General features: G+C 68.9%; 230 protein-coding genes, 9 tRNA genes and 8 pseudogenes (1 of these 247 cut by a window edge). 111 read left to right on the forward strand and 136 right to left on the reverse strand.

The window, feature by feature from the left end:
- Window positions 1–839, forward strand: an 839-nt coding sequence (locus tag PGN14_RS12215; protein ID WP_335299796.1) for a TonB-dependent receptor domain-containing protein, incomplete at its 5' end; no start/stop codon positions are given.
- 79 nt (window positions 840–918) lie between these two features.
- Here the strand turns inward: PGN14_RS12215 and PGN14_RS12220 are convergent.
- Window positions 919–1,119, reverse strand: coding sequence for a DUF2093 domain-containing protein (locus tag PGN14_RS12220; protein WP_335299797.1), 201 nt, complete (start codon window positions 1,117–1,119; stop codon window positions 919–921).
- Between the two features lie 13 nt (window positions 1,120–1,132).
- Entirely contained in the window at window positions 1,133–2,569 is a 1,437-nt protein-coding gene (gene xseA / locus PGN14_RS12225) for an exodeoxyribonuclease VII large subunit (protein ID WP_335299799.1), read from the reverse strand.
- Between xseA and purD the strand changes: the two are divergent.
- The 3 genes and pseudogenes from purD to PGN14_RS12240 all read left to right on the forward strand — a co-directional run bounded on the left by purD (window position 2,568) and on the right by PGN14_RS12240 (window position 4,949).
- Window positions 2,568–3,828 (forward strand): annotated as a pseudogene (purD, locus tag PGN14_RS12230) (phosphoribosylamine--glycine ligase). The gene xseA and the pseudogene purD overlap by 2 nt on opposite strands.
- A 30-nt stretch (window positions 3,829–3,858) precedes the next feature.
- Window positions 3,859–4,497 (forward strand): hypothetical protein, encoded by a 639-nt coding sequence (locus tag PGN14_RS12235; protein WP_335299800.1) that lies wholly within the window; start codon window positions 3,859–3,861, stop codon window positions 4,495–4,497.
- Window positions 4,494–4,949 (forward strand): GreA/GreB family elongation factor, encoded by a 456-nt coding sequence (locus PGN14_RS12240; protein ID WP_335299801.1) that lies wholly within the window; start codon window positions 4,494–4,496, stop codon window positions 4,947–4,949. The genes PGN14_RS12235 and PGN14_RS12240 overlap by 4 nt, the downstream gene beginning before the upstream one ends.
- 138 nt (window positions 4,950–5,087) lie before the next feature.
- On the opposite strand, the gene glmS is transcribed toward PGN14_RS12240, so the two are convergent.
- Window positions 5,088–6,911 carry a glutamine--fructose-6-phosphate transaminase (isomerizing) gene (glmS, locus tag PGN14_RS12245; RefSeq protein ID WP_335299802.1) on the reverse strand — a complete coding sequence of 608 codons (1,824 nt, stop codon included), beginning with the start codon at window positions 6,909–6,911 and terminating at the stop codon, window positions 5,088–5,090.
- Entirely contained in the window at window positions 6,912–8,270 is a 1,359-nt protein-coding gene (gene glmU / locus PGN14_RS12250) for a bifunctional UDP-N-acetylglucosamine diphosphorylase/glucosamine-1-phosphate N-acetyltransferase GlmU (protein WP_335299803.1), read from the reverse strand. It lies immediately after the preceding gene.
- Window positions 8,271–8,330: 60 nt separating this feature from the next.
- Between glmU and PGN14_RS12255 the strand changes: the two genes are divergently transcribed.
- Complete coding sequence (locus PGN14_RS12255; protein ID WP_335299804.1) at window positions 8,331–8,999, forward strand: HAD-IA family hydrolase; 669 nt, start codon at window positions 8,331–8,333, stop codon at window positions 8,997–8,999.
- Window positions 8,999–9,343, forward strand: coding sequence for a hypothetical protein (locus PGN14_RS12260; RefSeq protein ID WP_335299805.1), 345 nt, complete (start codon window positions 8,999–9,001; stop codon window positions 9,341–9,343). Before PGN14_RS12255 ends, PGN14_RS12260 begins: the two co-directional genes overlap by 1 nt.
- Here PGN14_RS12260 and PGN14_RS12265 read toward each other — a convergent pair.
- Genes PGN14_RS12265 through PGN14_RS12280 form a run of 4 tightly spaced genes read right to left on the reverse strand, consistent with a single transcriptional unit; the run spans window position 9,306 to window position 11,870 of the window.
- The gene (locus PGN14_RS12265; RefSeq protein WP_335299806.1) at window positions 9,306–10,343 is read right to left on the reverse strand and encodes a nucleotidyltransferase domain-containing protein; all 1,038 of its coding nucleotides are present in this window, start codon (window positions 10,341–10,343) and stop codon (window positions 9,306–9,308) included. The two genes, PGN14_RS12260 and PGN14_RS12265, sit on opposite strands and share 38 nt — an antisense overlap.
- Window positions 10,328–11,182 carry an HprK-related kinase A gene (locus PGN14_RS12270; protein ID WP_335299807.1) on the reverse strand — a complete coding sequence of 285 codons (855 nt, stop codon included), beginning with the start codon at window positions 11,180–11,182 and terminating at the stop codon, window positions 10,328–10,330. The genes PGN14_RS12265 and PGN14_RS12270 overlap by 16 nt, the downstream gene beginning before the upstream one ends.
- The gene (locus tag PGN14_RS12275) at window positions 11,179–11,451 is read right to left on the reverse strand and encodes an HPr-rel-A system PqqD family peptide chaperone (RefSeq protein WP_335299808.1); all 273 of its coding nucleotides are present in this window, start codon (window positions 11,449–11,451) and stop codon (window positions 11,179–11,181) included. Before PGN14_RS12275 ends, PGN14_RS12270 begins: the two co-directional genes overlap by 4 nt.
- A 5-nt stretch (window positions 11,452–11,456) precedes the next feature.
- Complete coding sequence (locus PGN14_RS12280) at window positions 11,457–11,870, reverse strand: hypothetical protein (protein WP_335299810.1); 414 nt, start codon at window positions 11,868–11,870, stop codon at window positions 11,457–11,459.
- A 71-nt stretch (window positions 11,871–11,941) separates the two neighbouring features.
- Between PGN14_RS12280 and PGN14_RS12285 the strand changes: the two genes are divergently transcribed.
- From PGN14_RS12285 to PGN14_RS12330, 10 genes are all read left to right on the forward strand, one after another.
- Window positions 11,942–12,550, forward strand: a complete 609-nt coding sequence (locus tag PGN14_RS12285) for a PAS domain-containing protein (protein WP_335299811.1) — start codon at window positions 11,942–11,944, stop codon at window positions 12,548–12,550.
- Window positions 12,474–13,142: a sensor histidine kinase gene (locus PGN14_RS12290; protein WP_335299812.1), complete on the forward strand. Its 669-nt coding sequence runs from the start codon at window positions 12,474–12,476 to the stop codon at window positions 13,140–13,142. The genes PGN14_RS12285 and PGN14_RS12290 overlap by 77 nt, the downstream gene beginning before the upstream one ends.
- A 137-nt stretch (window positions 13,143–13,279) precedes the next feature.
- Window positions 13,280–14,344: a substrate-binding domain-containing protein gene (locus tag PGN14_RS12295; protein ID WP_335299813.1), complete on the forward strand. Its 1,065-nt coding sequence runs from the start codon at window positions 13,280–13,282 to the stop codon at window positions 14,342–14,344.
- Window positions 14,344–15,720, forward strand: a complete 1,377-nt coding sequence (pstC, locus tag PGN14_RS12300; protein WP_335299814.1) for a phosphate ABC transporter permease subunit PstC — start codon at window positions 14,344–14,346, stop codon at window positions 15,718–15,720. The genes PGN14_RS12295 and pstC overlap by 1 nt, the downstream gene beginning before the upstream one ends.
- Window positions 15,713–16,975: a phosphate ABC transporter permease PstA gene (gene pstA / locus PGN14_RS12305; protein ID WP_335299815.1), complete on the forward strand. Its 1,263-nt coding sequence runs from the start codon at window positions 15,713–15,715 to the stop codon at window positions 16,973–16,975. The genes pstC and pstA overlap by 8 nt, the downstream gene beginning before the upstream one ends.
- Window positions 16,976–16,995: 20 nt before the next feature.
- Window positions 16,996–17,742 (forward strand): phosphate ABC transporter ATP-binding protein PstB, encoded by a 747-nt coding sequence (pstB, locus tag PGN14_RS12310; RefSeq protein ID WP_335299816.1) that lies wholly within the window; start codon window positions 16,996–16,998, stop codon window positions 17,740–17,742.
- A 23-nt stretch (window positions 17,743–17,765) separates the two neighbouring features.
- Entirely contained in the window at window positions 17,766–18,452 is a 687-nt protein-coding gene (gene phoU / locus PGN14_RS12315) for a phosphate signaling complex protein PhoU (protein WP_335299817.1), read from the forward strand.
- Entirely contained in the window at window positions 18,452–19,144 is a 693-nt protein-coding gene (phoB, locus tag PGN14_RS12320; RefSeq protein WP_335299818.1) for a phosphate regulon transcriptional regulator PhoB, read from the forward strand. The genes phoU and phoB overlap by 1 nt, the downstream gene beginning before the upstream one ends.
- A gap of 228 nt (window positions 19,145–19,372) precedes the next feature.
- Window positions 19,373–19,858 (forward strand): hypothetical protein, encoded by a 486-nt coding sequence (locus tag PGN14_RS12325; RefSeq protein ID WP_335299819.1) that lies wholly within the window; start codon window positions 19,373–19,375, stop codon window positions 19,856–19,858.
- An 86-nt stretch (window positions 19,859–19,944) separates the two neighbouring features.
- Window positions 19,945–20,844, forward strand: coding sequence for an SDR family NAD(P)-dependent oxidoreductase (locus tag PGN14_RS12330; protein ID WP_335299820.1), 900 nt, complete (start codon window positions 19,945–19,947; stop codon window positions 20,842–20,844).
- Window positions 20,845–20,966: 122 nt separating this feature from the next.
- On the opposite strand, the gene PGN14_RS12335 is transcribed toward PGN14_RS12330, so the two are convergent.
- Window positions 20,967–21,368 (reverse strand): OsmC family protein, encoded by a 402-nt coding sequence (locus PGN14_RS12335; protein WP_335299821.1) that lies wholly within the window; start codon window positions 21,366–21,368, stop codon window positions 20,967–20,969.
- A 129-nt stretch (window positions 21,369–21,497) separates the two neighbouring features.
- On the opposite strand from PGN14_RS12335, the gene PGN14_RS12340 reads away from it, so the two are divergent.
- Entirely contained in the window at window positions 21,498–22,403 is a 906-nt protein-coding gene (locus tag PGN14_RS12340; RefSeq protein WP_335299822.1) for a LysR family transcriptional regulator, read from the forward strand.
- Window positions 22,404–22,488: 85 nt separating this feature from the next.
- On the opposite strand, the gene PGN14_RS12345 is transcribed toward PGN14_RS12340, so the two are convergent.
- A complete protein-coding gene (locus tag PGN14_RS12345) occupies window positions 22,489–22,836 on the reverse strand; it encodes a DUF2794 domain-containing protein (protein WP_335299823.1) in 348 nt (115 codons plus the stop codon).
- A 10-nt stretch (window positions 22,837–22,846) separates the two neighbouring features.
- Entirely contained in the window at window positions 22,847–23,527 is a 681-nt protein-coding gene (gene epsC / locus PGN14_RS12350; RefSeq protein WP_335299824.1) for a serine O-acetyltransferase EpsC, read from the reverse strand.
- A 174-nt stretch (window positions 23,528–23,701) separates the two neighbouring features.
- Here epsC and PGN14_RS12355 point away from each other — a divergent pair, with 174 nt between their 5' ends.
- Window positions 23,702–24,472: a sulfite exporter TauE/SafE family protein gene (locus PGN14_RS12355; protein ID WP_335299825.1), complete on the forward strand. Its 771-nt coding sequence runs from the start codon at window positions 23,702–23,704 to the stop codon at window positions 24,470–24,472.
- Window positions 24,473–24,611: 139 nt separating this feature from the next.
- Here the strand turns inward: PGN14_RS12355 and PGN14_RS12360 are convergent, their stop codons facing one another.
- Window positions 24,612–25,133, reverse strand: a complete 522-nt coding sequence (locus tag PGN14_RS12360) for a carboxymuconolactone decarboxylase family protein (protein WP_335299826.1) — start codon at window positions 25,131–25,133, stop codon at window positions 24,612–24,614.
- Window positions 25,134–25,262: 129 nt separating this feature from the next.
- Complete coding sequence (locus PGN14_RS12365) at window positions 25,263–25,808, reverse strand: peroxiredoxin (RefSeq protein WP_335299827.1); 546 nt, start codon at window positions 25,806–25,808, stop codon at window positions 25,263–25,265.
- Between the two features lie 145 nt (window positions 25,809–25,953).
- Here PGN14_RS12365 and PGN14_RS12370 point away from each other — a divergent pair, with 145 nt between their 5' ends.
- Entirely contained in the window at window positions 25,954–26,856 is a 903-nt protein-coding gene (locus PGN14_RS12370; protein WP_335299828.1) for a hydrogen peroxide-inducible genes activator, read from the forward strand.
- Window positions 26,857–26,963: 107 nt separating this feature from the next.
- On the forward strand, window positions 26,964–28,286 hold the full coding sequence (locus PGN14_RS12375; RefSeq protein ID WP_335299829.1) for a dicarboxylate/amino acid:cation symporter: 1,323 nt from the start codon (window positions 26,964–26,966) through the stop codon (window positions 28,284–28,286).
- A gap of 288 nt (window positions 28,287–28,574) precedes the next feature.
- Here PGN14_RS12375 and PGN14_RS12380 read toward each other — a convergent pair whose 3' ends face one another.
- Window positions 28,575–30,083, reverse strand: coding sequence for a YifB family Mg chelatase-like AAA ATPase (locus PGN14_RS12380; RefSeq protein ID WP_335299830.1), 1,509 nt, complete (start codon window positions 30,081–30,083; stop codon window positions 28,575–28,577).
- 93 nt (window positions 30,084–30,176) lie between these two features.
- On the opposite strand from PGN14_RS12380, the gene PGN14_RS12385 reads away from it, so the two are divergent.
- The 7 genes from PGN14_RS12385 to PGN14_RS12415 all read left to right on the forward strand — a co-directional run bounded on the left by PGN14_RS12385 (window position 30,177) and on the right by PGN14_RS12415 (window position 34,636).
- A complete protein-coding gene (locus tag PGN14_RS12385) occupies window positions 30,177–30,452 on the forward strand; it encodes a hypothetical protein (RefSeq protein WP_335299831.1) in 276 nt (91 codons plus the stop codon).
- An 87-nt stretch (window positions 30,453–30,539) separates the two neighbouring features.
- Window positions 30,540–30,674, forward strand: a complete 135-nt coding sequence (gene rpmH, locus PGN14_RS12390) for a 50S ribosomal protein L34 (protein ID WP_028056723.1) — start codon at window positions 30,540–30,542, stop codon at window positions 30,672–30,674.
- A 26-nt stretch (window positions 30,675–30,700) separates the two neighbouring features.
- A complete protein-coding gene (gene rnpA, locus PGN14_RS12395) occupies window positions 30,701–31,054 on the forward strand; it encodes a ribonuclease P protein component (protein WP_335299832.1) in 354 nt (117 codons plus the stop codon).
- Window positions 31,051–31,263, forward strand: coding sequence for a membrane protein insertion efficiency factor YidD (yidD, locus tag PGN14_RS12400; protein WP_335299833.1), 213 nt, complete (start codon window positions 31,051–31,053; stop codon window positions 31,261–31,263). Before rnpA ends, yidD begins: the two co-directional genes overlap by 4 nt.
- A 19-nt stretch (window positions 31,264–31,282) precedes the next feature.
- The gene (yidC, locus tag PGN14_RS12405; RefSeq protein WP_335299834.1) at window positions 31,283–32,986 is read left to right on the forward strand and encodes a membrane protein insertase YidC; all 1,704 of its coding nucleotides are present in this window, start codon (window positions 31,283–31,285) and stop codon (window positions 32,984–32,986) included.
- A complete protein-coding gene (gene yihA / locus PGN14_RS12410) occupies window positions 32,983–33,627 on the forward strand; it encodes a ribosome biogenesis GTP-binding protein YihA/YsxC (RefSeq protein ID WP_335299835.1) in 645 nt (214 codons plus the stop codon). Before yidC ends, yihA begins: the two co-directional genes overlap by 4 nt.
- Before the next feature lie 94 nt (window positions 33,628–33,721).
- Entirely contained in the window at window positions 33,722–34,636 is a 915-nt protein-coding gene (locus PGN14_RS12415) for a hypothetical protein (RefSeq protein ID WP_335299836.1), read from the forward strand.
- 3 nt (window positions 34,637–34,639) lie between these two features.
- Here the strand turns inward: PGN14_RS12415 and PGN14_RS12420 are convergent, their stop codons facing one another.
- The gene (locus PGN14_RS12420; protein ID WP_335299837.1) at window positions 34,640–34,789 is read right to left on the reverse strand and encodes a hypothetical protein; all 150 of its coding nucleotides are present in this window, start codon (window positions 34,787–34,789) and stop codon (window positions 34,640–34,642) included.
- Between the two features lie 125 nt (window positions 34,790–34,914).
- Between PGN14_RS12420 and PGN14_RS12425 the strand changes: the two genes are divergently transcribed.
- Window positions 34,915–35,580 (forward strand): glutathione S-transferase, encoded by a 666-nt coding sequence (locus tag PGN14_RS12425; RefSeq protein ID WP_335299838.1) that lies wholly within the window; start codon window positions 34,915–34,917, stop codon window positions 35,578–35,580.
- Window positions 35,581–35,607: 27 nt separating this feature from the next.
- Here the strand turns inward: PGN14_RS12425 and PGN14_RS12430 are convergent, their stop codons facing one another.
- Window positions 35,608–36,054: a cupin domain-containing protein gene (locus PGN14_RS12430; protein ID WP_335299839.1), complete on the reverse strand. Its 447-nt coding sequence runs from the start codon at window positions 36,052–36,054 to the stop codon at window positions 35,608–35,610.
- Between PGN14_RS12430 and dapE the strand changes: the two genes are divergently transcribed.
- Entirely contained in the window at window positions 36,053–37,174 is a 1,122-nt protein-coding gene (gene dapE, locus PGN14_RS12435; protein WP_335299840.1) for a succinyl-diaminopimelate desuccinylase, read from the forward strand. The two genes, PGN14_RS12430 and dapE, sit on opposite strands and share 2 nt — an antisense overlap.
- Here dapE and PGN14_RS12440 read toward each other — a convergent pair.
- From PGN14_RS12440 to PGN14_RS12455, 4 genes are all read right to left on the reverse strand, one after another.
- A complete protein-coding gene (locus PGN14_RS12440; RefSeq protein ID WP_335299841.1) occupies window positions 37,149–38,825 on the reverse strand; it encodes a putative bifunctional diguanylate cyclase/phosphodiesterase in 1,677 nt (558 codons plus the stop codon). The genes dapE and PGN14_RS12440 overlap by 26 nt on opposite strands.
- 63 nt (window positions 38,826–38,888) lie before the next feature.
- Entirely contained in the window at window positions 38,889–39,440 is a 552-nt protein-coding gene (locus PGN14_RS12445) for a Smr/MutS family protein (protein WP_335299842.1), read from the reverse strand.
- Entirely contained in the window at window positions 39,415–40,737 is a 1,323-nt protein-coding gene (mltA, locus tag PGN14_RS12450) for a murein transglycosylase A (protein WP_335299843.1), read from the reverse strand. Before mltA ends, PGN14_RS12445 begins: the two co-directional genes overlap by 26 nt.
- A 142-nt stretch (window positions 40,738–40,879) precedes the next feature.
- The gene (locus PGN14_RS12455) at window positions 40,880–41,524 is read right to left on the reverse strand and encodes a Tim44/TimA family putative adaptor protein (RefSeq protein WP_335299844.1); all 645 of its coding nucleotides are present in this window, start codon (window positions 41,522–41,524) and stop codon (window positions 40,880–40,882) included.
- 192 nt (window positions 41,525–41,716) lie between these two features.
- Here PGN14_RS12455 and secB point away from each other — a divergent pair, with 192 nt between their 5' ends.
- The 4 genes from secB (at window position 41,717) to PGN14_RS12475 (ending at window position 45,285) form a co-directional block, all read left to right on the forward strand.
- The gene (gene secB / locus PGN14_RS12460; protein WP_335299845.1) at window positions 41,717–42,223 is read left to right on the forward strand and encodes a protein-export chaperone SecB; all 507 of its coding nucleotides are present in this window, start codon (window positions 41,717–41,719) and stop codon (window positions 42,221–42,223) included.
- 28 nt (window positions 42,224–42,251) lie between these two features.
- Entirely contained in the window at window positions 42,252–43,820 is a 1,569-nt protein-coding gene (gene murJ, locus PGN14_RS12465; protein WP_335299846.1) for a murein biosynthesis integral membrane protein MurJ, read from the forward strand.
- Between the two features lie 8 nt (window positions 43,821–43,828).
- Window positions 43,829–44,836, forward strand: coding sequence for a tryptophan--tRNA ligase (gene trpS, locus PGN14_RS12470; protein ID WP_335299847.1), 1,008 nt, complete (start codon window positions 43,829–43,831; stop codon window positions 44,834–44,836).
- A 176-nt stretch (window positions 44,837–45,012) separates the two neighbouring features.
- Window positions 45,013–45,285 (forward strand): PspC domain-containing protein, encoded by a 273-nt coding sequence (locus PGN14_RS12475; protein ID WP_335299848.1) that lies wholly within the window; start codon window positions 45,013–45,015, stop codon window positions 45,283–45,285.
- Window positions 45,286–45,384: 99 nt separating this feature from the next.
- Here PGN14_RS12475 and dnaA read toward each other — a convergent pair whose 3' ends face one another.
- The 3 genes from dnaA to mutM all read right to left on the reverse strand — a co-directional run bounded on the left by dnaA (window position 45,385) and on the right by mutM (window position 48,410).
- Window positions 45,385–46,743, reverse strand: a complete 1,359-nt coding sequence (gene dnaA, locus PGN14_RS12480; protein ID WP_335299849.1) for a chromosomal replication initiator protein DnaA — start codon at window positions 46,741–46,743, stop codon at window positions 45,385–45,387.
- 490 nt (window positions 46,744–47,233) lie between these two features.
- Window positions 47,234–47,497: a 30S ribosomal protein S20 gene (gene rpsT, locus PGN14_RS12485; protein ID WP_335299850.1), complete on the reverse strand. Its 264-nt coding sequence runs from the start codon at window positions 47,495–47,497 to the stop codon at window positions 47,234–47,236.
- 97 nt (window positions 47,498–47,594) lie between these two features.
- On the reverse strand, window positions 47,595–48,410 hold the full coding sequence (gene mutM, locus PGN14_RS12490; protein ID WP_335299851.1) for a bifunctional DNA-formamidopyrimidine glycosylase/DNA-(apurinic or apyrimidinic site) lyase: 816 nt from the start codon (window positions 48,408–48,410) through the stop codon (window positions 47,595–47,597).
- Between the two features lie 46 nt (window positions 48,411–48,456).
- On the opposite strand from mutM, the gene PGN14_RS12495 reads away from it, so the two are divergent.
- From PGN14_RS12495 to PGN14_RS12530, 8 genes are all read left to right on the forward strand, one after another.
- The gene (locus PGN14_RS12495) at window positions 48,457–49,188 is read left to right on the forward strand and encodes a class I SAM-dependent methyltransferase (RefSeq protein WP_335299852.1); all 732 of its coding nucleotides are present in this window, start codon (window positions 48,457–48,459) and stop codon (window positions 49,186–49,188) included.
- Complete coding sequence (gene ubiB / locus PGN14_RS12500) at window positions 49,185–50,723, forward strand: 2-polyprenylphenol 6-hydroxylase (RefSeq protein WP_335299853.1); 1,539 nt, start codon at window positions 49,185–49,187, stop codon at window positions 50,721–50,723. Before PGN14_RS12495 ends, ubiB begins: the two co-directional genes overlap by 4 nt.
- Window positions 50,724–50,727: 4 nt before the next feature.
- Window positions 50,728–51,846 (forward strand): hypothetical protein, encoded by a 1,119-nt coding sequence (locus tag PGN14_RS12505; protein ID WP_335299854.1) that lies wholly within the window; start codon window positions 50,728–50,730, stop codon window positions 51,844–51,846.
- Window positions 51,843–53,039: a bifunctional phosphopantothenoylcysteine decarboxylase/phosphopantothenate--cysteine ligase CoaBC gene (coaBC, locus tag PGN14_RS12510; protein WP_335299855.1), complete on the forward strand. Its 1,197-nt coding sequence runs from the start codon at window positions 51,843–51,845 to the stop codon at window positions 53,037–53,039. The genes PGN14_RS12505 and coaBC overlap by 4 nt, the downstream gene beginning before the upstream one ends.
- Before the next feature lie 59 nt (window positions 53,040–53,098).
- Entirely contained in the window at window positions 53,099–53,482 is a 384-nt protein-coding gene (locus PGN14_RS12515; protein ID WP_335299856.1) for a VOC family protein, read from the forward strand.
- 274 nt (window positions 53,483–53,756) lie between these two features.
- A complete protein-coding gene (gene dut / locus PGN14_RS12520; protein WP_335299857.1) occupies window positions 53,757–54,203 on the forward strand; it encodes a dUTP diphosphatase in 447 nt (148 codons plus the stop codon).
- Window positions 54,200–54,652 carry a hypothetical protein gene (locus PGN14_RS12525; protein ID WP_335299858.1) on the forward strand — a complete coding sequence of 151 codons (453 nt, stop codon included), beginning with the start codon at window positions 54,200–54,202 and terminating at the stop codon, window positions 54,650–54,652. The genes dut and PGN14_RS12525 overlap by 4 nt, the downstream gene beginning before the upstream one ends.
- The gene (locus PGN14_RS12530; RefSeq protein ID WP_335299859.1) at window positions 54,649–55,404 is read left to right on the forward strand and encodes a HesA/MoeB/ThiF family protein; all 756 of its coding nucleotides are present in this window, start codon (window positions 54,649–54,651) and stop codon (window positions 55,402–55,404) included. The genes PGN14_RS12525 and PGN14_RS12530 overlap by 4 nt, the downstream gene beginning before the upstream one ends.
- A 153-nt stretch (window positions 55,405–55,557) precedes the next feature.
- Here PGN14_RS12530 and galU read toward each other — a convergent pair whose 3' ends face one another.
- On the reverse strand, window positions 55,558–56,427 hold the full coding sequence (gene galU / locus PGN14_RS12535; RefSeq protein WP_335299860.1) for a UTP--glucose-1-phosphate uridylyltransferase GalU: 870 nt from the start codon (window positions 56,425–56,427) through the stop codon (window positions 55,558–55,560).
- A gap of 147 nt (window positions 56,428–56,574) precedes the next feature.
- Here galU and PGN14_RS12540 point away from each other — a divergent pair, with 147 nt between their 5' ends.
- Window positions 56,575–57,345, forward strand: a complete 771-nt coding sequence (locus PGN14_RS12540) for a metallophosphoesterase family protein (protein WP_335299861.1) — start codon at window positions 56,575–56,577, stop codon at window positions 57,343–57,345.
- A gap of 128 nt (window positions 57,346–57,473) precedes the next feature.
- Window positions 57,474–57,716 (forward strand): hypothetical protein, encoded by a 243-nt coding sequence (locus tag PGN14_RS12545; RefSeq protein WP_335299862.1) that lies wholly within the window; start codon window positions 57,474–57,476, stop codon window positions 57,714–57,716.
- A gap of 369 nt (window positions 57,717–58,085) precedes the next feature.
- On the opposite strand, the gene PGN14_RS12550 is transcribed toward PGN14_RS12545, so the two are convergent.
- From PGN14_RS12550 to PGN14_RS12560, 3 genes are all read right to left on the reverse strand, one after another.
- Window positions 58,086–58,625, reverse strand: a complete 540-nt coding sequence (locus PGN14_RS12550) for an FKBP-type peptidyl-prolyl cis-trans isomerase (protein WP_335299863.1) — start codon at window positions 58,623–58,625, stop codon at window positions 58,086–58,088.
- 103 nt (window positions 58,626–58,728) lie between these two features.
- The gene (rpsU, locus tag PGN14_RS12555; RefSeq protein WP_007404630.1) at window positions 58,729–58,935 is read right to left on the reverse strand and encodes a 30S ribosomal protein S21; all 207 of its coding nucleotides are present in this window, start codon (window positions 58,933–58,935) and stop codon (window positions 58,729–58,731) included.
- Between the two features lie 314 nt (window positions 58,936–59,249).
- Complete coding sequence (locus tag PGN14_RS12560; protein ID WP_335299864.1) at window positions 59,250–60,077, reverse strand: carbon-nitrogen hydrolase family protein; 828 nt, start codon at window positions 60,075–60,077, stop codon at window positions 59,250–59,252.
- A gap of 137 nt (window positions 60,078–60,214) precedes the next feature.
- Between PGN14_RS12560 and PGN14_RS12565 the strand changes: the two genes are divergently transcribed.
- The 12 genes from PGN14_RS12565 (at window position 60,215) to PGN14_RS12620 (ending at window position 73,160) form a co-directional block, all read left to right on the forward strand.
- A complete protein-coding gene (locus tag PGN14_RS12565) occupies window positions 60,215–60,973 on the forward strand; it encodes a response regulator (protein WP_335299865.1) in 759 nt (252 codons plus the stop codon).
- Window positions 60,974–61,026: 53 nt separating this feature from the next.
- The gene (locus tag PGN14_RS12570) at window positions 61,027–62,286 is read left to right on the forward strand and encodes a sensor histidine kinase (protein ID WP_335299866.1); all 1,260 of its coding nucleotides are present in this window, start codon (window positions 61,027–61,029) and stop codon (window positions 62,284–62,286) included.
- Between the two features lie 90 nt (window positions 62,287–62,376).
- On the forward strand, window positions 62,377–63,276 hold the full coding sequence (locus PGN14_RS12575) for an intradiol ring-cleavage dioxygenase (RefSeq protein WP_335299867.1): 900 nt from the start codon (window positions 62,377–62,379) through the stop codon (window positions 63,274–63,276).
- A gap of 25 nt (window positions 63,277–63,301) precedes the next feature.
- Window positions 63,302–64,720, forward strand: coding sequence for a cysteine--tRNA ligase (cysS, locus tag PGN14_RS12580; protein ID WP_335299868.1), 1,419 nt, complete (start codon window positions 63,302–63,304; stop codon window positions 64,718–64,720).
- A gap of 268 nt (window positions 64,721–64,988) precedes the next feature.
- Complete coding sequence (locus tag PGN14_RS12585; protein WP_335299869.1) at window positions 64,989–65,936, forward strand: D-2-hydroxyacid dehydrogenase; 948 nt, start codon at window positions 64,989–64,991, stop codon at window positions 65,934–65,936.
- 108 nt (window positions 65,937–66,044) lie between these two features.
- A complete protein-coding gene (locus tag PGN14_RS12590) occupies window positions 66,045–66,194 on the forward strand; it encodes a hypothetical protein (RefSeq protein ID WP_335299870.1) in 150 nt (49 codons plus the stop codon).
- Window positions 66,195–66,239: 45 nt separating this feature from the next.
- Window positions 66,240–67,019 (forward strand): SDR family oxidoreductase, encoded by a 780-nt coding sequence (locus PGN14_RS12595; RefSeq protein WP_335299871.1) that lies wholly within the window; start codon window positions 66,240–66,242, stop codon window positions 67,017–67,019.
- Between the two features lie 69 nt (window positions 67,020–67,088).
- Entirely contained in the window at window positions 67,089–68,459 is a 1,371-nt protein-coding gene (locus PGN14_RS12600) for a class II 3-deoxy-7-phosphoheptulonate synthase (protein WP_335299872.1), read from the forward strand.
- A 97-nt stretch (window positions 68,460–68,556) separates the two neighbouring features.
- Window positions 68,557–68,631 (forward strand) — tRNA-Glu (locus PGN14_RS12605).
- 343 nt (window positions 68,632–68,974) lie between these two features.
- Window positions 68,975–71,083, forward strand: coding sequence for a TonB-dependent siderophore receptor (locus PGN14_RS12610; RefSeq protein ID WP_335299873.1), 2,109 nt, complete (start codon window positions 68,975–68,977; stop codon window positions 71,081–71,083).
- Between the two features lie 86 nt (window positions 71,084–71,169).
- Complete coding sequence (locus tag PGN14_RS12615) at window positions 71,170–72,237, forward strand: PepSY-associated TM helix domain-containing protein (RefSeq protein WP_335299874.1); 1,068 nt, start codon at window positions 71,170–71,172, stop codon at window positions 72,235–72,237.
- Window positions 72,234–73,160 carry a 2-hydroxyacid dehydrogenase gene (locus tag PGN14_RS12620; protein ID WP_335299875.1) on the forward strand — a complete coding sequence of 309 codons (927 nt, stop codon included), beginning with the start codon at window positions 72,234–72,236 and terminating at the stop codon, window positions 73,158–73,160. The genes PGN14_RS12615 and PGN14_RS12620 overlap by 4 nt, the downstream gene beginning before the upstream one ends.
- Here PGN14_RS12620 and PGN14_RS12625 read toward each other — a convergent pair.
- The 3 genes from PGN14_RS12625 to PGN14_RS12635 form a co-directional block, all read right to left on the reverse strand.
- Window positions 73,157–73,972: an FAS1-like dehydratase domain-containing protein gene (locus tag PGN14_RS12625; protein ID WP_335299876.1), complete on the reverse strand. Its 816-nt coding sequence runs from the start codon at window positions 73,970–73,972 to the stop codon at window positions 73,157–73,159. The two genes, PGN14_RS12620 and PGN14_RS12625, sit on opposite strands and share 4 nt — an antisense overlap.
- Window positions 73,973–74,125: 153 nt before the next feature.
- Window positions 74,126–74,201, reverse strand: a tRNA-Ala gene (locus tag PGN14_RS12630).
- Between the two features lie 82 nt (window positions 74,202–74,283).
- Entirely contained in the window at window positions 74,284–74,604 is a 321-nt protein-coding gene (locus tag PGN14_RS12635) for an FYDLN acid domain-containing protein (RefSeq protein ID WP_335299877.1), read from the reverse strand.
- Window positions 74,605–74,762: 158 nt separating this feature from the next.
- Here PGN14_RS12635 and aroA point away from each other — a divergent pair, with 158 nt between their 5' ends.
- Window positions 74,763–76,118, forward strand: a complete 1,356-nt coding sequence (gene aroA / locus PGN14_RS12640; RefSeq protein ID WP_335299878.1) for a 3-phosphoshikimate 1-carboxyvinyltransferase — start codon at window positions 74,763–74,765, stop codon at window positions 76,116–76,118.
- Window positions 76,115–76,738 (forward strand): (d)CMP kinase, encoded by a 624-nt coding sequence (gene cmk / locus PGN14_RS12645; protein WP_335299879.1) that lies wholly within the window; start codon window positions 76,115–76,117, stop codon window positions 76,736–76,738. The genes aroA and cmk overlap by 4 nt, the downstream gene beginning before the upstream one ends.
- On the opposite strand, the gene PGN14_RS12650 is transcribed toward cmk, so the two are convergent.
- Both PGN14_RS12650 and PGN14_RS12655 read right to left on the reverse strand, forming a co-directional pair.
- Window positions 76,735–77,022, reverse strand: coding sequence for a type II toxin-antitoxin system RelE/ParE family toxin (locus PGN14_RS12650; protein WP_335299880.1), 288 nt, complete (start codon window positions 77,020–77,022; stop codon window positions 76,735–76,737). The genes cmk and PGN14_RS12650 overlap by 4 nt on opposite strands.
- Entirely contained in the window at window positions 77,012–77,269 is a 258-nt protein-coding gene (locus PGN14_RS12655) for a type II toxin-antitoxin system ParD family antitoxin (RefSeq protein WP_335299881.1), read from the reverse strand. Before PGN14_RS12655 ends, PGN14_RS12650 begins: the two co-directional genes overlap by 11 nt.
- Before the next feature lie 270 nt (window positions 77,270–77,539).
- Here PGN14_RS12655 and rpsA point away from each other — a divergent pair, with 270 nt between their 5' ends.
- The 6 genes from rpsA to PGN14_RS12685 all read left to right on the forward strand — a co-directional run bounded on the left by rpsA (window position 77,540) and on the right by PGN14_RS12685 (window position 82,418).
- Window positions 77,540–79,246, forward strand: coding sequence for a 30S ribosomal protein S1 (gene rpsA / locus PGN14_RS12660; protein ID WP_335299882.1), 1,707 nt, complete (start codon window positions 77,540–77,542; stop codon window positions 79,244–79,246).
- Window positions 79,247–79,447: 201 nt separating this feature from the next.
- Window positions 79,448–79,726 carry an integration host factor subunit beta gene (locus PGN14_RS12665; protein WP_335299883.1) on the forward strand — a complete coding sequence of 93 codons (279 nt, stop codon included), beginning with the start codon at window positions 79,448–79,450 and terminating at the stop codon, window positions 79,724–79,726.
- Entirely contained in the window at window positions 79,726–80,271 is a 546-nt protein-coding gene (locus tag PGN14_RS12670; RefSeq protein ID WP_335299884.1) for an MOSC domain-containing protein, read from the forward strand. The genes PGN14_RS12665 and PGN14_RS12670 overlap by 1 nt, the downstream gene beginning before the upstream one ends.
- A gap of 54 nt (window positions 80,272–80,325) precedes the next feature.
- Window positions 80,326–80,409, forward strand: a tRNA-Leu gene (locus PGN14_RS12675).
- Window positions 80,410–80,508: 99 nt separating this feature from the next.
- Complete coding sequence (locus PGN14_RS12680; RefSeq protein WP_335299885.1) at window positions 80,509–81,987, forward strand: ABC transporter substrate-binding protein; 1,479 nt, start codon at window positions 80,509–80,511, stop codon at window positions 81,985–81,987.
- Window positions 81,988–81,992: 5 nt separating this feature from the next.
- Window positions 81,993–82,418 (forward strand): DUF4112 domain-containing protein, encoded by a 426-nt coding sequence (locus tag PGN14_RS12685; RefSeq protein WP_335299886.1) that lies wholly within the window; start codon window positions 81,993–81,995, stop codon window positions 82,416–82,418.
- 94 nt (window positions 82,419–82,512) lie between these two features.
- Here PGN14_RS12685 and PGN14_RS12690 read toward each other — a convergent pair whose 3' ends face one another.
- A complete protein-coding gene (locus PGN14_RS12690; RefSeq protein WP_335299887.1) occupies window positions 82,513–83,601 on the reverse strand; it encodes an anhydro-N-acetylmuramic acid kinase in 1,089 nt (362 codons plus the stop codon).
- 93 nt (window positions 83,602–83,694) lie between these two features.
- Here PGN14_RS12690 and rimO point away from each other — a divergent pair, with 93 nt between their 5' ends.
- Window positions 83,695–85,026, forward strand: coding sequence for a 30S ribosomal protein S12 methylthiotransferase RimO (rimO, locus tag PGN14_RS12695; RefSeq protein ID WP_335299888.1), 1,332 nt, complete (start codon window positions 83,695–83,697; stop codon window positions 85,024–85,026).
- Window positions 85,027–85,152: 126 nt separating this feature from the next.
- Here rimO and PGN14_RS12700 read toward each other — a convergent pair.
- The 3 genes and pseudogenes from PGN14_RS12700 to PGN14_RS12710 all read right to left on the reverse strand — a co-directional run bounded on the left by PGN14_RS12700 (window position 85,153) and on the right by PGN14_RS12710 (window position 87,896).
- Window positions 85,153–85,229 (reverse strand) — tRNA-Met (locus tag PGN14_RS12700).
- Between the two features lie 237 nt (window positions 85,230–85,466).
- A pseudogene (locus tag PGN14_RS12705) lies at window positions 85,467–85,980 on the reverse strand (2'-5' RNA ligase family protein).
- The gene (locus PGN14_RS12710) at window positions 85,980–87,896 is read right to left on the reverse strand and encodes a potassium transporter Kup (protein ID WP_335299889.1); all 1,917 of its coding nucleotides are present in this window, start codon (window positions 87,894–87,896) and stop codon (window positions 85,980–85,982) included. The pseudogene PGN14_RS12705 and the gene PGN14_RS12710 overlap by 1 nt, the downstream one beginning before the upstream one ends.
- Before the next feature lie 181 nt (window positions 87,897–88,077).
- Here PGN14_RS12710 and PGN14_RS12715 point away from each other — a divergent pair, with 181 nt between their 5' ends.
- A complete protein-coding gene (locus PGN14_RS12715) occupies window positions 88,078–88,296 on the forward strand; it encodes a DUF3072 domain-containing protein (protein WP_335299890.1) in 219 nt (72 codons plus the stop codon).
- Between the two features lie 163 nt (window positions 88,297–88,459).
- On the opposite strand, the gene PGN14_RS12720 is transcribed toward PGN14_RS12715, so the two are convergent.
- The 17 genes and pseudogenes from PGN14_RS12720 to PGN14_RS12805 form a co-directional block, all read right to left on the reverse strand.
- Window positions 88,460–89,104: a tetratricopeptide repeat protein gene (locus PGN14_RS12720; RefSeq protein ID WP_335299891.1), complete on the reverse strand. Its 645-nt coding sequence runs from the start codon at window positions 89,102–89,104 to the stop codon at window positions 88,460–88,462.
- Window positions 89,104–89,541 carry a cytochrome c maturation protein CcmE gene (gene ccmE, locus PGN14_RS12725; RefSeq protein ID WP_335299892.1) on the reverse strand — a complete coding sequence of 146 codons (438 nt, stop codon included), beginning with the start codon at window positions 89,539–89,541 and terminating at the stop codon, window positions 89,104–89,106. The genes PGN14_RS12720 and ccmE overlap by 1 nt, the downstream gene beginning before the upstream one ends.
- A 100-nt stretch (window positions 89,542–89,641) precedes the next feature.
- Entirely contained in the window at window positions 89,642–90,367 is a 726-nt protein-coding gene (ccmC, locus tag PGN14_RS12730) for a heme ABC transporter permease CcmC (RefSeq protein ID WP_335299893.1), read from the reverse strand.
- A 277-nt stretch (window positions 90,368–90,644) separates the two neighbouring features.
- Window positions 90,645–91,706 (reverse strand): Glu/Leu/Phe/Val dehydrogenase dimerization domain-containing protein, encoded by a 1,062-nt coding sequence (locus tag PGN14_RS12735; RefSeq protein WP_443019512.1) that lies wholly within the window; start codon window positions 91,704–91,706, stop codon window positions 90,645–90,647.
- Window positions 91,707–91,796: 90 nt separating this feature from the next.
- Window positions 91,797–91,873 (reverse strand) — tRNA-His (locus tag PGN14_RS12740).
- 207 nt (window positions 91,874–92,080) lie between these two features.
- A complete protein-coding gene (gene gspN / locus PGN14_RS12745) occupies window positions 92,081–92,788 on the reverse strand; it encodes a type II secretion system protein N (protein WP_335299895.1) in 708 nt (235 codons plus the stop codon).
- The gene (gspM, locus tag PGN14_RS12750; RefSeq protein WP_335299896.1) at window positions 92,788–93,267 is read right to left on the reverse strand and encodes a type II secretion system protein GspM; all 480 of its coding nucleotides are present in this window, start codon (window positions 93,265–93,267) and stop codon (window positions 92,788–92,790) included. The genes gspN and gspM overlap by 1 nt, the downstream gene beginning before the upstream one ends.
- Window positions 93,268–93,275: 8 nt before the next feature.
- Window positions 93,276–94,364 (reverse strand): type II secretion system protein GspL, encoded by a 1,089-nt coding sequence (gene gspL, locus PGN14_RS12755; protein ID WP_335299897.1) that lies wholly within the window; start codon window positions 94,362–94,364, stop codon window positions 93,276–93,278.
- Entirely contained in the window at window positions 94,361–95,329 is a 969-nt protein-coding gene (gene gspK / locus PGN14_RS12760) for a type II secretion system minor pseudopilin GspK (RefSeq protein WP_335299898.1), read from the reverse strand. The genes gspL and gspK overlap by 4 nt, the downstream gene beginning before the upstream one ends.
- A complete protein-coding gene (gspJ, locus tag PGN14_RS12765; RefSeq protein WP_335299899.1) occupies window positions 95,316–95,954 on the reverse strand; it encodes a type II secretion system minor pseudopilin GspJ in 639 nt (212 codons plus the stop codon). The genes gspK and gspJ overlap by 14 nt, the downstream gene beginning before the upstream one ends.
- Window positions 95,951–96,352 (reverse strand): type II secretion system minor pseudopilin GspI, encoded by a 402-nt coding sequence (gene gspI / locus PGN14_RS12770; protein ID WP_335299900.1) that lies wholly within the window; start codon window positions 96,350–96,352, stop codon window positions 95,951–95,953. The genes gspJ and gspI overlap by 4 nt, the downstream gene beginning before the upstream one ends.
- Window positions 96,353–96,476: 124 nt before the next feature.
- The gene (locus PGN14_RS12775; protein WP_443019513.1) at window positions 96,477–96,983 is read right to left on the reverse strand and encodes a GspH/FimT family pseudopilin; all 507 of its coding nucleotides are present in this window, start codon (window positions 96,981–96,983) and stop codon (window positions 96,477–96,479) included.
- Window positions 96,984–97,000: 17 nt separating this feature from the next.
- Window positions 97,001–97,438 carry a type II secretion system major pseudopilin GspG gene (gene gspG / locus PGN14_RS12780; protein WP_335299902.1) on the reverse strand — a complete coding sequence of 146 codons (438 nt, stop codon included), beginning with the start codon at window positions 97,436–97,438 and terminating at the stop codon, window positions 97,001–97,003.
- A gap of 8 nt (window positions 97,439–97,446) precedes the next feature.
- On the reverse strand, window positions 97,447–98,670 hold the full coding sequence (gene gspF / locus PGN14_RS12785) for a type II secretion system inner membrane protein GspF (RefSeq protein ID WP_335299903.1): 1,224 nt from the start codon (window positions 98,668–98,670) through the stop codon (window positions 97,447–97,449).
- 167 nt (window positions 98,671–98,837) lie between these two features.
- Complete coding sequence (locus tag PGN14_RS12790) at window positions 98,838–100,397, reverse strand: GspE/PulE family protein (RefSeq protein ID WP_335299904.1); 1,560 nt, start codon at window positions 100,395–100,397, stop codon at window positions 98,838–98,840.
- Window positions 100,394–102,593, reverse strand: a pseudogene (gene gspD, locus PGN14_RS12795) (type II secretion system secretin GspD). The gene PGN14_RS12790 and the pseudogene gspD overlap by 4 nt, the downstream one beginning before the upstream one ends.
- Window positions 102,594–103,025: 432 nt before the next feature.
- A pseudogene (locus tag PGN14_RS12805) lies at window positions 103,026–103,430 on the reverse strand (type II secretion system protein N); the annotation flags it as partial.
- A gap of 123 nt (window positions 103,431–103,553) precedes the next feature.
- On the opposite strand from PGN14_RS12805, the gene PGN14_RS12810 reads away from it, so the two are divergent.
- Window positions 103,554–104,183: a prolyl hydroxylase family protein gene (locus PGN14_RS12810; protein WP_335299905.1), complete on the forward strand. Its 630-nt coding sequence runs from the start codon at window positions 103,554–103,556 to the stop codon at window positions 104,181–104,183.
- Between the two features lie 134 nt (window positions 104,184–104,317).
- On the opposite strand, the gene PGN14_RS12815 is transcribed toward PGN14_RS12810, so the two are convergent.
- The 5 genes from PGN14_RS12815 to lon all read right to left on the reverse strand — a co-directional run bounded on the left by PGN14_RS12815 (window position 104,318) and on the right by lon (window position 112,298).
- Window positions 104,318–107,125 carry a TonB-dependent receptor domain-containing protein gene (locus PGN14_RS12815; protein WP_335299906.1) on the reverse strand — a complete coding sequence of 936 codons (2,808 nt, stop codon included), beginning with the start codon at window positions 107,123–107,125 and terminating at the stop codon, window positions 104,318–104,320.
- Window positions 107,126–107,219: 94 nt separating this feature from the next.
- Complete coding sequence (locus PGN14_RS12820) at window positions 107,220–108,839, reverse strand: hypothetical protein (protein WP_335299907.1); 1,620 nt, start codon at window positions 108,837–108,839, stop codon at window positions 107,220–107,222.
- A gap of 489 nt (window positions 108,840–109,328) precedes the next feature.
- Window positions 109,329–109,403, reverse strand: a tRNA-Val gene (locus PGN14_RS12825).
- Window positions 109,404–109,466: 63 nt separating this feature from the next.
- Entirely contained in the window at window positions 109,467–109,739 is a 273-nt protein-coding gene (locus PGN14_RS12830; RefSeq protein WP_335299908.1) for an HU family DNA-binding protein, read from the reverse strand.
- Window positions 109,740–109,901: 162 nt separating this feature from the next.
- Window positions 109,902–112,298, reverse strand: coding sequence for an endopeptidase La (lon, locus tag PGN14_RS12835; RefSeq protein ID WP_335299909.1), 2,397 nt, complete (start codon window positions 112,296–112,298; stop codon window positions 109,902–109,904).
- Between the two features lie 10 nt (window positions 112,299–112,308).
- Between lon and PGN14_RS12840 the strand changes: the two genes are divergently transcribed.
- Both PGN14_RS12840 and PGN14_RS12845 read left to right on the forward strand, forming a co-directional pair.
- Window positions 112,309–114,063, forward strand: a complete 1,755-nt coding sequence (locus PGN14_RS12840) for a M1 family metallopeptidase (RefSeq protein ID WP_443019514.1) — start codon at window positions 112,309–112,311, stop codon at window positions 114,061–114,063.
- Window positions 114,060–114,290, forward strand: a complete 231-nt coding sequence (locus PGN14_RS12845) for a hypothetical protein (RefSeq protein ID WP_335299912.1) — start codon at window positions 114,060–114,062, stop codon at window positions 114,288–114,290. Before PGN14_RS12840 ends, PGN14_RS12845 begins: the two co-directional genes overlap by 4 nt.
- 128 nt (window positions 114,291–114,418) lie before the next feature.
- On the opposite strand, the gene PGN14_RS12850 is transcribed toward PGN14_RS12845, so the two are convergent.
- From PGN14_RS12850 to PGN14_RS12880, 7 genes and pseudogenes are all read right to left on the reverse strand, one after another.
- Window positions 114,419–115,543 carry a calcium:proton antiporter gene (locus tag PGN14_RS12850; protein ID WP_335299913.1) on the reverse strand — a complete coding sequence of 375 codons (1,125 nt, stop codon included), beginning with the start codon at window positions 115,541–115,543 and terminating at the stop codon, window positions 114,419–114,421.
- 89 nt (window positions 115,544–115,632) lie between these two features.
- Window positions 115,633–116,223, reverse strand: coding sequence for a GNAT family N-acetyltransferase (locus PGN14_RS12855; protein WP_335299914.1), 591 nt, complete (start codon window positions 116,221–116,223; stop codon window positions 115,633–115,635).
- Between the two features lie 500 nt (window positions 116,224–116,723).
- Window positions 116,724–117,989 (reverse strand): ATP-dependent Clp protease ATP-binding subunit ClpX, encoded by a 1,266-nt coding sequence (gene clpX / locus PGN14_RS12860; RefSeq protein ID WP_335299915.1) that lies wholly within the window; start codon window positions 117,987–117,989, stop codon window positions 116,724–116,726.
- A 106-nt stretch (window positions 117,990–118,095) separates the two neighbouring features.
- A complete protein-coding gene (locus PGN14_RS12865; RefSeq protein WP_335299916.1) occupies window positions 118,096–118,785 on the reverse strand; it encodes an ATP-dependent Clp protease proteolytic subunit in 690 nt (229 codons plus the stop codon).
- Window positions 118,786–118,841: 56 nt separating this feature from the next.
- A complete protein-coding gene (locus tag PGN14_RS12870) occupies window positions 118,842–119,786 on the reverse strand; it encodes a glycosyltransferase family 2 protein (RefSeq protein ID WP_335299917.1) in 945 nt (314 codons plus the stop codon).
- 237 nt (window positions 119,787–120,023) lie between these two features.
- A pseudogene (gene tig, locus PGN14_RS12875) lies at window positions 120,024–121,702 on the reverse strand (trigger factor).
- A 58-nt stretch (window positions 121,703–121,760) separates the two neighbouring features.
- A tRNA-Leu gene (locus PGN14_RS12880) sits at window positions 121,761–121,845 on the reverse strand.
- A gap of 104 nt (window positions 121,846–121,949) precedes the next feature.
- Between PGN14_RS12880 and PGN14_RS12885 the strand changes: the two genes are divergently transcribed.
- Window positions 121,950–122,111 (forward strand): hypothetical protein, encoded by a 162-nt coding sequence (locus PGN14_RS12885; RefSeq protein ID WP_335299919.1) that lies wholly within the window; start codon window positions 121,950–121,952, stop codon window positions 122,109–122,111.
- Window positions 122,112–122,123: 12 nt separating this feature from the next.
- Window positions 122,124–122,315 (forward strand): hypothetical protein, encoded by a 192-nt coding sequence (locus PGN14_RS12890; protein WP_335299921.1) that lies wholly within the window; start codon window positions 122,124–122,126, stop codon window positions 122,313–122,315.
- 72 nt (window positions 122,316–122,387) lie between these two features.
- Here the strand turns inward: PGN14_RS12890 and PGN14_RS12895 are convergent, their stop codons facing one another.
- The 9 genes and pseudogenes from PGN14_RS12895 to gatC form a co-directional block, all read right to left on the reverse strand.
- Window positions 122,388–122,999 carry a hypothetical protein gene (locus PGN14_RS12895; RefSeq protein WP_335299922.1) on the reverse strand — a complete coding sequence of 204 codons (612 nt, stop codon included), beginning with the start codon at window positions 122,997–122,999 and terminating at the stop codon, window positions 122,388–122,390.
- The gene (locus tag PGN14_RS12900; RefSeq protein WP_335299923.1) at window positions 122,996–124,213 is read right to left on the reverse strand and encodes a M48 family metalloprotease; all 1,218 of its coding nucleotides are present in this window, start codon (window positions 124,211–124,213) and stop codon (window positions 122,996–122,998) included. The genes PGN14_RS12895 and PGN14_RS12900 overlap by 4 nt, the downstream gene beginning before the upstream one ends.
- A complete protein-coding gene (locus tag PGN14_RS12905; RefSeq protein ID WP_335299924.1) occupies window positions 124,210–124,995 on the reverse strand; it encodes a hypothetical protein in 786 nt (261 codons plus the stop codon). Before PGN14_RS12905 ends, PGN14_RS12900 begins: the two co-directional genes overlap by 4 nt.
- 109 nt (window positions 124,996–125,104) lie before the next feature.
- Window positions 125,105–125,503 carry a GFA family protein gene (locus tag PGN14_RS12910; RefSeq protein WP_335300095.1) on the reverse strand — a complete coding sequence of 133 codons (399 nt, stop codon included), beginning with the start codon at window positions 125,501–125,503 and terminating at the stop codon, window positions 125,105–125,107.
- Window positions 125,503–126,966 carry an Asp-tRNA(Asn)/Glu-tRNA(Gln) amidotransferase subunit GatB gene (gatB, locus tag PGN14_RS12915; protein ID WP_335299925.1) on the reverse strand — a complete coding sequence of 488 codons (1,464 nt, stop codon included), beginning with the start codon at window positions 126,964–126,966 and terminating at the stop codon, window positions 125,503–125,505. Before gatB ends, PGN14_RS12910 begins: the two co-directional genes overlap by 1 nt.
- On the reverse strand, window positions 126,959–127,369 hold the full coding sequence (locus tag PGN14_RS12920; protein WP_335299926.1) for a type II toxin-antitoxin system VapC family toxin: 411 nt from the start codon (window positions 127,367–127,369) through the stop codon (window positions 126,959–126,961). The genes gatB and PGN14_RS12920 overlap by 8 nt, the downstream gene beginning before the upstream one ends.
- A 2-nt stretch (window positions 127,370–127,371) precedes the next feature.
- Window positions 127,372–127,680, reverse strand: a complete 309-nt coding sequence (locus PGN14_RS12925) for a hypothetical protein (protein WP_335299927.1) — start codon at window positions 127,678–127,680, stop codon at window positions 127,372–127,374.
- A gap of 39 nt (window positions 127,681–127,719) precedes the next feature.
- Window positions 127,720–129,205 (reverse strand): annotated as a pseudogene (gene gatA, locus PGN14_RS12930) (Asp-tRNA(Asn)/Glu-tRNA(Gln) amidotransferase subunit GatA).
- A complete protein-coding gene (gatC, locus tag PGN14_RS12935; protein ID WP_335299929.1) occupies window positions 129,205–129,492 on the reverse strand; it encodes an Asp-tRNA(Asn)/Glu-tRNA(Gln) amidotransferase subunit GatC in 288 nt (95 codons plus the stop codon). The pseudogene gatA and the gene gatC overlap by 1 nt, the downstream one beginning before the upstream one ends.
- 262 nt (window positions 129,493–129,754) lie before the next feature.
- Between gatC and PGN14_RS12940 the strand changes: the two genes are divergently transcribed.
- Together PGN14_RS12940 and ruvX are read left to right on the forward strand one after the other, a co-directional pair.
- Window positions 129,755–130,867: a DUF3089 domain-containing protein gene (locus PGN14_RS12940; protein WP_335299930.1), complete on the forward strand. Its 1,113-nt coding sequence runs from the start codon at window positions 129,755–129,757 to the stop codon at window positions 130,865–130,867.
- Window positions 130,864–131,325, forward strand: a complete 462-nt coding sequence (gene ruvX / locus PGN14_RS12945) for a Holliday junction resolvase RuvX (protein WP_335299931.1) — start codon at window positions 130,864–130,866, stop codon at window positions 131,323–131,325. Before PGN14_RS12940 ends, ruvX begins: the two co-directional genes overlap by 4 nt.
- A gap of 379 nt (window positions 131,326–131,704) precedes the next feature.
- Here ruvX and PGN14_RS12950 read toward each other — a convergent pair.
- Window positions 131,705–132,701, reverse strand: a pseudogene (locus tag PGN14_RS12950) (IS30 family transposase).
- A gap of 240 nt (window positions 132,702–132,941) precedes the next feature.
- On the opposite strand from PGN14_RS12950, the gene PGN14_RS12955 reads away from it, so the two are divergent.
- Both PGN14_RS12955 and PGN14_RS12960 read left to right on the forward strand, forming a co-directional pair.
- The gene (locus tag PGN14_RS12955; RefSeq protein WP_335299933.1) at window positions 132,942–133,931 is read left to right on the forward strand and encodes an aspartate carbamoyltransferase catalytic subunit; all 990 of its coding nucleotides are present in this window, start codon (window positions 132,942–132,944) and stop codon (window positions 133,929–133,931) included.
- The gene (locus tag PGN14_RS12960) at window positions 133,928–135,145 is read left to right on the forward strand and encodes a dihydroorotase (RefSeq protein ID WP_335299934.1); all 1,218 of its coding nucleotides are present in this window, start codon (window positions 133,928–133,930) and stop codon (window positions 135,143–135,145) included. The genes PGN14_RS12955 and PGN14_RS12960 overlap by 4 nt, the downstream gene beginning before the upstream one ends.
- 112 nt (window positions 135,146–135,257) lie before the next feature.
- Here PGN14_RS12960 and PGN14_RS12965 read toward each other — a convergent pair whose 3' ends face one another.
- The 3 genes from PGN14_RS12965 to PGN14_RS12975 are packed head-to-tail and all read right to left on the reverse strand — an operon-like array spanning window position 135,258 to window position 137,766.
- Window positions 135,258–136,547 (reverse strand): SPOR domain-containing protein, encoded by a 1,290-nt coding sequence (locus tag PGN14_RS12965; RefSeq protein ID WP_335299935.1) that lies wholly within the window; start codon window positions 136,545–136,547, stop codon window positions 135,258–135,260.
- 4 nt (window positions 136,548–136,551) lie between these two features.
- Window positions 136,552–137,043 carry a hypothetical protein gene (locus PGN14_RS12970; protein WP_335299936.1) on the reverse strand — a complete coding sequence of 164 codons (492 nt, stop codon included), beginning with the start codon at window positions 137,041–137,043 and terminating at the stop codon, window positions 136,552–136,554.
- 3 nt (window positions 137,044–137,046) lie between these two features.
- Window positions 137,047–137,766: a ParA family protein gene (locus tag PGN14_RS12975; RefSeq protein WP_335299937.1), complete on the reverse strand. Its 720-nt coding sequence runs from the start codon at window positions 137,764–137,766 to the stop codon at window positions 137,047–137,049.
- Between the two features lie 166 nt (window positions 137,767–137,932).
- Here PGN14_RS12975 and PGN14_RS12980 point away from each other — a divergent pair, with 166 nt between their 5' ends.
- The gene (locus PGN14_RS12980; protein WP_335299939.1) at window positions 137,933–138,979 is read left to right on the forward strand and encodes an SPOR domain-containing protein; all 1,047 of its coding nucleotides are present in this window, start codon (window positions 137,933–137,935) and stop codon (window positions 138,977–138,979) included.
- Between the two features lie 252 nt (window positions 138,980–139,231).
- On the opposite strand, the gene PGN14_RS12985 is transcribed toward PGN14_RS12980, so the two are convergent.
- Together PGN14_RS12985 and eno are read right to left on the reverse strand one after the other, a co-directional pair.
- Window positions 139,232–139,546 (reverse strand): FtsB family cell division protein, encoded by a 315-nt coding sequence (locus PGN14_RS12985; protein ID WP_335299941.1) that lies wholly within the window; start codon window positions 139,544–139,546, stop codon window positions 139,232–139,234.
- 55 nt (window positions 139,547–139,601) lie between these two features.
- A complete protein-coding gene (eno, locus tag PGN14_RS12990) occupies window positions 139,602–140,882 on the reverse strand; it encodes a phosphopyruvate hydratase (RefSeq protein ID WP_335299943.1) in 1,281 nt (426 codons plus the stop codon).
- A 175-nt stretch (window positions 140,883–141,057) separates the two neighbouring features.
- On the opposite strand from eno, the gene PGN14_RS12995 reads away from it, so the two are divergent.
- From PGN14_RS12995 to PGN14_RS13015, 5 genes are all read left to right on the forward strand, one after another.
- Window positions 141,058–141,594, forward strand: a complete 537-nt coding sequence (locus PGN14_RS12995) for a hypothetical protein (protein ID WP_335299944.1) — start codon at window positions 141,058–141,060, stop codon at window positions 141,592–141,594.
- A gap of 3 nt (window positions 141,595–141,597) precedes the next feature.
- A complete protein-coding gene (locus PGN14_RS13000; RefSeq protein WP_335299945.1) occupies window positions 141,598–141,927 on the forward strand; it encodes a phage holin family protein in 330 nt (109 codons plus the stop codon).
- Window positions 141,924–142,199, forward strand: a complete 276-nt coding sequence (locus tag PGN14_RS13005; protein WP_335299946.1) for a phosphatase — start codon at window positions 141,924–141,926, stop codon at window positions 142,197–142,199. Before PGN14_RS13000 ends, PGN14_RS13005 begins: the two co-directional genes overlap by 4 nt.
- Before the next feature lie 37 nt (window positions 142,200–142,236).
- The gene (locus PGN14_RS13010) at window positions 142,237–142,698 is read left to right on the forward strand and encodes a hypothetical protein (protein ID WP_335299947.1); all 462 of its coding nucleotides are present in this window, start codon (window positions 142,237–142,239) and stop codon (window positions 142,696–142,698) included.
- A gap of 176 nt (window positions 142,699–142,874) precedes the next feature.
- The gene (locus PGN14_RS13015) at window positions 142,875–143,105 is read left to right on the forward strand and encodes a DUF4170 domain-containing protein (RefSeq protein ID WP_335299948.1); all 231 of its coding nucleotides are present in this window, start codon (window positions 142,875–142,877) and stop codon (window positions 143,103–143,105) included.
- A gap of 207 nt (window positions 143,106–143,312) precedes the next feature.
- Here the strand turns inward: PGN14_RS13015 and PGN14_RS13020 are convergent, their stop codons facing one another.
- The 4 genes from PGN14_RS13020 to carB all read right to left on the reverse strand — a co-directional run bounded on the left by PGN14_RS13020 (window position 143,313) and on the right by carB (window position 148,007).
- Complete coding sequence (locus PGN14_RS13020) at window positions 143,313–143,846, reverse strand: phosphotransferase (protein WP_335300096.1); 534 nt, start codon at window positions 143,844–143,846, stop codon at window positions 143,313–143,315.
- A 12-nt stretch (window positions 143,847–143,858) separates the two neighbouring features.
- The gene (locus PGN14_RS13025; RefSeq protein WP_335299950.1) at window positions 143,859–144,080 is read right to left on the reverse strand and encodes a hypothetical protein; all 222 of its coding nucleotides are present in this window, start codon (window positions 144,078–144,080) and stop codon (window positions 143,859–143,861) included.
- Window position 144,081: 1 nt separating this feature from the next.
- The gene (greA, locus tag PGN14_RS13030; RefSeq protein ID WP_335299952.1) at window positions 144,082–144,558 is read right to left on the reverse strand and encodes a transcription elongation factor GreA; all 477 of its coding nucleotides are present in this window, start codon (window positions 144,556–144,558) and stop codon (window positions 144,082–144,084) included.
- An 89-nt stretch (window positions 144,559–144,647) separates the two neighbouring features.
- Complete coding sequence (gene carB, locus PGN14_RS13035) at window positions 144,648–148,007, reverse strand: carbamoyl-phosphate synthase large subunit (RefSeq protein WP_335299954.1); 3,360 nt, start codon at window positions 148,005–148,007, stop codon at window positions 144,648–144,650.
- 56 nt (window positions 148,008–148,063) lie between these two features.
- Between carB and PGN14_RS13040 the strand changes: the two genes are divergently transcribed.
- Together PGN14_RS13040 and PGN14_RS13045 are read left to right on the forward strand one after the other, a co-directional pair.
- Window positions 148,064–148,333: a FitA-like ribbon-helix-helix domain-containing protein gene (locus PGN14_RS13040; RefSeq protein WP_335299955.1), complete on the forward strand. Its 270-nt coding sequence runs from the start codon at window positions 148,064–148,066 to the stop codon at window positions 148,331–148,333.
- Complete coding sequence (locus tag PGN14_RS13045) at window positions 148,323–148,730, forward strand: PIN domain-containing protein (protein ID WP_335299956.1); 408 nt, start codon at window positions 148,323–148,325, stop codon at window positions 148,728–148,730. The genes PGN14_RS13040 and PGN14_RS13045 overlap by 11 nt, the downstream gene beginning before the upstream one ends.
- Here the strand turns inward: PGN14_RS13045 and carA are convergent.
- On the reverse strand, window positions 148,711–149,928 hold the full coding sequence (gene carA / locus PGN14_RS13050; RefSeq protein ID WP_335299957.1) for a glutamine-hydrolyzing carbamoyl-phosphate synthase small subunit: 1,218 nt from the start codon (window positions 149,926–149,928) through the stop codon (window positions 148,711–148,713). The two genes, PGN14_RS13045 and carA, sit on opposite strands and share 20 nt — an antisense overlap.
- Before the next feature lie 107 nt (window positions 149,929–150,035).
- Between carA and PGN14_RS13055 the strand changes: the two genes are divergently transcribed.
- The 8 genes from PGN14_RS13055 to PGN14_RS13090 all read left to right on the forward strand — a co-directional run bounded on the left by PGN14_RS13055 (window position 150,036) and on the right by PGN14_RS13090 (window position 159,370).
- Window positions 150,036–150,488: a GatB/YqeY domain-containing protein gene (locus PGN14_RS13055; protein ID WP_335299958.1), complete on the forward strand. Its 453-nt coding sequence runs from the start codon at window positions 150,036–150,038 to the stop codon at window positions 150,486–150,488.
- A gap of 247 nt (window positions 150,489–150,735) precedes the next feature.
- Window positions 150,736–152,637, forward strand: coding sequence for a DNA primase (gene dnaG, locus PGN14_RS13060; protein WP_335299960.1), 1,902 nt, complete (start codon window positions 150,736–150,738; stop codon window positions 152,635–152,637).
- Complete coding sequence (gene rpoD / locus PGN14_RS13065; RefSeq protein WP_335299961.1) at window positions 152,637–154,664, forward strand: RNA polymerase sigma factor RpoD; 2,028 nt, start codon at window positions 152,637–152,639, stop codon at window positions 154,662–154,664. Before dnaG ends, rpoD begins: the two co-directional genes overlap by 1 nt.
- Before the next feature lie 179 nt (window positions 154,665–154,843).
- Window positions 154,844–155,512 (forward strand): DUF6975 family protein, encoded by a 669-nt coding sequence (locus PGN14_RS13070; RefSeq protein WP_335299962.1) that lies wholly within the window; start codon window positions 154,844–154,846, stop codon window positions 155,510–155,512.
- A 73-nt stretch (window positions 155,513–155,585) separates the two neighbouring features.
- Window positions 155,586–156,440, forward strand: coding sequence for an AAA family ATPase (locus PGN14_RS13075; protein ID WP_335299964.1), 855 nt, complete (start codon window positions 155,586–155,588; stop codon window positions 156,438–156,440).
- Window positions 156,441–156,526: 86 nt separating this feature from the next.
- Complete coding sequence (locus PGN14_RS13080) at window positions 156,527–157,480, forward strand: AraC family transcriptional regulator (RefSeq protein WP_335299965.1); 954 nt, start codon at window positions 156,527–156,529, stop codon at window positions 157,478–157,480.
- 73 nt (window positions 157,481–157,553) lie between these two features.
- On the forward strand, window positions 157,554–158,132 hold the full coding sequence (locus PGN14_RS13085) for a CHAP domain-containing protein (RefSeq protein WP_335299966.1): 579 nt from the start codon (window positions 157,554–157,556) through the stop codon (window positions 158,130–158,132).
- 59 nt (window positions 158,133–158,191) lie between these two features.
- Window positions 158,192–159,370, forward strand: coding sequence for a vWA domain-containing protein (locus tag PGN14_RS13090; protein WP_335299967.1), 1,179 nt, complete (start codon window positions 158,192–158,194; stop codon window positions 159,368–159,370).
- A 16-nt stretch (window positions 159,371–159,386) separates the two neighbouring features.
- On the opposite strand, the gene PGN14_RS13095 is transcribed toward PGN14_RS13090, so the two are convergent.
- From PGN14_RS13095 to PGN14_RS13105, 3 genes are all read right to left on the reverse strand, one after another.
- Complete coding sequence (locus PGN14_RS13095; protein WP_335300098.1) at window positions 159,387–160,067, reverse strand: ribonuclease T2; 681 nt, start codon at window positions 160,065–160,067, stop codon at window positions 159,387–159,389.
- 152 nt (window positions 160,068–160,219) lie between these two features.
- Complete coding sequence (nadC, locus tag PGN14_RS13100) at window positions 160,220–161,065, reverse strand: carboxylating nicotinate-nucleotide diphosphorylase (RefSeq protein WP_335299968.1); 846 nt, start codon at window positions 161,063–161,065, stop codon at window positions 160,220–160,222.
- Window positions 161,062–161,571: an SH3 domain-containing protein gene (locus PGN14_RS13105; protein ID WP_335299969.1), complete on the reverse strand. Its 510-nt coding sequence runs from the start codon at window positions 161,569–161,571 to the stop codon at window positions 161,062–161,064. The genes nadC and PGN14_RS13105 overlap by 4 nt, the downstream gene beginning before the upstream one ends.
- Before the next feature lie 82 nt (window positions 161,572–161,653).
- On the opposite strand from PGN14_RS13105, the gene PGN14_RS13110 reads away from it, so the two are divergent.
- Complete coding sequence (locus PGN14_RS13110) at window positions 161,654–162,652, forward strand: 2-hydroxyacid dehydrogenase (RefSeq protein WP_335300099.1); 999 nt, start codon at window positions 161,654–161,656, stop codon at window positions 162,650–162,652.
- 4 nt (window positions 162,653–162,656) lie between these two features.
- On the opposite strand, the gene PGN14_RS13115 is transcribed toward PGN14_RS13110, so the two are convergent.
- Window positions 162,657–162,845, reverse strand: coding sequence for a hypothetical protein (locus PGN14_RS13115; RefSeq protein ID WP_335299971.1), 189 nt, complete (start codon window positions 162,843–162,845; stop codon window positions 162,657–162,659).
- Between the two features lie 221 nt (window positions 162,846–163,066).
- Here PGN14_RS13115 and PGN14_RS13120 point away from each other — a divergent pair, with 221 nt between their 5' ends.
- Window positions 163,067–163,258 (forward strand): hypothetical protein, encoded by a 192-nt coding sequence (locus PGN14_RS13120; RefSeq protein ID WP_335299972.1) that lies wholly within the window; start codon window positions 163,067–163,069, stop codon window positions 163,256–163,258.
- Between the two features lie 55 nt (window positions 163,259–163,313).
- On the opposite strand, the gene PGN14_RS13125 is transcribed toward PGN14_RS13120, so the two are convergent.
- The 29 genes from PGN14_RS13125 to PGN14_RS13265 all read right to left on the reverse strand — a co-directional run bounded on the left by PGN14_RS13125 (window position 163,314) and on the right by PGN14_RS13265 (window position 190,005).
- Window positions 163,314–163,733, reverse strand: a complete 420-nt coding sequence (locus PGN14_RS13125) for a hypothetical protein (RefSeq protein ID WP_335299973.1) — start codon at window positions 163,731–163,733, stop codon at window positions 163,314–163,316.
- Window positions 163,730–163,954 carry a hypothetical protein gene (locus PGN14_RS13130; RefSeq protein ID WP_335299975.1) on the reverse strand — a complete coding sequence of 75 codons (225 nt, stop codon included), beginning with the start codon at window positions 163,952–163,954 and terminating at the stop codon, window positions 163,730–163,732. Before PGN14_RS13130 ends, PGN14_RS13125 begins: the two co-directional genes overlap by 4 nt.
- On the reverse strand, window positions 163,954–165,357 hold the full coding sequence (locus PGN14_RS13135; RefSeq protein WP_335300100.1) for an NAD(P)H-dependent flavin oxidoreductase: 1,404 nt from the start codon (window positions 165,355–165,357) through the stop codon (window positions 163,954–163,956). Before PGN14_RS13135 ends, PGN14_RS13130 begins: the two co-directional genes overlap by 1 nt.
- Window positions 165,358–165,431: 74 nt before the next feature.
- A complete protein-coding gene (locus PGN14_RS13140) occupies window positions 165,432–166,565 on the reverse strand; it encodes a glycosyltransferase (protein WP_335299976.1) in 1,134 nt (377 codons plus the stop codon).
- Window positions 166,566–166,685: 120 nt separating this feature from the next.
- Entirely contained in the window at window positions 166,686–166,952 is a 267-nt protein-coding gene (locus tag PGN14_RS13145; protein ID WP_335299977.1) for a DUF1467 family protein, read from the reverse strand.
- Between the two features lie 4 nt (window positions 166,953–166,956).
- Entirely contained in the window at window positions 166,957–168,600 is a 1,644-nt protein-coding gene (locus tag PGN14_RS13150) for a ribonuclease J (RefSeq protein ID WP_335299978.1), read from the reverse strand.
- A gap of 99 nt (window positions 168,601–168,699) precedes the next feature.
- Window positions 168,700–169,491, reverse strand: a complete 792-nt coding sequence (locus PGN14_RS13155) for a type III pantothenate kinase (RefSeq protein ID WP_335299980.1) — start codon at window positions 169,489–169,491, stop codon at window positions 168,700–168,702.
- 11 nt (window positions 169,492–169,502) lie between these two features.
- Window positions 169,503–170,216 carry a biotin--[acetyl-CoA-carboxylase] ligase gene (locus tag PGN14_RS13160; protein ID WP_335300101.1) on the reverse strand — a complete coding sequence of 238 codons (714 nt, stop codon included), beginning with the start codon at window positions 170,214–170,216 and terminating at the stop codon, window positions 169,503–169,505.
- 19 nt (window positions 170,217–170,235) lie between these two features.
- Complete coding sequence (gene nuoN, locus PGN14_RS13165) at window positions 170,236–171,696, reverse strand: NADH-quinone oxidoreductase subunit NuoN (protein WP_335299982.1); 1,461 nt, start codon at window positions 171,694–171,696, stop codon at window positions 170,236–170,238.
- Window positions 171,696–173,234, reverse strand: a complete 1,539-nt coding sequence (locus PGN14_RS13170) for an NADH-quinone oxidoreductase subunit M (protein ID WP_335299983.1) — start codon at window positions 173,232–173,234, stop codon at window positions 171,696–171,698. Before PGN14_RS13170 ends, nuoN begins: the two co-directional genes overlap by 1 nt.
- Window positions 173,235–173,247: 13 nt before the next feature.
- Complete coding sequence (gene nuoL, locus PGN14_RS13175; protein WP_335299984.1) at window positions 173,248–175,341, reverse strand: NADH-quinone oxidoreductase subunit L; 2,094 nt, start codon at window positions 175,339–175,341, stop codon at window positions 173,248–173,250.
- A 7-nt stretch (window positions 175,342–175,348) separates the two neighbouring features.
- A complete protein-coding gene (gene nuoK, locus PGN14_RS13180; protein ID WP_082740649.1) occupies window positions 175,349–175,663 on the reverse strand; it encodes an NADH-quinone oxidoreductase subunit NuoK in 315 nt (104 codons plus the stop codon).
- Complete coding sequence (locus PGN14_RS13185) at window positions 175,660–176,271, reverse strand: NADH-quinone oxidoreductase subunit J (RefSeq protein WP_335299986.1); 612 nt, start codon at window positions 176,269–176,271, stop codon at window positions 175,660–175,662. The genes nuoK and PGN14_RS13185 overlap by 4 nt, the downstream gene beginning before the upstream one ends.
- 132 nt (window positions 176,272–176,403) lie before the next feature.
- Window positions 176,404–176,889: an NADH-quinone oxidoreductase subunit NuoI gene (gene nuoI, locus PGN14_RS13190; RefSeq protein WP_335299987.1), complete on the reverse strand. Its 486-nt coding sequence runs from the start codon at window positions 176,887–176,889 to the stop codon at window positions 176,404–176,406.
- A gap of 1 nt (window position 176,890) precedes the next feature.
- The gene (nuoH, locus tag PGN14_RS13195) at window positions 176,891–177,931 is read right to left on the reverse strand and encodes an NADH-quinone oxidoreductase subunit NuoH (RefSeq protein ID WP_335299988.1); all 1,041 of its coding nucleotides are present in this window, start codon (window positions 177,929–177,931) and stop codon (window positions 176,891–176,893) included.
- The gene (gene nuoG, locus PGN14_RS13200; RefSeq protein WP_335299990.1) at window positions 177,928–179,922 is read right to left on the reverse strand and encodes an NADH-quinone oxidoreductase subunit NuoG; all 1,995 of its coding nucleotides are present in this window, start codon (window positions 179,920–179,922) and stop codon (window positions 177,928–177,930) included. The genes nuoH and nuoG overlap by 4 nt, the downstream gene beginning before the upstream one ends.
- A complete protein-coding gene (gene nuoF / locus PGN14_RS13205) occupies window positions 179,922–181,226 on the reverse strand; it encodes an NADH-quinone oxidoreductase subunit NuoF (protein ID WP_335299992.1) in 1,305 nt (434 codons plus the stop codon). The genes nuoG and nuoF overlap by 1 nt, the downstream gene beginning before the upstream one ends.
- A complete protein-coding gene (locus PGN14_RS13210; RefSeq protein WP_335299994.1) occupies window positions 181,223–181,912 on the reverse strand; it encodes a complex I 24 kDa subunit family protein in 690 nt (229 codons plus the stop codon). Before PGN14_RS13210 ends, nuoF begins: the two co-directional genes overlap by 4 nt.
- Entirely contained in the window at window positions 181,912–182,217 is a 306-nt protein-coding gene (locus tag PGN14_RS13215; protein WP_335300102.1) for a nuclear transport factor 2 family protein, read from the reverse strand. The genes PGN14_RS13210 and PGN14_RS13215 overlap by 1 nt, the downstream gene beginning before the upstream one ends.
- A gap of 26 nt (window positions 182,218–182,243) precedes the next feature.
- Window positions 182,244–183,524: an NADH-quinone oxidoreductase subunit D gene (locus PGN14_RS13220; protein ID WP_443019515.1), complete on the reverse strand. Its 1,281-nt coding sequence runs from the start codon at window positions 183,522–183,524 to the stop codon at window positions 182,244–182,246.
- A gap of 11 nt (window positions 183,525–183,535) precedes the next feature.
- Window positions 183,536–184,399, reverse strand: coding sequence for an NADH-quinone oxidoreductase subunit C (locus tag PGN14_RS13225; protein ID WP_335299995.1), 864 nt, complete (start codon window positions 184,397–184,399; stop codon window positions 183,536–183,538).
- A complete protein-coding gene (locus PGN14_RS13230; protein WP_335299996.1) occupies window positions 184,396–184,941 on the reverse strand; it encodes a NuoB/complex I 20 kDa subunit family protein in 546 nt (181 codons plus the stop codon). Before PGN14_RS13230 ends, PGN14_RS13225 begins: the two co-directional genes overlap by 4 nt.
- Window positions 184,932–185,306 carry an NADH-quinone oxidoreductase subunit A gene (gene ndhC / locus PGN14_RS13235; protein WP_335299998.1) on the reverse strand — a complete coding sequence of 125 codons (375 nt, stop codon included), beginning with the start codon at window positions 185,304–185,306 and terminating at the stop codon, window positions 184,932–184,934. Before ndhC ends, PGN14_RS13230 begins: the two co-directional genes overlap by 10 nt.
- A 219-nt stretch (window positions 185,307–185,525) precedes the next feature.
- Window positions 185,526–186,338, reverse strand: coding sequence for an inositol monophosphatase family protein (locus PGN14_RS13240; RefSeq protein ID WP_335299999.1), 813 nt, complete (start codon window positions 186,336–186,338; stop codon window positions 185,526–185,528).
- A 237-nt stretch (window positions 186,339–186,575) separates the two neighbouring features.
- Window positions 186,576–187,139 (reverse strand): elongation factor P, encoded by a 564-nt coding sequence (efp, locus tag PGN14_RS13245; RefSeq protein ID WP_335300001.1) that lies wholly within the window; start codon window positions 187,137–187,139, stop codon window positions 186,576–186,578.
- Window positions 187,140–187,198: 59 nt separating this feature from the next.
- On the reverse strand, window positions 187,199–187,798 hold the full coding sequence (locus PGN14_RS13250) for a M23 family metallopeptidase (RefSeq protein WP_335300003.1): 600 nt from the start codon (window positions 187,796–187,798) through the stop codon (window positions 187,199–187,201).
- 4 nt (window positions 187,799–187,802) lie between these two features.
- Window positions 187,803–188,789, reverse strand: a complete 987-nt coding sequence (locus tag PGN14_RS13255) for a L,D-transpeptidase family protein (protein ID WP_335300004.1) — start codon at window positions 188,787–188,789, stop codon at window positions 187,803–187,805.
- Between the two features lie 65 nt (window positions 188,790–188,854).
- Window positions 188,855–189,538 carry a thiamine phosphate synthase gene (gene thiE / locus PGN14_RS13260; RefSeq protein ID WP_335300005.1) on the reverse strand — a complete coding sequence of 228 codons (684 nt, stop codon included), beginning with the start codon at window positions 189,536–189,538 and terminating at the stop codon, window positions 188,855–188,857.
- Window positions 189,535–190,005, reverse strand: coding sequence for a hypothetical protein (locus tag PGN14_RS13265; RefSeq protein ID WP_335300007.1), 471 nt, complete (start codon window positions 190,003–190,005; stop codon window positions 189,535–189,537). The genes thiE and PGN14_RS13265 overlap by 4 nt, the downstream gene beginning before the upstream one ends.
- A gap of 396 nt (window positions 190,006–190,401) precedes the next feature.
- On the opposite strand from PGN14_RS13265, the gene PGN14_RS13270 reads away from it, so the two are divergent.
- Window positions 190,402–191,208, forward strand: coding sequence for a hypothetical protein (locus PGN14_RS13270; RefSeq protein WP_335300009.1), 807 nt, complete (start codon window positions 190,402–190,404; stop codon window positions 191,206–191,208).
- Here PGN14_RS13270 and PGN14_RS13275 read toward each other — a convergent pair.
- From PGN14_RS13275 to PGN14_RS13285, 3 genes are read right to left on the reverse strand one after another with little or no spacing between them, the layout of a single operon-like run.
- Window positions 191,199–192,107, reverse strand: a complete 909-nt coding sequence (locus PGN14_RS13275) for a class I fructose-bisphosphate aldolase (protein WP_335300010.1) — start codon at window positions 192,105–192,107, stop codon at window positions 191,199–191,201. The two genes, PGN14_RS13270 and PGN14_RS13275, sit on opposite strands and share 10 nt — an antisense overlap.
- Before the next feature lie 23 nt (window positions 192,108–192,130).
- Window positions 192,131–192,493, reverse strand: a complete 363-nt coding sequence (locus PGN14_RS13280) for a type II toxin-antitoxin system PemK/MazF family toxin (RefSeq protein WP_335300011.1) — start codon at window positions 192,491–192,493, stop codon at window positions 192,131–192,133.
- Complete coding sequence (locus PGN14_RS13285; protein WP_335300013.1) at window positions 192,484–192,723, reverse strand: CopG family ribbon-helix-helix protein; 240 nt, start codon at window positions 192,721–192,723, stop codon at window positions 192,484–192,486. The genes PGN14_RS13280 and PGN14_RS13285 overlap by 10 nt, the downstream gene beginning before the upstream one ends.
- Window positions 192,724–192,845: 122 nt before the next feature.
- Here PGN14_RS13285 and PGN14_RS13290 point away from each other — a divergent pair, with 122 nt between their 5' ends.
- Complete coding sequence (locus tag PGN14_RS13290) at window positions 192,846–193,373, forward strand: TlpA family protein disulfide reductase (RefSeq protein ID WP_335300014.1); 528 nt, start codon at window positions 192,846–192,848, stop codon at window positions 193,371–193,373.
- A gap of 114 nt (window positions 193,374–193,487) precedes the next feature.
- Here the strand turns inward: PGN14_RS13290 and PGN14_RS13295 are convergent, their stop codons facing one another.
- From PGN14_RS13295 to gap, 3 genes are all read right to left on the reverse strand, one after another.
- Complete coding sequence (locus PGN14_RS13295) at window positions 193,488–194,678, reverse strand: phosphoglycerate kinase (RefSeq protein WP_335300015.1); 1,191 nt, start codon at window positions 194,676–194,678, stop codon at window positions 193,488–193,490.
- Window positions 194,675–195,082, reverse strand: coding sequence for an MOSC domain-containing protein (locus PGN14_RS13300; RefSeq protein WP_443019516.1), 408 nt, complete (start codon window positions 195,080–195,082; stop codon window positions 194,675–194,677). Before PGN14_RS13300 ends, PGN14_RS13295 begins: the two co-directional genes overlap by 4 nt.
- 133 nt (window positions 195,083–195,215) lie before the next feature.
- Entirely contained in the window at window positions 195,216–196,217 is a 1,002-nt protein-coding gene (gap, locus tag PGN14_RS13305) for a type I glyceraldehyde-3-phosphate dehydrogenase (RefSeq protein WP_335300017.1), read from the reverse strand.
- A 137-nt stretch (window positions 196,218–196,354) separates the two neighbouring features.
- Between gap and PGN14_RS13310 the strand changes: the two genes are divergently transcribed.
- From PGN14_RS13310 to PGN14_RS13325, 4 genes are all read left to right on the forward strand, one after another.
- Entirely contained in the window at window positions 196,355–196,546 is a 192-nt protein-coding gene (locus PGN14_RS13310) for a hypothetical protein (protein WP_335300018.1), read from the forward strand.
- The gene (locus PGN14_RS13315; protein WP_335300020.1) at window positions 196,546–196,851 is read left to right on the forward strand and encodes a cell division protein ZapA; all 306 of its coding nucleotides are present in this window, start codon (window positions 196,546–196,548) and stop codon (window positions 196,849–196,851) included. The genes PGN14_RS13310 and PGN14_RS13315 overlap by 1 nt, the downstream gene beginning before the upstream one ends.
- Before the next feature lie 186 nt (window positions 196,852–197,037).
- Window positions 197,038–197,583, forward strand: coding sequence for a 5-formyltetrahydrofolate cyclo-ligase (locus tag PGN14_RS13320; RefSeq protein ID WP_335300022.1), 546 nt, complete (start codon window positions 197,038–197,040; stop codon window positions 197,581–197,583).
- On the forward strand, window positions 197,580–197,786 hold the full coding sequence (locus PGN14_RS13325; RefSeq protein WP_335300023.1) for a DUF2842 domain-containing protein: 207 nt from the start codon (window positions 197,580–197,582) through the stop codon (window positions 197,784–197,786). Before PGN14_RS13320 ends, PGN14_RS13325 begins: the two co-directional genes overlap by 4 nt.
- Before the next feature lie 25 nt (window positions 197,787–197,811).
- Here PGN14_RS13325 and PGN14_RS13330 read toward each other — a convergent pair whose 3' ends face one another.
- From PGN14_RS13330 to PGN14_RS13355, 6 genes are all read right to left on the reverse strand, one after another.
- Window positions 197,812–198,294 carry a DUF421 domain-containing protein gene (locus PGN14_RS13330; protein WP_335300025.1) on the reverse strand — a complete coding sequence of 161 codons (483 nt, stop codon included), beginning with the start codon at window positions 198,292–198,294 and terminating at the stop codon, window positions 197,812–197,814.
- Window positions 198,294–198,875 carry a hypothetical protein gene (locus tag PGN14_RS13335; protein WP_335300027.1) on the reverse strand — a complete coding sequence of 194 codons (582 nt, stop codon included), beginning with the start codon at window positions 198,873–198,875 and terminating at the stop codon, window positions 198,294–198,296. The genes PGN14_RS13330 and PGN14_RS13335 overlap by 1 nt, the downstream gene beginning before the upstream one ends.
- A 27-nt stretch (window positions 198,876–198,902) precedes the next feature.
- A tRNA-Asp gene (locus PGN14_RS13340) sits at window positions 198,903–198,979 on the reverse strand.
- Complete coding sequence (locus PGN14_RS13345) at window positions 198,970–200,226, reverse strand: AI-2E family transporter (protein WP_335300028.1); 1,257 nt, start codon at window positions 200,224–200,226, stop codon at window positions 198,970–198,972. The genes PGN14_RS13340 and PGN14_RS13345 overlap by 10 nt, the downstream gene beginning before the upstream one ends.
- 306 nt (window positions 200,227–200,532) lie before the next feature.
- Window positions 200,533–201,234, reverse strand: coding sequence for a Crp/Fnr family transcriptional regulator (locus tag PGN14_RS13350; protein ID WP_335300030.1), 702 nt, complete (start codon window positions 201,232–201,234; stop codon window positions 200,533–200,535).
- 82 nt (window positions 201,235–201,316) lie between these two features.
- On the reverse strand, window positions 201,317–203,035 hold the full coding sequence (locus PGN14_RS13355) for a class I adenylate-forming enzyme family protein (RefSeq protein WP_335300105.1): 1,719 nt from the start codon (window positions 203,033–203,035) through the stop codon (window positions 201,317–201,319).
- A gap of 122 nt (window positions 203,036–203,157) precedes the next feature.
- Here PGN14_RS13355 and PGN14_RS13360 point away from each other — a divergent pair, with 122 nt between their 5' ends.
- The 7 genes and pseudogenes from PGN14_RS13360 (at window position 203,158) to PGN14_RS13390 (ending at window position 211,595) form a co-directional block, all read left to right on the forward strand.
- The gene (locus PGN14_RS13360; RefSeq protein ID WP_335300031.1) at window positions 203,158–204,378 is read left to right on the forward strand and encodes a serine hydrolase domain-containing protein; all 1,221 of its coding nucleotides are present in this window, start codon (window positions 203,158–203,160) and stop codon (window positions 204,376–204,378) included.
- A gap of 140 nt (window positions 204,379–204,518) precedes the next feature.
- Window positions 204,519–206,508: pseudogene (locus PGN14_RS13365) on the forward strand (3-hydroxyacyl-CoA dehydrogenase NAD-binding domain-containing protein).
- Window positions 206,509–206,697: 189 nt separating this feature from the next.
- Window positions 206,698–207,741, forward strand: coding sequence for an amidase family protein (locus PGN14_RS13370; RefSeq protein ID WP_335300033.1), 1,044 nt, complete (start codon window positions 206,698–206,700; stop codon window positions 207,739–207,741).
- A 4-nt stretch (window positions 207,742–207,745) separates the two neighbouring features.
- On the forward strand, window positions 207,746–208,024 hold the full coding sequence (locus PGN14_RS13375; RefSeq protein ID WP_335300035.1) for an amidase family protein: 279 nt from the start codon (window positions 207,746–207,748) through the stop codon (window positions 208,022–208,024).
- On the forward strand, window positions 208,021–209,208 hold the full coding sequence (locus tag PGN14_RS13380) for an acyl-CoA dehydrogenase family protein (RefSeq protein WP_335300036.1): 1,188 nt from the start codon (window positions 208,021–208,023) through the stop codon (window positions 209,206–209,208). Before PGN14_RS13375 ends, PGN14_RS13380 begins: the two co-directional genes overlap by 4 nt.
- 214 nt (window positions 209,209–209,422) lie before the next feature.
- Window positions 209,423–210,550 (forward strand): acyl-CoA dehydrogenase family protein, encoded by a 1,128-nt coding sequence (locus PGN14_RS13385; protein WP_335300038.1) that lies wholly within the window; start codon window positions 209,423–209,425, stop codon window positions 210,548–210,550.
- A 139-nt stretch (window positions 210,551–210,689) separates the two neighbouring features.
- Complete coding sequence (locus PGN14_RS13390) at window positions 210,690–211,595, forward strand: acyl-CoA thioesterase (RefSeq protein ID WP_335300039.1); 906 nt, start codon at window positions 210,690–210,692, stop codon at window positions 211,593–211,595.
- Between the two features lie 66 nt (window positions 211,596–211,661).
- Here the strand turns inward: PGN14_RS13390 and PGN14_RS13395 are convergent, their stop codons facing one another.
- Window positions 211,662–212,393, reverse strand: coding sequence for a Crp/Fnr family transcriptional regulator (locus PGN14_RS13395; protein WP_335300040.1), 732 nt, complete (start codon window positions 212,391–212,393; stop codon window positions 211,662–211,664).
- 246 nt (window positions 212,394–212,639) lie between these two features.
- Window positions 212,640–212,716, reverse strand: a tRNA-Pro gene (locus tag PGN14_RS13400).
- A gap of 152 nt (window positions 212,717–212,868) precedes the next feature.
- Between PGN14_RS13400 and yajC the strand changes: the two genes are divergently transcribed.
- The 4 genes from yajC to PGN14_RS13420 all read left to right on the forward strand — a co-directional run bounded on the left by yajC (window position 212,869) and on the right by PGN14_RS13420 (window position 216,265).
- Window positions 212,869–213,210: a preprotein translocase subunit YajC gene (yajC, locus tag PGN14_RS13405; RefSeq protein ID WP_335300044.1), complete on the forward strand. Its 342-nt coding sequence runs from the start codon at window positions 212,869–212,871 to the stop codon at window positions 213,208–213,210.
- 1 nt (window position 213,211) lies between these two features.
- Window positions 213,212–214,813: a protein translocase subunit SecD gene (secD, locus tag PGN14_RS13410; protein ID WP_335300047.1), complete on the forward strand. Its 1,602-nt coding sequence runs from the start codon at window positions 213,212–213,214 to the stop codon at window positions 214,811–214,813.
- 91 nt (window positions 214,814–214,904) lie between these two features.
- The gene (gene secF / locus PGN14_RS13415; protein ID WP_335300048.1) at window positions 214,905–215,879 is read left to right on the forward strand and encodes a protein translocase subunit SecF; all 975 of its coding nucleotides are present in this window, start codon (window positions 214,905–214,907) and stop codon (window positions 215,877–215,879) included.
- Complete coding sequence (locus PGN14_RS13420; protein ID WP_335300050.1) at window positions 215,879–216,265, forward strand: Mth938-like domain-containing protein; 387 nt, start codon at window positions 215,879–215,881, stop codon at window positions 216,263–216,265. Before secF ends, PGN14_RS13420 begins: the two co-directional genes overlap by 1 nt.
- A 135-nt stretch (window positions 216,266–216,400) precedes the next feature.
- On the opposite strand, the gene PGN14_RS13425 is transcribed toward PGN14_RS13420, so the two are convergent.
- The 4 genes from PGN14_RS13425 to PGN14_RS13440 all read right to left on the reverse strand — a co-directional run bounded on the left by PGN14_RS13425 (window position 216,401) and on the right by PGN14_RS13440 (window position 219,916).
- Window positions 216,401–216,814 (reverse strand): DUF983 domain-containing protein, encoded by a 414-nt coding sequence (locus PGN14_RS13425; protein ID WP_335300052.1) that lies wholly within the window; start codon window positions 216,812–216,814, stop codon window positions 216,401–216,403.
- 31 nt (window positions 216,815–216,845) lie between these two features.
- Window positions 216,846–218,030, reverse strand: a complete 1,185-nt coding sequence (locus PGN14_RS13430) for a glycosyltransferase (protein ID WP_335300053.1) — start codon at window positions 218,028–218,030, stop codon at window positions 216,846–216,848.
- 294 nt (window positions 218,031–218,324) lie between these two features.
- Window positions 218,325–219,005: a PAS domain-containing protein gene (locus PGN14_RS13435; RefSeq protein WP_335300054.1), complete on the reverse strand. Its 681-nt coding sequence runs from the start codon at window positions 219,003–219,005 to the stop codon at window positions 218,325–218,327.
- An 86-nt stretch (window positions 219,006–219,091) separates the two neighbouring features.
- Window positions 219,092–219,916, reverse strand: coding sequence for a class I mannose-6-phosphate isomerase (locus PGN14_RS13440; RefSeq protein WP_335300055.1), 825 nt, complete (start codon window positions 219,914–219,916; stop codon window positions 219,092–219,094).
- 118 nt (window positions 219,917–220,034) lie between these two features.
- Between PGN14_RS13440 and PGN14_RS13445 the strand changes: the two genes are divergently transcribed.
- Together PGN14_RS13445 and recN are read left to right on the forward strand one after the other, a co-directional pair.
- Entirely contained in the window at window positions 220,035–221,033 is a 999-nt protein-coding gene (locus tag PGN14_RS13445) for an outer membrane protein assembly factor BamD (protein ID WP_335300057.1), read from the forward strand.
- 143 nt (window positions 221,034–221,176) lie between these two features.
- A protein-coding gene (recN, locus tag PGN14_RS13450; protein ID WP_335300058.1) for a DNA repair protein RecN crosses the window boundary here: on the forward strand, window positions 221,177–222,652 show its 5' portion. The gene runs 177 nt beyond the window's last position; the window shows 1,476 of its 1,653 coding nt (coding positions 1–1,476); it begins with the start codon at window positions 221,177–221,179; its stop codon lies off the right edge, out of view.

Below are 222,652 nucleotides of genomic sequence, written 5' to 3' on the forward strand. Positions count from 1 at the left end.
GCAATGGCTCGTTCGCCTATTCCACGGCGCAGATTCAAACGATCGATGGTCTGCTCGGTGGCAACCCCAACCTGCGGGAGGAAGTGGCTGATACGCTCACGGCTGGCGCGGTTATCACGCCGACGTTCTTCCGTGGCTTCAGCATGACCGTGGATTATTACCACATCAAGGTGAAGAACGCGATCGGCATCATCGGCCAGCAGGTTTCGGTTTCGCAGTGCTTTACCAGCAACAACCCGTTGTTCTGTAACAACGTGGTGCGTGATGCCAATGGCTACATCACGCGAGTGAATGCCATTAACCTGAATACCGGATCGTACCTGGTATCGGGCATCGACGTCGAGGCGCGTTACTCGCTCCCGGTCGCGGGCGCGAAGCTCGATATCGACGTATTGTACAATCACCGCTTCGACCAGCAGCAGACGCCGTTCCCGGGCGGCCCGGTTCAGAATGAGCTGGGTCAGTCGGACTGCTATAGCTGCGGCCGCCTCGGTTCGGGGTTCAAGGATCGTCTGACCGCCAATCTGACGCTGGGCACTGACCAGTTCCAGATTTACTATCGTGCGGATTATCTCGGTCCGCTGTTCGACAACCTCGACGGAAGCACTGCTACGCCGACCCGCATCTCGCCGTATCTGTACCACAACATCCAGGGCAAGGTGTACGCGGGCGCGAACCGCGACATGGAATTGTACGTCGGCGTCAACAACCTGTTCGACAAGAAGCCGCCGCAGTTCGGCGACACGAACCCGGTCACTTGGCCGGGCACGCAGACCGTCGCGAACACGTATGACCTGTACGGTCGCATGCTGTACGCGGGCGCTACCTTCAAGTTCTGAGGGTAGAGACACAAGAGGGGCGGCTCTTCGCAGGAAGAGCCGCCCCTTTTCTATGCGGCGATGAAAAGAGGCCTGCGGCTCACCGCGGCGCCATCTCTCCGCTCGCCAACGCGGCGCTGGCGAACGGGCGCTGGCCTGCCACGTCCCAATAGCGCAGGTCCTCCAGCGCGATGCGCGCGCCGGAGGCGGCGCACACGACATGGTCGCCCGGCGACAGGACGCGGAAGCCGTTGGGGAGATAGTGAATCTTCGCCGGGCGGTCGGTGTGGGACATCAGCATCGGTGGGCAACCTTCAAAACAGGCGGGGTTGGTCGGGCTTTGCGGACGTGCGCGGTGCGTCCCCGGAATAGGCACGGGCCGCGCCGCGCTCAACCTTCGTGGGCGGCGCGGCATCGCCGGTGCGGACGTCGACCGCGCCATCGCGGAAGCGCAGCGTCAACGCGCCCGCCGCTGTCGCTGCGGCGGCGGTGGTCACGGTGGCGCCGACGCGATCCTCGACGCGGGCATAGCCGCGCTCCAGGATGCGATCGGGGTTGAGGCTGTCGATCAACCGGCCGACATCGGCCAGCCGCGCGCGCGCCGCCTCGACGCGCCGCTCCAGCGTCGCCGGGCGGATCGCACCCGCGGCTCGGTCCAGTTCGCCGCGCGCGCGCGCCACGCGGCGCTCCAGCGCACGATCGCCGCGCACCCCCAGGTCGCCGAGCCGCTGACGCTGCGGCCCGAGCAGGCGGTCGCGCGTCGGCAGGACACGGGCGAGCGCGTCGAGCCGCTCGCGCCCGCGCTCGACATGACGACGCGCGCAGCGCTCGCTGCGTGTCGCCATCGCGTCAAGCGTCAGGCGCAGGTCGGCGAGCACCGGCATCGCGATCTCCGCCGCCGCGGTGGGCGTCGGCGCGCGCAGGTCGGCGGCATGGTCGCACAGGGTCGTATCGGTCTCATGCCCGACCGCCGAGATGATCGGGATCGAGCACGCCGCGACGGCGCGCACCACCGGTTCCTCGTTGAAGGCCCACAGATCCTCGATCGAGCCGCCGCCACGCGCGACGATGACCAGATCGGGGCGCGGCACCGGCCCGCCCGCGGGCAAGGCGTCGAACCCGCGCACCGCGGCGGCGACCTCCTCCGCCGCGCCCGCGCCCTGCACCTTGACCGGCCAGACGACGACATGCGTCGGGCAGCGGTCCTCCAGCCGGTGGAGGATGTCGCGGATCACCGCGCCGGTGGGCGAGGTGACGACGCCGATCGTGCGCGGCATGAACGGCAGCGGCTTCTTCGCGGCGCGATCGAACAGCCCTTCGGCAGCCAGCTTGGCGCGCAATTTCTCCAGCAGCGCCATCAGCGCGCCGGCCCCGGCCAGTTCCATGCGATCGATCACGATCTGATATTTGGAGCGGCCGGGGTAGGTGGTCAGGCGCCCGGTCGCGACCACCTCCACGCCATCCTCCGGGCGGAAGGCGAGGCCCGCCGCGCTGCCCTTCCACATCACCCCGTCGATGACCGCGCTGTCGTCCTTCAGGCACAGATAGACGTGCCCGGACGCCGCGCGCTTGTAGCCGGAAATCTCGCCGCGCAGGCGGACATGGCCGAACTCGCCCTCCACCATCCGCTTCAGCCGCCCCGACAGCTCGCTGACGCTGACCGCCATCGCATTGTCGCCGGGCGTCGCCTCGGCTACCAGCCGCCCCGCCACGCTATCGCGGGGCTGGGTATCGAAGAAGGGGTCGGCCATGAACATCCTGCTGGTGGGGTCTGGAGGGCGCGAACATGCGCTCGCGTGGAAGCTCGCGCAGTCGCCCCGCCTAGGTACGCTCTTTGCCGCCCCCGGCAACCCCGGCATCGCGCAGGCTGCGACGATCGCCGACCTGGACGTGACGGATCACCGCGCGACGATCGACTTCATCCGCCGACACCAGATCGGGCTGGTCGTGATCGGGCCGGAGGCGCCACTGGTCGCCGGCCTGGCCGACAATGTCCGCGCGATCGGCGTGCCGGTGTTCGGACCCGGCCGCGAGGCGGCGAAGCTGGAGGGGTCGAAGGGCTTCACCAAGGATCTGTGCGCGCGCGTCGGCATCCCCACCGCGCGCTATTTCCGCACCACGTCGAAGGACGGCGCGCTCGCCTGCCTCGACGATTTCGGCGACAGCTGCGTCATCAAGGCCGACGGGCTCGCCGCGGGCAAGGGCGTGGTGGTCGCCGCCACCCGCGCCGAAGCGGAGGCCGCAATCGCCGACCTCTATGCCAACGGCCCGGTGGAGGCGGTGATCGAGGAGCGGCTGGAGGGGCCGGAGGCAAGCCTGTTCGTGCTGTCGGACGGCACCTCGATCGCGGCGTTCGGCTCGGCACAGGACCACAAGCGCGTCGGCGAGGGCGACACCGGCCCCAACACCGGCGGCATGGGCGCCTACAGCCCCGCGTTCGACCTGACGCCCGACTTGGAAGAACGCGCACTGGGCGAGATCGTGCGCCCGACGATCGATGCGCTGGCGGCGGCGGGGACGCCCTATGTCGGCGTGCTCTACGCCGGGCTGATGCTGACCGCGGACGGGCCAAAGCTGATCGAATATAACGTCCGCTTCGGCGATCCGGAGTGCCAGGTGCTGATGGCGCGGTTCGATGGCGATCTGGTCGAGACGCTGCTCGCGGTGGCCGAGGGGCGGCTGGCCGACCTGCCCGCGCCCGCCTTCCGCGACGAGGTGGCGCTGACGGTGGTGATGGCGGCGGAGAATTACCCCCGGCACACCGCGGACCGGCGGCACGATCGCCGGCATCGACGCGGCGGAGGCGACTGGCGCCACCGTCTTTCAGGCGGGCACGCGGATGGACGGCGACACGCTCGTGTCCGCGGGTGGGCGCGTGCTGGCGGTGACCGCGACCGGGGCGGACATCGCCGCGGCGCAGGCCGCCGCCTATCGCGCGGTCGACGCGATCGACTTCCCCACCGGTTTCGTGCGCCGCGACATCGGAGCCAAGGCGCTGCCGAAGGGTTAAGCCCATCACGCCTTCTACCAGGATGACGCCATGAACTCCGGCAGTTTCTCTCTCGAACCGATTTCGCAGGACGGCGCGCTGGTCACGATCGCGCTGGTGCTGGTCGCGATCCTGGCGGTGCTGACCATCATCGCGATGGTGTTCGGCGCCCGGCTGAAGCGCCGCCGGCGCGAGGCGGAGGCGGACGAACAGCGCCGCATCGAGGAATTGAAGGCCGAGGGCATCGGCGTGTCCAACACCGGGGAGGCGGCGGTCGCACCACCCCCCGAGCCTGCCGCCCCAACCCCCGCCCCCACCCCGCCCCCGCCGGATCCGACGCCCGCGCCGATGGCCGACGAGCCGATCGCCGCCGCCGCACCGCTCGACGCGTCCCCTGCCAGCCACGCCGCCTCCGCCCCGAGCGACGCGCCGGTCGACAGCGATCCCGGGGCGCAGCCGATCACGCTGCTCAAGGGACTGGGGCCGAAGATCGCGGCGAAGCTGGCGGAACTGGGCATCACCCGCGTCGACCAGCTGGCGTGGCTCGACGATGCCGAAGCGGCGCAGCTCGACGCACGGCTGACCCCGTTCGAGGGGCGGATGGAGCGCGACCGCTGGCGCGACCAGGCGCGGCTGCTCGCGCAGGGCGATCGCGCCGGCTATGAAGCGCAGTTCGGCCGGCTGGGATGAGCGTCGCCTTCCGCCGCGAGAATGACGACGAGCACCTGGAGCCGCGCTTCGAGCTGCCGATCCCGGCCGGCCCCAACCTCATCACGCCGCGTGGCCGCACGCTGATCGAGGAGCGGATCGCCGCGCTGGAAACCGCGCTGGCGCAGGCCGCCGACGAGGATGCGGCCAAGGCGGTGAAGCGCGACCTGCGCTACTGGACCACGCGGCGCGCCACCGCGATCGAGACCGCGCCGCGCGACGACGGCGCGATCGGATTCGGCAATCGCGTGACCTTCCGGCTGGCGGGCAAGGAGCGCACGGTGACGCTGGTCGGTGACGACGAGGCGAACCCGGCGGCGGGACTGATCGCCTTCTCCGCCCCGCTCGCACGCGCGCTGATGGGCGCGGAAGCGGGCGAGACGGTGGCGTTCAACGGTCGCGAGGATGCGATCGAGGTGTTGGGAGTGGAGTAAGCGCGCTCCCCCAGCCACCACCGTCATCCCCGCGGAGGCGGGGATCCATACGCGCAGGTTTTCGAAGGAGCCGCTCGCTCAGCGTATAATGGATTCCCGCCTTCGCGGGAATGACGGTGGAGCGAGTAGAGAGGGGAATCACTCCACCGTCACGCTCTTCGCGAGGTTTCGTGGCTGGTCGACGTCCGTCCCCTTCACCACCGCGACATGATAGGCCAGCAGCTGCACCGGCACCGCATAGACGATCGGCGCGATCAGCGGGTGGACCTTGGGCATGGTGATCGTCGCGACGCAGCCCTCGCCCGCCGCCGCCACGCCGTCGTAATCGCTGATCAGCACCACCTTGCCGCCGCGCGCCTGCACCTCCTGCATGTTGCTGACGGTCTTGTCGAACAGCGGCCCAGACGGCGCGATCACCACCACCGGCACGTTTTCGTCAATCAGCGCGATCGGGCCATGCTTCATCTCGCCCGCGGCATAGCCCTCGGCATGGATGTAGCTGATCTCCTTCAGCTTCAAGGCACCTTCCAGCGCCAGCGGATAGTCGGTGCCGCGGCCGAGATAGAGGACGTCGCGCGCGCCCGCGATGGTGCCCGCCATCGCCTCGATCGATTCGTCATAGGCGAGCGCGCCGTTGATCGCGGCGGGCGCCTCGGCCAGATGCCGCACCAGCGCGCGCTCCTCCGCCTCGCCCAGCCGGCCCTTGGCCTTGGCGAGGTTGGCGGCAAACGCCGCGAGCACCGCCAGCTGGCAGGTGAACGCCTTCGTCGAGGCGACGCCGATCTCCGGCCCGGCATGCGTCGGTAACAGCAGGTCCGCCTCGCGCGCCATCGTGCTGGTCGGCACGTTGACGACGACCGCGATCGTCTGCTTCTCCGCGCGCGCATGGCGCAGCGCGGCCAGCGTGTCGGCCGTTTCGCCCGACTGGCTGATGAAGAGCGCGAGGCCGCCCTCCTCCATCACCGGCGCGCGATAGCGGAACTCGCTGGCGACATCCAAGTCGACGGGGACGCGCGCGAATTGCTCGAACCAGTATTTGGCGACCATCCCGGCGTAGAAGCTGGTGCCGCACGCCACGATCGTGACCCGGCGGATCCCCGACAGGTCGAAATCCGGGATCGGCAGCGACACCCGCCCTTCGAACCGCTGAAGGTACGCGCGCAGCGTCTGCGCGACGACGATCGGCTGTTCGTAGATCTCCTTCTGCATGAAATGGCGGTGGTTGCCCTTGTCGATCAGTGCGCCGGTGACTCCGGAGATGGTGACCGCGCGCTCGACCGCCTGGTTGTCGCGGTCATAGACCTGCGCGCCATCGCGAGTGCAGACGACCCAGTCGCCCTCCTCCAGATAGGCGATCCGCTGCGTCAGCGGCGCGAGCGCCAGCGCGTCGGAGCCGAGATACGTCTCGCCATCTCCATAGCCGACCACCAGCGGCGAGCCGAGCCGCGCACCGATGAGAAGCTCGGGATGGCTGCGGAACAGGATCGCCAGCGCGAAGGCGCCGTGCAGCCGCGGCAGCACCTCGCGCACCGCCTCTTCCGGCGCCAGCCCCGCCTCGACCTTCTCGCTGATGAGGTGGGCGACCACCTCCGTATCGGTCTCGCTGGTGAAGACGCGGCCGCGCGCCTGCAATTCCTCGCGCAGCGGCTTGAAATTCTCGATGATGCCGTTGTGGACGACCGCGACCTCGCCCGTGGCGTGCGGATGGGCGTTGTTGGTGGTCGGGCCGCCATGCGTCGCCCAGCGGGTGTGCGCGATGCCGGTGGTGCCGGGCAGCGGATTGGCCGCCAGTTCCTTGGCCAGATTGACCAGCTTGCCCGACGCGCGGCGGCGCGCGATCCCGCCGTCCACGACGGTGGCGATGCCGGCGGAATCATAGCCGCGATATTCCAGCCGCTTCAGCCCCTCGAGCAGGCGTTCCGCAACGTCGTCATTGCCCAGGATGCCAACGATACCGCACATTTACTTGCCGTCCTTCTTCGCCTTCATCGCGGCCCGGAAACGCGCCGCCCAGCCGGGGCGCTCTTCCTGCCGGCCGCGTGCCAAGGCAAGTGAATCATCCGCAACCTCCCGGACAACTACGCTGCCCGCGCCGACGATCGCGCCTGCACCGATCGTTACCGGCGCGACCAGCGCAGAGTTCGATCCAACGAATGCGCCCTGCCCGATGACGGTGCGATATTTGAAGAAGCCGTCGTAATTGCAGGTGATCGTGCCCGCGCCGATGTTCGCGCGCGCGCCGACGTCGGCATCGCCGATATAGCTCAGGTGATTGGCCTTCGCGCCCGCACCCAGCCGCGCCTTCTTCACCTCGACGAAATTGCCGACCTTGGCCTTCGCCTCCAGCACCGCGCCGGGGCGCAGCCGCGCATAGGGGCCGACCTCCGCGCCGGTCGCGACGGTGGCGCCCTCCAGATGGCTGAAGGCATGGATCGTCACCCCGTCCGCCACCGTCACGCCGGGGCCGAAGACGACGTTCGGCTCGACGATCACGTCGCGGCCCAGTACGGTATCGTGGCTGAACCACACCGTCTCGGGCGCGACCAGCGAGGCGCCGTCCGCCATCGCCTGCGCCCGGCGCACCTGCTGCCACGACGCCTCGACGCCCGCCAGTTCGGCGCGGCTGTTGACGCCCGCGACCTCCGCCGCATCGACCTCGATCGCGGCCGCACCGCCCGCCAGCGCGACCACGTCGGTCAGATAATATTCGCCTGCCGCATTATCGTTGCCGAGCCGCTTCAGCAGCGCGAACAGGTCGCGTCCGCGCGCCGCCATCAACCCCGAATTGCACAATGTCTCCGCGCGTTCGGCGGGCGAGGCATCCTTGAACTCGACGATCCGCTCGACCCGGTCGGTGCCGGGCGTCACGATCACGCGGCCATAGGCACCGGGATCGGCGGGGCGGAACCCCAGCACCACCACCGGCGGCGCGTCCGCCGCGTGCAGCCGCTCCAGCATCGCCTGCATCGTCGCCGCCGACACCAGCGGCACGTCGCCGTAAAGGATCAGCACGTCGCCCGCGAATCCGGTCAGCGATTCCTCGGCCTGTATCACCGCATGGCCGGTGCCCAGTTGCTCGGCCTGGTGCGCGGTCTCGGCGCCCAGCGGCGCCACCGCCGCCTCGACCTGCTCGCGCCCGGCACCCACCACCACTACCGTCTTTGCCGGCGCCAGCGTCGCGGCGCTCGCCAGCAAATGGAGCAGCATCGGGCGTCCCGCGATCGGGTGGAGCACCTTGTGCAGGTCGGACTTCATGCGCGTGCCCTTGCCCGCGGCGAGGACGATGACGGCGACGGGCGGTGCGGCTGCAGCGATGGACATGCCCGATCCCTGCCATCACTCGCTTGCCAATTCCAGCGGGCACGGGCAACGCGAGCGCCGATGCCCTCCTTCCCGTTCAAGATCGTCGGGCTCGACCTCGACGGCACCCTCCTCGACACCTCCGGCGACCTGACCGCGGCGGTTAACCATGCGCTCGCCTCCGCCGGGCGCCCGCTGCTGACCGTCGAGCAGGTCAAGCCGATGATCGGCGGCGGCGCGCGCCACATGCTGGCGCAGGGCATGGCCGCGACCGGCGGCTGTAGCGAGGAGGAACTCGACGTACTCCACCGCCGGCTGCTCGACTTCTACGAAGCCAACATCTGCGTCATGACGCAGCCCTATCCGCATGCGCTCGACGCGCTCGACCGGCTGGCCGGCATGGGCGTGACGCTGGCGATCGTCACCAACAAGCTGGAACGGTTCGCGCGCGCCATCCTCGATACGCTGGCGCTGACGCCGCGCTTCGCCGCGATCATCGGCGGCGACACAATGGGGCCGGGCAACGGCAAGCCCAGCCGCAAGCCGATCGACGCGATGATCCAGCGCTGCGGCGGCGGTACGGCCGCATTCGTCGGCGATTCGATCTACGACGTCGCCGCCGCGCATGCCGCGGGCATTCCCGCGATCGCCTGCCGCTTCGGCTTCCTGATGCAGCCGGTCGAGGAGCTGGGCGCCGATGCGATCATCGACGGGTTCGATCAGTTGATCCCCGTGCTGGAGCGGCTGTGATGCGCGTCGCTCCGCTGCTGCTGGTGACCGCCACCGTCTTCGCGGTGACGATAGCGTTGCTGCCGCATCCGCCACACGTCATGGGCAATGCGCCGGACAAGATCCAGCACATGACCGCATTCGGCACGATCACCATCCTCTATTGCGCCGCCTTCCCGCGCCAGTCGCTGCTGCGGATCGGCGAGCGGCTGTCGTTCCTGGGCGCGCTGATCGAGGTGTTCCAGTCGATCCCCGCGCTGCATCGCGATTGCGACGTGATGGACTGGATCGCGGACACCGCGGTGATCGTCGGCGTGCTGCTGGTGGTCAGGATCGTGCGGGGACGACGCGGCGCCACGCCTTGATCGCCAGATGCCGTGCCAGCAATGGCGCCGGCATCCGGATCCAGTGGGATCGTATATAGAAAGCGAACCGCGTCACGGGCCGCGTCTCCCGCCCCCATCCGTCGCGTGCCAGCAATCGGCGACGGAACAGCGCATCGCCGCGGCGCGGTGACGTCAGCGCCGGCGGCATCGGCGTGCCGAACAGCGCCCCCGCCAGCCGCAGGGCGCGCCCGACCGCCGCCCGCGCACCGTGGAGCGCCGCGCGATCGTCCAGCGTGGGCCAGAAGTCAGGGGTCGCGTGATCGTGCAGCAGCCGGTCGATATCCCACAGGTTGCGCAGCCCGCCCGTCAGATCGCCGTCGGCGAACAAATGGAGCGCGGCATGGACGATCATGTCCGCCGCGCACGGCACGAACAGCCCCCGCTTCGTCGCTGTGCCCAGCGGCACCGCCGCCGCGATGATCGCCGCCGCATCGGGTGTGGCGCGCGCGGTCGGCGGCAGGATGGTGTGGTGGACGTCGAGCGGCCGGTCGCGATCGGGGTGGATCAGCGGCGGCAGCTCATGCATCCAGCGACGGTAATAATGCTGGTCGTAGCGATCCGCCTTCGCCCATTCCCAACCCGCCGCCAGCAGTGTTGCCTCGACCGCGTCCAGCGCGTCGCGCGGCACCAGCAGGTCGAGGTCGCCGATCATCCGCCCCCTGCTCGCGGACGACCCTGCCGCCGCGAACGCCGTGCCCTTCAGCAGCACCAGCGGCACGCCCAGCGGCGCCAGCGTGCGCCGCATCCCCTCCGCCTCCCACAGGGCGCCGCGTCGCGCCTCGATCGCGGCGGCGCGCGCATCGTGCAGGATCGCCGCGACCGCCGCGGGCATCTCCAGCCCCTCGACGCGATGCGCCAGCGCCCCCAGCAGCTGTTCGGCCCGCGCCGTGGTCAGCACGCCGGTCCATGCCGCGGCATCCAGCGTCTCGGCCACCGCCGGATCGCCCAGCAGCCGCGCCAGCATCACAGCGCCCGCCACAGATCCTCCACCTGCGCCAGCGCCGCCCCGGTATCGGGATAGTCGATCGCGACGCGCGGCACCTCGCGCACGAAGCGGGTCAGCGCGTCGAACCCTACCTCCCCCAGCGCGACGTAATTGGTCGACGCCTGCGTCAGCCGCACGAACGCCTCGCCCGCGCCGACCCCGCGCACACCGGGCGCGGCGCCATAGCGGGGAAATAGCAGCAGCGCGGGCACCGCGGGCACGTCCATCGCCGCCACCGCCGCGGCATCGGGCACCAGATGGCGGATGTCGCCCTTGGGCGTGCCGCGCAGCAACGGACCGAAGCGGGCGTCGGGGATATGCGACGCCACCTCGCGGATCGCGCCGTTCTTCAGGCTGACCAGCCGCGGAAACGCGCGCAGCGATCCGGTGACGGGATCGAGCAGCACGAATTCGTCGCCCATGAAGCGCCATCCGCGCGCGCCCAGCAGCGTCGCCAGCGTCGACTTTCCCGCCCCCGACTCGCCCGTCATCACGATCGCGCGGCCGTCGCGCTCCACCGCGGAGGCATGGAGCAGCAGGTGGCGGCGGTGCCCCAGCGCGACCTGAAGGTTCATCGCCATCTCGGCCGCCAGCAGCGCGTGTGCGAGCGGCAGCGGCGCGGCATCCGGCAGCATATGGTCGCCCCCCAGCGCCACCGTCGGGCGCAGCACCCGCCGCCACGGTCGCGGCGGCGACAGGCGCACCGTCGCCTCCGGCAGGTCGGCGGCCGGATAGCCGGCATAGAGGCAGGCGAGCTGCGCGATCGGGGTCGCCCAGGCGCTGCCGATGCGGAAGCCGATCGGGCCGACGCGCAGGGACAGGCTGTGCCTCACGCCGGCTCCACCAGCCCGGCGGCGACCAGTTCGTCCAGCCGCGCCGCCAGCGCCACGGGATCGGCGTCGGCGAGGTCGTAGCGGACCGCCAGCACCATCAGCAGCGCGTCGGCCGACATCGCCTCGCGCAGCGCCGCCAGTATCTCGGGCGCGGGCGAGGCAAGCACATGCGTCGTGCCCGACACCCGGTGATAGACCGCGGTCAGATCGTCGAGCGGGCGCAGCACCAGCGTCTCGGGCGGCGCGCGAAAGCGCGTCGCGGGCGTCACCGGCGCTACTTCCGCAACATCTGGATCGACGCGAAGCAGGTGAAGCCCGCGGTCCCGCGCTGAAGCCGCGAGACATATTTCAGATAGGCGCGGCTGCGGTCGTAATCATACCCCGGCAGCGTTCCGCCGCCGCGCAGCGCGGCACGCACCTCCTCGCCCTTCAGGGGGCGCGACGGCGGCGGAAACGCGCCCTTCGTCCCCACCGGCACCAGGCCGCCGTCCGCCGAGATATACGATCCGGCATGTCCCGCGTCGGGCACGGGAATGTCGCACAGCATCACCGACCCCGCCGCCTGCGCCAGCGCGGGGCGGATCGACACCACCGACGCGGCGCTCACCGCGCCCAGCATCAGCGCGCGCCGCCGCGTGGGAATCGCGCCGCGTGCGTCGTCGGAAGAGGTCGGCCGATCGTCGTCCATTGTCGCCTCCTACCCCATGGCTCCTTCGATTGTGCTAACGCCGCCGCGCGCGCTCGGCTATCGCACCGCGCGTGATCGACGAGATTTCGCTCCGCACCTGGCTCGCCCTCGCGCTGGCACTGGCGACCGGCGTGGTCGTCTTCATCCTGTCGGACCACGACTGGCAGACGATGCTGGCGACGGGCGCCGGGCTCGCCGCGCTGGTCGCGATCGTCGCCACCACCCCGGAGGAACCGGCGACCGCCAGCCACGACGCCGCCGCGGAACCGGGCGACGTGCCGGTCGATACCGTGCTGGAGGCGATCGGCGAGCCGGTGCTGCTGGTGCGCGGGGGCCGCGTGATGCTGGCCAATGCCGCCGCCCGCGCGCTGCTGGGCGCGCATATCGTCGGCGAGGATGCGCGCGTCGCGATCCGCCATCCCGGGGCCGCGGAGCATCTGGCGGAAGGCTCGCCGCACCCGGTCGACCTCGTCGGCATCGGCACGCTCGACCAGCGCTGGCAGATGCGCACCGCGCCGCTCGCCCCCGACGCACGGCTGGTGCATCTGGTCGACCAGACCGGGCAGCATGCCGCCGACCGGATGCGCGTCGACTTCGTCGCCAATGCCAGCCACGAACTGCGCACCCCCGCTGTCCTCGATCATCGGCTATGTCGAGACGCTGGCGGACGAGGCGGGTGAGGAACCCGCGCTGCGCAAGCGCTTCCTGGCGGTGGTGTTCGACGAGGCGCGGCGGATGGAGCGGCTGGTCGAGGATCTGATGAGCCTGTCGCGGATCGAGGCGGAAAAGTTCCGCCCGCCGCGCACCGAGGTCGACATCGCCACGGTCGCGCGCGAGACGTGCGATACGCTGACCACCAGCCACGGCAACCGCGGCGGCGATATCGTGTTGAGCGTCGAGCCATCGCTGCCCGCCGTGCTGGGCGATGAGACGCAACTGTCGCAACTGCTCCACAATCTGATCGGCAATGCGATGAAATACGGCCGCCACGGCACGCCGGTGGAGGTGTCGCTGGCGGCGCGCGACACCAGCGTGTGCGTCATCGTCGCCGACCGGGGCGACGGCATCGCGCCGGAGCATCTGCCGCGGCTGACGGAGCGCTTCTATCGCGTCGACGCGGGGCGCAGCCGGTCGCTGGGCGGCACCGGACTGGGCCTCGCGATCGTCAAGCATGTCGTTGAGCGGCACCGCGGGCGGCTCGACATCGCCAGCACGCCCGGCGAGGGCACGCGCGTGACGGTGACGCTGCCGGCGGCACCGACGGTGGGGTGAACCTCCTTCGTCACCCCGGCCTTGAGCCGGGGTGACGAAGGAGGCGGGGCGATCGCTGTCATCAAGACGTAACCGTTGTGTCACATGCGCCGGTCGTGCGCAGCCGCCATGTCGGCGGAGCCCGTTTCGGGGGATCGATGTCGCGTTTCGTCCTGGCGTCCCGCCTCGCCCTGTCGCTCGCCTGTGCGGGCGGGCTGGCGGCGTGCGTCGACCAGGCGGCGGGCGGCGGTGCGGGGTCGCGTGAACAGATCAAGGCGGTCGGCTCCTCCACCGTCTATCCCTTCACCACGATCGTCGCCGAACAATTCCTGGCCAACACGCCGCACGCCCGCCCGCCGGTGATCGAATCGACCGGCACCGGCGCCGGCATGAAGCTGTTCTGCGCCGGCGTCGGCGCGGGGCATCCCGATATCGAGGATGCGTCGCGGCGGATGAAGCGCAGCGAATACGACCAGTGCGTGGCGCATGGCGTCCATGGCGTGCTGGAGATCCGGATCGGGATCGACGGCATCGCCTTTGCCGAGGCGAAGAACGGGCCAAGGATGCGCCTGACCACCGCCGACATCTATCGCGCACTCGCCGCCGCGCCGCTGGGCCGGCGCAATACCGCGCGGACGTGGCGCGACGTCAACCCCGCGCTGCCCGCGACGCCGATCCAGGTCTATGGCCCGCCCGCGACCAGCGGCACGCGCGATGCGCTGGCCGAACTGATCCTGGCGCATGGCTGCGAAGCGGTGGATCCGGGCATGACCGCGCTCAGGGAGCGGGACCGCGACGCCTTCGATGCGCGCTGCCTGCGCGTGCGCGAGGACGGGGCGTATATCGACGCGGGCGAGAACGACAATCTGATCGTGCAGAAGCTGCAATCGAACCCGAATGCGATCGGCGTCTTCGGCTATGGCTATCTGGAGGAGAATGCGCGCGCGGTGAACGGCGTCGCGATCGACGGCGTGGTGCCGACCTATGACACGATCGCGTCCGGCGCCTATCCCGGCGCGCGTCCCTTGTACCTGTACGTCAAGAAGGCGCATCTGAACGCCATCCCCGGGCTGCGCGCGTTCCTGGCGACCTATGCGCAGGCATGGGGACGCGACGGGCCGCTGGTGAAACGCGGGCTGATCGCGGCACCGCCCGCGGTACAGGCGCGATCCGCCGCGATCGTTCGCGCGGAAACCCCGCTCGATCCCGCGGCGCTCGACTGATGGCGACGCTGCCGCTGCTGTTCATGATCGCCGCGCTGGCGACGATCGGCTGGCTGACCGCGCGCGCGCGCGCGGTTCGCTTCCGCGCCGATGCGACGCGCCGGTTCAGCTCGCTGCCGCAGCACCATGGCTGGTTCGTGACGCTCGCCACCTTGCTGCCCCCGCTGATCTTCCTCGCGATCTGGCACGTCACCGCGCCCGCGCTGGTGACCGATGCGGTGCTGGCGACCCCGCTGGCGGCGCACCTTCCCCCGCCGGGGTTCGAGCGCGCGTCGATCCTGTCGGAGGCACGGCATCTGGCGGAGGGCAGCCGCTATGGCGCGTTCCATGCGCTGTCGCAGCGGCTGGCGCCGGCCTATGCCGCGGCACAGTCGCGCTACGACTGGATCGCCACCGCCACCGCACTGCTGCTGGCGTTCGGCGGCGGTGCGCTCGCCTTCCTGGCGGTGCGCCCGTCCTTCTCCTCGCGGACGCAGGTGGAGCGCGTGGTCATGGGGCTGCTGCTTGCCGCCTCGCTGATCGCGATCCTGACCACGATCGGCATCGTCGCCAGCCTGGTGTTCGAAAGCGCGCGCTTCTTCCGCCTCGTGCCCATCGGCGACTTCCTGCTGGGCACGCACTGGAGCCCGCAGGTGATCGACCCGCGCGATCCCGGCGCATCGCTGGGCGCGGTGCCGCTGTTCTGGGGCACGTTCTTCATCGGCGCGGTGATCGCGATGGCGGTGGCGATCCCATTCGGGCTGATGAGCGCGATCTACCTCACGCAATATGCGAGAGGCTCGACCCGGCGCTGGATGAAGCCGCTGCTGGAGATTCTCGCGGGCGTGCCCACCGTCGTCTATGGCTATTTTGCGGCGCTGACCGTCGCGCCTGCGGTGCGCGATCTGGGCGTGGCGCTGGGCGTCAGCTGGGCATCGAGCGAGAGCGCGCTGGCGGCGGGCATCGTCATGGGGGTGATGATCATCCCCTTCGTCTCCTCGATGGCGGACGATTCGCTGTCCGCGGTGCCGCAATCGATGCGCGACGGCAGCCTGGCGATGGGCGCGACCCGGTCGGAGACGATCAAGAAGGTGCTCGTGCCCGCCGCCCTTCCCGGCGTGGTCGGCGGCGTCCTGCTCGCGGTCAGCCGCGCGATCGGCGAGACGATGATCGTCGTCATGGCCGCCTCGGGCGTCGCCACGCTGACGCTCAATCCGTTCGCCAGCACCACCACCGTCACCAAGCAGATCGTCGACCTGCTGACCGGCGAGGCGGAGTTCGATTCGGCCAAGACGCTCGCCGCCTTCGCGCTGGGCCTCACCTTGTTCGTCGTCACGTTGCTGCTCAACATCGTCGCACTGATCGTGGTGCGGCGGTATCGCGAGGCGTATGACTGACGCGCGCCAGCCCCACGTCCCCACCGACTGGACGACGCCCGCGATGCAGCGCCGCATCCGCCGCCGCTATGCCGCGGAGCGCCGCTTCCGCGCGCTTGGGCTGATGGCGGTGGCGCTGTCGGCGGCGTTCCTCGTCTTCCTGCTCGGCACGATGATACGGCAGGGCGCGAACGGCTTCACCGAAACCCGCATCGCGCTGCCGCTCGACCTGCGCGCCGCGGGGATCACCGTCGCGCCGCAGCGGCTCGCCGGCCCCGGCGGCGATCTCGCGCTGGCAGGTGCCGGGCTGGAGGGCGCGGTCGATGCCGCCGCCAACGCCGCCTTCCCGCGACAAGGCGGCGCATCGCTGCTGTCCGACGGCGCATGGCTGCGCGTGCGCGATGCGGTGCGGCGCGATCCGACGTTGCTCCAGCGCCGCGTGACGCTCGACGTGCCCGTCAACACCGACCTCGACGTCGCCTACAAGGGCGACGGCACGCCCGAGGCAGAACGCGCGATCGCCGCGCTGGGCGACCGCCTGTCGCGCGGCCTCAACCTCAGCTTCTTCGCGGGCGCCGACGCCACCGACCCGACTCGCGCCGGCATCTGGGGCGCGCTCAAGGGCTCGCTGTTCACGATGCTGGTGACGCTGGCGCTGGCCTTTCCGATCGGGGTGCTATCCGCCCTCTATCTCGAGGAATATGCGCCGCGAAACCGCTGGACCGACCTGATCGAGGTGTCGATCAACAATCTCGCCGCGGTGCCGTCGATCATCTTCGGACTGCTCGGCCTCGCGGTGTTCCTCAACACCTTCCACATGCCGCGATCGGCCGCGGTGGTGGGCGGGCTGACGCTCGCGCTGATGACGATGCCGGTGATCGTCATCGCCGGACGCAACGCGATCCGCGGCGTGCCGCCCTCGGTGCGCGACGCCGCGCGCGCGCTCGGTGCCTCGCCGATCCAGGTCGTGTTCCACCACGTCCTGCCGCTGGCGCTGCCCGGCATCCTGACCGGCACGATCATCGGCATGGCGCGCGCGTTGGGCGAGACCGCGCCGCTGCTGATGATCGGGATGCGCGCCTTCATCGCCGCCCCGCCCGAGCGGCTGACCGACCCCGCCACCGCGCTGCCGGTGCAGATCTTCCTGTGGTCGGATGAGGTCGCCACCGGCTTCGTCGAGAAGACCTCGGCGGCGATCATCGTCCTGCTCGTCTTCCTGCTGGCGATGAACGGCCTCGCCATCTACCTGCGCAACCGCTTCGAGACCCGCTGGTGAAAAGCAACGCTCCCCCCAAGATGACCGCCCACCACGTCAACGTCTTCTACGGCGGGAAACAGGCGATCGACGACGTGTCGATCGACGTGTGGCAACAGGACGTGACCGCCTTCATCGGCCCGTCGGGCTGCGGCAAATCCACCTTCCTGCGCACGCTCAACCGCATGAACGACACGATCACGGGCGCGCGCGTCGCGGGCGACATCCGGCTGGACGGCGAGGATATCTATGCCCGCGCGATGGACGTCGTGCAGCTGCGCGCGCGCGTCGGCATGGTGTTCCAGAAGCCGAACCCCTTCCCCAAGTCGATCTTCGAGAATGTCGCCTATGGCCCGCGCATCCATGGCCTCGCGCGCTCCAAGGCGGATCTGGCGCAGATCGTCGAACGCTCGCTGACGCGCGCCGGGCTGTGGAACGAGGTGAAGGACCGCCTCGCCGATTCCGGCACCGCGCTGTCGGGTGGCCAGCAGCAGCGATTGTGCATCGCGCGCGCGATCGCGGTCGATCCGGAGGTGATCCTGATGGACGAGCCGTGCAGCGCGCTCGACCCCGTCGCCACCGCGAAGATCGAGGAGCTGATCCACGAACTGCGCGGCCGCTACGCGATCGTGATCGTCACCCACAACATGCAGCAGGCGGCCCGCGTCAGCCAGCGCACCGCCTTCTTCCACCTGGGCCAGCTGGTGGAATATGGCGACACGTCCGACATCTTCACGAACCCGCGTCAGGAGCGGACCAAGGACTATATCACCGGACGCTACGGATGAGCCGGGACACGAGGGCAGAGGATATGGCGATCAGCCAGGAACATACGGTCAAGGCGTTCGACCAGGATATCGGCCAGCTGCGCGGGCTGATCTCGCAGATGGGCGGCCTCGCGGAAAAGGCGATCGCGGGCGCGATGACCGCGCTCCAGCGCGGCGATGCCGAGCTGGCGGCGGAGGTCCGCGCCGACGACAAGAAGATCGACGCGATCGAGGCGGAGGTGGAGCGCACCGCGGTGCGCGTCATCGCGCTGCGCGCGCCGATGGCGGACGATTTGCGCGAGGTGGTCGCCGCGATGAAGATCGCCAGCGTCGTCGAGCGCATCGGCGATTACGCCAAGAACATCGCCAAGCGCGTGCCGCAGATCGAGAGCGAGCATCGCATCGACCCCGTCTCGATGCTGCCCGCGATGGCGCGGATGGCATCGGAGATGGTCCACGACGTGCTCAACGCCTTCGCCGCGCGCGATCCCGAGGCCGCGCTGGCGGTGTGCGAGCGCGACAATGCGCTGGACGATTTCTACGACAGCATCTTCCGCACGCTGGTGACGTACATGGTCGAGAATCCGAAGACCATCGGCCAGTGCGCGCACCTGCTCTTCGTGGCCAAGAACCTGGAACGGATCGGCGATCATGCCACGAACGTCGCCGAAATGGTCTATTATGCCGCCACCGGAACGCGGCTGATCGAACGCGAGAAGGGACAATTGTGATGGCCAAGGCCCGCATGCTGCTGGTGGAGGACGACGCCGCACTGGCGGAACTGCTCGTCTGGCATTTCACGCGCGAGCATTTCGACGTCCAGCACACGATCGATGGCGAAGAAGCGCTGCTGATGGCGCGCGAGACGCCGCCCGACATCGTCCTGCTCGACTGGATGGTGGAGGGCATTTCCGGGATCGAGGTGTGCCGCCGCCTGCGCCGCGCGCCCGAGACGCAGAATGTCCCCATCATCATGCTGACCGCGCGCGGCGAGGAAGAGGATCGCGTCCGCGGGCTGGAGACGGGGGCGGACGATTACGTCACCAAGCCCTTCTCCCCGCGCGAACTGGTCGCGCGCGTCGGCGCGGTGCTGCGCCGCGTCCGCCCTGCGCTGGCGGGTGAGGCGCTCAGCTACGCCGATCTGGAGATGGACACGGTGGGGCACAAGGTACGCCGCGGCGGCGAGGTGATCGCGCTGGGGCCGACCGAATTCCGCCTGCTCAAGCACTTCCTGGAGCATCCCGGCCACGTCTTCTCGCGCGAGCGGCTGCTCGACAGCGTCTGGGGCCACGACAGCGATATCGAGAGCCGGACGGTCGACGTCCACATCCGCCGCCTGCGCAAGGCGATCAACGAAGGCGGGCGCCCCGACATCATCCGCACGGTCCGCTCCGCCGGCTACGCGCTCGACACCGGGCACTGACGCCCTTTTTCCACGTCACCCCGGGCTTGACCCGGGGTCCCGCTTCTTCTCCACCGGTGCGAATAGCGGGACCCCGGCTCAAGGCCGGGGTGACGGTCGTCGCGCTGCTGCCCATTTTGGCGCGATGCATCTTCATCTCTCCGCCATGGAGCCTTTCGCCCACACGGGGCGTTGGCCCGGTCGCGTAACAATCACGCGTTCTGACCGAACACGGCAGGAGAGATGATAATGAAGACGATGCTTCTCGCGGCTGCGGCCGTTCTGGCAATTCCGGCGATGGCGGCCGCGCAGGACGCCGCGCAGACCACCCCGCCTGCGGAAACCGGCGCCATGACGCCGCAGACCGATCCGGCGGCACCGCCCCCGCCCACCGCCGACGCGGGCACCGCGACCGATGCCGGCACCGCGACCGATGCGCCGATGGCGCCGCCGCCGCCTGCCGCCGCGCAGACCACCGGCAGCGACGCCGCGATGCCGCAGCCAACAGCCGCGGGCGCCGGCACGATGACCGCGGGCGGTTACGCCCCGTCCGGCCCTGCCGTGTCGGGCACCCCGGCGCCGGGCGCGCAGGTCCGCTTCCAGCCGGCACCCCCGCCGTCGCAGGCCTTCCCCCCGCCCGCGCCCAAGGCGGACTATCCGATCTGCAAGAAGGGCCAGTATGACGGCTGCATGCAGGCCAGCGACGCCCGCGGCAAGCGCAAGGCGCGCCGCTAAGGCCTGATCCGACGAACGGGCATTGCGCCCGTTCGAAGGTCGAGTATGGAGGGCGCTCATTCCATCAGGGAGGGAGCGCCTTTTCCATGTCCATTCGTTTCGACGACAAGGTTGCCATCGTCACCGGCGCCGGCGGCGGTCTGGGCCGCGAATATGCGCTCGAACTCGCACGCCGCGGGGCGAAGGTGGTGGTGAACGACCTGGGCGGCGACCGCTCCGGCCAGGGCGCCTCGGATGCCGCGCAGAAGGTGGTGGCGGAGATCGAGGCCGCGGGCGGCCAGGCGATGGCCAATGGCGGCAGCGTCACCGAATACGACCAGATGGTCGAGATGGTCGCCAAGGCCAAGGAAAAGTGGGGCGGCGTCCACATCCTGATCAACAACGCCGGCGTGCTGCGCGACAAGACCTTCGCGAAGATGGAGCCGTCGGACTTCGCCTTCGTCGTCAACGTCCACCTGCTCGGCTCCGCCAACGCCACCAAGGCGTGCTGGGAAACCTTCCGCGAGCAGAATTACGGCCGCGTGCTGATGACCGCCTCGTCGACCGGGCTGTTCGGCAATTTCGGTCAGGCGAATTACGGCGCCGCGAAGCTGGGCCTCGCCGGCCTGACCAAGACGCTGTACCTCGAAGGCGCGAAGAACAACATCAAGGTCAACACGCTCGCCCCCGTCGCGGGCACGCGCATGACCGAGGACCTGTTCCCCGAGCAGCTGTTCCAGGCCTTCGCGCCGGAAAAGGTGATGCCCGCCGCACTGTTCCTGGTCAGCGAGGACGCACCGACCAACCAGATCGTCGGCGCGGGCGCGGGCGTGTTCCAGGCCAGCTACGTCACGCTGACGCCCGGCAAGCTGCTGACCGGCGACGACCTGTCGCCCGAGGGCGTGGCCAAATACTGGGCCGAGATCACCGACCGCACCGGCGAGATCGTCCCCGATTCGGGCGCCGGCCAGTCGATGCTGATCGGCAAGAAGCTCCAGGGCGGTTGATACTGAGCAGGCCCGGCGCGCGGGTGGCGCGCCGGGCCTTGTTCAAGCGGGCCTCTTCCGTTGTTCCCATGCACATCGGGCCGTGACAGGTTTTAAGATCAAGGTTCCGGAAAGGCACTCGATCAGCCAACCCAATCGAACGTGATGGGCGCCTCTATACCAAGAGCGTTGTGAACGGGGCGTGCGTGTGCGGCCGCTTCCAGCCTGCGACGCTGCTTGTAGTCAAACCTCCCCGGTATGGTGATGGCGACCGACAGATGCGCAAATCGCCGAGGCGCGTTGGCCATCTCCTTCACGATCGTTGCCGTGGCCCCGACAATATCGACATTCATCGACCGGGCGGTGATGCCCATGATGCCGAGGATGCAACCGCCTAGGGAGACGCCGAGCAGGTCGCTTGCCGACTGTCCCTCGCCCAAGCCGCCCAACTCCTTCGGGGCATCCATGACGATGATGGCACCCGAGCCCTCATGTTTTGTCTGAGAGCGCAAATTTCCTTCATAGGATACAACGGTCTTGCTCACTGAGCGGGATCCTTTGCGACATAGTGATGGTCCGAGCGCCTCTTTGTAGAGGCCATCCGAACTACCGCGCCCAAAACGATATGAGAAATATACTTGTGAGCTTGCTTTAGGTCGCTGTAGATATCAGCGATGGACGTGCGGCAGCTTCGACATTTTGTGGCGGTTGCCGAGACTCTGCATTTCAATCGGGCAGCAGAGCGCCTCAACATGACTCAGCCCCCACTGAGCCAGTCCATCATGGCGCTGGAGCGCGAGCTTGGCGCGCCCCTCTTCATCCGCACCAAACGGAGCGTCGCGCTGACGCCGTTTGGAGGACTTTGGTTGGTCCATGTGCGCGAAGCACTCGGCATCCTCGCTTTCCTGCCCGAAACCGCGCAACGCCTGCGTCGCGGTGAGACCGGCAGGCTGGATCTGTCGTTCGTCAGCATCGCGGACTACAGTGTCCTCCCGCCGCTCGCGCGAGCCTATGCCGCCCGTTATCCGGCTGTCGACCTCGCCTTGCGTGAAATGACAAGCGAGGTACAGATCGCGGGATTGCTGGAAGGGGCTGGCCACGCCGGCATCATCATCCCGCCGCCGGTTGGTACACTTCATCCAACCTTGAGCTATCGCCGGCTCTTGTCAGAGCCACTGATCGCAGCGATCCCAGAATCTTGGCCTGAGCAGGGACGATTAACATTGGAGGCAGGGCGCCTTAGCCCTGCGACGATAGTAGATGCTCCGCTGATCATGTTTCCGCGCTCGTCGGCGCCCGCTTTTCACGACCTGATCATCGACTATCTCTCGATGCACAGGGGATCGCTTCGAATCGCCCAGGAAGCGATCCAGATGCAGACGATCATCAGCCTTGTTTCCGCTGGGATGGGAATGGCGCTGGTGCCAGCATCATTGCGGAAGCTGGCACGTTCCGATGTGCGGTATGTCGATCTCGCAGGAGAAGTACCATGTCTGGAAATCGGGCTTGTCTGGCGGACGGACGACGCGACGCCTGCGTTGCAACGCTTCCTTGAAGTCGTGGCAGAATCCGAACTGTAAGCCGACGGCCTCGACCCAAATCTGACGGGACAGATCGATTGGGATGTTACGCATATCCCGCTTTTCGATTGTTGCCGAGAGGCCCCTATTCCTCCACCAGCTTCATCAGCCGCCGCTCGACCGGCGCCAGCACCGGCCCCAGTTCGTGCCCGCGCTTCACCACCTGCCCCGCTTCGCCCACCAGTGCCCACATGCCTTGCCGCTGGCGCAATGCAGGTCGCTTCTCGATGCGGAACTCGGGGCGCTCGGCGGTGCGGCGGAAGCAGGCGAAGACCGCGGCGTCGCGGCCCAGATCGATCGCATAGTCGCGCCAGTGGCCCGCGGCGACCATCCGCCCGTACAGGTCGAGGATCCGCGCCAGCTCCGCGCGCTCGAATCCCACCTGCGACGGCTGGCGTCCGACACCGGCGGGAAAGGGCGTGACGATCCCCATCAGGCGCGCCTCATGCCCGATCGCGCTCCTGTTCCGTTTCGCCCGTCAACGCGTCCAGCCGTTGGCGCATCGCCTCCAGTTCGCAGCGCAGCGCCTCGACCTTCTGCACCTGCGGGTCGAAGCCGTCGCAGCACGGCGTGCCATAAGGGACGAAGCGCGGCGCGGGCGCGGCGCCGCCCTCCACCATCGTCGGGCGCGCGGGGATGCCGACCATCACCGCGCCGGCGGGCACGTCCCTCGTCACCACCGCATTGGCGCCGACGCGCGCGCGCGGGCCGACCGTGATCGGCCCCAGCACCTGCGCGCCCGACCCGATGATCGCGCCGTCCGCGATCGTCGGGTGGCGCTTGCCCGCGATGCCATTGTCGGGGCTGGTCCCGCCCAAAGTAACGCATTGGTAGATGGTGACGTCGTCGCCGATCTCCGCCGTCTCGCCGATCACCACGAAGCCATGGTCGATGAAGAAGTTGCGCCCGATCGTGGCGCCCGGATGGATGTCGATCGCGGTCGTCATCCGCGACCAGTGGTTGACGATCCGCGCCGCCAGATACCAGCGCGCGCGATACAGCCGATGCGCCAGCCGATGCCACCCCAAGGCCCATACGCCGGGGTAGGTCAGCACCTCCCAGCGGGAGTGCGGCGCCGGGTCGCGCGCCCGGATCGAGTCGAGGTAGTCGGTCAATCGCGACATGATGCTCCCCTGAACCCGTTGCGTGCGGGCACGTTCTCTCCGTCATGTAGGCGTGCGGAAGGGGCATTTCCATAAGCCTCGCTTGGTTGGCACAAACCCGAATTACCTACCGGACCCCTCGACTTTACCCCTAGCTACCGTCACCACCGTCGTCGCCACGTTCAAGGGATCTTCATGCCGTCATTCGCCGATCTGGACGTCTTCGCGCTGATGCCCTTCATCGCCGTCGGGTTCGGCGCGCAACTGGTCGACGGGGCGCTGGGGATGGCGTTCGGCGTGATCTGCAACACGCTGCTGGTGGCGGTGATCGGGCTGCCGCCCGCGCGTGCCTCGGCCAACGTCCATATCGTGGAGACGTTCACCACCGCGGTGTCGGGGATCAGCCACGCGATCCACGGCAATATCGACAAGCGGCTGTTCCTGCGGTTGCTGGTGCCCGGGATCATCGGCGGCGTCACCGGCGCCTATCTGCTGACCAATATCGATGCCGCGACGATCAAGCCGTTCGTGCTCGGCTATCTGATCGCGGTCGGCATCTATCTGCTGGTGCGCGGGCTGCTGTTCCCGCCCAAGGTGCAGAAGCCCAAGGTGGTGGAGCCGCTGGGGCTGTTCGGCGGCTTCCTCGATGCGATGGGTGGCGGCGGCTGGGGGCCGATCGTGACGTCCAACCTGCTGGTGCAGGGGGTCGAGCCGCGCAAGGTCGTCGGCACTGTCAATTCGGTCGAATTCTTCCTGACCGCCACCGTCTCGGCCGCGTTCATCTATCATCTGGGGCTGCGCGATTTCGCGACCGCGACGCTGGGGCTGCTGATCGGCGGCGTCTTGGCCGCCCCGCTCGGCGCGATGATGGCGAAGCGCATCCCGATGAAGGTAATGCTGATCCTGGTCGGCACGGTGCTGACCATCACCAGCACCTATGGTTTCATCCGCGCCGTGCTGATGTAGGGGCGGACGCCTGCCCCACCCCGCCCGTCATCCCTGCGAAGGCGGGGATCCATATACGCTGAGCCCGCGCTTCTATCGCCGGACCTGCGCGTATGGATTCCCGCCTTCGCGGGAATGACGGGTATGAGGCGTCGATGGATCAGGCCACCGCGGCGTGGACCGTGGCGACCGCCTTCATCACCGATGCGATGCGCACCGATGCCTGGATCACCTCGGCAGTGACGCCCGCCTTCTTCAGCACCTGCTCGTGGCTGTCGATGCACATGCCACAGCCGTTCATCGCGCTGACCGCCAGGCTGAACAGTTCGAAGTCGACCTTGTCGATCCCCGGCGCACCGATCACGTTCATGCGCAGCTTGGCCGGCATGCGGCGATATTCCTCGTTCGAGGCGAGGTGCGTGAAGCGATAATAGACGTTGTTCATCGCCATCACCGCTGCCGCCGCGCGCGCCGCGGTCGCGGCCTCGGGCGACAGCTTGTCCGCCACCTCGGCCTCGGTCGCGTCGACCAGCGTCTTGTGCCCGGTGCCGTGCGCACAGGCGAGCAGCAGCCCGTATTTGCGCTGGTCGTTCAGCGCCGCCTCGTTCAGCAGCGAGCCGACGTTGAGGCGGATGTCCTTGGCGAAATCGGGCAGCGTGCCCGCGAAGTCCTTGAGGGCCATGTAAGTGTCTCGCGAAAATGCGTCACCCCAGCGGAGGCTGGGGTCTCTCCGTTGCTGGGAGACCCCAGCTTCCGCTGGGGTGCCGAGAAGGGACGGAGCGGGGGCATCACGCCCCCGCCCCGCGATGGATCAGGCCGCGACCTGCAGCACGTCGTCGCCCTTGTTCCAGTTGCACGGGCACAGCTCGTCGGTCTGGAGCGCGTCGAGCACGCGCAGCGTCTCGGCCGGGTTGCGACCGACGTTCAGGCCGTTGACCTGCACCGCCTGGATGACGTTGTCCGGGTCGACGATGAAGGTGGCGCGGAATGCGACATGCTCGCCCTTGTCGACGATGCCGAGCGCGTCGGCCAGCTTGCGGCCGTTATCGGCCAGCCACGGGAAGTCCGCCGCCGCCAGATCCGGGTCCGACTTGCGCCACGCCAGATGGACGTGCGCGGTGTCGGTCGAGGCGCCGATCAGCACCGCGTCGCGATCCTCGAAATCGCCCTTGATCTGGCTGTAGCCGACGATCTCGGTCGGGCAGACGAAGGTGAAGTCCTTCGGCCAGTAGAACAGCACCTTCCACTTGCCCGGATAGGCGGTGGTCAGGTCCAGCGTCTCGCCCGCGGGCAGCGCGTCGGTGCCCCGCTGGACGGGGACGGTGATGGCGGGGAAGGTATCGCCGATGGTCAGCATCAGATGGCTCCTTTACGAAAAATCGGGATCAGCCATCCTCTCACGTCCGGCCGCTGGAGCGACTCTCGTTACGGCAGCGATATAGGGGGTTCGCCCGATCGATCCAATCGACTATAATGCGATGGTTGATCGACAGAGGCGATAAATGGCGGCGACCTACCTTCCGACGCTGAAACAGCTGCAATATCTCGTGGCGCTCAAGGATCACGGCCATTTCGGCCGTGCGGCGGAGGCGTGTTTCGTCACCCAGTCGACGCTGTCGGCGGGATTGCGCGAGCTGGAGACGCTGATCGGCGTCACGCTGGTGGAGCGCACGCGGCGCGTCGTCCGCTTCACCCCGCTCGGCGAACAGATCGCGGGCAAGGCGCGCGTCGTTCTGCGCGAGGCGGAAGAACTGGGCGACATGGCACGCGCCGCGGGCCGCCCGCTGTCGGGCGAGATGCGGATGAGCGTCATCCCCACCATCGCCCCCTTCCTGCTGCCGCGCATCCTGCCGCGGCTGCGCAAGGACTACCCCGACCTCAAGCTGTTCCTGCGCGAGGAACCCAGCGGGCCGGCGTGCGAGGCGCTGCACAACGGGCGCACCGACTGCGTGCTGCTGGCGCTGCCCTATGCCTGTGGCGAGGTGACCGCGATGAAGCTGTTCGAGGATCACCTCTTCCTCGCCTTTCCCGAGGGCGAGATGGCCGCCACGCACACGCCGGTCAGTCCCGCGGAGATCGACGAGACGCGCCTGCTGCTGCTGGAGGACGGGCATTGCCTCAAGGACCATGCGCTGGCCGCATGCAATCGCGCCGAGCTGCGCGCGGAGGCGACGATGCTGGGCACCTCGCTCCACACGATGGTGCAGATGGTCGACAATGGCCTGGGCGTGACGATGCTCCCCAAGATCGCGCTGGATGCCGGCATCCTCGACCATACCAATGTTGCCGCGCGCCCGCTCGATGCGGATCACCCGACGCGCACGCTGGCGCTGGTGTGGCGCCGCGCCTCTCCGCGCGAACGCGACTTCCAGTTGCTGGGCGAGGTGTTGAAGGCGGCGGCGTGAGGGCGCCGGCGCGCCATGCGTCTTCATCATAGGGCGGGGCCGACGCCGCGCTTGACCCGGCGCGCGCGATCCCCTTTCCCTCACGCTCGACTTCGCGGGGAACACCAATGGCCAAGCGGCTGACCTTCTACATTCTCGTCGGGCTGGCGCTCGGCCTCGTCACCGGCCTCGTCCTCAACGGCTGGCTGGACGACGGCACGCCCGCTGGCACGGAGCTGGTGACGCGGATCGCGGGCTATTTCTCGATCGTTACCACCCTGTTCCTGCGCCTCATCAAGATGATCATCGCGCCGTTGGTGTTCGCCACATTGGTGTCGGGGATCGCGCAGATGGGCGACACCGCCGCGCTGGGCCGCATCGGCGCGCGCAGTCTGGCATGGTTCATCAGCGCCAGCCTGTTGTCGCTCACCCTCGGGCTGCTGATGGTCAATTTGCTCCAGCCCGGCGTCGGCATCGGCCTGTCGCTGCCGCCCGCGACGCAGGGCAGCGGGCTGGAGACCGCGGCGTTCAACCTCAAGGACTTCTTCACCCACATCGTCCCCGCCTCGATGATCGACGCGATGGCGAAGAACGAAATCCTGCAAATCGTCGTCATGTCGATCTTCGTCGGCGTCGCGATTACCGCGGTGGGCGAGAAGGCCGCGCCGCTGGTCAAGGCGGTCGACGCGCTGGTCCATGTCATGCTCCAGGTGACCGACTACGTCATGCGCGTCGCCCCGCTGGCAGTGTTCGCGGCGGTCGCGGGCACGCTGACGGAGCGCGGGCCGGCGGTGATCGGGCAGCTCGCCTATTTCATGGGCAGCTTCTATCTCACGCTGCTGGTGCTGTGGACGGTGCTGCTGGGGGTCGGCTTCGCGTTCATCGGGCCGCGCATCCGCGAGCTGGTGCGCTATGTGCGCGAGCCGCTGCTGGTCGCCTTCTCCACCGCCTCGTCGGAGGCGGCGTATCCGCGGATGCTGGAGGCGCTCGACCGCTTCGGCGTGCCGCCGCGCATCGCCAGCTTCGTGCTGCCGCTCGGCTATTCGTTCAACCTCGACGGCTCGATGATCTACATGACCTTCGCGTCGATCTTCATCGCGCAGGCCTATGGCATCGACATGTCGCTGGGGCAGATGATCACGATGCTGCTGGTGCTGATGGTCACGTCGAAGGGGATCGCGGGCGTGCCGCGCGCCAGCCTGGTGGTGATCGCGGCGACGCTGCCCATGTTCAACCTGCCGGAGGCGGGACTGCTGCTGGTGCTGGCGATCGACCACTTCCTCGACATGGGCCGCACCGCGACCAACGTGATCGGCAATGCGGTGGCGGGCGCGGTGATCGCGAAATGGGAAGGCGGGCTGGACCCCCGCGAACCCGTGGTGATGGAGGGTTTGTCCGCGCCATCTGGGGACGGGCCGGCGCGCGACGTGGATAGCTTCCGGAAGTTGTAGGTTTACGCGAAGCCGCGAAGGGGTTGCGGCGGCGGGTAGGTCACGACCCTCAACGGACATCGCGTTCGAGGCGATCGAAGAACTGTTCGCGCAGAGACGCGGAGGCGCAGAGAGATGGTGTTCGACGGGCGCGCAGCGCCCTCTCAAGCCTTGGGCGACCGCAAGAGAGCCGCCGATGGCGGCTCGAACGTAGCCGCGGACGCAACACCTCCGCGTCTCCGCGCCTCTGCGCGAACCAACCTTCTTCCTTCTTCTTCGCGGCTTCGCGGCTTCGCGGCTTCGCGTGAATCAATTCCGCGGCGGCTGCCGGCGATAGCTCAACGCTTCGGCGACGTGGATGCGCCCGACCACCTCCGCCCCCGCCAGATCCGCGATCGTCCGCGCCACGCGCAGGATTCGCGTATAGCCGCGCGCCGACAGCTTCATCGCCACCGCCGCCTGCGCCAGCAATGCCCGCCCCGCCTCGTCCGGCTGCGCGAATTGCTCCAGCGCCTCGCCATCCAGCTCCGCATTCGTGCGCAGCCCCGTCCCCGCCAACCGCTCACCCTGCACCGCGCGCGCCGCCGCGACGCGTGCCGCGACCTCGGCCGACCCCTCCGCCGGGGCAGGCAGCGTCAGGTCGACCGCGCTCACCGCCGCCACCTCGACATGCAGGTCGATGCGGTCGAGCAGCGGCCCCGACACCTTCGCCTGATAATCCGCCGCGCATTTCGGCGCCCGCGCGCACGCCAGCGACGCATCGCCCAGATGACCGCAGCGGCATGGATTCATCGCCGCGACCAGCTGCACCCGCGCCGGATACGTCACATGCGCGTTGGCGCGCGCGACGCTAACCGTCCCCGTCTCCAGCGGCTGGCGCAGCGAATCGAGCACCGCGCGCTGGAATTCCGGCAATTCGTCGAGGAACAGCACGCCCAGATGCGCGAGCGACACCTCGCCCGTCTTCACCTTCAGCCCGCCGCCCGTCAGCGCCGCCATGCTCGCGGAGTGATGCGGCGCCCTGAACGGGCGCGTCCGCGTCAGCGTGCCCCCCGGCAGCGCGCCCGCGACCGACTGCACCATCGACACCTCCAGCGCCTCGGCCGGGTCGAGCGGGGGCAGGATGCCGGGCAGGCACGCCGCCATCAGCGACTTGCCCGCCCCCGGCGGCCCGACGAACAGCAGATTGTGCGATCCCGCCGCCGCGATCTCCAGCGCGCGCTTGGCGACCTCCTGCCCCTTGACCTGGCGCAGGTCCGGGCCGGTGCGTCCCTCCACCACATCGCCCGGCGACGGCGCGGCGAGCAGCCCCTGCCCCTTCAGATGATTGAGCAGCCCCAGCAGGTCGGGCGCGGCGACCACCTCGATCGACCCGCTCCACGCCGCCTCCGCCCCCTGCGCCGCGGGGCAGATCAGCCCCCGCCCCATCTCCGCGGCGTGCAGCGCCGCCAGCAGCACGCCCGGTGAGGGCGCCAGCCGCCCGTCCAGCCCCAGTTCGCCGACGACGACATACTCCGCCAGCGCCTCGGCATCGACCACCCCCATCGCGGCGAGCAGCCCCAACGCGATGGGGAGATCGAAATGCGATCCTTCCTTGGGCAGGTCGGCCGGCGACAGGTTCACCGCGATCCGCTTGGGCGGCAGCGCCAGCCCCATGCCGGCGATCGCGCCGCGCACCCGCTCGCGGCTTTCCGCCACCGCCTTGTCCGCCAGCCCGACGAGGTTGAACGCGGGCAGCCCCGGGATCAACTGCACCTGCACCTCGACGGCGCGCGCCTCCAGCCCCAGATAGGCTACCGTCGATACGATCGCGACCATGTTTCCCCCAACCCCGACCCGCTCCATAGCGGCTTTGACAAACCCCGCATCGTGTGTCTTGCGGGTTTAACACACCACGCCCACATGGATCATATGCCGCGCCGACACCCCCTGATGCGAATGGCGCAATTGTGCGCCGGGATCGTGCTGATGCTCGCGGCCCCGCTGGTCGCGCCGCTGCCCGGCCCGGGCGGGACATTGGTGTTCGCGGGCGGACTGGTGCTGGTACTGCGCAACTCGCACTGGGCAAGGGTGCGGTTCGCGCGGTGGAAGCGACGCTGGCCGCGCACCGGCCATGTCGTCGACATGGCGATGCGCCGGCGCAGCGCGCTACGCCGGCGCGCACGAAACAAGGTGGTCGCGCGTTGACTTTGACGCTCGCGTCGCCTACGCGCCCCCTTCTTCGGGCTGCCCGCGTGGCGGCCCTTCGGCATTTTGAATTTCGGGATATGAACGATGAAGCGGACCTTTCAGCCGAGCAATCTGGTGCGCGCCCGCCGTCACGGCTTCCGCGCGCGGATGGCGACGGTCGGCGGCCGGGCGGTGATCCGGGCGCGCCGGGCGCGCGGCCGCAAGAAGCTGTCGGCGTAAGCTCGTCCCCGGCCGTGATCGGCCGGATGACGAAACGATCGGACTATCTGGCTGCGAACGCCGGGCGTCGGGCTCCGATGCCCGGCTTCGTGTTGTTGGTGCGCCCGCGCGACGACGCCGATGACATGATGCGCATCGGCATCACGGTGACCAAGAAGGTCGGCAATGCCGTGGTGCGCAACCGCATCAAGCGTCGCTTTCGTGCCCTGGCGCGCGAGGTGCTGCCCCGGCATGGCTGGGCGGGCGCGGACCATGTGCTGATCGGGCGGCTGCCCGCGACCGACCGCGACTGGTCGCTGCTCACCGCCGATCTGGCGAAGGCGCTGGTCAAGGCGCGCACCGCCCCCGCCGACGCCCCGCGACCGCGCCGCCGCAAGTGATCGCGCGCGCGCTGATCCTGCTGGCGCGCGCGTGGCAACTCGGTCCGTCGCTGGTGCTGCCGCCGTCGTGCCGATACCAGCCGTCATGTTCCGCCTATGCAATCGAGGCGCTTCGCCGCTATGGCGCGGCGAAGGGTAGCTGGCTGGCGCTGCGGCGTATCGCGCGCTGCCATCCATGGGGCGGGCACGGCCACGATCCGGTGCCTTAGTGACTGAATTGGGGTCCATGTGAAGGACGAAAGCAAGAACTTCGTGCTGTTCGCGGTGATCGCGGCGCTGATCCTGTTCGGATGGCCGCTGATCCAGAACCGCTTCTTCCCGACCGCCAATCCGCCCGCGACGAAGGTGGTCGACGGCAAGTCGCGCGCCGTGCCGAACCCCGCCGCGGACCCGACCGCCGATTCGCCCGCAGCCTTGCGCGACCGCGCCACCGTGCTGGCCGCCAGCCCGCGCGTCCGGATCGACACGCCCGCGCTGAAGGGCTCGATCAACCTGAAGGGCGCGCGGATCGATGACCTGGTCCTGACCCGCTACAACGAGACGGTGGCGAAAAACTCGCCACCGATCCGCCTGTTCTCGCCCGCCGGCGCGCCGGACGCCTATTTCGCCGCGTTCGGCTGGCGCGACCAGGGGTTGTCGCCCCCCGCCGCCGACGCGCTATGGACCACCTCCGCGCCGGTGCTGACCCCGACGCAGCCGGTGACGCTCACCGCCGCCAATGCGCAGGGCCAGCGCTTCGCGATCCAGATCGCGATCGACAACGATTATCTTTTCACCGTGAAGCAGACCGTCGCCAATGCCGGCCGCGGCGCGGTGCCGGTGTCGGCATACGGCCTCGTCAACCGCATCGGCGTGTCGAAGGATCCCGACAGCTGGACGATCCATACCGGCCCGATGTCGGTCAACAACGGCGCCGCGCACTACAACCCCAATTTCAAGGACGTGGATGCGGCGCCGCAGAGCTTCACCACAACCGGCGGCTGGTTGGGCTTCACCGACAAATACTGGCTGGCGGCCCTCGTCCCCGACCAGACCCGCGCCTTCGACGGCCAGTTCCGCGCCGGCGCCAATAAGGCCTATCAGGCCGACTTCACCAGCGCCGCGCAACTGCTGCCCCCGGGCCGCCAGCTGACCCAGACCGCGAAACTGTTCGCGGGCGCCAAGGAGGTGAAGCTGCTCGACCGCTACACCGATACCGGCGCGGTGGTGAAGCTCGACTATGCGATCGACTGGGGCTGGTTCCGCCTCGTGGAAAAGCCGATTTTCTATTATCTCGACTGGCTGTTCCGCCTGATCGGCAATTTCGGCGTCGCGATCATCATCCTGACGCTGACGATCCGCCTGCTCGTCTTCCCGGTCGCGCAGCGCCAGTTCGCCAGCATGGCGGCGATGCGCGCGCTCCAGCCGAAGATGAAGGCGATCCAGGAGCGGTACAAGGACGACAAGCAGCGCCAGCAGCAGGAGATCATGGCGCTGTACAAGGCGGAGAAGGTCAATCCGCTGGCGGGCTGCCTGCCCACGCTGATCCAGATCCCGATCTTCTACGCGCTCTACAAGGCGCTGATGCTGACGATCGAGATGCGGCACCAGCCGTTCGCCTTGTGGATCAAGGATCTGTCGGCGCCCGATCCCGCGACGATCCTGAACGCCTTCGGCTATCTGCCGTTCACGGTGCCGCACATGCTGGCGATCGGCGTGTTCCCGGTGCTGCTCGGCATCTCGATGTTCTTCCAGTTCCGGCTCAACCCGGCCCCGATGGACGATACGCAGAAGCAGGTGTTCGCGATCCTGCCGTGGGTGCTGATGTTCGTGATGGCGCCGTTCGCGGTCGGCCTCCAGATCTACTGGATCACCACCAACTGCATCTCGATCGCGCAGCAGAAGTTCCTCTACAGCCGCCATCCGCAGCTGAAGGAAGCGGCCGCGAAGTGACCGACGCCGTCTTCACCGAGGAGCAGATCGAGGCCGCGCGCAAGGTCTTCGCCGGGCGCATCGACTTCCTGAAGTCGGCGCCCGCGCTCAACTTCCTGCCACCGGCGGGAGCGCCCGAGATCGCGTTCGCGGGCCGCTCCAACGTCGGCAAGTCGTCGCTGCTGAACGCGCTGGCGGGGCGCAAGGCGCTGGCGCGCACCTCGGTTACGCCGGGGCGGACGCAGGAGCTGAACTTCTTCGATGTCGGATCGCCTATCGTGTTCCGGCTGGTCGACATGCCCGGCTATGGCTTCGCCAAGGCGCCCAAGGACATGGTCAAGAAGTGGCGCTTCCTGGTGAACGATTATCTGCGCGGGCGACAGGTGCTGAAACGCGCGCTGGTGCTGATCGACAGCCGCCACGGCATCAAGGACGTCGACCGCGAGGTGCTGGAGATGCTCGACCGCGCCGCGGTCGGCTATCGCCTGGTGATGACCAAGGCGGACAAGGTGAAGGCCAGCGATCTGGCCGACACGGTCGCCGCGACCGAGGCGGAAGCGCGCAAGCGCGCGGCGGCGCACCCGGACCTGATCGTCACCTCGTCGGAAACCGGAATGGGCATCCCCGAACTGCGCGCCGCGGTGATCGAGGCGATCGGCTGATCGCCCGGGACGCTTCACCAGCGTCCCGAACAGGTGTATCGTCAGGAAAAACAAGCGGGTCGCATCGTCACCCTCCTCCAGCCGGAGACGCGCGATGTTCCTTGCCCGAGCCCTCGCCTCGCTGTCCCTGATCGCCCTGCCGTTGCAGGCGGTCGCCGCCCAGACGTGTCGCGTCACCCCTGCCTTCACCCGCGCCGACGAGCGCGGCACGAAGCGCGTGCAGGTCTATCAGGCCGCCGCCGAGGGTACGACCGGCACCGCGCTGCTCTTCGTCAGCGCGCTGAAGGTGAACACTGACGGCACCCGCATCTCCTATCATATCGACGATCCGCAGGCGCAGCGGCTGGCGATCAACAACATCGCGAATGCGATGCGCCGCAACGTTCCAGACAAGGTCGCGACCTTCCGCCGTCTCGCCGCCGCGGGCTTCCCTGCCCCGGCGACGTGGCAGGCGCTGCTGCCCAACGTGATCGAGGCGGACCGGCGCACCGGCAAACCCTGTCTCGATGCCGATCGGTATCTGGTGTCGAAGACGTCGGACGTCGCGATCGACGGCGGCCATGCGCGCGATGGCGATTGCACGCAGGCGAAGTGGCTCGATGCGCTCGACGTCAACGCGCTGGTCCTGCCGTCGGGCCGCACCGAGTTCAGTGCGCGCGGCGCGGACAATCGTACCCCCGTGGTGGCGATGACGCTGGGCACGCGCCGCCTCGCCTATGGCCTGGTCGGCGACAAGGGGCCAACCGATGAGTTGGGCGAGGCGTCGGTGGCGATGAACCGCACCCTCAACGGGCTGCCGCCGACCGAACGCCCCGCCAACTACCGGGATGCGGTCGCGCGCTTTCAGGCGCCCCGCAGCGTGATCCTGCTGCTGCCGGGCTCGTCCAACCGCGTCGCGCGTCCGCTGTCGGGTGCCACCGTCACCGCGGCGACACGCGCCCAGTTCGAGCGATGGGGCGGTCAGGCGCGGCTGGAACGCTGCCTGACCGCCATCCCCGAGGCGCGTTGAGGCTCAGCGCAGCGCCCGCGCCTCGCGCGCCGCAGCGATGCGCTGTCGCAGCGACTCCGACCGGCTGGCGCCCGCCAGCGGGCGATCGAACACGAAGGTGGGCGCGCGGACATAGACGGGCGTGGACGACGACAGATCGGCGGTGCAGGTCATCAGGCACTCCTTCACGGAACGACACCGTCCGGTCTAGCGCGCCCTCCCCTGCCGCCGGGTGGAGGAACCCGGTTAAACCGCCGCTCATACGTTGCCCTCGCCCCCGATCCCGCTAAACCGGGGGCATGAAGCTCATCATCGGCAACAAGGCCTATTCCTCCTGGTCGCTGCGCGGGTGGCTGGCATGCCGCCAGTCCGGCCTCGTCTTCGAGGAGGTCGTGGTGCCGCTCTATGACGAGGCATGGGACAGGCGGCGCGAAGGTGCGGAGTTCGCGCCCTCGTCGGGCAAGGTGCCGATCCTGTGGGATGGCGATGCGGTGGTGTGGGACAGCCTGGCCATCGTCGACTATCTCGCCGACAAGGTCGGGCGCGACCTGTTCTGGCCTGCCGACGACGCCGCGCGCGCGATGGCGCGGTCGATGGCGGCGGAAATGCATTCCAGCTTCGTCGCGCTGCGCCGCAGGCACAGCATGAACATCCGCCAGGTCTATCCCCCGGTCGCGCCGGACGAGGACGTGCTGGCCGATCTGTCGCGCATCTTCGAGCTATGGGCGCAGGCGCGCGCACGATTCGGCGGGGGTGGCGACTTCCTTTTCGGCGATTTCGGCGCGGCGGACATCATGTTCGCGCCGGTCTGCACCCGGATCGTCACCTATTCGCTCCCCGCGCCGCGCTTCGCCGCCGCCTATATCGCCGCGGTGCTGCGCCACCCCTTCCTGCAGGACTGGATCGCCGCCGCGCAGGCGGAGGAATGGGTGATCGAGAAGTTCGAGCAACCGGTCGGACAGTGAGCGGGGAGTGAGCGGGCATTGACCGGGTCACTCCGCGGCATAGCCCTGCTCGGGATGCCAGCGCATCGCGATATCGGGATAATGGACCGTCGACCGTTCCGGCAGGCTGACCGCGAACAGGACGCACGGCGCATCGCCGTCGTTGCGCAGGTGGTGCGCATTGGCTTCCCCCTTGCGGAACACCGCCATGTCGCCGGCGCGCATCGGATGCGCGCCATCGTCGTCGACCAGCGTCGCCGCGCCCGCGATCACCAGCACCAGCTCGTCCTCCCCCTCGTGCCAGTGGCGCTGCGACGACCAGCCGCCGGGCGGCACCACGACATGCGTGGCGACGAAATCCGTCACCCCGCACGCCGCGGACAGGTCGCGCACCACGCGGTTCGACGCCGCCTTGCGGAACGGCTCGGGATAGTCGCTGCCCGCCGCGGGGGCGATCCGTTCGATATCGATCTTCGGCACAAGGCCCTCTCCCATGACTGACGTCCTGCCGCTCGCCTGCGACCTGATCGCGGCGGAAAGTGTCACCCCCGCGCGCGGCCGGGTGTTCGACGTGCTGGAGGCCGCGCTGGTTCCGCTCGGCTTCGCGGTCGAGCGGTTCGTCGCGGGCGAGGCGCCCGACGGCCCGGTCGAGAACCTGCTCGCCACCCGCGCCGGCACCGGCCCGCACCTCGCCTTCGCGGGACATGTCGACGTCGTCCCGCCCGGCGAAGGCTGGACCGCAGGCGCCTTCGTCCCCGACGTCCGCGGCGACCTGCTCCACGGGCGCGGCGCGGTCGACATGAAGGGCGCGATCGCCGCCTTCGTCGCCGCCATCGCCCGCGCCGACGACACCGGCCCCCTCACCCTCATCATCACCGGGGACGAGGAAGGCCCGGCGACCTATGGCACCGTGTCGCTGATCGATCGGATGCACGCGCGCGGCATCGCGCCCGACCTGTGCCTGGTGGGCGAGCCGACCTCGGTCGCCGCGCTGGGCGACATGGTGAAGATCGGACGGCGCGGGTCGGTCAACATCTGGATCGACGTGCCCGGCCGGCAGGGGCATGTCGCCTATCCGCACCTCGCCGACAATCCGATCCCGCGGTTGGTCGCGGCACTCGCCGCGCTCGACGCACTGGTGCTGGACGAGGGCAGCGACTGGTTCCAGCCGTCCAACCTGGAGATCACCGACGTGACGGTGGGCAATCCCGCCACCAACGTCATCCCGCCCCGCGCGACCGCGCGCATCAGCATCCGCTTCAACGACCTGCATCACGGCGAGGAACTGGCGGCGCGGGTCGCCGACATCGTTCACCGCCACGCCCCCGATGCGGTCGTCACGCCGCGCATCTCGGGCGAGGCCTTCCTGACCGAGCCGGGTGCGCTGTCCGCGCTCGTCTCCGCCGCGATCCACGAAGTGACCGGGCGCGTGCCCGAACTGTCGACCACCGGCGGCACGTCGGACGCGCGCTTCCTGCGCGCGCTATGCCCGGTGGTGGAATTCGGCCTGCTCAACGCCACGATGCACAAGACCGACGAGGCGGTGGCGCTCGCCGATCTGGAGCAGCTGGTCGCGATCTACGCCGCGGTCATCCGGCGCGCAGCCGTGGCCTAGCGCTGCCGATCCACGCCTCCAGCGCGCCTTCGTCCATCGGATGCGCCACGGCATAGCCCTGTACCGCGTCGCAGCCGATGATGCGCAGCACGTCGACCTGCGCATCGCTCTCCACGCCCTCCGCCACCGCCTCGCATCCCAGACCGTGGACCAGACCGACCAGCGCCTGCAGGATCGTCCGCGCGTCGGCATCGGCCGCGACGTCGCGCACCAGCATCCGGTCCAGCTTGATACGGTCGACCGGGAAGGCGCGCAGCCGCTGGACGTTCGAATCGCCGGCGCCGAAATCGTCCACCGTCACCTTCGCCCCCGCCCCGCGCAGCGCCTCCAGCATGTCGAGCGCGGCGGGCGGGCAGCGCATCGCGACGCCCTCCGCCAGCTCCAGCTCCAGCCGGTCGAGCGGCACCTCGGCGGTCGCGAACGCCTCGCTCAGCCGGTCGAAGAAGGTGATGTCCTCCACCTGCTGCTGCGCGACGTTGAGGGCGATGCGGCCGCGCCGGTCCAGCCGGTGCCACCGCCCCGCCGCCGCCGCGACGTTCAGCGCCACCCAGTCGCCGATCGAGGTCATCTGCCCGGTCTGTTCCGCGCGCGCCAGGAACGCCGCCGCGGGCCGCAGCCCCAGCGTCGGGTGCCGCCACCGCAGCAACGCCTCGCTGGTGACCAGCATCCCGTCACGCAGCGACACCTGCGGCTGGAACACCAGCGCGAATTCGTCGCGCCGCACCGCGCCGCGCAGGTCGTGGTCCAGTCGGTCGCGATCGGTCAATTCCGCCGCCAGCCGCGCGTCATAGCGCGAGACGCGCGCGCGCCCCGCCGCCTTGGACCGATACATCGCCGCATCCGCCGCGCCCATCAACTCGTGGAGCGTCGCGCCATGCTGCGGGCGCAGCGCCACGCCGACCGACGCCCCGATCGAGATCGTCGCATCGTCGATCGTGAACGGCGCCCCCAGCGCGGTCACGATCGCCTCGCCGATCGCCTGGACATGATCGGGCACGTCGACGCCGGGGCACAGCAGCGTGAATTCGTCGCCCGCCAGCCGCCCGACCAGCGCACCGTCTCCGCACGCCGTCGTCGCGACGACCTTCAGCCGTTCCGCCACCTTCGCCAGCAGCTTGTCGCCACAGGCGTGGCCGCGGGTGTCGTTGATCATCTTGAACCGGTCGAGGTCGACGAAGAACAGTGCCGCGGTGACCTCCTGCGGCGCATGATCCAGCAGCCGCTCGGCCTCCGCGCGGAAGAAGGCGCGGCTGGCCAGCCCCGTCACCGGATCACGCGCGGCGCGGTCGGTCACTTCGTCCATGTCGCGGTTCAGCCGGCGGAACAGCGCCTCCATCGCATGGCCCAGCTGCGGCAGTCCGCGATGCGTCGTGGCGGGCGCGTCGCTGGCGAGATCGCCGTCGGTCGCACCGTCGAGCCGCGCGACCGCGGCATCGGCGGCGGACAGGACACGGCCCAGCCGCCGCTGCGCCAGCGCCCATCCGATCACGGTACAGGGCGTCACCAGCATCAGCACATGCATCGCCAGCGCGTGCCGGCTCGCCAACAGGACCAGCGCGAAGGACAGGATCACCGACAGCAGTGTCGCCGCCCGCGTCCATCCGCTATCGCCAACGGCCCCGCCCGTCGTCGCTGCATTGCCGCTTCGCATGTTGGTGCCGTCATCCCCCGCGGGCGACCCCCTCGCCGCCGCCGGGATGATCGCAGTCAGGGGTTAAAAGTTCGTCGCACGCGCCCGCCGCAAGACGATGTAGAGCGCACCCGCGCCGCCATGGCGCGGGTGCGCATTGCGGATCGCCGCGATCGTGCCGGCATGACGCGACAGCCGCAGCCAGTCCTCGATCGCGGCACGGATCGCGCCGCGCGCATGCGGCCGCTCGCTGTCCGCGCGCGGCGGCTTGCCAGTCACCAGCAGGATCACGCGGTCGCCCCCCGCTACCGCCTGCGCCAGCCCGCTGTCGAGCGCGGCGTGCGCGGAGGCCAGCGTATGCCCGTGCAGGTCGATGATGCGGTCGGGGGCGACGCTGCCGCCCGCCAGCCGCCGGTCCCAGCCGCGGTCCAGCGTATGCCCCGGCTCACGCCGCGCCGCCGCGGCGGCGGGACGGACCGGGGCCGAGACGCGCACCGCCTCGGTTTTCGGGACCGCAGGCGGGCGGGCGGCGGCAGGCGGCAACGGGTCGTTGCGACGTCCCGGCAACGCGCGCACCGTGGCGCGCACCCGCGCCCACAGCGCCTCTTCGTCAGGGCCGAGGCGTCGACCCGCCACCCGCGCCTCCCGATGCTCCGCCGCGCGCCAGCCAGCGATCGTAGCTGCCGATCGGCAGCAGCACGAACGCAGTGCCGCGCGCGCTCATCCCGCCCGCGATCGCGCGCGCCTCGCTGCCCGCGCCCCAGAAGGTGTCGACGCGATTGGCGCCCTTGATCGCGCCGCCGGTATCCTGCGCGATCCAGATGCCGTTGGCGTCGGCGCGGTCCATCGACAGGAAGATCGGCGCGCCCAGCGGCAGGAACGCCGGGTCCGCCGCCACCGTCGCGCCACCGCTGACCGGCAGCCCCAGCGCCCCCAGCGGCGGGCCGGACAGTTCGCGGAAGAAGACGTAGCTCTTGTTCTCGCGCATGATCGCACGGCCTTCGTCGGGATGGGCGTGCAACCAGGCGACGATCCCCTGCATCGACGCCTGCCCCGGCGCCAGCAGCCCGCGCGACTTCATCAGCGCGCCGATCCCGGTATAGTCGCGCCCGTTCTGGCTGTCGTAGCCGATGCGCAGCACGTCGCCGTCGGGCAGGCGCACCAGCCCCGATCCCTGCACCTGAAGGAAGAACAGCTCGACCGGATCGTCGGCATAGCCCAGCACGCGGGCGCGCCCGTTGAGCGAGCCTTCCTCAATCGCGGTACGGTCGTCATAGGGGACGAGGTTGCTGCCCTGCACCTTGCCGCGCACCTTCTTGCCCGCCAGCGCGGTGGAGAAGGCGCCCAGATCGACCTCGATCAGGTCCGACGGCCGCGCATAGATCGGCGCCGACCCCGCGCGCGGCGACAGCGAGCCCGGGATCTCGGGGATGTAATAGCCGGTGGCGAAGGCCCGGCCGTCGCCGACCTGCACCGTCTCGAACCAGCGCTGGAAGAAGGCCGTGGCCTGCGATGGTGCGGTCGTGGCGGCGGCGGCACAGGCCGGCTGCCAGTCCGGCCCGCTCGTCAGGCCCGATTGGTCGGTACGCCGCACGAGGCTGGGGCAGGAGATGCGGAACGCCGCCAGCGCGTCCGCGGCCTGATCGCCCGCGATCGGCAGCGTGACCGGCGACGGGCCGGGCACCAGCCCCGCCGCGGCGGCATTGGCCGCATCGGGGTTCGTGATCGCGGCGATCGGCGCCAGCGGCACCGAGGCCACCGGCTGACGCACCGGCACGTGAAGCTGTGGCACGTCGCGTGCCGGCGTCGGCGATGGCGGGCGCGTCACCGGTCGCGCGGACGGCCCCGCCGGCCGCTGCGGCGCCTCGCCCGGCCCGACGCATGCCGCCAGCGCCATCGCTCCCGCGAGCGCGGACCATCCCGCTTTCGTCATAGAACCGTCGGCCTCGCGCAGTTGATCGATCGCGCAGCCTTACGGACGGCTCGCCCGCGCGTCACCCCGATGCGGGAGAAAATACGAAGCGGCCTTCGGCTGTTCGGTTCCCCGGCGATGGCCCAGGTGGCAAGGCCCCTTGTTACGCCTCGTCGGTATCCGCCAGCAGCCAGTTGGGATCCGGGCTGCGCACCGTGCGCACGAAGGTCCAGACGTCATGCGTCTCGACCGCGTCGGTGGTCGAGCCCGCTACCAATTGCCCCTCGGCGTCGCGCGTCACGGCGGCGATATCGGCGTCGAAGCGGATCGTGATCCGCGCCTCTCCACCCTGTACGCCCGCCGCGGCGATATGCGCCTTCTCGATCGAGACCAGCCGGTTGTCGAGCACATGGCCGGCTTCCTTGCGCGCGGCGATCGCCTCGGCGAAGGCGGCATGGACGTCCGGGGTCACCAGCGTGCGCAGCGCCTCGTCATCGCCGCGCCAGAACGCCTCCAAAATCATGCGATAGGCCGACTTCGCGCCCTCGACGAAGCGGGCCACGTCGAACCCAGGCTCGGCCTGCACCACCTGGCGCAAGCCGCCTTCGGCCGCGCCGTCGAACGGCGGCAGCACCGGCTCGCGCACCTCGGGCGTCACGTCGACCGTGCGCGGCTGGACGCGCGGCACGGCGCGCTCTTCCGCGGGCTTGGGCAGCGGCTGTTCATGCCCGCTGCGCTTGCCGAGCACCGAATAGAGCCGCAGCGCCAGAAAACCGGCGACCATCGCGAGGAGGACAACGTAAAACACGGCAACTCCAGAATGCTGTGGCGCCAACATAGGCGCAGCGGCCTGATCTTTCAAATCGCGTGAACGGCGCATTGTATCCGTCGCTGGTGCGTGTCGAACGCATTGTGTCGTCGCGGGCACGCTGCTAACCGCCCGACACTTTCGCGCATCCCCGTCGGCGGGCGCGCGCGACCCAGATCGAAGGAATGTGTGATGGACGAACAGGGCAACCCCGGGGCCGCGAACGAACCCTATGTCAACGGGGCGGACACCGCGCCGGCGGCAGGGCTGATCTCGCAATATGTGAAGGACCTGTCGTTCGAGAACCCGAACGCGCCGGCCGTCTTTCAGGAGCAGACCGCGCCCGAGATCAACGTCCAGTTCGACATCGGCGCGGCGCAGGTCGGCGACGAGGTCCATGAGGTGACGCTGAAGATCGAGGTCCGCGCGACGATCGCGGGCAAGACCGCGTTCATCGCCGAGCTGGCCTATGCCGGCCTGTTCGGGCTGCGCAACATCCCCGAGGAGCATGTCCAGCCGTTCCTGCTGGGCGAAGGCCCGCGCCTCCTCTTCCCGTTCGCGCGCCGCGTCGTGGCGGATGCGATCCGCGACGGCGGCTTCCCGCCGCTGCTGCTGGAACCGATCGATTTCCAGGCATTGTTCCTCCAGCAGGCGCAGCAGCAGGGCATCCAGTTCGGCAGCGACGTCGGTCAGGCCTGATCCCTACCCCTGATCGGGCCGGTCGGCGGTGAACCTCGCACGCGCGCTCGGCTCGATCGGCGGGCTGACGCTCGCCAGCCGCGTGCTGGGGCTGGTACGCGACTCGCTGTTCGCGCGCTTCGTCGGCGCGGGCTTCGCGTCGGACGCGTTCCTGATCGCGTTCCGCCTGCCCAACATGTTCCGCGCCTTGTTCGCGGAGGGCGCCTTCTCCGCCGCCTTCATCCCGATGTTCAACAAGAAGGTCGCGGAAGACGGCGGCGGCCTGCCGCGCGGCGTCGCCTTCGCGGAGGATGCGCTGTCGGTGCTCCTCCCCGTCCTGATCGCGATGACGGTGGTAATGGAGATCGCCGCCTGGCCGGTCACCTGGGCATTGTCGGGCGGCTTCAACCGCGCGAGCGAGGCGGATTTCGCCTTCGCGGTGCAGCTCGCGCGGATCACCTTCCCCTATCTGCTGCTCATCAGCCTCGTGTCGCTGCTGGGCGGCATCCTCAATTCGCTCCACCGCTTCTGGGTCGCGGCCGCCGCGCCGATCCTGCTCAACCTATGCCTGATCGTCGCGCTCCTGCTGTTCCATCATCACGAGCCGCTGTTCACCGCACGCAATCAGGCGATCGCGGTCACCGTGTCGGGGGCGCTCCAGCTCGCATGGCTGGTCTGGGCGTGCCGCAGCGCAGGGGTGCGGCTGCGCCTCAAGCGCCCCACGATCAATGCCGACGTGCGCCGCCTGCTGTCGCTGATCTGGCCCGCCGCGGCGGGGGCGGGCGCGATGCAGATCAACCTCGTCGTCTCCACCGCACTCGCCGCCAGCCTGCTGGGCGCCGGCTCGGTCAGCTACATCTATTTCGCCGACCGGCTGAACCAGTTGCCGCTCGGCCTCATCGGCATCGGACTGGGGACGGTCCTGCTCCCCACCATCTCCGCGCAACTGGGCCGCGGCGACGAAACGGCGGCGATGGAGACGCAGAACCGCGGCATGGAGCTGGCGCTGTTCCTCACCCTGCCCGCCACCGTCGCGCTGGTGGTCTGCGGCGCGCCGATCGTCGCGGCCCTGTTCCAGCACGGCAAGTTCACCCCCGCCGACACCGCCGCCACCGCCGCCTCGCTCGCCGCCTTCTCGCTCGGGTTGCCGTCCTACATTCTCGTGAAGGTGCTGACCCCCGGCTTCTACGCGCGGCAGGACACGCGCACCCCGGTGCGCTACGCGACGCTGTCGATGGTGGTGAACCTCGCGCTCAACCTCGCCTTCATCGTGCCCCTGAAGCATGTCGGCCCGCCGCTCGCCACCGCGATCGCGTCCAGCGTCAACGTCGCGATGCTGTGGCGCGCCTTGTCGCGGCGCGGGCATTTCGTGGTCGACGCGCAGCTTGCGCGCCGCGCGCCGCGCCTGCTCGCCGCCGCGCTGCTGATGGGGATGGTGATGTGGTTCGCCAACGCCCCGCTCGCGCCCTGGACGACGGGGCCGAGCCTCCATCGCTGGATCGCGATGTTCGCGCTGGTGGCGGCGGGCGCGCTGGTCTATTTCGCCGCCACCTTCCTCTTCGGCGCCTTCCGCGTCGCCGACGTGCGCAGGCTCATCCGTCGTTCCAAGCAGGTCTGAACCCCATCATGCGCGTCGTTTCCGGCATCAAGCCCACCGGCAATCTTCACCTCGGCAATTACCTCGGCGCGGTGAAGCAGTGGGTGGCGATGCAGGACGAGATCCAGGCCGCGGGCGGCGGGACGATGTATTTCATCGCCGACCTCCACGGCCTGACCGAATGGATCGCACCCGCCGACCTGCGCGCCAACACGGTCGAGATGACCGCGACGCTGGTCGCCGCGGGGATCGATCCCGCGCGCTCGATCCTGTTCAACCAGGCGCGCGTGGCGGCGCACAGCGAGCTGTCGTGGCTGCTCAACAATGTCGCGCGGGTCGGCTGGCTCAACCGCATGACGCAGTTCAAGGACAAGGCGGGCAAGAACCGCGAGGGCGCCAGCGTCGGGCTCTACGACTATCCCGTGCTGATGGCCGCCGACGTGCTGCTCTACAACGCCACGCATGTGCCGGTGGGCGAGGACCAGAAGCAGCATCTGGAGCTGGCGCGCGACATCGCGACCAAGTTCAACAACGATTACGCCACCGAGCTGTTCACCCTGCCCGAGCCGCTGGTCAGCAAGGCCGCACCGCGGATCATGAGCCTGCGCGATGCGGGCGCCAAGATGTCGAAGTCGAACCCGTCCGAGCAATCTCTGGTCAAGCTGATCGACAGCGACGATGTGATCGCCGACAAGTTCCGCAAGGCCAAGACCGATCCCGACCTGCTCCCCGCGACCTGGGACGAGCTGGAGGACCGCGCGGAGGCGCGCAACCTGGTGACGATCTTCGCCGCGCTGGCGGATCGCACGCCGGGCGACGTGGTGGCGGACTATGCCGGCCGCGGCTTCGGCCAGTTCAAGCCCGCGCTCGCCGATCTGGCGGTCGCCAAGCTCGGCCCGATCCGCGACGAGATGCAGCGGCTGATGGGCGATGCCGGCGCGATCGACGCGATCCTGAAGACGGGGGCAGAAAAGGCCGCCGACCTCGCCGCCCCGATGCTGCGCCGCGCGCAGGAGGCGATGGGGCTGGTGATCTAGGCGTCCCCTTCCCGCCATCGTCATTCCCACGAAGGCGGGAATGACGGAGAGTGGCGGCATGCGCCAACCATCTGCAACTTTCGCCACTTGGTGACGGGACGCTCGCGCGTCTCCCCTCCTTCGCACCATTTGGCACGCGCCCTGCAAGGCACTCCACAACAACGGAGTTGCCCCCCATGACCGCCACCGACCAGCCCGCCCGCAACGACAATCTCTTCGGCGTCTGCGCCGCGGTGGGCGAGGATTTCGGCTTCGATCCGCTGTGGCTGCGCATCGCCTTCGCGGTAGCGCTGCTGTTCGACCTGGAGCATGTGCTGATGGCCTATGCGGCGCTCGGCGCGCTGGTGCTGGTCAGCCGGCTGGCGTTCCGCACGCCGAAGCGGACGGCCGTGGCGACCCCGGCGGCAGCAGAGGTCATCGAAGCGCCGGAATATAGGAAGGCCGCCTAACGCGTCCCGTCACCCCGGCCTTGAGCCGAAGTCCCGCTTCTTTTGCAACGTCGGACAACAGCGGGACCCCGGATCAAGTCCGGGGTGACGCGGTAGCAATTACCCCTCCAGCTGCCCCAGCAGCACGCGCACCGCGCCCTCGACGTCGCGATCGGTGTCGCGCAGTTCCTCGATCCGCCGCACCGCGTGGATCACCGTCGAATGGTCGCGCCCGCCGAACTTGCGCCCGATCTCCGGCAGCGAGCGCGTCGTCAGCCGCTTGGCGAGATACATGGCGATCTGCCGCGGGCGCGCCACCGCGCGCGCACGACGCGCCGACAGCATGTCGAGCGGCTTCAGCTCGAAATGATCCGCCACCGCCTTCTGGATCTGGTCGATCGTCACGCGGCGCTGGGCGCCCCGCAGCATGTCGCCCAGCGTCGCCTGCGCGAAGTCGAGGTCGATCGTCTCGCCCGTCAGCATCGCATAAGCGGTGACGCGGGTCAGCGCGCCCTCCAGCTCGCGGATGCTGCTGGTGATGCGGTTGGCGAGCAGGTCGACCACCTCGTCCGGCACCGCCACCTCGGGCAGGTCGACGATGCGGCGCATCAGCACCGCGCGACGCAGCTCCGGCGTGGAGGGGCGGATATCCGCCACCAGCCCCGACGCCAGCCGCCCCACGATGCGCGGCTCGACCCCGTCCAGCGCCTGCGGCGCGCGATCGGCCGCGATCACCAGCCGCTTGCCCGCGGCCATGATCTCGTTGACGGTATGGAAGAATTCCTCCTGCGTCGCGTCCTTGCCGGCAATGAACTGCAGGTCGTCGATCAGCAGCAGGTCGCAGCCGCGCAGCTTCGCCTTGAACGCGAACGTATCGCGCGCGCGCATCGCGGCGACGAACTCGAACATGAACCGTTCGGCCGACATCAGCATGACACGGGCGTCGGGATGCGCCGCCAGGAAGGCATGCGCGATCGCGTTCATCAGATGCGTCTTGCCCTGCCCCGTCCCGCCATGGAGGAACAGCGGGCTGAACCGCACCGGCCCCGGCTGCGCCAGCGCGCGCGCGGCGTTCATCGCCACCATGTTGGACGGATCGGCGACGAAACGGTCGAAGGTCAGCCGCGGATCGAGTGCGGGGCGCTCGCCCGCCGGTGCCGCCTCGATCGCCGCCGCCACGGGGGCAGGCGCTGCGACCGGCACCGGCTCCGCCGCGACCACCTCGACCGGCGCGACGCGCGCGGCGGTGTCGATCTCCACGCTGCGGATGCCCGGCAGGATGGCCCGGAATTCGTGCACCAGCCGGTCGGCGTAATGGCTCTTCACCCAGGTGGTCATGAAGGCGGACGGCAGCGTCAGCCGGACGTCGGCGTCATCCTCGCTGTCGACCAGCTGGATCGGGGCCAGCCACTGGTCGAACAGCCGGGCGCCGGCCGACAGGCGCAGGTTGGCGCGCACCCGGGTCCAGGCCCGTGCCACGTCGCCATTCCCCACCGTCGATCCCTGCCCTGGCGCCACGCACAACTCTCCCGTTGCCGCGCGCGCCCACGCACGGACCGTTGATCCACAAAGTCACACGTCCCCCGGCACGCGATCCCCATCGCGGCAGCAGTTTCGACCTGTTCCTGGTCCCACAGCGGACGAACGCCGCTGCGGTTCGACAGGATTAGGAACAGCGGCGTGAGTCGATCAAGAGCGGGAGGGGACACAAAATCGAAATATAGCGGATTGACAGCCAACCAGCCGCGCAAATGCGTCGGATTTCTCATACATCGCTGTAATCGCGGCATTTATCCGGCGCCCGCTCACTTTGGGTCAGCGCGAATCGCGGATTCAACAGGCTTTTCGGACCGCCCTCATTTTGTTCCTCACCCGGTACAAACAGGCACCGCGCCAGCGCACGAAAAACGCCCGCCGGGAGGTCCCGACGGGCGCTTCGTCAGCATGTAAAAAAGCGTCGCGGCGGCGCTCAGGCGAGCGCGGCGACCCGCTTCGTCAGACGCGAGAACTTGCGCGAGGCGGTGTTCTTGTGAAGCACGCCCTTCGCCACGCCGCGCGCCATTTCCGGCTGCGCCGCCTGAAGCGCGGTGGTCGCCGCCGCCTTGTCGCCCGCCGCGAGCGCCGCCTCGACCTTCTTCACGAAGGTGCGGATGCGGCCGACCCGGATACCGTTGATCTCGGCCCGGCGCTGGTTGCGGCGGATGCGCTTCTTGGCTTGCGGCGTGTTCGCCATGAACGTCCTCTGATAAGCTCGAATCGATGAAAAAAGGACGCCGGGAAGACCCAACGCCCTCGTAAGGCGCGCCCCCTAGCGCGGATGGCCGACAGCGTCAACTCCGCTGGCAGGCCGGACACCAGAAGGTGGAGCGTCCCCCCTCGGCATAACGATGCACGCTGCCACCGCATCCGCACGCCTCGCCCTCGCGGCCGTACACCGCGAACTGCTTCGAGAAATAGCCCAGCTCGCCATCGGGCCGCGCATAGTCGCGCAAGGTGGAGCCGCCCGCCACGATCGCCGCCTCCAGCACCTCGTGGATTGCCGCGACCAGCCGCTCCAGCCGCGCGAGCGAAATCCGCCCCGCCGCACGTCGCGGCTGGATCCGCGCATGGTACAGCGCCTCGCAGACATAGATATTGCCCAGCCCCGCGACGATGCGCTGGTCGAGCAGTGCCAGCTTGATCGAGGTCCGCCGCCCATCGAGCGCTGCGCGGAGATAGCGCGCGGTGAAGTCCGGCCCCAGCGGTTCCGGCCCCAGCGCCTGGAACGCGGGAAACGCGTCGATCGCATCGCTGGGCCACAGGTCCACCGAGCCGAATCGCCGCGGGTCGTTGAGCGCCAGCCGCCGCCCCGCCGCGGTCTCCAGCAACAGATGGTCGTGCGCCAGCACCTCCTCGGGATCGACCCGCCACCGCCCCGACATGCCGAGGTGGAAGATCATGGTGTCGCCGCGATCGGTATCGATCAGCCCGTATTTGGCGCGCCGCGACAGCCCCGTCACGCGCGCGCCGGTCAGCCGCTGGCGCAGGTCCTCCGGAAAGGCGCGGCGCAGGTCGGCACGGCGCGTCTCGACATGGGTCAGCACCTGCCCCTCCAGCACCGGCGTCAGCCCGCGCACGGTGGTTTCGACCTCGGGAAGCTCCGGCATGTTCGCCCCCTAGCGGCTGCCCCGCGGCACCGCTAGAGCGCTCGGCATGAACGATACCGTCTCCTTCGGCTACGAGGACGTCACCCCGACCGAGAAGACCGCGCGCGTCCGCGGTGTCTTCTCCAGCGTCGCCAGCCGCTACGACATCATGAACGACGCCATGTCGGCGGGCATGCACCGCGTGTGGAAGGACCGCTTCGTCCGTCGCGTGAAGCCGAAGCAGGACGAGCAGATCCTCGACATGGCCGGCGGCACCGGCGACATCGCCTTCCGCCTCGCCGGACACGGCGCCGCGGTGACGGTGGCGGACATCAATCCGGAGATGCTGGAGGTCGGCATGGGTCGCGCGCAGCAGCGCGGGATCGACGGCCTGGTGTGGACCGAGGCCAATGCCGAGACGCTGACCTTCCCCGACCGCTTCTTTGACGCCTATACGATCGCGTTCGGAATCAGGAACGTGACCGATATTCCTGCCGCGCTGCGCGAGGCCCATCGCGTGCTGCGCCGTGGCGGGCGCTTCTATTGCCTGGAATTCTCCACCACGCTGTGGCCGGGCTTCGCGGAGATCTACGACGTCTATTCGCACAAGGTCGTGCCGAAGCTGGGGCAATTGCTGGCGCAGGACGCGGACAGCTATCGCTATCTGATCGAATCGATCCGCCGCTTCCCCGACATGCCGACCTTCGAGCGGATGATCCGCGACGCGGGCTTCGTCCAGACGCGGGTCGAGCCGATGCTGGGCGGACTGGTCGCGATCCATAGCGGCTGGAAGATTTGACCTCCCCCATCGTCCACACTTGGCGGCTGCTGAAATGGGGCCGCACGCTGGCGCGCCACGGCGCGCTGCGCGGGATCGAGCGCGACCCGCACACGCCCGCGCGGCTGCGCCGGCTGCTGCGCCTCGCGCGGTTCGGCGCGCGCGTGCCCGATCAGCCGCAATATGCCGCCGCCTTCACCGCGATCGGCCCGGCCGCGATCAAGCTGGGGCAGACGCTCGCCACCCGCCCCGATCTGGTCGGGGAGGAAGCCGCGACCGACCTGCTGCGCCTTCAGGACGCGGTGCCGCCCGTCCCGTTCGAGGCGGTGGCACAGGTGATGCGGCAGAGTTTCGGCCGTCCGCTCGACACCCTCTTCGCCTCGATCGAGGAAGTGCCGGTCGGCGCGGCCTCGATCGCGCAGGTCCATCGCGCGATCACCACCGACGGGCGCGACGTCGCGGTCAAGGTGATGCGCCCCGGCGTCGAGGAGGAGTTCGCGCGCGCGATCGACACCTATGAATGGGCCGCGGCGCAGGTCGAGCCGATGGGCGGCGAGATCGCGCGCCTCCAGCCGCGCCTCGTCATCGAGACGTTCAAGCGCTGGACCGCGCGCGAGCTGAACTTCACCCGCGAAGCCGCCTCCGCCTCCGAACTGGCGGAAAGCATGACGGCCGAACCCAGCTTCGTCGTCCCTGCGGTCGACTGGTCGCGCACCTCCGGCCGGGTGCTGACGATCGAGTGGATCGACGGGATCAAGCTGTCGAACCGCGCGGCGCTGGTGGCGGCGGGCTACGACCTGCCCGAACTGGCCCGCGTGCTGGTCCATGCCTTCCTGCGCCAGGCGATCGCGGACGGTTTCTTCCACGCCGACCTGCACCAGGGCAACCTGTTCGCATTGCCGGGCAATTGCGTCGCCGCGATCGATTTCGGCATCATGGGGCGGATCGACCGGCGCGCGCGGCTGTGGCTGGCGGAGATCCTCTACGGCCTCATCACCGGCAATTATCGCCGCGTCGCCGAGATCCATTTCGAGGCGCAATACGTCCCGTCGCACCACAATGTCGAGGAATTCGCCACCGCCTTGCGCGCGGTGGGCGAGCCGATGCGCGGCATGAAGGTCAAGGACATGTCGATCGGCATGATGCTGGACGGCCTGTTCGCGATCACGCGCGATTTCGACATGGTGACGCAGCCGCACTTGCTGCTGCTGCAGAAGACGATGGTGATGGTGGAGGGCGTGGCGACCGCGCTCGACCCGGAGATCAACCTGTGGATCACCGCCGCGCCGCTGGTGGAGGACTGGATCCGCACCGAACTGGGGCCGGAGGCCGCGATCGCGGACCGGATCGTGCAGGACGTGCGCACGCTCGCCCGCCTGCCCGACCTCGTCCGCCGGATCGAGGCGCGCTTCCCCGCACCCGGCGGTGCGCCCCCTGCCCCACCGCTGCGCGAAATCCAGCTGGTGCGCGTCGGCGGCGGCTGGCGCTATGCCTTGGTCGCGACGGCAAGCGCGCTGGCCGGGGCGGCGGCGATGTGGGCCGCGGGCGGCTGGTGACCACATGATCCGGCGGGGCAGCCCGATCTGGCTCGCGCGGCCATCGCGCTTCGCCGCGGTGGATCGGCGCACCGCGCGCTGGCTGCTCGCCGCGCTGGCCTTGCTGCTGCTCGCCACCTTCCTGGCGATCGCCACCCCGGTCCCGGTCGCCGACCAGAACGGCGCGGCGGCGCAGGCGGGGGCGCAGTCCGACCTCACACTCTATCAATCGATCGTCGATGAGGTGCGGCACGGCGGCAATTATTACGTCGCCGCGGCCGATGCGATGCGTGCCGGCGATTACCCGCTGCGCCCCTTCGTCACGATGCGGCTGCCGACCTTGGCGGAGCTGCTCGCCGTCGTCCCGCCCGCGGTGTCCGCGATCACCCTCTATCTGCTCACCGCGCTGGTCGCGATGGCATGGTTCGCGCGGCTGCTGCCGGTCTTCGCACGCTGGCTGCCGCGCGTCGTCGCGATGACGCTGCTGGCGGGCGGGCTGATCGCCTTTTCGCAGACCGGGCTGACCGCATTCCACGAGATCTGGGCCGGGCTGTTCCTCGCGCTGTCGCTCGCGCTCTATCGCCCGGAGGCATGGCTGCCCTCCGTCGCGATGGGGCTGGCCGCCGCGCTGATCCGCGAGACCGCGGGGCTGTATCTGGCGCTCATGGCCGTCGCCGCGCTGATGGCGGGGCGCCGGCGCGAGGCGTTCGGCTGGGTCGCCGCCGGTGCGGTCCTCGCATTGGTCCTGCTGCTCCATGCGCATGCCGTCGCGCAGGTCGTCCGCCCGTTCGACCCCGTGTCGCCGGGCTGGTCGGGACATCTCGGCTTCGGGCTGTTCGTGCGCGCCATGTCGCTGTCCACCGCGCTCGCGCTCGCGCCGCTGTGGCTCGCCGCGCCGCTGGTCGGCCTGTCGCTGTTTGGCTGGGCGGCGTGGGACGACCCGCTGGGCGCACGGATGCTGACGCTGCTCGTCGCTTATGCGCTGGTGCTGGGCATCTTCGGGCGCGCCGACACCTTCTACTGGGGGTTGCTGGTCGCCCCCATCCTGCTCGTCGGGCTGGCCTTCGTGCCGGACGCGCTGCGCGACCTCGCGGCGGCGGCATCGGACCGGCGACGCATCACCGTGAAGAGGATCGTTCGATGAGCCGGATCCTGCTGGTCGTCGGCGGCGGCATCGCCGCCTACAAGGCATGCGAGATCGTGCGCGGGCTGAGGAAGCGCGGCCACACCGTCCGCTGCGTCCTGACCGAGGGCGCGCAGCATTTCGTCACCCCGATGACGCTCGCCGCGCTCAGCGAGGACAAGGTCTATACCACCCTGTGGGACCTGAAGGACGAGGCGGAGATGGGACATATCCAGCTCAGCCGGCAGGCCGATCTGGTCGTCGTCGCGCCCGCCACCGCGGACCTGATGGCGCGGATGGCGGCAGGACTGGCCGACGATCTCGCCACCACCCTGCTGCTGGCGACCGACAAGCCGGTGCTCGCCGCGCCCGCGATGAACGTGCGCATGTGGCAGCATCCCGCGACCGTCCGCAACGTCGCGCAACTGCGCGCCGATGGCGTGCATGTCATGGCGCCGGACGAGGGCGCGATGGCGTGCGGCGAATACGGCCCGGGGCGCCTGCCCGAGCCCGAGGCGATCATCGCCCGGATCGAACAACGGCTCGCAGGTGACGCCGCCAGGCCGCTGGCCGGGCGCCATATCCTGGTCACTGCCGGCCCGACGCACGAGCCGATCGACCCGGTGCGCTACATCGCCAACCGGTCGTCGGGGAAGCAGGGCTTCGCGATCGCGGGCGCGCTGGCCGCGCTCGGCGCGCGCGTGTCGCTGGTCGCCGGCCCGGTGACGCTCGCCACACCGCCGGGCGTGGACCGAATGGATGTGGAAAGCGCGCAGGACATGGCCGATGCCGTCGCCGCCGCGCTTCCCGCCGACGCGGCGGTGATGGTCGCCGCGGTCGCCGACTGGCGCGTCGAGGGCGCGGCGGGGCAGAAGATAAAGAAGCAGCCCGGCGCGCTCCCCGCCCCGCTGCGACTCGCCGAGAACGTCGACATCCTCGCCACGCTCGCGCGCAGCCCCGCGCGCCCCGCACTGCTGGTCGGCTTCGCCGCGGAGACCGAACAGGTCGTCGAACATGCCACCGCCAAGCGCGCGCGCAAGGGGGCGGACTGGATCGTCGCCAACGACGTGTCGGGCGATGTGATGGGGGGCGACGCCAACACCGTCCACATCGTCACCGCGACCGGCGTGGAAAGCTGGGACCGCCTGCCGAAGGACGCGGTCGCGCAGCGGCTGGCCGACCGGATCGCGAAGGCCCTGACGACGCAGGATTGATTGTTCTTGATTTGTTCGGATTATGCGCCATTCTCCGGATAGTTTCGGGAGGATGTTCGATGGATCATTATGTCACGCTGGGCGCCGATGATGCGGCGGCCACTCGCGCTTTCTATGACGCCACCCTCGCCACGATCGACTGGTCGTCGCACGCCGAATTCCCGGGCTGGCGCGCCTATTCGAAGGGTGGCGACGGCACGGGGCTGACGCTGTGGATCTGCTCGCCGTTCGACGGGCAACAGGCATCGGCCGGCAACGGTTCGATGCTGGGCTTCGCCGCGACATCGCGCGAGCAGGTCGACGCCTTCTACGCCGCCGCGATGGCGCATGGCGGCAGTGACGAAGGCGCGGCGGGACCGCGGCCGCATTACGGCCCCGACTGGTATGCCGCCTATGTCCGCGACCCCACCGGCAACAAGCTGGCGATCGTGTTCAACGGCTGAGCGAGACGGGAGGTCGTTAGTGCCCGCCAGCACGCACGGCCTTGTTCAAGATGCCTCGGTGCCCGAAGGGAAGCGAAACCTTCGCCTCAACCTTCACGGTGCTCCTGCGCAGGCAGGAGCCCAGGGTTGTCGATCGCATCAGACGTCGCGTTGCCCAACCCTGGGCTCCGGCCTTCGCCGGAGCACAGGATGACGTGTGCAACGGCGCGCCACGACGCGCCGCCACGCAACGACACGGTTCAACTCGCCGCCTTCACCCTCTAGATAGGCCCGCATGACCTCACCGATCTCGATCGCGATCCGGCGCCTGCCCCATGGCGCCGGCCTGCCGCTTCCCGTTTACGCCACCCCGGGTGCGGCGGGGATGGACGTCGTCGCCGCGGAGGACGTGACGCTCGCACCGGGCGCGCGCCACGCGGTCGCGACCGGCTTCGCGATGGCGATCCCGCCCGGGTTCGAGGTGCAGGTGCGCCCGCGCTCGGGGCTGGCGCTGAAACATGGCGTCACCTGCCTCAACACGCCCGGCACGATCGACAGCGACTATCGCGGCGAGGTGAAGGTGATCCTCGCCAACCTCGGCGGCGAGCCGTTCGTCGTCGCGCGCGGCGATCGCATCGCACAACTCCTGCCCGCGCCCGTCCTCGTTGCCACGCTGGCGGAAGTCGACACGCTCGACGATACCGCGCGCGGCGCGGGCGGGTTCGGATCGACCGGGCGATGATCGCCGTCCTCCTGCTCGCCGCCGCGTTCCAGGACGCGCCGTCGCCAACGCCGCCGGCTCCCTCCGCCGACACCTGGGCCGCGCTGCCGCAGCTTCAGTTCCGTCGCCCCGGCGTGGATATCGAGACGCTGGTGCGCTTCGTCCGCGGCGAGGTAGAGGCCGGGCGCTGCCCCGCGGCCACCGTCGACACCGCCGGGACGACGGTCGTGCGCGCGCCGGTGGCGGTGCTGGTCGCGCCCGATGGCAGCGTCCGCCGCCTCGTCCCCGCCGCGATCGACTGTCCGACGGTCGAGCAATTCACCGTCGGCGTGATCGGGCGGCTGGCGGCAGGCAATGTGCGGGCACCGTGGCCGGCGGCCGATCGCTGGTATCGCACCGGGATCACCTACAATTGGAGCGGGGCGCCGGCCGCCGCGCCGCTGCCGTCCCCCTCGCCGGACGCGCGATGACGCTGTCGCCCGACGAACTCGCCCGCTACGCGCGCCATATCGTCCTGCCGGAAATCGGCGGCGCGGGGCAGATGCGGCTGCGCGCGGCGCAGGTGGTGGTGATCGGCGCGGGCGGGATCGGCTCGCCCGCGATCCAGTATCTCGCCGCGGCGGGCATCGGCCGGCTGACACTGATCGACGACGACCGCGTCGAGCCCAGCAACCTCCAGCGCCAGACGATCTTCGCCACCGCCGACGCCGGCCGCGCCAAGGTGGAGGCCGCCGCCGCCGCGGTCGCCGCGCTCAACCCGCATGTCGCATCGGTCACGCACGCCGTGCGGGTGACGCGCGACAACGCGCCGGCGCTGATCGCCGGGGCCGATGTGGTGCTCGACGGGTGCGACAATTTCGACACCCGCCTCGCGGTCGCCGACGCCGCGCTGCGCGCGCGCATCCCGCTGGTGTCGGCGGCGGTGGGCCGGTTCGAGGGGCAGTTGGGCGTGTTCCGCGGTTGGGAGGCGGCGCGGCCGTGCTACCGCTGCTTCGTCGGCGATGCCCCCGCGCGCGAGGGGCTGACCTGTGCCGAGGAAGGCGTACTCGGCCCGGTCACCGGCGTGCTCGGCAGCCTCGCCGCGCTGGAGACGATCCGCCAGATCGCCCCCTTCGGCGACGACAGCGCGGGACGGCTGGTGCTGCTGGACTTCCTGTCGCTGCGCTTCCGCACGCTGGCGCTACCCAAGGACCCGGGCTGTTCCGCGTGCAGCGCGCGGTAGTACGATTTGAATTCACGCGGAGAACGCCTGGCGCGAAGCGCCCTTCATCTTCTCTGCGTCCTTCGCGTGCTCTGCGCGAGCATTATCGGTTCGCGCAGAGCACGCAGAGATTGTCAGTGGCGCGTCGCGCCAACATCCTCCGCGGGAACCGGATTATCCCAGCCGCGCCCGGGCGAAGTCGCGCACGCCCGGCCCGATATCCTCACGCTCCAGCGCCAGTGCCAGATTGGCCATGATGAACCCGGCCTTGTCGCCGCAATCGTAGCGCTCGCCGCCGAAGGTGAAGCCGTGGAACGGCTGCCTCCCAATCAGCTTGGCCATCGCATCGGTCAGCTGGATCTCGCCGCCCGCACCCGTCTCCTTGGCGTCCAGAATCGCCATCACCTCGGGCTGCAAGATATAGCGGCCCGGGATCATCAGGTTGGAGGGCGCGGTGCCCGCCGCGGGCTTCTCGACCAGCGCGGTCACCTCGGTCAGCGCGCCGTCGCGCGCGCCCGGCGAGATGACGCCGTACTTGCTCGTCTCCGCCTCGGGCACCTCCAGCGCGCCGATCACATTGCCGCCGACCGTCTCATAGGCGGCGACCATCTGCGCCATGAAATTGGGCGTGCCCACCATCAGCTCGTCGGGCAGCAGCACCGCGAACGGCTCGTCGCCGACGATCTCGCGCGCGCACCATACCGCATGGCCCAGCCCCAGCGGCTCCTGCTGGCGCACATAGACGGGAGAACCCGGCTGCTGGCGGATATGCTCGATCGCCGACAGGCTCTTGCCGCGCGCGCGCATCGTCGTTTCCAGCTCGAACGAGATGTCGAAATGATCCTCCAGCGCGCCCTTGCCGCGGCCGGTGACGAAGATGATCTGCTCGATCCCCGCCTCCAGCGCCTCCTCGACCGCATATTGGATCAGCGGCTTGTCGACGACGGTCAGCATCTCCTTCGGCATCGCCTTGGTCGCGGGAAGGAAGCGCGTGCCCAGCCCCGCCACGGGGAACACGGCCTTGCGTACCGGCTTGATCGTCATTCGGTCCTCCTGTTGGCGGCGCGTATCTACCCCGGCCGCGCGATGGCTTCAAACCGTTCTGCACCGCACAATCTTACATAATCGTGCGGTTGCAGCGGCCGGACCGCGCGCCTAAGCAGCGGACTTGCTTCATCTGCGTCCCCACCCATGATCCGCAACATCTTCCGCGCCGCCCGGCCGACGTCCTCCTCTGGCCCTACGCCCGGCGACGGCCTTCGCCTGTACGCGATCGGCGACGTCCATGGCTGCCGCGACGAACTCGACCGGCTGCTGGCGATGATCGAGGCCGACGACGCCGCGCGCGCCGCCGCCGGAGGGGCGGCGACCTCAACGCTGATCTTCCTGGGCGACCTGGTCGATCGCGGGCCGCAATCGGCCGCGGTGCTGTCGCACCTGCTCGACCTGTCGCGCACGCGGCCGGGCACGCGCTTCCTGAAGGGCAATCACGAGGAGGTGTTCCTGCGCGCGCTGACCGCCGATCGCGAGGCGCTGCGGCTGTTCTGCCGCGTCGGCGGGCGCGAAACGGTGCTGAGCTACGGCGTCGATGCCGAGGAATATGAGCGGATGGACTATACCGAGCTGGCCGACCGGCTGGCCGCGGTGGTGCCGGCCGAGCATCGCGCGTTCATGGACGCGTTCGAGGATATCGTGGTCGCGGGCGATTACGCCTTCGTCCACGCCGGCATCCGTCCGGACGTGCCGCTCGACGAGCAGCGCGGCGCCGACCTGCGCTGGATCCGCACCTCCTTCCTCGATTACCGCCGCCCGCATCCCAAGGTCATCGTCCACGGCCACACCATCACCGACGAGGTCGACCGGCGTCCAAACCGCATCGGCGTCGATACCGGCGCCTATGCCAGCGGCCGGCTGAGCGCGATCGGGCTGGAGGACGAGGAATGCTGGGTGCTCCACACCTGAATGGTGTGGCTTCGCGGCCACGCTTCGCCCGCCAAGTGAACGGAAAGGCGCGTCGTCAAGCGATTCGGGCTATTGCTTTCGGGGATTGTCAGGTTATGGCACAGGCTCGAACGCAAAGGGAGTTTCATATGCGTCTGGCCAAGTACATGCTCGCCGCCGCTGCCGCCACGATGGCGGTTGCCCCGGCGATGGCTGCCCCCGCCAATCCGGCGGCCAGCCTCTCGGTTGCCAAGTCGGCTCGCGCCGGCGCGCCCTCGGCGAAGAAGAACGAGCTCGCCGGTGGCGGCGTCCTGATCGCGATCCTGGCGGCGGCGGCGGTTGTCGCCGGCATCGTCGTGGTCGCCGACGAGGATTCGAGCGCCAGCAACTGAGCTGACGCTTCCCTGACGGGAGAGATAGCGGCCTTCGGGCCGCTATTTTTTTGCCTGCTGCGGGTGGCGGAAGCCGGAGCGGGTAAGCTGACACCTGCACACCCTATGTGCTCCTGCGAAGGCAGGAGCCCAGGTTTGTCGGGCGAAACCCACGTCCGTCACGCGACCGCGGGATCAGTGCACCGCCGTCAACGGCCGATCATGAGCGCTACGCACTCTAACCCTGGGCTCCTGCCTTCGCAGGAGCACGAGGTGAGCTTGGCCAGCGATCCCCGCCTTTGCGGGGAATGACGAGCCGATCGACCGCGCCAACGAAAACGGCGCCGCGGACAGGATCCGCGGCGCCGTTCGCTGTCAGTATCGAACGGATCAGCGTCCGGTTGGCGGCGCTCCCGCGCCCGGCATCCCTGCGCCGCCCATCATCTGCTGCTGCATCTGCAGCTGGCGCAGCGTGGCTTCGGGGATGAAGTCCTGCAGCTCGACATCGAACACCAGCGTCGAACCGGGCGGGATCGGACCGGTCGCGCGATCGCCATAGCCCAGCTCCGGCTTGATCCAGAAGCGATACTTGGCGCCCTTGTGCATCAGCTTCAGCCCCTCGGAGAAGCCGGGCACGACGCCCGCCACCGGGAACGGCGTCGGCTGCTGCGACTTGTCGAAGGTGGTGCCGTCGAGCAGCTTGCCTTCATAGTTCACCAGCGCGACATCGGCGTCGGTCGGGCGCGCGCCCTTCACGTCGCCGGGCTTGACCACCTTGTAGCGCAGCCCCGACGGCGTCGTCAGAATGCCGGTGTCGCCCGCGCGCGCCAGCGCTACGCCGGCAACCAGCGCCAGCATCAGGCCCACGACCAGCCACACCACATAGGCGCGCTTCACGGGCTGGAGCGGAACGGCGGTGACGGTCGACATGTCGGCAAACCCCGATTCGCGAGCGACCGCAGGCGGTCGCCGCCGGATGCAGGAAATCAGGCGCGCCGGCCCCGCTCAGCGGGCGCCGGCCGGCGTCACGCTCTTACCGCGCGCCGTCACGCTCCGCGCGCTTGCGCTCCAGCTTGCGCGCACGACGCACTGCCGCCGCACGCTCGCGCGCACGCTTTTCGGACGGCTTCTCATAGTGGCGACGCAGCTTCATCTCGCGATACACGCCCTCACGCTGCAGCTTCTTCTTGAGCGCGCGAAGGGCCTGGTCGACGTTGTTGTCGCGAACGATGATCTGCATAAAACCGTTAGACTCCGGACGAAACGGGTAAAGCGGCTGCGGGCAAGACCCGCGCCGAACGCACCGCCCCTAGCAGCACGCCCGCGGGATCGCAACCCGCGGCGAAGGGGAGGTTCACGCGACGCCGCGAAGAAGAAGGAACAAGATGGTTCGCGCAGAGGCGCAGAGACGCGGAGGGGACTCGTGCGCGGCAGCGCATCTCAGTTAGCCTTCGGCCGGAGATAGTTAGGCCGCTGCGCGGCAGGCACGACCTCTCTGCGCCTCCGCGCCTCTGCGCGAACATACCTTCTTCGCCGCTTTGCGTAACCCAAACCCTACCCGATCACCACCGGTGCCGGGATCGCGCGCCGGTGCCGCAGCGCCGGTACGCGGGTGCGCACGTCCGCGGTCACCGCCGGGTCGATCTCCGCATAGCCGATGCCCGGCGCCTCCCCCATGTCGAGCATCACCTGTCCCCAGGGATCGACCACCAAGGAATGGCCATAGGTGGCGCGCCCGTCCTGATGCTCGCCCGTCTGCGCCGCGGCGACGACCCAGGCGCCCGCCTCGATCGCGCGGGCGCGCAGCAGGACATGCCAATGCGCCTGCCCGGTCGGGCGGGTGAAGGCGGCGGGGACCGACAGCACCTCCGCGCCGGCATCGCTCAGCGCGCGATACAGATCGGGGAAGCGCATGTCGTAGCAGATCGACAGCCCCATCCGCCCCACCGGTGTCCCCACCACCACCGGGCGGTCGCCCCCGGCATAGGCGGCCGATTCGCGATACCGCTCGCCATTGGCCAGATCGACGTCGAACAGGTGCATCTTGTCGTAGCGGGCGCGGATATTGCCCGCATCGTCGATCACGAATCCGCGATTCGCCATGCGTGGGTCCTGCCGCCGCAGCGCCAGCGAGCCGAGTTGCACCCATACCCCCGCCTTCGCCGCGGCCTCGCGCACCGCGACCAGCACCGCATCCTCATTCTCCTTGCGCAGCGACGCCGCGGCGCGGTCGCGATCGCGGTCGAGCAGCCCCGACATTTCCGGCGTGAACACCATCGCCGCGCCCTCCCCGGCAGCGGTCGCGATCGCCTCGGCCAGCGCCGCGGCATTGGCGGCGGCATCGATCCCGGTGTTGGTCTGGATGATGGCGATCCTCGGCACGCATTTCTCCTTCGTTGCGGGGACAATGCAGCAGCAACCGCGCTGTTGCCCGCGCGCCACACATAGCGGACAAAAGCGCATTGTTGCAGCCGTGCAATCGACGCGATACCCCGGCACCGCATCCCGCCCGGATGCTCATGACCGTCTCCCTCCCGACAGCGGAACCCGATGTGGATCTCGCCACCCGCCTCCTGATCGTCGACGACGACCCCGGTATCCGCGAGCTGACCGCGGGGTTCCTCGCCTCGCACGGCTATATCGTCGACACCGCGCCCGACGGCGTCGCGATGCGCGAGGCGCTGGCGCGCGAACGCTATGCGCTGGTCGTGCTCGACGTGATGATGCCGGGGGAGGACGGGCTGACCATCCTGCGCTCGCTCGATCGCACCACCGCGCCGGCGGTCATCATCATGTCGGTGATCGGCGAGGAAGTGGACCGCATCGTCGGGCTGGAGATGGGCGCGGACGATTATATCGCAAAGCCCGCCAACCCGCGCGAGCTGCTGGCGCGGATCCGCTCGGTCCTGCGCCGCAACCAGCCGGGCAGCGTCGCGCCGACGCCGGGCGCGCGCAGCTATCTGCGCTTCGCCGGGTGGCGGCTGGATGCGGTGGGGCGGCAGTTGTTCGATCCCGACCACGTCGTCATCAACCTGTCGGACGGCGAGTTCCGCCTGCTGCTCGCGTTCGTCGAGCATCCGCGCCGGGTGCTGACGCGCGACCAGCTGCTGGACCTGTCGCGCGGCGCGCACGCGGAGCATTTCGATCGCGCGATCGACGTCCAGGTCAGCCGCCTGCGCCGCAAGCTGGCGCGCGAGGATGCCGCCAGCGGGGAGGAGATGATCCGCACCGTGCGCAACGAAGGCTATATCTTCACCTGCGACGTCGAGCGACGCTGAGCGTCATGGGGCTGGTCCGCGGGCGCTCCATCGCGCTCCCCATTTTCGCGCTCGTGATCGGGTCCGTTGTCGCCGCCACCGCGATCCTGTTCTTCGTCACCTTCAGCGGACCGCCGCCGATGGCACCGCCGCGTCCGCTGGAGGCGATCACCGCCGCGCTCACCGGGCGTCCCCAGCCGCCATATCACCCGCGCCGCCATCGCGAGGAGGAACCCGTCGCGCCGTTGATCGTCACCCGCGCCGCCGCCCTGCCGACGCCGCGCAGCCGCGAACAGGCCGATCCCGGCACCCGGGCGCGCATCGCCGCGCTGCTGGGCACCGACGTGGCGCGCGTCGTCGCCTATACCGAGCTGCGCCCGCGCTTCGGTGGCCGCGACCTGTTCGGCTCGTTCACCGTCGGCTGGGCCGCGCCCGATGGCTGGCGCGTGGTGCACAGCCCGCCGCGCCCGCGCTTCACCCGCTGGCATGCGCGCACGCTGGCGGCGATGCTGATCGCGATCCTCGCGCTGTCGCTCCCCGCCTGGGCGCTGGCGCGCGCGATCACGCGCCCGCTCGCGCGGCTCGCCGATGCCGCCGACCGCGCCGGCACCGGCGCGCCGCTGCCCGCGCTGCCGGAAGGCGGGCGCGAGGTACGCGAGCTGGCGCAGGCGGTCGCCACGATGCACGCGCGCCTCGCCGGCCATGCCGAATCGCGCACCGCGATGCTGGGCGCGATCGCGCACGATCTGGGCACCCCGCTCAGCCGCCTCGCCTTCTGGGTCGAGCAGCTGCCCGATGCGGCACGCGACCGCGCCGTCGCCGATATCGACGAGATGCGCGCGATGATCGCGCAGACGCTGCGCTTCGCGCGCGAGGATGCGGGCGCGCTCGACGATACGCTGGTGGAATTGTCCAGCCTGCTCGACGCGCTGGCACAGGACATGGCGCTGGGCGGCGAGGCGATCGGCGTCACCCCCGGCCCGCGCGTGGTGGTGCGCGGCGATCCGGGCGAGCTGCGCCGGCTGTTCGCCAACCTGATCGGCAACGCGCTGCGCTATGGCGAGAGCGCGATGCTGTCGTGGCGGGTGGAGGGCGCGCGGGTCGTCGTCACGGTCGCGGATCGCGGCCCCGGCATCGATCCGGCGCAGGCGGAGCGATTGTTCGACCCGTTCGTGCGCGGCGACCCGTCGCGCAACCGCGCCACCGGGGGCAGTGGGCTGGGCCTCGCGATCGTCCGCTCGATCGCCGGGCGCCACGGCGGCACCGCCACGCTGGCGAACCGCGCGGATGGCGCCGGCGCCGAGGCGCTGGTGACATTTCCCGTCGCGCGCTGACACATATCGCAACACGCCCGTCGTGCGGCGACATCGCCCGGTGCGATCCGTCCGCCACATCGCCTCTCCGTCAACCGGGAGACGACACTCATGCACGACGACCACGATCACGACCACGGACTGGCCCACGACCTCGCGGTGATGGAGCGCATGATGGCGCGCCGCCGCGCGCTGAAATGGTTCGCCGGCGCCGGCACCGTCGCGCTGGTCGCCGGCTGCGGCGGGTCGGACGCCAGCACGGGCACGACCTCCTCCTCGTCCGCCACCGCGACCCCGACGCCCACCCCCAGCACCACCGCGACCCCCACGCCGACCGCGACCGGCACCACCACCGCCTGCATCGCCGATCCGACCGAGACCGCCGGCCCCTACCCCGCCGACGGCACCAATTCCGCCAGCGGCTCGACCTCCAACGTGCTGACCGCCAGCGGCGTGGTGCGCAGCGACATCCGCGCCAGCTTCATCGGCGCCACCACCGTCGCCACCGGGGTGCAGGTCACGCTCACGCTCACGCTGGTCGACGTCAACGCCACCTGCGCGCCGCTGGCGGGCTATGCCATCTATCTGTGGCATTGCGACCGGCAGGGGCTGTACTCGCTCTATACCGCGTCGGCTCAAAGCTACCTGCGCGGGGTGCAGGTCACCGACGCCAACGGGCAGGTCACCTTCACCACCATCTTCCCCGGCTGCTACGACGGCCGCTGGCCGCATATCCATTTCGAGGTCTATTCCAGCCTCTCGAACGCCACCTCCGGACGCTACGCGACGCTGGTGTCGCAGCTGGCGCTGCCGTCGTCGGTCTGCTCGACCGTCTATGTCGACACCGCGACCTATCCGTCGAGTTCCTCCAACTTCGCGCGCATCGCATTGTCGAGCGACGGCGTCTTCGCCGATAACACCGCCGCGCAGATCGCACAGCAGACCCCGACCATGACCGGCTCGCCGTCCGCCGGCTATCAGGCGGCCGCCGTCATCGGGCTTGCGCGCTGACCGCACGCTCGCGCATGGGGGGTGCATGACCGGCGCCCCCCTCGTCCTCTACAACAGCCTGACGCGTGCCGCGGAGACGTTCCGCCCGCTCGATCCCGCCAATGTGCGCGTCTATTCGTGCGGGCCGACCGTCTATAATTACGCGCATGTCGGCAATCTGCGCGCCTATGTCTTCACCGATACGCTTGCGCGGACGATCCGGTGGAAGGGCTGGCCGCTCACTCATGTCGTCAACATCACCGATGTCGGTCACCTGACCTCCGATGCGGACGCCGGCGACGACAAGATGGAGGCCGCCGCGCGCGCGCAGGGGCGCGACATCTGGGCGATCGCGCGCCATTATACCGACGCGTTCAAGCAGAACCTCGCCGATCTCAACATCGTGACGCCGACGCACCTGCCGCTGGCGACCGATCACGTGGCCGAGATGATCGAATGGGGCGTCCGGATCGCCGACAAACATTGCTATCAGCTCGCCGACGGCCTCTATTTCGATACCAGCACCGTCCCCGATTATGGCCGTCTGGCCGGCGCAGCGGACGATGCCGCGCACGCGCGCATCGATGCGGTGGCGGGCAAGCGCCATCCGCAGGATTTCGCGATCTGGCGCGCCACCCCGCCCGGCGAGACGCGGCAGATGGAATGGGACTCGCCCTGGGGCCGCGGCGCGCCGGGCTGGCACCTCGAATGTTCGGTGATGAGCCGCAAGTATCTCGGCGCCGCGTTCGACATCCACACCGGCGGGATCGACCATCGCGAGATCCACCACCCCAATGAGATCGCGCAGAACCAGGCCTATTGCGACTGCGCGGATACCGGCGCGACCCTGTGGATGCACAACAACTTCCTGGTCGATCGCACGGGGAAGATGAGCAAGTCCTCCGGCGAGTTCCTGACGCTCGCGCGGCTGGTCGACCGTGGCTTCCACCCGCTCGCCTATCGGCTGATGTGCCTGCAGGCGCATTATCGCAGCGAGCTGGAATTCTCCTGGGAGAACCTCGCCGCCGCGCAGGTCCGGCTGAAGCGGCTGGTCCACGCCGTCGAACGGCTGAGGCAGCAGTCCGCGCGCGGCGCGCAGATCCATTCGCTGGATCAGTTCGATCTCGCTATCAGTAACGACCTCAACACCCCGCTCGCCCTGACCCACGCAGAGGCGCTCGCCAGCGGCCGGGATTTCGGCGCCGATCGGCTCGATGCGCTGCTGAAGATGGACGAGGTGCTCGGGCTCGACCTGTCGACGATCACCCGCGCCACGCTGCGCGTCCGCCCCGCCGACGCCACGATCGACGCCAACACGATCGAAGCGCGGCTGACCGAACGCCGCGAGGCACGCGCCGCGAAGGACTTCCCGCGCTCCGACGCGATCCGCGACGACCTCGCCGCCGCCGGCGTCGAGGTGATGGACGGCGACCCGCTCGGCTGGGACTGGAAGCTGACGATCTAAATCAAATCGCCATTCAAGCCACCCTCCGTTCGTGCTGAGGAGAGGCTGAGCTTGTCGAAGCCTCGTCTCGAAGCACATGCCCTTCGAGACGCCATTTCGACAAGCTCAACGGCTCCTCAGGGCGAACGGAGATGAGATGAATGGCGATCCGGACTGGCAATCCATCACCCCGGGCTTGACCCGGGGTCCCGCTTCTTGTGCAACATCAGCGACAAAGCGGCCACCCGACGCAAGGCCGGGAGTGACAGAAGAAATAGGAGAGCCACGAATGTCCGAACTCAAACTGGTCCTCCCCGCCGCCGCGCGCCCGCTGCTCGAACCGAAACTGCCCGGCGACGTATCCGTCGATTGGTTCGCCAGCGCCGCCGAGGCGAAGGCGATGACCGCCGATGCCGACATCGCCTGGATCGACATGGAGTCGAAGACCGCGATGCACGACGCCATCATCGGCGCCGGCCCGCGGCTGAAATGGGTGTCGACGCTCTACGCCGGGCTGGACGCCTTTCCGCTCGACGACCTGAAGCGTCGCGGGGCGACCGTCACCAACGGCGCCGGCGTCAATGCGATCGCGGTCGCCGAATATGCGGTGATGGGCGTGCTGGTCGGTGCCAAGCGCTTCGACCAGGTGCTGCGCGCGCACGATCGCCACGAATGGCCGCGCGACGCGCCGGGCAAGATGGAATTGTTGGAAAGCCGCGCGCTGATCGTCGGCTATGGCGCGATCGGGCGACTGATCGGCGAGCGATTGCAGGCGTTCGGAGTCGAGGTGACCGGCGTCACCCGCTCGGGCCGCGACGGCACGATCCGGCCTGACGCCTGGCGCGCGCGGCTGGGCGAGTTCGACTGGGTGATCCTCGCCGCCCCCTCCACCGACGCGACGAAAGCGATGATCGGTGCGGACGAGCTGGCGGCGATGAAGCTCACCGCCTGGCTCATCAACATCGCGCGCGGCGACATGATCGACGACGCCGCGCTGATCGCGGCGCTGACCGAAAAGCGCATCGCCGGCGCCTTCCTCGACCCCACCAACCCGGAACCGCTGCCCGCCGACGCCGCGCTGTGGGATGCGCCCAATTGCATCATCACCATGCATTTGTCGGGACGCAGCCAGACCAGGATGTTCCAGCGTGCCGGCGCGCTGTTCCTGCGCAACCTCGCCGCCTTTCGCGAGGGGCGCACGATGGAGAATGTCGCCGACCTCGACGCAGGTTATTGATCGCCCGCACCAGACTGCCCATCCTGCCGCACGCGGGTCGTGATGGGTTTGTCATCGCGCATCCGCCTTGGCATAGGGTCGCCGACGTCGACCGACAGGGAGCGCGACTTGGAACTGCGACTGGTCATCGCCTATTCGATCATTGCCGTGTTCGTGCTGGTCGCGGCTGTCACGACGGTGGTGTTCCAGCGTCGCCGCGCAGCACGAAAGCTGCGCATGCGCGGCGTCAAGGTGGAACAGGGGTCACGCCGCCGCTAACCCGCGCTAGAACGGCGATATCATTCGTCGTCAGCGGAGCGCGTCATGGATCTGGGACTCAGCGGCAGGACCGCGATCGTCTGCGCATCGAGCCACGGGCTGGGCCGCGCCTGCGCCACCGCGCTGGCGCAGGCCGGGTGCGCGATGGTGCTCAACGGCCGTCACACCGATTCGCTGGAGGAGGCCGCGACCGCGCTGCGCGACCGCGGCGCCACCGTGGCGACGGTCGCCGGCGACATCGCCGACGAGGACGTACAACAGGCGCTGATCGATGCCGCGGGCGGCGCGCCCGACATCCTGGTCAACAACAACGCCGGCCCGCCGCTGCGCGACTTCCGCGCGCTCGACGCGGACGCGCTCCATGCCGGGCTCGACGCCAACATGGTCACCCCGATCCGGCTGGTACAGCAGGTAATCGACGGCATGGTCGAGCGGCGCTTCGGGCGCATCCTGTGCATCACCTCGGGATCGGTGAAGTCGCCCGCCGCCGGGCTGGACCTGTCGAGCGGCGCGCGCGTCGGGCTGACCGGCTTCCTCGCCGGGGTTGCGCGGCAATGCGCGCATGCCAATGTCACGATCAACTTCCTGCTGCCGGGGCTGTTCGCGACGCGCCGCCTCGACGGCGTCCACGCCTTTGCCGCCCAGGCGCAGGGCGTCGACGTGGAGGAAGCCGCGCGGCGCGCCCGCGCGCGCATTCCCGCCGGGCGGTTCGGCGATCCCGCCGAGTTCGGCGACGCATGCGCCTTCCTGTGCTCCGCGCAGGCCGGCTTCATCACGGGACAAAGTCTGCTGATCGACGGCGGCGCCTATCCCGGGTTATTGTAACGCGGAAGTTGTTTGCGGTTCGCGCACGATTCGGTCATGGACGCGCCCGTATTGGAAGGAAGATTACCGATGGCCACCAATTGGGCCCCCGACAGCTGGACGAAGGCGGAAGCGCGCCAGCTTCCCGACTATCCCGACGCCGCCGCACTGAACGCCGCCACGGAGAAGCTCACCAGCTTTCCGCCGCTGGTCTTCGCGGGCGAGGCGCGCAACCTCACCACCGACCTCGCGCGCGCGGCGGAGGGCAAGGCGTTCCTGCTCCAGGGCGGCGATTGCGCGGAAAGCTTCGCGGAATTCCATCCCAACAACATCCGCGACACCTTCCGCGTCATCCTCCAGATGGCGGTCGTGCTGACCTATGCGTCGAAGCTGCCGGTGGTGAAGGTCGGCCGCATGGCGGGCCAGTTCGCCAAGCCGCGCTCCGCGCCGACCGAGACGATCGACGGTGTCGAGCTGCCCAGCTACCGCGGCGACAACGTCAACGACATCGCCTTCACCGCGGAAAGCCGCATCCCGGATCCGGAGCGGATGCTGCGCGGCTATTCGCAGTCGGCGGCGACGCTCAACCTGCTGCGTGCCTTCGCGCAGGGCGGCTATGCCAATCTGCACCAGGTGCATCGCTGGACCCACGACTTCATGGGCCGCAGCCCCTGGGCCGCGAAATATGCCGAGACCGCCGACCGCATCGGCGAGGCGCTCGATTTCATGGAGGCGTGCGGGATCAATCCCGACACCGTGCCGCAGCTGTCGCAGACCACCTTCTACACCAGCCACGAGGCGCTGCTGCTCCCCTATGAGCAGGCGATGACGCGGCAGGATTCGCTGACCGGCGACTGGTACGACACCTCGGCGCACTTCCTGTGGATCGGCGATCGCACCCGGTTCGAAGGCTCGGCGCATGTCGAGTTCCTGCGCGGCATCGGCAACCCGATCGGGATCAAGTGCGGTCCGTCGCTGGAGCCGGACGCGCTGCTGGCGATGCTCGACACGCTCAATCCGGGGCGCGTGCCGGGGCGGATGACGCTGATCACCCGCTACGGCTATGACAAGATCGAGGCGCATCTGCCCAAGCTGGTCCGCGCGGTGAAGCGCTCGGGGCATCCGGTGGTGTGGAGCTGCGACCCAATGCACGGCAACGTCGTGAAGGCGGCCAACGGCTACAAGACGCGCCCGTTCGAGCGCATCCTGGCCGAAGTGCGCGGCTTCTTCGCGGTCCATCGCGCCGAGGGCACGCACGCCGGCGGCATCCATGCCGAGATGACCGGACAGAACGTCACCGAATGCACCGGCGGCGCGATCGACGTCACCGAACAGACGCTGGCCGACCGCTACCACACGCATTGCGACCCGCGTCTGAACGCAGGCCAGAGCCTGGAGATGGCGTTCCTGCTGGCGGAGATGCTCAACACGGAAATGGCAGAGCGCCGCAAGGCGGCGTGACCCGCAGTCGCAAAGCCCCTCCCCTGAAGGGGAGGGGCGATTTTCGGGGTTGACGCCCCCTGCCCCCGCCCGTAACAGCGCGCCTCACACCGCGCACGGCCCCTTCGTCTAGCGGTTAGGACGTCGCCCTCTCACGGCGAAAACACGAGTTCGATTCTCGTAGGGGTCACCAGCCGCCACGCGGCCTGCGGTCTTCCACCATCGATACCATCGGATTGAATGCAGCGGTACGCGCGTGCCGCTTTCCGCGCGCCGTTCCCCCGCCCGCACACGGCATGTTGTTCGCCGCCCGCCCGCTCTCTTCAATACAATCCGCCGTCAACGGCGCGGCATTTGATGCAATATGTTCGTCACACGGACATAGCCTCCATCGACAAAGAGGTGCCGCAGCACCCTTCGGATCGGCACCGTGGCGACGGTGGGGCTCACCTCCCGCCTGCCGCCGCGAGCAACCGCCGACCGGAACCCGTCGCAGGACCGACAGGAACAACGATTTCCACAAGGGGGGACCATCAATGCGAGCTTTTCGTTCGATCCTGATCGCCGGCGTCGCCGTCGCCGCCATGCCGGCGATCGCGCAGGCGCAGCAGGCCGACACCGCGACCGCGGGTGACGACATCGTCGTCACCGGGCTGAAGCGGCAGTATTTCGGCGACACGCCGGTCAAGGAAATCCCCCAGGCGGTGCAGTTCCTGGACGGTGAGCTGCTCAAGGACCTCAACGTCACCCGGCTGGACACCGCGCTGGAGCTGGCGAGCGGCGTGTCGAAGCAGAACAATTTCGGCGGGCTGTGGGACAGTTTCGCGATCCGCGGCTTCGCCGGCGACGAGAATTTTCCCAGCGGCTTCCTGGTCAACGGCTTCAACGGCGGTCGTGGCTATGGCGGCCCGCGCGACGCGTCGAACGTGGAGCGGATCGAGGTGCTGAAGGGGCCGAATTCCGCACTGTTCGGGCGCGGCGAACCCGGCGGCACGATCAACATCGTCACCAAGAAGCCGCTGTTCAAGACGTTCGGCAGCTTCGCGCTGTCAGGCGGCAGCTTCAACACCTTCCGCGTCGAGGGCGATTATAACCTGCCGCTCAGCGACGCGGTCGCGATCCGGCTCAACGGCGCGGCGGAGGATGCGGACAGCTTCCGCGACACCGTCCACACCCGCAAATACGTCCTCACCCCCTCGCTGCTGGTGAAGCTGGGCGAGGGCACGATCGCCACGTATGAAATGGAATATGTGAACCAGGAGGTGCCCTTCGACCGCGGCGTCGTCGCGGTGAACGGCGTGCTGGGACGCATCCCCAACTCGCGCTATCTGGGCAATCCGGCGGACGGCCCGACGCAGGTGAAGGTGCTGGGCCATCAACTTCAGCTGCAACAGGATCTGGGCAGCGACTGGACGCTGCTGATGGGTGCCGGGTACAAGGACACGATCTTCCGCGGCTTCTCCAGCGATCCGGAGCTGGCGGTGTCGCGCCAGCAGCTGTACGTCGACGGCCGCACGCTGTCGCGCCAGCGCCGCTTCCGCAACTATATGACCACGCACAAGACGGTGCGCGGCGAGGTGTCGGGGAAGGTCGACACGGGCGGGATCGTCCACAACATCCGCATCGGCGCCGACTGGGACCAATTCGACATCCACACGTACCAGACGCGGTTTCGCCCGACGCTGGCGGGCAATCGCTACGGCATCGATATCTTCGCGCCCAATTACAATGTCGTCGCGCCGACGCCCACCACAGTGATCCAGAACGCGACCGAGGTGCAGAAGGCCTGGGGCATCTACGCGCAGGATCAGGTTGAGCTGACGGAGGCGATCAAGGTCCGCTTCGGTGGCCGCTACGACAATTTCGACCAGAATATCGACCTGCGTCTCAACAACACCAACCCTCACAAACATTATAACCGCTTCAGCCCGATGGCCGGGATGGTGGTGGAGCCGACCGACAGCCTGTCGATCTACGCCAGCTACGGTCGCGGTTTCCGGCCGAACAGCGGCGTCGGGGCGAACGGCCAGCCGTTCGATCCGGAGCTGAGCAAGGCGTATGAGGTGGGTGCCAAGGTCGTCACCAGCTACATCACCAGCACGCTGTCGGTGTTCCGGATGCAGAAGACCAACATCCTGACCAACGACCCGTCCAACCCCGGTTTCTCCAAGCCGGTCGGCGCCGCCAACAGCAAGGGCATCGAATTCGACGCCGACGTGAAGCTGCCGATGGGCGTGCAGATGTACGCGGCCTATTCGTACATCGACGCGGGCTGGGCCAATGACGTGCGGGATCCCAATTTCGCGGCGCCGATCCGGCGCGGCGATCCGCTCATCAACATCCCCAAGCATCAGGCCAACGTGCTGGTGTTCAAGAACTTCCCCGTGGGCGGGCACGAGGCGATGCTGGGCGCGGGCGTCAACCACGTCGGCCGCCGGCTGGGCGAGACGGCGACCACCTTCTTCCTCCCCGCCTATACGCTGGTGCGCGTGCTGGGGTCGGTCGAGGTGGCGCCGGGCATCAAGCTGAACGCCGACGTCAACAACCTGTTCGACAAGCAATATTACGCCAGCTCCTACGCCAGCCTGTGGGTGCAGCCCGGGATGCCGCGGTCGTTCAACGTGCGCGCCACGTTCGACTTCTGACGGCCGGGCCGGCGGGCGCCCCCATTCCCCTTGCTGCCGGGCGCCCGCCGGCCTTTTTCGTCCATGTCCGTTGCGAAAGGCGGGTGATGAACCGCGCGCTGCTGCTCCGTATCCATCGCTATGTCGGACTGGCGCTCGCCCCGTTGCTGCTGGTGCAGGCGGCGACGGGCGCGCTGCTGCTGTGGCGCAGCGATGCCGCGCGGGCGATCGACCCGGCGGCGTGGACCAGCCGCCACGCGGGCGCGACGATCTCCGCGGGAGACGCGGTGCGTCGCGCCGAGCGTGCCGTGGCGCACGGCCGGGTGACGCGGCTGTTCTGGCCCGCGGACCGCGACGGCACGTTCCTCGTCCAGCTGGCGACCCCCGATCGCACCGCTTATGCCACGATCGATCCCGCGGGCGGCGCGGTGCTGCGTCGTGGCGGGATCGCCGCCTTTCCGGTCGAACTGGCGCTGGCGCTGCATTTCCGGCTGGCGACGGGGCGCATCGGGATGGCGGTCGTGCTGCTGGACGCGCTGGCGCTACTGGCGCTGGCGGGGAGCGGGATCGCCTTCTGGTGGCCGCGCCGCGCACCGCGATGGCGCCAACTGACCGTGCGCTGGAACGTCGCCGGGCGGCTGGTGCTGCGCCAGTTGCATCGCACCGCCGGCGTCCTGATCTCGATCGTGATCGGCTTCAGTGCGCTGACCGGCCTGCTGCTGATCGTCCCCGAACTGATCGACGGTCCTTCCACGCCCGCGATGCGCGCCTCCGTCGACACCGCCGCGATCGACTGCGCGGTGACGGCGGCGCGTGCCGCCATCCCCTCGGGCGCGCTGCGTGACATGCGGATCGACGCGACGCGCGTCATCGTCAACGTCACCGCGCCCGAGCGCAACACGCGCGCCGTCCACCGCGTCACGATCGACCTGGCGCGGCCGGACCGGCGGGTCGTGCTGCGCGCCGCCGACCAGTCCGCCTGGTGGATCACGATCCTGCCGCTCCATGCCGGCGATCCGCTGGGTACGGCCGGGCGCCTCGTCCTGATGCTGGGGGCGGCGATGCTCGCGGCGCTCGCGGTCAGCGGCCCGGTGATGTGGTGGCAACTGGCCGCCCTGCGCCGGCGCGCCGCGACGAACCGGCCCCCCTCCCTCCAACGACAGCAGCCTGCATGACGTTGCTCTACACCTCCGACCCGACCCGCGGCGCGATCTGGCGCGCGATCTTCGCGGCGGAGGCGCCGGACATCCCCTTCGTCACCGCGCAGGATGGCGGTCCGCCGGCGGACACGCGCTATCTCGCCGCCTGGGCGCCCACGCCCGCGCTCATCGCGCAACTGCCGGCGCTGGAGGTGGTGTTCTCGATCGGTGCGGGGATCGACCAGATGGACCCGGCCGCCCTGCCCCCGCACGTCAGGCTGGTGCGGATGATCGAGCCCGGTATCACGCAGGGGATGGTGGAATATGGCGTCATGGCGACGCTGATGCTCCACCGCGACATGATCCATTATCGCGCGGCGCAGGGCGAGCGCCGCTGGGCGCCGCGCCCCTCGCTCCCCGCTGCGAGTCGCCGCGTCGGCGTGCTGGGGCTGGGCGAGCTGGGACGCGCGCTGCTCGCCGCGTTGCGACCGTTCGGGTTCGCGCTGTCGGGATGGAGCCGGTCGCCGCGCGCGATCGAGGGGGTCGATACCCATGCGGGCGACGCCGCGCTGCCGTCGTTCCTGGCGGCGTGCGATATCCTGATCTGCCTACTGCCGCTGACCGAAGACACGCGCGGCATCCTCGACCGGCGCAACCTGTCCTGCCTGCCGCCGGGTGCGGCGGTGGTGAACGTCGGGCGCGGTGGGCATCTGGTGGCGGACGACCTCATCGCCCTGCTCGACGAAGCGCATCTGTCGGCGGCGGTGCTGGACGTGACCGATCCGGAGCCGCTGCCCGCCGATCACCCGCTGTTCGCGCACCCGCGCGTACTGGTGACGCCGCATATCGCCAGCGCCACCCGGCCGGAAAGCGGCGCACGCGCGGTCATCGCGAACATCCGCCGCCATCTGGCGGGCGAGGAGATGACGGGAATCGTCGCGCGCACCCGGGGGTATTAGCGATAGGCGACCGTCGCGCGCATCGCGACGGCGCCGTCGCACCGCACCGCCTGCACCACATCGTCGCCCGCCGTTTCCAGGAACACCGGCTGCCCCAGGAACAGCGGCGCCTCCGCCCGGAACGAGAAGCCGGCCAGCGTCCCCCGCCGCGCCGCCAGCGCCGCCAGCCGCGCGGCGGTGAACGGCCCATGCACCACCAGCGCGGGATAGCCCTCCACCGCGGTCGCATAGGGCAGGTCGTAATGGATGCGATGCGAATTGAACGTCGCCGCCGAGAAGCGGAACAGCCGCACCTCGTCGGGCTGCCACCGCTCGCCCGCGGGCGACGGCGTCACGGCCTCGGGCATCGCCACGCGCGCGCCATGGTCACGATAGACGTAGCTCTGGCGTTCGCGCACGCGCACCGTGCCCGCCTGGCGCACGATGCGCTCCACCTCGACGAACACCAGATCGCCCGACCGCCCGCTCTTATGCCGCACGTCGACGATCTCGCTGTCGAGCGTCGCTTCCTCGTCCAGCGTCAGCGGCACCTCGAACGTCATCGCGGCGGCGGCGAACATGCGGCGCTGCAAGGTGATCGCGGGCAGGAAGTCGCCGCGGCGCGGATGCCCGTCCTCCCCGATCTCGCGATCGGCCGGCATCGGCAGAAAGAACGCCCAGTGCGGCAGCGGCACCGCCGCGTCATCCGTCTCGCACCCCACCGCCACCGCAAAGCGACGCAGGTCGCCGCGATGCAGCACCTGCCGCTGCGACACACGCCGCCCGATCGCCTCACGCCATTGCGCGACCATCGTTTCATCGATCGTTGTCATCGCCGGCCTCCTCTCCGCCACGGGGGCGATAGCCGACGACAGCCACGCTGGCGACTGAGATACAGGTGAAGAGGTGAGATCCGACACCCGGCCGGCGCGCGCTCAATCAAAGGTGAGAAGGCCGCGCCCCTCAGGTCGGCGGCAGGACGGAAATGGTGGAGCCGAGGGGGATCGAACCCCTGACCTTCGCAATGCCATTGCGACGCTCTCCCAGCTGAGCTACGGCCCCATTCCGTCCGGGAGGCAGCCCCCTAGCGGGCTGCCGCTGGAATGGCAAGCGGCGCTTTCACCGCTTGCCGAACTTTTTCACGTCAGTTGTTCTCGTCGTCGTCGGTGGGTGCCTCGACGCCCAAGTCGTCGTCGCCGCCCAGATCGACTTCGTCGTCGGCCGAGGGCTCTTCGTCCTCGCCGGTGTCGATATCCTCGTCGTCGCCCGCCAGATCGGAATCCGCCTCCTGCTTGTCGGGCTTCACCTGCTCGAACGGCAGCGGCTGCTTGGATTTCAGGATCGGCTCGGGTTCCCATGCATAACCGCAGTTGATGCAGGTGACGGGCTCGTCCTTCTGGAGATCATAGAAACGCGTCGCGCATTTCGGGCACGTTCGCTTCGTGCCCCATTCCGGCTGGATCATGCCGTGGAAAGCCTTTCGGATGGGTGGTTCGTCGGATACGTCCGTCGAAGTGGGGCGCGCCTTGCCATAGCGCAAGCCGGCTGGCAAGGCCGCGCGGCTTCCCGGTCGCAATGGCCATCCTTCCTGCCCCATCCTTCCAGCCGGTGCCGCTCACCTCCATGTCTCATACCTCCCCCGCCCGCCCCTTGTCCGTCGCCGCCGCCGGACCGCTGAAGGGCACGCTGACCGTTCCCGGCGATAAGTCGATCAGCCATCGCTCGCTGATGTTTGCGGGACTGGCGGTCGGCGAAAGCCGCATCAGCGGACTACTGGAGGGCGAGGACGTGCTCGCCACCGCCGCCGCGATGCGCGCGATGGGCGCGCAGGTGGCGCGCGAGGCGGACGGCACGTGGCGTGTCCATGGCGTCGGCGTCGGCGGGCTGCTCCAGCCGCAGGTCGCGCTGGAGATGGGCAATTCGGGCACCTCCACCCGGCTGCTGATGGGGCTGGTCGCCAGCCATGCGATCACCGCGACCTTCGTCGGCGACGCCAGCCTGTCGAAGCGCCCGATGGCGCGCGTGGCCGAGCCGCTGGCGCTGATGGGCGCGACCTTCATGGCCAGCCCCGGCGACCGCCTGCCGCTGACGATGCGCGGCCTGACGCCGGCGATCCCGATCGACTACACGCTCCCGGTCGCCTCGGCGCAGGTGAAGTCGGCGGTGCTGCTCGCCGGGCTCAACACGCCCGGCATCACCCGCGTGATCGAGCCGGTGCCGACCCGCGACCATAGCGAGCGGATGCTGCGCGGGTTCGGCGCGCGCGTCGAGGTGGAGGAGACGCCGCACGGCCGCGTCATCTCGATCCATGGCGAGGCGGAACTCAGCCCGCAGGACATCGACGTTCCCGGCGATCCGTCGTCCGCCGGCTTCTGGATGGTCGCGGCCTCGATCGTGCCGGGGTCGGACGTGACGATCCGCAACGTGCTGATGAACCCGACGCGCACCGGCCTCGTCACCGCGCTGCGCCTGATGGGCGCGTCGATCGAGGAGGTCGGCGTGCGCGATGTCGGCGGCGAGCGCGTCGCCGACCTGCGCGTCCGCCACGCCCCGCTGACCGCGATCGAGGTGCCCGCCGACCTCGCGCCCAGCATGATCGACGAATATCCGATCCTGTTCGTCGCCGCCGCCTTCGCGCGCGGCACCACGGTCGCGCGTGGCGCGCACGAGTTGCGCGTCAAGGAGTCGGATCGCATCGCCGCCATGGCTGCGGCACTCGGCCTTGCCGGCGTGCGCACCACCGAGCATGAGGATGGCCTGTCGATCGAGGGGCGCGACGGCGATCCCCTGCCCGGCACCGGCGGCGCGCGGGTCGCCTCGCAACTGGATCATCGCATCGCGATGAGCATGGCGGTGGCAGGGATGCACGCGCGCGACGCGGTGACGATCGACGATGCCGCGCCGATCGCGACCAGCTATCCCGCCTTCCTCGACACCGCGCGCTCGCTGGGCGCGCTGCCGCAATGGATCAACCGATGATCATCGCCGTCGATGGCCCCGCCGCCTCGGGCAAGGGCACGATCGCCAAGGCGCTGGCGAAACATTATCATCTGCCCCATCTCGACACCGGGCTGCTCTATCGCGCTGTCGCCGCAACGGTGATGCGGCTGGAGCTTGATCCGGAGAAGGAGGCCGATGCGGTCGCCGCCTGCGACTTCGACGAGCTGACGCTGGCCGATCCGGTGCTGCGCGACGACGATGTCGGGCAGGTCGCCTCGATCGTGTCCGCGCATCCGCTGGTGCGCGCCGCGCTGATGCAGCGACAGAAGAGGTTCGCGCATCAGGAAGGCGGCGCGATCCTCGACGGGCGCGACATCGGCACCGTCATCGCACCCGATGCCCATGCCAAGCTGTTCGTCCGCGCCACGCCGACGATCCGTGCGCAGCGCCGCCATGCGGAGCTGAAGAACCGCGGCAAGGCGACCAGCTTCGACCAGGTGCTCGCCGATATCCGCGCGCGCGACGAGCGCGACAGCTCGCGTTCCACCGCGCCGCTGGTCACCGCGCCCGATGCCGCGCTGCTCGACACCAGCTTCCTGTCGATCGACGCCGCCGTCGCCAAGGCGATCGCGCTGGTGGAGGCGCGGACGAAGGGTTAGTCGACGGCCCAATCCTCGCGACCGTGGCGGATGCGGAGGACGAAAGGATTTCCATCGTCCTTGATGCGATAGAGGATAAGATGCACGCCAACCGGAAAGGCGCGTGTCTCTTCGTCGATCTCCTCACGCACGCGCGCGATCCGCGGAAAACCGCCGATGAGGGTCATCGCCTCCCGTAGCCGCGCGACGTACCGCTGGGACGCTTGATCGCCGAACCGTCCCAGCCCATCGATAACGATGTGCCGCAAATCCAGTTCGGCGGCACCCGAAAGCTCAATCTCCATCGGCGGTCCGCGCCTGGTACGAAGCCCGGGCATCGGCGATGATCTGGTCGAACGACCGTTCGGACATCCCGCTCGCCCGCCCCTCGTCGACCAGCCGCTGCATGTTGGCGATCTTCTCCGCGCGTACCTGTTCGCGCCGGATCAGGTCGCGCACCACGTCGCTGGAATTGCTGTAGCGGCCGGTGCCGGCCTGTTGCTCCACCCATTCCTTCATCGCGTCGGGAAGCGAGATGTTCATCGTAGCCATGTCGTGATCCTCCATCCCTTGGCAAACCTTGTCAACCTTGCTTTCTATCGCATGTTCCGCTAGGGCGCGCCGGTCCGGCGGGCTGTGGCTCGCGGAGGCGCGGCGCGACAGGTACGTCCTCTCGCGCCTTTTCGCTTATCGGCGGCACGCTTCTGCGCACTTCTGGTCCAACGGATGCCGCGTTCCGCATGGGGCGGACGTGGCGTTTTGGCCAAGACCAGCGGACCCAACCGCTTGGCCGGAAACGAACTATCTAGGACGAACCCTTTTATGGCCTCAGTGGCAACTCCCTCGCGCGACGAATTTGCGGCGATGCTCGATGACATGTTCGGCGGCGCCGACAGCTTCGAGGGCCGCGTGGTGCTCGGCACCGTCACCGGCATCGAGAACGATCTGGCCGTCATCGACGTCGGCCTGAAGAGCGAGGGCCGCGTGCCGCTGCGCGAATTCGCGCCGGCACCGGGGCAGAAGGCCGACCTGAAGGTCGGTGACGAGGTCGAGGTGTACGTCGACCGCGTCGAGAACATGCATGGCGAGGCGATGCTGAGCCGCGACCGCGCCCGCCGCGAGGCCGCGTGGGACAAGCTGGAGCTGGAATTCAGCAAGACCGCGCGCGTCGAGGGCGTGATCTTCGGCCGCGTCAAGGGCGGCTTCACCGTCGACCTGAACGGCGCGGTGGCGTTCCTGCCCGGCTCGCAGGTCGACATCCGCCCGGTGCGTGACGTGACCCCACTGATGGACATCCCGCAGCCGTTCCAGATCCTGAAGATGGACCGCAAGCGCGGCAACATCGTCGTCAGCCGCCGCGCGGTGCTGGAAGAGACCCGCGCCGAGCAGCGTTCGGGCCTGATCCAGTCGCTGCACGAGGGCCAGATCATCGAGGGCGTGGTGAAGAACATCACCGATTACGGCGCCTTCGTCGACTTGGGCGGCATCGACGGCCTGCTGCACGTCACCGACCTCAGCTACAAGCGCGTCGGCCATCCGTCGGAGATGATCAACATCGGCGACACGGTGCGCGTCCAGATCATCCGCATCAACAAGGACACGCAGCGCATCTCGCTGGGCATGAAGCAGCTGGAGAGCGATCCCTGGGATGGCGCGGCGGCCAAGTATCCGGTCGGCGCGAAGCTGTCGGGCCGCGTCACGAACATCACCGAATATGGTGCCTTCGTGGAGCTGGAGCCGGGCATCGAGGGCCTCGTCCACGTGTCCGAAATGTCCTGGACCAAGAAGAACGTCCACCCGGGCAAGATCGTCTCGACCTCGCAGGAAGTCGATGTCGTCGTGCTGGAGGTCGACGAGGACAAGCGCCGCATCTCGCTGGGCCTGAAGCAGGCGCAGGCCAATCCGTGGGAGGCGTTCGCCGCCGCGCATCCGATCGGCTCGACCGTCGAGGGCGAGGTCAAGAACGCGACCGAATTCGGCCTGTTCATCGGCCTGGACAACGACGTCGACGGCATGGTCCACATGTCCGACATCGCCTGGGGCGTGTCGGGTGAGGACGCGCTGAACCTCCATCGCAAGGGTGAGACGGTGCAGGCCGTGGTGCTCGACATCGATCCGGAGAAGGAGCGCATCTCGCTCGGCATGAAGCAGCTGGAGCGTGGCGGCCCGGTCGCCGCGGGTGCATCGGATCGCCTGGGCAAGAACCAGGTCACGACCGTCACCGTGCTGGAGGTCCGCGACGCGGGTCTCGAAGTGCAGGCGGGCGACGATGGCGCAACCGGCTTCATCAAGCGCACCGACCTCGGCCGCGATCGCGACGAGCAGCGTCCGGAGCGTTTCCAGGTCGGGCAGAAGTTCGACGCGATGGTGACCGGCTTCGACCGTTCGAAGAAGCCGACCTTCTCGGTCAAGGCGATGCAGATCGCCGAGGAGAAGCAGGCGGTGGCGCAGTACGGTTCGTCCGACTCGGGCGCGTCGCTGGGCGACATTCTGGGCGAGGCGCTCAAGGCGCGCGACACCAAGAAGTAAGCGCATCCGCCACGATGCGTTCGGGAAAGGGGCCGGCGGCGACGCCGGTCCCTTTTTTTGATGGCACCGGTGCCAAGGCGGTACGATCGGTTCCGCCGTTTTGCGTAATATCGAGCCAAAACGGTGCTTTCGCCCGCAGAAACTTACTTGTATCAGTCTCGCCGCCGCGGTGGCGAGTCCTTGGGGGGTAAGTCGAACGAGATGATACGGTCGGAACTGGTGCAGGCACTGGCGCAGGAAAATCCGAGCCTCTCGCAACGCGATGTCGAGGCGATCGTCGCGACCTTCTTCGACGAGATCGTGCGCCGCCTGAGCGAGAACGGGCGCGTCGAGCTCCGCGGTTTCGGCGCCTTCTCCACCCGTGCGCGCGACGCGCGCGTTGGCCGCAATCCGCGCACCGGCGAGACGGTCGACGTGGATGCGAAGCGCGTCCCCTTCTTCAAGCCCGGCAAGGAAATGCGCCACCGGCTCAACGTGTGATGGCGGAGGGTCGCGTCGTCGCGGTCGCGCGCGACGCGGACCACCGTTTCTCCAAACAGGTCGCGGCGCGGCTGGCCCTGATCGAGGGAATCGGCGTCGCGGGCGATGCGCATGCCGGAGCGACTGTCCAGCACCGCTCTCGCGTCGCGATCGATCCCGACCAGCCCAATCTGCGCCAGGTCCATCTGATCCATGCGGAATTGCTGGACGAACTGGCGCGCGCCGGGTCCGATGTCCGGCCCGGCGACCTGGGTGAGAACATCCTGACCTCGGGCGTGAATCTGCTCGCGCTGCCGCAGGGGACCACGTTGCGCTTCGCCTCCGGTGGCGAAGTCGCAATCACCGGATTGCGCAATCCCTGTGCGCAGATCGAACGCTTCCAGCCCGGCCTGCTCGCCGCGGTGCTCGACCGCGCGCCCGATGGCGCGCTGATCCGCAAGGCCGGCGTAATGGCGATCGTCACCGCGTCGGGCGACGTCCGCGCCGGCGACGCGATCGCGATCCACTTGCCATCCGCTCCACACAAGCCCTTGCAGCCGGTCTGACGCGCACATCCGCGCCTTGACGCGGCGCCGTACAACCGCTTCGTGCGATGGCGTGCGGGCGTGGCGGAATCGGTAGACGCTGGAGACTTAAAATCTTCTGCCCTTGGCGTGCGGGTTCGAGTCCCGCCGCCCGCACCAAGCTCGCCGGGCATCGCCACCGTCGCAAACTTCGCGGGTCAAAGGCGGCGGAACCGTGTAGCGACTCCGTCGCGAACAGCCTGGGTCGAGCGCGAACACATGCCCTTATTCCCTCACCGCCGCCGTGCCGCCGCCGCGATCGCCGCGCTGGCGGCGCTTGCCGCCACTGGGTCGTGCGGGCGGCGTCCGGATGTTGGGCCGGTGGTCGCCAGCGTGATCGGCGGCGCGCCGGAGCTGGCCGGGCGCACGCGCGCCGCGATGCCGACGGGCGACCGCCTGCTCACCGATGCGCTGGCGGAGGGGCTGGTCCGCTTCGACGCCGCGGGGCAGATCGAACCCGGCGTGGCGGAACGCTGGATCGTCACCGACGAGGGGATGAGCTACATCTTCCGCCTGCGCAACGCGCGCTGGCCGGATGGCGCGCCGGTGCGCGCGGCGGAGGTGGTGGCGCTGCTGCGACGACAGATCGCCGCCGCGTCCGGCAACGATATCGCGCCCTATCTGAGCGCGGTCGCCTCGGTGGTGGAGATGACGCCCGAGGTGATCGAGATCGAGCTGTCGCGCCCGCGCCCCGATCTGCTCAAGCTGTTCGCCCAGCCCGAACTGGCACTGGTGCGCGCGCGTCCCGCCGGGGGTGCGGGGCCGTTCAGGCGCAAGGAGGAACGCCATCAGGCGCTGCTGCTGTCGCCCGCGATCGATCCCGATCGCGATCCCGATGAGGCGCGCCCCGCCCCGGAGGACGAGGTGCTGCTGCGCGGCGAGCGTGCCGCCAGCGCGATCGTCCGCTTCGTCGAGCGCGACTCGGACCTGGTCACCGGTGGGACGATCGCCGACTGGCCGCTGGTGCAGGCGGCCAATCCCGCCCCGGTCAACATCCGCATCGATCCCGCCGCGGGGCTGTTCGGCCTCGCCGTGGTGCGGCGCGACGGCTTCCTCGCCGATGCCGCGAACCGCGCCGCGGTGGCGCAGGCGATCGACCGTGCCGACCTCGCCACCGGCATCTCGCCCGACTGGGTAGCGCGCGACACTGTGCTGCCCGAACAGCTCGACTCGGCACTCGCCCCCGCGATCCCGCTATGGGCGTCGGTCCCGGCCGAACAGCGTGCCGACGCCGCGCGCGCGACCGTGGCGCGGTGGCGCGCGGCGCACGGCGTGCCGCAGCTGGGCATCGCGCTGCCCGGGGGGCCGGGCGGCACGCTGTTGTGGGCGCGGATCGCGCGCGATCTCTATGCGATCGGCATCCGTCCGGTGCGCCTCGCGCCCGATGACGCCGGCGCCGACCTGCGCCTGGTCGATCGGGTCGCGCCCTATGACAGCGCGCGCTGGTATCTGGCGGAGGCGTGCGTCGCCTGTTCCGAACAGGCCGCTGCCGCGATCGAGGCGGCGCGGCTGGCGGACACGCTGGCGGGTCGCGCCCAGGCGCTGGCGACCGCCGATGCGGCGCTGGCGAGCGATGTCGCGTTCGTCCCGCTCGGCCGCCCGTTCCGCTGGTCGCTGGTCGCGTTGCGGCTGCGCCAGTGGCAGGCGAATGCGCGCGCGTGGCACCCGTTGAACCGGCTCCGCGCCGACACCAACTAAGTGGCATGAGCACGCGTCCCACCCCCTTCCCCGCCGGCCCCGCGTTCGCGCACCTGCCGGTCGGGCGCGATCCCGCCGCCGTGCGCCAGCGCGTCGAGGCGATGGAGCGGCTGCTGGAGGGTATGTTCGTCATCCCCGGGATCAACCGCCGCGTCGGACTGGACGCGATCATCGGGCTGGTGCCGGTGGTCGGCGATCTCGCCGCGGCGGCGATGGGGATGTGGATCGTGTGGGAGGCGCGCAACCTTGGCATGGGTCGTCTGGCGCTCGCGGCGATGACCGCGCGTGTCGGGTTCGACGCGCTACTCGGCATGGTGCCAATCGTCGGCGACGCGGCCGACCTGATGTACCGCTCCAACACCCGCAACGTGAAGCGGATCAAGCGCTACCTCGACAAGCACCATCCGTCGACGGTGACGGTCGCCGGGTGATCTCGTCGCCCCGGCCTTGAGCCGGGGTCACGCTTCTCACCATCGACGCAAAGGAAAAAGCGGGATCCCGGATCACGTCCGGGATGACGACAATTCATCGCGGCCGGAACACCCCGCCTCCCGGCATCGGTGTGGCCACCCCGGTCGTACCTGGGAAGCTGATCGGCAGCCCCTCCAGCGCGCGCACCGCCATATAGGCGAACCCTTCCGCCTCCAGCGCATCGCCGTTCCAGCCCAGCGCATCGACCGGCTCCGGCGTCACCCCCGTCCAGCGCGCGATCATCGCCATCAGCGTCGGGTTGAGCCGCCCGCCGCCCGCCACCAGCAGCTGCGCCGGCACCTCCGGCAGCAGCCGCAGCCCGTCCGCCACCGTCGCCGCGGTGAAGGCGGTCAGCGTCGCCGCGCCATCCGCCGCCGACAGCCCGCGCGCCGGCTGGACCGTGAAATCGTTGCGGTCAAGCGACTTCGGATAGGGCGCAGCAAAATAGGGGTGCTCCAGCATCGCGGTCAGCACCGCCTCGTCGACCTGCCCCGATGCCGCCAACGCCCCGTCACGATCGAACCGCGCGCCGGTTTCCTGCTCCATCCACGTATCGATCAGGCCGTTCGCCGGCCCGGTGTCGAACGCCGCCAGCGTCCCGTCGCGCGCGATCAGCGTGACGTTCGCCACCCCGCCCAGGTTCAGTACCGCCACCGGCTTCGCCAGTTCCGCCGCGCGCGCGGCGTGATAGACCGGCAGCAACGGCGCGCCCTGCCCGCCCGCGGCGACGTCCGCGCTGCGAAAGTCGCCGACCGTGACGATCCCGGTCACGTCCGCCAGCGCCTGCGCATCGCCGATCTGCCATGTCCAGCCGCGGTCGGGACGATGCGCCACCGTTTGCCCGTGGAAGCCGATCACCCCGACCTCGCCCGCGGTCACGCCTGCGTCGCGCAGCAGCTTCTGTACCGCCAGCGCATGGGTGCGCGTGATCAGCTCCGCCGCGGCGACCAGCGGCGGGCTGGCGCGCGGGCGCTCGAACGTCAGCGCCATCTGCGTCACCTCGGCCAGTTGCGCGCGCGCTGCATCCGAATAGGGCTCACCGCGAAACGCGATCGTGCGCACCGCCTCGCGCCCGTCGGTGTCGATCAGCGCGGCGTCGATCCCGTCCAGCGACGTGCCCGACATCAATCCGATCGCCAGCATGATACGCGCCCCTCTTGTCGAAAGCCCGCTACCTATCGTCGGTGCCGCGGTGCTGGCAAATCGGCCCGTCCCGCATTATGTGCGCAGCGTCCCATGGCAACCCAACTTCCCTCTCCGCCCCGCGTGGGCATGGTCTCGCTCGGCTGTCCCAAGAATCTGGTCGACAGCGAGCGTATCCTGACGCAGCTGCGCGCCGACGGCTATCAGATGTCGGCCGACTATGCCGGCGCCGACGTGGTGCTGGTCAACACCTGCGGCTTCCTCGATTCCGCCAAGGAGGAATCGCTGGAGGCGATCGGCGAGGCGATCGCGGAGAACGGCCGTGTCATCGTCACCGGCTGCATGGGCAAGGAGGCGGAGGCGATCCGCACCCGCTTCCCACAGGTGCTGGCGATCACCGGCGCGCACGAATACGAACAGGTGGTGGAGGCGGTCCACGCCGCCGCCCCCGCCGCGATCAGCCCCTATGTCGACCTGATCCCCGACGCGGGCCTCAAGCTGACCCCGCGCCACTACAGCTATCTGAAGATTTCCGAGGGCTGCAACCACCGCTGCGCCTTCTGCATCATCCCCAGCTTGCGCGGCGACCTCGTCAGCCGCCGCCCCGACGCGATCCTGCGCGAGGCGGAGAAGCTGGTCGCCGCGGGCACGAAGGAATTGCTGGTCATCAGCCAGGACACCTCGGCCTATGGCATCGACATCCGCGATCAACCGCGGATGTGGAAGGGGGCGGAGGTGCGCCCGCACATGACCGATCTCGCCCGCGAACTGGGCAGGATCGCGCCATGGGTCCGCCTCCACTACGTCTATCCCTATCCGCACGTCGATCAGGTCATCCCCCTGATGGCCGAGGGGCTGGTGCTGCCGTATCTCGACATCCCGTTCCAGCATGCCGCACCCGCGGTGCTGCGCCGGATGAAGCGCCCCGCCAACGACGCCAAGGTGCTCAGCCGCATCCATGGCTGGCGCGCAATGTGTCCCGATATCGCGATCCGCTCCACCTTTGTCGTCGGCTTCCCGGGCGAGACCGAGGAGGACTTCCAGTACCTGCTCGACTGGCTGGACGAGGCGCAGCTCGATCGCGTCGGCGCCTTCCGCTTCGAACCCGTCGAGGGCGCGTCCGCCAACGCGCTCCCCGACCCAGTGCCTGAGGAGGTGAAGGAAGAGCGCTACGCGCGCATCATGGAGAAGACCGCCGCCATCTCCGCGGCGAAGCTGGCGGCGAAGGTCGGCCGCACGCTCGACGTGATCATCGATGCGGTGGATGCGGAGACGGGTGGCGCGACCGGCCGCTCCACCGCGGACGCGCCGGAGATCGACGGCGAGGTCCACCTGCGCGATGCGGGCCACCTGGCCGAGGGCAATATCGTGCCGGTGACGATCGAAGAAGCCGACGACCACGACCTGTTCGGGGTGCCGGCCTGACCATGGCCGTCGCCCCTGCGCAGGCAGGGGCCTCTTCGTGAGGATCGACAGCAACCGCCAACGGAAAGACCCCAGCCTGCGCTGGGGTGACGTCCGTTGGTAGCCGAAGGAAACGTCACGAGCGGTTGGTAGCGGAGGAGGGACTTGAACCCCCGACCCCAGGATTATGATTCCCGTGCTCTAACCAGCTGAGCTACTCCGCCCCGTCGAAGACAGGAGCGCCGAACCGCTCGTGAGGCGCGGGCTATAGCAGCGCAAACGAGGCGGTCAAGCGGGGTTGAGCGCCTTCTCCCCACCCCTTCCGTCACCCCGGCCTTGAGCCGGGGTCCCGCTTGCCCGGCCATGCCGCGGACAAACCCCGACACCACCCCGCTCAACCCTGGCCCCCGGAACAAGTCCGGGATGACGAAGCGCGTGTGGCGAGGGATCAACCACCACGCCTACCCGAACATATGCCGCGACAGCGGCTCCCACGGCCCGCCGCGGTACCACCATGCCGCCAGCCCCGCGATCGCCACCGAGCGCGCCACGAACCCTGCCTGCACCTGCGCCAGCGTCGTCTTGGCTTCCGCCGGCGTCACCTTGTTCTGCACCGTCACATGCGCACGCCAGCCGGCCTGATCCTGCGGTGTCAGCAGCCCGTGGAACGCATCGGCCAGCCGTGCGCGGATCGCCGCCAGTTCGGGCGAATCGATCCGATACGCTACCCCCGCGGCCCAGCGAGAACACGCCCGCCACCCGCGCCGTCGGCGCCGGCACCCCGCGCGTTTCCTGCGCCAGCCGGTGGCGCAGTTCGTCCGCACTGCCCGGCGGCAGGTGGTGGAACATCGTCAGATGCGCCGCGAGCTGGTTGCGCTCCGGCGGAAAGAAGGCGCGGCGCTGCGCGTCGAAGAACGCCTGGTCCTGCGCCCCGAACAGCGCGGTCAGGATGATCGGGGCGGGCACTTCCGTGATCAAATCTCGATCTGGCTGCCCAGTTCGACCACGCGATTGGTCGGCAGGCGGAAGAATTCCATCGCGCTTTCGGCGTTGCGCAGCATCCACGCGAACAATTTCTCGCGCCAGATCGCCATCCCCGGCCGCTCCGACGCCAGCAGCGTCTGGCGGCTGAGGAAGAAGCTGGTGTCCATCATCCGGAACTCACCGCCACAGCCGCGGAACGACTTCAGGTTCGCGGGCACGTCGGGCTCCTCCATGAAGCCGTAGCGCAGGATGACACGATGGAACCCCTGCCCCAGATCCTCGTGCAGGAAGCGGTCCGCGATCGGGAAATAGGGCATGTCGGTGACGCGCACCGTCAGCAGGATGACGCGGTCGTGCAGCACGCGATTGTGCTTCAGATTGTGGAGCAGCGCATGCGGCACGCCGTCCGGCGTGGACGTCATGAACACCGCGGTGCCCGACACGCGCGTGGCGGAGGTGGCGGCCGAATCGATGAAGATCTTGATCGGCATCGCCGCCTCGCGCATCCGCTCCAGCATCAGCTTGCGGCCCTGCGACCAGGTGGTCAGCAGCACGAAGACGATGATCGCCACCAGCAGCGGGAACCAGCCGCCATCGGGCACCTTGGTCAGGTTCGACCCGAAATACAGCCCGTCGATCGCCAGGAACACGATCTCGAACAGCGCCACCGCCCATAGCGGCCAATGCCATACGCGCCGGATCAGCACGCCGACCATACAGGTGGAGATGAACATCGTCCCCGTCACCGCAATGCCATAGGCCGCGGCGAGGTTCGACGATTCGCCGAAGCCGAAGACCAGCAGCAGCACCATCACCATCAGCGCCCAATTGGCCGCGGGGATATAGATCTGCCCGGCCTCCGACGCGCTGGTATGGGTGATGCGGATACGCGGCATCAGCCCCAGCTGCACCGCCTGCTGCACCACCGAATAGGCGCCGGTGATCACCGCCTGGCTGGCGATGACGGTCGCCATCGTCGCCAGGATGACCAACGGCAGACGCCAGTCCTCCGGCGCCATCAGGAAGAAGGGGTTCTCCGCCGCCGCCGGCGTCTCCAGCAGCATCGCGCCCTGCCCCAGATAATTGAGCATCAGCGCCGGCAGCACGAAGCCCAGCCAGGCGTAGGAGATCGGCTTGCGCCCGAAATGCCCCATGTCGGCATACAGCGCCTCCGCCCCCGTCACCGCCAGCACGACGGACCCCAGCGCCAGGAACGCCAGCCGCCCGTCCGCCGCGGCGAAGCGTACCGCCCAGACGGGATTGAGCGCCCACAACACGTCCGGTCGCTTGGCGATGTGCATCAGGCCCATGCCCGCCAGCACCAGGAAATAGACGATCATGATCGGGCCGAACAGCCGCCCGACCTTCGCGGTGCCGATCGATTGCAGGTAGAAGAGCGCGATCAGGATCGTCACCGCGATCGGCAGCACGAACGAATCGAACCCCTGCTCGACCGTCGCCAACCCCTCCACCGCCGACAACACGGAGATGGCGGGCGTGATCATGCAATCGCCGAAGAACAAGGCGGTCGCCACCACGCCCAGCATCACCAGGCTCGGCCCCCAGCGCTTGCCCGCACCCGACCGTCGCTGGATCAGCGCCAGCAGCGCCAGGCTGCCGCCCTCGCCATTATTGTCCGCGCGCAGGATGATGAGGACGTATTTCAACGTCACGATCAGCATCAGCGACCAGAACATCAGGCTGACGACGCCGAAGATATGGAGCTGGTCGACCGCGAGCGGATGGTGCCCGACGAACACCTCCTTCATCGCGTACAGCGGGCTGGTGCCGATATCGCCATAGACGACGCCGATCGCGCCCACCGCCAGCGCGGCCATCCCCTGGCGGCTGCCGTGGTGATGATGCGGCGCGTCGGTCACGGTCGCACCGGCCGCGTCGGCACTCATGCCGTCACCGCCGCGCGGGATGTTGACAGGGTTCGGGCAGGGGCGTTGCCGTCCGTGCTCGCGACGTGATCGCCCACTGAGGTGCCCATAGTGACGGCGCGCCTAGCACCCGCCCGTGTGGCTTGCAACGCGGAACAGATGCCGAACGATGTCGTTGATCCTCCCGAAAGGACACAGACCGATGACCGAGGCCAACGACCCGAAAACGCACCCCTTTTCCAATGCGGAGAAGGATCCCGACGACTGGACCACCGGCGACGAGCCGATGACCGGCGCGCAGGCGAGCTACCTCAAGACGCTGAGCGAGGAAGCCGGCGAGCCGTTCGACGAGTCGCTGACCAAGGCCGACGCATCGAAGCGCATCGATGCGCTACAGGAGAAGACCGGCCGGGGCGCGTGACGCTGGAGCGGGAGGCGAAGCGCGGTTCCGCCGTTTCACTCCTCAGACGTCATCCCAGCGAAAGCTGGGATCTTTCTCGTGGAAACGTGCCATTCGCCACCGGAAGGCCCCAGCCTGCGCTGGGGCGACGATGGCTTAAGGAAGCCACCCGCCTCCACCCGCCCTATCGCGGCGCCACCATCCCCGCCTGTTGCAATTCCACGAACCGGTCGAGCAGCATCAGCCGCACCGCGATCTCGCGGCGATAGGCGGTTCCCGGCGGCGACAGCGCCACCGCGCGACGCCAATAGGGCCGCGCCTGCGCCAGTTGCCCGGCACGGACATAGGCCATGCCGAGGTAGAAGGGCGGCGCGGGATGTTCCGGTGCCAGCCGCGCTGCCTGTCGAAAGGCGAGCAGCGCGGGCGGGGTCACCTGATCCTTCGCATCTGCCGCCAGCGTCACCCCGGCCCAGGTCCACAGGATGAAGCTCTTCGGCAGCCGCGACAACCCGCCCATCACCGCACGCGCCGCGGATGCGGTGTCGCCGCTGCGCGTCATGGCATCCGCCGCGACCAGATAGGCGGCATCCTGCGTGTAGCGCCCCAGCAGCATGTCGCGCAGCGCGATCGCCTCGGGATCGATCGCCGCCATCGTCGTGCGATGCCGCGCCGGTGCGGCGGCGAGCGAGGGGCGCCCCTGCCACGCATAGCCGATCGCGCCCAGGAACAGCGCCGCGCCGACCGTCGACCACAACAGCCGCCGCACGCCCAGCAGCAGCATCGCGCCAAACGCGCCCGCCCCCAGCAGCCCCAGCGCGAGGAAGCCCATCAATTGGCCTCCAACGTCTTGGTTTCGTGCATCTTGCCCGCCATCTGCGGCGGCATGTATTTTTCGTCGTGCTTGGCGAGCAGGTTGGTCGCGACGAACGAGGCGTCAGGGCGGAAATGTCCCTCCGCCACCACCCCCGATCCCTCGCGGAACAGGTCCGGTGCGATGCCGGCGAAGCGCACCGGCGTCGTCGCCTTGCCGTCGGTCACGACGAAATCGATCGTCACGCCATCGGCGGCGCGCCGGATCGAGCCGCGCTCCACCATCCCGCCCAGCCGCACCGCCTGATCCGCGGGCGGCACGCGCCCGGCGACATCGGACGGCGCGTAGAAGAACGCCGCCTGATCCTTCAGCCCCGACAGCGCCAGCAGCGCCGCCGCGACGATCGCACCCAATCCGAGCAGGACGAGCGTCAGCCGCTGGTTCTTGCGCGTCACTTCTCGGCCTGCCGCATCGCGCGCCATGCCAGCAGCGAGACGATCGCCGTTCCCACGATCACCAGCGTGTAGGCCGCCGTGACGAAGACCCACTGACCCGTCACGACAGCGCCCGCCGCCGCATCCGCGCCTCGGCCTTGGCGGCCGCCAGCATCGCGCGCATCCGCATCAGCACCACGCCCCCGAACAGCAGGGTAAAGCCGATCGTCGTGATCGGCAGCGGCCACAGCAGGGAATTGTCGATCGTCGAACCGGTCAGCCCGATGCTCGGCCCCTGGTGCAGCGTGTTCCACCACACCACCGAATAGCGGATGATCGGCAGCAGCACCGTGCCCGCGATCCCGTACAGCGCGGGCACGCGCCCGTCGCCGCCACGCTCGCGATCGGCATTGGAAAGCGCGATGAAGCCCAGATAGACGAAGAACAGCAGCAGCATCGACGTCAGCCGCCCGTCCCATTGCCACCACGTCCCCCAGGTCGGCCGCCCCCAGATCGCACCGGTGACGAGGCACAAAGCGGCGAAACAGGCGCCGGGCAGCGCGATCGCACGCGCCGCGATCGCGGCCAGCGGGTGGCGCCAGACGAGATAGACGATGCTGCTGATCGCGATCCCGCTCCAGCCGCCCATCCCCAGCCACGCGGCGGGAACGTGGATGTAGAGGATGCGCACCGTCTCGCCCTGCAGATAATCGGGCGGCGTCTGCGTCAGCCCCGCCCAACACCCGATCGCGACCAGCAGCGCGCCGGTCCACCACAGGATCGGCGTCAGCGGCCGCGCGAGGCGAAGGAACCGCGCCGGATTGGCAAGGGCATGAAGCGTGGCCACGATCCGCCGTCGATAAGACAGAGTAGCGGCGGCGTCATCCCCCGAGTGCGGGGAAATGATGCCGCGTCCGGATCACCGCCGTGCTCCTGCGAAGGCAGGAGCCCCGAGTGATCGAACGCGACCCCCACCCCGCACGAACCGTGTTCCGGCGAACGCCGGAACCCAGGGCCAGGCAGGACAACGATCATCGCGCCCCGTCACCCTTGGCTCCTGCCTTCGCAGGAGCACGGCGGCGTTCCACATCCGTCACCCCGATCACGCCCGCGGTGACGGGCAATTACCGCCCGATCAACCGCGCGGCGATGCGGTCCGCCACTTCCGCCGTCGGGTCGCCGGTCGCCGCGGCCTCGTCCCACACCTGGTCCAGCCGGCCGGGGATCTGCGCGATCCGCGCCATCACCTCGGCCTCGTCGCCATGGCCCAGATATTCCAGCCCGACGTTGATGATCCCGCCCGCATTGATGACGTAATCGGGCGCATAGACGACACCCGCTTCGTGCAGCCGGCGCCCGTCCTCCCGGGTCGCCAGCTGGTTGTTCGCGCCGCCCGCGACGACGCGCGCCTTCAGCGCCGCGATCGATGTCTCGGTCAGGATCGCACCCAGCGCATTGGGGCTGACGATATCGACGTGGAGCGACAGGATCTCCTGCGGCGAGGCGGTCGTGGCGCCCAGTTCCGCCGCCAGCGACGCCGCGCGCGCGGTATCGACATCGGCCAGCGTCAGCACCGCGCCGTCCTTCGCCAGCAACCGTGCGAGGCCGCCGCCGACCGATCCGGTGCCCTGGATCGCGACGCGCACCCCGCGCATGTCGTCGGTGCCGAGCCCGCGCTTCGCCGCCGCCTTCACGCCCAGATAGACGCCGTGCGCGGTATAGGGTCCCGGGTCGCCGCCCGCCGCGCCCTGCGCCACCGGCAGCCCGGAGACGTAGCGCGTCTGCCCGGCGATCACCTTCATCCGCGCCTCGGACATGCCGACGTCCTCGGCGGTGACGTAGCGTCCGCCGAGCGACTCGACCGCGCGGCCGAACGCCACCAGCTGCGCCTCGCTGATCGTGTCGCCCGGGCGCGGCGCCAGCACCACGCCCTTGCCGCCGCCCAGCGCCAGCCCGGCCATCGCATTCTTGTAGCTCATGCCGCGCGACAGCCGCAGCGCGTCGGTCACCGCGCGCGCGTCATCGGCATAATGCCAGAAGCGCACGCCGCCCGCCGCCGGGCCGAGCGCGGTCGAATGGACCGCGATCACCGCCTTCAGCCCCGATTCGGGATCGCTGAACAGATGCACGCCCTCATGGGCGTCGAAGTCGGGATAGTCCCAGATCGAGGTCACGAGCCACTCCATCACGCGCGAAACGATATGTCGTTGGCACGCAATATTGTTTGCCGACGCCGAACGCCAGCCAAATCGCCGTGATAATGGATAGGGGAGAAATGGGGCGATCGACGGGACTTGAACCCGCGACCCTCGGTACCACAAACCGATGCTCTAACCAACTGAGCTACGATCGCCGCGAAGGCCGTGCCCCTAGCGGCGCAGGGGGCGTGGCGTCAAGCGGATTGGATGGGCACGACCGTCGAGCGGTTCTAAACCTCCGATCGTGCTGAGGAGGCGTTGAGCTTGTCGAAAGGCCGCCTCGAAGCACAAGCGCGTGCCCTTCGAGACGAGGCTTCGGCAGGCTCAGCCTCCCCTCAGCGCGAACGGAGGTCATCAGCCACCTAGAACCGCCCCTCCACCGCCAGCGTCCGCGCCGCGCCATTGGCGACGAACCCGCTCGCATCCAGCCGCCCCGCGACCAGCGGATCGGTCGGCACCAGCGTCAGTTCCGCGCGATAGCGCCCGTCGGGCCACAGCCGCAGCGCCGTGCCCTCGCCCGCGCCGTTGGTCAGCGGCAGCAGCAGCGCGCCCGCGTCACACCGCGCGGTGCCGCTGAGCGCGCCGGGCAGCGGCTGCCCCTGCCAATTGCCCGACAGCCCCGCCCGCACGCGCCCCTCCGCGCCCTCGCACGCGCCATCGACGAAGCGGACCGACACGTCGTCGAGGTCCAGCGCGGTCACCGGCAATGGCGCGAACGCGCTCCCCGGCGACAGCGGCCCGGTCGCGTTCAGGATCGCCGCGCGGTTGCGCCCCATCTCCACCACGCCCGACAGCCCGTCACCGGGAGACGACAGCGCGATCCGCGCACGCCCGATCAGCAGTGCCAGCGGCGACACGCCCGCGCGCAGGTCGCCCAGCGCGATGTCGCCGAACCGCGCCTCCACCAGCCGCCCGGACCACAGGCTGCCGCGCACCTCGCGCGCGGAGAAACCCTGCGCGTCGAGCCCCGCCCAGCCCAGCGCCAGCCGCATCGGCAGCAACGCCAGCACCGCGATCGCGAACATCGCCAGGAACAGCGCACGGCGACCGGTGGCGAGACGGATGCGCATCAATTCCCCCGTGCCGTCAGCGTCATCTGCGCGGAAACGGCGGTGCCGCCCGCCCCGCTGATGGTCAGCGAGTCGACCAGCACGCCCTCGCCTTCCAGCGCGGCGATCCATTGCGTCAGCGCGCCGGCGCGCGCGGTGGCGATCGTCACGCGCACGCGATCGGGCGCCTCGCTGTCCAGCCCGGCCAGCGTCAGCCCCGCCGCCTCGGCCCGCGCCCGCACCACGTCCGCCAGCAGGCCGTTGGGCGTGGGCGGCTGCCGCCGCTGGATCGCCTTCACCTGCGACAGCGCCGCCTCCGCCGCGCCCAGCCGCACCACCGCCTGGGTATAGCGTTCGCGCGAATCGGACAGGCCGGCGCGCACCGGGCGGATGATCCCCGCCCACAGGATCGTCACCATCAGCAGCGCGGCCATGACCAGGATCAGCCGCCGCTCGCGCAGCGACCGCGCATCGAACCACGCGCGGAGCGCCGTGCTCATGCCCGACGTCACTGGCGCACCGTCATGTCACCGGCGAGCCGCCCGTCGACCGGCTGGAACACGCTCGACTCCACCCGGAACCCCGCGGCCTCCAGCCGTCCCTTCACCGCATTGGCCTGCGCCTCGCCCGGCAGCAGCAGCGACACCTTGAGCGAGCCATTGGGTTCGAACTGCAACGCCGTCACCTCGCCCTCCGGCACCGCCTCGACCGCCTGATAAACCGCCGCCGCGGTGCGGGTGAACCCCTGCCCCGGGCCGCGCAGCCGCGCCAGCCGGTCGTCGAGCAGCCGCGCCGCATCGCCACCCTCGGGCGCGCCGCGCGGCAATCCCTGCCGCGCCACCACGTCGGCGCGCGCCTCGATCGCGTCCGCGCCGAAGGAATAGCGCATCACCCGCACCACATCGATCGCCAGCGTCGCCAGCAGGATCAGCCCGGCGAGCACCGCCAGCCGCCGCACCAGCGCCCAGTCGATCGCCCGCCGCCGCCGCCGCGCGAACGGCCCCTGCCGCAGGTCCAGCGCGGGCGCCGCCGCCGCCGCGATCGCCGCCGCCTGCACCGCGCTGCGCTCCAGCGACACCGGCGCCGTGCCCGCGGTGACCAGGTCGGTCAGCCGCGCCTCGTCCGCCCAGCCGGTGGTGCGCCCGCGCGCCACGCTCTGCCCGGCGAGGTCGGCGCGGACATAGCCCTCGTCGGGCACCGGCAGCAGCAGCGGTGCGGGGACCACCGCGGCGGGATCGATCCCCGCGCCCGCCAGCGCCGCCAGCCATCCCGCCATGCGCGCCGGGGCCACCACCGCGATCGCACGTTCGCCGTCGCTTTCGTCTCCGACCGCGACGTGCAGGTCGTGCGCCGGCTCCGCGGTCGCATCGCTCACCACGATCCGCGCCGCCGCCGCCGCCTGCGCCGCGGAACGTGCGGGAAGTGCGGCCCAGTGCAGCGTCACCGCATCCGCCGGCGCCACCGCGATCACCGCGCGATCCGCCTCGGGCAGCGGTGCGCCCTCGCCCTCGTCGGCGATGCGATCGCCGTCGATCCGCCACCACCGCCAGGGCAGCGAATCGTCGGGCGGCAGGAAAAGGACCGTGGCGGCTGTCATGGCACATCCCCCCATTGCCGCGACACGAGGCGGACGGGAAGGGTCCGCGCATCGATCAGCGCCTGTTCGTGCAGTTCGGCATCGCCGCTGGTCACGTCGACCGCCAGCGCGAACCAGCGCGTCGTCACCCCGGTCTGTTGCCGCGCATCCATTGCGGGCGTGCCCCCGCCCGCCAGCGACAGCTGGTTCCACAACGGATCGACGCTGGCGAACCCGCCGGGCGGGCGCCGGCGCAGCAGCGCCTCCACCGGTGCGACCGCGGCGGCGTCGGGCAGCAGCATCGCCAGCAGCACCGCCTGTTCGGGCAGCAGCGTGTTGATGTTGATGACCGCGCGGTCGGCGGTCGGCAGCGTGCAGACCCATGGCCGCACCGCGCGATAGACCTCCGCCGTCACCCCGCGCACCGCGCGCAACTCGCTGGGGTCGGCCATCGCGGTGCCGGCGGTGCGATAGCCACGATAGCTGTCGTCCTCCGCGCCGCCCGGCAGCGCCACGTCGTCGCTGTCGATCCAGTCCGCGGTCGCCGCCGCGATATTCTCGCCCCCGGGCACGCGCAGCAGCCGCAGCAACCGCGCGAACTGCGCCACCGCCAGCGGACTGGCGAGCGACGACCCATCCGGCCTGCGCGCCACCAGCGCGTTGAGGTTCAGGCAATTGCCACCATCGGTCACGCGCGCCATCGCGGTGCCGTTGGGGATCGGCAGCCCGAATGGCCGCCCGCTCCACCCGCCGTCCAGCGTCACCCGGTCTCCCGCCTGCCGCAGCAGCGCGGTGACCCGCGTCATCGCCAGCGTCTCCGCGGCATAGGCATAGCCGCGTGCGCCATCCAGCGCGACCGCATTGGCGGTCAGCCGCGTCGACAGCCGCAAACGCTCCAGCGCGGTCGCCGCCATCACCGCGATCACCGCGACCAGCAGCAGCACCGTCAGCAACGCGGCACCACGCTCGCGCTCAGGCGGGCGCATCGGTGGCCCCGGCGGTGGGGGTCGCGCGCGGCCGTATCGCGCCCGTGCCGACCAGGAACAGCAGGCGATAGGTCGGGCCGTCCCGTCGGACGGCGACCAGCTCCACCGCCTGCGGCAGCGCGCTGCGCGGGTTCCCGTTCCATGTGTCGGTCCACGCGCCGGCGAAGCGGAAGCGCAGCCGCACCGCCTGCACGCCGTCCAGCAGCACCGCGGGCGGCAGCGGCGGTGCCCCGTCCAGCGCCGGATAGGCGACCCGCTCCAGCGCCCCCGCGGCGAGGCGATATTCGACCTTCTGCACGGTCGCGCGCGGCGCCTCGTCGGGGTTGCTCCACCCGCCGCGCACCAGCCGCAGCATCGGCGTCGCCGTCGCGTCGCCGGTGAAGGCCGGCAAGCGCACGCCCTGGATGTCGCGCGTCGGGCGATCCTGCGCCTGCGCCAGATCCGCGGTCAGGATCGACGACAGCCGGTTGAGCGCGCCGGTATCCTCCAGCGCCGCCGCACCCGCCCCCTGCGCCTTCACGCTGAACGACAGCAGCGCCACCCCCGCCGCCGCGATCATGCCGAAGATCATCAGCGCGATCATGACCTCGACCAGGGTGAAGCCTCGCTCGGCGGAGCGCCTCATGACGCCGTTACCAGCGTGGGGTCGGCCGGTGGCCGCACCATCGTCATCCGTCCCAGCACCGCGCCATCCGCCCCCGCCACCGCGACATCGACGCGCATCACATCGCCATCGCCGATCGGCCGCACGTCGCGCGTCCACGTCCAGGCGCGTCCGCCATTCTGCTCCACCCCCGTGGCGCGCCCGCGCACCGGCGGCTGCGCCTCCGTGACCGCCTCGATCGCGACATTGCGCGCCACCGTCTGCGCCAGCAGCGTGGCGGACAGCACACCGGTGGAGCGGATCGTCTGCCCCTCCAGCCGGATCAGCGCCAGCGCGGCAAGGCTGAACACCGCCAGCGCCACCATGATCTCGATCAGCGTGAAGCCGTTGCGCCGTCCGCGCTTACGGGCAAACCGCATCTCCCCGTCATGCCGGACGTGTTCCGGCATCCAGGGTTCCGCGCCCGCATCGCTGGCGAGGCGCGGGGAACCCTGGACCCCGGAACACGTCCGGGGTGACGGTTGGGCGGGGCGACGCCATCGTTCAGCCGGCGACACGGACGCTTCCATCCGCCGCGATCTCGACGTCGGCGCGCGCGCCCTCGCGGTGCAGCGTCACCGTGATCGGCCGGTCGGTCAGCCCGGTGGTGTCGAACGTCACCCGCTCGCGCACCAACCCGTTGCCCGCGGCCGTGCCGTTGCCCCAGCGCTCGACCTTCAGCCCGCCGTCCGCGATCGGCGACCATTGCCCACCGCGCCAGCGATCGAAGCCATAGCCGGTCGCGGTGATCCACAGGCTGACCGGCCGCGCCTCGATGATCGCGCTGTCGTGCGCGGCACGGGTGCGCGCGGCGAAGCGCGTCGCCTCGTCCATCAACCGCCCGCGCGAATCCGGCATCGCCAGCACCGCGGCGGCGGAGGCGAGGCCGATGACGGTGATGACAACCATCAGTTCGATCAGGGTGAAGCCCGCCGCCTGCCCGTCACCCCGGGCTCGCCCCGGGGTCCCGCTTCTTCTCCACGGCTGCGGAGAAGCGGGACCCCGGATCAAGTCCGGGGTGACGATGGTCATTGCCACGACCCGATATCGGCATCGATCCCCTCGCCGCCGTCCTTGCCGTCCGCGCCCAGCGTCCAGACGTCGGCCTGCCCATGCTGCCCCGGCGAGGCATAGAGATAGTCGCGCCCCCACGGATCCTTGGGCAGCCGCTTGACATAGCCGCCCGCCTGATAGCGCGCCGCATCCGCGCCCGCCGGCGCGGAGACCAGCGCCGCCAGCCCCTGCTGCGTCGTCGGATACGTCCCCATCTGCAACCGGTAGAGTTCCAGCCCCTGCTCGATCGTGGAGATGTCCGCCTTCGCCTTCTGCACCCGCGCGGTGTCGCCCGAGGGCAGCACGTTGAGCGCGACGATCGTCGCCAGCAGGCCGATGATGACGATCACCACCATCAGCTCCACCAGCGTGAAGCCGTTCCTCTTGCGGCGCTTCTTCTGTTCGGTACGCATAAAGTCTCTCACTGGCCCGCCAGCGTGTTCAGCTGGAGGATGGGAAGCAGGATGGATAGCACGATCGTCGCCACGATCGCGCCCATCACGACGATGATGAATGGCTCCAGCAGCGACAAGGCGGTGGCGGTGAAGCGGTCGAACTCGCGCTCCAGATAGTCGGCGGCGCGCTCCAGCATCTCGTCCAGCCGCCCCGCCGCCTCGCCGCTGGCGGCGAGATAGACCAAGAGCGGCGGGAACACGCCGGCGCGCCGCATCGCCGACGACAGGCTGCCGCCGCCACGGATCGCCTCGGTGATCTCGTCCGACGCCAGCTTCAGCCGGCGATTGTGGATCGTCCCCGCGGTCAGGTTCAGCCCCTCCAGCAGCGGCAGCCGGCTGGCGACCATCGTCGACAGCGTCCGCGCCATCCGCGCCGCATGCAGGTCGCGCAGCAACCGCCCCAGCAGCGGGATGCGCAACAGCCACGTATCGAACGCGAGCCGCACCGGCGGCTGGCGCAGCGCCGCCCAGCCCGCGAACCCGATCGCGGCCATCGCCAGCAGGATCAGCCACCACCAGCCGACCAGCACATCCGACAAGCCGATCACCAGCCGCGTCAGCAGCGGCAGTTCCTGCCCCACCGTATCGAATTGCTCGACCACCTGCGGCACCACGAACGCCATCAGCGCGATCACGACGCCCATCGCCACCGTCGCCAGCACCGCGGGATAGGCCATCGCGGTCAGCAGCTTGCCGCGGATCTCCGCCTGTCGTTCGAGCAAGGTCGACAGCCGCTCCATGATCTCCGGCAGCGAACCGGAGCTTTCGCCCGCCGCCACCATCGCGCGGTACAGCGGCGGAAAGCTCTTCGGCTCGCGCGCCATCGCATCCGCCAGCCGCCGCCCCTCGACCACGCCGGCATGGACGGTCTGGACGATCGCGCGCACCCCCTCCTGCTCGGTCTGTCGCGTGATCGTGCGCAGCGATTCCTCCAGCGGCGACACGCGGTTGAGCGTGGCGAGCTGGCGCGTGAACAGCGTCAGCTGCTTGCCCGACATACGGGTACGCGCCAGTTCCAGCCCGAACAGCGGCCGCCCGCGCGCGGCGGGCGCGGCGCCCGGCTCGATCCGCACCACGTACAGCCGCCGCCGGTCGAGCGCCGCCCGCGCCGCCTCCACGGTGGCGGCGGCGACATGCCCGCGGGTTTCCTGCCCGCGTGTGTCGATCGCGAGATAGTCGAAGTCAGGCACGGGCTGTTTCTCGCGATAGGCGCGCGCGGATACCGGGACCGAAAAAGCCCCTCCCCTTCAGGGGAGGGGTTGGGGTGGGGGAGTCAAAGGCCACATGCGCAGGTCTCGGTGAGACCTCCCCCACCCCCTGCCCCTCCCCTGAAGGGGAGGGGTGACGTGCGATGACATCACCCATCCCCCATCACCTCCTGCGCGACATCCGCATTCTCGCTGCGGCTCACGCGCACCGCTTCCTCCGCGGTGGTCACGCCGGCCTCGACCAGCCGCCGGGCGGCGGTGGCGAGCGTGTCGTTGTTGGCGAAGGTATGGCGTGCGATGGCATCCTCGTCGCCGCCCTCGTTGATGAGGCGGCGGACGGTGGCGTCCACGCGCACCGCCTCGTACACGCCGACGCGGCCGCGGAAGCCGGTTCGGTTGCAATTCTCGCACCCTGTCGCTTCGTACACGGTGGCGTGCGGATCGATGCCGAGCAGTGGTGCCACCGTCGCCGATGCTGACACCGGACGCGCGCAATGTTGACACAAACGCCGCACCAGCCGCTGCGCGATCACTGCGCGCAGCGTGCTGGCGAGCAGGAACGGCTCCACCTTCATGTCGCGCATCCGCGTGATCGCGCCGACCGCGTCGTTGGTATGCACCGTCGACAGCACCAGATGCCCGGTCAGCGACGCCTGTACCGCGATCTCCGCGGTTTCGCGGTCGCGGATCTCGCCGATCATCACCGTATCGGGATCCTGCCGCAGGATCGCGCGCAAGCCAGCGGCGAAGGTCAGCCCCACCTTCGGGTTCACCTGCGTCTGCCCGACGCCCTCGACCGCATATTCGACCGGATCCTCGACCGTCAGGATGTTGCGGCTGCCGTCATTCAGCAGCCGCAGCGCGGCGTAGAGCGTCGTCGTCTTGCCGCTGCCGGTCGGTCCGGTCACCAGCACGATGCCGTTCGGCTCCGCGATCGCCTCGCGCAGCAGCGCGTACATCGCGGGCGACATGCCCAGCGCGTCGAGGTCGATCCCCGCATTCTCCTTGTCGAGGATGCGCAGCACCACCCGCTCGCCCGCGCGGCTCGGCAGTGTCGAGACGCGCACGTCGAGCAGCTTGCCCCCCAGCGTCAGCCCCATGCGCCCGTCCTGCGGCACGCGCCGCTCGGCGATGTCGAGCCGCGCCATCACCTTGATCCGGCTGACCACCACCGGCGCGACATGCGGCGGCATCCGCAGCGTCTCACGCAGCACGCCGTCGATCCGCATCCGCACGACGAGGCCGGTCTCATATGGCTCGATATGGATATCCGACACGCCGTTGCGCGCCGCATCCGCGATCACCCCGTTGATGAGGCGGATCGCGGGCGCATCATCGGCGGTGTCGAGCAGATCCTCGGCGGTCGGCAGCCCCTCCGCCAGCAGGTCCAGTTCGTCGCCCATCCCCACCGCGGCGGCGGCGGTCGCCTGCCCGTCCATCGCATAATGATCGCTCAGCAGCCGGTCGAACGCCGCCGGTGCCACCACCGCGACGTCGAACGCGCGGCCCAGCACGCGCCGCACCTCGATCAGCGCGCGCGGATCGCTTCCCTCGCGCAACGCGACGCGCTCTCCGTCCAGCACCACGCCGAACTTGCGCGCAAAGGCATAGGGCAGTTGCACCGGCGGCACGACGATCGGGATCGCCGGCGTCGGCGCCGCGGGCACCGCCTCCCCGGCCGCGATCTCGGCGCCGGTGCGCAGGATCATTTCTTCTTCCCCGGGATCGTCACGACCGAGTTGCGATAGACCGGCACGCCGACGCGCTGGTCCTCGATGCTGCCGGGCTGCCCCGCGGGCGGCAGCGGCGGGGTGGTGCCCATATAGTCGCGCACCAGCGTATCGATCGACGGCTCGCTCAACGGATCCTGCTGCCCCTGCTGGAGGCGGAGGTAGCCATAGCGCTGCTCGGTCACGCGGCGGTTGTCGGCGGCGCTGCGGATCACGGTCGGGCGGATGAAGATCATCAGATTGGTCTTCGCCCGGCTCTTCGCGCGGCTCTTGAACAGATTGCCCAGCAGCGGGATGTCGCCCAGCAGCGGGATCTTCTCGATCGTGCGCCGCTCCTCGTCGCTCAACAGCCCGCCGATCACCCCGATCGCGCCATCGTCGACGGTCAGCACCGTCTCCACCTCGCGCTTGTTGAGGATCAGGTCGGAATTGTCGTTCGACACCGGCCCCGCGATCGAGCTGACCTCCAGATGGAGGTTCAGCTTGATCGTGCCCGACGAATTGACCTGCGGCCGCACGTCCAGCCCGATGCCGACATTCTGCCGCTGCGTCGTGCGGAACGCATTGTCGAAATTGCCCGACAGCGCCTCGCCGGTGGTGATCGGGATCTCTTGACCCACCAGCGTATGCGCTTCCTGATTGTCGATCGTCATGATCTGCGGAACTTGCAGCAGGTTGGACTGCGTATCGCTCTTCACCGCATTGATGATCGCGCCGAACACGGTCTGGCCGATCTGCCCGCCGAACCCGCCGAACCCGCCGGTCGATCCGATGATCGAGTTGATCGCGGATTGCGTCAGCGTGTTGGAGGCGGAATTGTTGGTCGTCGTCTCGGTCCGCGTCCCGTCCGCGGCGGTGACGACGGTGCGCGTGCTGCCCAGGCTCTGCGCGCCGATCGCGCCGGCGATCTGGAGGATGTTGGGTGCGGAATTGCTGAAGGTCGACGCCGCGAACGCGCCGCCGTCCAGATTGCCCAGGATGAACTGCGCGCCCAGCCGGTTGACCGTGCTGTCGGACACCTCGGCGACGATCGCCTCGACCAGCACCTGCTGCCGGCGCTGGTCGAGCTGGCGGATCACGTCCGACAATTGACGTTGGACATCGCCAGGCGCCGCAATGACGATCGCATTCGCCCCGGCATAGCGCGTGACGACCGCGGCGGTGCGCGCGCCCTGCCCGGTGATCGCGGCCTGTTGCGGCTGGCTGCCCTGCTGCACCGGGGCGCTAGCGGGGGGGCGCGCGCGTAATCGGCTGTGGCGTGGCCCCCGTTCCGGTCGCGCCGGTGCTGGAGGTGCTCAATCCGGTGCGGGTCAGCCCCTGTTCCTGCACCGCATCGGGCGCCTGTCCGACCAGTTGCTGGAGGACCGGCAGCAGCTGGTTGGCGTCGGCATTCTCCAGGAACACGACCTTGATCTCGGTCGCGTTGCGCGCGCTCTGGTCCAGGTCGCGCGCCACCGCCGCCAGCCGCGCCACCGTCTGCGGGTCTCCGCGCAGCGCGACCGCATTGCTGCTCTCGATCGCCACCGCGGAGACGCCGCCGGTGCCGCCCGCCGCGCCCGCCCCGGCATTGCCGCCGATCAGCCCCTGCAATGCGGTCGCCACCTCCTGCGCGCGCGCATTCTTCAGCGCGATGATCCGCGTCGCGGCGGTATCCGCGTCGATCCGCCGGATCACCTCGCGCACGCGGCGCACATTGTCGGCGAAATCGACCACCACCAGGCTGTTGCCGCCGCGATTGGCGGTGACCGAGCCCTGCGCGCTGACCAGCGGGCGCACCGTATCGACCGCCTGCGCGGCGTCGATCGAGCGCAGCCGCACGATCTCCGTCACCAGCTGGTTGCGCGCCGCCCCCGCCACGCCGACGCGGCCGGGCTGCTGCGCGGCATTGTCGATCGGCTGCACCCGGAACGCGCCGTTCGCGGTCGGCACCGCAACCAGCCCGTTGGCGCGCAGCGTGGAGAGGAACACCTCCAGATATTCGGAGCGCGACAGCGGCCGGTCGGTGACCACCGTCACCTTCCCCTGCACCCGATTGTCGATGATGAAGGTGCGCCCGGTCACCTTCGCCGCATCGGCGATGAAGGCGCGGATATCGGCATCGCGCACGTTGAGCGTGGTCTGTGCGACCGCCGGTGCGGCGATCAGGAGAAGGGCGGGGATCAGCGAACGCATCATCGGGATACCGGAATGGTGAGCGGGAGCGGACGGCCGTCGCGCTCCACCGTCAGGGAAAGGGTGCCGCCGCCCGCGGCCTGGCGCGTCATCTGCTCCAGGTCGCCGGGGCCGTTGATCGGGCGGCCGCCGACCTGCGTCACGACGTCGCCGTCGCGCAGGCCGGCGGCGCGAAACGCCTCGCCGCCCTGCCCGCGCACGGTCAGGCCGTTGATCCGCCCGCCCTCGATCCGCGGAATGGCATTGATGTCGCCGCGCAGTTCGTCGAGCGGCAGCGTCCGTCCCGCCAGCGCGGGTGCGTTCGCCGGTGGCGGCGCGGGGGGAGCGCCCGGCGGGGGTGGAGCAGCAGCACCCCCGCCCCCCGTTCGACTGGTCGAGGAACAGGTCCTCGCTCGCGCCACCCCGGTCGAGCGTGACGTGATCGAATGCCACCGCCTTCAGCACCACGCCCGGTGCGACTTCCTCGCCCACTGCCACGCTGCGCTGGACGCCGTCCGGCCCGGCGATGATCGCGCCGCCCTTCGCCTGCGCGCTGTCCATCCGCGTGCCGTACAGCGTCAGCTGGAGCGCGGTGACGTTGGTCGCGCCCGGCGCCTGCCGCGCGGCGTTGCGATAGAAGGGGTCGAACTGCGAGATCACGCCGGCGGGATCGGCCGGGATCGCGGGACCGGCGGGGATCCACGCGCCCAGCGGCGACACCGGCGTCACCACGCCCCACATCAGCCGCGCGCATTGCACCGCCAGCACGCCCAGCAGCACCAGTTCGGCCGCGGAATAGACGTTCACGACGGGCAGCCGCTTCAGGATCGCCCGAGCGCGGGCGTCAAACTTCAATCGCATTCGGTTGGCCCAACTCCCCGCCACGGTTCGGCTACGTGGGCCATGTTACAGCGGCGTTTCGGGCTTGTGTAATATTTCTCCGCTTGGGGCAGCGCCTTGCGCTGTGGCAAGAGCGCGCGTGTCATGGCCAGCGATCCCGTCGTCACGCGGCTTGCCGCACAGCCCGGCATCCAGCGGGTGCCGTCTCCCAAACTGACGCTGTTCATCCGGCGCGATTTCCTGGATGCGGCCACCTGCGCGGCGCTGGTGGCGCAGATCGACGCGCATCGCCGCCCCTCCACCATCTCCGATTCGAACGGCGACGCCGCCTTCCGCACCAGCGAGACGTGCGACCTGCCCGCGAGCGACCTGGTGGTGGCGCAGGTCGATGCGTGGCTGGCCGACGCCACCGGCCTCGACCCCGCGTATGGCGAGCCCTTGCAGGGGCAGCGCTATGCCGTGGGACAGGAATTCAAGGCGCATACCGATTATTTCGAGCCGAACGGCGTCGACTACGACCGCTATTGCCGCGTCGCGGGCAACCGGACGTGGACCGCGATGGTCTATCTGAACGTGCCCGAGGCGGGTGGCGCGACGCGGTTCAAGGCGGTGGACAAGACGATCCAGCCGGAAACGGGCAAGCTCGTCTGCTGGAACAACCGCCGCCCCGACGGCTCGCTCAACCCCGCAACCCTCCACCACGGGATGAAGGTGCGCGCCGGGGTGAAATATGTGATCACGAAATGGTATCGCGAGCGGCCATGGGGGTGGTGAGCGCGAAAAAGCCCCTCCCCTTCAGGGGAGGGGTTGGGGTGGGGCAGTCCGCCGGAGGCAGTCGCACGCGACACTCTCTGCGAGGCTCACCCCACCCCCAAACCCCTCCCCTGAAGGGAAGGGGCTTTTAGGGCTTAAAACGTCACGCTCGCCCCCAGCGAGAACACCCGCCCCAGCCGGTAGCTGTTGATCGACACCCGGTTGCCGTTCGCGAACGTCTGGAACTCCTGATACCGCGTGCCGGTCAGGTTGCGCCCTTCCGCCTTGATCTCGATCTTGCGGCCCAGGAACTCGGCCGACTGGCGCGCGACCAGGTCCAGCCGGATGCCGGGACGCTCGTAGATGTCGGGCTGGAACCCGGTGCCGCCCAGCAGCGACGGGCCGCGATTGGTCACGCGCTCGCTGGCATAATTGAACAGCGCGGTCACCTGCGTGCCGTTGTCCTGATCCTCATAGCCCAGTTGCAGGTTGACCAGATGGTCCGACTGCCCCGTCAGCGGTGCGCCGTCGCGGAACAGCAGCGACGCGGGCGCGAAATTGGCGGGGCAGCTGCCCAGCTGCGTTCCCTCCAGCACGCCGGGGACGCAGCTGTCGTCCGCGGTGATCTTCGACTGGGTATAGGTGTAGTTGGCGATCACCACCGCGCGCTTGCCCGCCAGCCCCGCCCCGATGAAATCGAGCGGCACATACTTCTGGAACTCCACCTCGCCGCCCCACAGCACTGCCTTGGGCAGATAGGTGAAGCCGGTCTGGAGCCGCGCGTCGGGCGTCGGGAAGAAGCCGACCTGCTCGATCGGCCGCTCGATCCGCTTCCAGAAACCGGCGGCGGTGATGCGCTGGTCGCGCGCGAAGAACCATTCGTAGCGCGCCTCCAGATTGTACAGCGTGCTGTCGCGCAGCCGCGGGTTGCCGAAGAACAGCCGGTCGGATTCGAAGTCGCGATACGCCTGCGGTGCCAGCTCGCGGAACTGCGGGCGCGCGATCGTCTTCGCCCCCGACAGGCGCAGCTGCATGTCCTGCGCGAAGTTCCACGTCACGGTCGCGGCGGGCAGCCAGTAATCGTTGTTCAGGTTGGTGCCGGTTTGGCCGATCGGCGTCACCGTCTGGCGCGCGGTCTCGAAACGCACGCCCACCACCGCGCGCACGCCGTCCAGCAGCTCCGCCTCGCCCTGCACATAGCCGGCGTGGATCCGCAGCAGCGCGTCATAGGAATAGGAGCCGTTCTGCCCCGGCGAGAAGCGCAGCTGCACCGCATTGGTCGCCGCCGTCCCCGTCAGCGCCGCGGGGCAGCCGTTGATGACGTCGGGCGACAGCAGGTAATCGGGGCGGAACAGGTTGCACGGGAACGGGATCGCGCCGCCGCCGACCGTCTGATAGGTGAACGGCAGCCGCGTCGAGGTGCGCTGGCTGTCCGAATAATAATAGCCGCCCGACAGGCTGACCGGGCGCGCCGTGTCCAGCTTGTAGGTCACGTCCGCCTGCCCCGAATACAGATCCTCGTTCAGCTCGCTGAACGCTACTGTCCCGAACGCGCCGAACGAATTGCTCGCCTGCCACACGCCGGGGCAGCGCACGCCGGCGTCGCCGCCGGTCGGCACGTCGACGACGGTGTGGAGCGTATTGTTGCAGTCATACTGGAATTCGCGCTCATAGGGCGAGTTGCGCTTCGAATTGGCATAGGCGCCGCGCAGATCGATCGACAATCGGTCGGTCGGCTTGAACTCGCCCACCAGCTGCGTCTCGATCAACTGGCGTTCGAAGAAGCTGGTATTCTGCTGGAACAGCGGCAGCCCGCTGGAATTGGTGTACAGCGTCGCCGCCGATGCACGCCCCTGCTTCAGCGTGTCGTGGATATAGACATTGGTCCAGCGGATGCGGTTCTCGCCGAATTCCGCGCCGAAGCCGAGCAGCCCGTTCAGCACGATGCGATTGTCGGTGATGACGGTGGCGAAATCGTTGCGCAGCGCGCCGTCGTTGCTGATCGTGTCCTGCTGGCGGCTGTCGCGCGTGCGCCAGGTGTTGCCGTAATTGCCCGACGCCACCATCCCCAGCCGCACCCCGCCCAGATCGCCGATCAGCCCGATGCTGAGGTCGCCCGAGGCGCTCGCCGGAATATCCGTGTTGCGCTGGAGCAGGGTGGTACGCGCGTTCGACAGTTGCCCGACCTGCGCCGGGGTGATGATGCCGTCGCCCAGCACCGCCGCCTTGACGAAGCCCGGCACGCGCCGCTCACCCGAATCATAACCCAGCCAGTCGCTCGGCGACCCGTAATAGGTATAGCCCAGCCGCCCCGTCGTCTCCGTATCGATCGCGATCGACGCGCCGCCGGTGATGAAATTCTCCTCCGGGATCGCCTTGGTCGTCAGGTTGATGACGCCGCCGCCGAACTCGCCCGGGTAATTGGCCGAATAGGTCTTCTGCACCAGCGCGGAACCGACGATCGAGGTCGGGAAGATATCGAGCGGCACGGTGCGGCGCAGCGGCTCCGGACTGGGCAGCGGCGAGCCGTTGAGCAGCGCGGACGAATAGCGATCGCCCAGCCCGCGCACGAAGACATAGCCGTTGCCGACCACCGACAGGCCGGTGACGCGGGTCAGCGCGCCCGCGATATCGCCCTCGCCCGTCCGCGCGATATCGGCGGCGGACAGCACGCTGACCACCTGCGCGGTGGAGCGCACCACATTGGGGATGTTGCGGCCGACGACCACGATATCCTCGCCCGCGGAGGTGTCCACGCCGGGCGCGGACACCTCCGCCTGATCCTGCGGCACGTCGCCGGGAACGGAGACGACGCCGCCTTGCTGCACCGGATCGGCGCTGGTGCCGGCCGGGGTGGAGGAGGTGGCGGGCGCCCCCTGCGCGCCCCCCTGTGCGAGCGCCGCGGGGGCGACCAGCGTGGTGGTCAGCAGGAGGAGCGAGGCATAGGTGATGCGCGGTCGCATGTGGGGCCTTCCGGGAAGATAGATGGCACGGGGCCGGGGTCGCGCCGTTCGCGCGCCCCGGCCGCCGCAGGTCAGTGAGCGGCGTCGGCGCGCGTCAGCGACCTTGGCACTGGAAGTACACCGAGTTGAAGGTCGGCGGGCCGACGTCCTGCAGCGCCGAATTGGCGGCGCGGATCGTCGTGCGGTCGGCGCCCGTGCCCTCCGATGCGATGATGTTCACGCAGGTCGTCGGCGACAGCACGACGCCGTTGACGAAGGCGAAGTCCGCGCCGCCGCGCAGGCGGATCGCCGACGGCGGCGTGTTGGTGCCCGGACGCTGGATGAAGGTGAAATTGGCGTAGCGGCCGTAGGTACGCGGGATCAGGTCCTCCGCCCCGTTCGAGTCGATCTCGGTCGCGAACGAGTCCGCGGTCGCGCCCGAGGTCTTCTGCGCGGCGATGATGAACTGCATGAACCCACGCCAGCCGTTATCGACGTCGAAGCCATCGTCGTCCGCGCCGGTCACCACGAAATATTTGATGTTGGTGGTGCCACCGAAGATCTCGATCCCGTCGTCCGACGAATTGTGGCTCTGCACATGATCGATCACGGTGCCGCTGCCGGTGCCGCCCAGCGTCAGCCCCTGCAACTCGTTGCCCGGCGACACTTCGAAGCCGGTGAAGCGGATCTGGACATATTGCATCGTGCCGGAATTGTCGGCGTCGTTGGTGCCGCCGTAGAGGCGCCCGGTCACGCCCTCGATCTGCTGCTGGCACGGCGTGCCGGTCGACCCGCCCGAGCCGGTCGCGCACACCGCGGTGGTGGCGCGGCCCAGCAGGATGATGCCGCCCCACTGGCCCTGCGTCACATCGGACACGCCGTTGGCGGCCAGGTTCTGCTGCGAGGTGAAGATGATCGGCGCGTCGGCGGTGCCGACCGCGTTGATCCTGCTGCCACGGTTGACCAGCAGGATGTCGGTCGCCGAATCCGACCCGTCGGCGACCAGCGTCACGCCCGCGGCGATCGTCAGCGTCACGCCCGAATCGGCACCCGTCGCGCCGACGTCGACGCCGACCTCGGTCTGGCCGCTGAAGCGATAGAAGACGCCCGCGATCTTCGGCAGCGTCAGGCTGCTGGTGATGACGGTCGGCAGGCGGCAGGCGCGGAACGTCTGCACCAGCCCGGCATCGGTCGTGCCGGTCGGGCAGGTCGCGCTCGCGCCGCCGGTGCCGATCGCCGGCACCGCCGCGCACGACGTCGAATTCAGGAAGGTCGCCGCGGTCGAGTTGCAGGTCCAGCCGGAGAAGGCATTGTCGTTGGGGCCGCTCAGCGCGCCGACGAAGCTGGTGTTCTGGATGAAGGCGGTGTTGCCCAGCACCGTCTGCGGGTTGCTCGCGGTGGCGAGCGACGTGCCGCTGACCGGATAGACGCCGTTGAAGGTCGCGCCGAAGCCGTTGACGACATTGTTGCTGCCCGCATTGACCAGCGCCAGCTGCTCGTCGACCGTGACGACCGAGGCGGTCGCGCCGTTTGCGGTGGTCGCGGTGGCGAACTGCGCCGCGGTCAGCGCGGTCGGCGTGGGCGTGCCGGTGGGCGTCGGGGTCGGCGCCGGCTGGTTGATGACGACGCCGACCGAACCCGCGCCCGGGGACGCCACGTCATCGGCGCCGCACGAGGCGAGGAACAGGCAGGCGGTGGTCGCCAGCAGGCTGTGACGACGGCTGAAGCTGAGCATGGAACACTCCCTTGTGATGGCGGGTCCGTCCCCCGGAACCCGGACGCGGCATCGGCTAACCGATTGACCGCTCTGTCCTGACAGCGCCGCTAGGCGCGTTGCATGACAACGGAATGCAGTTTCGGAGACACTGGCGTGACTCCTTCATGTCGGTTGCGTGACAACAGGCTGCGTCGCCCCTGCGCAGGCGGATCGCGTCCACCGTCGCCCCTGCGCAGGCAGGGGCCTATCGCTGTTGCGTGCTGCCGCTCGATCGACACAATCGCGCCGGTCCCTGTGTCGGACGTCGCGTGTGACGAGGCAGACATAGGCCCCTGCCTGCGCAAGGGCGACGGTATCGCATGTCGTCACCCCGGGCTCGACCCGGGGTCCCGCTTCCTTCATTTTCGTGCCGCAGAAAAAGCGGGACCCCCGGCTCAAGGCCGGGTTGACGGAAGAACCCGAAACGGAAAGACCCCGCCGGTTCGCACCGGCGGGGTCTGTCGGATATGGTGGGCGCGACAGGGATTGAACCTGTGACCCCACCCGTGTGAAGGGTGTGCTCTACCGCTGAGCTACGCGCCCGATCATGATCGGAAGCGGGCCTCTAGGCGAGCGCCGCGACCCTGTCCAGCACGAAATGACCGCTCAGTTGAGCGAATCCTTCAGCACCTTGCCCGCCTTGAACTTCGGCTGGCTCGACGCCTTGATCGTCATCGGCTCGCCGGTGCGCGGATTGCGCCCGGTGGACGCCTTGCGCTTGCTGACCGCGAAGGTGCCGAAGCCCACCAGCCGCACCTCGTCGCCCTTCTTCAGGCTGGCGGAGATGGTGTCGAACACCGCCTCGACCGCGCGGCTCGCCTCGCTCTTCCCCAGCCCGGCGGCGGTCGCGACATTCGCGATCAGTTCCTGCTTGTTCATGCCGAAAGACCCCGTTTGTTGGTAACGTTACGTGTTCGTGATGGATTCGCGGACGAAAGACCGCATCCTCCCAGTAAGGCGCGCAGGGACTTGCGAGTCAAACGAAACCGCCGCGCCCGCACCGGACGCGGCGGCTGCTGTCTCACTGAAAGATAACCCAAGTTAGTGGTGCAGCTCCCCACCCACCGGCGCGATCGGCGCGGGCGGCAGCGCCGCCAGCTCGTCCGCCTCGGTCCAGTCGATCGCCTCCGGCGGATGCACCAGCGCCAGCGCCAGCACCTCGTCGACATGGCTGACCGGCACGATGCGCAGGCCGTCGCGGATGTTCTGCGGGATCTCGGCCAGATCCTTCTCATTCTCCTTCGGGATCAGCACGGTGGTGATCCCGCCGCGCAGCGCCGCGAGCAGCTTCTCCTTCAGCCCGCCGATCGGCAGCACGCGCCCGCGCAGCGTCACCTCGCCGGTCATCGCCACTTCCTTGCGCACCGGGATACCGGTCAGCGTCGAGACGATCGAGGTGACGAGGCCAATGCCCGCCGATGGCCCGTCCTTGGGCACCGCGCCCTCGGGCAGATGGATGTGGATGTCCTTGCGGTGGAACAGGCTGGGCTTGATCCCGAACGACGGCGCGCGCGCCTGGACGAACGAATAGGCCGCCTGGACCGATTCCTTCATCACGTCGCCCAGCTTGCCGGTGACCTTGGCCGCGCCCTTGCCGGGCACCGTCACGCTTTCGATCGTCAGCAGCTCGCCGCCCACCTCGGTCCAGGCGAGCCCGGTGACCGCGCCGATCTGGTCCTCGGTCTCCGACAGGCCGTGGCGGAACTTCTGCACGCCCGCGAAGTCGGCGAGATTGTCCGGCGTCACCGTGACGCTCTGCGCCTTGCCCTCCAGAATGCGGCGCAGCGCCTTGCGGCACAGCTTCGCGATCTCGCGCTCCAGCGTGCGCACGCCCGCCTCGCGGGTGTAACGCTGGATCAGCGCGCGCAGCCCTTCGGTCGTCAGCGTGAACTCGCCCGGCTTCAGCCCGTGCGCCTCGATCTGCTTGGCGATCAGGTGACGCTCCGCGATCGCGACCTTCTCATCCTCGGTATAGCCCTCCAGCCGGATGATCTCCATCCGGTCGAGCAGCGGCTGCGGCAGGTTGAGCGAATTGGCGGTGCACACGAACATCACGTCCGACAGATCGATATCGATCTCCAGATAATGGTCGTTGAACTTGCCGTTCTGCTCCGGGTCCAGCACCTCCAGCAGCGCGCTGGCGGGATCGCCGCGGAAATCCTGTCCCAGCTTGTCGATCTCGTCGAGCAGGAACAAGGGGTTGCTGGCGCCCGCCTTCTTCAGGTTGGTCACCACCTTGCCCGGCAGCGAGCCGATATAGGTGCGGCGATGCCCGCGGATCTCCGCCTCGTCGCGCACGCCGCCCAGCGACTGGCGGATGAACTCGCGCCCCGTCGCCTTGGCGATCGACTTGCCCAGGCTGGTCTTGCCCACGCCCGGCGGGCCGACGAGGCACAGGATCGGCCCCTTCAGCTTGTTGGTGCGCGCCTGCACCGCCAGATATTCGACAATCCGGTCCTTCACCTTGTCGAGCGCATAATGATCCTCGTTCAGGATCGCCTCGGCGGCGGCGATATCCTTCTTGATCTTGCTCTTCTTGCCCCAGGGCAGGCCCAGCAGCACGTCCAGATAGTTGCGCACGACGGTCGCCTCGGCGCTCATCGGCGCCATGGTCTTCAGCTTCTTCAGCTCCGCGGTCGCCTTGGTGCGCGCCTCCTTCGACAGCTTCAGCGTGGCGATCTTCTGGGTCAGCTCGGCGATCTCGTCGCCCTCGCCTTCCTCGCCCTCGTTGCCCAGCTCGCGCTGGATCGCCTTCAGCTGCTCGTTGAGGTAATATTCGCGCTGCGTCTTCTCCATCTGGCGCTTGACGCGGCTCTTGATCTTCTTCTCGACCTGAAGGACGCCCAGTTCGCCTTCCATCAGCGCGAACGCCATCTCCAGCCGCTTGACCGGATCGGCCTCCATCAGCAGCGCCTGCTTCTCGGCGACCTTGACCTGGATGTTGCCCGCGACGCTGTCGGACAGTTGCGACGCCGCCTCGATCTCGGCCAGTTGCGCGGCGAGTTCGGACGGCAGCTTGCGGTTCAGCTTCGCATAATTCTCGAACTGGCTGACGACGGAGCGCATCAGCGCCGCGACCTCCGGCCCCTCGACCTCGCGATCCTCCACTGCCGCGATCGTCGCGGTCAGATAGTCGCCGGTCTCTTCCAGCACCTCCAGCGTCGCGCGCTGCTTGCCCTCGACCAGCACGCGCACCGTGCCGTCGGGCAGCTTCAGCAGCTGCAACACGGTGGCGGTCACGCCGACATTGTACAGATCCTCGCGAACGGGGTCGTCCTCGGCCGGGTCGAGCTGCGCGACGAGGAAGATCTCCTTGTCCGCGCCCATCGCGGCTTCCAGCGCGGCGACCGACTTGTCGCGTCCGACGAACAGCGGCACGATCATGTGCGGGAAGACGACGATATCGCGCAGCGGCAGAACGGGGAAAGTGGACGTCATGGATACTCCGATGCCGCCCGAACGGGGCGGCCTGCGTCGCTTATATGGTGTGTCGCGGCGTGGCATCAATCTCGCGCTGGTCGCGACCGCGCTCATCGCGGCACACCCGGTCCAGACGTTGCCGGCGAAAGGACAGCCACCGCTCAGCGCGGCCACGCAAATATCGGGCGGGGTCCGTGCCGACGATCAGTCCGCACTCGCGCTCGATGCGGTCGAGCTATGGCTGGAACCCGATCCCGCGACGCAGCGGCTGACGGGGCGCGCACGGCTGGTGCTGCGCGCGACGGCGGCAGTGGCGCGCCCCGCGATCGACCTCGATTCGAACTTCACCGTGCGCCGCGTCACGGTCGATGGCGCTGCCGTCACGCCGGCGCGTCCGGATGGCCGCATCGTCCTGCCCGCCCCGCTGCCGGCGGGTGCGCGCGCCACCGTCGAGATCCAGTACGACGGCACGCCGCACGTCGCGGTCAACGCGCCATGGGACGACGGCATGGTATGGGCGAAAACGCCGGACGGCCGCCCGTGGATCGCGTCGACCACCGAAGGCTATGGCTGCGACATCCTCTGGCCCTGCCTCGACTTTCCGGAAGGCGAGCCGGCGGTCGCCACGCTCCACATCACCGCGCCCGCGGGACTGAAGGCGCCTGCCAACGGCCGCCTGCTCGGCGTCGACACGCTGCCCGACGGACGCACCGTCTGGCACTGGCGCGCGCGCCAGCCCAATACCTATGCCATCGCGCTGAACCTTGCCCCCTATGAGGTGATCGAGGGCACGTACCGCAGCCGCTATGGCAACGCGATCCCGCTCGCCTATTGGCATTTGCCCGGTCGCGACGACAAGGCGCGCGGGCTGTTCGCCGAATTCGCCCCCACGCTCGACTTCTTCGAACGCGTGATCGGCCCCTATCCCTTCGGCGACGAGAAGCTGGGCGTGGTCGAAACCCCGCACAAGGGCATGGAGCACCAGACGATCAACGCCTATGGCAACGATTATGCCAAGGCGCCCGAGGGGTTCGACTGGCTGTTCCAGCACGAATTCGCGCACGAATGGTTCGCCAACCAGATGACGGCCGCGAACTGGGACGATTACTGGCTGCACGAAGGCTTCGCCAGCTACATGCAGCCGCTCTACGCGCGCTGGCGCGAGGGCGAGGCGCGCTATGCGGTGATGATGGAGGCGCAGCGCAACCAGATCGCCAACCGCGCCCCCATCGTGCGCGACCGCATCCTGACCGAGGAGGAGGTGTACGAGCCGGGCAAGGGCGGCGCGGGCACCGACATCTATTACAAGGGATCGTGGACGCTCCACACCTTGCGCTGGCTGATCGGCGACCGCGCCTTCTTCGCCGCGACGCGCCGGCTGGTCTATGGCCGCCCCGATCCGAAGCCGGGCAATTTCACCCCCCTTTATGCCTCGACGCGCGACTTCCAGCGGCTGGTCGCGGCGGAGGCGGGGCAGGATCTCGACTGGTTCTTCGACGTCTATCTGCGCAGCGCTGCGCTGCCCGAGCTGGTCGAGCAGCGCAGCGGCGGCACGCTGCGCCTGTCGTGGCGGACAGAGCGTGACCTGCCCTTCCCGATGCCGGTCGAGGTGCAGGTCGGCGATGCGCCCGCCCGCCGCATCGCCGTTCCCGCAGCGGGCGCGACGATCGCCGTCCCCGCCGACGCGCATGTCGTGATCGATCCCTTTTCGCGCATCCTGCGCCACTCCGCGGCGGTCGCCGCGTTCCAGGCGTGGCGGGAAGCGCAAAGGACCGGAAAATGAAGCAATTGGCAGCGCGTCGCACCGCGGAGATGGCGGCGATGTTCATGATCGGCGACGGGGTCGCCGGCCTCGTCCAGCCGCACCGCCACACCACCCTGTGGCAGGAGCGCGCGCTGGGGGCGGAATGGACCGTCCGCCCCTTCGTCGGCCGCCCGGGACGCCGCCGCCTCTATGCTGTGGCGCAAATCGCCGCCGGCCTGTGGCTGGCCTCGCGGATGCACGCCTGAGTTCCCCGTCCCGTTCGTGCTGAGGAGGCACTGAGCCTGTCGAAGGGCCGTCTCGAAGCACACACCCTTCGAGACGAGGCTTCGACAGGCTCAGCCTCTCCTCAGGGCGAACGGCCAGTGGTGGATGTTCACGGCACCACCGTGGTGAACAGATACACCGCGAAGATCACCAGATGCACCGCACCCTGCATCACCGTCGTGCGTCCGGTCCCCAGCGAGATCGTCGCGACGAACAGCGACAGCGCCAGCAGCACCGTCTTCATCACCCCCAGCCCCAATGCCAGCGGCAGGTCCAGCATCAGGCTGACGATCGCCACCGCCGGGATGGTCAGCCCGATCGTCGCCAGTGCGGAACCCAGCGCCAGGTTCAGGCTGGTCTGGATGCGGTTGCGCCGCGCCGCGCGATAGGCGGCGAGGCTTTCGGGCGCCAGCACCAGCGCCGCGATCACCACGCCCACCACCGCCAGCGGCAGCCCCGCGTCCAGCACCGCGCGCTCCACCGTCACCGACAGCGCCTTCGCCAGCAGCACCACCGCCACCAGCGCGACCAGCAGGATCCCGAACGCGATCCACGCGGTGCGGTTCGACGGCACCGGCGCATGGTCGTCGTCGCTGTCGTGCTCGGGCAGGAAATATTCGCGGTGCCGCACCGTCTGCACCGTCACGAACACGCCATAAAGGAACAGGCTGACCACCGCGACCAGCACCAGTTGCGACGTGGCGTAATAGGGCCCCGGCGTGGTCGAGGTGTAATTGGGCAGCACCAATGTCAGCACCGCCAGCGCCGCCAGCGTACACAGCGCCGCACTGACCCCGCGGAGCGAGAAGCGCTGCTCGCGATGCCGGAGGCCGCCCGCCATCAGGCAGATGCCGATGATGCCGTTGAGGATGATCATGATCGCGGCGAACACCGTATCGCGCGCCAGCGCCGAGGCATCGCCCGCGTCGGACAGCATCAGCGAGACGATCAGCGACACCTCGATCACCGTCACCGCGATCGCCAGCACCAATGTCCCGAACGGCTCGCCGACGCGATGCGCCACCACCTCGGCATGATGCACCGCCGCCAGCACGCATCCGATCAGGATCGCCGACGCCAGGATCGTGCCCAGCGACCCGATGGCATAGATCGAGGTCAGCACCGCCAGCACGCCCAGCACCGGCAGCAGCAGCGTCCATAGCGGCAGCGACAGCCGGTGGAGCAAGGCGCGGCGCGTCGCGGGTGGCGGCAAGGTTTCTTCGCTCGTCGTCATACCCGACCAATGCACGACGCGCTGGGACGATCCGTTACATAGGCTAAACGATCGCGCCTGTTCCGCGTCGGCCGGACCGGAATGGCCGCTCAGCCGCCGACCGGGCGCCGCATCGACCAGAAGCGCGGGCCGCCGCGCGGCACCTGCCAGTCGCCGATCAGCTGGAACCCCAGCGCGCCGTACAGCCCCAGATTGCTCTCGGTCGCGGTCTCCAGATAGGTCGGCGCCCCGCTGGCATCGGCGCGCGCCAGTCCGGCGCGGATCACCTTGCCGCCCAGTCCGCGCCCCTGTTGCGACGGATCGACGCCCGCGACATGCAGATACCAGAAGGGTTCGACCGGAAAATGCGCGTCGATCGCGCCGCTGATGCGCAGCCCGCGCGGGATCGCGGTGCCCAGCGCCCCGATCAGCGGCAGCGCCTGCGCGATCATCGCGGTCAGCGGGGTCGAGGCCTTGCCCGGCGCGCGCCACAAGGTCGCCGCATCCGCCGGCCCCGAGACCAGCCGCATCCCGTCGGCATCGCCATCGAACAGCACCGCGAACAGCTTCGGCAGCCGCCGAGCGCGATCCTGCGGATCGGGGAAGACATAGCTCATCGCCGGATCGTTGGCGAACGCCCGCCCCAGCATCGCCGCCACCGCGGCACGATCCTGCACCCCTGCGTCCCGCACGTCGCTCATCGTCCCGGCGTCCTCCCCGTTTCGGCGGAAGTATCGTCGGGATTGTAACGCAGGTAAAGATGGCGTTCGTCGCGCCCCTCCTCGTCAGGTCGGAGGTGTTCCCGCATCCGGAGTTCCGCGCCCCTGTTCCCCGGCGCAGGCCGGGGTCCAGTCGCGGGCGGCATCAGCATCTCACGAGCCGATCGTCGCTGGACCCCGGCGTTTGCAGGACCTTTGCAAAAGCCCCATCGTCATGCCGGACTTGTTCCGGCATCCACCGGGCCGCATATTCACAAGCCATTGATCTTGCGGATCAGTGGACCCCGGAACAAGTCCGGGGTGACGGCTTCTTTGAGGCACGCGAGGCGGCTTTCGCAAAGGTCCCGCCTTCACCGGGGAACAGGGATCGGACGTTCGCCAAGGCCTCGAACACCGCCATGACGGCGAGCACATACGACAACGGGCGCCCCCGCCTCACGCAGGAGCGCCCGTCCCCATCTCACACCGTCCGGTGCCGCCGGTCAGGCGACCTCGCCGGCCTTCTTCTTCTCGGCATAGACGCGCACCGGCTCCTTGCGGCCGTCGACCACGTCCTTGTCGATCATCACCTCGTCGACGCCCTCCATGCCCGGCAGGTCGAACATCGTGTCGAGCAGGATGCCCTCCAGGATCGAGCGCAGCCCGCGCGCACCGGTCTTGCGCTCGATCGCCTTCTTCGCGACCGTGGTCAACGCGTCGTCGGTGAAGCCCAGCTTCACTTCCTCCATCTCGAACAGCTTCTGATACTGTTTGACCAACGCGTTCTTCGGCTCGGCCAGGATCTTGACCAGCGCGGGGACGTCCAGATCCTCCAGCGTCGCGATCACCGGCAGGCGGCCGACAAACTCGGGGATCAGCCCGAACTTGAGGAGATCCTCCGGCTCGGTCTGGCGCAGCACCTCGCCGGTGCGCTTCTCCTCGGGGCTGGCGACATAGGCGCCGAAGCCGATCGACTTGCCCTGCAAGCGATCGCCGATGATCTTCTCCAGCCCGCTGAACGCGCCGCCGCAGATGAACAGGATGTTCGTCGTGTCGACCTGAAGGAATTCCTGCTGCGGATGCTTGCGCCCGCCCTGCGGCGGCACGGAGGCGGTGGTGCCCTCCATCAGCTTCAGCAGCGCCTGCTGCACGCCCTCGCCCGACACGTCGCGCGTGATCGACGGATTCTCGGCCTTGCGCGAGATCTTGTCGATCTCGTCGATATAGACGATGCCGCGCTGCGCCCGCTCGACGTTATAGTCGGACGCCTGGAGCAGCTTCAGGATGATGTTCTCGACATCCTCACCGACGTAACCGGCCTCGGTCAGCGTGGTCGCGTCCGCCATCGTGAACGGCACGTCGAGGATACGGGCCAGCGTCTGCGCCAGCAGCGTCTTGCCGCAGCCGGTCGGGCCGACGAGCAGGATGTTGCTCTTCGCCAGTTCGACGTCCGCACCCTTCGCGCCGTGGTTCAGCCGCTTGTAATGGTTGTGGACCGCCACCGACAGCACGCGCTTGGCCTGCTTCTGCCCGATGACGTAATCGTCGAGCACGTCGCAGATTTCCTGCGGCGTCGGCACGCCGCCGTCCTTCTTGGCCACCAGTGCCGACTTCGTCTCCTCGCGGATGATGTCGTTGCACAGTTCGACGCATTCGTCGCAGATGAAGACCGTCGGACCGGCGATCAGCTTGCGCACCTCGTGCTGCGACTTGCCGCAGAACGAGCAGTAGAGGGTGCTCTTGGAGTCGCCGCCGGAGAGCTTCGTCATTCAATCATCCTTCCCGCGATATCGCGGTATGTCTGGCCCGGTGTCCCGGGGCCGGACATGCTAACCCGGCCCCGATGCTTCCGGCAATGCCCGAAAGCGATTAAGATTATGCGCCTGCCGCCGCTTCGTCGGTCGGCTGGGGCCGCTTGTCGAATACCTCGTCGATCAGCCCGAACGCCTTGGCCTCGTCGCTGGACATGAACTTGTCGCGATCCATCGCCTTCTCGATCTCCTCCAGCGGCTGGCCGGTGTATTTGGCGTACAGCTGGTTGAGCGAGTGGCGGATGCGCAGGATCTCGCGCGCCTGGATCTCGATGTCGCTGGCCATGCCCTGCGCGCCGCCCGACGGCTGGTGGATCATGATCCGCGCGTTGGTCAGCGCCACGCGCATCCCCGGCTCGCCCGAGGCGAGCAGGAAGCTGCCCATCGACGCCGCCTGACCGATGCACACGGTGCCGACGCGCGGGCGGATGTACTGCATCGTGTCGTGGATCGCCATGCCCGCCGTGACGACGCCGCCCGGCGAGTTGATGTACATGAAGATGTCCTTCTTCGGATTCTCCGATTCCAGGAACAGCAGCTGTGCGGTGATCAGGCTGGCCATGCCGTCCTCGACCCCCCCGGTCACGAACACGATCCGCTCGCGCAGCAGGCGGCTGAAGATGTCGAAGCTGCGCTCGCCGCGGTTCGACTGTTCGATCACGATCGGCACCAGCCCGGCCTGCGTCTGCTGCATGCCGACGCCGGCGCGCGCCAATGCCCCTGCGAAATCGCCGGTCTCGAACGGATTGTGCATGGAAAAACTCTCTTATGCCCTGAGGATTCGTAACATCGTCGCTGGCGCGGGGTTGTTCAAGCCCCGCCCCTACCCGCGTTCGACGGGGCACGATGCGCGAGATAGGCGAGCCGCCGCACCTCCCGCCGCCCGCGCACGACGGTATCCAGGATCAATCCTGCGAAACCGTTGAGGGCGGCGAGGATCATCAACCCGGTGACGAGGATCGCGGTGGGAAAGCGCGGCACCAGCCCGGTGTGCATGTAGGTGACGACCAGCGGCAGCGCGAGGATCACCGCCAGCACCGCCATCACCGCGCCGATGCTGCCGAAGAACCACAAGGGCCGCTCGATCCGGTACAGCATCGCGATCGTGCGCACGATCCGCCAGCCGTCGCGATAGGTCGACAGCTTCGATTCGGACCCGTCCGGCCGCGCGAAATAGGGCGTCTCCACCTCCGCAACGGGCATCTTCAGCTCCAGCGCATGGACGCTGATCTCTGTCTCGATCTCGAACCCGACCGACAGCACCGGGAAGCTCTTCACGAACCGGCGCGAGAACACGCGATAGCCGCTGAGGATGTCGGTGAAGCTGCGCCCGAACAGCCGCGTCAGCATGCCCGTCAGCAGCGCGTTGCCGAAGCGGTGCCCGCGCCTATACGCCGCCGCCGCCTCGCCGATGCGGCTGCCGACCACCATGTCGAGCTGTTCGTCGAGCATCCGCGCGACCATCGCGGGCGCGCTGGCGGCGTCATAGGTCGCGTCGCCGTCCGCCATCACATAGACGTCGGCATCGACATCGGCGAACATGCGCCGCACCACCGCGCCCTTGCCCTGGATCCGCTCGGAGCGGACCACCGCCCCCGCCGCGCGCGCGACCGCGACCGTGCGGTCGCGGCTGTTATTGTCATAGACGTAGATGGTGGCCGCCGGCAGCGCGGCACGGAACGCCGCCACCGTCTGCGCGATCGCCGCTTCCTCGTTGTAGCACGGCAGCAGGACGGCGACGGTGGGTTCGGTCATGAATGCCCCTCAGAAGCGGGTGGAGCGCAACCACACCTAAGACCGCGCCCCGCACATCCACCCCCGTTCACCCTGAGGAGAGGCTGAGCCTGTCGAAGCCTCGTCTCGAAGGGCAAGCGCAGCGCTTGTGCTTCGAGACGGCATTTCGACAAGCTCAATGCCTCCTCAGCACGAACGGAGGGTGGGTGCGTGAGAGAAAGGGGGCGAGGCGCGAACCGCGCCCTCACCCCGATCTCCTTACGCCTCCGCCTTCGGCTTCTTCGCGCGCGGCTTCTTCGCCGGCGCGTCGGCGGCCTCGGCGGCCTCGGCCGCTTCCGCCGCCTGCGGGTCGCTGGTCGTCAGCGTCGTCTCGGCCTCGGCGGGCGCCGCCTTCTTGGCGCGCGGCTTCTTGGCCGGCGCCGCATCCGCGTCGCCCGGTTCGACCGCGGCATCCTCGCTCTTGGCGGCAGGCTTCTTCGCCGCCGCCTTCTTCGCCGGCTTGGCCTCGGCCTCACCAGCCTCGGCGTCGTCGGCCTTCTTCTTGGCGCGGGTCTGCTTGGGCTTGTGGTTGTCGTGATCGTGGTGATGCGTGCCGGTCGCGAAGCCGTCCTCGCTCTCGATCGCGGCCTCCAGCTCCTCGCGCGTCGTCTCGCGGTCGGTCACTTCCGCCTTGTCGAACAGGAAGTCGACGACCTTGTCCTCGTACAGCGGCGCGCGCAGCTGCGCGGCGGCCATCGGGTCCTGCTGGACGTACTGGATGAACCGCTGGCGATCCTCCGGGCCATATTGCTGCGCTGCCTGCATCAGCCAGCCGCTGCATCTCCTGCTGGCTCACCTCGACGCCATTCGCCTGGCCAATCTCCGAGAGGAGCAGGCCCAGCCGCACGCGGCGCTCGGCGATCTTGCGATAATCGCCGCGCTCGGCCTCCATCTCCTTCAGCGCCGCCTCGGGATCGGGCTCGTGCGTCGCCTCGTGCTGAAGCTGGTGCCAGATCTGGTTAAACTCCGCCTCGACCATCGACGGCGGCACCTCGAAGTCATGCCCCTCAGCCAGCTGGTCGAGCAGCTTGCGCTTCATGTGCGTGCGCGTCAGGCCGTTATGCTCCTGCTCGATCTGCCCCTTGAGCAGGCCCTTGAGCTGCTCCAGGCTTTCCAGCCCCAGCCCGGTCGCCAGCTCGTCGTCGATCACGCTCTCGCCCGCGGTCTTCACCGACTTGATCGTCAGGGTCGAAGGTCGCGTCCTTGCCGGCCAGCTCCTTCGCGCCGTAATCGGCCGGGAAGGTCACCTTGATCTGGCGCTCCTCGCCCGCCTTGGCGCCGATCACCTGGTCCTCGAACCCGGGGATCAGGCGGCCCTGGCCGATCTCGACCGGCATGTCGGTGCCGGTGCCGCCCTCGAACGCGACGCCGTCCATCGTCTTGCCGACGAAGTCGACGGTGACGAGATCGCCCGTCTCCGCCGCCTTGTCGCCGGCATCCTCCCAGCGCTTCTGCTGGTCGGCGAACTTCTGCAACTGCGCGGTCACCGCATCCTCGTCGACCGGCACGGTCAGCCGCTCCAGCTTCAGCCCGTCGATCGCGGGGGTCGGCACCTGCGGCAGCACCTCCAGCTCGACCTTCAGCTCGGCGTCCTGGCCGGGCTCATAGCCCTCGTTCAGCTCGACCGACGGCTGCACCGCGGGGCGCAGGCCCTGCTCGGCGATCAGCGACTGGATGCTCTCCTGGATCGAGGTGTTGAGCGCGTCCTGGTGCAGCGCCGGCCCGTGCATCTTGCGCACCAGGTTGGCGGGCACCTTGCCGGGGCGGAAGCCCGGCATCTTGATCTGCGGCGCGACGCGCTTCAGCTCGGCGTCCACGCGGGCGTCGATCGCCTTCGCCGGGATGGTCAGGGTGTAGGCGCGCTTCAGCCCCTCGTTCAACGTCTCGACAGTCTGCATTGGCCGCTTTCGTCTGGAATGTCGTTAGTGGTGGCCGCCCCGCTGACAACGCGGGGACTGGTGCGGGCGAAGGGACTCGAACCCCCACATCTTGCGATACTGGAACCTAAATCCAGCGCGTCTACCAGTTCCGCCACGCCCGCTTGATCGGACACCGCCGGTCGCCGGCCTCTATACCGCGTCGCGCACTTGGGCAAGCGGGCAACCTGCACGTCCGCGGGACGTTGGCCCGATGAAGGAGAAGACCATGGCCACCAACCCCGGCATCCCCGCAGACGTGCCGCAGCCGACGCCGCCGGCACAGCCCGACGCGCCCCCGCCCGAGGTCACGCCGCCGACCCCCGACATCGACGTGCCCGCACCGGGCCAGCCCGGGAGCGACCCCGCCCCCGCCAATCCCACCATCTGACAGGAGCCGATCATGGCAGAGGACCATCAGCCCGATCGCGACGATCCCCGCCCCGACATCCAGCAGGCGGTCGAGGCGCGCAGCGACGCCGTCAAGCGCGGCGAAGGCGGCGAGGAACCGATCCGCTTCACCAAGACCGGCGAGCATGACGGCAACAGCGGCACCGGCGGCGAGGTCAAGAACCAGGACCTGACGCAGCAATAACGGCCGTCGCGCCCTCACTCATCCCATCGGCAACACCACTGGCCGCGGAAGGGGTGAGGGCAAGCCGGTCTCCTACTTCCCGCCCGACAGCGTCGCCGATGCGACCAGCGCGCGATAATCGTCCACCTTCCGGTCGAAGAAATGAAGCCGCGGCGCATCGAACGTCACCATGAACAGGCGTCCGTTCACGATCGCCGCCACCGCCTCGCCCTTGCGCGGCAGATCGTCCGAGTCGAGATAGTCGTAGGCGAAGACCACGCCGTCCTTGCCCAGGAACGGCTGCGGCCGCGATGCCGTCACCGTGAACGTGCCGATCTGGCGCTGCGCCCGATACGTCCGCTCCAGCAGTTCGGGCACCTCGATCAGCAAGGTACTGGCCTGGAACTTCGGCAGCGGATCGCGCTTGCGGTTGCGTTCGCGCACGATTGGCTGCCCCGGCTCCACCCCGGCGTAGAAGGTGACGTCGTTGAGCTGCTCGCCGTCGAGCGTCCACGTCTCCGCGAACTTGCCCGGCTTGACGCCCAACTGGTTCCAGTCGCGCGGCGGAGTCACCGACAGCGCGGAATCCTTGATCCGCACGACCTTGCCCTTCTCGCGATAGGCATTGGCATAGACGGCGACCGGGGCAGGCGCGACGACCAGGCTCAGCGCCAGCGCGACGCGCAACATGGGGGAAGAGGTCATCGTGCTTCTCCGATCGAGGACAGGACGGTGCCGATCATCGCGGCATCGCCGGCATCCGGTTTCAGGGCCAGGTAACGGCGCAGCGCGACCGCCCCCTCGGCCGGGTGCGCGGTCTTCACCAGCGACAGCCCCAGCCCGCGTTGCGCCTCGGCCAGCTGCGGGTCGAGCGCCACGGCCTTCGCATAGAAATCCGCCGCATCCATCAGGTCGCGCGGTGCGCCGCGGGCACGGAACAGGTCGCCCCGCGCGCGCCACAGCGGCGCCGTCCACCCCGCCTCCGCCAGATGCGTGATGAGATAGTCGCTCGCACCGAAGTCGTTGAGCTTGATCTGATCGTCGAGGAACGCCGGCATCCACGGCGACATCGCCGCGGCGTATCGCTCCGCGCCCTCGTCGCGCGTCTCGCCATCGGGCGCGGCCAGCGCCTGGAGATAGTCCGCGCGCTCCGCCTCCGGCGGATGGGAGGCGAAGAAGGCGACGCGCCGGAAATCGGGCTTGCTCAGCCCGCGCGCGGTCGCCGACGCCTCCTGCTCCAGAATCAGGTTGCGCCAGATCCGCGATGCCGCCCCCGGGCGCAACGTGCTGCCATTGAGATAGCCCAACCCGACCAGATCGGCCTCGCGCTCCTGATCGCGCCCGAACCGCGCGAAACCGCCCAGGACGGACAATTGCAGGCTGCTGAAACCGCCCGCCGCCTGCGGCGTGCTCGCCATGCCGGCCAGCACCTGCATCCAGCTCAGCAACGCGGATCCGCTGCGCTGCGCCTTGAACTGTTGCAGCGTGTGGCGCTTCTCGAAATGGCCGAACTCATGCCCCAGCACCGCGGCCAGCTCCGCGTCCGACCGGGCGCGCAGCAACAGCCCGCTGTTCACCTGCATCGTGCCGTTGGGCGACATGGACGCGTTGAAATAGGGCACGCGGACCAGATAGATCCGTACCGCGCCGCACCGCTCCTGCCCGACCGCGCGGCACAGCACGCCACGGACATAGCCGTTGAGCGCGGGGTCGCGGATGACCAGCGCGGACTGGCCCAGCGCGCGCTCATGCTCGTCGTCCTCGCGCCACAACCCGATCTCGTCGACGCCGTGCGGCTGATAGACGCCGGCATAGGGGGCCGGCGGCGGGGCCGGCTGGGTGCGCGGCGTGACCGCAGGCGCCGCAACGGCGCCCGCAGCCAGCAACAGCGCCGCCGCAGCGGCGATACAGGCCCTCATCGCGCGGGCGCCGGTGCCGGTATCGCGGCTCCCTTGATCGGGGCGGGGGCGACGGTGCCCGGAAACTCGTCGAGCAATTGCCCGACGCGCTTCTTCGCGCCATCGACGTCGCGCACGTCGCCGCCCATCGCGCCGTCCGCGTTCAGCCACAGCAGGTCGCCGGTCTTCAGGTCGACCAGCCCGGCATAGCCGGCATGCTCGCCCGACTTGACGTACAGGCCCGGCCCCAGCAGTGCGACGATCTGCAGGATCTTGCGCCCGGTCGAGCCATAGGCATCCTTGTTGAAGATGAAGAGCGCGTAATCGGCATCCTTCGCCCCGGGCAGGTCGTGCACGCCCTCGCCCAGCGACCAGTCGAACACGCCGGCCTTGTTGTCGCGCTTCTTCGTCGGCAGGCGGTTGCCCGCGAAGAACTGATAATGGATCACCGCTTCCGATACCGCGGCGAACAGACGCGCATATTCCTCGACCCGCTCGGCATCCGCGCCGAAGCTCTCGGGCGCGAAGATCACCTTGTTGCCCAGCGCCGCCTGACGCTCCACCAGCGCAGCGTCGATGTTCTTGCGCGCCTGGTCGGTCCAGTCCGCCTTCGGCTCGAACATGCCGCCCGTCGACTGTGCGCCGACGCTGACGGACGGGCGGAAGACCAGGATCGTCTTGCCGCTCTGCGCCGGCAGGGTGAACCCCTGCCGCGTCGCGGTCTTGTCCTGCGCTGCCACCGGCGTCGCCAGTGATAGCGCGCAGATCGCCAAGGCCGCTGCCGCGACCGCCCCAAACCGCATGATCGAACGCCCCCCGTCCGGATTTCCCCCGCCCGAACGCTAGGCGATCCGCCGATCGTTACGCAAGCAGCTTATCCGGCGGCTCATCGAGCGAACGCGCCATAACGGTTCATTCGTCGTGCGTGATGCCCTCGCCCGTCACCTCCAACCACGATTGCTTGCGACGTTCGAAGATCGAGGCCGTCGGATAAGGCAGATCCCCATCGGCAAAGGCGCCGATCGGCACCGCGACGAACGCGTCCTGCCCTTCGTTGGTGTAGAATACGGTTCCTCCGCAATCGGGGCACCAGCGATACCAGGCGCGCCGGCCGCTATCCGCGATCCGTTCCCACGTCCGGTGCTCCCCCGCGACCTCGACCGATGCCGCCGGGAACCGCGCCTGCGCTGCGAAGGGGCCGCCGGTACGGCGCTGGCACGACTGGCAATGGCAGATCGATACGCGGACGGGGTCGGCGCGACACGTCGCGGTCAGCTGGCCGCAACGACATCGCGCCACCCGCGTCGTCATCACGCCAGCGCCTTCTTCAGCAGCGCGTTCACCACCGCCGGGTTGGCCTTGCCCGCCATCGCCTTCATCGTCTGCCCGACGAAGAAGCCGAACAGCGCCTCCTTGCCGCCGCGATACTGTTCCAGCTGATTGGGGTTCTTCGCCAGCACCTCGGCGATCACCGCCTCGATCGCGCCGGTGTCGCTGGTCTGCTTCAGCCCGCGCTCCTCGACGATCTTGCCCGGCGCGTCGCCCGTCTCCAGCATCGCCTCGAACACCTGCTTGGCGAGGCTGCCCGACAGCGTCCCGTCCGCGACCAGCGCCAGCAGCTCCGCCGCCTGCCCCGGCATCACCGGGCTGTCGCCGATCGTCCGGCCGAGCCGGTTGAGCGCACCGAACAGCTCGCTCGTCACCCAGTTCGCCGCCGCGACGGGCTTGGCGCCCGCGTCGAGCAGCGCATCGAACCAGCGCGCGCTCTCCACCTCCGCGGTCAGCACATGGGCATTGTACGGCGTGATCCCCAGCCCTTCGTAGCGCGCGCGCTTGGCACCCGGCAGTTCGGGCAGGCTGGCACGGCATTCCGCCAGGAACGCCTCGTCCAGTTCCAGCGGCAGCAGGTCGGGATCGGGGAAGTAGCGGTAATCGTGCGCATCCTCCTTCGACCGCATCGATCGCGTCGTGCCGGTGTCGGGGTTGAACAGCCGCGTCTCCTGCTGGATCGCGCCGCCTGCCTCCAGCACCTCGACCTGGCGGTTCGCCTCATGCTCGATCGCCTGCATCACAAAGCGGATCGAGTTGACGTTCTTGGTCTCGGTCCGCGTCCCGAACGGCTCGCCGGGCTTCCTCACGCTGACGTTGACGTCGGCGCGCATCGATCCCTGGTCCATGTTGCCGTCGCACGAGCCGACATAGCGCAGGATCGAGCGCAGCTTGGTCAGATACGCGCCCGCTTCCGCCGGGGAGCGCATGTCGGGCTTCGAGACGATCTCCATCAGCGCCACGCCGGAGCGGTTGAGGTCGACATAGGAGCGCGTCGGATGCTGGTCGTGCATCAGCTTGCCGGCGTCCTGCTCGACATGGATACGCTCGACCCCGATCGTCTTGGTGGCGTCCTCCACCTCGATCTCGATCGCGCCCTCGCCGACCAGCGGATGGTAGAGCTGGCTGATCTGATAGCCCTGCGGCAGATCGGCGTAGAAATAGTTCTTCCGGTCGAACCGCGACCATGTGTTGATCTGCGCCTCGATCGCCATGCCGGTGCGCACCGCCTGGCGGATGCACTCGCGGTTGGGCACCGGCAGCATCCCGGGCATCGCGGCATCGACCAGCGACACCTGCGTGTTCGGCTCCGCGCCGAATGCGGTCGCCGCGCCCGAGAAGAGCTTGGCGTTGGAGGTCACCTGCGCATGCACTTCGAGGCCGATCACGACCTCCCAGTCGCCGGTGGCGCCTTTGATACGGAACGGTGCGGATACGTCAGCCATGATGGGTCTCGGGTGTGATGAGGGTGAGGTCGGGGAAATACCGACGATAGAGGGACTGGTCGCGAGTCAGGATCGGCGCGGACAGCGTCGCCGCCTGCCCACCGATGAGGAAATCCGCGAGAATCGCGTCGCGCTCGCGATGCGCACGCCGATAGTCGCGAAACGCCCGCCCCGCGGCAAAGGCGACGTCCTCGTTGAGCGGCAATATCTCGATGTCGAGCTGGTCGAGCATGTCACGCATTTCGCCGACGCTGGAGAAGTTCGTGGCGATCTCGGCCACGATGACGTGGTTGACGACCAGTTCGTGGCCATCATCGTTCAACCGCTGGATCTGCGCGCGCGACCAGTCCAGCCACTGCGGATCGCGGTTGAACACGTCGATCAGGACATTGCTGTCGACCACGATCACGGCGCAGGCGAACCACGAAGTTCATCCATCGCCTCGGCCGTGGTTTGTCCGGTGGAAAAGCGACCGGAGGCCGCCTTGTCCAGCGCCGCGCGAACGCGCTCATGTCGCGCCTCGGGCGACTCGGCCCGACGTTTGGCCTGAATACGCGACATGATGATCGCCTCGCCCCGGTCGTTGACGCCGACTACCACCGGGGCGCCCGCGACCAGTCCCGCCGCACGCCGCACGGCTTCCGGAATCAACACCTCTCCGTCCGCCGTCATGTCGACGGTGGAGAAGGTCGGAAGGCGGGTCTGGACGTTCATGGCATCCCCTTGGCGTTGGCGGAGCTGACGGAGGTCAGTCTACCACCACCGCCCCGGCCGCGCCACGAAGCCGGCGCGTTCCTCGATCGCCAGCGCGGCGTTCAGCACGCCCTGCTCGTCGAGCGGCTTGCCGATGATCTGCAAGCCCAGCGGCAGCCCCGCTGCGTCCACCCCGCCCGGCACGCTCATCGCGGGCAGTCCGGCGAGGCTCGACGGCACCGTGAACACGTCGTTGAGGTACATCGCGATCGGGTCCGCGCTCTTCTCCCCCAGCGCGAACGCCGCGGACGGCGCGGTCGGGGTCAGCAGCACGTCGCAACGCTCCCACGCGCGCTCGAAATCCTGCGCGATCAGCGTCCGCACCTTCTGCGCCTGCGTATAATAGGCGTCGTAGAATCCCGCCGACAGCACATAGGTGCCGATCAGGATGCGCCGCTTCACTTCGTCGCCGAACCCCTCGGCGCGCGTCTTCGCGTACATCTCCTGAAGGTTCGCGCCATCGGGCAGGTCGCGCAGCCCATAGCGCACGCCGTCATAGCGCGCGAGGTTGGACGACGCCTCCGCCGGCGCGATGATATAATAAGCGGGCAGCGCATATTGGGTGTGCGGCAGCGACACCTCGACGATCTCCGCGCCCGCATCGCGCAGCCATGCGACGCCCTGCTGCCACAGCGCGTCGATCTCGGCCGGCATATCGTCGACGCGATATTCCTTCGGGATGCCGACGCGCTTGCCCTTCAGCAACGCGTTCAGCCCCGCCTCCCACTGCGGCACCGGCAGGTCGAGCGAGGTCGCATCCTTCGCGTCGAACCCCGCCATCGCCTCCAGCATGATCGCGCAGTCGCGCACGTCGCGCGCCATCGGCCCCGCCTGATCGAGCGACGAGGCGAACGCGATCACCCCCCAGCGCGAGCAGCGGCCATAGGTCGGCTTGATCCCGGATATGCCGGTGAAGGCCGCGGGCTGGCGGATCGACCCCCCCGGTATCGGTGCCCGTCGCACCGGGCGCGATCCGTGCCGCGACCGCCGCGGACGATCCGCCCGACGAGCCACCCGGCGCGAGGTCGGCGTTGCCGCCGTCGCCCCGCCGCCACGGACTGACCACATTGCCGAAATAGCTGGTTTCGTTGGACGATCCCATCGCGAACTGGTCCATGTTGAGCTTCCCCAACATGCCCGCGCCCGCGTCCCACAATTTCTGCGAGACGGTCGACTCATACTCGGGTGTGAACCCTTCCAGGATGCGGCTCGCCGCCGCGCTCTGCACGCCTTTGGTGCAGAACAGGTCCTTCATCCCGATCGGCACGCCCGCCATCGGCTTCGGCGTCTCGCCCGCGGCCCGCGCCGTGTCGGCAGCATCGGCGGCGGCGAGCGCATGGTCGGGCGTCTCCACCAGAAAGGCGTTGAGCGGCTTGGCGGCAGCGACAGCGGCGTTGAACGCGGTCGCCACCTCGCGCGCGGAGAAGGTGCCGGCGCGCACGCCGTCGCGGATCTGCGCGATGCCGAGGTCTGTCAGCTCGGTCATTATTCGATCACCTTGGGCACAGTGAAGAAGCCATGTTCGGCCTGCGGCGCATTGGCCAGCACCGCGGTACGGATGCCGCCATCGGTGACGACATCGTCGCGCAGCCGCAGGTGGTTGGGGATGACGGCGGTCATCGGCGCGACGCCGGCGGTATCCACCTCGCCCAGCTGCTCGATGAAGCCCAGGATGGCGCCCAGTTCGGGGGCGAGCCGCTCGGCATCTCCCTCGGTGATGGCGATGCGGGCCAGCGCGGCGATGCGCCGGACGGTGTGGGTGTCGACGGACATGCGCGCGCCGCTACCATTGCGGATGGCGGGAAGGCAACCGGGGCTTCACCCTCCCCCCCGTCATGCCGGGCTTGTCCCGGCATCCAGGGTTCCGCGCGCCCAACCGGCGTGAGCCGCGCGGAACCCTGGACCCCGGCACAGGGCCGGGGTGACGCAGCGGTAGTGACGACGCACGCAGTTGCACCCACCGCAACTCTGGGGCACGGCGATTGCGCTTGCCGCCGCGGCGCTGTTGCCGCACGGCCCGGATGGTGATGGCTCGTTGGTCCGCAGGTTCCTCTATGTCGTCGCGGCGCTGATCGTGCTGGGTCTTGCCGCGGCCTTCGCCTATCGCCTGTGGGGCGTGGAGATGATCCGCATGGCGATGGTGCCGGGCGAGTCGTTCCGCGCGCAATCCGCGATAGGCCCCGATGCGTATCGCGACGACCGCATGTGGCTCGCGCGCCCGGCGCTCAAGGGCAATCCCGCGCTCTGGACGCCCGCCGGCTATCGCGCGCGCCAGCAACCCGGCGGCGCGGCGGTGTTTTTCCTCCACCCCACCTCCTACCTCAACCGCGCGCACTGGAACGCCCCGCTCGACGATCGCGAGGCGAACGAGCGCGCCGCCTTGTTCTTGCGCGCGCAGGCCAGCGCGTTCAACGAGGCGGGCGAGATCTGGGCGCCGCGCTATCGCCAGGCGACGTTTGGTGCGTTCCTCACCGACAAGGCAGCGGCCGAACAGGCGCTGCGCCTCGCCTATGGCGACGTCCTCGCCGCGTTCGACGCCTTCCTCGCGGAGGCCGGCCCGACCCGCCCGATCATCCTCGCCGGGCACAGCCAGGGCGCGCTCCACCTCACGCGCCTGCTCAAGGATCGCGTCGCCGGCACCCCGCTCGCCAAGCGCGTGGTCGCGGCCTATGTCGTCGGCTGGCCGGTGTCGCTCGTCACCGACATCGGCAGGATGGGCCTGCCCGCCTGCACCGCGCCGGACCAGCGCGGCTGCGTGCTGTCGTGGCAGTCGTTCGCGGAGCCCGCCGACCCGACGCTGATCCGCGAGGTCTATGACCGGTCGACCGGGTTCGACGGCCGCCCGCGCCGCGGCACGCCGATGCTGTGCACCAACCCGCTGACCGGCACGATGGGTGGCGCGGCCCCCGCCACCGCCAATCTCGGCACGCTCTTCCCCAACAAGGACCTGAGCGGCGCGACGATCACCCCGGGCCGCGTCCCCGCGCGCTGCGACGACCGCGGGCTGCTGCTGATCGGATCGCCGCCGGACGTGGGGCCGTACACGCTGCCGGGCAACAATTACCACGTGTACGACTACAGCCTGTTCTGGGCCAACGTCCGCGCCGACGCCGCGCGGCGCATGGCGGCCCAAGTGACTGGCAAGTGATAACGCTCGAAGCCACCGAGTTCCGCGCCGCACTGCCCGACGGCGGCCGGCTGCTGGGCCTCGACGTCGGCACCAAGACGGTCGGCACCGCTGTGTGCGACGCCGGCTGGAGCTTCGCCAGCCCGGCGCAGCTGATCCGCCGCACCAAGTTCACGCAGGACAAGGCAGCGCTGGTCGCTCTATCGGCCCAGCAACAGGTCGCCGGCTGGGTCGTCGGCCTGCCGCTCAGCCTGGACGGCACCGACAGCCCGCGCACCCAGTCGATCCGCGCCTTCGCCCGCAACTGCCGCGACGTGCCCTATCCGATCCTGCTATGGGACGAACGCTGGTCCACCGTCTCCGCCGAACGCGCACTGATCGAACAGGACATGAGCCGCGCGAAACGCGCGGAGCGGATCGACAACCACGCGGCCGCGACGATCCTGCAGGCCGCAATCGATGCGCTGGTGATGGTGTGAATGCCTTCGACCTTGCGCGAAAGCGTTGTATCGTTCGTCTGGTGGAAGTTAGTCGTCATCCATTGATCGTCGATTGACAAGCCAGCGAACACCGAACCCGATCGGAGCCGCTACAATTATCGTCGGAAGGATGACCTCGCGCCAAAAGCCAGGGTGGCATTGTACCTCCGGCATGCAATCACCCAGGCTGGCTACGAGGGTCGCCATCGCAAAGACCGGGAAGCCAAACAGGGCAGCCAAGGCACAGCCCCACCGGCCTCCTCTGGTGCTTCCCCCTTTATATCGGCTCTCGTTCATTGGGACACGCTACCATTCTTTGTATTGCTCGTCAGGGCACATGTATGTTGTCCGTCATCCCCGCGGAGGAGGGGATGTGGATTCACGTTTGAAGTGCACCGGTTGAGGCTTGGAGAAATGCCTCGGCGGGGGTTTGGAAGTCGAGGCATTTTCTGGGCGTGTCGTTGAGCCGCTGGGCATAGGCACGCAATTGTGCGGGCGAGAGGTTGTCGAGGTTGGCCTTGCGGGGCAGGAAGCGTCGCAAGCGACCGATGGTGTTCTCGATGCCGCCTTTCTGCCAGGGGCTGCGCACGTCGCAGAAGAAGGTCTGCAGGCCGAGGTGATGCAGGCGCTGATGCTCGGCAAACTCTGTTCCGTTGTCGAAGCTGATGGTGCGGCGGAGCACCTGTGGAACGTCGCGGAGTTGGCGTTCGATGCGCTGTGCGGTGATCGCTGCTTTGCGCGTGGGCGGGTGGTCGAGCAGGGTGAAGCGGGTGGTGCGCTCGTGCAGGACGAGGATGTTGTGGCCGTAGGCGGCGAACAGCATGTAGTCGGCTTCCCAGTGACCGGGCTGCTGGCGCGTCGTCGCCTCGGCCGGGCGCTCGGTGAGGGGGCGGCGCTGGCGGATGAAGCTGGCCGGGCTGCCGCCCTGCATGCGGTACCGACCGCGCCGGGACTTGGCGCGGGGCAGCAGGCGGTGCCAGTAATCCTTCTGGCCTGAGCGATGATAGACGAAGCGGTAGATTGACTCGTGGCTGATGACGGTGCGACCCGTCTCGCGCGCCAGCCGGCCGGCGATCTGCTCGGGCGAATGTCCCATCGCAAGGCTTTGCCTCACCTGGTCCCGCAGGTCCGGTTGGCGCACCAGCTTGAAGCGGCAGTCCCATCGTCGTCGCCGCTGCGCCAGTTCGTGCGCGCGCTGGCGCATAGCCGCCAGGCCAGGCCCTGGTCGCACGGCTGTTGCGACTTACCTCTCGGCTGACCGTCGTGTGGCAGCGCCCGATCGCCGCGCCGATCCGCCGCGATGACCAGCCCGCCTCCCGAAGCCGCGCAATCTCCATCCGCTCGTCAAGGCCGAGCTGCCTGTAGCTGTGTCCCATCGCGCCACCACCCTATCGGTGGTGCACTTCTTTCGTGAGTCCGGGGGATCCATTGACGCTGAGGGTCGCGGATCGAGCCGCGCGGCCTGCGTATATGGATTCCCGCCTTCGCGGGAATGACGGGGAGCAGGATGGCACTGGCCGTCGGGCAGATACTGCCAAGCATGAGCCGATCGTCAAAGCCGCCGTCCCTCCCCCACCCTTGCCCCGCCCGCTTCACCCCGCTACCCGCCCCGTTCGATGCAGCGCTCCGATCATCGCCCCGCCACCCTCATCCCCGGCGGCGCGGTTTTTCCGCACCGTCACCTCACCGGGATCGAGGGGCTTCAGCCGCACGAGATCATGTTCCTCCTCGACGAGGCGGAGACGTGGGTAGAGGCGAACAAGACCCGCGCCACCCCCGACCGGCGGCTGGCGGGCTTCACGCAGATCAACGCCTTCTTCGAGAACAGCACGCGCACGCTGCTGAGCTTCGAGATCGCGGGCAAGCGCCTCGGCGCCGACGTCGTCAACATGCACGCCGCACAGTCGAGCGTGAAGAAGGGCGAGACGCTGATCGACACCGCGATGACGCTCAACGCGATGCGCGCCGACGTCATCGTCATCCGGCACATGTCTAGCGGAGCGGTGCGGCTGATCGCGGGCAAGGTCGACTGCCCGGTGCTCAACGCCGGCGACGGCCGCCACGAACATCCGACGCAGGCGCTGCTCGACGCGCTGACGATCCGCCGCCGGCTGGGCGGCATCGCCAACAAGCGCGTCGTGATCTGCGGCGACCTGCTCCACAGCCGCGTCGCGCGGTCGAACATCCTCGCGCTCACCGCGCTGGCGGCGGAGGTGCGCGTCTGTGCGCCCTCCACGCTGATGCCGCCCGCGATCGAGCGGTTCGGCGTCACCCCCTTCACCGATTTCGACCGCGCGATGGACGGGGCCGACGTGGTGATGATGCTCCGGCTCCAGACCGAGCGGATGACCGGCGGCTATGTCCCCTCGATCCGCGAATATCACCTGCGCTACGGCCTGACGCTCGACCGGCTGGAGCGCTACGCACCCGGCGCGCTGGTGATGCACCCGGGTCCGATGAACCGCGGGGTGGAGATCGACTCGGCGGTCGCCGACCATGTCGAACGCTCCGCGATCACCGAGCAGGTGGCGATGGGGGTCGCGGTGCGGATGGCGTGTCTGGACGTGCTGACGCGCAGGGCGCGCGGCGTGGAGGGCTGGGCATGAGCGACGCGCTTCTCCTGTTCAACGCGCGCCTCGTCTGCCCGGCAGGCGGCGAGCGCGCCGGCGATCTGCTGATCGTCGACGGCGTCATCACCGAGGGTGACGGTCCGCACGACGCGCGCATCGTCGACTGCGGCGGGCGGCTGCTGGCACCGGGGATCGTCGACCTGGGCGTCGGCACGATCGACCGCGCTGCGGCACGCGCGGGCGGGATCGTCCGCGTCGCTCCCCTTCCCGACCAGTCGCCGGTGCTCGACGAGCCGGGCGCGGTGCAGCGGCTCGCGCTGATCGGCCGCCCGGACCTGTGGATCCACCCGATCGCCGCCGCCACGCGCGGGTTGCAGGGCACCGATCTCGCCGAAATGGCGGTGTGCCGCTCGGCCGGCGCGCGGGCGGTGGGGACCGGGCGGCGCTGGATCGCGGATTCGGGCGTCATGCACCGCGTGCTCGCCTATGCGCGCGACCTCGACATCACCGTCGTGGCCCATGCCGAGGATGCCGGGCTGGTCGGCGATGCGGTGGCGAGCGCGGGCGAGACCGCGTCGCGGCTCGGCCTGCCCGCCGCGCCCGCGCTGGCGGAGGCGCTGGCGATCGCGCGCGACCTGATGCTGGCGGAGGATACCGGTGCGCGGCTCCATTTGCGCTGCGTCACCACGGCCGCCGGCTTCGCGCTGGTGAAGGCGGCGAAGGCGCGCGGCGTGCGCGTCACCTGCGGCACCACGCCCGCCTATCTGCTGCTGTCGGATATCGCGATGAGCGATTTCCGCACCTTCGCGCACCTCTCGCCCCCGCTGCGCAGCGAGGCGGATCGCCAGGCGGCGCTGGCGGCGCTGGCGGACGGGACGATCGACGTGCTGTCGTCCGGCCACGATCCGCGCGGGCCGGAGGAGAAGCGCCTCCCCTATGCCGACGCCACCGCCGGCGCGGCGGATGCGGCGACGCTGCTCGCACTGTCGCTGGGGCTGGTGCGCGACGGCCATGTGTCGCTGCCGCGGCTGTTCGCGCTGCTGGCGACCGGGCCGGCGTCGGTGCTCGGGCTGGAGACGGGGACGCTGGCGCCGGGGATGCCGGGCGACGTGATCCTGATCGACGAACACGCACCGTGGCGGATCGACGCCGATACGCTGCCGGGCCAGGCCGGAAATACGCCGTTCGACGGCCTGCCGGTGCAGGGCCGGGTGAAGGCGATGTGGAAGGGCGGGCGGGAGATAAACTAGCCCCTCCTCTTTAGAGGAGGGGTTGGGGTGGAGCGATGTCTCACCGAGACCGTCGCTTTTAGCTCGTGACAGCCCCACCCCAACCCCTCCCCTGAAGGGGAGGGGCTTAGAACTACCTAGCCGCCAGCTGCACCGCAGCCTTGCCCGGCGCGCGCAGCCATGCCGCCATCTGGTCCCCCGCGGTCGCGCGGACGAAGCACATGCCGCCCTTCGCCCGATAGCCGCGGCACAGCGCCACCGCGTCGCCGCGGGTGAACCCGCCCACCGACAGGCGATAGAAGGTCGCGCCCTTCACCGACGCGCTCACCCCGTTGGGGCGATGCTGCGCCAGTGCGGGCAGCCGCCGCGTCGCGCGATGCCAGCCGTCCTTCGCCACGCCGGCATTCTGGAACGCGCCCAGCTGCACCACCCAATCGCCCTTGGCCGCCACCTTCGCGATCGGCGCGCGCGCGGTCGCGGTCATCCGCTTCGCCGCCGCGACCTTGTACGCGTCGGGCGCCGCGATCATCGGGATCGGTGCCGACACCGTCTCGACCGGGGCCACCGCGGCGGTCGCCACCGGCGGCACGTCCCGCGACACCAGAGCGGCCTCCGCCGCCGCATCGGCGCGGCCCGGCATGAAGGCATCGACCGAGGCGGTCGCCACCGGCGGCGCGCCCGCCAGCGCCAGCGCCACCGGCTGCCCCGGATCGACCGCCGGGGTCACGCCCAGCAGCGACGCGACCTGATCCGCCGCCGAGGTCGGCCGTGCGAACGCCGCCCATTGCTCGATGCGGCGATCGACCTCGCCCGCATCCATGTCCATCGCGACCATCGCGCGCGCCTCCGCCCAGCGCCCGGACAGCGCCAGCGCCAGCGCGAGATTCTGCCGCGTCTTCGCATCCGATGCCGGCCCGCGCGCCGCCGCGGTCAGCACCTCGACGCCCCCCGCCGGATCGCCCGCCAGCGCCAGCGCCAGCCCGCGGTCGGCCGGCGCGATCGCCGCGCTATGCGCATCCAGCGTCTCGCGCGCCGCATCCCAGCGCCCGCTCGCGATCCGCGCCAGCGCCAGGTTCAGCGCGATCGTGCCATCGTCGGGGCGCAGCGTCAGCACGTCGGCGAACGCCTGCTCCGCCGAGGCGAAGCGCCCGCCGCGCAGATAGGCATTGCCCAGCAGCGTGCGATAGCCGGAGTCGGCGCCGTCCAGCGACACCGCATCCTCGGCAAAGCCGATCGCCTTGTTCCACTGCTTCTTCGCCAATGCCTTCTGCGCCCGGGCGGCGCTGTCGGCGGCGTTCTTCTGCGCCTTGGCGTCGACGCGTGCGCTGGCCACGGCGGGGGCGGCGCCGTGCGTCACGGTCACGGCGGCGCCCGCCAGCAGCAGCGCGGACATGCCCGCGCCGGCGATGGTGCGAATGGTCATCGGCTCAGTCCCCCCGAACGATCTTGGTATCGCCCGCCGCCAGCTGCGCCTGCAGCGCATCCACCTCGGGCATGGTGCCGATCAGCGCGTCGAGCGCCTCGGTCACGATCTGTTGCGCGGACCGCCCGCGCACCGCGCTCGCCAGCCGCAGCCGCAAGTGGCGATCCGCGTCCAGCCGCAGCGTGAACGCGGCCTTGCGCCCACCCGCCACCCGCGCCACGGGCGCCTCGACCACCACCGGCGTTGCGACCGGCGCGGGCGTCAGCGCGGCGACGAGCTGCGCGCGCTCCTCCAGCACCAGCGGCAACGGTTCGGGCACCAGCGCAGGCACGACCGGCTCGGGCGAGCCCATGTCGTTCCAGCCCAGATCCTCCTCCGCGCCCCCCGGCAAGGCGGTGAGCGAGGTTGGCGCCTGGCGCCGCATCGCGGGCCGTGCCTGTCCCTTGCGCGCCAGCAACCCGGAGGTCAGCGACGCCATCGGCTTCGAGTTCAGCATGGCTCAGTTCACCACCCGGCGGCCGAAGCCACCCGCCTGCGGCCGTACCGAGCTGTAGCCCGCCGTCCCCGGCTTGGGCGGCGCGAACACGGTGCGGCGAAAGTTCTTTTCCAGCCGGTCGGAGATATAGGTCCACAATTCGGTGATCTCGGCCGCCGACTTGCCCTTGGGATCGACCTCCATCACCGTGCGCCCGTCGATCATCGACGCCGCGAAATCGGTGCGCTGGTGGATCGTGATCGGCGCGACGGTGCCGTGCTGCGACAGCGCGACCGCGGCGTCGCTGGTGATCCGCGCCTTGGGCGTGGCCGCGTTGACGACGAAGATCAGCGGCTTGCCGGAGCGGTCGCACAGGTCGACGGTGGCGCCGACCGCGCGCAGGTCGTGCGGGCTGGGGCGCGTCGGGATCACGATCAGCTCGGCGACCTGGATCACGCTCTGGATCGCCATCGTGATCGCGGGCGGCGTGTCGATGACGGCCAGCTTGAACCCCTGCTGGCGCAGCGTCTCCAGATCGGCGGCGAGGCGCGCGACGGTGGTCTGCGCGAAGGCGGGATATTCGTCCTGCCGCTCGTTCCACCAATCCGCCAGCGACCCCTGCGGATCGATGTCGATCAGCACGACGGGACCGGCGCCGGCCAATTGTGCCTGCACCGCCAGATGTCCCGACAGCGTGGTCTTGCCCGACCCGCCCTTTTGCGATGCCATCGCCAATACGCGCATGTCGACGCTCGCGCTCCTCGTTGTTTCTTGGGAGCGGGATGCCACGCCGGGGTGGACGAACCGTTAACGGCGCCTGTTCAGCTGTCCCAGATAGGAATTGGTTAACGGCTTTGCCCCATGGGGTAACTAAGGCATGTTGCCCGCGGGTATCGGTGGGGATGGTTCGATGAAGGTCTGGGGTGGCGTGGCACTGGCGGCATTGGCGCTGACGGCGGTATCGGCGGGGGCCGACGTGAAGACGGGCGTCGAAGCCTGGGGTCGCGGCGACTATGCCAAGGCGGTCGCCGAATGGCGCACGCCCGCCACGCGCGGCGATGCCGATGCGCAGTTCAACCTGGGCCAGGCATACAAGCTCGGCCGCGGCGTGCCCGCGGATCAGGCGCAGGCGACCGAATGGTTCCGCAAGGCCGCCGCCCAGGGGCATGAACAGGCGGTCGACAATTACGGCCTCGCACTGTTCCAGGACGGGCGCAAGGCGGAGGCGCTGCCGTGGCTGGAGAAGTCGGTCGCGCGCGACGAGAAGCGCACCGAGCTGGTGCTGGGCACCATGCTGTTCAACGGCGACGGTATCTCGCGCGACTGGACGCGCGCCTATGCGCTGGTGACGCGCTCCTCGCAGCAGGGACTGCCGCAGGGATCGCAGACGCTGGCGCAGATGGACCGCTATATTCCCGAGGGGCAGCGCCGCGAAGGCATCGCCATGGCGCAGCAGATCGAGGCACGCGGCCGCGCGGCACAGGTCGCCGCCGCCACGCCCAATCCGGCGCGCCCGACGACGGTGACGTCCGGTCCGGCACGCCCCACCCCGCCCTCGGCGCTCCCGCCGCGCGGCATCGCCACCACGCCGGTGCCCGCCTCCAGCGTGCCCGGCGCGACCTATCCCGCGCCGACCATGGTCACCCCGCCCCGAGCGCCGCGTCCGGCGGCGACCTCGGCCACGGTCCAGACGGCGCAAGCCCCCCATCCCGCGCCGAAGCCGGCCGCGAAGCCCGCCGCCACGGGTGGTGCATGGCGCATCCAGCTCGGCGCCTTCCGCGACGCCGGCAACGCCCGCGCGCTCTGGTCGCGCGTCGGCGCACGTACCGGCGGCTCGCCCGATTACGTCCAGGCCGGCACCCTTACCCGCCTCCAGGCCACCGGCTTCCCCTCCCGCGCCGCGGCGCAGAGCGCCTGCGCGAAGGCCGGCGGCGGCTGCGTGGTGGTGGCGCCTTAGTTTTTCGCGGGACATCCCCTCCCACCCGTCACCCCGGACTTGTTGCGGGGTCCAGGGTCCCGCACGCCGTCAAGTGTGAGGCGCGTGGAACCCTGGATGCCGGGACAAGCCCGGCATGACGAAGGGAGACAGGTCCACCCCGTCATGCCGGACTTGATCCGGCATCCATCGCGCCGCACGCACCGTCATCGTTGCGCACGCGGCACCACGCACCCCGGGTCAAGCCCGGGGTGACGAGGGCACTCGCCCCACCTATTGCAGCGGAACGATCACCTCGTCCGGGTGCGCGACGTTCAGTTCCTTGCGCACCAGCTCATCGACCATATCGGGGTTGGCATGCCGCGGATCGAGCAGCGCGACGCGGTTCTTCAGCATCGTGCGGCGCTGGTCCAGCGCGGCATAGGCGCGCTCGCGCTGGACGATCTGGCGCTTGTAGTCGCCCAGCGCCAGCACGCCGTTCGGCCCCAGCATCGCATAGGCACCGAAGAACGTCAGCACGGCCACGAACATCGCCGGCGCGAGCGCGCGGCGGAGCGTGGCCTTGAGCGGATGGTGCTTGCGCGGCATGATGGCGCGATCCTCGCGCGCCATCCGCCGCTTGGCAAGCGTTATCGCGGGAAAATCAGCGCGTGCGCAGCACGTCGCGACCCGCATAATGCGCGATGTCGCCCAATTCTTCCTCGATTCGAATCAGTTGATTATACTTTGCGAGCCGGTCCGAGCGCGCGAGACTACCCGTCTTGATCTGTCCGCAGTTGGTCGCCACCGCCAGATCGGCGATCGTGGCATCCTCGGTCTCGCCCGAACGGTGCGACATGACCGCGGTATAGCCCGCGCGCTCCGCGACGCGGATCGCCTCCAGCGTCTCGGTCAGCGTGCCGATCTGGTTGACCTTCACCAGCAGCGAATTGGCCAGCCCGCGCGAGATACCGTCGCGCAACCGCTTCGGATTGGTGACGAACAGATCGTCGCCGACCAGCTGGACCTTCCCACCGACCGCATCGGTCAGCGCCTTCCAGCCCTCGAAATCGTCCTCGGCCATGCCGTCCTCGATCGACAGGATCGGGTAGCGCGCGACCAGATCGGCGAGATATTCCGCCATCGCCCCCGGCTCCAGCGTCAGATTCTCGCCCGAGATGACGTACTTGCCGTCCTTGAAGAATTCGGTCGCGGCGCAGTCGAGCGCCAGCATCACGTCGTCGCCCGGGGTATAGCCCGCCGCCTCGATGCTCTTCATGATGAAGTCGAGCGCGTCGGTGGTGCTCGCCAGATTGGGCGCGAACCCGCCCTCGTCACCCACCGCGGTCGCCAGCCCCTTGTCGTGCAGCCCCTTCTTCAAGGTGTGGAAAATTTCCGAGCCGCAGCGCACCGCATCCGCCAGCGTCGGCGCACCGACCGGCATGATCATGAATTCCTGAAAATCGATCGGATTGTCGGCATGTTCGCCGCCGTTGATGATGTTCATCATCGGCACCGGCAGGACATGCGCGGACACGCCGCCGACATAGCGGTACAGCGGCAGCCCGCGTGCATCCGCCGCCGCCTTCGCCACCGCCAGGCTGACGCCCAGGATCGCGTTCGCGCCCAGCCGGCCCTTGTTCTCGGTGCCGTCCAGCTCGATCATCGCGCGGTCGATGTCGATCTGGTCCTCGGCATCCATGCCCAGCACCGCGTCGACGATCTCGTCGTTGACCGCATCGACCGCCAGGTCGACGCCCTTGCCGCCCCATTTCGCCTTGTCGCCGTCGCGCTTCTCGACCGCCTCGTGCGCGCCGGTCGACGCGCCGGAGGGCACCGCCGCGCGGCCGAAGCTGCCATCCTCCAGCAGCACGTCGACCTCGACGGTCGGGTTGCCGCGGCTGTCGATGATGCGGCGGCCGTGCAGGTCGATGATTGCGGTCACGTAACGTTCCCCCTATCTTGGTGCCGATGGCGGCAGGACGGGGTCGCCTTAGCGGCCATGGTGCGTCGCCGCAAATGCTGCCGGACGCGCGACGCGGATGCGTTCACCAGGATCAGGCAGCGGAACCGCCGCCGCGTCCTCGGGTTGTTTCGCTTCGAAGATGAAAGGGATTCAGATGGCCGACCAACAGGATCGCGACACGATCACCCCGACGACCGACGGCGACATCGCGCCGCCGCCGACCGGCACCACCTTCCAGCCCGAACCGTCGCTGGGCGAGACCGCCTCCTTCACGCCCGAAAGCGGGGACAAGGGCAACGGCATCGCCGGCGCGAAGCAGGCGCTGCTCGACAATGTCGCCAAGGGACGCGAGCAGGCCGGCGACAAGGCGCGCCTGTTCGCGGAGGACGGCAAGGCGAGGGCGACCAGCGCGCTGGGCCAGCTTTCCTCGATGCTGACCGACGCCGCCACACAGGTCGACGAGAAGCTGGGCGAGCAATATGGCCAATATGCGCGCCAGGCCGCCGATCGCGTTCAGGGCTTTTCCAGCGCGGTGGATTCGAAGAGCGTCGACGATCTGGTCGCCGACGTCCGCGAGCTGGTCAAAAAGAGTCCGGCGGTCGCCGTCGGCGTCGCCGCGGGGTTGGGCTTCGTCGTCGCGCGCCTGCTCTCCTCCGGCCTCGACCAGCGCCCCGACCAGAGCGACGCCTGATCGATGGACCTGCGCGAGCCGGTGCTGGACGATCGCAGCATCCCCCATCTCGTCTCCCGCCTGACCGGCGACGCGCGCGAAGTGGCGCGCGCGGAGATCGCGCTCGCCAAGGCGAAGGCGGGCGCGGCGGTGACGCGCTATCGCACCGCCGCGATCTATTTCGCGGTCGCGGGCGTGCTCGCGCTGGCGGCGCTGATCGCGTTGCTAGTGGGGCTGATCCTGTCGCTGGCGACGCTGGTGGGGCCGGGTTTCGCGACGCTGATCGTCATCGGCGCGACGCTCGCGGCGGCGGCGGCGCTGGCCTTCGCCGGCAAGTCGAGGCTGTCGCGATGAGCGAGGTGGAGGCAGCGGAGGCCCGCGCGCTCGCCGCCCGCTCGCGGCTCAACGGCACCGTCGAGGCGCTGCAAAGCGAACTCGCGCCCGAGAAGCTGGCGCGCGTCGCTCTGGCGGAGGTCAGCGATGGCGGCGCGCGCGCGGCGCAAGCCTCGCTCGACGCCGCGCGCCGCAACCCCGCCGCGATCGCGGGCGCCGGCGCGCTCGCCCTCGCGGTGCTCAACCGCAAACGTATCGCGGGCCTGTTGCGCCGGTTGCGCGGCAAGGCCTGAACACCCTTTTCGTCCGTCCGCCCGAAAGGAATGGATCATGACCGACAACGATACCCAGAACGACCATCATGGGCGCCTGCGCGACGGCATCGACACCGCGCGCGACAAGGCGACCGCCGCCTATGACGCCACCCGCGAGAAGGCCAGCGACGCCGCGCATGTCGCGGCGGACGCGATCGAGACCAACCCGCTGGGCCTCGTCGTCGGCGGGCTGGCGCTCGGCGCGCTCGTCGCCGCGGTGATCCCGCGCAGCCAGCGCGAGAAGGACCTGCTCGCCCCCGTCGGCAAGAAGGTCAGCGCGGCCACCGTCGCCGCGATCGCGGCGGCAAAGGAGGCGGGCCGCGCCGAGCTCGACAATCTCGGGCTGAACAAGGGCGCGGCGAAGGACCAGGCGCGCTCGCTGTTCCAGGGCGTGCTGAAGGCCGCGACGACCGCGGGCGCCGCCGCGGCGCAGGCGGGCAAGGAACAGGTGAAGGGCGACGCCGCCACCGGTGCCTGATCCGCCCCCTTCAAAATCGTCGCGGCCGACGCTAATGCGGGCATCGACGGATGACGTCCGCCACGGGACGATCGAGGAGAGCCGGCGCACGACGATCGCTTCGTCGCGCGCCGGCTCTGCCGTATCGAGCGGTGGCGGACGGCATCCGACCTGTCTCTTCCCCAAGGAGCCCGCGCATGAGCAAGCTGCATCTGGTCTTCGGCGGTCGCGTCAGCGATCCGCGCACGCTGGGATTCGACGACCTGACGTCGATCGAGGTCGTCGGCATCTACCCCGATTATGCCAGCGCCGAAAAGGCATGGCGCGCCGCCGCGCAGCGCACCGTCGACGATGCCGAGATGAAATACGTCGTCGTCCACCTCCACCGCCTGCTGGAGCCGGACCTGCTGGCGAAGCCGGGGGCGTAATTCCAGCACCCCGGCAAGGCTGGAACCGTTGCAAGATCTCTGGACGTCATGCCGAACTTGTTCCCCGGCGACGGCCGGGGTCCAGTGTCGTTCGGCTCGTAAGATGCTGGAACCACTCGCGACTAGACCCCGGCCTTCGCCGGGGAACAGAAAGAGACTGGATTTTTGTATCGGTTCCGAACGAGTCCGGGGTGATTGTGCCGGGCCTTAAAACAGCTCGTCCAGCGCGCGGTGCAACTCGCGCCGCGTCTCGTCCAGCTCGTCGATCCCCAGCGCGGTCAGGAACGCGCGCTGCGCCTCGGCGCCGAACCCGCCGAGATCGCGCCAGCCGATGAAGATGTCGCGATATGGATCGCCGACCCCCAGCCGCCCGACATCGATGCACCCTGCGATCGTGCCGTCATCGCCCAAGATGACGTTGCCGAGCGAGAAGTCGCCGTGCACCACCACCCGCCCGCGCGCATGCCCCGCCAGCGCCTCCACCTTGGCCAGGACGCGCGCCGCGCTCCAGCCGGCATGCTCATCGTCAAAATCCTCGACGTCGATCTGCCCCTTCGCGACCAGCCGCCGGACGACCGGCAGCCATGCCGCCACGCTCGAATCGAACGGACAATCGTCGACCGGCACCGCATGCAGCCGTTGCAGAAAGGCGGCGAGCGCCTGCGCCACCGCTACCGCGCGCCGCCGATCCGCCTTGATGTAATCGCCCGCCGACAGGCCGTGCAGCGCGGACGTCAGCAGCCACGCCGCGCCCTACTCCTCGACCGCCGCGACGATGCGCGCCGCGGGTACGCGACCCGACAGCCACGCCAGCCGCGCCGCCTCGTCGGCGACCAGTGGCGCCGCTGGGCCGCGGCCCACCTTCAGGAAGCAATCGCCATCGACGCGAAAGACCTCCGCGCCGGATTGCCCATCCTCGACCACCACCGGCCGACGATCGCCGAGCCAAGCGGCGATCGCACCCGGCGCGCGCACGTCAGATGAACTCGATCTTCGACACCACATAATAACGGTCGCCCGCCGGCACCGACACCTCGACCTCGTCGTCGACGCTGCGCCCGATCAGCGCGCGGCCCAGCGGTGAATTGTAGCTGATGCGTCCGGTCTTCGCGTCCGCCTCGGTCTGGCCGACGATCTGGTACTTCACCGGCTTGTCGTCGTCGTCGAGCAGGGTGACGGTCGCGCCGAACACGATCTTGTCGCCCGACAGGTCGCGCGGATCGATGATCTGCGCGCGGCTCAGCTTGTCCTCGATGTCGGCGATCGACGCCTCGACCTGCCCCTGCCGCTCCTTCGCCGCATGATATTCGGCATTTTCCGACAGGTCGCCGTGCGCGCGCGCTTCCTCGATCGCATCCACGATCAGCGGGCGTTCGGTCTTCAGGCGCTTCAGGTCCGCGGTCAGCTTCTCATAGCCTTCCTGCAGCATCGGCATCTTGTCGACGGTCGCCATCGCTAGTCCTTCAAAAATCAGGCCCCAAAACCGACAAGCGGGCGGCCCCCCGGGTGGGAGGCCGCCCGCACTGTCCGAAACTGTGGGGATCAGTTGTGCGGCTGCGAATAATAGGCCTGTAGCGGTCGCACTTCAAGGTTGCGCGCGGCCCCGTCGCGCGTCGCCGCACGGATCGCGTCCGCCGCCTGCACCGCCGCGGAGGCGGTGGTGAAATACGGCACCTTGCCGTTGACCGCCGACGCGCGGATCGGCTGCGAATCCTGCAGGCTCTGCCAGCCTTCGGTGGTGTTGAAGATCAGCGCGATATCGCCGTCCTTGATCCGGTCGACGATATGCGGCCGCCCCTGCGCCACCTTGTTGACGCGCTCCACCGGCAATCCGGCACGCGACAGGTGATCCGCGGTGCCCCCGGTCGCGACGATCGCGAACCCGGCCTCGACCAGCGCGCTGACCGCGGGGACGATCGCGTCCTTGTCGCCGTCCTTGACGCTGACGAACACCGCGCCCCCGGTCGGCAGCACGGTGCCCGCGCCAAGCTGCGACTTGGCGAAGGCGGTGGTGAAATCGTGCGAAATCCCCATCACTTCGCCCGTGCTCTTCATCTCCGGCGACAGCACCGGATCGATGCCCGGAAAGCGCGTGAACGGGAACACCGCCTCCTTCACCGCATAATAATCGATGTGGCGGTCAATCGCGGGCAGGTCGCGCAGCTTCTCGCCCGCCATCACGCGGCTCGCGATCTTCGCGATCGGCGCGCCGATCGCCTTGGCGACGAACGGCACCGTGCGCGACGCTCGCGGGTTCACCTCGATCAGATAGACCCGACCGTCCTTCACCGCGAACTGGATGTTCATCAGGCCCTTGACGTCCAGCCCGCGCGCCAGCGCCTCGGTCTGGCGCTCGATCTCCGCGATCACCTCCGCGGGCAGCGAATAGGGCGGGATCGAACAGGCGCTGTCACCCGAATGGACCCCCGCCTCCTCGATATGCTGGAGCACGCCCGCGACCACCACGTCGTCGCCGTCGCAGATCGCGTCGACATCCACCTCGGTCGCATCGCGCAGATACTGGTCGATCAGCACCGGCGCGTCGCCCGACACCTGCACCGCGGTCTGGATATAATTCTCCAGCTGCTGGTCGCTGTCGACGATCTCCATCGCGCGCCCGCCCAGCACATAGCTGGGCCGCATCAGTACCGGATAGCCGATGCGGTTGGCGACGTTCAGCGCTTCGTCGCGGCTGCGCGCGATGCCGTTGGCGGGCTGGAGCAGCTTCAACCGGTTGACCAGCGCGGCAAACCGTTCGCGGTCTTCCGCCAGGTCGATCGCATCCGGGCTGGTGCCCAGGATCGGGATCCCCGCCTTCTCCAGCGCGCGCGCGAGGTTCAGCGGCGTCTGCCCGCCGAACTGGACGATCACGCCGACCAGCTCGCCGGCCTGTTGCTCGACATGCAGGATCTCCAGCACGTCCTCCGCGGTCAGCGGCTCGAAATACAGGCGATCCGACGTGTCGTAATCGGTCGACACCGTCTCCGGGTTGCAATTGACCATGATCGTCTCGAATCCGGCATCCACCAGCGCGAAACAGGCATGGCAGCAGCAATAATCGAACTCGATCCCCTGCCCGATCCGGTTCGGCCCGCCGCCCAGGATCACGATCTTGCGCCGCTCCGATGGCTGCGCCTCGTTCTCCGGCTCGCCGAAGCTGCCTGAGGTAAAACTGGGCGCCTCATAGGTCGAATACATATACGGCGTCTTCGCGTCGAACTCCGCGGCGCAGGTGTCGATCCGCTTGAACACCGGGCGCACGCCCAGCTTCAGGCGATGCTCGCGCACCTCCTCCTCGGTCACGCCGCCGGTCATCGCCCTGACCGCCTCGTGGATCAGCCCGGAACCACGCGCGATCCCGCGCTCCATGCCGCGCAGGTTGGCGGATTGCAGCGCCAGCCACGCGAGGCGCTTGTCGCTGAAGCCCATCGCCTTCAGCCGGCGCATCCCCGCCGCCTCGATCGGCAGGCCGTCCTTCATCACCTCGCGCTCGGCCCCGATGATCTCGGCGATCCGCTCGATGAACCAGGGGTCGAACTTCGCGATCGCGTTCACCTCGGCGACGGTGAAGCCCTCGCGCAACGCCTGCGCCGCCACCAGCAGCCGGTCCGGGGTTGGCGAGGCGAGCGCCGCCTCGATCTCCGCGCGCGGCGCGCCCACCAGCCGCTCGACATTGTTGAAGCCGGACAGCCCGGTCTCCAGCCCGCGCAGCGCCTTCTGCATCGATTCGTGGATGTTGCGGCCGATCGCCATCACCTCACCGACGCTCTTCATCGCGGTGCCCAGCGTCGCCTGCGCGCCCTTGAACTTCTCGAACGCGAAGCGCGGGATCTTGGTCACGACATAGTCGATGGTCGGCTCGAACGACGCCGGCGTCGCGCCGGTGATGTCGTTCTCGATCTCGTCGAGCGTGTAGCCGACCGCCAGCTTCGCCGCGACCTTGGCGATCGGGAAGCCGGTCGCCTTGGACGCCAGCGCCGAGGAGCGCGACACGCGCGGGTTCATCTCGATCACGATCAGCCGGCCGTCCTTCGGATTGACCGCGAACTGGACGTTGGAACCGCCTGTTTCGACGCCGATTTCGCGCAGCACCGCGATGCTGGCGTTGCGCATGATCTGGTATTCCTTGTCGGTCAGCGTCAGCGCGGGCGCGACCGTGATGGAATCGCCCGTATGGACGCCCATCGGATCGACATTCTCGATCGAGCAGATGATGATGCAATTGTCCGCGCGGTCGCGGACCACCTCCATCTCATATTCCTTCCACCCGAGCAGCGACTCCTCGATCAGCACCTCGGTGGTGGGCGATGCGTCCAGCCCCTTGCGGACGATCTCCAGGAACTCCTCGCGATTGTACGCGACGCCGCCGCCTGTCCCGCCCAGCGTGAAGCTGGGGCGGATGATCGCGGGCAGCCCGACCTTCTCCAGCCCGTCGAGCGCCTCGGCCTCGGTATGCGCGATATGGCTGCGCGCGCTTTCCAGCCCGATCTTGTCCATCGCATCGCGGAACTTCAGCCGGTCCTCGGCCTTGTCGATCGCCTCCGCATCGGCGCCGATCATCTGGACGCCGAACTTCTCCAGCGTGCCGTCGCGGAACAACGCCAGCGCGGTGTTGAGCGCGGTTTGCCCCCCCATCGTGGGAAGAACCGCGTCGGGCCGCTCACGTTCGATGATCTTTGCGACAACATCGGGCGTGATCGGCTCGACATACGTCGCGTCGGCCAGCTCGGGATCGGTCATGATCGTCGCCGGGTTCGAATTGACCAGGACGATGCGATAGCCCTCTTCCTTGAGCGCCTTGATCGCCTGCGTGCCCGAATAATCGAACTCGCACGCCTGCCCGATGATGATCGGACCCGCGCCGATGACGAGGATGGAGGAGATGTCGGTGCGTTTGGGCATTGCTATATCGATCTCGTTGCATACGTTGATTGCAGTGCAATCACTGGAGAGAGAAAGTGGGCAGCGTCACTATCCGCAATCTTGACGACGCGGTGAAGCAGAGCGCGCGGCTGGAGGCTGCCCGCAACGGACGATCGTTGGAGGCCGAGTTGCGCGCGCTGCTGGAGCGCAGCTACCCGCCTGCCGCGAACGATCGGGCAGCGCAGGTGCGCGCCATGTCCAGCGACGCCTTCGTCGATCACCTGATCCGCACCGCCAACGGCGCGACACTCGACGTGATCGACCGTCCGCACGACGACGAGGCGGAGGTGTTCGGTGCTGGTTGACACCAACGTCTGGAGCGAATTGTCGCGGCCGCGCCCCGACGAGCGGGTACGCCGCTGGTTCGCCGACAACCTTTCCGACTGCATGCTTTCGTCGATCGTGCTCGCGGAGATGCGATACGGCGTCGCGCTGGCGGACGGATCGCGGCGCACGGAACTCGATGCCTTCGTGGCCGACCTGCTAACCCGGTTAAGCGACCGGATCGTCGATTTCGACGCCAATGCCGCCGCCGTCTGGGGGCCGCTGCGCGCGCGGCTCCAACGATCGGGCATGCTGATCGGCGAGCGCGACATGCTCATCGCCGCGCAGGCGGTGGCGCGCGACATCCCGCTGGTCACCCGGAACGTTTCGGACATGGCGAGGACCGACGCCGTCATCGTCAATCCCTGGCTGGATTGACGCGACCGTTTTCGCGCAGCGTTCCCACGAAGCGCTCGAACAGATAGAAACTGTCCTGCGGCCCCGGTGACGCTTCCGGATGGTATTGCACGCTGAACGCCGGCCGATCGGTCAACTCCAGCCCCGCATTCGACCCGTCGAACAGCGACACATGCGTCTCGCGCGCATTCTGCGGCAGCGTGTCGCGTTCCACCGCGAAGCCATGGTTCATGCTGGTGATTTCCACCGCGCCGTCCGACAGCCGCTTGACCGGATGGTTGGCACCACGATGGCCCTGGAACATCTTGGTGGTCCTCGCCCCCACTGCCAGCCCCAGCAGTTGGTGTCCCAGACAGATGCCGAACAGCGGCTTGCCCGTCTCCAGCAGCTTCTGGATCACCGGCACCGCATATTCGCCGGTAGCAGCAGGATCGCCGGGGCCGTTGGACAGGAAGATGCCGTCCGGCTCCAGCGCCATGATCTCGTCGAACGTCGCTTGCGCAGGCACGACGGACACTTTAGCCCCAGCCTGAACAATGTTTCGGAAGATATTAAACTTGCTGCCATAGTCGATCGCAACGACATGCGGACGATCGCTGCTCTGCCCCGCTTCCACGGCACCATCGCCAACATCGAACCCGAAACCGAGCCGCCAGATGCCGCCCTCCCACGTCCCGTGCGTCTCGCGCGTCACGTCCTTGGCGAGGTCCATCCCCTCCAGCCCCGGCCAGCCGCGCGCCATCGCCAGCAGCGCGGGGAGGTCGAAAGTGCCCTCGGGCGAATGCGCCACCACGCCGTTGGGCGCGCCGCCGCCGCGGATGCGCCGCGTCAGCGCGCGGGTGTCGATGCCGGCGAGGCCGATGCGCGTGTGCCGCTTCATCCAGCCGTCGAGATTCTCCATCGCGCGGAAGTTCGACGGCGCGGTCGGATCCTCGCGCACGATCATCCCCAGCGCGTGCGGATTGTCCGCCTCCACGTCGTCCGGGTTGGCGCCGACATTGCCGATATGCGGGAAGGTGAAGGTGATGATCTGACCCGCAAACGACGGATCGGTCATGATTTCCTGATAGCCGGTCATCGCGGTGTGGAAGCACACCTCGCCCACCGCCGCGCCCTCGGCGCCGAAGCCACGGCCCCATGCCACCTCGCCACTCGCCAGGACGAGGACGCCGGTGGCCCCCTCCGGTTGCGGGACGCGCGAAATGTCGGGCTCGGCCATGGTGGGCAAGCACTCCTCAGGTTGGTTTGCAGCAATGTCGCTAAGCCCCGCCCGCTAGTGTCCCGGCCCCCTCGCGTCAACCGTTCAGCATCGCTATCCGGGTGCGCATGATTCGAGACGACATCAAGCAAGCCCAGATCGCCGCCATGAAGGCCGGCGACAAGGAAACCCGCGCCGCGATCGGCCTGATCCAGGCCGCGGTGAAGAACCGCGACATCGAGGCACGCACCGGCGGCGCGCCCGCGAACGACGATGCGCTGGTGATCGAAGTGCTTCAGAAGATGGTGAAACAGCGCCGCGAATCGATCGCCATGTACGAACAGGGCGGCCGCGCCGAACTCGCCGCCGCCGAGGCCGCCGAGGTCGCGGTAATCGAACGCTTCCTGCCCGCGCAGATGAGCGAGGAGGACACCAAGGCCGCGATCGAGGCGATCAAGGCTGACCTGGGCGCGAGCGGCATGAAGGACATGGGCCGCGTCATGGCCGAACTGAAGGCACGTCATGCGGCGACGCTGGACATGAGCAAGGCGTCGGGGCTGGTGAAGGCGGCACTGTCGTAGGTTCACGCGAAGACGCGGAGACGCGGAGGGGTTGCGTGCGGGGCGTGGTAGCGCGTCAGCGCAATGACGGCGTCAAGCTGTCCGGATGTTGAGCCGCTGGCGCGGCCCGGGACCATGCCGCGCGCGCCACTCTCCGCGTCTCCGCGCCTCCGCGTGAACCCAAACCCCTTCGCGTCTTCGCGTCTTCGCGCGAACAGAATCATTGCAACTTTCGCACATACGATGTAACGTCACGTTACAATCGCGCGTGAGCCTCACTCCCGCCTTCCTCGACGAATTGCGCGCGCGTACCTCGCTGTCGGCGCTGTTGGGCAAGACGGTGAAGCTGACCCGCGCCGGGCGCGAGATGAAGGGCTGCTGCCCCTTCCATAACGAGAAGACGCCCAGCTTCTACGTCAACGACGACAAGGGCTTCTATCATTGTTTCGGCTGTTCGGCGCACGGCGATGCGATCCGCTGGCTGACCGATCATCAGGGCCTGCCCTTCATGGATGCGGTGAAGGAACTCGCCGCCGCCGCCGGGATGGAGGTGCCCGCGCAGGACCGCCACGCCGCGAAGCGCGCCGAAAAGGCGAAGTCGCTCCACGACGTGATGCACGCCGCGGCCGATTTCTTCGTCCAGCAACTGGGCGCGATCGACGGCGCGGAGGCACGTGCTCTCCTCGATCGCCGCGGCGTGACGCCCGCGAGCGCCAAGGCGTTCGGCATCGGCTACGCCCCCGATTCGCGCACCCGGCTACGCGCCGCGCTGAAGGATTTTGGCGACGCCATGCTGATCGAGGCGGGGTTGCTGATCCAGGTCGAGGGCAAGGAACCCTATGACCGGTTCCGCGGCCGCCTGATGATCCCGATCCGCGATCCGCGCGGGCGCGTGATCGCGTTCGGCGGGCGGATCATCGGAGAGGGCGAGCCGAAATACCTCAACTCCCCCGACACCCCGCTCTTCGACAAGGGGCGCACGCTCTACAACCTCGACCGCGCCGCGCCGGCCGCGCGCAAGGCGGACCGGCTGTTCGTGGTCGAGGGCTATATGGACGCGATCGCGCTGGCGCAGGGCGGCGTCGGAGAGGCGGTCGCGCCGCTCGGCACCGCGCTGACCGAGGCGCAGCTGGAGCGACTGTGGCGTGTCGTCGATGTGCCGGTCGTCTGCCTCGATGGCGACACCGCGGGACAGAAGGCCGCGATCCGCGCCGCGCATCGTGCGCTGCCGATGCTGGCACCCGGGCGCAGCCTCGCCTTCGTCACGCTGCCGGACGGGCAGGATCCCGACGACCTGATGCGCGCCAAGGGCGCCGCCGCGTTCGAGGCGCTGGTGCGCGAGGCCGAGCCGCTGGTCGACCGGCTGTGGAAGCATGAACTCGCCGCCGAACCGCTCAACACGCCCGAGCAGCGCGCCGGCCTCAAGCGGCGCCTGTCGGAACTGGCGCAGTCGATCGCCGATCCGTCGGTGAAGGGCGAATATCAGGCCGAGTTCCGCCACCGCTTCGACGAACAGTTCGCGCGCAACCGCCCCGGCAACAATTTCCAGCAGCGCCAGCCCTTCTACCCGATGGCGCAGCGCCGCCCGGGACAGAAATGGACGCCCCCTCCCCCGCCGGTCACGGAGGATGCCAAGAAGGTGCGTGCCGCCGGCGGGATCGATCGCGTGCTGGCCAAGGCGGTGCTCGCCGGACTGATCCGGCACCCGGCGGAGATCGCGCGCCATATGGAGGTGCTGGGCAGCCTGAAGCTGGCCGACGGCGCGCTCGGCCGCCTGTTCGAGGCGGTGGTGGACGTGGCGCTGGAGGACCGGCGCGACGGCACGCTTGATAGCGGGCGGCTCGTCACCATATTGGCGCGGTCCGGTTTCGATACGGTCGCGCACGATCTTTTGAGAGCCGATACGATGCCCTATTCGTTCACGCGCGCCGATGGCGACATGACGCAGGCCCGTGCGGACCTCGACGAGGCGATCGCGATTCTGGTCACCCGGCCGGAGGTGGATGCGGCATTGGCGGAGGCCACCTCCGCGATGCAGTCGCGCTTCACCGACGAGGCGTTCGAACGACAGGTGGCATTGGTGAATGAACAGCGGGCGCTGGACGAGCGTCTTGCAAATCTCGTGCAGGCGAACGAAGACGCCCGCGCGCTTGGACCCGAGGACGATTGATGGCGAAGATGAACGGTGGCGTGGCTGAGGATGGCGCGGAAGTGGCCGATGCCCCGCTGATCGACCTGAACGACGCGAACGTCAAGAAGTTGATCGCGCGCGCCAAGAAGCGCGGGTACATCACCTACGACCAGCTCAACGAGGCGCTGCCGCAGGACCAGATGTCCTCCGACCAGCTTGAGGACATCATGTCCGCGCTCAACGAGATGGGCGTCAACATCGTCGAGAACGAGGAAGCGGGCGAGGACGGCGAGACCGAGGAGCGCGCCGACGACGAGGATACGGAATCCTCCGATACCGAGGCCGACGGCTCCGCCCCCGTCGTTGAGAAGAAGAAGGAGACGGTCGATCGCACCGACGATCCCGTCCGCATGTACCTGCGCGAGATGGGGGCCGTGGAGCTGCTGTCGCGCGAGGGCGAGATCGCGATCGCCAAGCGGATCGAGGCCGGGCGCGACACGATGATCCTGGGGCTGTGCGAAAGCCCGATCACGTTCAACGCGATCATCGACTGGTCCACCGCGCTCAACGAAGGCACGATGCAGCTGCGCGAGATCGTCGATCTCGACGCGATGCTGTCCAAGGGTCCGTCGGCCGAGCAGGTCGAGGGCGCCGAGGACGACAATGGCGAGATCAGCGCATCCAACGCCGGTCCGCAGTTCAAGGAGGAGGACGAGCCGGAGGAGGTGTCGGCCGACGACGAGGACGACATGACCGAGCGTCGTGCGCCGCGCCCGTCCGACGACGAGGAGGAGGACAATACCCTCAGCCTCGCGCAGATGGAGGAGACGCTCAAGCCGCAGGCGCTGGAGAAGTTCGCCAACATTACCGCCATCTACCGCAAATTCTCCAAGATGCAGGAGAGTCGGCTGTTCGCGATGACGTCCGGCGACGGGCTGTCCGCGGCGGAGGAGCGCAAGTATCAGAAGCTGCGCGAGGATCTGACCGCGGAGGTGGAGAGCGTCCAGTTCCACCAGACCAAGATCGAATATCTCGTCGACCAGCTCTACAGCTACAATCGCCGGTTGACTGCGCTGGGCGGGCAGATGCTGCGGCTGGCGGAGCGGCACAAGGTGAACCGCAAGGATTTCCTCGACCGCTATATGGGTCACGAACTGGACGAGGGTTTCCTGTCCTCGGTCGCCGGACTGGACAAGAAGTGGGCCGCGTTTGCGACCAACGAGGTCGCTGCGGTCGATCGCATCCGCACCGAGATCAGCGAGATCTCGCAGCAGACCGGCATGGCGCTGAGCGAGTTCCGCCGCATCGTCAATATGGTGCAAAAGGCCGAGCGCGAGGCGCGCATCGCCAAGAAGGAGATGGTCGAGGCCAACCTGCGCCTCGTCATCTCGATCGCCAAGAAGTACACCAACCGTGGCTTGCAGTTCCTGGACCTGATCCAGGAGGGCAACATCGGCCTGATGAAGGCGGTGGACAAGTTCGAGTACCGCCGCGGCTACAAGTTCTCGACCTATGCCACCTGGTGGATCCGGCAGGCGATCACGCGCTCGATCGCCGATCAGGCGCGCACCATCCGCATCCCGGTCCATATGATCGAGACGATCAACAAGCTGGTCCGCACCAGCCGCCAATTCCTCCACGAGCAGGGCCGCGAGCCGACGCCGGAGGAAATGGCCGAGCGCCTGTCCATGCCTTTGGAAAAGGTGCGGAAGGTGATGAAGATCGCCAAGGAGCCGATCTCGCTCGAAACGCCGATCGGCGACGAGGAGGATTCGCATCTGGGTGACTTCATCGAGGACAAGAATGCGGTGATCCCGGTCGATGCCGCGATCCAGGCGAACCTGAAGGAGACCGTCACCCGCGTGCTCGCCTCACTCACCCCGCGCGAGGAGCGCGTGCTGCGCATGCGCTTCGGCATCGGGATGAACACCGACCACACGCTGGAGGAAGTCGGGCAGCAGTTCAGCGTGACCCGCGAGCGCATCCGCCAGATCGAGGCCAAGGCGCTGCGCAAGCTGAAGCACCCCAGCCGCAGCCGCAAGATGCGGTCGTTCCTGGATCAGTAAGGCCCTGCGCCGTAGCGTCACCCCGGCTCAAGGGGTGACGCACCCTGCGACGGCCAATGCCGGATTGTAAAAAATTCCGACATAAACTTCCCATTTACGTCGCCTTGCTATCGCTGGCGCCACGGGATGCGGGGGTCGCTTTCCGGTTCTCGCAAGCTTGGCGATCGGGAGGCGCGACGATGGCGACGATAGTGGGTAACGTCGGGCTGAAGCCGGTCGGTGCGGCGGCCACGATCCTGGCGCTGGTCGCCGCGGACGGCACCGCCGCCTCGCCACATGCGAGCGGCCTCGCGACCGCCACCGCGACGCTGCGCGACCTGACCGATGCGGTCCACGCCTTGTCGGTCGTCCATGGCGCCTTTCCCGGCATCGTCGATCAGGCGATGGCCGGCACCAGCGACAGCGCGGCGCGCGACTGGCTGACGTCTGCCGCCACGGCGATGACGGCGGAACGCGCGATGCTGATCCGCCTCGCCTCCGCGGTCGGCCCCCTCCCCTCCACGCCCAATCAGGCGGCATCGCAGGCGGCGATCCTGGGGCAGCGCAACACGCTGGAGATGCTGGCGCGGTCCGACCGTAACGGCTGCGCCACCGGCACCGCGCTCGCCTTCGTGCTCGACTGGTCGGCGGTGCGGCGCGTGCTGGACACCACCAGCGATCGCGTCGGCCTGCCCGTGGCGGTCGATTTCTCCACCACCGCGCTCGCCGCGCAGGCCTTCGTCGAGGCGGTCGCCGCCACCCCGCCGGTCGAGCGCGCGATGGCGTTCGGCGCGCAGCAGATGCTGGCCCAGCACCGCGGGCTGTGGCACCTGCTCGCCGCGCGTGCCGAGGCACGCGCGCACCTGTAACCCGCCGCTTGCGCTGCGGCGATCCCTCACGCTACACCATACCCGTTATTCGAGACGACGACGGGAAGAGGCTATGCAGCGGTTCGAGGGCACGCAGAATTATGTCGCGACCGATGACCTGAAGGTCGCGGTCAATGCCGCGGTGACGCTGCGCCGCCCGCTGCTGGTCAAGGGCGAGCCCGGCACCGGCAAGACCGTGCTCGCCTATGAGATCGCCAAGGCGGTCGGCACCGACCTGATCGAGTGGAACGTCAAGTCCACCACCAAGGCGCAGCAGGGCCTGTACGAATATGACGCGGTCGCGCGCCTGCGCGACGGCCAGTTGGGCGACGAGCGCGTCCACGACATCGCCAACTATATCCGCAAGGGCAAGTTGTGGGAGGCGTTCCAGCGCGACAAGCCCGCCGTGCTGCTGATCGATGAGATCGACAAGGCCGATATCGAATTCCCCAACGACCTGTTGCAGGAACTCGATCGCATGGAATTCCACGTCTATGAGACGAAGGAAACGGTGCGCGCGGTCGAACGCCCGATCGTCGTCATCACCTCGAACAACGAGAAGGAGCTGCCCGACGCTTTCCTGCGCCGCTGCTTCTTCCACTATATCAAGTTCCCGGACCGCGAGACGATGCAGTCGATCGTCGACGTCCATTTCCCCCGCATCCAGAAGATGCTCGTCTCCAAGGCGATGGACATCTTCTACGACGTGCGTGAGGTGCCCGGGCTCAAAAAGAAGCCGTCGACCAGCGAGCTGCTCGACTGGCTCAAGCTGCTGCTGCACGAAGACATGCCGCTCGACGTGCTCCAGAACCGTGACCCGACGAAGGCGATCCCGCCGCTCCACGGCGCGCTGCTGAAGAACGAGCAGGATGTCATGCTGTTCGAGCGGCTGGCCTTCATGGCCAAGCGGCAGGCGAACAAGGGCTGACACCGCCTCCGCGCACGAGCGCGAACAACATTGTTCATCCGGCGTTAACCACGCTACACGGGTATCCGTGCGGCGTGAGGTGACGTATGATCGAAAGCGGTTCGCTGACTCCCGGCGTCGACGTGAACCGCTTTGCACTGCCCGCCCACACCGCCTTGCGCGTCGAGATGCCGGCGCTCGCGCTACGCGGCCTGGTCGCCAATTATCATGTCTTCGATTCGGAGCGCGACCATCATGACGGGGTGCAGCCATGGCTGCTGCCGTCGTGGCCCGCGCTCCGCTTCATCCTGGCACCCGATCCCATCGCGCTGACGATCGGCCCGCGCCGCTACGATCCGATGCCGCTGGCCGCGCTCTACGGCACCGCCAGCCGCGCGATGCGGATGACGACGCACGGCGGCGTGACCGTCGGCATCGACCTCACCCCACTCGGCTGGGCGCGGCTGTTCGACCTGCGCGCCGACCTCTACCGCGACAGCGTCGTCCCGCTCGACACCGTGCTGCCGCCGGGATGGGTCCAGCGCACGATGCAGCGGCTGCGCGACAGCAACCGGAGCACCGACGTCAAGCCGATCCTGGACGACATGCTGCTGGCGATCGCCGCGCCCGCGACGCCGGACGATGCCGCGATCGTCGCCCTGCAACGGCTGATCGCGGACGATGCGACACGCGACTTGGGCGCCGCCTCGGCTCAATTGGGCATGACGCCGGCGGCGCTGCGGCGGCTGTCGACGCGCTATTTCGGGTTCCCGCCCAAGACGTTGCTGATCCGCACGCGCTTCCTGCGCTCGCTCTCGCGTATGATGCACGCGGGCGACGCCGCGGATTATCGCGCCATCGCGCCGACCTATTTCGACGCGTCGCACTTCCTGCGCGATGCCGATCGCGTGCTGGGCACCACGCCGCGACGGTTCCTGCGGCAGGATCACCGCTTCCTGCTCGCCGTCATGCGCGCCATGGCGGAGGTGCGCCGCGCCGATCGCGCGCTGACCGCCGGCGCACGCGCCGCTCCATCGCGCGACATCGGCACCCCGGCGTGATCGCGCACCATCTTTCCAACATGGGTTAACCAAGCGGCAACGCTTTCGCTTTAGCGTTCGCGGCATCAACGCCATGTCGCTCCTCCGTCGCCCCCTCGCGATCATCGCCTCCGCACTGCTGCTGGCCGGTGCGCACGCCGCCGATGCCGCCTCCGCGCCGTCGCTGCTCGACTATGTCGGCCAGTGCGTTCCCTTCGCGCGCGAGGCGTCGGGTATCCAGATCTATGGCGACGCCTGGACGTGGTGGGATCAGGCGGAGGGCCGCTACCGCCGCGGGCACCGCCCGCGCGTCGGCGCGGTGATCGTCTTCTCGCGCAGCGGGCAGCTGAAGCTGGGCCATGTCGCCGTGGTCAGCCGCATCGTCGAGAAACGCGTGGTGATGCTCACTCACGCCAATTGGTCGCGGCTCGACGGCGCGCGCGGTCACGCCGAGCAGGACGTGACGCTCCACGACGTCTCGCCCGCCAACGACTGGAGCCAGGTCAAGGTCTGGTATCGCGACCGCGACGGACTGGGCAGCAGCGTCTATCCGGTCGAGGGCTTCATCTATGGCGACGGCCATGCCGCGCGCGAGCTGAGCGGCGACCGGCCCGACGATGTCGGCGCGCTGATCGACGCCTATGTGCCGGAGGCCGCGCTCGCGACGCGGTGAACCAACCGCGTCTTCGATAGCAACTCGACACGGGGGCCGGGTGCAGGCATCATGCCCCCATGTTCCTGGCTTTTCTCGACGAGCTGCGCTCCGCCGGCATCCCCGCCAGCATGAAGGAGCATCTGATCCTGCTGGAAGCGTTGCAGGCCGATGTGATCGACCGCTCGCCGGAGGATTTCTATTTCCTCAGCCGCGCGGTGTACGTGAAGGACGAAGGGCTGCTCGACAAGTTCGACCAGGTCTTCGCCAAGGTGTTCAAGGGGCTGGAAACCAGCTTCGCGCAGGAAGGCGCGGAGATCCCCGAGGACTGGCTGAAGGCGATCGCGGAAAAGTATCTCACGCCCGAGGAGATGGAGGCGATCAAGTCGCTCGGCTCCTGGGAAGAGATCATGGACACGCTCAAGAAGCGGCTGGAGGAGCAGCAGAAGCGTCATCAGGGCGGCAACAAATGGGTCGGCACCGGCGGCACCAGCCCCTATGGCAATTCCGGCTACAATCCCGAAGGCGTGCGGATCGGCGGCGAATCGAAGGAGAAGCGCGCGATCAAGGTGTGGGACCAGCGCGAGTTCCGCAATCTGGATAGCACGCGCGAGCTGGGCACGCGCAACATCAAGATCGCGCTGCGCCGCCTGCGCAAGTTCGCGCGCGAGGGCGCGGCGGACGAGCTGGATATCGACGCCACGATCGACGGCACCGCACGGCAGGGCTGGCTCGACGTCCATATGCGCGCGGAGCGGCGCAATGCGGTCAAGCTGCTGCTGTTCCTCGACGTCGGCGGATCGATGGACCCGTTCATCAAGCTGGTGGAGGAATTGTTCTCCGCCGCGACCGCGGAGTTCAAGAACCTCGAATTCTTCTACTTCCACAATTGCCCGTATGAGGGCGTGTGGAAGGACAACAAGCGCCGCTTCCAGGAGCGCACGCCGCTATGGGACGTGCTCCACAAATACGGGCACGATTACAAGCTGGTGTTCGTCGGCGATGCATCGATGAGCCCGTATGAGATCACCCATCCCGGCGGCTCGGTCGAACATTTCAACGAGGAAGCCGGTGCGGTGTGGATGCAGCGGCTGACCAATACCTATCCGGCCGCGGTATGGCTCAACCCCGTGGCGCAGACGCAATGGGGCTATTCGCAGTCGGTGAAGATCATCCGCGAGCTGATGACCGACCGCATGTACCCGCTGACGCTGGCGGGGCTGGACGATGCGATGCGGGAACTGACGCGCAAGCGCTGACCCGCGCCGCCGCGCCTCAATCCCGCGCGCGCCAGATCCGCACCGTCGTCGACGGCGCCACCCCGCCCTGATGACCGGGACAGCGCGCGTAGCGGAAGCGCTTGTCTAGGCACAGCCACACCTCGTCCAGCCAGCCCTGCCGCGTGGTCGTGATCCGCATCATGTCCGCGCCCAGCCCCGGGTTGGCGCGCGCGATCGCCTCGGCCAGCCGCCCGGCGGTCGTCGGCATGCGCGACAGCGCCTCCATGTCCGGATAGCGCAGCCGCGCGAACATGCCCGTCGACTGCGCGAAATAGCGTTGCGGGGTATAGCCCGCCATGCACGTCCCGTGCTTGGCCCATTCGTGCTGGAGGAGTTGCGGCGAGGGCGTCGCGCACATGTTGCGACGGATCACCTGCCGCGGCAGGATCGGGGTGGCGCGGCAATATTGCGGCCATTCCTTGCCATAGCCGTCCGGCCACAGTCCGTGCAGCACGAAACCGAAGCGGTTGCCGCTGCCGCACTGGAACTGCGCCACCGGCTGACGGCCGCGCGTGCGGCAATATTCCGGGCTCCAGCTGATCGCGAGCGTGTAGCTGCCGATCGGCAGCCGCCGCGCTGGCTGGCGCTCGTTCGGCAGGTCCGGGCGGGGCAGCGGCACCCGGCCGGGCACGGTGCATGACAGCGCCTGCGCCACCGCGGTGCCGGGCAACACCATCGCCGCCAGCCCGAGCGCGACGCCATATCGAACGATGGATGCCACTCGCGTTGTCGGTCGCGGCGTTACTGGTCGTCGCGTCACTGTCTCTTCCCGTCGCTGCTCACGCTCTTCCCCTGCGCGCGCAACGACATGGACGCAAGTCCGCCCGCTCACACTTCGGCGAAATCGAGACCGATGTCGGATGCCGGCGCCGATTGCGTGATCCGCCCGACGCTGACGAAGGTCACCCCCGTCTCCGCAATGCCGCGGATCGTGTCCAGCGTGACGCCGCCCGACGCCTCGGTCGGCACGCGCCCGGCCACCAGCGCCACCGCTTCACGCAACACCGCGGGCGGCATATTGTCCAGCAGCAGATGCGTCGCCCCCGCCGCGATCGCGGGCGCGATCTGATCGACGCGGTCGACCTCCACGATGATGTCCGCGATCCCGGCCGCCTTGGCGAGCGCGGCGGCCGGCCCGACCCCGCCTGCGACCGCGACGTGATTGTCCTTGATCATCGCCGCGTCCCACAATCCCATCCGGTGATTGCGCGCGCCGCCGGTACGGGTGGCATATTTCTCCAGCCGCCGCAGCCCCGGGATCGTCTTGCGCGTGTCGAGCAATGTCGCGCCCGTTCCCTCGATCCGGTCGACATAGCGGCGCGTCAGCGTCGCGATCCCCGACAGATGCTGCACGGTATTGAGCGCGGATCGCTCCGCGGTCAGCAACGCGCGTGCATTGCCCGTCACCCGCATCAGATCGCTGCCGGGGGCCACGCGATCGCCGTCGCGGGCGATCGGCTCGATCACCGCCTGCGCGTCCAGCGCGCGGAAGAACGCCGCCGCGATCTCCAGCCCACACACGGTGACCGCGTCGCGACTGTCCATCACCGCGGTGAAGCGCGCGTCCGCCGGAATCACCGCGGCGGAGGTGACGTCGCCGCTTTCCCCCAGATCCTCCGCCAGCGTCGCGGCGACGAAGGCGCCGAGGTCGAACCCGTCGAGCCGGAACGTCACGGCAGCACCTCGCCCGCCTCGACGCCCCACAGGCGATCGGTCTGGACGAACCCCGACTGGCCATGGACGTCGAAATGGCACCACCCGTTGGCGCACTGGCCGACGCGCCCGACCACCCCGGGCTGCGCACGATAGGCGATATGCGGACCGCCAGGCCGATCGCGCATCTCGGCCGGCTCGGTCCCCTGCACGATCGCGGTGCGCGCGTTGCTGACCATATTGCCCAGCATCCAGCCCTGCGTCCCGCTGGGATCCTCGATCTTGCGCCATTCCTTGAACGTGTCGACCACCCGCACCGGCAGCCCCGCACGGACATAGAGCCAGCTGGCGGGGAAGGTGCGGCCCGGCCCGGTCCGCATCCGCGCGCGTGCGGGGGCGAGCGAGGCGTAGTACGGCGGCTTGCGCTCCTCCGGCGCGGCCTCCGCGGGCAGCGGCGCCACCACCGCCGCCATGATCGCCCAGACCGCCACCCGCCGCATCGCCACCTTCTCCCCGTCGCCCGTCAACCTGTCCCATGGTCCTCTAGCGTCCCGATCGGCACGGCATCAACCGTTGACGCACCCGTCCGCCTGCGCCAATCCGCTGGCCATGGCCGACACGCGACGCTCCGCCCACCCCAAGGTGATCGTCACGCGCGAACTGCCGGACGTCGTCATGCGCCGGCTGGAGGAGCTGTTCGACACGCGGCTGCACACCGACGACCGCCCGATGACGCGCGACGCGCTGGCGGCGGCGATGGCGGATTGCGACGTGCTGGTCCCCGCGGTCACCGACACGATCGACGCCGCGCTGATCGCGGATGCGGGAGAGCGGCTGCGCCTGATCGCCAATTTCGGCGCCGGCGTGAACCATATCGACCTGAAGGCGGCGCGCACGCGCGGTATCATCGTCACCAACACGCCCGGCGTGCTGACCGAGGATACCGCCGATATGACGATGGCGCTGATCCTCTCCGTCCCCCGCCGTCTGGCGGAGGGGGAGAAGCTGGTCCGCTCGGGCGAGTGGAAGGGATGGAGCCCGGGCGGCATGCTGGGCTATCGCATCGGCGGCAAGGCGCTGGGGATCGTCGGCATGGGGCGCATCGGGCAGGCCGTCGCCCGCCGCGCGCGCGCCTTCGGCCTGTCGATCCATTACCACAATCGCCATCGCCTGCCCAAGGTGGCGGAGGCGGAGTTCGGCGCGCAATGGCACCCGAACCTGGACGAGATGCTGGGCGCGATCGACATATTGACGATCCACACGCCGCTCAACGCCGACAGCCGCGACCTGCTCGACGCGCGTCGCATCGCGTTGCTGCGCGACCATGTCTTCGTCATCAACGCCAGCCGCGGCGGCATCCTGGACGAGGATGCTTTGGTCACCGCGCTGGAGCAGGGGCGGCTGGCCGGCGCCGGGCTCGACGTCTGGCGGCACGAGCCGGAGATCGACCCGCGGCTGCTGGCGCTGCCCAATGTCGTGATGACCCCGCACATGGGGTCCGCCACCTATGAAGGCCGCGTGGCGTCGGGCGAGCGCGTCATCGCCAACATCCGCATGTGGGCGGACGGCCATCGGCCGCCCGACCAGGTGCTGGAGGGCTGGGCCTGACCCCTCACCCGCCGGTGGAACGCCGCCGGACGCGATCCGCCGTCGCCAGGATCAGCGCCGCGATCATCCGCCCGCTGTAGCGCAGGCACAATTCCTGATGGATCGCCGCCGCCTGGCCACGGGCGCGGATCGCGCACACCGCCTCCTCGCGCGCGCGTCGGGCGTGATAATCGGCTTCGTGATCGTGGAGCATCGCAACGGCCTTCTTTGTCGGGGCTGTCCGAATGACGACCCCGTGGTGCCGGGCGATGTCCCGTGCGTTGCAACGCGGAGATGTTTGTCGCGGCCGCCGCACCGGCGCCGCGCCCGTCGAATCCAGCCAACCCACGGGAAAGCGTGACGAAACATGTCTCTTCGGAACCCGTCATGTTGCGCTGCATTAACGCTGCAGCCATCACATAGAGGAATCGTCCCATGAAGAAGATCGCTTTGTCCGCGCTGCTCGTCGCCTCCGCGGTGTCGATGTCGGCCTGTTCCACGCTGCGCGGCGCGGCGATCGGCGGCGCGGGCGGTGCCGGTGTCGCGGCGGCGACCGGCGGAAGCATCGAAAAGGGCGCGGCGGTCGGTGGTGTCGGCGGTGCGGTGGTCGGCACCGTCGTCGACTGATCCAACGCGTCGCAGTCACTACGAAGGGCCGCCTGCCGCCAGCAGCGCGGCCCTTTTACTTTCGCCGCTCGTCGGTGGACAACCTCTTCAAAATCTCATCAAGTTTACGGTCTTGTGAAGCATCTCTCGCCCGCTGATCGGCGACGCTTGCCTGCACCGCATCCTTGACCGTCATACCCGCATCAAAGCGATCACCGCCAAAAGCAGCAACCGCAAGTACGATGCCTAGCGCCGTCCCCATCGCTCCCCAGACGGTGCCTTTGGTAGCGAACCGCGATAGATCACCGCGAAGTTCGGCAAACTTGGTATCGGTGCGCGCCTCGGATGCAGCGATCTTGGCGTCGACGGTATCCATGGGCGGCAACATGCCCCCTCCGTCGCTCGATTTCAACCGATTGACCTCTGCTTCAAGGCGCTCGTTGTGAGCGCGCAGGGTGCGAACCATCGCCAATTGATCGTTCTGCGCGCCGCTCACTCCGGATTTCCTGCCAATCGGTCGATGAGCTTGCCTGCATCTCTCATATACACAAGATACTGCTTCATAGCCGCAAGCACAGCTTGCCGATCATCACTTTCCGACGCGAGAAGTGCGTCCGCCAATTCCGATGCGATCTGCTGCATCACCAAGATGGCATCCACCACGTCAGCTTTCGTGGCGGGGCTGTTCATCTGCGGATAGGAGCGATCCTCCAGCATCAATCCCCCGTCAGGATGCGGTCGACGAGCTGCTTGACGCTCGGCACGAAGCCGTTGGAATAAAAGGGGTCGCGCTTGAAGTTATACGCGGCATGGCCCGCGAACATCAGGTTGCGATCGGTATCTCCGCCGTGCGCGATATCCTGCAACGTCTTCTGGATGCAGAAGCTGCGCGGGTCCGCCAGCCGCCCGGTCGAGTTGGTCTCGGTGTCCGCCCAGCTGGAGAACAGGCACTGGCTGAGGCAGCCCATGCAGTCCGCCTGATCCTTGCGGATCTCGGCCTTCTCGCCCGGCGACACGAACACCAGCGTATTGTCGGGCGTCTTCAGTGCGTCGGTAAAGCCTTCACCGAACCACTGGCGCGCACGCAGCAGGTCATTGCGCGTCACCCAGAAGTTCTTGCCCTTCACGCCGACGTCGAGCTGGAAGACATGGTCCCCCGCCTCCTGCGTGGAAAAGGCGATCTGACGGTCCGAGCGCGCCTCCAGCGAGCGCAGGAAGGGATTGCGCACGGCCGACGAATAGAAGCCGGTGGGGGAGAAGCGGTGGAGCGACACCTCCCCCTCCTCGATCTCCATCAGCTTCGCCTTCCACCCGTCGGGGATCGGGCTTTCCTTCGTCAGCAGCGGGCGCGTGCCATATTGAAAGGCGATCTGGCCCAGTTCCGGATTGTCGATCCAGTCGTTCCAGTCGCGCAGATACCAGACCCCGCCCGCCATGATGATCGGCGTCGTATCGGGGATGCCCCCCTCGCGCATCGTATCGCGCAGCGCCTTGACGCGGGGATAGGGATCCTCCGGCTTCAGCGGATCCTCCGCATTAGACAGGCCGTTGTGCCCGCCCGCCAGCCACGGGTCCTCATAGACGACCGCGCCCAGCAGGTCCGACACCTTCGAATAGGCGCGCTTCCACAGCGCGCGGAAGGCGCGGCCGGAGCTGACGATCGGCAGATAATTGACGTTGTAGGACGCAGCGATCTCGGACAGCTTGTACGGCATCCCCGCGCCGCAGGTGACGCCCGCCACCAGCCCGCGGGTGCGCTCCAGCACGCCCTGCAGCACGCGCTGCGCGCCACCCATTTCCCACAGGACGTTGATGTTGATCGCGCCCTTGCCGCCCGCGATGTCCCAGGCGCGCTGCACCTGCTGGACCGCGCCGTCGACGGCATAGGCGATCAGTTCCTCGTGCCGCTCGCGCCGCGTGAGCGCGCGATAGACCTGCGGGATGATGCGGCCCTCGGGATCGTAGCTGTCGGCGTTGACCGCGGAAACGGTGCCGATCCCGCCCGCCGCGGCCCAGGCACCCGCGGACGCATGGTTGGTGGCCGCCACGCCCTTGCCACCTTCCACCAACGGCCAGACTTCGCGGCCGGCATAGACGATCGGCTTCAGCCCCTTGAACACGCGCATTCCCGTTTCAGACAGATGACGAAGCGCCCGTATAAACCAAACCGGCCGCAACGCGACAAAATTGCGACCTATGTCAGGCAGCCCGGCCGGCCGACCGCATCGGCGTACAATTCGGCGTAGCGGGCGATCATCACGCCCTCATCATGCTCGGCGCGCGCCTTGGCCTGATTGGCGGCGCCGATCGCGCGGCGGCCCTCCGGATTGTCGGCCAGCGCCTGGATCATGTCGCGCAGTCGCACCTCGCCGTGATGCTCGGTGATGAAGGGGCGGTTGGCGTCCGACACCATCTCCATCACGTCCCCCACCGGCGGGCTGACCACCGGCAATCCCGCCGCCATCGCCTCCAGCACCGCGATCGGTGCCTGTTCCGATCTGGACGAAAGCGCCAGCACGTCGAACAGCCCCATGAAGCGATACGGCCGGTCGAGGAACCCAGGCAGCACGACGCGATCGTCGATCCCCATCGCCGTCGCCGCCTGCTCGATCGCGGCACGCTCCGGCCCCTCCCCCACGATCACCAGCCGGAACCGCGCCGACAGCCCGCCGACCGCGCGCACCAGCGCCGGCAGGTCCTTGACCGCGCGCAGCCCGGCGACGCTGCCGATCACCAGTTCGCGCTCGTTGCGGACGAAGCCGGGGATCGCCTTGGGATCGGGACGTTGCGCATAGAGCGCGGTGGCGATGCCGTTGCCGATGCGATGCACCCGCGCGCGCGGCTGCTTCCACGTCTCCAGCGCGATCCGCTCCAGCGCCTTGCTGGGCACCACCAGCGCATGGGCCGCACCCAGCGCGAGGCGGCGATACAGGTTGCGCTCGCGCTTCAGCCCGCCGGCCTCATCCTCGTTGAAGCCGTCCTCGTGGTGGATGACGGGCGGCGTGCCGCGCGCGAAGACGCGCTTCGCCATCACGCCGTCGATCGCGCCCCAATTGTAGGTCAGCACCAGATCGAACCGTCGCATATAGCGCGCGATCGCCTCGTACCGCGTCACCGATGGCTTGCCGGTCAGCGGCGGCGCATCCTGCGCGATCTCGTAGCGGACGCGCTTGTCGATCCGGGCGCGCGCGCCGAGCTGGTCGGGCATCGCCGACACGATCGTGTGCCGCGCGCGATCGCCGAACGCGTTCATCAACCGGACGGCGCGCGCCTCCTTGCCGCCCAGGTCGAAGGTGGAATGGAGGTGGAGGATCGACAGCGGCGGCATGAAGTTCGTCTAGCGGGTGGCGAGAAACACGTCACCCGGCCTTGAGCCGGGGTCCCACTTCTTCTCCAACCGCCGTGAAAAGCGGGACCCCGGATCAAGTCCGGGGTGACGGAGAATAGCTTACTCTCCCGCCGGACCGACCAGCATCGACGGGCTGACCCAGCCGAACTCGTAATTCGCCATGAACAGCGCGAACAGCACCGTCGCCACGATCGTGGTGCGCACCGCCACCTTCTTCAGCGAGAATTCGTGCGGCGCGCTTTCCGCGGTGCCCGGGACGTGCTCCGCCCCCGCCTCCGCCGAAGTGCGCACCCCCCAGGGCAGCACCAGGAAGACCGAAAACGCCCAGAACAGGACGTAGATCGCCAGCATCGACGTCCAGCGCATCGCGTCAGACCTGCACGATCACGACATCGATGATCGGCTTCTTGCCGGTCCAGCGCGTCGCCACCTTGCGTACCGCGAGGCGCACGTCCTCGCGCAGCCGTTCGCGATCGCGCACGCGGCCCTGCATCGCGTCCTTGGCGGCCTCGACCGCATCCTCCAGGAACGGCTCGCGCTCTTCCTCGACCGGCACGCCCTGCAAGCGGACCTCGGGCACCCCGCCCGCGCGTCCGTTGCGATCGACCGCGATCCCGACCGAGATCTGGCCGTTGACCGCGATGCGGCGACGCTCGTTGATCGTGCCGCCGTCGGACGGCAGGATCACGTCACCGTCCAGCACCAGCCGCCCGACCGGCGCGTTGCCGATCTTCTCCGGCTTGCCCGGCGCCAGCCGCACGATATCGCCGTTGGTCTGCACGAAGGCATCGCGGATGCCCTGCGTCTGGCCATAGCGCGCATGCTCCATCAGATGGCGCATCTCGCCATGCACCGGCAGCAGGACGCGCGGCCGCAGCCAGCCGTACATCTTGGCCAGCTCCGGACGTCCGGGGTGACCGGAGACATGGACGTGCGCCTGCTTCTCGGTCACCATCTCGATGCCCTTGGCCGCCAACTGGTTCTGGATGCGGCCGATCGCGACCTCGTTGCCGGGGATCTGCTTCGACGAGAAGATCACCATGTCGCCCATGTCGAGCTTGATCGGGTGCGAGCCCGCGGCGATCCGCGCCAGCGCGGCGCGCTCCTCGCCCTGCCCGCCGGTCGCGACCACCAGCACCTTGTTGCGCGGCAGCCGCATCGCCGCATCCATGTCGACCGTCTCGGGAAAGTCCTTGAGATAGCCGGTCTGGCGCGCCACCTTGATGATGCGGTCGAGCGAGCGCCCGGTGACGCACAGCTTGCGTCCCGTCTCCTGCGCCACCTTGCCGAGCGTCGACAGGCGTGCGGCATTGGAGGCGAAGGTCGTCACCACCACACGCCCGCGTGCCCGCGCCACGCTCTCCATCAACCCGTCGCGCACACTCGCCTCGCTGGGCGAGGCATCGGCGTTGAAGACGTTGGTCGAATCGCACACCAGCACGTCGACGCCCTGGTCGCCGATCGCGGTCAGTTCCTCGGGCGAGGCGGGCTTGCCGATCACCGGGGTCGGGTCCAGCTTCCAGTCGCCGGTGTGGAACACCTTGCCCGCCTTCGTCTCGATCAGCAGCGCGTTCGCCTCCGGGATGGAATGCGACAGCGGCACCACCTCGACCTTGAACGGGCCGACGTCAAAGGCCTTGCGCGGGTGGACCAGCCGGATCTTCACCCGGTCCTCGATCCGCTCCTCCTCCAGCTTGCCGCGCACCAGCCCCGCGGTGAACGGGGTGGCATAGATCGGCACGCCCAGATCCTCGGCGAGATACGGCAGCGCGCCGATATGGTCCTCATGCCCGTGGGTCAGCACGATCCCGACCAGATTGCCCAGCTGCTCCTCGATGAAGCGCAGATCGGGCAGGATCACGTCGATCCCGGGATAATGGCCGTCGGCGAAGGTCACGCCGCAGTCGATCATCAGCCACTTGCCGGCATGGCCGTACAAGGTGACGTTCATCCCGATTTCGCCGGAACCGCCGAGCGCGCAGAAAAGTAGTTCGTTCTTTTGTGGAATAGTCATCTACGTCCTTCGTCCGTCGTCGCCGCGAGATCGTGAAATCTCCAGCCGCGAGACGTCATGTGTTGAAATGCCCGGAAAAAGGCGCCGGGCGGCGCAAACTCATGCCTGTATATGGGCGCGTTCCCACATGATCGCCAGCCCCTGGATCGTCAGGTCCGGCTCGATCGCATCGAACACGTCGGTATGCTGCTCGAACAAAGTGGCGAGGCCGCCGGTCGCGACGACCTTCACCGGGCGGCCGATCTCGCGCTTCATGCGCGCGACCAGCCCCTCGATCATTGCGATATAGCCCCAATAAACGCCGATGTTCATCTGGTCGACCGTGTTGCGGCCGATCACGCTCATGTTGCCGCGCGGCGCCTCGATCGCGATGCGCGGCAGCTTGGCCGCCGCGTTGACCAGCGCGTCCAGCGACAGGTTGATGCCCGGCGCGATGATCCCGCCCTTGTACGCGCCCTTGAAGTCGGAATGGTCGACCGTGGTCGCGGTGCCGAAGTCGATCACGATCAGGTCGCCGGGGTGCAGCGCATGCGCCGCGATCGTGTTGACCGCGCGGTCCGCGCCCAGGTTCTGCGGCTCGTCGACGTCGAGCGCGAGGCCCCATTCGACCGGCGCGCGACCCGCGACCAGCGCATCGGTCTTGAAGTATTTCGACGCCAGCACCTCCAGATTGTGGAGCGCGCGCGGCACGACGGTGGAGACGATGACCGCCTCGACATCCTCGCGCGTGAAGCCTTCCAGCGCCAGCAACTGGCTCAGCCATACCGCATATTCGTCGGCGGTGCGGCGCGGATCGGTCGCGATCCGCCAGCGCGCCCTGATCTCGCGCGTGCCGGTTTCCACCAGCGCGAAGACGACATTGGTGTTGCCGGCATCCACCGCGAGCAGCATGGCCTAACCCTTCATCCGACCAGGAAAACGTCGCCGGCGTGAATGACACGCGTCAAGCCGTCCGCCAAGCGCAGCACCAGCGCGCCGTCCGCGTCCAGCGTCTCGAACGTGCCCGGCACCTCCTCGCCATCGGGCAGCCGCGCGACCAGCGGGGTGCCGGGCGGATGCGCCCGCTCGCGCCAGCGTTCGACGACCGGTGCCAGCCCCTGCGTGCGCCACAGCGTCAACCAAGCGCCGAACTGCGCCGCGAGCGAATCGAGGAACGCGCCCGCGTCCAGCGTGGCCCCCTCGGCATGCAGGCTGGTCGTGGCCCGATCCGCGAGATCCGGGTGATAGGCGACGTTGACGCCGATCCCGATCACCACCCAGTCGCCGCTGCGCTCCAGCAGGATGCCCGACAGCTTGGCGCCCGCCATCAGCAGGTCGTTGGGCCATTTCAGCGCCAGCCGGCGCGCGCGCTCCGCGGGAAGCGCCAGCCGCACCGCCTCGTCCAGCGCGACCGCGGCGACCAGCGCCAGCGTCGGCGCGGGCGGATCGCCCGGCGACAGCCGCACCAGCGTGCTGGCGAACAGGTTGCCCTCGGGCGAGTCCCACGCCCTGCCCTGCCGTCCCCGCCCCGCCGTCTGGCGGCGTGCGCGCAGCCACAAGCCGTCCTCTGCCGCGCCATCGCGGGCGAGCGTCACCAGATCGGCGTTGGTCGATCCGGTATCCGCGACCGTGACGATGCGGGTCAGCGCGGCCGCCTCAGAACAGGCTGCGCGCGGCGGCCAGCGTCCACCCCGACAGCAGCGGGATGGCGAGATAGCCCAGCGGCGACACGATCACCGCCGCGACCGCGATCAGACCGCCCTCCAGCGCATCGCCCTCGCCATAAGCGGCGGCGGGCTCATCGAAGTACATCGTCTTGACGACGCGCAGGTAATAATAGGCGCCGATCACGCTCATCGCGATGCCGACCACCGCCAGCGGGAACAGCCCCGCCTCGACCGCGGCATAGAAGACCGCGAACTTGGCGTAGAAACCGAACAGCGGCGGGATGCCGGCGAGCGAGAACATGAACATCGCCATCGCCGCCGCCAGACCCGGCCGGGTGCGCGACAGGCCGGCGAGGCTCGCGATCGTCTCGACCGGCTGCCCGTCCGCATCGCGCATCTGGAGCACGACCAGGAAGCTGCCCAGCGTCATTGCGATATAGATCGTCAGATAGGTCATGACCGCGGCCACGCCCTCCGCCGTGCCCGCCGCCAGACCGATCAGCGCGAAGCCGACGTTGTTGATCGAGGAATAAGCCAACAGCCGCTTGATATTCTGCTGCCCGATCGCGGCGACGGCGCCCAGCAGGATCGAGGCGAGCGCGGCGAAGATGACGATCTGGCGCCACTGCGCCTCCGCCGGCCCCATCGCCTCCACCGCGACGCGCACGCCCAGCGCCATCGCCGCCACCTTCGGCGCGGAAGCGAAGAAGGCGGTCACGGGCGTCGGCGCACCTTCGTACACGTCGGGCGTCCACATATGGAACGGCACCGCCGACATCTTGAACGCCAGCCCCGCGAACACGAACACCAGACCGAACAGCAGCCCGATCGACTTGCCGTGCCCGGCGAGCGGCGCAGCGGCATAGGCACCCGCGATCTCGTCGAACAAGGTCGAGCCGGTGAAGCCATAGACCAGGCTGATGCCGTAGAGCAGGATGCCCGAGGCCAGCGCGCCGAGCACGAAATACTTCAGCCCCGCCTCCGCCGAGCGCGTGTCCTGTCGCATGAAGCTGGCCAGCACATAGGCGGCCAGGCTTTGCAGTTCGAGGCCGACGTACAGCGTCAGCAGGTCGGCCGCGGACACCATGATCCCCATGCCGCACGCCGACAACAGGATCAGCACCGGATATTCGGGCCGCAGATTGTCGCCCGCGGTACGCTGGAAGAAATCGGGCGCCATCAGCACCGCGACCGCGGCCGCGATATAGATCAGCACCTTGGCAAAGGCGGCGAAGGCATCGGCGCGATACAGACCGCCGAACGCGGCCCCCCCCGAGGACGCCGGCCCGACCAGCGCGACGCACGCCCCCGCCAGCACCGCCACCGCAGCCCAGGACACGGCCCGGGTCGCGGCCGGCCCGCCCCAGGCGGACACCAGCATCAGCGCGATCGCGCCCAGCCCCAGCATCAGTTCGGGCAGCGTCATCGCAAGGTTGGCGGCGTAATCCATCAGTGCGCGCTCCCATGCGCAGGCGTTTCGGCATGGGCGGCCGGGACGATCCCGGTTCCCTTGGTCGGCAGCGAGTCACCCGCCGGCTTCGCGCGCTCGATCCGCGCGAGCAGGATCTGCGTGTCCTTGCGCATCGGCGCGAGGAAGCTCTCCGGATAGACGCCCATCCACAGCACCGCCGCCGCGATCGGCGCCAGCAGCCACAGTTCGCGCCCCGACAGGTCCGGCATCGCGCGCACCTCCTCCGAGGTGATCTCGCCGAAGACGACGCGGCGATAGAGGTACAGCATATAGGCCGCGCCCAGGATGATGCCGGTGGTGCACAGCAACGCGATCGTGGTCGACACCTGATAGGTGCCCATCAGCGCCAGGATCTCGCCGACGAAGTTGCTGGTCCCCGGCAACCCGATCGACGCCATGGTGAACAGCAGGAACAGCAAGGCATAGCGCGGCATGTTGATCGCGAGGCCACCGTAGCGGCTGATCTCACGCGTGTGCAGCCGGTCGTAGATGACGCCGACGCACAGGAACAGCGCGCCCGAGACCAGGCCGTGGCCCAGCATCACCATCATCGCGCCCTCGATCCCCTGCGCGTTGAACGCGAACAGCCCGATCGTCACGATCGCCATGTGTGCCACGGAGCTATAGGCGATCAGCTTCTTCATGTCCGACTGCACCAGCGCGACGAGGCTGGTGTAGATCACCGCCACCGCCGACAGGCCGAACACCAGCCACACCAGGCTCGCCGAGGCTTCCGGGAACATCGGCAGGCTGAAGCGCAGGAAGCCGTAACCGCCGAGTTTCAGCAGCACGCCTGCCAGGATCACCGATCCCGCGGTCGGCGCCTGAACGTGCGCGTCGGGCAGCCAGGTATGGACCGGCCACATCGGCATCTTCACCGCGAACGAGGCGAAGAAGGCAAGCCACAGCCACGTCTGCACCTGAGGCGGGAAGTCGTAGTTGAGCAGCACCGGGATGCTGGTCGTCCCCGCGGTGATGCTCATGTAGAGCATTGCGATGAACATCAGCAGCGAGCCGAGCAGCGTGTACAGGAAGAACTTGTACGACGCGTAGATGCGGTTCGCGCCGCCCCAGATGCCGATGATCAGGAACATCGGGATTAGGCCGGCTTCGAAGAAAATGTAGAACAGGAACAGGTCCTGTGCCGCGAAGGTGCCGATCATCAGCACCTCGGTCAGCAGGAACGCCGCCATATATTCCGGCACGCGCTTCTCGATCGCCTGCCAGCTGGCGCCGATGCAGATCGGCATCAGGAAGACGGAGAGCACGATCAGCAGCAGCGCATAGCCGTCGATGCCCAGCGCCCAGCCGAACCGGCCGAACAGCGGGGCATATTCGACGAACTGCCATTGCGCGCCGCCGACGTCGAACGACAGCCACAGGGCGACGCCCAGCGCCAGATCGGCCAGCGTCGCGGCGAGCGCAGTGACGCGCGCCGCCTGGGGGGAGAGGAAGAGGCAGGCGACCGCGGCCACGGCCGGGATCGCGAGCATCAGCGACAGGATCGGGAACGACACGTTACTGACCCCCTCAGCCCGCGATCGCCCAGGTGATCGCGGCGGTAAGCCCAATCAGCATGACGAAGGCATAGGTATAGACATATCCGGTTTGCAGGCGCGCGGTGACGCGGCTGCCCATCTGCACCACCCAGGCCGATCCGTTCGGCCCGAAGCGGTCGATCGTCCCCTCGTCGCCACGGTGCCACAACAGGCGGCCGATCGCGAAGGCGGGGCGGACGAACAGGAAGTGATACAGCTCGTCGAAATACCATTTCCGCAGCAGGAACTGGTAGATCGGCTGGAAGGTATCGACGAACTTCGCCGGGAAGGACGGCGAGCGGATGTAGCTGGCCCAGGCGATCAACAGCCCGGTCAGCATCACGATCGTCGCGGCCAGCTTCACCAGCAGCGGCACGCCATGCATCTCGTGCATCAGATGCTCGTTGAAGAACAACGCGCCCTTCCAGAACTCGCCCGCCGTCTCCGGCTCGATGAACCAGCCGTGGAAGACGAAGCCCGCGGCGACCGCGCCGACCGACAGCAGGATCAGCGGGATCAGCATCGGCAGCGGGCTTTCGTGCGGGTGATAGCCGCCGGTCCCGGTCGGGATCTCGTTGAACCCGCGCGATTCCACCGGCGGCGCGTGCCCCGCGTCTTCCTCCGCCGCCTCGCCATGATGCGCCTCGGCCGCGTGATCGTGCGCATGATCGTCGTGATGCGCATGCGCGTCATGCAGTGCGTGCTGGATATGCTCCGACGCGGCCCAGCGCGGCGTGCCCCAGAAAGTCAGGAACATCAGCCGCCACGAATAGAAGCTGGTCAGCAGCGCGGCGAACACGCCCACCATCGACGCGACCGGCGATCCGGCGGCCCAGGCCACCTCGATGATCGCATCCTTCGAGTGATAGCCGGCGAACCCGCCGATGCCGTAGATGCCGACGCCGGTGATCGCCAGCGTCCCCAGCAGCATCGCCCAGAAGGTGACCGGAATCGCCTTCCGCAGCCCGCCGTAGAAGCGCATGTCCTGCTCATGGTGCATCGCATGGATCACCGAGCCGGCACCCAGGAACAGCAACGCCTTGAAGAAGGCGTGCGTGAACAGGTGGAACATCGCCGCGCCATAGGCGCCGACGCCCGCCGCGAAGAACATATAACCCAGCTGCGAACAGGTCGAATAAGCGATCACGCGCTTGATGTCGGTCTGCGTCGTGCCGACGGTCGCGGCGAACAGGCAGGTCGCGGCACCGATGAAGGTGATGAACCCCATCGCGGTCGGCGACGTCTGGAACATCGGCGACAGGCGGCACACCATGAAGACGCCTGCGGTGACCATCGTCGCGGCGTGGATCAGCGCCGACACCGGGGTCGGCCCTTCCATCGCATCGGGCAGCCAGGTGTGCAGGCCGAGCTGCGCCGACTTGCCCATCGCGCCGACGAACAGCAGCAGGCAGATGACCGTCATCGTGTCCGCGCGGAACCACAGGAAGCCGATCGTCGATCCCGCCATCGACGGTGCCGCCTGAAGAATGGCGGGGATCGAGACGGTGTCGAACACCAGATAGGTCGCAAAGATGCCGAGCATGAAGCCCAGATCGCCGACGCGGTTGACGACGAACGCCTTGATCGCCGCGGCATTGGCGCTGGGCTTGCGGAACCAGAAACCGATCAGCAGGTAGCTGGCGAGACCGACGCCTTCCCAGCCGAAGAACATCTGGATCAGATTGTTCGCGGTCACCAGCATCAGCATCGCGAAGGTGAACAGCGACAGATAGGCGAAGAAGCGCGGCTGGTCCGGGTCCTCGCTCATATAGCCCCAGCTATAGAGGTGGACGAGTGCGGAGACGCTGGTGATGACCACCAGCATAACCGCGGTCAGCGCATCGACGCGCAGCGCCCAGGACACGTCGAACGAGCCGGAGGTGATGAAGTGCAGCACCGGCACGACGGTCGCGCTACTGGTCTCCATCAGATAGCCGATGAACACCGGCCACGACAAAGCGCACGACACGAACAGCGCGCCCGTGGTGATCGCCTTGGGCAGCGTGGCGCCGAACGATTTGTTGGCGAAGCCCGCGACGACCGCCGCGAGCAGCGGCAGGAAAACGATGAAGAGGATCGGGTGCACGGAGATCTTACCCCTTCATCCGGCTGGGATCGTCGACCGAGATGGAGCCGCGGCCGCGGAAGAAGATGACGATGATGGCGAGGCCGATCGCGGACTCGCCCGCGGCGACCGTCAGCACGAACATCGCGAACACCTGGCCCACCAAGTCCTGCAACGCCGCCGAGAAGGCGACCAGGTTGATGTTCACCGCCAGCAGGATCAGCTCGATCGCCATCAGGATGACGATGATGTTCTTGCGGTTGAGGAAGATGCCCAGCACCCCCATCGTGAACAGCAGCGCCGCCACGACGAGATAGTGGATCAGGCCAACGCCACCCGTCACAGCTGCACCCCCTGCCCCACGTCGGGCTTCATGTTGCGCGTCGCATCCTGCGGACGCCGCGCGATCTGCCGCGCGATATTCTGATAGCGCGATCCCGACCGCTCGCGATGGGTCAGCACGATGGCCCCGATCATCGCGACCAGCAGCACCAGCCCCGCGCCCTCGAACACGAACAGGTAGCGCGAATAGAGCAGGTTGCCGACCTGGACGATGTTGGGGATCGTCGCATCCGCCGGCGCCGCGCGCCGCGCCAAATCGATCCCGCCCGCGCTCCACGCGAAGACGCCGATCAGGATTTCCGCCACCAGCGCGACCGCCAGCACCAGCCCGATCCCGAAATAGCGGACGAACCCGGCGCGCAGCTCCGCGAAGTCGATGTCGAGCATCATGACGACGAACAGGAACAGCACCGCGACCGCGCCGACATAGACGATGACCAGCAGCATCGCGATGAACTCCGCACCCACCAGCACCATCAGGCCGGCGGCGTTGAAGAACGCGAGGATCAGCCACAGCACCGAATGCACCGGATTGCGCGACGCGATCGTCATCGCACCGGACACCAGCACCACGGCGGAGAAGATGTAAAAGGCGATGGCCTGGATCACCGGACCGGCTCCGTCACCCCAGCGCAGGCTGGGGTCTTTAGCGAAAAGGATGCGCCCCTGCGGCACGAGGCCCCAGCTTTCGCTGGGGCGACGGTTGAGAGAATCATGTCGGCCCCCGAAACCACGCCGCGCCTACCGGTACGGCGCATCGGCGGCAAGGTTCGCCGCGATCGCGCGTTCCCAGCGGTCGCCGTTGTCGAGCAGCTTGGCCTTGTCGTAGATCAGCTCCTCGCGCGTCTCGGTCGCGAAATCCAGGTTCGGTCCCTCGACGATCGCATCGACCGGGCACGCTTCCTGGCACAGCCCGCAATAGATGCACTTCGTCATGTCGATGTCGTAGCGCGTCGTGCGGCGGCTGCCGTCGTCGCGCGGTTCCGCCTCGATCGTGATCGCCAGCGCCGGGCACACCGCCTCGCACAGCTTGCACGCGATGCAGCGCTCCTCACCATTGGGATAGCGGCGCAGCGCATGCTCGCCGCGGAAGCGTGGGCTTAGCGGGTTCTTCTCGAACGGATAGTTGATCGTCGCCTTGGGCTTGAAGAAATACTTCAGCGTCAGCGCGTGTGCCTTCACGAACTCCCAGAGCGTGAACGCCTTGATCGTGGATGCGATACCCATCTTACACTCCCACGCGCATCAACATGAGCACGCCCGACACCAGGAAGACCCAGAACAGCGACAGCGGCAGGAACACCTTCCACCCCAGCCGCATCAGCTGGTCGTAGCGGTAGCGCGGCACCGTCGCCTTGATCCACGAGAACACGAAGAAGAAGAACAGGATCTTCGCGAACAGCCAGATGATCCCCGGCACCGCGTACAACGGCGCCCAGTCGAACGGCGGTAGGTAGCCGCCCCAGAACAGCGTCGCGTTGAGCGCGCACATCAGCAGCACGTTGGCATATTCGCCGAGCCAGTAGAGCGCGAAGGCCATCGACGAATATTCGGTCTGGTACCCGGCGACCAGCTCGCTCTCCGCCTCGGTCAGGTCGAACGGCGCGCGCTGCGTCTCCGCCAATGCGGAGATCAGGAACACGACCGCCATCGGGAACAGCAGAGGATTGAAGCCGAAGCCGTTGACGCAGCCGTACAATCCCTTCTGCGCCTCGACGATCGCGGTCAGGTTGAACGATCCCGCCCACATCACCACCGAGATGATGACGAAGCCGATCGCGACCTCGTAGCTGACCATCTGCGCCGCGGCGCGGATCGCGGAGAAGAACGGATATTTGGAGTTCGATGCCCAGCCCGCCAGGATGATCCCATACACCCCCAGCGACGAGGCGGCGAGGACGTAGAGCAGCCCGACGTTGATGTCCGCCAGCACCACACCGATCTGAAACGGTACCACCGCCCAGACGATCAGCGCGACCGTGAAGGTGATGATCGGCGCCAGCAGGAACAAGGTCTTGTTCGACGCCGCGGGGACGATCGTCTCCTGCAGGAACACCTTGAGGCCATCCGCGAACGACTGGAGCAGCCCGAACGGGCCGACCACGTTGGGGCCGCGACGCAGCGCCATCGCCGCCCAGATCTTGCGATCGGCATAGATGATCATCGCCACCGCCAGCATCAGCGGCAGCGCGATCAGCAGGATGCCGATGATCGTCGCCAACGTCCATGCGGCGCCATAAGGCATGTAGGAGGCAAAGAAGCCGGTCATTCCGCCGCCTCCGCGAAGGTCTCGCCATGGACGAGTTCGGCCGAGCAGCGCTGCATCGTCGGCGACGCGCGGCAGATCGCGTTGGTGAGGTAGAAGTCCTTGATCGGATAGCCTTCCATCACGCCCTGTGCGGTGGTCGCCAGCGACGGCGGGTTCCACGCGAAGGTCTTCAGCCCCGTCTCGGCGAGGTCGGGACAGTCGAGCGCCATCGCGGCGCGCAGCTCGTCCAGCGTGTCGAACGGCAGGGTCTTGCCCATCCGCTCGGAGAGCGCGCGGAAGATGGTCCAGTCCTCGCGCGCATCGCCCGGCGGGAAGACGGCGCGCTCGCCGCGCTGCACCCGGCCCTCGATGTTGACGAAGGTGCCGGACTTCTCGGCATAACTCGCGCCCGGCAGCACCACGTCCGCATGGTGCGCGCCCTTGTCGCCATGGTGGCCGACATACACTTTAAGGCCGCGGAAGTTGGCGAAAGCGCATTCGTCAGCGCCGAGAAAGAAGGCGATCTTGGCATCGTACAATGCCGAGATGCCCGCCGGCTGCGCATAGCCGAGCATCAGCCCGCCCATGCGCGACGCCGCCATATGGACGACGTTGAAGCCGTTCCACCCGTCCTTCACCAGACCCAGCGTGTCGACCAGCCCGAGCGCCGCGCCATGCGCGCCCTTCAGCGCGCCGCCGCCGACGATCATCATCGGGCGCTCCGCCTTCGCGAACACATCCGTCAGCGACGACGGCAGGTTGCCGAGCACCGACAGGTCCGCGCCCAGCCACTCGACCTTGTACGTCAGGTCCGTCTCCGGCCCGATCGCGAACACCTTCGCGCCGCGCTTGATCGCCTTGCGGATGCGCGTGTTCACCAGCGGCGCTTCCCAGCGCAGGTTGGTGCCCACCAGCAGGATCGCGTCGGCACGCTCCGCCCCGGCGATCGTGGTGTTGAAGTTCACCGCCGCGAGGCTGGACGTGTCATAGTCCATGCCCGTCTGCCGCCCTTCGAGCAGCGACGAGCCGAACTCCCCGAGCAGCGCCTTGGCCGCGAACATCGTCTCGCAATCGACCAGATCGCCCGCGACCGCCGCGATCGAACCGTCGTGATCGACCGCCGCGATCGTCGCGAACGCCTCGTCCCAGGTCGCGGGGGCGAGCTTGCCGTCGCGCCGCACATACGGACGATCGAGCCGCTGGCGCACCAGACCGTCAACCGCGTGGCGCGTCTTGTCGGTCGCCCATTCCTCGTTCACGTCGTCGTTGACGCGCGGTACGCAGCGCAGCACCTGCCGCCCGCGGCTGTCGAGGCGGATATTCGTCCCCACCGCGTCCATCACGTCGATGGTCAGCGTCTTCTTCAGCTCCCACGGCCGCGCCTCGAACGCATAGGGCTTGCTGGTCAGCGCGCCCACCGGGCACAGGTCGACCACATTGCCGGACAGTTCGGAGGTAACCGCCTCCTCCAGATAGGAGGTGATCTGCATGTTCTCGCCGCGGTAGATCGCGCCGATCTCCTCCACGCCCGCGACTTCCTCCGCAAAGCGGATGCAGCGCGTGCACTGGATGCAGCGGGTCATGACCGTCTTGACGATCGGACCCATATATTTCTCGGTCACCGCGCGCTTGTTCTCGTCGAACCGCGAATGGCCGCGCCCATAGGCGATCGACTGATCCTGCAAGTCGCACTCGCCGCCCTGATCGCAGATCGGGCAGTCGAGCGGGTGGTTGATGAGCAGGAATTCCATGATGCCCTCGCGGGCATGCTTCACCATCGGCGTGGTGGTGAAGATCTCCTGATTGTCCGCTGCCGGCAGCGCGCAGGACGCCTGCGGCTTGGGCGGTCCGGGCTTCACCTCGACCAGGCACATGCGGCAATTGCCCGCGATGGACAGCCGTTCGTGATAGCAGAAGCGCGGGATTTCCTTGCCCGCGGCCTCGCATGCCTGAAGCACCGTGGCGCCCGCGGGCACCTCGACCTCGATACCGTCGACCTTGACCTTGGGCATTATTCGGCAGCTTCCTGCATGGGGGAAAGGTCTCCCCCGCGTTCCTTGATGCGGCGCTCCAGCTCCGGGCGGAAGTGGCGGATGAGGCCCTGGATCGGCCAGGCCGCCGCATCACCCAGCGCGCAGATCGAATGGCCCTCGACCTGCTTGGTCACCTGCTGGAGCATGTCGATCTCGTTGATCTCCGCGTCGCCGGTGCGCAGCCGCTCCATCACGCGCCACATCCAGCCGGTGCCCTCGCGGCACGGCGTGCACTGGCCGCAGCTTTCGTGCTTGTAGAAATACGACAGCCGGCTGATCGCGCGGACGACGTCGGTCGACTTGTCCATCACGATCACCGCCGCGGTGCCGAGCCCGGAACCGACCGCCTTGAGGCCGTCGAAGTCCATCGGCGCGTCGATGATGTCCTTCGCGGGCACCAGCGGCACCGACGACCCGCCCGGGATCACCGCGAGCAGATTGTCCCAGCCACCGCGGATGCCGCCGCAATGCTTCTCGATCAGCTCGCGGAACGGGATGCTCATCGCTTCCTCGACCACGCAGGGCGTGTTCACGTGGCCCGAGATCTGGAAGAGCTTCGTGCCCTTGTTGTTCTCCGCGCCAAACTGCGAGAACCATTCCGCGCCACGCCGCAGGATCGTCGGCGCGACCGCGATCGATTCGACGTTGTTGACCGTCGTCGGGCAGCCATAGAGGCCCGCGCCGGCCGGGAACGGCGGCTTCAGCCGCGGCTGGCCCTTCTTGCCCTCCAGGCTTTCGAGCATCGCGGTTTCTTCGCCGCAGATGTAGGCGCCCGCGCCGCGGTGGACGAAGACGTCGAAGTCATAGCCCGAGCCGCAGGCGTTCTTGCCGACCAGCCCCTTGTCATACGCCTCCGCGACCGCGGCGAAGAGCGTCTCCGCCTCGCGAATATATTCGCCGCGGATGTAGATATACGCCGCGCGCGCGCGCATCGCGAAGCCCGCGACCAGCGCGCCCTCGATCAGCTTATGCGGATCGTGGCGGATGATCTCGCGGTCCTTGCACGAACCGGGCTCGGATTCATCGGCGTTGATGACCAGGAAGTTCGGCCGGTCCGGCTTCGGCTCCTTGGGCATGAACGACCATTTGGTGCCGGTCGGGAACCCCGCCCCGCCGCGCCCGCGCAGACCCGACGCCTTGATGACGTCGATGATCTTGTCCTGGCCCAGCTCCAGCAGCGCCCTGGTATTGTCCCAGTCGCCGCGCGCCATCGCCGCGTCCAGCCGCCACGACTGATAGCCGTAGAGGTTGGTGAAGATGCGATCCTTGTCCAGCAGGCTCATGCGCCGGCCCCCTGCGTGTTCCACTCCCCGCGATAATCGTGGTTCTCGGTCACCATCGCGGTCAGCGAGGTGGCGCCACCCTTCGGCTCGACGGTGTGACGGCCCGGCTCCTGCGTGCCCGGCTTGGGCGTGCCGCCGCCCGCCAGCGTCTCCAGGATCGCGATGGTGCGGTCGTAGTCGAGGTCTTCGTAATTGTCGTCGTTGATCTGGACCATCGGCGCGGACGCGCAATTGCCCATGCACTCGACCTCGGTCAGCGTGAACAGGCCGTCGGGCGTGGTCTTGCCCTTGATGAGGCCCTTGTTCTTGCACGCCGCGAACACGTCGTCCGACCCGCGCAGCATGCACGGCGTCGTGCCGCACACCTGGACGTGATAGCGGCCCACCGGCGCCAGATTGAACATCGTGTAGAAGGTCGCGACCTCGTACACGCGCATGTACGGCACGCCGATCTCGCGCGCGACGAACTCGATCACCGGGACCGGCAGCCATCCTTGCGTCTGCGTCTCCGCACCGACCTGCCGCTGGGCGAGGTCGAGCAAGGGAATCGAGGCGGATTGCTCGCGACCGGCGGGATAGCGCGCCAGCACGGCGTTGCGCTTCTCGCGGCTCTCGTCCGACCATTGGAAATTGCCCCAGCGGGCGCGGACCTCGGCCTCGTCGGGAATGATGGCTGCATCGGCCATTAGCGGATGAACTCCACGCGCGACACCTTGTCGCCCTCGAACGAATAGATGGACATGACCTCGAACGCCTCGCCGCCGGGCGCGCGCTCGACCTTTTCGTGCAGCAGCACGGTGTCGCCCAGCGTCCAGTCGGCGATGATCTCCGCGCGGTTCTGCGGATATTGCGCGAACATCGCCTTCAGCCCGGCGCGCACGCCCTCGCGCCCCTCGCGCAGCACCGCACCGCGATACGTCGCCTCGCACGCGTCGTCGGTCATCAACTCGACATAGGCGTCGGCATCCTGCGCATTGTAGCGCGCGATCATCTCGCGTGCGGTCGCCGCCTTCGACGTCACCGGTCGCACTCCCCGAACACGATGTCCATCGCGCCCAGGATCGCGGTGGTATCCGCCAGCATGTGCCCGCGGCTCATGAAGTCCATCGCCTGAAGGTGGCTGAACGCGGTCGGGCGGATCTTGCAGCGATACGGCTTGTTGCTGCCGTCGCTGACCAGATACACGCCGAACTCGCCCTTGGGGCTTTCGGTCGCGACATACACCTCGCCCGCGGGGACGTGATAGCCCTCGGTATAGAGCTTGAAGTGGTGGATCAGCGCCTCCATCGAGCGCTTCATCTCGGCGCGCTTGGGCGGCACCACCTTGCGGTCAAGCGAGGCGATCGGGCCTTCCGGCATCTCGTTGAGGCACTGGCGCATGATGCGGGCCGACTGGCGGACCTCCTCGACGCGCACCATGAAACGATCGTAGCAATCGCCACGCGTACCGACCGGGACGTCGAAGTCCATCTTCGCATAGACGTCGTAAGGCTGCGACTTGCGCAGGTCCCACGGGATGCCCGCGGCGCGGATCATCGGGCCGGAGAAGCCCCAGGCGATCGCATCGTCGCGGCTGACGGTGGCGATGTCGACGTTACGCTGCTTGAAGATGCGGTTGTCGGCGACCAGGCTGATCGCATCCTCGAACAATTCCGGCAGGCGGGTGTCGAGCCAGTCGCCGATGTCGGTGAGCAGCTTCAGCGGCACGTCCTGATGGACGCCGCCGGGACGCATGTAATTGTGGTGCATCCGCGCGCCCGAGGCACGCTCCAGGAAGCCCATGCAATCTTCGCGGATCTCGAACAGCCACAAATTGGGCGTCATCGCGCCCACGTCCATGACGTGCGACCCGAGGTTCAGCATGTGGTTGCAGATGCGCGTCAGCTCGGCGAAGAACACGCGCAGATATTGCGCGCGGATCGGCACCTCCAGATCGAGCAGCTTCTCGATCGCGAGCACGAAGCTGTGCTCCATGCACATCGGCGAACAGTAATCGAGGCGGTCGAAATAGGGGATCGCCTGCGCATAGGTCTTGTATTCGATCAGCTTCTCGGTGCCGCGGTGGAGCAGCCCGACGTGCGGATCGATCCGCTCGACGATCTCGCCGTCCAGTTCCATCACCAGCCGCAGCACGCCGTGCGCGGCCGGGTGCTGCGGGCCGAAGTTGATCGTGTAGTTCTGGATCGCGACATCACCCTCGGTCGGGTGCGAGGCATCGCTGGCGTGGACCAGCTTCTCGATCGCGGGATCCACCTCGCGGTCGACCGCCTGATCCTTGGCGACATACGTGTCGGTCATTGGGGTATCGGTCATTGGTTCTGCCCCCCGCCCTTGGACGGCGTGACGTCGGGATCGGCCGGCTTCTCGCCCGCATCCGGGCCGGGCTTGCCGGCGCCGGTGTCGGCGGTGCTCTGCGCGTCCTTCTTGGCGTAGGGCTGGCTCGGCGCGGCGGGCGCCTTCACGTCGCTCTGCGTCGCGTCGGCCTTCTGGATCTGCGTCGCGGTCACCGGCGAGGGCGCACCCTTCGCCTGCGGCAGCGCTGCGGACACCTGAGCCGCCTTCTCGTCACCCGGCAGGACGTATTCCGCGCCCTCCCACGGGCTCATGAAGTCGAAGGTGCGGAAGTCCTGCGCCAGATTGACCGGCTCATAGACGACGCGCTTCTGCTCTTCCGAATAGCGCAGTTCGACATAGCCGGTCAGCGGGAAGTCCTTGCGGAACGGATGCCCGCGGAAGCCGTAATCGGTCAGGATGCGGCGCAGGTCGCGGTTGCCCGCGAACAGCACGCCGAACATGTCATAGACCTCGCGCTCCAGCCAACCGGCGACCGGCCACAGCCCGGTGACCGACGGCACCGGCGTATCCTCGGTCGCACCGACATGGACATGGAGGCGGTGGTTGCGGGTCAGCGACAACAGGCAATAGACGACCTCGAACCGCTCGTCGCGATCGGGATAGTCGACGCCCGCGATCTCCATCAGCTGCTGATATTCCAGCCCAGGCGTGTCGCGCAGCGCGGTCAGCGCCGCGACCAGCCCGTCGCGGGCGAGGTGCAGCTGCACCTCGCCCGCGATCTCGACCGCACTCACCAGCGCCGCACCGATCGCGGCCTGCGCGGCCTCGATCGTGGCGTCGTTCAGGGTCGCCGCAAAGGCGGGCGCGGGCGCCCTCACCGTTCGATGCTCCCGGCGCGGCGGATCTTCCGCTGCAATTGCATCACGCCGTACAGCAGCGCCTCCGCGGTCGGCGGGCAGCCGGGGACGTAGATGTCGACCGGCACCACGCGGTCGCAGCCGCGCACGACGCTGTAGCTATAATGGTAATAGCCGCCGCCGTTGGCGCACGAGCCCATGGAGATGACGTATTTCGGCTCCGACATCTGATCGTACACGCGACGCAGCGCCGGGGCCATCTTGTTGCACAAAGTGCCCGCGACGATCATCACGTCCGACTGGCGCGGAGACGCGCGCGGCGCGGCGCCGAACCGCTCCATGTCGTAACGCGGCATGTTGACGTGGATCATCTCCACCGCGCAGCACGCCAGCCCGAACGTCATCCACCAGAGCGAGCCGGTGCGCGCCCACTGGAACAGCTCCTCGGTCGAGGTGACCAGGAAGCCCTTGTCGGTCAGCTCGCCGTTGAGCCCGTCGAAGAAGCCCTGATCGGGCGCGACCACGCCCTGTCCACCAGCGGGATGGGTCAATTCTACTCCCATTCCAGCGCTCCCTTCTTCCATGCGTACACCAGACCCAACGCAAGCTCGGCGATGAAGATCATCATGCTGATCCACGCGACCCACCCCAGCGAGAACACGCTGACCGCCCAGGGATACAGGAACGCCGCCTCCAGATCGAAGATGATGAAGAGGATGGCGACCAGATAGAAACGCACGTCGAATTGCGCGCGGCTGTCCTCGAACGCGGGGAAGCCGCATTCGTACTCGGCCAGCTTCTCCGGCGTGGGCTTTGCCGCGCCCGTCAGCTTCGCGACCGCCATCGGCAGGAACACGAAGGCGGAGGACAGCAGCAGCGCCACGCCCAGGAACATCAGGATCGGCAGATATTGCGACAGATCGACCACTATGGCTCTCTCTCGGGGCTTCTCTCGCAGGTGCGAACAGGGTTGGCGACGCTCTAGACCCGTGCCCTGTGAGGGGCAAGGCCGTGGGCGGTGAGAATGAATCGCAGGAAGGGCCGGCAACGCTTCGTCACCCCGGACCTGATCCGGGGTCCGGCTTCGATCGGGACGCAGCAGAAGAAGCGGGACCCCGGGTCAAGCCCGGGGTGACGGGTGGACACATCACCGCAGCGCGTTGGCGACCATCTTGTGCAGCTTCGAATGCAGCGCGTCATTGGCGGCGAGGAACTCGTTGCGCTCCATCGGCTTGTCGCCGCCACGATAGTCGGTGACGAAGCCGCCGGCTTCCTTCACCAGCAGCATCCCGGCCGCGACGTCCCAGATCTTGAGGTCGCTTTCCCAGAAGCCGTCGAACCGCCCCGCCGCGACCCAGGCGAGGTCGAGCGCGGCGGCGCCCAGCCGGCGGATGCCCGCCACCTGCGGCGCGATCGCGCCGAAGATGCGCGTCCATTCCGCGAAATTGCCATGCCCCATGAACGGAATGCCGGTCGCGATCAGCGCCTCCGACGGATCGCGCCGCGAGGACACGCGCAGCCGCTGGTCCTGCAACCAGGCGCCGCGCCCCTTCTCCGCCCAGAAGCTCTCGTCGGTGAGCGGCTGATAGACCAGCGCGGTCGTGATCTCGCGCTTGCCGTTGGGCAGCGGCTCCTCGACCGCGATCGAGATGCAGAAGTGCGGCACGCCGTGGAGGAAATTGGAGGTGCCGTCGAGCGGATCGATGATGAAGCGCGGCTTGCTGGGGTCGCCCTCCACGGTGCCGCGCTCCTCCATCACGAACCCCCAGTCGGGGCGCGCCTTGGACAGTTCCTCGTACAGCGTCTGCTCGGCGCGGGCATCGGCCTGGCTGACGAAGTCGGCCGGGCCTTTACGGCTGACCTGGAGGTGCTGGACCTCGTTGAAGTCGCGCCGCAGCCGCGGCGCGGCCTTGCGCGCCGCGCGCTCGATGACGGTGAACAGGCCGGAATGGGATGGCATTCAACTTCTCCCCCCTCCCTTTCAAGGGAGGGGTCGGGGGTGGGTGGCGTCCGGGTGATACGGCGGGATTGCGTGCCCGGCGCCGTATCGCGAGCACGCCACCCACCCCCGGCCCCTCCCTTGAAAGGGAGGGGGGATCGTTACTCTACTCGCCCGCCGCGGGCAAAGCCCGCGCCGTCGGACGGGCTGTGCCCGCCGGCCGGGCGGCCGCCTGTGCGGATAGCTTCGCTATCCGTCTCAGTCGGCGCGACGAACGTAGGTCTGCTCGTACACGTCGACCACGATCCGCGTGCCCGACGCGATATGCGGCGGCACCATCACGCGGACGCCATTGTCGAGCACCGCGGGCTTGTAGCTGGAGGACGCGGTCTGGCCCTTCACCACGGCGTCGGCCTCGACGATGGTCGCCTCGATCGTGTCGGGCAGCTGGACGCTGATCGGCTCCTCGTCGTGAAGCTCCATCACCACGTCCATCCCGTCCTGCAGGAAGGCGGCGGCGTCGCCCAGCAGGTCGCGCGGCAGCGTCACCTGATCATAGGTTTCCTTGTCCATGAAGACCAGCCCGTCGCCCTCGGCGAACAGGAACTGGAAATCCTTGGTGTCGAGCCGCACGCGCTCGACCGTTTCCGCGGAGCGGAAGCGGACATTGTTCTTGCGGCCGTCGCGCAGGTTCTTCAGCTCCACCTGCATGTACGCGCCGCCCTTGCCGGGCTGGGTGTGCTGGATCTTGACCGCGCGCCAGATGCCGCCTTCGTATTCGATGATGTTGCCGGGACGGATGTCCACGCCGCTGATCTTCATGGGGCTTCGCCTATGGAAAAGAGCTGGCCGCACCAGACGGGCGACCGGGTGGCGGCGACTTAGCGGCTGCGCGCGCCGCGGGCAAGCAGCGGATAGGGATCGACCGCCTGCCCCTGCCACCAGCGATCGTCCTGTGCCATCCGGCTGATGCCGAAGTGCAGGTGATAATTGCCCGCGCCGGCATTGCCGCTGTCGCCGACATAGCCCAGCGTCTGGCCGGCCCGCACCCGCTGCCCCTCCGCAATGCCGGGCGCGTAGCCGGCGAGGTGCGCATAATAGAACGCCAGCCGCCGGTCGGGCGAGCGCTGGTAGAGCGTGGTGCCGCCGGCGTTGCTGAGGAACAGCTTTTCCACCCGCCCCGGCGCCGCCGCGACCACCGGGGTGCCGGCGGGCGCCATCAGGTCGATGCCGGTATGCGCGCGGGCGCCGCCATCGCGCGGATCGCCCCAATGGTCGCGCAGCGCGGCGCGCGGGTAGCCGGCCACCGGCACCACCAGCTCGCCCGGAGCGGGCGCGGGCGCGGCATCGACCGGCGGCGCCTCCTCGCGCGCGGCGACCGCGCGGCGGGTGCGCTCCGCGCCGTCGAACGACAGCAATGAGGCGAACCCCGCCACCGCCAGCAGGATTAGCGCCAGGATCGACCAGCCGAGCCGCGTCATCGGCTCAGGCCTGGAAGATTACCGGCGTGCCGCCCTTCACCATCAGCGCGACGCGGGCGGCGTCCCAGTTGGTGAGGCGGACGCAGCCATTCGACTGCGCACGGCCGATCTGCGCCGGCTCGTTGGTGCCGTGGATGCCGTAATGCTCCTTGCTGAGGTCGATCCACACCACGCCGACGGGGTTGTTCGGGCCGGGCGGGATGATCTGCGGCTTCTTGTCGTCGCTGACCCCCTTCAGGATCGCGGGGTTCATCTTCCAGTCCGGATTGGGCGAGACGTGCAGCACCTTCCAGTCGCCGAGCGGCAGCGGGTCGCGCGCCGAGCCGATCGTCGCGGTATATTGCGCCACCAGCCGCCCCCGATCGTCGAGCACGCGCAGCACCGCGTCGGATTTATCGACCACGATCTTCGCCGCCTTGGGCACCTGTGCCTCGACGTTGAGCGAGGCGAGCGTGGCGCGCCATGCGGGGGTGGCGTCGGCGGGATAGGCGCGCGACGCGGGGAAGGTGTTGGGGACGCGGATCCGGGTGCCGGGCGCGATCTGCGTCACGCCCGGGTTCAGCTCGGCGAGCACCGCGGGCGTGGTGTGGAAGCGCTCCGCCAGTTTCTCCAGCGGGCGCGTATAGGCCATCGACGCGAGCTTCGCCTGCTCGGCATAATCCTTCGGAATCTGCGGTACATAGGGGCCGCGCATCGCGTCGCGATCGAGCGTCACCTCCAGCACCGGGCGCAGCGCGGCATAGGCCCGCAGCGCGTCGAGCGTCGCCGCGTCGGGCGCCCCGGTCACGCGCAGGCCGCGGCTTTCCTGAAACCCCTTCAGCGCGTTGGTGAGCGAGGCACCGCCCCGCCCGTCGATCACGCCGGGGCCGAAGCCGAGCCGGTCGAGCACCACCTGCATCCGCAGCACCGCCGGGTCGAGCGATGGCGGCGCCTTCTGCGCCAGCGATGGAGCGGCAAGCCCCAGGACAGCCAGAATGGCGATACGCTTCACGGACCCTCTCCCTCTTTACGATGCCGGAACAACGCGTCGCGGCCGGGGTGGGTCCGTGATGGGCGTCAGCGGTGCGCCAGCACCTCCGCGAAGGCCTTCATCGCGGCGACCTCGTCGCCGTTCCACACCGCGCCGGACACCGCGACGAAGTCCGCCCCCGCCTTCACCAACGGCGCGGCGTTGGCGGGCGTGATGCCGCCGATCGCGACGCAGGGCAGCTCGAACAACGCGGACCACCACGACAGGATCACCGGCTCGGGATGATGGCGCACCTCCTTGGTGGTGGTGGGATGGAAGCTGCCGAACGCGACATAGTCCGCGCCCGCCTCCCCCGCCTCCATCGCCAGGTGGCGGCTGTCGTGGCAGGTGACGCCGATCTGGACGCCGGGGCCGAGCGCCGCGCGCGCCTCGCGCACGTCGCCGTCCTCCTGCCCCAGATGGACGCCGTCCGCGCCCAGCCGCTTCGCCAGCGACACCGAATCGTTGACGATGAACGCCACCTCGCGATCGGCGCAGATCCGCTGGAGCGGTTCGGCCAGCCGCGCGGCGCTGTGCTGGTCCACGTCCTTGACGCGGAACTGGAACGCCGCCGCCGGCGCGGCATCCAGCGCGCGCGCGAGCCGGTCGGGGAAGGCGCCCGTCACGTCGAGCGGCGAGATGAGGTACAGCTGGCACGGCGGGCGCGACAGGTCGCGCTCGAAGGCGGCGGCGAAATTCGGGTCGAGGGGGCCGAGCGGATCGTCGATCATGCGCCCGCGCCTACCCGCTCCAGCGCGGCGACGAAAGCGGGTGCGTCGTCCAGCCGGTGCGCGACCGCATGCAGGCGCCGCCCGCGCCGTTCGAGCGGCGGGTCGCACGCGATCAGGACATTGGCCTGCGCCACCAGCGCGAGGTTGAGCACGCCGGGGGTGCGGCGCGGCGTCTCGGTGCAGCGCGCGCCGGCGATCTGCGCATGCGGGATCGTCACCGCCGCCAGTCGCCCGGTGCGCAGCGTGACGCCCTGCGCGTCGATCGTGCTCGGGTGCGTCGCAATGCCGGCGATCCCGCGCGCCACCCAGACGAAGGTGGCGACGGTGACCAGCGACAGCGCGATCGCGACGCGCGGCCACCAATGCGCCAGCAGAAAGTGCGTCACCGTCGCCTCGATCGCGCACAATGCCAGCAGCACCCACAACATGGGAGCGATCCCGCGGCGGCTGGAGAAGCTGTGGGTCATGGTGTCATCGTAAGCGGCATCAACACGGAGCAGAAGCCACATCCCCGGCGTCATGCCGGACCTGTTCCGGCATCCACCGCGCCGCCTCCTCACAAGCTGTTGAGTTCGTGGAACGGTGGCCCCCGGAACAAGTCGGTGCTTATCCCCTTCGGACAAGTTCGCCACCCCGGCGAAGGCCGGGGTCCAGTCGGGAAGGTCGCGGTGACGACGCACAGCGCTCGCCAACTCCTGTCCTCCAACTGGACCCCGGCCTTCGCCGGGGGTGGCAGGAAGAAGCCTTGTCTGAAGGTTACAAGTACCGAACAAGTCCGGGGTGACGGCGCACGGGTGGCTAGGTTTCGCGGCGCGACGATGGTACATTCCCCCCATCACGCCCGACCGGGGGGAGAGTGTGTGATGCCGTTCCATCGCTCCTATTACGCCGTCCTGCTGCTCGCGCCGTTGGTGCTCGTCGCCTTCTGGCCCGGCTATTTCGCGATCCCGCGCGAGGTCGTCGTCGGGGTCCATGCGCATGCCATCACCGCGATCCTGTGGCTGGTGCTGCTCGCCACGCAGATGTGGGCGATCCGCACGCGGCGCGGGCATCTGCACCGCGCGCTGGGGCTGGCGCTGTTCGCGGTCGTTCCCGCCTTCGTCGCGGGCGGGGCGCTGGCGATCCAGGCGATGATGGTCAAGGCGCTGGCCGGTCACCCCTTTTACGCGCGGTTCGGCCCCGGGCTGGCGTGGGCGGATATCCTCGCCACGCCCTGCTTCCTCGCGCTGGTCGCCTATGCGCTGGCGCGGCGGCGCGAGGTGCATGCGCATGGCGGGGCGATGCTGGCGACCGCGGTGCTGATCCTGCCGCCCGCGCTGGGGCGCGTGCTGCCGCTGATCCTGTCGGGCATTCCGGCGCTCGCGGGCTTCGCGCCTGCTTTCTATCTGGCGGAGGCGGTCGCGCTGCTGCTGGCCGTCGGCGCCGCGCGGGCCGACCGGCGACAGGCATGGCCTTTCGCGCTGGTCGCGGTATCGTGCGCGGTGCAGATCGCGGGGTTCGCGGTACTGGCCCCCTCCCCCGCCGCGACGCGGCTGTTCGCCGCGGTGGCCGGCGTCCCCGCCGCGCCGCTCGCGCTCACCGCCGCGATGATCGCGGCGGCGGTGCTGTGGTGGGCGTGGCGCGCCGGCGGCGGGGTCCGCCGCCGGGCGCCCGCGGTCGCTTATTCCTGACCCTTGTAGATCGCGACCAGCTTCTCCAGCATCGCCAGCGCCTCGCCGCGCTCGCGCTGGAAGGTGTTGCGCCCGATGATCGAGCCGTTGCCGCCGCCGTCGCGGATGTCGCGCGCGTCCTGATAGACCGCATCGGCCCCCTTCGCCGCGCCGCCCGAGAACACCACGACGCGGCGCCCGGCGAAGCTCGACTGGACGACGTGGCGGACGCGGTCCGCCTGCTTCGACCAGTCGGTGCCCTCGTAGCTCTTCCTGGCGTCCTTCTGCTCGATATGGTCGCTCGGCAGCTTCACCTTGATGATGTGCGCACCCAGCAGCGCCGCCATGTGCGCGGCATAGGCGCCGACGTCGAGCGCCAGCTCGCCCGCCTTCGACAGCTCGCCGCCGCGCGGATAGCTCCAGATGACCGTCGCCAGCCCCGCCGCGGCGGCTTCCTCGCGCAGTTCGCGGATCTGCTCCATCGCGTCGAAGATGCCGTCGGAGCCGGGATAGATGGTGAAGCCGATCGCGGCGCAGCCCAGCCGCAGCGCATCCTCGACACTGCCGGTCTGCGCCTGCGCGATCGAGGTCGCCCAGCTGTTGGAGCTGTTGACCTTCAGAATGGTCGGAATCTGCCCCGCGAACGTGTCGGCGCCCGCCTCCAGCATGCCGAGCGGCGCGGCATAGGCCGACAGGGCGGCGTCGATCGCGATCTGGTAATGATAATGCGGATCATAGGCCGGCGGATTGATCGCGAAGCTGCGCGCGGGACCATGTTCGAACCCCTGGTCGACCGGCAGGATGATCAGCTTGCCAGTGCCGCCCAGCTTGCCGTGCATCAGGATGCGCGCCAGATTGGCCTTCACCGCGGGGCTGGTGCCCTCGTACTTGTCCAGAATGGCCTTCACGGTCGGGGTCATGTACTTCTCCTATCCCTATGTTTCTACAGCGCCAGCCAGCGGCGCAAGGCCTGGTCCACCTGTTCCATGCGCGTCGCCGACGCATGGCCGATGACCTTGACGATGCGATGACGCCGCACGCTGGCGATACGGTCCACCTGCACCTCGCACTCGACCGGCAGGCCGGTATGCTCCTGCGGCGAGATGGCGACGCGGAACAGCGCCTCGCCGCCGACGATCGTGGTCAGCGGGCAGAGCGTGACGGTGGCGTGCGTGTCGTTGAACAGATCGGCCTGTACCACGACGCAGGCGCGGGCCGCGCCCTCGCAACCCTCCGGCGGGGCGACCATGACGATCGCGCCGTGCGCGATGGCGGGTTCGGTGCCGCCGATCGGGGTCACCTCCACGCGGAATCCTCCGCCTCGGCGATTTCCCAGAAGGCATAGTCGGCCTGCGTATCGCGCCGGGACGCGCGCTGCGACTGGCGCCGCGCCTCGCGCCGGAATGCCTCGTCGTGCAGTTCGACATAGCGCCGCACCGCTTCGCGCGCGATGTCGCTCTTGCTGCGCCCCTGCGTGCGAGCGACCGCGGCGAGCCGCTCTTCCAATTCCGTGTCGAGCCTGACGCCGAGCACCACGACCTCCGTTTAACGCGTTAAACGATAGGCACATCCGTGTTGCGGTGCAACCCGTCACATATGGCCGGATTTGACACAGCCGACCGTCATGTGGCGCATTCTGCGTCGGGGGGAATAGGACCATGACGATTCGATGGTCGCGCGCGGCGATGCTGCTCGTTCCACTGCTGGTGGTGCTGACCGCGCAACGCGGCGATGCGCGGCGTCCCGCGCTGGGGGAGATGGCACCGGCCTATACGCTCAAGACGTTCGACGGGCGCACCGTTACCTCGGACCAGCTGCGCGGCAAGGTGGTGATCCTGAACTATTGGGCGACCTGGTGCGCGCCCTGCCGCGAGGAATTGCCGCTGCTCGACACCTATTACCGGTTGCAGGAGCGCCACGGCCTGCGCGTCTTCGCCGCGACGACCGAGGATTCGGTGCCGGCCTACCGGCTGAAGCCGCTGTTCGCGGCGATGCACATCGTGGCGGTGAAGCGAATGGTCGGCAGCTATGCCGATATCGACGCGCTGCCGACCAATTACGTCATCGATCGCAACGGGCGCATCCGTTACGCCAGGGCGGGCGCGTTCACGCTGGACACGCTGAACGAGGTGGTGGTGCCGCTGCTGAACGAGCCGGCGCCGGACGGGACCAGCGCGACGGAATAGCCGTCACTCGTCACCCCTGGCTTGACCCGCGGTCCATGGTGCCGCGAACGCATCGACGGCAGCGCTCGCGGAACCATGGATGCCGGATCACGTCCGGCATGACGATGAACGCGTTTACTTCTGCAGCGCCGCGACGCCGGGCAGTTCGCGGCCTTCCATCCATTCCAGGAACGCGCCGCCCGCGGTCGAGACGAAGGTGAAGGCGTCGCCCACCCCGGCGTGGTTCAGCGCCGCGACGGTGTCGCCGCCGCCCGCGACCGACACCAGGCTGCCTTCCTTGGTCAGCGCCGCCGCGGTCCGCGCCAGCGCCACCGTGGCGGTGTCGAACGGCCGCGTCTCGAACGCGCCGAGCGGGCCGTTCCACACCAAAGTCCGGCAGGTCTTGAGCACGTCGCCCAGCGCCTCGACCGCGGCCGGGCCGACGTCGAGGATCATCTCGTCCGCCGCGACCTCATGGACGTTGACGGTGCGGGTCGGCGGATCGGCGCGGAATTCCTTCGCCACCACCACGTCATAGGGCAGGTGAACGGTGCAGTTCGCCTTGTCGGCGGCGTCGAGGATCTCCTCCGCGGTGCCGGTCAGGTCATGCTCGCACAGGCTCTTGCCGACATCGACGCCGCGCGCGGCGAGGAAGGTGTTGGCCATCCCGCCGCCGATGATGAGGTGGTCGACGCGCGCGACCAGATGCTTGAGCACGTCGAGCTTGGTCGACACCTTCGCCCCGCCGACGACCGCGGCGACGGGATGCTCGGGCTTGCCCAGCGCCTTCTCCAGCGCGTCGAGTTCGGCCTCCATCGCGCGGCCGGCGAAGGCGGGGAGCCTGTGCGCCAGCCCCTCGGTCGAGGCATGCGCGCGATGCGCGGCGGAGAAGGCATCGTTGACGTAGAACTCGCCCAGCGCGGCGAAGCGATCCACGACGGCGGCGTCGTTCTTCTCCTCGCCGCCGAAGAAGCGCGTATTCTCCAGCACCGCGATATCGCCCGGCTGCATCGTGGCGACCGCGTCGGCGGCGCCCTCCCAGTCGACGAAGCGCACGGGACGGCCCAGCACCGCCTCATAGGGCCTGACGATCGGCGCCAGCGACATCTCGGGGTTGGGCACGCCCTTGGGACGGCCGAAATGCGCCAGGACCAGCACGATCGCGCCCTTGTCCGACAATTCCGCGACGGTGGCGACGGTGGCGCGCAGGCGGGTATCGTCGGTGACGCGGCCATCGGCCAGCGGCACGTTCAGATCCTCGCGCACCAGCACGCGGCGGCCCTGGACGTCGCCGATATCGTCGAGCGTTCGGAAGGACTTGGTCATGATTCCTCGATCCTGATCACATCGTTGATCGCGATCCAGCCGCCCTGGATCACCTTCGCGCAGGCACCCCCGCGCCAGTCGGGCAGCAGCGCCGCCTTCAGCCCGGGCGCCAGCGCCTCCATCCGCTCGCACGGATCGGTTTCGCGCGTCACCTCCAGCACCACGTCCGCGCCGATGCGCAGCCGCACGCCGGCGACCTGCGGCAGGTCGAGGCCGTCGACCAGCAGGTTGGAGCGCCGCTCCTCCCAGCCGATCGTATGGCCCACCTCCGCCATCGCCGCCTCCCAGTCGCCGCGCTCGATCAGCGTCACCTGACGCTTGTACGGCTTGCGCTTCATCGCGCCGCGGAAGTCGCCGTGGATGCCGCCCTCCGGCGACACCTCGACCCGGTCGACCAGCTCCATCGGCGCCTTGGGAAAGGCGTGACGCGCGATGCCGAGGAGGACGCCGGTCACGCCCACACCGTCACCCCGGCGAACGCCGGGGTCTCTCCGTTTCGGGGAGATGCCAGCCTGCGCTGGCATGACGGCGGGTTCATCACCCCAGCTTCGCCATCGCGGTCGCGGTGTCGACCATGCGGTTGGAGAAGCCCCATTCATTGTCGTACCAGCTGACGACGCGCACCAGCTTGCCATCGATCACCGCCGTCTCCAAGCTGTCGACGGTCGACGAGAACGGGGTGTGGACGATGTCGATCGAGACGAGCGGCTCATCCGAATATTCCAGCACGCCCTTCATCGGCCCCTCGGCCGCGGCCTTCAGCAGCGCGTTGACCTCTTCCTTCGTCGTGTCGCGCGACGGCGTGAAGGTCAGGTCGACCAGGCTGCCGTCCGGGGTCGGCACGCGCACCGCGGAACCGTCCAGCTTGCCCTTCAGCTCCGGCAGCACCTCGCCCACCGCGCGCGCGGCGCCGGTGGTGGTCGGGATCATGCTCATCGCCGCGGCGCGCGCACGGCGCAGGTCGGGGTGGATCTGGTCGAGGATCTTCTGGTCGTTGGTATAGGCGTGGATCGTGGTCATCAGGCCGCGCTCGATACCGATCGCGTCGTTCAGCACCTTGGCAACCGGCGCCAGGCAGTTGGTGGTGCACGACGCGTTCGACACGATCGTGTGGCCCGCCTCCAGCTTGTCGTGGTTGACGCCATAGACGACGGTCAAGTCGACGCCCTTGGCCGGGGCGGAGATCAGCACCTTCTTGGCACCCGCATCGATATGCTTCTGCGCGCTGGCGCGGTCGGTGAAGAAGCCGGTGCATTCCAGCACCAGATCGACGCCCAGTTCCTTGTGCGGCAGATTGGCGGGATCGCGCTCGGCGGTGACGCGGATGCGCTTGCCGTCGATCACCATGTCCTGCCCGTCCGCCTCGACGGTGCCGGCCCACTTGCCGTGGACGCTGTCGCGGCTGAACAGCCACGCGTTCGACTTGGTGTCGGCGAGGTCGTTGATCGCCACCAGCTCCAGCTCGCTGCCGCGCTCCAGCAGCGCGCGCGCCACCAGTCGGCCGATCCGTCCGAAGCCGTTGATCGCTACCTTCGTCATGGTCGTTCCTCGCCCCATCAATGTCCGATGCGCGCGCTCTTGCGCAGGCGCGGGCGCGTCCGTCAACCGCTGCAAGCCGTCTTCCCGTCCCGCAACGGACTTGTCGCGCGGCGCGTGCGATCCTATTCGCTTGGCCCATGGACAATCCCGCGATCGCCCGGCTGGACGCCGCCATCACCCGCGTCGAGCGTGTCGTGGAGCAGCGACGCGCCGCCGCCGCGCAGCTGGAACAGCGCCACGCGCGGCTGCGCGACACGATGACGCAGGCGGTCGCCGCGCTCGACCGAATCATCGCCAACGATCCCGGCGATACGGCGGAGCAGGGCTGATGGCGCGCGTCACGCTGAAGATCGGCGACACCAGCACGGAGGTCGGCTGCCGCGATGGCGGCGAGGCGCGGCTGATGCAGGCCGCCGCACTGATCGACGAACGCTGGGAGGATGCCCGGCGCGCCGCGGGCGCGGGCGGCGTCAACCGCGTGATGATGCTGGCCGCGCTGATGGTGGCCGACGCGCTGATCGACGAACGTGCCAAGCCGCCGCCCGAGACGCCCGAGGGCCGCGCGCTCGACGCGCTGTCGCAACGGCTGGAGGCGCTGGCGGATGCCCTTGAGAAAGCCGGGCCAAGCGCCTAAGTTGGCCTCGGCGGGTTCTGCCCGGTACGAGCCGGAAAATATCCCTGAGGCTATTCATCATCCAAGGGGGTTGTCCCTGCCCGGATCCTGGTCCGACGTACATGATCCCCACCTGACGTATTGGGCGTCGGTGGATACTTTGGCCAACGGCCAGGGCGGTCCCGCCACCCGCCCCCCTTTCCTGCCATGAGCGAGAAGACGGCGTTGCGCGCGGCATTGCGCGCGCGGCGCGATGCGTTCGCCGCCACCGCGCCGGAGGCGATCCGCGTCGATGCCGCGTTCCTCGCGCTGCTGGTGCCGGAGTCGGTCGTCGCCAGCTACGTCCCCATCGGCAGCGAGGCGGACCCGGCGCCGCTGGAGCGCGCGGCGCTGGCGCAGGGATGCCGGCTGGCGCTGCCGCAGGTGATCGACCGCGCGACGCCGCTGCGGTTCGCGCTGCACGATCCCGCGGTGCCGCTGGTGCCCGGCCCGTTCGGCTTGCGCCAGCCACCCGCCGTCGCACCCGCGGCGGTGCCCGACCTGGTGCTGACCCCGCTGGTGGGGTTCGACCGCGCGCTCAACCGCATCGGCCAGGGCGCGGGGCATTACGACCGCGCCTTCGCCGCCTTTCCCGATGCGCATCGCATCGGTATCGCGTGGAGCGTGCAGGAAATCGACCCTATCCAGCCCGACCCGTGGGACATGCCGCTCCACGCCATCGCCACCGAGCGCGAATGGATCGTGCGCGCATGACGCCGTCGTGGCGCAAGCCGGCGGGGATGCTGCTGATCCTGCTGCTGATCGCGATCTGGTGCGTCGGCATCGTGTCGCTGTCGGCGACGGTGGGGCAATGGCACTGGCTGGTGCAGCTGGTGTTCTACGTCGTCGCGGGGATCGTATGGATCACGCCGCTGAAGCCGCTGTTGCGATGGATGGAGACGGGGCGCTGGCGGTAATCCCCCCGCGTCCGTCATCCCCGTGTTACCCCACCGGCCCGTCATCGTCGGGCTGGTTCACCTCACCATCGTCGCGGCGGATGAAGCTGATCTTCCCCTGCGGTTCCAGGATCGCCCAGGCGACGTCCGTCATGCGCGCGATGCCGGCCAGCCGCATTTCCGATTCGACCTCCGCCCGCGTCATGCGATCGCGGCGCAGATTGTCCTCCAGCAGCTCACCATGGCGCACGATCACGCGCGGCGTGCCCTCCAGCGCATCCTTCAGCCGCGGGAACAGATAGGTCAGCCACCCGAATACCAGCCCCCAGAAGGCGAAGGTGACGATCGCCAGCGTCGCCCCCGTCAGGCTGAAATCGTTGTGGGTGATCCCCTGCTGGATCAAATCGCCCATCACCACCAACACGACGACCTCGAACGGCGTCATCTGCCCCAGCTCGCGCTTCCCCAGCAGCCGCAGCAGCAGATAGAGGATGAAGAACATCGCGGTGGCGCGCAGCACGATGTCCATCAGGGCAGCACCCGCGTGGTCAGCGGCACCCGCGCCAGCGCGCGCTCGCCGTCGAGCAGCATGATCGCGCCGCGCGTGCCGACCGTCAGCGGCGGGTTGATCTGGCCGTCGACCTTCACCTCCAGCCGCTCGCCCGGCCCGAGCGCGCCATAATGGAAGCGCCACGTCCCGTCGCGATACGCCTCGCTCTCCGCGGCGGGCAGTTGCGCGTTGATCGTCATGTCGCGCCACAGCGCGGGCGGCAGCGCGACGACCGCGTCCGCGATCGGGCGCCGCGCCTCGACGACGATCACGGTTTCGAAGAACAGCCCGCTGCGCAGCGTCTGCGGCGTCTTGATGGTCAGGACGGCATCGGGGGTCGCCACCCGCATCACGGGCGACCGTGAGCCGCCCAGCGCGCCGGTCATGGCGAGCAGCAGCAGCAGGCCCAACAACAGGATCGCGACCGGCGTGGCATGGCGATGGAAGCCGCGGCGCGGCGCTGCATGACCGGCCTGCACTCCATCGGGATAGCCCGTCGCCATCCGGCTCGCCTCCTGCGTTGAGGAGACGTAACGATCGGTAATGGCGGGGGTTTCCACGCTATCCGCTGCGGACAACCGCAGGGATGGCGCGAGTGACGGGGCTCGAACCCGCGACCTCCGGCGTGACAGGCCGGCGCTCTAACCAACTGAGCTACACCCGCTTGGAGAAGCGTGAGGCGCGCCAACTAGGCGGCGGTCGGGTGGCTGTCAACGCGATTCTTCGTCTTTTTTCGCGCAGCCGCCATCCGAACCGCGGGGCGCCTCCGTTTTCGCGCGTCAGCGTGCCGTGTTCGAAGAGGAAGCCGGCGATGTCGGGGCGCCCCGCCGCCGACAGGATGGTCTGCACGATGATCAGGATCGGCACCGCCAGCAGCGCACCGACCGTGCCCCAGACCCAGCCCCAGAAGCTGATCGAGATGAGGATCATCACCGGATTGATGGTCAGGCGGTGCCCGACGATCAGCGGCGTCACCACGTTCGCCTCGACCAGGTGGAAGCCGTACATCATCGCCGGCGCGGCGAGCGCGGTCCACACGTCGGAGAAGGTCATCAGCCCGCCGACCGCCAGCAGCAGCGCGGCGACCACCGGCCCGAAATAGGGGATGTAGTTGAGCAGCGCGACGATGCCGCCCCACATCAGCGGGAACGGCATCCCCAGCAGATGCAGCGCGCCCGCCACCAGCAGGCCGAGCGTGATGTTGATCGCGGTGATCGTCCCCAGGTACGAGGAGACGGCGTCGACCATCTCCTGCAACACGCGCGCGGTCGCCATCGCGCCGCCGAAGCTGGCGCGCGCGGTGATCATCCGCTCGCGCATCCGCGTCCAGCCGGAGAGGAAGAAGAAGGCGACGAGGATCGCGTAGAACACCTGCACGATCACCGCGGGGGCGGAGGTCGCCGCCAGCTCGACGATCGAACTGGGCGGCGCGACCGCGGCGGTGGGCGACGGACGCACCGGGGTGGAGGCGATCTGGCGCAGCGTGCGGTTGGCGTAGCGTTCCAGGCTGGAATACAGGTCCAGCAGCGGCGCCAGATTGGCCTGGATGCGGTTGATGCGCGTCGGCAGCAGGCGGAAGAATTCGGTCGCCGGCACGACGATCGCCGCCAGCGCGATATTGGCGATGATGAGGAACAGGATCACGCACATCAGCGCGGCGAGCGCGGAGGGGATGCGGCGCCGCTCCAGCCACTCCAGCAGCGGGATCAGCGCCAGCGCGACCACCAGCGCCACCGCGGTGGGCATGAAGAACTCCGCCCCCTCCTTCAGCGCGAACGGCAGGCCGACCAGCAGCCCGATCCCCGCAGTCAGCGTCAGCGCGGCGAGCAGCCGGTCGCGACGCAGCGCGATGCCGGGCTCGTCGGGTGCCGGTTCGGAGGGGGACGGGTCTGCGGTGGGGAGATCGGACATGGACATAGCTAACGCCAATCCCGGGTGATGGCCAAGCGGTTAGAAGGTGACGTCATGCAGGCGTCGCGGGCGGCGGGGCGTGATCTTGGCCACACTTCTTTCCGTCATGCCGGACTTGTCCGTTCCGCATACTTACAAGCCGTTGATTTCGCGCGAATCTTTTCCGTTCCCCGGCGGAGGCCGGGGTCCAGTAGCGAGCGGTTTTCCGCATCTTTCGAGCCGACCGTTACTGGACCCCGGCCTTCGCCGGGGAACAAGAAGGTCTCGCCGTCGCCGGGAAACGAGGCAACCGCCGGCACCCGGCGCTCACCCCAGTTCCGTCATCGCCTGCGCCCAGGCGCCGTCCTCCAGATACAGGTAATCCGGGTCGAACTCCGCCAGCCGCGCCAGCCCGATCGCGTCGGTGATCCGCACCGTGCCGCGTGCGACCTCCGCCAGCCCGTCCTCGCGCAGGCGCCGCAGCGTCCGGTTGACGTGGACGCTGGTCAGCCCGCACGCCTCGCCCAGATCCTGCTGCGTCAGCGGCAACGCGAATTGGCCGTCGTGCGTGCGCGCCACGGCCTGTAGCCGATGATGCGTCTCCATCAGGAAGTGCGCGACGCGTCCCGCCGCATCCAGCCGCCCGAGCCGGAAGATCCACTCGCGGTGCAGCGCGGCGTCGAGCAACGTGGAGCGCCACAGCAGCCGCGTCAGGTGCGGCATGTCGCGCAGCATGGCGTCGATCCGCCCGTGCGGGATGATCGCGACGCGCGCCTCCGACAGCGTGCCGACGTCGTGATCCAGCATCTCCAGCGGATAGCCGTGCAGGTCGACGAAATCGCCGGGCACCTGCAACGCCACGAGCTGACGGAAGCCGTCGCGCGCATCCATGTAGCGGCACATCGTCCCGTCGAGCAGCAGCGTGCTGTAGCGCACGCGCTGCCCGCGGTTGATGACGATGGTGCGCGCGGGCAGCGTCTCGACCCGGTCCACCGCCGCTTCCAGCGCGTCCTTTTCCTGCGCGGACATGCGTTCACGCCCGCGTCCGCGCAGAAAATCCCTGGTGACGCGCATCGATCGATTTCCCCGGATGTGACCGGAGCGTAACGACCTAGGCCGCGATACGATCCTCGAACAGCGCCTTGAGGTCGCGCTTCAGGATCTTGCCGTTGGCGTTGCGCGGCAGCATCTCGGAGGAGAAGCGGATCGCCACCGGCACCTTGAACGCCGCCAGCCGCTCGCGCACCCATGCCTGCAATTCCGCCTCGGTCGCGTGGGTGTCGGGGGCGAGATGCACCACCGCCGCCGGCTCCTCGCCCAGGATACGGTGCGGGATACCGATCAGCGCGCAGTCGGTGACCGCGGGATGATCGTACAGGACGTTCTCCACCTCGGTCGAATAGATGTTCTCGCCGCCGCGGATGATCATGTCCTTGGCGCGGTCGAGGATGAAGCAGAAGCCCTCCGCATCGATCCGGGCGAGGTCGCCGGTGCGCACCCAACCGTCGACGAAGGTCGCCGCGGTCGCCTCCGGCTTGTTCCAGTAACCCTTCACGATCATCGGCCCGCGCGCCCACAATTCGCCGATCGTGTCGGTCGGCAGCACCGTCACGCCATCCTCGTCGCGCACCTCCAGATCGGCGACCGCCACCGCGGGGCCGCAGCTGTCGGGACGGTGGAGATAATCGTCGCCGCTGTGCGTGGTGACGGTGGCGGTTGTCTCCGTCATGCCCCAGCCGTTGCCGGGCGCCGCCTTCAGCTCGCCCGCGATCTTGCGCACCAGCTCGGGCGCCGACGGCGCGCCGCCATAGCCGATGCTCTCCAGGCTGGAGAGGTCGTAGCGGTCGCGGTCGGGATGCTCCAGGATCTGCCACGCGATCGTCGGCACGCCGCCGGTCACGTTGACCCGCTCGCGCTCGATAATCTCCATCGCGCGGACGACCTCGAACTTGCGCATGTAGATGGTGGTGTGGCCGGCGGCCATCGACCCCATCAGCCCCGCGGACAGCGCGGTGGCGTGGAACAGCGGGATGACGGTCAGCGACACCTTGCGCGACGGCTCGGGCAGCGGATCGCCGCGGCGCAGGATGGTGCGCGCGGCGGCATAGCCGGTCGACAGGATGTTGGTCATGAAATTGCGATGCGTGCCCAGCGCGCCCTTGGGCTTTCCCGTGGTGCCGCTGGTATAGAGGATCGTGGCGTCGTCCTCCGGCGTCAGGTCCGTGTCGGGCAGGTCGCGATCGGGCAGCCGTGCCCAGTCGTGCGGGGTGCCGATGATGTCCTCCAGACGTGTCGCACCCTCCACCGGCGCGGCGGCGCGCGCCACCAGCACGTGGCGCAGTGCTGGCAGCTCCGCCAGATGCGGCGCGATGCGGTGCCAGCGCTCGTCGTCGGCGACCAGCAGCGACGCGCCCGAATCGGACAGACCATAGGCCAGCTCGTCGCCGGTCCACCATGCGTTGAGCGGCACGGCGATCGCGCCGATCACGGTCGCGGCGAAAAAGGCGACGATCCACTCCGGCAGGTTGCGCGCGGCAACCGCGACGCGATTGCCCTTCCCCACGCCCAGCGCGCGGTAATGCGCGGCGAGCGTGGCGATGGCGCGGAACTGCGCCTCGTAGCTGACGCGCTCGTCCTCATGGATCGTCGCCGGCGACTCGCCGTGGCCGCGCGACAGCCGCACCAATGCCGCCATGTGCGGCGGCGCGTTCTTCCACACGCGCGTGGCCACGCCGCGGATGTCGACCGTCTCCATCTCGAATCGCGCACCGGGCGCGGTGAGCGCGGCGCGGACCTCGTCCATGCCCATCGCGGGCCAGGCACGTTCCATCGTCACGGCGTTCCTCTCGTATCTGAATATCGGGTTCGTTCGGATGCGAGACTAGAGTTGATTTACGCCGCGCTCAAGCGATAGACGTGGCACGACATTCGAACCGGGGGTATGGAGAGGCCATGAAGATCGCCAAGCCGGAGAAGCACGGCTTCGACCCGCGTCGCCTCGCCGCGATCGATGCGCTGCTCAAGGAACGCTATCTCGACACCGGCGGGTTCGCGCAGGCGCAGCTGCTGGTCGCGCGCGACGACCAGATCGTCCATTTCTCGCACCAGGGCACCGCGCGCGAGGGCGGCGCCGCGGTGGACGAAGGCTCGCTGTTCCGCATCGCCTCGATGACGAAGCCGATCACCTCGGTGGCGTTCATGATGCTGGTGGAGGAGGCGAAGGTCGCGCTCGACACGCCGGTCCACCACGTCCTGCCCGAGCTGAAGGGCGTCGGCGTCTATGACGGCGGCGGCGCGGGCGTGCCGTTCATGACCAAGCCGGCGCAGGCGCCGATGCGGATGGTCGACCTGCTGCGCCATACCGCGGGCTTCACCTACGGCTTCCAGAACCGCAGCAATATCGACGCCGCGCATCGCGAGCTGAAGCTGGAGAACTGGCACGGCAACCTCGACCTCGACGGGTTCGTCGCGGAATTGGGCAAGCTGCCGCTGGAATTCTCGCCGGGCAGTGCGTGGAATTATTCGGTCGCCACCGACGTGCTGGGGCTGGTGGTGGAGCGTGTCTCCGGCATGAAGCTGCCGCGCTTCTTCGAGGAGCGGATCTTCGCGCCGCTGAAGATGCACGACACCTTCTTCACGGTGCCCGCGGAGAAGATCGATCGGCTGACCGACTGCTATACGTTGGTGCCCGGAAAGGGCCGCCAGATGTTCGACCGCGGCGCGGAGAGCATGTGGTCGGTGCCGTTCCGCTTCATGTCGGGCGGCGGCGGGCTGGTGTCGACCGCGCTCGACTATCACCGCTTCTGCCTGATGTGCCTCAACGGCGGCGAGCTGGACGGCGCGCGCATCCTGGGGCGCAAGACGCTGGAGCTGATGACGCAGAACCATCTGCCCGGCAACGCGGACCTGTCGACCATGTCGCGCTCCTTGTTCAGCGAGACGCAGAATGCGGGCACCGGCTTCGGCCTGGGCTTTGCGGTGACGATCGATCCGGCGCGCTCGATGATGCCGGGGTCGGTAGGCGAATATTATTGGGGCGGCATGTTCTCGACCGCCTTCTTCGTCGATCCGGTCGAGCGGATCAGCATGGTCTTCATGACGCAGCTGTCGCCCTCGATGATCTATCCCATCCGCCGCGAGCTGAAGACGATGATCTACGCCGCGCTGACGTAATCCCCTTGTGCTCCTGCGCACGCAGGAGCCCAGAGCCACGAACGCCGCGCTGGCGGCCCTAGGCTCCTGCGTTCGCAGGAGCACATAGACGGAGACCTGATCGATGACTTCCCCCCGTCCGCACCGAACGCCACGACGACATCCTGGTCATCATCTCCGATTCGCCGCCGGTGAACGCGCTGGGCGCGGGCGTGCGTGACGGGCTGGAGGCCGGCGTCAAGGAAGGCGTCGCGGATGCCAGCATCAAGGCGATGGTGATCCGCTGCGACGGGCGCACCTTCTTCGCGGGCGCGGACATCACCGAATTCGGCAAGCCGCCCAAGGGGGCGAGCCTGCACGAGGTCATCGACATGATGGACGCGAGCAGCAAGCCGATTGTCGCCGCGATCCACGGCACCGCGCTGGGCGGCGGGTGCGAGGTGGCGCTGGCGTGCCATTACCGCGTCGCGGTGCCGTCGGCGATGCTGGGGCTGCCGGAGGTGAAGCTGGGCCTGCTGCCGGGTGCGGGCGGCACGCAGCGGCTGCCGCGCGTCGTCGGCGTGAAGGCGGCGCTGGAAATGGTCGCGATCGGCGATCCGATCCCGGCGAAGAAGGCCGCCGAGGTCGGGCTGGTCGATCGCGTGGTGGGCGAGGACTCGCTTGCCGAGGACGCGATCGCCTTCGCGCGCGAGATCGCCGACAAGCGCCCGATCCCGCGCGTGCGCGACCGCGAGGTAAAGCCCGATCCCGAGGCGGTGGCGGCGTTCCAGAAGGCGCATGGCCGCAAGATGCGCGGCTTCGACGCGCCCGCCGCGAACATCGCCTGCGTCGTCGCCGCCAGCGAGAAGCCGTTCGACGAGGGCATGAAGTTCGAGCGCGAGCAGTTCATGAAGCTGATGACGGGGACGCAATCCGCCGCGCAGCGCCACATCTTCTTCGCCGAGCGTCAGGCCGCGAAGATCGACGACGTCGATCCCAAGACCCCGCTGCGTCCCATCAACAAGGTGGGCGTGATCGGCGCCGGCACGATGGGCGGCGGCATTTCGATGAACTTCCTGTCCGCCGGCATCCCGGTGACGATCGTCGAGATGCAGCAGGACGCACTCGACCGCGGCACGGCCACGATGCGCAAGAATTACGAGGCCAGCGCCGCCAAGGGCCGGATCAAGCCCGACGCGCCCGACAAGGCGATGGGGCTGCTGACCCCCACGCTGAGCCTCGACGATCTCGCCGACTGCGACCTCATCATCGAGGCGGTCTATGAGAATATGGACGTCAAGAAGGAGCTGTTCGGAAAGCTGGACGCGATCGCCAAGCCGGGCGCGATCCTAGCGAGCAACACCAGCTATCTGAACGTCGACGAGATCGCGGCCAGCACGAAGCGGCCCGAGGATGTGGTGGGGATGCACTTCTTCTCCCCCGCCAATGTCATGAAGCTGCTGGAGGTGGTGCGCGGCGAGAAGACCGCGGGCGACGTGCTGGCGACGGTCATGGCGATCGCCAAGAAGATCAAGAAGGTCGCGGTGGTGGCCGGCGTCTGCCATGGCTTCATCGGTAACCGCATGCTGTCGCCGCGGCAGATCGAGGCGAACAAGCTGCTGATGGAGGGCGCCACCCCCGCAGCAGATCGACAAGGTCCATACCGACTTCGGCATGCCGATGGGGCCGTTCCAGATGAGCGACCTGGCCGGCGTCGACATCGGCTGGCACCGCGACCCCAACCGGATCGAGAGCATTCGCGACGCGCTCGCCGCCGAGGGGCGCTGGGGGCAGAAGAAGAATGCCGGCTTCTACGATTATGACGAGAAGCGGAATCCGTCGCCGTCGCCGCGCGTGGCGGAGATCATCGAGGACTTCCGCTCGCGCTCCAACCTGCCCAAGCGCGAGATCAGCGACCAGGAGATCGTCGAGCGCACGCTCTATCCGATGGTCAACGAAGGCGCGCTGATCCTGGAGGAAGGCAAGGCGCAGCGCGCGAGCGACGTCGATGTGGTGTGGATCTACGGCTATGGCTGGCCGGTCTATCGCGGCGGCCCGATGTTCTGGGCGCAGACCGAGGGGTTGGACAAGGTGGTCGCGGGACTGGAGAAGCACGGCTTCAAGGTCGCGCCCAGCCTGAAGGCGGCGGCGGAGAGCGGGGGGACGTTGTGAACGCGACGCGACTCCCTCTCCCCTCCGGGGAGAGGGTCGGGGTGAGGGGTCGGTGTCTCACCGAGACGAACCTCTCTGCGAGGCCCCTGCCCCTCACCCAACCAGCATCGGGTCGTCCATGCCCCCGGCATGGACTGAACAGCGCGGGGCGCTGTTCACCCGATGCTCCCCAAAGGGGAGAGGGCTAGCATGACCCAGAAAACCGCCCTCCAGACCGCCGCCGCGATCCGCGCCGGCGAGACCACCGCGCTCGCCGAAACCGACGCTGCGATCGCGCGGATCGAGGCGCGCGACGGCGCGCTCAACGCGGTCGTCGTGCGCGACTTCGAACGCGCGCGCCACGCCGCGGCGGACCTCGACGCGCGCATCGCCCGGGGGTTCGACGCGACGCTGCTCGGCGTGCCGATGACGATCAAGGAAAGCTATGACGTCGCCGGCCTGCCGACCACCTATGGCTTTGCCGAGCATCGCGACTTCATCGCGCAGGAGGATGCGGTCGTCGTCCAGCGGCTGAAGGCGGCGGGTGCGGTGCTGCTGGGCAAGACCAACGTGCCGCCCGCGCTGGCCGACCTGCAATCCGACAACCCGGTCTATGGCCGCACCGTCAATGCGATCGACCCGACGCGCAGCGCGGGCGGATCGTCGGGCGGGTCGGCGGTGTCGCTGGCGGCGGGCTTCGTACCGCTGGAGTTCGGCTCCGACATCGGCGGGTCGATCCGCGTCCCCGCCGCGTTCAACGGCGTGTGGGGGCACAAGCCCACCTGGGGCGTGGTGCCGACCGAGGGCCATTATTTCCCCGGCACCGACAGCGCGCGCGCCGTCCTCTCCGTCGTGGGGCCGATGGCGCGCGATGCGGACGACCTCGACGCCGCGCTCGGCATCGTCGCCGACCATCCGCTCGCCCCCGCACGCCAGCACGCGACCGGCGAATGGCGCGTGCTGCTGCTGACCGGTCACCCGATGGCGACGGTCCAGCGCGCGATCGTCGCGGCGCTGGAGACGCTGGGCGACACATTCGCCGCCGCCGGCGCGACGGTGGATCGTACCAGCGACCTGCTCCCCGACCTCGAACGGCAGCATGACGGCTATTGGCAGATGCTCAACATCGCCATGTCGCGCCGCATGCCGCTGCCCGAGGGCGCGACCCCCGCCCACACTGGAGACGTGGCTCCACCTCCACGACGAACAGGCGCGCATCCAGCGCCAGTGGCGTCGGCTGTTCACGCGCTATGACGTCGTGATCGCACCCACCGTGGGGATGACCGCCTTCCCGCACGACCCCACCCCGTTGCAGACGCGGCGGCTGGGGATCGATGCGGAGGACACCGTCTTCTTCCACCAGTTCGCCTTCCCCGGCCTCGCCACCTTCCCGATGCTGCCCGCGACCAGCGTGCGCATCGGCACCGATCCCGACGGCCTGCCGATCGGGGTGCAGGTGATCGCCGATCTCTACGCCGACCGTACCGCCATCGCCGCCGCGCGCACCGCGCACGAGCTTTCATGGAGCGACCGATGACCACCGACCTCGACACCTTCCGCGCAGAGACCCGCGCGTGGCTCGAAGAGAATTGCCCGCCCGAGATGCGCGAGCCCGTCCGCACCGAAAAGGATGCGGTCTGGGGCGGCCGCGACCAGAGCGACCTGACGCCGGCGCAGAAGCAGTGGATGGACGCGATGGGCCGCCGCGGCTGGACCGTGCCCGACTGGCCCAAGGAATATGGCGGCGGCGGGCTGTCCGCGGCCGAGACCAAGGTGCTGCGCGAGGAAATGGCGAAGATCCGCGCGCGCAATCCGCTCAACAGCTTCGGCATCTCGATGCTCGGGCCGGCGCTGCTGAAATACGGCACCGAGGCGCAGAAGAAGCGCTTCCTGCCCGAGATCGCGCGCGGCGAGATCCGCTGGTGTCAGGGCTATTCGGAGCCGAACGCCGGGTCCGACCTCGCCAGCCTGGCGACGAGCGCAGAGGACAAGGGCGACCATTTCCTGGTCAACGGCCAGAAGATCTGGACCAGCTATGCCGACAAGGCGGACTGGATCTTCTGCCTGGTGCGCACCGACAAGACCAACAAGCATAACGGCATCAGCTTCGTGCTGTTCGACATGCGCACCCCGGGCGTGACGACCAAGCCGATCCTGCTCATCAGCGGCTATTCGCCCTTCTGCGAAACGTTCTTCGACAATGTCGAGGTGCCCAAGGAGAATCTGGTCGGCGAGCTCAACAAGGGCTGGGACGTCGCCAAATACCTGCTCGGGCATGAGCGCGAGATGATCTCGGGCATGGGGCTGGGCGGCACGAGCGGCAAGAACCCGCTGGTGCTGGGCGCTTTGGCCACGGTCGGGGTCGATCACGACGGCAAGCTCGCCGATCCGCTGCTGCGCGCGCAGATCGCGCTGTTCGAGGTGCGCGCCAAGGCGTTCGCGGCGCAGAGCGAGCGCTTCATCGATGAGCTGAAGGCCGGCCGCGCCCATCCCGCGCAGCCCAGCATGATGAAATATTACGGCACCGAGCTGAACAAGGCGCGCTACGAACTGCTGATGAGCGCCGGAGGATCGGACGAGCTGGAATGGGAGAGCGAGGCCAGCAACGGCGGACGCGAGGCGCGCGCGTGGCTGCGCACCAAGGCGAACTCGATCGAGGGCGGCACCAGCGAGGTGCAGCTCAACATCATCGCCAAGCGGATCCTGGAGCTGCCGGCCTGATCTTCTAGCCCTCTCCCCTGCGGGGAGAGGGTTGGGTGAGGGGCTGACCTTCGAGATACATCAATTTGGGCCGGTGCGTGGGGCTGCCCCTCACCCCGGCCAGTTTTGCGGGAACCCGGATGCGAAATGCCCCCGGCATTTCGCAGATCAAGTCCGGGGACTTGATCTGCCCGGGAGCCCGCAAAACTCCCCGGAGGGGAGAGGGAGAAGAAGAATGCCGTTATTCCTGAACGACGAACAGACGATGCTGCGCGACACCGCGAAGGATTTCGTCGCCGCCTCCGCCCCCGTCAGCCACATGCGGTCCTTGCGCGACAGCAACGACGCCACCGGCTTCAGCCGCGACCTGTGGAAGCAGTTCGCGGAGATGGGCTTCACCGGCATCCTGATCGGTGAGGATCAGGGCGGGCTGGGCCTCGGCCATGTCGAGGCGGGCGTGGTGCTGGAGGAGATCGGGCGCAACCTGTCGCCCTCCCCGTTCCTCTCCACCGCGGTCGCGGCGGTCGCGGCGCTGAAGGGCACCGCGCAGGCGGAGCGCTGGTTTCCCGGTATTCTGGCGGGCGAGACGGTCGCGGCGCTCGCGATCGACGAGGGCGCCAAGCATCGCGCCACGGTGAAGATGAAGGCCGAGCGCGCCGGCAACGGCTTCCGCCTGACCGGAAAGAAGCAGTTCGTGACGCACGGCCATGTCGCCGACCTGCTGATCGTCGCCGCACGCACCGCGGGCAGTGCGGCGGACGAACAGGGCGTGACGCTGTTCGCGGTGCCGAAGGACGCCGCCGGGCTGACCGCGACGCCGGAGCGGCTGGCGGACGCCAGCCTCGCCGCGCGGATCGCGTTCGAGGGCGTCGAGGTCGATGCCGATGCGGTGATCGGCGAGGTGGACGCGGGCAGCGATCCGCTGGGCCGCCTGCTGCGCGCGGGCCGCACCGGCGCGGCGGCGGAGATGCTGGGCGTCGGCGGCGGCGCGATGGACATGACCGTCAATTACCTGAAGGAGCGCAAGCAGTTCGGGACGCTGATTGGCAGCTTCCAGGCGCTCCAGCATCGTGCCGCGCATCTCTATTCGGAGATGGAGGTAGCGCGCGCCGCGGTGCTCAAGGCGCAGCAGTTGCTGGATGCCGGCGACGAGAAGGCGGCGCAGGCGGTGTCGGTGGCGAAGGCGATGACCGGCCTCGCCACGACGCTCAGCGTGCAGGAAGGCGTGCAGATGCACGGCGGCATGGGGATGACCGATGCCTATGACATCGGCTTCTACATGAAGCGCGGGCGCGTGCTGGCGGAGATGTTCGGCGACGCCAATTTCCACGCCGACCTGCTCGCGACCACCGCGGGCTATTGACCCGTCCTCCCCGGCACGGGGAGGGGGACCATGCGCAGCATGGTGGAGGGGGATCGCCACGGGCGGATCGCGGGCGGCGATCCCCCTCCACCACCGGCCTGTGGCCGGCGGTCCCCCTCCCCATTCTGGGGAGGATTGAATGACCGACACCACGCCCACCCCCGCCGCGCTCGCCGCGGACCTCGTCGACCTGCTCGACGTCGAGGAGATCGACACCGACCTCTACCGCGGGCGCCGCTCCGCGGGGGGCGTGGGGCGCGTGTTCGGGGGGCAGGTGATCGCGCAGGCGTTGCAGGCCGCGCAACGCTCGACCGATGGCGCGGGGGATGACGGCGCAAAGATCGCGCACTCGCTCCACGCCTATTTCATGCGCGCCGGGTCGGAGGATCATCCGATCATCTATCGCGTAGTGCGCGATTTCGAAGGGCGCAGCTTCGCGACCCGCCGCGTCATCGCGATGCAGCGCGGGCAGCCGATCCTCAACATGGCGGCGTCGTTCCAGTTGCCGGAGGAAGGCTATCACCACCAGGACCGCATGCCCGACGTCCCCCCGCCCGAATCGCTCAAGACCGAGGCGGAGCTGCGCGCCGCCGACAGCGCGCATGTCGAGGAACGCTTCCGCAAGCAGCTGACGCGCCCGCGCCCGATCGAGATCCGCCCGGTCTTCCCGCGCAAATGGTTCAGCCCCACCCCCGCCGAGCCGGTCCAGCACAGCTGGTTCCGCGTCGTGGCGCCGATCGGCGACGACCCTGCGGTGCATCGCGCGATCGTCGCCTATGCCAGCGACATGGCGCTGCTGGGGACGTGCATGCTGCCGCACGGGGTGAACTGGACCACGCCGGGGTTCCAGAGCGCCAGCCTCGACCATTCGCTGTGGCTGCACGAACCGGTGCGCGCCGACGAATGGCTGCTCTATGCCACCGACAGCCCGTGGGCGGGGCATGCGCGCGGCATGAACCGCGGCAGCATCTTCAGCGCCGACGGGCGACTGGTCGCGACCGTGGCGCAGGAAGGGCTGATCCGGATGCGAAAGCCGCGGGGGTAAGCCGTCGTCCGTTCGCCCTGAGGAGAGGCTGAGCTTGTCGAAGCGCCTCCTCAGCATGAACGATTTCTATGCGAGCGCCGGCGACTGATAGTCCGCGATCCGCGCCAGCGCTGCCGCGTCGAGCAGCACGACCTCGCGCTCGCGCAAGGTGACCAGCGACTGCTGCCGCATCGCCTGAAGCGTGCGATTGACGTGGACGCTGGTGAGGCCAAGCGTGTCGGCCAGCATCTCCTGCGTCAGCGGCATCTCGAACCGGTTGCCATCGCCCAGCCCCGCCAGCTGAAGCCGGTCGCGCAGCTCCAGCAGCAGATGCGCGAACCGCTCCTGCGCGGATTGTCGCCCGACGCGGCAGACGGCGTTGAGCAATTGTTGCAGCGTCAGCGCGGCATAGCGGCGCACCGCCTGGTCCAGCGCCGCCCCGGGCTCGGTCGACGGCGGGTCCAGCTCGACCAGCGTCACCGGGGTCAACGCCAGCAGCGACGAGGTGAGCGGGACGCGCGGCCCCAGCCCGACGATGTCGCCGGGCAGCAGCAGGTGCTGGATCTGGCGGCGCCCGTCGGGGAAATGGCGCGCAAAGGCCGCCCAGCCCGACTGGATCGCCAGCGTCGCCGCCGGGCATTCGCCCTCGCGCAGGATCTCGCGGCGCGCGCGGATGGTGCGCGACGGGCGGCGCTGGTGCCCCAGCCCGATCGCATCGGCGGCGCCGGGCGCCAGCGCCTCCAGCCGGCAGCGCAGCGGATCGTTGATCGCGACGCGCGGTCGCACGGCGAGCGGCAACGGATAGAGCGCGGCGCTCATGTCTCCGCTCCCTTCGAAGGAGCATGTTCAGGCGCCATCTCGATCTCCCGTCGATCCGCCCCACCCAGGTCGCATTAACGCCCAGGCGATCACCCATGTCCACTATAACAGGTTGGCAAGACGGCATAAAGCGGATCGGGCGAGCCATGGGCGCCGCGAGCCGAGCACCACCGCTCATGGCGGGACGCACGCGTCCGCGACTCACAGGCGCTCGCCCGCGCGAACAGGAAACCGTCGATGGTTGATTGGTCGGGGCGACAGGATTCGAACCTGCGACCCCCACACCCCCAGTGTGATGCGCTACCAGGCTGCGCTACGCCCCGACCGAAGGCGCGCCTCTACGCGCGCTCTCCGCCAGATGCAAGCGCCGTGGACGCACCGGACGCAACGATTGCGCCGGGCCACGCGCGATGATAGCGGCAGCGGCTTCGCGGACGGCACCGGTCGCCCGCTCCATGGCCATGCACGGAATTCCATGCTCATCTCTCCAGCCTATGCGCAGACCGCGGCGGGTGCCGCCAATTCCGGCGGCGGGATCGCCGGCTTCCTCAGCCTGGCGCCGCTGTTCCTCGTCTTCATCGTCTTCTACTTCCTGATGATCCGTCCGCAGCAGCGGCGGATGAAGACGCTGCAAAGCGCGGTCGCGGGCGTGAAGAAGGGCGATTCGGTCGTCACCGCCGGCGGGCTGATGGGCCGCGTCACCAAGGTGGAAGACGCCGTGGTCGAGGTGGAGATCGCCCCCAACACCCGCGTCCGCGTGGTGAAGGCGACGCTGGCGGAGGTCACCCCGCTCGGCGGCAAGCCGGCGAACGACTGACATGCTCGACTTCCCCCGCTGGAAGGTGGCCGGCATCTGGCTGCTGCTGGCCGCGCTGGTATCGCTGTCGATCCCGAGCTTCCTGCCCGAACGCACGACGCAAGGCTGGCCCTTCTCGCCGCCGCGGATCAACCTGGGACTCGACCTCGCCGGCGGCAGCTATCTGCTGCTGGAGGCGGACACCGCCGACGTCGCCGCCACTCGCGTGGAGGCGATGCGCGAGCAGGTGCAGACCGAGATGCGGCGCCAGAATCCGCGGATCGAGATCGGCGACATCTCCAGCCGCAACGGGCAATTGTCGTTCATGCTGCGCGATCCGTCGCAGGTCGATGCCGCGCGCGAGCGGCTGCTGTCGATCACCGGCACCGGCGCCGGGATGACCGGGCAGCGGCAGTGGGACATCCAGGTGGTGGACAGCAGCCGCTTCGTCCTCACCCCCACCGCGGCGGGTCTGGCACAGGCGGTCGACACCGCGATGCAGGATGCGACCGAGGTGGTGCGCCGCCGCATCGACGAACTGGGCACGCGTGAGCCGACGATCATCCGCCAGGGCGCGAACCGCATCGTGGTGCAGGTGCCCGGGTTGCAGAACCCGCAGGCGCTGAAGGACCTGCTGGGCAAGACCGCGAAGCTGGAATTCAAGCTGGTCGACACCAACGCCGACCCGGCGCAGCTCGCCAAGGGGCAGGCCCCCGCGGGCAGCCAGGTGCTGCCCTACCCCAACAATCCCTCGGGCATCCCGTTCATCGCGGTGAAGCGCTCCGCGATCATCACCGGCGACATGCTGGCCGATGCGCGGCAGGAGTTCGAGCCGCAGACCAACGCGCCGCAGGTGTCGATCACCTTCGACAGCCAGGGCGGGCGCCGCTTCGCGCGCGTGACGCAGGAGAATGTGAACCGCCCGTTCGCGATCATCCTCGACAACAGCGTGATCTCCGCGCCCAACATCAACGAGCCGATCATGGGCGGGCGCGCCGCGATCAACGGCGGCTTCACCACCGACAGCGCCAACCAGCTGGCGATCGCGCTGCGCTCGGGCAAGCTGCCGGTGGCGCTGAAGGTGGTCGAGGAATCGACCGTCGGGCCGGACCTGGGCGCCGATTCGATCCGCGCCGGCATCCTCGCCTCCGCGGTCGCGGTGGCGCTGGTGGTCGCGTTCATGCTGGTCACCTACGGCCGCTTCGGCGTCTATGCGAACCTCGCCGTCGTCATCAACGTGTTCGTCATCCTGGGCGTGATGGCGCTCATCAACGGCACGCTGACGCTGCCCGGTATCGCCGGCTTCGTGCTGACGATCGGCACCGCGGTCGACGCCAACGTGCTGATCAACGAGCGTATCCGCGAGGAGCGGCATCGCGGGCGCGGCGTGGTGCAGGCGGTGGAGCTGGGCTACAAGGAGGCCAGCCGCACCATCTTCGAGGCGAACGTGACCCACGCCATTTCGGGCATCATCATGTTCGTGCTGGGCTCCGGCCCGGTGAAGGGATTCGCGGTCGTGCTGCTGATCGGCATCGCCACCAGCGTATTCACCGCCGTCACCTTCACCCGCATGCTCGTCGCCGGCTGGCTGCGCCGCGCCAAGCCCAAGACGATGAACATATGAGACACGAACCGTCATGCCAGCGCAGGCTGGCATCTCCCGCCACGGGGAAGACCCCAGCCTTCGCTGGGGTGACGCGTTTTGGAAGCGACCTATGAAACTGCTCAAGCTCGTCCCCGACGACACCAACATCGATTTCGTCCGCCTGCGCGGCTGGGCGTTCGGGCTCACCCTGCTGCTCAGCGTGCTGGCGGTCGGCATCACGCTCTACAAGGGGCTGAACTTCGGCGTCGATTTCGAAGGCGGCCTGATGATCGAGGAACGCTTCGCGCAGAAGCCGGACCTCGACCGCGTCCGCGCCGTCGTCGATGCGCAGGGCGTGGGCGAGGCCGCGCTCCAGCAATTCGGCGATCCGCGCACCATCACCATTCGCCTGCCCGTCCAGCAGGGCGGCGACGAAGGGGCGACCAACGCCGCGGTGAAGAAGGTCGAGGCCGCGCTGGCGCAGCAATTCCCGGGCGCGGAATTCCGCCGCTATTCGACCGTGTCGGGCAAGGTGTCGGGCGAGCTGATCCGCAACGGCGTGCTCGCCGTGGTGCTCGCGATCCTGGGCATCGGCCTGTTCGCGATCTTCCGCTTCGAATGGCAGTTCGGCGTGTCGACGATCGTCGCGATCGTCCACGACCTGCTGATGACGCTCGGCTTCTTCGCGCTGTCGCAGTTCGAGTTCGACCTCAACATCGTCGCCGCGGTGCTGACCATCATCGGCTATTCGATCAACGACAAGATCGTGATCGACGACCGTATCCGCGAGAACATGCGCCGCTATCGCAAGATGGAGATGCGCGACCTCATCAACCTGTCGGTCAACGAAACGCTGCCCCGCACCGTCATGACCTCGGTCACGATCCTGCTGGCGCTGTTCGCCTTGCTGTTCCTGGGCGGGCATGTGCTGCGCGGGTTCACCGCGGCGATGATCCTGGGCATCGTGGTCGGCACCTATTCGTCGATCTACGTCTCCTCCTCGCTGCTGATCTCGCTCGGCCTGCGCGCCGAGCCGGAGGCGGCCGACAAGGCCCGCCCCGCCAACAGCGTCGAGGGTGCCGAGCGGGTCGGTCCGCGCAGCTGATGCGGATCGACCGCGACCGTCCGGCGTCGGGGCCGCTGGTGCGCGGCTTCGGCGCGGGCGGGTTCAAGGTGGACGCGCCGGACGGAACGATGGGGGTGTACCCCGCGCTGCTGCTGACCGCGACGCGCGCCGATTCATGGTCGCCCCCGCCGCTCGACGCGCTGGACGAGGCCGCGCTGGCGCCGCTTCTGGGCGAGGCGATCGAGTTCATCCTGCTGGGCACCGGCGCCACGCTGCGCCGCCCGCCGCGGGCGCTGGTCGCCGCGCTGGAGGCGCAGGGCGTCGGCATCGAGCCGATGGACAGCCGCGCCGCCGCCAAGGCATGGGGCGTGCTGCGCGCCGAGGACCGCCGCGTCGCCGCGGCGCTGTACCCGCTGGAGTCCTGACACCCACAAAGCCCCTCCCTTCAGGGAGGGGTTGGGGTGGGTCGAGTGCTCATGGTACGGTGATCGCGTGCGCGAACGGAGCCGTATCACCAAGCCTCCACCCACCCCCAGCCCCTCCCTTGAAAGGGAGGGGAGCTACTCCTCCTTCACCAGCCGCCCTTCCCTCGCCCGGAAATAGAATTGGCTCGCCACCAGCCATCCCTTGATCGGGCGCAGCGGCAGCACCGTGCTGATCACCAGCACCGGTGCGCTGACCAGCAGGTGGACCCACCACGGCGGGCTGGCAATGATCTGCAGCATCAGCGTGAACACCACGCCGGGAATGCACGCGAACAGCTGGACGAACACCGCCGGCCCGTCCGCCGGATCGGCATAGGAATAATCCAGCCCGCACACCTCGCAGCGATCGCGGATCGTCAGGAAGCCGCGGAAGATGTGCCCCTTGCCGCAGCGCGGGCAGCGCCCCAGCGCGCCCGTGCGCAGCGGGGGCAAGGGTGGCCAGCGGTGCCCGGCCTCGTCCACGAAGCGCGCGTCGTCATCGTCCTGCATCGCCGCGCTGTGCGCCCGCGCCGCGTCCGCTTCAACCGCGGATCGGCTGATGCAGATCGACCAACGCGCGCAAATGCGCTTCCAGCGTAGCGGCATTCGCCGCCCAGCTGAAGCGCGCGGCCGCCGCGCAGACCGCGGCGGGTGCGGGCGGACTCGCCAGCAGGTCGCCGATCGCGGTGGCGAATGCCGCCGGCGCGCGCGCCGCGATCCGCCCCGCCGCCGCGCTGGTGACGACCTCGCGCGCGCCGCCCGCATCGGTGACGACCAGCGGCGTGCCGCAGGCGAGCGCCTCGACCCAGGCATTGGCCAGCCCCTCCGACGCGGAGGCGAGCGCCATGACGTCGGCCGCCGCCAGCCAGCCGGGCAGCGCGTCATGCGCCACCCGCCCCGCCCAGCGGACGCGATCCGCGACGCCCAGCCGCCGCGCCAGCGATGCGAGCCGCGCTTGTTCCGGCCCCTCCCCTACGATCGCCAGCGTCACGCCGGGCAGTTGCGTCAGCGCCGCGATCACCACGTCATGCCCCTTGCGCGGGATCAGCGCGCCGACCGACACCACCAGCGGCCCCGTCACCCCCAGCGCCGCCTTCGCGTCGTCGCGATCGCACGGGCGAAAGCGCGTGGCATCGACGCCGGTATGATGGACGCGCACCCGCGCGGGATCGATGCCGATCGCGGCCATGTCGTCGCGCATCGCCGCGCTGACCGCCAGCAGCCCGTCCGCCGCCGCCGCCGCGTCGCGCACCTGCCGCGCGGTCGCACGCGCCCGGCCCCACAGATGCACGTCCGCCCCGCGCGCCTTGATCGACACCGGCACGCCATAGCGCCGCCCCAGTTCGACCGCCGCCGGACCATCGGGAAAGAAGAAGGAGGCGTCGATGACGTCGAACGGCGCCTCTTGCCATATCGCGTCCAGCACCGGGCGCAGCGCCGCGGCCAGCCGCCCGGCATGGAAGCGCCCCGCGGTGCCGGGAATCGCGGCGAAGCGCGGGCGCGTGACGTCGACGCCGTGCCACGTCTCGTGCCGCGGCAGCGCGGCGAGCGCACGGTGGCGCGCCGCGCGCGGCAAGGGCCACGGCGGCAGCCCGACGGGCGCCACGACCCGCACCGCCACGCCGTCGCGCGCCGCCAGCGCCTGCACCTGACGTTCGACGAACACGCCGAAGGTCGGCCGCGTCGCGTCGGGGAACAGGGTGGAGAGCGTCAGCACGCGCAGCATCGCCGCGTTCTAGCGCGAAGGGGTAAGCGGCGCGTGAACGCGGCGGGTCACCTCGGAAGGCCCGTCACCCCGGATCAAGTCCGGGCTTACCCCCTTTAAGCGGGGATTCCTTCTGCCTCCCCGGCGAAGGCCGGGGTCCAGTTGGGAAGGTCGCTGTAACGGCGTACAGCGCCCACCAACCCCTGTTCCCCGACTGGACCCCGGCCTTCGCCGGGGAGGCGTACTTGCCTGAATGGGACAAACACCGATTAAGGCCGGGGTGACGGAATCCGATCGGCTGCCGCCCGATCCAACCTACAGATTCTCCGCAGCATTCAGATAGTTCCACATCGTGGTGGAGCCGTGCTCGGTCAGTTGCAGCATCACCCGCCGCCGGTCGACCGGATCGGGCACGCGGCGGACGAAGCCGCGGTCGACCAGCATCGAGATCTGGCGCAGCGCGGTCGTCATCGGCGCGCCCGACGCCAGCGCCAGGCTGGTGGTATAGGCGTTCTGCCCGTCGATCTCCTGCACGAACAGGTCGAGCAGCAGGTCGAACGCCGGCTCGCCGAACATGTCGCCGCCGAAAAATCCCTCGCGCAGCCGCCGCCGGGCGAGGATACGGTCGGCCGAGCGGCGCAGCAGCAGCCGCGGATCCTCCCCAATCGCCTCCCCCATCGGCTCGACCGTCGCCATCAGCTGGCGCCGCTGCGCCGCGCCGAACAGGCTGATGTGGCTGGTCATCCATAACAGCCGCCCGTCGGCGGTGCAGAAGCGCTGGCGCATCCCGACCGACGCGCCCTCCTGCATCAACTCCTCCAGCTGCGCACGCACGAACGACTGGTCGTCGGCATAGGTCAGCTCGATCAGGTCGCGCCCGAGCAGCTCGTCACGCGGATAGCCCAACGCTTCCACCAATGCGTCGTCGGCGTCCACCAGTCGCCAGCGGTCGTCCGCCAGCCAGCTCATCAATCGTCGCGAGCGCGCCCGATCCATCGGTCGTTCAATCCCCTGTCACGTTTCGACGATGCACTAACTGAACAATTGATCTGCATCTAGCAACCGTGACAGGGGCTTGGAAACTATCGAAAAGTTTTTCCAACATAGGCGAACAGCAGGTCTGCATCGACGGAGGCGTGCAATTCCTCCGGCCCCTCCACCAGGACGCATTCGCCCGCCTTCCACGCCACGCCGGCGACGACGCCGTCGCCCTTGATCGGGACCAGCCAGCCCTGCCGGCCCGCGGGCAGGTCGATCGTCCGCTTGCCGCCGGTCCAGCGCTCCAGCACGAATTTCGGCCCGTTGACCAGGATGATGCGCCCCGGCGCGACCTCGCCCGGTGCTTCCGGCGCGACGTAAGGGGTCAGCTCCGCCACCGCGACGCCGTCGTCGAGATGCAGCTCGCGCGGGCGGCCGTAGTCGTACAGGCGATAGGTGGTGTCGGAATTCTGCTGCACCTCGATCACGGTCAGCCCCGCCCCGATCGCGTGGATCACGCCGGAGTGCGAATAATAGAAATCGCCCGCCTTCACCTTCTTCCAGTCGAGCTTGTGCTCCAGCGAGCCGTCCTCGGCCGAGGTGCGCAATTCGTCGCGCGTCATCGTCTGCAACGGCCCGATCGCGATCGTCGAATCGGGCTCCGCGGTCAGCACGGTCCAGCATTCGTCCTTGCCGCGCGGCAGCCCGCGCTTGTGCGCCTCCTCGTCCGAAGGGTGGTTCTGCACCGACAGTTTCTCGCTGGTGAAGAGATATTTGATCAGCAGCTCCGGCTCCTCCGGATGCGGCGACTGGAACCACACCTCGCCGATCGGCGCCGCATCGGGCGCGGGATCGGGGAAGCCGGGATAAAGGTGGTGGCGACCCCAGGGCTTCTCGACGCGCTTGGTGGCGAGCAGGACAGCGGGCATTCGAACTCCTGTGGCTGGACGGGTCGTCGGGTATCAACGCGCACGCCGGCCCGCGCGGTCCTTACCCCGCGCAAAAGCCGTTGTTCGCGGGCCGCTCTCTACGCTAAGGACCGGGCCGATGCGTACCCCCCTATTCCGCCCGCTCACGCTCGGGCTGCTCGCCGCGCTCGCGCTTCCCGTCGCCGGTTGTGCGCGTAACAGCGCCAAGGGCGACCTGCCCTATGTCGCGCGCGACGTCGGCACGCTCTATTCCGCCGCCAAGCAGCGGCTGGACCAGGGCCGCTACAAGGAAGCCGCCGCGCTGTTCGACGAGGTGGAGCGCCAGCATCCCTATTCGGTCTGGGCGCGGCGTGCGCAACTGATGGGCGCGTTCAGCTATTACCTCAACCGCGACTATACGCAGTCGATCCAGGGCGCGCAGCGCTTCCTGTCGGTCCACCCCGGCAACCGCGACGCGCCTTATGCCTATTATCTCGTCGCGATGAGCTATTACGAGCAGATCAGCGACGTCAGCCGCGACCAGAAGATCACGCAGCAGGCGCAGGATGCGCTGGGCGAGCTGATGCGGCGCTATCCCAACACCCGCTATGCCGCCGATGCGCGGCTGAAGCTGGACCTGGTGCGCGACCACCTCGCGGGCAAGGAGATGGAGGTCGGCCGCTTCTACGAACGCCGTCGCCAGTGGCTGGCGGCGACGCTGCGCTTCCGCCGCGTGATCGACCAGTATCAGACCACGACGCACACGCCCGAGGCGCTGATGCGGCTGACCGAAACCTATCTGGCGCTCGGCGTCCGGGGCGAGGCGCGCAAGGCGGCGGCGGTGCTGGGCGCCAATTATCCGGGCACCGAATGGTATCAGCGCGCCTTCAAGCTGATGGGCGAGAACCCCGCCACCCCGATCGCGCCGGTCGCCCCGGGGCAGAACATCGTCCCCCCGCCCCCGCGCCCGCAGGTCGAGGTGCTGGAGCCGCTGCCGGAGGGGGCCGCCCAACCGTCGAACAAGCCTGCCGCTCCGGCGCCCGCCCCGCCGACGCCGACAACCACCGGCGGCGACAATCCCGCGGGTGCGACCGGCACGTCCGGTGGGACGCCCGCGCCGGGCCTGCCGCCGGCCTGACGCGATCACCCTCACCCTTCCCTCTCCCAGCGGGAGAGGGAGGGAGCGGCGAAGCCGCGGAAGGGTGAGGGCGAACCAACAACAACTGCCTGGAACAAACAGGGTAAACACCCGCCTCATTTGCGGCTAAGGAGCGCGCGACCATGCTGACCGCGCTTTCCATCCGTGACGTCGTGCTGATCGAGGCGCTGGAGCTGGAGTTCGGCGCCGGGCTGGGCGTGCTGACCGGCGAGACCGGCGCGGGCAAGTCGATCCTGCTCGATGCGCTGGGCCTCGCGCTCGGGCGGCGCGGCGAGACGTCGCTGGTGCGCGCCGGTGCGGCGCAGGCGGTGGTGACGGCGACATTCGACGCGCCTGCCACCGTCGCCGACCTGCTGACCGGCAACGGGCTGGAGATCGAGGCGGGCGAGCCGCTGATCGTGCGCCGCATCGTCAAGGCGGACGGCGGCAGCCGCGCCTTCGTCAACGACCAGCCCGCGTCCGCCGCGCTGCTGCGCGAGATTGGCGCGATGCTCGTCGAGATCCACGGCCAGCACGACGATCGCGGGCTGCTCGCCGCCACCGGGCATCGCGCGCTGCTTGACGCCTATGCGAAGAGCGGCACGCGCGAGGTGGCACAGGCGCATGCCGCGTGGCGCGCGGCACAAGGCGCGCTGGACGAGGCGCGCGACGGCATCGCCGCCGCGCAGCGCGACCGCGACTGGCTGGAACATGCGGTCGGCGAGCTGACCGCGCTGGCGCCCGAGCCGGGCGAGGAGGAAGCGCTGGCCGAGCGCCGCCGCACGATGCAGCGCGCGGAGAAGATCGCGGACGACCTGAATGCGGTGACCGCGCATCTGGAGGGCAGCGGCGGCGCGCTGACGCATCTGCGCCAGGCGGCGCGCGTGCTGGAGCGGATCGCGGAGGATCACCCCGCACTGGGCGAGGCGCTGGCGGCGGTCGATCGCGCGGTGATCGAGGGCGCGGTCGCGGAGGAGAAATTGCGCGACGCCGCCATCGCGCTGATGCACGATCCGCGCGCGCTGGAGGAGGATGAGGAGCGCTTGTTCGAACTGCGCGCGATGGCGCGCAAGCATCGCGTCCAGCCCGACGACCTCGCCGCGCTGTCGGACGACCTGCGCGGGCGGCTGGAGCGGCTCGACGCGGGCGAACAGGGGCTGGCCGGGCTGGAGGCGCGCGTCGTCGCGGCACGCACCGCCTATGAGGCAGCGGCCGCGGCACTGAGCGCGATCCGTCGCGACGCCGCGACGCGGCTGGATGCGGCGGTCGCGGGCGAGCTGGCACCGCTCAAGCTGGACGCCGCGCGCTTCCGCACCGTGGTCGCGCCGCTCGACGAGCGCGACTGGTCGGCGGCGGGGCGCGACCGGGTGGAATTCGAGATCGCGACCAACCCCGGCGCGCCGTTCGGCCCGCTGGCAAAGATCGCGTCGGGGGGCGAATTGTCGCGCTTCATCCTGGCGCTGAAGGTCGCGCTGGCGGAGGAAGGCGGGGCGGCGACGATGATCTTCGACGAGATCGACCGCGGCGTCGGCGGCGCGGTCGCCTCCGCGATCGGCGAGCGGCTGGCACGGCTGGCGACCGCGACGCAGCTGCTGGTGGTGACGCACAGTCCGCAGGTC

It is taken from the genome of Sphingomonas adhaesiva (assembly GCF_036946305.1).
GTDB classification, from domain to species: Bacteria; Pseudomonadota; Alphaproteobacteria; order Sphingomonadales; family Sphingomonadaceae; genus Sphingomonas; species Sphingomonas adhaesiva_B.

Bases quoted from the DNA above. Each gene is read 5' to 3' on its own strand.
- PGN14_RS12955 (WP_335299933.1), top strand. From the start codon at position 132,942: ATGCAGCGCTCCGATCATCGCCCCGCCACCCTCATCCCCGGCGGCGCG.
- PGN14_RS13300 (WP_443019516.1), bottom strand. From the start codon at position 195,082: ATGGAGCTGGTCGACCGGGTCGAGGTGTCGCCGGAGGGCGGCATCCAC.
- PGN14_RS12505 (WP_335299854.1), top strand. From the start codon at position 50,728: ATGATCCGGCGGGGCAGCCCGATCTGGCTCGCGCGGCCATCGCGCTTC.
- PGN14_RS12610 (WP_335299873.1), top strand. From the start codon at position 68,975: ATGCGAGCTTTTCGTTCGATCCTGATCGCCGGCGTCGCCGTCGCCGCC.
- PGN14_RS12385 (WP_335299831.1), top strand. From the start codon at position 30,177: ATGCCGCGCCGACACCCCCTGATGCGAATGGCGCAATTGTGCGCCGGG.
- PGN14_RS12585 (WP_335299869.1), top strand. From the start codon at position 64,989: ATGTCCGAACTCAAACTGGTCCTCCCCGCCGCCGCGCGCCCGCTGCTC.
- PGN14_RS13150 (WP_335299978.1), bottom strand. From the start codon at position 168,600: ATGACTATTCCACAAAAGAACGAACTACTTTTCTGCGCGCTCGGCGGT.
- PGN14_RS13445 (WP_335300057.1), top strand. From the start codon at position 220,035: ATGCGTACCCCCCTATTCCGCCCGCTCACGCTCGGGCTGCTCGCCGCG.
- rnpA (WP_335299832.1), top strand. From the start codon at position 30,701: ATGACGAAACGATCGGACTATCTGGCTGCGAACGCCGGGCGTCGGGCT.
- yajC (WP_335300044.1), top strand. From the start codon at position 212,869: ATGCTCATCTCTCCAGCCTATGCGCAGACCGCGGCGGGTGCCGCCAAT.
- glmS (WP_335299802.1), bottom strand. From the start codon at position 6,911: ATGTGCGGTATCGTTGGCATCCTGGGCAATGACGACGTTGCGGAACGC.
- aroA (WP_335299878.1), top strand. From the start codon at position 74,763: ATGTCTCATACCTCCCCCGCCCGCCCCTTGTCCGTCGCCGCCGCCGGA.
- PGN14_RS12865 (WP_335299916.1), bottom strand. From the start codon at position 118,785: ATGCACAATCCGTTCGAGACCGGCGATTTCGCAGGGGCATTGGCGCGC.
- PGN14_RS12235 (WP_335299800.1), top strand. From the start codon at position 3,859: ATGAACTCCGGCAGTTTCTCTCTCGAACCGATTTCGCAGGACGGCGCG.
- PGN14_RS13080 (WP_335299965.1), top strand. From the start codon at position 156,527: ATGATCGAAAGCGGTTCGCTGACTCCCGGCGTCGACGTGAACCGCTTT.
- PGN14_RS12220 (WP_335299797.1), bottom strand. From the start codon at position 1,119: ATGCTGATGTCCCACACCGACCGCCCGGCGAAGATTCACTATCTCCCC.
- PGN14_RS12815 (WP_335299906.1), bottom strand. From the start codon at position 107,125: ATGCGACCGCGCATCACCTATGCCTCGCTCCTCCTGCTGACCACCACG.
- PGN14_RS12655 (WP_335299881.1), bottom strand. From the start codon at position 77,269: ATGGCTACGATGAACATCTCGCTTCCCGACGCGATGAAGGAATGGGTG.
- PGN14_RS13380 (WP_335300036.1), top strand. From the start codon at position 208,021: ATGACCACCGACCTCGACACCTTCCGCGCAGAGACCCGCGCGTGGCTC.
- PGN14_RS12820 (WP_335299907.1), bottom strand. From the start codon at position 108,839: ATGCTCAGCTTCAGCCGTCGTCACAGCCTGCTGGCGACCACCGCCTGC.
- PGN14_RS12680 (WP_335299885.1), top strand. From the start codon at position 80,509: ATGCCCTTATTCCCTCACCGCCGCCGTGCCGCCGCCGCGATCGCCGCG.
- phoB (WP_335299818.1), top strand. From the start codon at position 18,452: ATGGCCAAGGCCCGCATGCTGCTGGTGGAGGACGACGCCGCACTGGCG.
- PGN14_RS12370 (WP_335299828.1), top strand. From the start codon at position 25,954: ATGGCGGCGACCTACCTTCCGACGCTGAAACAGCTGCAATATCTCGTG.
- PGN14_RS13140 (WP_335299976.1), bottom strand. From the start codon at position 166,565: ATGCCGCCGCTGTCGATCCTCCACCTCCATTCCACCTTCGACCTGGGC.
- PGN14_RS12280 (WP_335299810.1), bottom strand. From the start codon at position 11,870: ATGGACGACGATCGGCCGACCTCTTCCGACGACGCACGCGGCGCGATT.
- PGN14_RS13155 (WP_335299980.1), bottom strand. From the start codon at position 169,491: ATGCTGCTCGCGGTGGATGCCGGCAACACCAATGTCGTCTTCGCGCTG.
- gspG (WP_335299902.1), bottom strand. From the start codon at position 97,438: ATGCGTACCGAACAGAAGAAGCGCCGCAAGAGGAACGGCTTCACGCTG.
- PGN14_RS12925 (WP_335299927.1), bottom strand. From the start codon at position 127,680: ATGAACGTCCAGACCCGCCTTCCGACCTTCTCCACCGTCGACATGACG.
- PGN14_RS13090 (WP_335299967.1), top strand. From the start codon at position 158,192: ATGTTCCTGGCTTTTCTCGACGAGCTGCGCTCCGCCGGCATCCCCGCC.
- PGN14_RS12715 (WP_335299890.1), top strand. From the start codon at position 88,078: ATGACCGAGGCCAACGACCCGAAAACGCACCCCTTTTCCAATGCGGAG.
- rimO (WP_335299888.1), top strand. From the start codon at position 83,695: ATGGCAACCCAACTTCCCTCTCCGCCCCGCGTGGGCATGGTCTCGCTC.
- PGN14_RS12375 (WP_335299829.1), top strand. From the start codon at position 26,964: ATGGCCAAGCGGCTGACCTTCTACATTCTCGTCGGGCTGGCGCTCGGC.
- PGN14_RS12975 (WP_335299937.1), bottom strand. From the start codon at position 137,766: ATGCGCGTATTGGCGATGGCATCGCAAAAGGGCGGGTCGGGCAAGACC.
- PGN14_RS12345 (WP_335299823.1), bottom strand. From the start codon at position 22,836: ATGGGGATCGTCACGCCCTTTCCCGCCGGTGTCGGACGCCAGCCGTCG.
- PGN14_RS12995 (WP_335299944.1), top strand. From the start codon at position 141,058: ATGGCCGACCAACAGGATCGCGACACGATCACCCCGACGACCGACGGC.
- PGN14_RS12845 (WP_335299912.1), top strand. From the start codon at position 114,060: ATGAAGCAATTGGCAGCGCGTCGCACCGCGGAGATGGCGGCGATGTTC.
- mltA (WP_335299843.1), bottom strand. From the start codon at position 40,737: ATGACGAAAGCGGGATGGTCCGCGCTCGCGGGAGCGATGGCGCTGGCG.
- PGN14_RS13420 (WP_335300050.1), top strand. From the start codon at position 215,879: ATGCGGATCGACCGCGACCGTCCGGCGTCGGGGCCGCTGGTGCGCGGC.
- PGN14_RS13210 (WP_335299994.1), bottom strand. From the start codon at position 181,912: ATGGCCGATGCAGCCATCATTCCCGACGAGGCCGAGGTCCGCGCCCGC.
- nuoI (WP_335299987.1), bottom strand. From the start codon at position 176,889: ATGGGTATCGCATCCACGATCAAGGCGTTCACGCTCTGGGAGTTCGTG.
- PGN14_RS12440 (WP_335299841.1), bottom strand. From the start codon at position 38,825: ATGCGAAGCGGCAATGCAGCGACGACGGGCGGGGCCGTTGGCGATAGC.
- PGN14_RS12855 (WP_335299914.1), bottom strand. From the start codon at position 116,223: ATGAGCGACGTGCGGGACGCAGGGGTGCAGGATCGTGCCGCGGTGGCG.
- PGN14_RS13145 (WP_335299977.1), bottom strand. From the start codon at position 166,952: ATGCGCTGGACGTCGATGCTGGCGATCTACGTCCTGTTCTGGGCGTTT.
- PGN14_RS13130 (WP_335299975.1), bottom strand. From the start codon at position 163,954: ATGCTGGAGGATCGCTCCTATCCGCAGATGAACAGCCCCGCCACGAAA.
- rpsT (WP_335299850.1), bottom strand. From the start codon at position 47,497: ATGGCGAACACGCCGCAAGCCAAGAAGCGCATCCGCCGCAACCAGCGC.
- gspL (WP_335299897.1), bottom strand. From the start codon at position 94,364: ATGACAGCCGCCACGGTCCTTTTCCTGCCGCCCGACGATTCGCTGCCC.
- PGN14_RS12575 (WP_335299867.1), top strand. From the start codon at position 62,377: ATGCACGACGACCACGATCACGACCACGGACTGGCCCACGACCTCGCG.
- PGN14_RS12565 (WP_335299865.1), top strand. From the start codon at position 60,215: ATGACCGTCTCCCTCCCGACAGCGGAACCCGATGTGGATCTCGCCACC.
- dapE (WP_335299840.1), top strand. From the start codon at position 36,053: ATGACTGACGTCCTGCCGCTCGCCTGCGACCTGATCGCGGCGGAAAGT.
- PGN14_RS13085 (WP_335299966.1), top strand. From the start codon at position 157,554: ATGTCGCTCCTCCGTCGCCCCCTCGCGATCATCGCCTCCGCACTGCTG.
- PGN14_RS12340 (WP_335299822.1), top strand. From the start codon at position 21,498: ATGGACGTGCGGCAGCTTCGACATTTTGTGGCGGTTGCCGAGACTCTG.
- PGN14_RS12595 (WP_335299871.1), top strand. From the start codon at position 66,240: ATGGATCTGGGACTCAGCGGCAGGACCGCGATCGTCTGCGCATCGAGC.
- PGN14_RS13435 (WP_335300054.1), bottom strand. From the start codon at position 219,005: ATGGATCGGGCGCGCTCGCGACGATTGATGAGCTGGCTGGCGGACGAC.
- lon (WP_335299909.1), bottom strand. From the start codon at position 112,298: ATGACGTCCACTTTCCCCGTTCTGCCGCTGCGCGATATCGTCGTCTTC.
- PGN14_RS13355 (WP_335300105.1), bottom strand. From the start codon at position 203,035: ATGGAACGTGCCTGGCCCGCGATGGGCATGGACGAGGTCCGCGCCGCG.
- coaBC (WP_335299855.1), top strand. From the start codon at position 51,843: ATGAGCCGGATCCTGCTGGTCGTCGGCGGCGGCATCGCCGCCTACAAG.
- PGN14_RS13345 (WP_335300028.1), bottom strand. From the start codon at position 200,226: ATGTCCGATCTCCCCACCGCAGACCCGTCCCCCTCCGAACCGGCACCC.
- PGN14_RS13095 (WP_335300098.1), bottom strand. From the start codon at position 160,067: ATGGTGTTGCCCGGCACCGCGGTGGCGCAGGCGCTGTCATGCACCGTG.
- PGN14_RS13320 (WP_335300022.1), top strand. From the start codon at position 197,038: ATGAGCGAGAAGACGGCGTTGCGCGCGGCATTGCGCGCGCGGCGCGAT.
- PGN14_RS13110 (WP_335300099.1), top strand. From the start codon at position 161,654: ATGGCCGACACGCGACGCTCCGCCCACCCCAAGGTGATCGTCACGCGC.
- gspN (WP_335299895.1), bottom strand. From the start codon at position 92,788: ATGCGCATCCGTCTCGCCACCGGTCGCCGTGCGCTGTTCCTGGCGATG.
- PGN14_RS12625 (WP_335299876.1), bottom strand. From the start codon at position 73,972: ATGACAACGATCGATGAAACGATGGTCGCGCAATGGCGTGAGGCGATC.
- PGN14_RS13070 (WP_335299962.1), top strand. From the start codon at position 154,844: ATGGCGACGATAGTGGGTAACGTCGGGCTGAAGCCGGTCGGTGCGGCG.
- epsC (WP_335299824.1), bottom strand. From the start codon at position 23,527: ATGTCGCGATTGACCGACTACCTCGACTCGATCCGGGCGCGCGACCCG.
- PGN14_RS13430 (WP_335300053.1), bottom strand. From the start codon at position 218,030: ATGCTGCGCGTGCTGACGCTCTCCACCCTGTTCCCCGACGCGACGCGG.
- PGN14_RS12355 (WP_335299825.1), top strand. From the start codon at position 23,702: ATGCCGTCATTCGCCGATCTGGACGTCTTCGCGCTGATGCCCTTCATC.
- PGN14_RS13240 (WP_335299999.1), bottom strand. From the start codon at position 186,338: ATGCCATCCCATTCCGGCCTGTTCACCGTCATCGAGCGCGCGGCGCGC.
- phoU (WP_335299817.1), top strand. From the start codon at position 17,766: ATGGCGATCAGCCAGGAACATACGGTCAAGGCGTTCGACCAGGATATC.
- PGN14_RS12810 (WP_335299905.1), top strand. From the start codon at position 103,554: ATGGCCAGCGATCCCGTCGTCACGCGGCTTGCCGCACAGCCCGGCATC.
- PGN14_RS12870 (WP_335299917.1), bottom strand. From the start codon at position 119,786: ATGACCGAACCCACCGTCGCCGTCCTGCTGCCGTGCTACAACGAGGAA.
- PGN14_RS13370 (WP_335300033.1), top strand. From the start codon at position 206,698: ATGACCCAGAAAACCGCCCTCCAGACCGCCGCCGCGATCCGCGCCGGC.
- PGN14_RS12415 (WP_335299836.1), top strand. From the start codon at position 33,722: ATGTTCCTTGCCCGAGCCCTCGCCTCGCTGTCCCTGATCGCCCTGCCG.
- PGN14_RS12615 (WP_335299874.1), top strand. From the start codon at position 71,170: ATGAACCGCGCGCTGCTGCTCCGTATCCATCGCTATGTCGGACTGGCG.
- xseA (WP_335299799.1), bottom strand. From the start codon at position 2,569: ATGGCCGACCCCTTCTTCGATACCCAGCCCCGCGATAGCGTGGCGGGG.
- PGN14_RS12840 (WP_443019514.1), top strand. From the start codon at position 112,309: ATGCCGCCCGAACGGGGCGGCCTGCGTCGCTTATATGGTGTGTCGCGG.
- secB (WP_335299845.1), top strand. From the start codon at position 41,717: ATGGACGAACAGGGCAACCCCGGGGCCGCGAACGAACCCTATGTCAAC.
- PGN14_RS12475 (WP_335299848.1), top strand. From the start codon at position 45,013: ATGACCGCCACCGACCAGCCCGCCCGCAACGACAATCTCTTCGGCGTC.
- gap (WP_335300017.1), bottom strand. From the start codon at position 196,217: ATGACGAAGGTAGCGATCAACGGCTTCGGACGGATCGGCCGACTGGTG.
- gatB (WP_335299925.1), bottom strand. From the start codon at position 126,966: ATGGCTGACGTATCCGCACCGTTCCGTATCAAAGGCGCCACCGGCGAC.
- rpsU (WP_007404630.1), bottom strand. From the start codon at position 58,935: ATGCAGATCATCGTTCGCGACAACAACGTCGACCAGGCCCTTCGCGCG.
- nuoF (WP_335299992.1), bottom strand. From the start codon at position 181,226: ATGAGCCTGCTGGACAAGGATCGCATCTTCACCAACCTCTACGGCTAT.
- PGN14_RS12550 (WP_335299863.1), bottom strand. From the start codon at position 58,625: ATGTCGACCGTCACCGCCGTTCCGCTCCAGCCCGTGAAGCGCGCCTAT.
- cysS (WP_335299868.1), top strand. From the start codon at position 63,302: ATGACCGGCGCCCCCCTCGTCCTCTACAACAGCCTGACGCGTGCCGCG.
- PGN14_RS12260 (WP_335299805.1), top strand. From the start codon at position 8,999: ATGCGCGTCGCTCCGCTGCTGCTGGTGACCGCCACCGTCTTCGCGGTG.
- PGN14_RS13055 (WP_335299958.1), top strand. From the start codon at position 150,036: ATGATTCGAGACGACATCAAGCAAGCCCAGATCGCCGCCATGAAGGCC.
- PGN14_RS12685 (WP_335299886.1), top strand. From the start codon at position 81,993: ATGAGCACGCGTCCCACCCCCTTCCCCGCCGGCCCCGCGTTCGCGCAC.
- galU (WP_335299860.1), bottom strand. From the start codon at position 56,427: ATGACGATCAAGCCGGTACGCAAGGCCGTGTTCCCCGTGGCGGGGCTG.
- PGN14_RS13265 (WP_335300007.1), bottom strand. From the start codon at position 190,005: ATGACCCACAGCTTCTCCAGCCGCCGCGGGATCGCTCCCATGTTGTGG.
- PGN14_RS12255 (WP_335299804.1), top strand. From the start codon at position 8,331: ATGCCCTCCTTCCCGTTCAAGATCGTCGGGCTCGACCTCGACGGCACC.
- gatC (WP_335299929.1), bottom strand. From the start codon at position 129,492: ATGTCCGTCGACACCCACACCGTCCGGCGCATCGCCGCGCTGGCCCGC.
- PGN14_RS12890 (WP_335299921.1), top strand. From the start codon at position 122,124: ATGGCAGAGGACCATCAGCCCGATCGCGACGATCCCCGCCCCGACATC.
- PGN14_RS12670 (WP_335299884.1), top strand. From the start codon at position 79,726: ATGGCGGAGGGTCGCGTCGTCGCGGTCGCGCGCGACGCGGACCACCGT.
- PGN14_RS12290 (WP_335299812.1), top strand. From the start codon at position 12,474: ATGCCAGCCACGAACTGCGCACCCCCGCTGTCCTCGATCATCGGCTAT.
- gspM (WP_335299896.1), bottom strand. From the start codon at position 93,267: ATGAGCACGGCGCTCCGCGCGTGGTTCGATGCGCGGTCGCTGCGCGAG.
- PGN14_RS12330 (WP_335299820.1), top strand. From the start codon at position 19,945: ATGTCCATTCGTTTCGACGACAAGGTTGCCATCGTCACCGGCGCCGGC.
- PGN14_RS13290 (WP_335300014.1), top strand. From the start codon at position 192,846: ATGACGATTCGATGGTCGCGCGCGGCGATGCTGCTCGTTCCACTGCTG.
- PGN14_RS12895 (WP_335299922.1), bottom strand. From the start codon at position 122,999: ATGACCTCTTCCCCCATGTTGCGCGTCGCGCTGGCGCTGAGCCTGGTC.
- PGN14_RS12690 (WP_335299887.1), bottom strand. From the start codon at position 83,601: ATGCTGGCGATCGGATTGATGTCGGGCACGTCGCTGGACGGGATCGAC.
- PGN14_RS13325 (WP_335300023.1), top strand. From the start codon at position 197,580: ATGACGCCGTCGTGGCGCAAGCCGGCGGGGATGCTGCTGATCCTGCTG.
- glmU (WP_335299803.1), bottom strand. From the start codon at position 8,270: ATGTCCATCGCTGCAGCCGCACCGCCCGTCGCCGTCATCGTCCTCGCC.
- secD (WP_335300047.1), top strand. From the start codon at position 213,212: ATGCTCGACTTCCCCCGCTGGAAGGTGGCCGGCATCTGGCTGCTGCTG.
- PGN14_RS13120 (WP_335299972.1), top strand. From the start codon at position 163,067: ATGAAGAAGATCGCTTTGTCCGCGCTGCTCGTCGCCTCCGCGGTGTCG.
- PGN14_RS13230 (WP_335299996.1), bottom strand. From the start codon at position 184,941: ATGGGAGTAGAATTGACCCATCCCGCTGGTGGACAGGGCGTGGTCGCG.
- pstC (WP_335299814.1), top strand. From the start codon at position 14,344: ATGGCGACGCTGCCGCTGCTGTTCATGATCGCCGCGCTGGCGACGATC.
- PGN14_RS12540 (WP_335299861.1), top strand. From the start codon at position 56,575: ATGATCCGCAACATCTTCCGCGCCGCCCGGCCGACGTCCTCCTCTGGC.
- gspK (WP_335299898.1), bottom strand. From the start codon at position 95,329: ATGCGCCCGCCTGAGCGCGAGCGTGGTGCCGCGTTGCTGACGGTGCTG.
- PGN14_RS12665 (WP_335299883.1), top strand. From the start codon at position 79,448: ATGATACGGTCGGAACTGGTGCAGGCACTGGCGCAGGAAAATCCGAGC.
- PGN14_RS12980 (WP_335299939.1), top strand. From the start codon at position 137,933: ATGAAGGTCTGGGGTGGCGTGGCACTGGCGGCATTGGCGCTGACGGCG.
- gspI (WP_335299900.1), bottom strand. From the start codon at position 96,352: ATGCGGTTTGCCCGTAAGCGCGGACGGCGCAACGGCTTCACGCTGATC.
- efp (WP_335300001.1), bottom strand. From the start codon at position 187,139: ATGAAGATCAGCGGCGTGGACATCCGTCCCGGCAACATCATCGAATAC.
- PGN14_RS12530 (WP_335299859.1), top strand. From the start codon at position 54,649: ATGACGCTGTCGCCCGACGAACTCGCCCGCTACGCGCGCCATATCGTC.
- PGN14_RS12620 (WP_335299875.1), top strand. From the start codon at position 72,234: ATGACGTTGCTCTACACCTCCGACCCGACCCGCGGCGCGATCTGGCGC.
- carB (WP_335299954.1), bottom strand. From the start codon at position 148,007: ATGCCCAAACGCACCGACATCTCCTCCATCCTCGTCATCGGCGCGGGT.
- PGN14_RS12545 (WP_335299862.1), top strand. From the start codon at position 57,474: ATGCGTCTGGCCAAGTACATGCTCGCCGCCGCTGCCGCCACGATGGCG.
- PGN14_RS13010 (WP_335299947.1), top strand. From the start codon at position 142,237: ATGACCGACAACGATACCCAGAACGACCATCATGGGCGCCTGCGCGAC.
- pstA (WP_335299815.1), top strand. From the start codon at position 15,713: ATGACTGACGCGCGCCAGCCCCACGTCCCCACCGACTGGACGACGCCC.
- dut (WP_335299857.1), top strand. From the start codon at position 53,757: ATGACCTCACCGATCTCGATCGCGATCCGGCGCCTGCCCCATGGCGCC.
- PGN14_RS13390 (WP_335300039.1), top strand. From the start codon at position 210,690: ATGACCGACACCACGCCCACCCCCGCCGCGCTCGCCGCGGACCTCGTC.
- gspJ (WP_335299899.1), bottom strand. From the start codon at position 95,954: ATGAGGCGCTCCGCCGAGCGAGGCTTCACCCTGGTCGAGGTCATGATC.
- PGN14_RS13015 (WP_335299948.1), top strand. From the start codon at position 142,875: ATGAGCAAGCTGCATCTGGTCTTCGGCGGTCGCGTCAGCGATCCGCGC.
- PGN14_RS13395 (WP_335300040.1), bottom strand. From the start codon at position 212,393: ATGAGCGCCGCGCTCTATCCGTTGCCGCTCGCCGTGCGACCGCGCGTC.
- PGN14_RS12900 (WP_335299923.1), bottom strand. From the start codon at position 124,213: ATGAGGGCCTGTATCGCCGCTGCGGCGGCGCTGTTGCTGGCTGCGGGC.
- PGN14_RS12720 (WP_335299891.1), bottom strand. From the start codon at position 89,104: ATGGGCTTCCTCGCGCTGGGGCTGCTGGGGGCGGGCGCGTTTGGCGCG.
- nuoH (WP_335299988.1), bottom strand. From the start codon at position 177,931: ATGACCGGCTTCTTTGCCTCCTACATGCCTTATGGCGCCGCATGGACG.
- PGN14_RS13350 (WP_335300030.1), bottom strand. From the start codon at position 201,234: ATGTCCGCGCAGGAAAAGGACGCGCTGGAAGCGGCGGTGGACCGGGTC.
- PGN14_RS12985 (WP_335299941.1), bottom strand. From the start codon at position 139,546: ATGCCGCGCAAGCACCATCCGCTCAAGGCCACGCTCCGCCGCGCGCTC.
- PGN14_RS12295 (WP_335299813.1), top strand. From the start codon at position 13,280: ATGTCGCGTTTCGTCCTGGCGTCCCGCCTCGCCCTGTCGCTCGCCTGT.
- PGN14_RS12830 (WP_335299908.1), bottom strand. From the start codon at position 109,739: ATGAACAAGCAGGAACTGATCGCGAATGTCGCGACCGCCGCCGGGCTG.
- PGN14_RS13000 (WP_335299945.1), top strand. From the start codon at position 141,598: ATGGACCTGCGCGAGCCGGTGCTGGACGATCGCAGCATCCCCCATCTC.
- PGN14_RS13270 (WP_335300009.1), top strand. From the start codon at position 190,402: ATGCCGTTCCATCGCTCCTATTACGCCGTCCTGCTGCTCGCGCCGTTG.
- nuoN (WP_335299982.1), bottom strand. From the start codon at position 171,696: ATGGATTACGCCGCCAACCTTGCGATGACGCTGCCCGAACTGATGCTG.
- carA (WP_335299957.1), bottom strand. From the start codon at position 149,928: ATGGCCGAGCCCGACATTTCGCGCGTCCCGCAACCGGAGGGGGCCACC.
- PGN14_RS12790 (WP_335299904.1), bottom strand. From the start codon at position 100,397: ATGATCCTGCGCACCGGCGCCGAGATCGCGGCCGGGGAGGCGGTGCCC.
- PGN14_RS12850 (WP_335299913.1), bottom strand. From the start codon at position 115,543: ATGACGACGAGCGAAGAAACCTTGCCGCCACCCGCGACGCGCCGCGCC.
- thiE (WP_335300005.1), bottom strand. From the start codon at position 189,538: ATGATCGACGATCCGCTCGGCCCCCTCGACCCGAATTTCGCCGCCGCC.
- PGN14_RS12360 (WP_335299826.1), bottom strand. From the start codon at position 25,133: ATGGCCCTCAAGGACTTCGCGGGCACGCTGCCCGATTTCGCCAAGGAC.
- PGN14_RS13330 (WP_335300025.1), bottom strand. From the start codon at position 198,294: ATGGACATCGTGCTGCGCGCCACCGCGATGTTCTTCATCCTCTATCTG.
- mutM (WP_335299851.1), bottom strand. From the start codon at position 48,410: ATGCCGGAGCTTCCCGAGGTCGAAACCACCGTGCGCGGGCTGACGCCG.
- PGN14_RS12710 (WP_335299889.1), bottom strand. From the start codon at position 87,896: ATGAGTGCCGACGCGGCCGGTGCGACCGTGACCGACGCGCCGCATCAT.
- PGN14_RS13385 (WP_335300038.1), top strand. From the start codon at position 209,423: ATGCCGTTATTCCTGAACGACGAACAGACGATGCTGCGCGACACCGCG.
- PGN14_RS12380 (WP_335299830.1), bottom strand. From the start codon at position 30,083: ATGGTCGCGATCGTATCGACGGTAGCCTATCTGGGGCTGGAGGCGCGC.
- PGN14_RS13005 (WP_335299946.1), top strand. From the start codon at position 141,924: ATGAGCGAGGTGGAGGCAGCGGAGGCCCGCGCGCTCGCCGCCCGCTCG.
- greA (WP_335299952.1), bottom strand. From the start codon at position 144,558: ATGGCGACCGTCGACAAGATGCCGATGCTGCAGGAAGGCTATGAGAAG.
- PGN14_RS13115 (WP_335299971.1), bottom strand. From the start codon at position 162,845: ATGCTCCACGATCACGAAGCCGATTATCACGCCCGACGCGCGCGCGAG.
- PGN14_RS13425 (WP_335300052.1), bottom strand. From the start codon at position 216,814: ATGCAGGACGATGACGACGCGCGCTTCGTGGACGAGGCCGGGCACCGC.
- PGN14_RS13075 (WP_335299964.1), top strand. From the start codon at position 155,586: ATGCAGCGGTTCGAGGGCACGCAGAATTATGTCGCGACCGATGACCTG.
- PGN14_RS13440 (WP_335300055.1), bottom strand. From the start codon at position 219,916: ATGCCCGCTGTCCTGCTCGCCACCAAGCGCGTCGAGAAGCCCTGGGGT.
- PGN14_RS13310 (WP_335300018.1), top strand. From the start codon at position 196,355: ATGGACAATCCCGCGATCGCCCGGCTGGACGCCGCCATCACCCGCGTC.
- rpsA (WP_335299882.1), top strand. From the start codon at position 77,540: ATGGCCTCAGTGGCAACTCCCTCGCGCGACGAATTTGCGGCGATGCTC.
- PGN14_RS12635 (WP_335299877.1), bottom strand. From the start codon at position 74,604: ATGATCCAGCCGGAATGGGGCACGAAGCGAACGTGCCCGAAATGCGCG.
- PGN14_RS12965 (WP_335299935.1), bottom strand. From the start codon at position 136,547: ATGACCATTCGCACCATCGCCGGCGCGGGCATGTCCGCGCTGCTGCTG.
- PGN14_RS12650 (WP_335299880.1), bottom strand. From the start codon at position 77,022: ATGGAGATTGAGCTTTCGGGTGCCGCCGAACTGGATTTGCGGCACATC.
- pstB (WP_335299816.1), top strand. From the start codon at position 16,996: ATGACCGCCCACCACGTCAACGTCTTCTACGGCGGGAAACAGGCGATC.
- PGN14_RS13215 (WP_335300102.1), bottom strand. From the start codon at position 182,217: ATGATCGCGCGCTACAATGCGCAGGATGCCGACGCCTATGTCGAGTTG.
- PGN14_RS12420 (WP_335299837.1), bottom strand. From the start codon at position 34,789: ATGACCTGCACCGCCGATCTGTCGTCGTCCACGCCCGTCTATGTCCGC.
- PGN14_RS12600 (WP_335299872.1), top strand. From the start codon at position 67,089: ATGGCCACCAATTGGGCCCCCGACAGCTGGACGAAGGCGGAAGCGCGC.
- rpoD (WP_335299961.1), top strand. From the start codon at position 152,637: ATGGCGAAGATGAACGGTGGCGTGGCTGAGGATGGCGCGGAAGTGGCC.
- PGN14_RS12240 (WP_335299801.1), top strand. From the start codon at position 4,494: ATGAGCGTCGCCTTCCGCCGCGAGAATGACGACGAGCACCTGGAGCCG.
- secF (WP_335300048.1), top strand. From the start codon at position 214,905: ATGAAACTGCTCAAGCTCGTCCCCGACGACACCAACATCGATTTCGTC.
- PGN14_RS12365 (WP_335299827.1), bottom strand. From the start codon at position 25,808: ATGCTGACCATCGGCGATACCTTCCCCGCCATCACCGTCCCCGTCCAG.
- PGN14_RS12970 (WP_335299936.1), bottom strand. From the start codon at position 137,043: ATGCTGAACTCGAAGCCGATGGCGTCGCTGACCTCCGGGTTGCTGGCG.
- cmk (WP_335299879.1), top strand. From the start codon at position 76,115: ATGATCATCGCCGTCGATGGCCCCGCCGCCTCGGGCAAGGGCACGATC.
- PGN14_RS12885 (WP_335299919.1), top strand. From the start codon at position 121,950: ATGGCCACCAACCCCGGCATCCCCGCAGACGTGCCGCAGCCGACGCCG.
- PGN14_RS12735 (WP_443019512.1), bottom strand. From the start codon at position 91,706: ATGGAGTGGCTCGTGACCTCGATCTGGGACTATCCCGACTTCGACGCC.
- PGN14_RS13250 (WP_335300003.1), bottom strand. From the start codon at position 187,798: ATGACGCGGCTCGGCTGGTCGATCCTGGCGCTAATCCTGCTGGCGGTG.
- PGN14_RS12910 (WP_335300095.1), bottom strand. From the start codon at position 125,503: ATGACGACGCGGGTGGCGCGATGTCGTTGCGGCCAGCTGACCGCGACG.
- PGN14_RS12960 (WP_335299934.1), top strand. From the start codon at position 133,928: ATGAGCGACGCGCTTCTCCTGTTCAACGCGCGCCTCGTCTGCCCGGCA.
- nuoG (WP_335299990.1), bottom strand. From the start codon at position 179,922: ATGCCCAAGGTCAAGGTCGACGGTATCGAGGTCGAGGTGCCCGCGGGC.
- PGN14_RS13360 (WP_335300031.1), top strand. From the start codon at position 203,158: ATGAAGATCGCCAAGCCGGAGAAGCACGGCTTCGACCCGCGTCGCCTC.
- PGN14_RS12495 (WP_335299852.1), top strand. From the start codon at position 48,457: ATGAACGATACCGTCTCCTTCGGCTACGAGGACGTCACCCCGACCGAG.
- PGN14_RS13275 (WP_335300010.1), bottom strand. From the start codon at position 192,107: ATGACCCCGACCGTGAAGGCCATTCTGGACAAGTACGAGGGCACCAGC.
- rpmH (WP_028056723.1), top strand. From the start codon at position 30,540: ATGAAGCGGACCTTTCAGCCGAGCAATCTGGTGCGCGCCCGCCGTCAC.
- PGN14_RS12425 (WP_335299838.1), top strand. From the start codon at position 34,915: ATGAAGCTCATCATCGGCAACAAGGCCTATTCCTCCTGGTCGCTGCGC.
- PGN14_RS13315 (WP_335300020.1), top strand. From the start codon at position 196,546: ATGGCGCGCGTCACGCTGAAGATCGGCGACACCAGCACGGAGGTCGGC.
- PGN14_RS12325 (WP_335299819.1), top strand. From the start codon at position 19,373: ATGAAGACGATGCTTCTCGCGGCTGCGGCCGTTCTGGCAATTCCGGCG.
- clpX (WP_335299915.1), bottom strand. From the start codon at position 117,989: ATGACGAAGCTCTCCGGCGGCGACTCCAAGAGCACCCTCTACTGCTCG.
- PGN14_RS12905 (WP_335299924.1), bottom strand. From the start codon at position 124,995: ATGCGGTTTGGGGCGGTCGCGGCAGCGGCCTTGGCGATCTGCGCGCTA.
- PGN14_RS13220 (WP_443019515.1), bottom strand. From the start codon at position 183,524: ATGACCGACACGTATGTCGCCAAGGATCAGGCGGTCGACCGCGAGGTG.
- trpS (WP_335299847.1), top strand. From the start codon at position 43,829: ATGCGCGTCGTTTCCGGCATCAAGCCCACCGGCAATCTTCACCTCGGC.
- PGN14_RS12515 (WP_335299856.1), top strand. From the start codon at position 53,099: ATGGATCATTATGTCACGCTGGGCGCCGATGATGCGGCGGCCACTCGC.
- PGN14_RS12525 (WP_335299858.1), top strand. From the start codon at position 54,200: ATGATCGCCGTCCTCCTGCTCGCCGCCGCGTTCCAGGACGCGCCGTCG.
- PGN14_RS13295 (WP_335300015.1), bottom strand. From the start codon at position 194,678: ATGACCAAGTCCTTCCGAACGCTCGACGATATCGGCGACGTCCAGGGC.
- PGN14_RS12430 (WP_335299839.1), bottom strand. From the start codon at position 36,054: ATGGGAGAGGGCCTTGTGCCGAAGATCGATATCGAACGGATCGCCCCC.